Raw genomic sequence first — 230,686 nt, forward strand, 5'->3', positions numbered from 1 at the left:
GCCGCAGTTGCGTTTTGCTCCGATGCCAAACTCGTTGAGCAGCTGGATGCAGGACTCCTCAAGCAGAGAAACATACTTTTTTACCCCGATCTCCCTACTACGGAGATTGATGATCGGATAGAGCATGATCTGGCCGGGGCCATGAAAGGTCATCTCTCCGCCCCGATCCGTATGCACGACAGGTGCGGGAAGAGCTTCACCCAGACGATTATCGATACCGCGACGCCCAGTGGTATAAACAGGTTCGTGCTCGCAGGCGAAGATGACTTCTTCACCAACACCTCTGGCAACCGCATCAGCGCACGCTGAGAGATCCTGCCAGACAGGTTCATAGGCCCGACGCCCCAGCCACTTGTATGCAAGTCCCCAATCACTCATTTTCGCATACTACAAAGGGCATTTCAGCTGTATATCCATTTCTAGCAATATAATGCTGAGAAGCGAACACCTTCAAACCGTGGTAATCATAGTGTGGGTCACTTCTCTTTGGGGTACAAGCCTGCAATCAGGTCAGCATGGAGTTCTGCAATCTTGCGCCGCTTCAACTTCAAGGTCGGCGTCAGAAGACCTGCATCCTGTGTCCACTCCCCATCAAGAAACGCAAAACGTTTCACCTGCATAAAACTTGAAAGATCATGCTCTTCATTGCGCATCTGAATCAGCATCCAGTGGTGTACCCTTTCATTTTGACGCCAGTTCTCCGGTAACGTTTCATTCATTGTCTTCTGCCAAAGCCTGCGCACACCATCGACATCAGGCACGACCAGCGCCACTACATCGGGTCGGTTATCGGCCACCACCATCGCCTGCAGTATGGCTGGGGATTGTGTCAGGTGCTGCTCGATCACCGCAGGTGGCACATTCTCGCCATTGGAGAGCACCATAATCTCCTTCTTGCGATCGACTATCTTCACATAACCATCGTCATCGATCTCGACAATATCGCCGGTATGCAGCCACCCACCGACATCCAGCACCTCTGCAGTCGCCTCCGGTTTCTTCCAGTAGCCCTGCATCACCATCGGGCCTTTGACCAGAAGCTCACCATCCTCGGCCACTCTGAACTCCACTCTGGGAAGCGCAGGACCCACAGTTTCCGGTTTGATCGCGCCATAACGGTTAACCGAAAGCACTGGTGAGGTTTCAGTCAGCCCGTAGCCCGGCAACACCATGATATCAGCAGCCAGAAGAAAGCGGGCGATATCCGGATGCAGCGCCGCTCCACCGGAGATAAAACCGCGAATATTCCCACCCATCTTTTCGCGCAGCTTGGCATTGACCAGCTTATCGAGAAGGCTCCAGAGCAACGCTTTGCCACCGCTTAGGTCTTCCCCCTGCTGTTTCAGCTCGAAGCGCTCCATTCCAAGCTTCTGCGCAAGATTAAACAGCTTGCGTTTGATCGCTGGCCCTTCTGCCAGCTTGGTCTGTACACCCGTATAGATCTTCTCATAGAGCCGAGGCACTGAGATCATAATCGTCGGTTTCACATCTGGCATATCACGCAGCAGCGTCGTCACAGCTTCGGCATAGGCAATCTCAGAGCCGCAGGCAGTTGGCAGAAAATGGCCAACAGTCCGCTCAAAAGCGTGCGATGTGGGTAGAAAAGAGAGAAAGAGATCCTCCGGGAACACTGCGACACCACCAAGGGCTGCGGAGACATCGGCGAGCAGGTTGTCATGGGTCAGCATCACCCCTTTGGGGAAGCCGGTCGTACCTGAGGTATAAATAAGGGTTGCCAACTGCTTACGATTGGGGCTTGAAGCCTGCAGATGATTATCCCAGTTCTCATCCAGGGCAACCGCACTGATAGAGTTGGATTCACCGTGAAATGGCAGAAGCGGTTTATCCACCCCCTCCAGCTTCTCCAGCTGTGCCCCCTCCTCCACAAATATGGCGGAAACATCGGCATCATTGAAGACGTACTGCACCGCCTCGGGCGGATCGGTAAAATAGGCAGGCACAGTCACTGCTCCCAACCTCAGTATAGCAAAATCGGCGACAAACCACTCCGGGCAGTTGTGGCCAAGAATACCAACCCGGTCGCCCGCTTTTACCCCCTTCGATTCTAGCCATGCGGCGACACGCAGCACTGCATGCTGCACCCTGATCCGGCTCCACTGTTTCCATCTGCCATCGGGCTGGCGAAAACGAAGCATCGGTTTATCGAGCCAGTCAGGGGGTGAGGCGAACAGCAGGTCGGAGAGCGATTGCGCCTTCTCCGCCTGCGCAAGACCTGAACATTTGGGAGCATTGTGATCACCTGAAACCATCAAGCACCTTCAAGTTCACGGGTACCACATACCCCTGCTGCTCTATTTTCTCTTTTAGTTCAGAGCTTTCACGAGCTGCAAAATAACGTAGCAGCCCCCCCCTGAATGGCGGGAAACCGACACCGTAGATAAAGGCCGCATCCAGATGAACCGGATCATCCACCACCCTTTCAGCCAGACAATTCAGTGCCTCGATGAGCATTGGAATCAGGCAGGCATCAATAATATCGCTGTTTTTCATTGGCGAGCCATTGATGCTAATATCAGCGTCGCCCTCATGTTCGACCACCTTCGCAGCCGGAAGGTAGGTGACGAGAGCTGGGTTGAGGCCTCCCTGCTTACCATTCTCATAGACAAAGAAGCCTTTACCCGATTTCTCCCCAAGCAGGCCGTCAACAACCATACGAGCAAACCATTCAGGCATGCTAAAGCGTTCGGAGTGTTCGATCTCCAGCATTTCAGCCAGATGGGCGCCTACGTGGTGGCAGATATCCAGCCCCACCCGATCAGCAAGTTCAATTGCCCCCATCGGCATGCCGAAGTTCTTCAGGGCTCCATCCACATGTTCAGGCTTCTGGCCGGCCTCAACCAGTTTAAGCGCAGCCACCATAAAGGGCATCAGGCATCGGTTAACAAGAAACCCCGGACGGTCTGCTACGATGACCGGGTATTTCCCCCATGAAGCCGCCAGTGCGCAGGTTTTATCAATGGTTTCCTCAGATGTTTTTTCGCCCGCAATCACCTCAACCAAAGGCATCTTCGGTGCCGGATTGAAGAAGTGTAGCCCGGCGATGCGCCCTGCATTGGCGCGTCGGTACTGCATCTCGGAAATAGAGAGTGAGGAGGTATTGGAGAGTAGCAGCGCTTGCTTCGGCACCTCTTTACCCACTGCCATCCAGAGCTTGCGTTTGACCTTGATATCCTCAACTACCGCCTCAATCACCACATCGGCATCGGTAAGGCCACTGGCATCAAGCACCGGACGGATTCGGGATAGTCTCTTCTGATCGATCCTTCCCCTGCGAATTGCAAGTCTGCCAATCCCTTTCATGCCACGCGCCAGAGGTTCTGCCGCCACCTCATGCAGGTCGACACTCATCGTTTTTGATGCCACCCAAGCGATACCCCCACCCATCACACCCGCACCGTACACAGCCGTCTTCTTAAATCCGGCTACCGCTTTACGACCGCGTGATGCTGCCTGCTGTTTTCTCAGGGACTCTCCGAGATGGAATACCCGAATCAGGTTCTTACAGGTCGGCGTAACAGCAAGTTCGCCCAGCGATTCAGCCTCGCGAGCCAATGCCAACCCATCAGACATATCAACAATCTCTTTGAGCAACGCAATCGCAGCAGGAACCGCCGGATAGGCCGACTCCACATCAAGATGTTTGAGGCGGGCATAAGCGCGTTTCTCCACCTGCTGAAAAAACAGCTCCTTTGCAGGCCAGAGCTTCAACCACCACGGGTTGAATTTGCGTACCTTCACCTTGCCTTTGGCGGCCAGATAACGAACCGCTTCATCCAACTGCTCTGGCTGACTATTAAGTGCGGCAAGACCGATCCTGTGTGCCCGTTTCGCATCCACTGCCGAACCGCTGAGGATCATCTCCACCGCCCTCATCCAGCCAACCCGTTTGGGTAGCCGTACACAGCCACCAAATCCCGGATGGATACCGATCTTGATTTCTGGCAGAGCAAGTTGTGTCTTTTTCCCCTCCACAGCCACGATATAGTCACATGCCAGCGCCACCTCTAGGCCACCGCCCATGCAGGCGCCATTGACCAGTGCAATAGAAACCGATGGTAGCACTTCGATGCGACGGCAGAGTGACTGACCACGCTCGGCCAGCCGGGTCGCTTCTGCCCTGTCGGTGACGGCGGCTATGATCTCCAGATCGGCTCCGGCGATGAAACAGCCTTTCAGGCTGCTCTCCAGCACAAGCGTTTTTGGTGGATTCTTCTCCAGTGTGTCGAGATGTTGCTCAAGCTGGGCAATGCAGAACTCATCAAGCACATTGACCGATTTGTCGGTGCGCTCAAAACGGAGCCGCGCCTCATCCTTCTGTTGAATCAGCTTTACGACTTCCATGGTTCGCTCCTGACCAAAATCGCACCGCCCTGCCCACCACCAATGCAGAGCGTGGCAACACCCAATCCACCATCGGCATCCTTTTTCAGCTGCCTGAGCATCGTCAGAATTAGTCTTGCACCGCTCATACCAACCGGATGGCCCAATGCCACCGCACCACCATTGACATTCAGCTGCCCCATATCGGGCACTCCCATCGGCTTGCTTAGCCCCAGTTTTTCAGAAGCAAAGCTCTCCGAGTCCATCGCTTTCAGGCAGGCCAGTACCTGTACGGCAAAGGCTTCATTGATCTCCATGCGGGTCAGGTCGCTGATAGATAGGTTATATTTGGAGAGCAGTTTGTGGGTAGCGTATACCGGCCCCAGCCCCATGCGCTCGGGGTCGCAGCCTGCGTAGGCCCAGTCATGCAGATAGCCCATGATCGGCCATCCCTCCGCCTCTGCTTTTGCACGGCTGGCAAGAATCAGCATCGCCGCCCCATCGGTGATTTGTGAGCTGTTACCTGCGGTCACGGTGCCAAGTGGCCTGTCGAATACGGGTTTAAGTTTTGCCAGTGCCTGCATGCTCTGGTTGCGTATCCCTTCATCGCGATGTATCGAAGCATAGGATGGCGGTGCAAACAGGCGCATCACCTCATCATCGTACCAGCCACTATCCCAGGCTGCAGCAGCCCGCTGATGACTTTGCAGTGCGAACTCATCCTGCTCACGGCGGGAGATGGCGAACTCACGGGCCAACAGCTCTGCGGTCTGCCCCATCCCCATATTGACGGTCGGATCATTCAACCCCTCAAGCAGGGCAATGCGCGGCTTCCATGGTGCACGGGCGATCTCGGCAAATACGGCAAGTTTATGCTGTATGGATTTTGCCTTGGGAAGCTTGGCCATCGCTGCCCTGAATTGATCGTGAAACAGAAGCGGTGCATGCGTCATTGACTCCACGCCACCGGCCAGCACCACATCGGCACGCCCTGACTGAATCTTCTCTGCTGCATCGGTCACCGCCTGCATGCCTGAGGCACAGTTGCGGTGCACGGTATGGGCTGGTGTGGCACGAGGAATACCTGCAGTAAGTGCGATCACACGGGAGATATTGGCCGCATCGGAGGGTTGAATCACATTGCCGATTATAACCTGATCGACATCGTCACTGCGCACCGGAGAACGGGCCAAAACCTCGCGAACCGCCATCGCCCCGAGATCGACTGCACTCAAAAGGTTGAAAGCACCACCGGCTTTACCCATCGGCGTTCGGATGCCGGCAACCACCACCACTTCGGTTGGATTGCCCTGCATCACGCTTCGTTTTGCCATACTATCTCCTGCAAACCATACCCTATGTTTAGCCTACATGGCGTGAACCTGCAAGCAAGGCACGAGCCTATTACTCTGTGAAAATAGTCATGTGAGATGTGATTTAAAACACAGCAGCATTCCTGAATGCCGGCCACTGTCAGCAACATGTATGCAGTCACGGAAAGTGACTTCTATAACCAAGGAGGATGCAAATGAAAAACGTTAATAGTAATAGTATCAGATTTATATCACGTATCTTTACTGTTGCCGCAATTGCAGCACTCACAGTCAGCAATGCCTATGCTAGTGGACATACTGAAAAAGTGGCGATTTGCCACCTTCCTCCAGGAAATCCTGAGAACGTGCAGAACATCGAGATTGGAGAACCCGCTGTCGAAGCGCACCTGGCACATGGTGACATACTAGGTTATTGCCCCCCGAGTGAAGCTTCAACAACTGACACGACTGGAGCAACTGTAAGCAGCACCCCTTCCTTCGTGCCCGTAAAGGTTTATAGCATGCGCTCGATTCAGGGACAGTAGCAACCAAGCCAGATACGCACCATCGGAGCGCACCTCCTAACCGATAGTGCGTTTTCAATTCACACCGGTAGAACTAGGTTAATCAGCCAGAAAGAGCTGCCCATCACCATCGGACCGATGACATTCTGCAGTACGCCAAAAACAAGTAGTGCGATAATGATCATAAAACCATAGGGCTCCAGACGCGAGAGCTGCCAGGCCATTGGCCCAGGCAGTAACCCTACGGCAATGCGGCCTCCATCCAGGGGTGGCAATGGAATAAGATTGAAGATACAGAGCACCATATTGATGATAATCGAGGCCTGACACATCAATGCCAGCGGTTCAATGATCCAGAACAGCGATGTCGGCAGTGTCATTACCAGCGCCAGAAGTGCAGTTGAGAGCAGTGCAAGGATCAGGTTGGTTGCAGGTCCTGCCAACGCCACCCAGATCATGTCCCGCTTGGGGTTGTGAAGCTTGCGGAAATCGATCGGCACTGGCTTGGCATATCCGAACAGAAACGGCGAGCCGAGCAGTACAAGCCCGAGAGGAATCAAAATAGTGCCTACCGGATCAATATGTTTGATCGGATTGAGTGTCAGGCGGCCCATCCAGCGGGCGGTATTATCGCCCAGCTTCTCAGCCACCCAGCCGTGCGCCACCTCATGCAGAATAATGGCCAGCAACACCGGCAGCGCCCAGATACTGATTTTCTGAATGATCCCATCGATATCCATTCTCGTTATCACCTCTTACATTTCGAGCAGGCAGTAGACCAGAAAACAGCGGTAAATTCATCTCCTGATTCATGCGTTTCAGCCCGGCAGAGAATTTTTCGTTATTGCCTATAGTATCCATGCCATGAAAAAAGTGGTTCGCATATTCCTCCTGCTGCTGTTCGTGCTGCTGGCCTGGCTGGCCTGGCTGAAGCCGGCACCTGCACCGGCACCTGCAGCGGCACGCATCCCCATGCCTGCGCAACCGCATAGCGGTGCATTTCAGCCTGAGGGTGTCGAAACAGTGTGGCGGGTGATAACGCGCAGGGTGATATCCCGGGAAGCGGTCAACTCGCTGACAAAACTGCTTAAATCGATGGGCCTGGAGCCGATCACGATTCGCAATCAGGAGGATGTGACCCTGCATGCCTTCGACGATGCCACGCTTTACAAATCAAGTGCAGAGGCATCAACGGCAAGCGCAATCTGGCGCAACCACGGCATTGAAACCACAGTGATTAAAGCAGAAGAAAACACATACCTCATCGGCCTCGGACGCTTCTATCAAACGCACTTTGCTGAAGGGATGCAAGCACGATTGAGGGAGATTGGCAGGGAATTCCGCTATCAGCAGCGTACCGTCCCTATCCCCTCATGGCGCTTTACCTTCCCGCCAATGGAGAAGGGAGAAGCGGATAAATTGTGGAAACAGCTTAACGACAGCGGTGAAATCATGCCGATAGTGATGCCGGAACCCCGCTTTCAGGAGCTATACGGAAAACCTTCCAGCCCCTGATGATTGCCCACCGGGTTTTCTGCTACAAATCAGCTGTTGATGAAAGAGGAGAAGCGGTCGAACAGGTAGTCTGCATCCTGTGGCCCAGGACTCGCCTCAGGATGATACTGCACTGAAAAGATCGGACGCCCCTTCACCCTTAACCCCTCAACAGTACCGTCGAAAAGTGAGCGATGGGTAATCTCAACAGAATCGGGGATATTATCATCGGCCACAGCAAAGCCATGGTTCTGGCTGGTAATCTCGATCTTGCCCGTAGTCTCATCCTTAACCGGATGGTTGCCGCCACGGTGTCCGAATTTCAGTTTGAAGGTAGACATGCCCAGCGCCTGACTCAATAGCTGATGCCCCATGCAGATGCCGAAGATAGGAACATCGGAATCCAGAAGCTTGCGAATCTCCTCAACTGCATAACCAACAGCTGCCGGATCACCAGGTCCGTTGGAGAGAAAAACACCGTCAGGATTCATCGAAAGAATCTCAGTTGCGGTGGTCTGTGCCGGCACAATGGTAACCTTCATGCCACGGTCGGCGAGTTTACGGAAAATGTTGCGTTTGCAGCCAAAATCGAAAGCAACCACATGTTTGTTCGCTTCAGGAGAGGTAAACGCAGCGGCATCCAAGTCGTAGCTTCCGCCCTGCTTCCACTCACCAACCTCATTGCAGCTGACCTGGCCCACGAGGTCACGTCCTTCCAGACCTTGCCAACCATTAGCCATGGCCACTGCATCAGCCTCACTCATGCCGTCGGATGCGACCACACCGTTCTGTGCGCCGTTATCACGCAGGTGCCGAACCAGTGCACGTGTATCAATACCGGAGATACCTACGATGCCCTTGTCAACAAGCCAACTGTTCAGATCGGACTCGGCACGGTAGTTGGAGGTAGTGCGGGAAGGTGCGCGCACAATGCAGCCACGAACAGAGACACCATCGGACTCCATATCTGTATCGTTGACACCGACATTACCGATGTGCGGATAGGTGAAGGTAATAATCTGATCGGTATACGATGGGTCGGTAAGAATCTCCTGATAGCCAGTCAACGAGGTGTTGAAACAGACCTCTCCAACCGTATTACCTGTCGCACCGAATGCTTCGCCGTGAAAAACCCGGCCGTCCGCCAGTGCCAAAATCGCCTTTGCCATCGCTAAAACACCTCACTGTTAAACCCGGCGCAGGGTACGAAAAAACGAAGCCTAAGTCGAGTCAAATGGAGCAAGCCCGCTAAAAGCAATGGGTGTTGCTTTTAGCGGGCGCGATAGGATTTGATCCACAACCAAGCAATGGGGTTGCTTTTAACTTGAGCGATAGAAATAGCTGCAAACCCAAAAAGCCATCACCTTACGTCAGCGGGGAGAAGAGCATGTCGAAATCCTCAGGAGACCACAATGAATTCTGAGCCCCCTCTCTGCTATGAACGACACCTTCAGCCAGTTGTCGTTTACGCTCCTGCAATTCGAGGATTTTCTCCTCCACCGTTCCTTCGGTAATCAGTTTATAGACAAATACAGCCTTGTCCTGACCGATACGATGGGCACGGTCAGTCGCCTGAGCCTCAGCCGCCGGATTCCACCAGGGGTCGTAATGAATCACGGTATCGGCAGCTGTCAGGTTCAGTCCCACTCCACCCGCCTTCAGGCTGATCAGAAACAGTGGCACTTCTCCGTTCTGGAACGACTCAATCGGCGTTTCTCGGTCACGCGTCTGCCCGGTCAGCTTCACATAACCAATCTTGCGCTTGATCATCTCCTTTTCGATCAATGCGAGCATGGTAGTAAACTGAGAGAAAAGCAGCACTTTGCGCCCCTCTTCAATCATCTCAGGAAGCATATCGAGTAGCATCTCCAGCTTGGCCGATGGCGGTGCCTCATCATGACTGATACCGGAGACCAGACGTGGATCACAGCAGACCTGCCGCATTTTCAATAGGGCATCTAGCACCACAATCTGGCTCTTCGCCAACCCCATCGATGCCACAGCATCGCGCACCCGCTTCTGCATCGCCAGCCGCACACTCTCGTAGAGTTCGCGCTGCGCGCCCTCTATTTCGATACTACGGATCATCTCCGTCTTCGGAGGTAACTCCAGCGCCACCTGCTCCTTGGTTCGACGCAGCATGAATGGGCGAAGACGAACATTCAGCGCATCCTGCCTTGCTATATCACCCTGAATTTCAATCGGTTTTCTGAACAGGCGGGTGAAATTACGCTGATCATGCAGATAACCAGGCATCAGAAAATCAAACTGAGCCCATAACTCACCGAGATGATTTTCCATCGGGGTGCCGGTCATACAGATCTTGTGATTGGCATGCAGTTTGCGCACCAGCTGTGAGCCCTTGGCTCGTGGGTTCTTTATATTCTGAGCCTCATCGAGAATCAGCAGGTGCCACTGCTGCTCTACCAGCGTATCGAAATCACGGGCCAGAAGCGGATAGGTCGTTAGCACTAGGTCAAATGAATCCAACTGGTCAAAGTGCAGGGCACGCGTCGGTCCATGCACCACCAGCACTGAAAGGGATGGGGCAAACTTTTTCGCCTCTCGCCGCCAGTTATGCATCAGGCTGGTCGGCGCAATGACCAGCGCCGGAGACTCAAGGCGCCCATCCTCCTTCTCTTTGAGAATATGGGCCAGCGCCTGCACCGTCTTACCAAGCCCCATATCATCGGCAAGAATGCCACCCAACTGCATCTCACGCAGAAACTGCATCCAGCTTAATCCAGCCAGCTGATAATCGCGCAAGTCAGCTTTAAGCCCCTTCGGCACATCGCACTCGGGTATCGTGCTGATATCGGAGAGCTGTTTCATATGCTTGAGCCATGCGCTGCTGCTGATCTGCACCGGCACATCAGAGTTACTGATGCTCTCCTCCAGCGCCAACAGCTGTGGCGCACTGAGCACCACCTCCTCTGTTTTTTTATCGCCGGCAAATACGTCGAGCATGAAACGCAGGATATTTGCGACCATCTCACCCGGCGCCGAAAGCAATCGTCCGTCTGGCAGTGGCAGTGGCACCTGCTCTTTCTCTTTCAACAACGCCAGCGACTCATTGCTCAGCAGTTCAGGCTGCTTTCCTACCCAGCTTCCCATGGCAGAGATCAGGTCAACCTCTTCTCCATCCGAAAGCGTGACCGTAAGGCTCGCCTGTCCCATCAAGCCGCTGCCCTGCCCTCCGGTTCTCTGGTTAATATCGAGCTGCCAGCCCGTAGCATGCTCAATCTGAAATGCAAAATTGTCGGCCACTTCAAGCGTAAAGCCCTTCTCCTCTAACTCTGGCGCCTCATAGAGCATCCATTCCGGCCAGTAGCTCTCATTATCAAGCGTAAACATCTGAGCTTCGAAATCGAAAAGTTCAGCCAGTTCCTGTTCCGCTAACGGCAGAAGTCCGGCCACCTCAAAGGCTTCGAACGCCTCCCTTTCAACATCCATATCGCGATGATAGTCAATCACCCTCTCTCCGCGGATAGCCCGGATGGCCTCCGGATCGGTGCAATAAGGTGTCTTTTTACCGTCATAATCGAACCATAGTTCAACTACATGGCACAGATCCGGCGTCCGGTGCCCCCAACGCTGGGCCAACTTTTTCGTATAAAGCTTAACCAGCGGCAGTGGCCTGACCTGTCGCTGCTCATGTGTCAGGCGAACTGGCCCCGGCACACCAACTGGCAGTTGCGCAGTCACTTTGGCTATCACATCATCGTCACAGTCCAGCTCCACCGCAGGCATATTGAGCAGAATCTCGGCCACAGTCGACGGCTGCCCGGTCTCGATCGGGCCTGATAGGTTTGCATGCACATCGATATACCAGGGAGGAGAAGTCGGCACGATCATCTCATCCTGCGACATCTGCAGTGACAAATGCTGGTCACCTCGACTGTTGAGCTTCCACTGCCATTCGCCTCTTCGCTTGTCATCGCGCTTCATGGCCTGATGATCCTTATCCTTCCAGTGGCAGCGCCCGGTTGAGAGCACCCGTTTGAGGATGCCCAGCCCCTCTTCACCCTTAATTCGGTAGCCACGCAAGGAAGATAGCGAGCGATCCGTAGCCACTTCCCTGAGAATCTTCTCATCTGATGAGAGGATATATTGTGGCACGCTGTACTGCAGGATATTGGCCGCATCATAGGGCACCGCTTTACCGTAACCGCCGGATTTAAGAAGTCTGGCAGTCACAAAGTGTAGGCGCACATCCTGATCCCCGTCCGGCTCAAGAATATAGATCAGCCGCTGCTTGATGCCATCGGAGTACTCGGTAGTCGGTGCACTTCCATCTTTGACATTCTCTAGGGCTCCCAGCCATTGGCCAAAGGCAAAAGGGCCGACTGGAGGCGACGACGCTTCTGCTTCACCACCTTCCAGCTCATCCATCCACTCATAGAGTACGGCTGCAACATGTTTGCACTTCTCGCCCAAAGGGCAGCTGCACCGGCTATGGGTCAAGGCTTCATCAGAACGGGAGACCTGTACCTGGAGAGGTACGCGATCATCGCCACGCACACTGGCCACCACGCTCTTTCCACCCTCATTCAGATCGAAATCATTAATTCGACCCTTTTCGAAAAGCTCTTTGCCCTTTGCAGCAGTCGCTTTTCCAACCCATTTTCGGATCTGTGCTTCGGTCATTTCCGGCATCTCAGCCATAGACATGTTGCTCCTTTATCCATAAAAACTCATCGCGATATTTAGCTGCATCTTCAAAGCGCAGGTCAGCGGCGGCTTCAGTCATCAGCCGCTCCAACTCCAGCATGCGCTGTTTTTTGTCAGCCTCTGTAGCCGGTTTTGACTCGGCAACCTCGGGAATCTGACCGTAATCCATCTCATAAACTGAACCGAGAATATCCTTAATCGATGACTTCACGGTCGTCGGTGTAATGCCGTGCGCAGCATTATAAGCCAGCTGCTTTTCACGCCTGCGTGCCGTCTCATCCATAGCCCGCTGCATTGAATCGGTCACCTTATCGGCATAAAGGATCACCCGCCCCTCGATATTACGGGCCGCACGTCCAATGGTCTGGGTCAGCGACCTTTCAGAGCGCAGGAACCCCTCCTTATCGGCATCGAAGATCGTGACCAGAGCGACTTCCGGCAGGTCGAGCCCCTCACGCAACAGGTTGATACCGATCAACACATCAAATACCCCGAGCCTGAGGTCGCGCAGGATCTCCATGCGCTCCACCGTATTAATATCGGAGTGAAGATAGCGCACCTTCATATCGAGATTGTTCAGGTATTCGGTCAGATCCTCGGCCATCCGCTTGGTCAGGCAGGTCGCTAATACGCGGAAACCGGAAGCAATGGTCTCGTTTGCAACAGAGATGAAGTCGTCAACCTGTCTGGTCGCCGGACGAACCTCGATCTCAGGATCGACAAGACCTGTCGGTCGGATGATCTGCTCAACAATCACGCCTTCGCACTTCTCCATCTCGTAATTACTGGGTGTAGCCGAGACATAGATCGCCTGCGGTACCACCGCCTCAAATTCGTGAAACTGCAGCGGCCTGTTATCCAATGCAGATGGCAAGCGGAATCCAAAATCAACCAGCGTCTGCTTGCGCGAACGGTCGCCTTTGAACATGCCACCAATCTGCGGCACCGTGACATGCGACTCATCCAGCATCACCAGCGCATTGTTGGGCAGGTAATCAAGCAGGGTCGGTGGCGCCTTGCCCTGGGGGCTGCCGGTCAGATGTCGTGAGTAGTTCTCAACACCAGTGCAGTAGCCCACCTCCTGGATCATCTCCAGATCAAAGATGGTGCGTTGCTCCAGCCTTTGCGCCTCCACCAGCTTGTTCTGGTCATATAGCTCGGCCAGTCGCTCGGCCAGCTCATCACGAATCGCATCCATCGCTTTGACCAGTTGATCGCGCGGTGTGACAAAATGGCTTTTGGGGAAAACGGTATATTTATGCAGGCTTTCATTGCGCCTGCCGGTGAGTGGATCAAAGCTGCTGATCGCATCCACCTCATCACCAAAAAATTCAACGCGCAGCGCAAAATCCTCGGCATGGGCCGGAAATATTTCGAGCACATCACCGCGCAACCGGAAGGTGCCGCGATGAAAATCGGTATCGTTACGCTGGTACTGCAGCTCAACGAGTTTATTGATCGCGACTCTCTGATCGACTTCCCGCCCCACCTCGAAATAGAGCAGCATGCCGGCATAGGCTTCGGGGCTGCCCAGGCCGTAGATGCAGGAGACAGAGGCAACAATAATCACATCCTCGCGCTCCAGCAGTGCGCGCGTAGCGGCATGACGCATGCGGTCGATCTGCTCATTGATCGCACTGTCCTTCTCGATATAGGTATCACTCGACGGCACGTAGGCTTCCGGCTGGTAGTAGTCGTAATAGGAGACAAAATACTCCACCGCATTATTGGGGAAGAACTGCTTAAACTCGCCATAGAGCTGGGCTGCCAGCGTCTTGTTCGGAGCCATGATCAGGGTCGGTTTTTGGGTCTGCTCTATGACGCAGGCCATCGTGTAGGTCTTACCCGAGCCGGTCACACCCAGCAGGGTTTGATGGCGGCTGCCAGCTTCGACACCCGCAACAAGTTCGGCTATCGCCTGTGGCTGGTCACCACGTGGTTCAAAGTCTCCGGCAAGTTCAAAACGCATCAGGCAACTATAACCCCGAAGATAGAGGAAACCAGTCCCGTTTTAAGAAAACAATAAAAAAGGGGCCTTCGCTAGAAGGCCCCTTTGATTCAATACCGCTTGACCCTTAAAACTGCCACCAGCGCTTGGATGGATTATCCGAAGCTTTAGGCGATGGCTCGCCGCGATGGGTTCGTTCCCTCTCCTTATCCCGCTCCTGAACAGCATCCTTATCCCGCTCTTTATCCTGATCCTTGTCACGCGCCTGATCCTTATCTTTATCCTTATCGGAATCCTTGTCCTTACGGCGATCCTTGTTCTTTTCTTTGTGTTTTTCGCCTTTCTCATAGCGATCACCACTCTTGTGCTTTTCACTTTTTACGGAACGTTCCTTGTCAGAACCGGCCATAGATGGCGCTGCGTTGACGCTTATTGCGAAGACCATCGCAATCATTGCTACCAGATATTTCATATTTCTCTCCTTAAGCCCAATTCAGGACCAATAAATCTCTCCTGCAAGCCGACACTAGCGAAAACCGTCACCCCGCGTCAGCAGCAGTTTTCCACCACTGGGTGTATTATCCACAGCCTGGTTGGCTACGCTTTAATATAGTGCAGAAACTGGCTGATGCGACCGGCTTTAATACCGCGCTGTTCAAACTTGGTCTCAGGACGATCAGCATCGCGTTCGATGAACCCACCGACACCCGCCACATTGGTGAGCCCTGGCGTGACATCAAGAATATCACGCATCCACTCAGCCAGATCGGGTTTGTCGGTCGCAAGCTTGATAAAACCGCCCTTCTTGAGTCGGCTAACCATCAATGCTGCAAAATCTTTCTGGATGATACGGCGCTTATGATGACGGACTTTAGGCCATGGATCGGGATGATTGACAAAAATACCATCGAGCTGCTCTTCAGCCACCTGATTGGTCAGTACAAACTGGGCCGGCAGTTGTGTAATGCGGCAACGTTCGATCAAACCTGCATCATCCATGCGGCATACCGCCTTGGCGACACCCGGCAGGTAAATCTCGACACCAATCAGCAGCCAGTCAGGATGGGTTTGGGCCAGATGCACGAGGAAATCACCGTTCCCAAAACCGATTTCCATCACCAGCGGCGTACCTTCAGGCAGATTAGCATCAGCCAGCGTTTTCTCTTTTGGTAACCCAATCACAGGCAGCCACTTCAGCAGGCGCGCCTCCTGCCCATCGGTAACAAAACCATTTTTGCGCCCGTGCGTGCGCATTTCATGTTGAATAAATTGATCACGGAACTCTTTGGACAATCGCATGCGCCGCATGGTACGGCTTCGACACCGTTAGCCAACAGAAAACTGACTTGGTCTAAACGCCTGTCTGTGTATCATGCGATAAAACCTCAGGGAGAATGTCCATGCTGAAAAAAACTATTATTGCAGCTACAGCGCTGCTATTCACCTCTGGCGCCGCAAATGCTGGTGAATATGCATATACCATTGATCACGGCACACCGGGTGTGATCTCCAGTGAAAGCAAAATGGCCCGTATCGTTCTGGTTGGTTCGGGTGACTGCTCCAAAATCCCATTCGAAGTCATTACCGATGGTGTGAAATCGCTTTCAGGTGAGATGAATCTCAGCAAACCACTCTCACTGCCGCTTGATTTGACCACCATTCACCTCTCCTGCTCCGCTGAAGGTGTAACTGCGAAGGTTAAGCGCAAAGGTGAAGGGCTGTTTTAACAGACAACCCGATCCATCAGCAGAGACATCACCGCAATCAAACAAATGACACCACCGCGATGTGCAAGCATCGTCGGGACAGTTGAAACGTTAATGGAATCAGGGAGTTCAATATGCTGTTAAGTACCACCCCAACCATCGAAGGTAAACCGATCAGCGACTACAGAGGTGTAGTGGTCGGCGAAGCAATTCTCGGCGCCAATATCTTCCGCGATATGTTTGCAAACATCCGCGATATTGTCGGTGGCCGCTCCGGCGCTTACGAGAAAGAAATGGCCAACGCGCGTACCATCGCATTTGAGGAAATGCAGACTCGTGCAACCGAACTGGGTGCCAATGCTATTGTCGGTATCGACATTGACTACGAAGTGATCGGCAAGGATGGCAGCATGATGATGGTCAGTGTCAGCGGCACTGCTGTTACTCTTGGTTAAATAATCGGGGCCGCATATGCGCCCCTAGCTCAACCAACGATGGAGAGCTTTATCTCTTCTGCTTTCTGTTCTCCACAGAGCCGGGCAATCAGGCGCAGGGAAAACTCAACGGCCGTACCCGCCCCGCGGCTGGTAATAAGGAAGTCATCCTCAACCACCACATCATCAACATAGACGGATGAGGGTTGCAGTTGCTCCATCTCAGACTGAAATGAGGGGTAAGAGGTTACCCTCATTCCTGCGGTAATGCCGTACGCGGCTAGTGCTGTAGGTGCGGCACAGATCGCGGCAATTGATTTTCTTTCACTGCGCATCCGTGTCACAACCGCCTTCACATTGGCATCGTCGCGCAGCAGGTGTGCATTCGGAAGTCCGCCCGGCAGCACCACCATATCCCATTCCTGATTCATCACCTCGGCGAGCGCCGCATCAGCCTCAATGGTGATATTGGAACGCCCTGTAACCGGCTCGCCATCGAGGCTTGCCGTACAGACCTCCACACCTGCTCGCCTGAGCAGATCAACCACAGCCACGAATTCAACCTCTTCCACACCATTGGTGAACGGAACCAGCACCTTTGCCATAGCTAAACCTCCTCACTCCAATCTTCGGGAAAAACACCCTTCGAAGCCCATGTAAATGCCTGCCCCATGCGTTGCATAACCGCGGCTTCACGCCCGGACAACACACCGGTCATGATAGCCGAGTTTTGTTGCTGCAGAAGTGATAAATCCAACGCTTCACGCGGATAGGGATCTAGCCCCGCCTCCCGGTAGCGAACACGGGTTGTTTTATCACCCTGCTGTTTGGCGATGATCTTCTGGCGATCGGCGTAGAGCTCCGGTTCCCCTTCAGCCCCCATAAAAATCAGTGAGCGTTCCTGCCCCAGCAGCATATTGGCCCCGCTCATATAATCGGCGTAAGGAGTGTGAAAAAAACCATTCAGCTGCCCTTCGCACTGCAGGGGATTGAGCAGCCGTGCCACACTGTTGGCGAATGAGCGTACACCGAGGCGGGGCCGCAGATGGTAGATGCGAAACAGGTCGGGGCAGAGATCGGCCAGGTCGACATAAACAATACCTTCGTGACCCAGCAGGCTGGCAGCCTCTGCAAGCGTAACCGCCCGCTTCACCCCCGCAGCCTGCAACACCTGCCATGCGGTCACACGTCCTTCAATCTGCTCGACGCCATGCACAAACACAGGAACTCCGGCATCGCGGGCCTTCAGTGCCGCGGCCAGATAGGCGTGAGCTGCCCGTCGCTTGCCCGCATAACAGGGAAGATCAACTGCCCCAGCAGGGCTAACAGTGGCGCCAAAACCACCCATACGTGAACGCGCCGCCTCAACAAATCCAGCCAGTTCATTCGAGGTCTCCCCCTTCATGCGCTGGGCGATCAGGAATGCCCCCAGCTGCAACGCATCCGCATCGGGCGTTAAGAGCTGCAAGAAGACAGCCCTGGCCTCCTCCTGAGTGAGGTTTTCCGAACCGTTTTTGCCGCGCGCCACGCGACTGATCAGGGGTGATATATCCATATCCGACTTGTACCACATCATCTGGTGACTATGCTAGTCGGATGCGCTTTCTTGTGATTCAACATCTGGACATTGAGCCGCCCGCACTGATTGGCGAGGTCATTCAATCGGCGGGTCACACACTGATTACAATTCATCTGGATCAGGGCGCCCCCCTCCCTGATTCCACTGGTTTTAACGGCATCATCATTATGGGCGGCCCGCAATCGGCCAATGATGAAATCGACTATATCCTGAGTGAACTGGCATGGGTTAGAGAGACACTGGATAGAGGCTTGCCGATGCTCGGCGTATGCCTTGGTGCACAGATCATGGCCAAAGCTTCCGGCGCTGAAATTATTGCATCACCAATTCGCGAACTGGGCTGGCATCCGGTCTATCACACAGTTGAAACTGGGAACGACCCTCTGTTCAAAGATATGGTGGACGGCCTGCCCGTTTTCCAGTGGCATGGTGAAACCTTCTCATTAACCGATGCCATGACACTGCTCGCCACCCACTTCGATGTTCCCTCACAGGCATTCCGTTTGGGTAAAGCGCAGTACGGCCTGCAGTTCCATGTCGAGGTCGACGAATCAACCATCAGGCCGTGGATTGAATATGGTAAAAGCGAACGTGCTTTTCTCGGCACCGAAGGCATCAGCCTGCTGCACAGGGAGAGTTCACTCTATCTCGGATCGATGCAGAACTTCTGTAGAAATATGGTTAACAACTGGCTTAAAGAGATCGCACCTTAACAGCCACTGTTATCTCTACACCTCTGTTTTGACCTACTCTGTTAACGACTCGGGGGTAAAGCAGATTGATAATGAAAGGCCCGGTCTTTTATTTGGACTATTTTTCGGTTATAACTAGCCATTACGTTAGAATGAAGGAATAAAAGTCAGTAAGAGGTGCAGTTTATATGATCACTCGATCTGCCCCATGGATGGAACCCTCTTCTAAAGCGCAGAAGAACGCTCTCTCACTTCCAGTGCTGCTATCCTTTGTTTTCGCAATGCTCTCGCTTATCTGCTCTTCCGAGGCTCAGGCAACGCCCACACTGCAGCTGGAGACAACCCAGCACTCCTATCCTCTGGGGAACCGTGTCGAATATCTTGAAGACAGATCGGGACAACTTGATATCAGCTCGATCAGACAGCAGCCTGAAATGGCATGGCAGAAACATTCCCAGACAGTTCCCAGCTTCGGCTTCAGCCAGTCGGCTTACTGGTTCCGCATCAACCTTGAAGCTTCTGAACTTCAGGATCGACTGCTGGAAATCGACCATCCACTGCTTGATGAGGTCTCGCTCTACCTGTTTGCAGGAGAGCAGCTTTTGCAGGAATTTCAAACAGGTGACTCCAGGCCCTATGTTGAGCGCCCGCTCAAGCACCGGGGCTTTGTTTTTCCGTTAACGGTATCACCAGCTGGGCAGCTAAACCTCTACCTGCGCGTGAAGAGTTCAGGGGCTGTACAGGTGCCGATGACCCTGTGGAGTGAAGAGGCATATCACGCGCGCGACGAAATCGTAATGAGCGCCATTGGAATCTATTTTGGTGTTATCCTCTCTCTGCTTCTCTACAACCTGTTTCTTTTCATCAGGGTGTATGAACCGGCCTACATCTATTATGTCCTCTATGTGCTGATGTTCGGCCTCTTTATTGCCGGGCTGACCGGCTGGGGCTACAAATTCCTATGGCCTGAGGCGGCAGCATTTCAGCAGTATGGCCTGGCAATATTTATCACCACGGGCGGTATCTTTGTCTGTCGTTTTGTTCACTATTTTCTTGACCTGAAAAACAATGCGCCTCGAGCCGGACAGCTGCTGACCGGTATCGTGCTTATCCTTATTGCCTTGCTCGCCCTCCTCCCCTTCACCTCCTACCACCTCATCGTTCAGGGGGCGCTGGTTATGATCATCGTGACCTCCCTGACCGCACTCTACTGTGGAGCAATGCTGTGGCGGAACGGAGAAGCGATGGCGCGCTATTTCACCATTGCCTGGAGCGCCTTCCTGATTGCCGTGATACTGGCCTCTCTGGAGAAGCTCGGTGTTCTGCCTCGAACATTCTGGGGGGAAACCTTTCTGCCGATCGGCATGGCGCTGGAGGTAATCCTGCTCTCACTTGCACTGGGCGACCGGATTAACAGTGAAAAGCAACAGCGCATTCAGGCACAAGAACATGTCATTCGGGTGCAGGAAAAACATCAGGAAGAGCTGGAGATGAAGGTGGAAGAGCGCACCATTGATCTGGAGAAGGCCAATGCCAAATTGCACCTGCTAGCCACTACCGATGGGCTGACCGAAATTTTTAACCGCCGCCACTTTCTGGAACGGGGTATGCATGACCTTAAAATTGCCAGTCGCTATAACCGCCCTATTGCTGTGATCATGCTGGATATTGATCACTTCAAAGCTGTCAACGATACCTACGGCCATGATGCCGGTGATCAGGTTCTCAAGCATCTTGTCTCCACCTGTAATTCCATAAAGAGGGAGACAGATATTATTGGACGGCTGGGAGGCGAGGAGTTCGGCATTCTACTGCTAGAGACCTCTGCTGCAGCTGCGCATGAAGTGGCAGAAAGGCTTCGTCGTGCAATCGAAATCTCTCCCGTCGACTATGAAGGAACCAGCATTACTGTTACAGCCAGTATTGGGCTCTGCACCCTTGAGGGAAAAAAACAACGGTTAAGTGTTGAAGATATGTTAAAGGTTGCAGACAAAGCACTCTATCAGGCTAAGGAGTCCGGAAGGAACAGGGTAGTCATGTTATTGGGGAATGCTTAAATTCCCACAGTATCAAGCACCTTAAAAGAGGCATTAAAAAAGGGCTCCGATGGAGCCCTTTTTTATTCTTCCTAAAGTTACTACATTTCTACAACATAACCTTACAAATAAGGTCTATGGTAAGTCTCAGAACGGTTATACGCACCTGTATATGCTTTTGTTAAATATATACATACCATAAAATACTATATACAAACAAATAAACATAATAAAATCACGCAGTGATATCATATTTTGTTAAATTTAAAGCAAGAAATCACTTATCTTAGAGGTAAATTTAACATTTCCCCGAATTGATCTAGTCCGACAAACGGTAACTGATTAATATCATACGCTGAGGAGAACTCCTACACGTTGCACTGCAATATTAAATCAACACTGATAATGTAAAAGAGCGATTACGGAACCGCAATCAATTTCTAGTCAGTTCAATCCGATCGAGCTATATAATAGGAGATATATTTGTCTGAAGTAAGTCATGGAGGTAGGCTGTAAGCTTGCGTATTATAAATACATAGAATTGGCGGCAAGCACAGATGCCAAGCAAGGAAAGAGGCATCCATGAACGATATCATTGTCAAAACAGAGCCAACATTGCCTGCACTACCTACAACGTTTTTACCTGCCATTACTGAGTTAACGCAATCTCTTGGAATCCCAAGAGAAATGTTGGCGAGTGCCGAAGAAATTGAATACGCATGGCGAGACCTCCCCCGTGAAATCCGAGAAATACCTGAGGCACTGCGAGGGGAGCTAGTCGCACGAATGTGTGTAGCAGTAAGCGCTGGCCTGTTTGATGGAGCAATGAATTATATTTGGAATGCAGCAGTTCTCCACCTGCGCAGTAAAATCAGAGTGTTTGGATTACCCGTTGTTGCTCAGATTAGGCAAAAAGATTTCGAAGAAAAACATTTGCTGGAGCTTCAGGATAGTCAGTTATTAGAACTTTGCTTGAAACTCAATATTATAGATGAAGACGGTTATTTCTTTTTAGACCAGTCAAGAGGTGTACGCAATAATTTTTCAGCAGCTCATCCAACACTGGGCAAAGTGAATGATAGAGAGTTCTCGACTTTTCTGAACCGCTGCGTGCGCTATGCATTAGCCGATTCATCATCTCCCAAGGGTGTCGACATAGGGGCTTTTATATCTGCCGTTAAAGGCCCACGGTTTAATGACAACCAATGTAGCATATGGATTCAAAGATTAATCGAAACACATGACTCTCAGAGGCAGATGCTTGTGATAATGGTGCATGGTGTTTATTGCGATCCAAACACACCGGAGCAAGCGCGGTTAAACTCTTTAGATATTTGCAATGGTCTACTTGAAAGCTTAAACGCCGCTATGCGGTCAGAGCTTATTAATAATCATTCCGAATATGTGGCAAAAGGATATGAAGAAAAACATGCAGCTTCATTACAGTTCTTTGAAAAACTTGGCCTTCTTCATCTTCTGAATGAATCCGAACAGCATGTGATATTTTCTCGGGCTGTGGAGCGCTTGTGGAACGTACATAATGGAATGAACAACTTTTATAACGAACCAGCATTTGCTGAGCGGTTGCTTGAGCTGAGTTTACAGAGTGCTGCACCAGAAACAGTTTTAGAAGAATACGTTCAAACCATAGGCTGCTGTAGAGTTGGCAACGGCTACGGCTTTTCAAATGCAGCAGCAAGCTATTATGATCAAATGGTAAAAAACTTCTCCCCCAGAGAAATTGCGACCCTAATTCAGTCTGCAACCTCCAAGGAAAACCCATTGGGTAAGCGTCTCTCTTTTGGTGGCTCATACCGCAGCAACTTTAAAGAGCTTCTAGGATTGATTGATCCAGGCAGCGTTCCCAATATCGTGCGTGCACAGTATCTACATTTATCTAACTAACAGGCATCTAGTCCAATAAATGGTAAGTAATAAATATCATACCCCCGGGGGAAAACCCTCCACATTGCACAGCCATATTTAATCAATTCTGATAATGTAAAAGAGTGATAACGCTATCGCAAGTCAATTTGTATCCGCATACACCCTTGGAAAGGTCATATTTGATATTCTCATTATATTTATTACATACATGAGAACACGAGTGATAGATGCACTCAGGGGGGGGCTTATGGCTAGAGCTTAGTAATTGCAGTATGCGCAGAAGCATACATGGTATTAAGCCCGCATTTATTTGTAGGAGGTGTCATCGTGCCTGCTCCAAAGTTATAAATTATGGACTACCCGCATTTCAGCATGTGAGCATTTAGGTGGAATGTATTACAATGGAGATGGCGTTGAGCAAAGCTTTGAAGAAGCTGAAAAGTGGTTCTCTCGGTCTAATGGTCAATCATGATTATTCCGCCAAGGTTCACCACAAACTGGTAATGCCAGAATTGCCTGGGTAACCATGCTAAGGGCATAGATGGGTGGGCTGCTCTAATCAGCCCACTTCCATTTCAGTACCATTATCTTGCTGTACTTCATGCTCCTGCTGAAGTTCATATAATCTTTCATAAAGTTCTTCCTGAACAATCTCATAAATCGCCGTAGCAATTTGGTTGGTGATGGTTGGCGTGCCGTCAAAGGCTGGGGGAAGCTCATTCTCATGCAGCATCACATCCATTGAAGACTGCGCTACCAGTGCCAGTTCATAGGTATAAATCGGCACACTGCTATCGGCAATTTCAGATACCATATCTTCTGGATATTGCATCTCTGGATCTGAATTAAACCTTTCTTCCAATTCTGATATAGCTGTTGCTTTGATCTCTTCAATTGAACTCATCGCGTGTCTCCTATGAGCGTTTGCTCATAGGTTTAGATAGGCTTATATATGTAGAGTTTTAATTTTATCTTATTGAAAGCAAGTGAGGTTCGACTGTCTTAATGCGGCCAAAACCGGACATTTGGACAGCATCTGGTTTCGCATAATATTAGAAGAGAATGTGGCTTTAACTCTATTGATTCGTCATGACTTTGCTTTTTCTTGCTTGGAGAACTTTCCTGAACAATTGGGGCACATTCCGTGAGAAAGTTGCGCATTAGTATGCCCCTCAAAATACTTTTCAAGTTTGATCCACTCTCCATCATCATCCTTGATCTGATTGCTGCACCAGGCACATATTGGAACTATACCACTTATGGTTTTGATAGTGCCCATTGCTTTATTTAACTCTCTGTTTCGAGTTTCCAGTTCTGAAAGAGACTTTATTAGTTGCTCTTTAGCCATCAAGGTTCGGTTGAATTCTAATTTGGACTTAATGGCAAAGCTTGCAGCTACCCATATAGCGAAAAGTGCCAAAGCTCTGTTTGCTAAGACCTTCCATAGCTCACCGCCAGATGGTGAGAGATAAAAACCCAATATTGTAAGGATTGTACCAATTATCGCCATTAAATAGATGTGATGAACTTTTGGAGCCCATATTGCAATCAAAACAAGTGCCACATAAGGGACACCGCCAGCAATGCCCAATGGCAGATTTAGGTCGATAAAAAATATTCCAAGTGCAAGAAGAATGCTACCTAAGTAAAATTTTATAGGTGTGTTATTCTGCTCCTGATGTCTTTTGTTTGCCTCCATTAATTACCCCTGTATTCGACTGGATAAGTATTGGGATGAATTGGAATAGGTCAATGCCCGGTTTTGGCCGTGAGTCGCCTGTCGTGATCGGCAGCAGTCGGCCAATCTCGGACATTCGTTTGCATAAAATACGCTTTGTTCTGAACACCCGGTTAACCTCACAATATAAAAACCGATTGACGGTCGGTTTTATTTTCTCATTATAGGCCACTAGCAAGACATGTTGTCCTAGAAGGAGAATCCATCAGTGCTTCCTGTGAAACGACAAAACCTAGGTGAATTAGAAATGGCTGTTCTAGAGCACCTTTGGACTTCGGCATCCGGAGATGCAAAGGGGGTGCATAAAAGCATCGGCACTCAGCGTGGGATTTCTCTAAATACAATTCAGTCTACTTTAGAGCGATTATTCAGAAAACAGCTCCTGAAGCGTGAAAAGATTAGTCATTCATATGTTTATTCTCCATCCGTTCAACGAGGGGAACTGATGACTCAACTAATCGATGATGTGGTTAAAACACTTTCAGGTGGAAAGACTGATTACTTATTGTCTGCCTTTATTGATTATGCTGCACGAGAAGATGAATCCAGCCTTGATCGCTTGGAACAACTGATTGCACAACGTCGAGCTGATGAACCTTCGGATAAAAACGAATGAATAACTACTTTGGAGTGATCCAACTTGGACTTCTTGCCAGTTTAGGGTTCGCGATTCTAGCCGCGCTTGTTAGTGCAATTGTTTACCCATTTGTCCGGCAGCGTATGGCTAAGCTATCACCTAAATTACGTTCAACGACTTTGCTCGCCTGGTTGATTGCACCTGCTCTTATAGGGGCAGTGCTCAGCCTTCTCAGCTTCATGCCCTCAATCATAAGCCTGTTTGGTTTTGTTCCTGATCATTGCAGCGTCCACGGTGGGCACTTACACCTTTGCCTGATTCACCCACCTTTACCAGTAGAAAACAGCATCCTGCAGCTCCTTCTAGCCGCATTGGTTGGAATAAGCATTTTCTTTATTGGTACTCCTGTCTTTGATCTATTACGTGCTCATAAGTTTCAACGGACATTGATGATGGCAAGCCGTCCTCATGAAACAGATCCTGTTCGTATAGTAGATTGGGATATGCCTCTTGCCTTATCAGTGGGCTTTCGTCGTATGAGGGTATTTATATCTTCTCAATTGATGCAAACCTTATCTCCACAGCAGTTGGATGTGGTGATTGCCCATGAACAGGCCCATGTAAGCCGTAGAGACCCATTACGGCATTTTATTGCGCATGCGTTCTCCTTCGCACATATCCCATGGCTTCGAAAAGACCTTCTGAAGGATTTTGACCTTGCGACAGAACAAGCGTGCGATGAGGTGGCAGCAGCTCAAACTGGGGGAAGGCTGCACGTTGCTGACACTATTCTTGCTGTTGAGCGGCTATTCATCATGCAGCGAGTTCCTTCTATGGTGATGTCAATTTCGGGCAGCAACATTTCTGCACGTGTTGAATCCCTCGTTGCTCAGCCTCCTATTTCTGAGCCTATATCAAGAGGCTATATAAACCTCTTTGGTATAGGCGTTCTGGTTGCCGTCGTTGCCGTGATTGATGACCTCCATCATTTTACTGAATCAATTCTCCAACTTATGACTGGGCATATGTAGTGCCATGATCAGATACACATTACCAATCAACGGCGAACTTAACTCTCAGCCTACGGAGAAATTTGCATGAAGTGCTTAACAATAATAATTCACACCGATGACCAGCAGGAACTGACCAATCAACTACGAACGATTGGACAAGTACAAGGATTTACAATGAACCACGTAGAAGGCCATGGAATTGAGCCCGAACAAGATTCTTTTCTCTCGGCTAGAGACTCAGTGGTTGGAGCCATTCCTCGAGTGAGGGCAGATATTGTGCTGCAAGACAGTGATTTAGATGTGGTGCTCAATACTCTGCGGAATGCCAGAGCCAGTGGTCAAATGAAAGGGGCTTATTATTGGGTCACCGCCGTAGAACAAGATGGGCATCTATAATGGTCTCTTACATCATAAATAAGGAAGTCAGAAATATGTTTTTTAAACCCAAACTCATGGCTCTTGTCATAGGGGTGTTTATTGCCGGATTGCTATCACAAGTGGCATACGCTCATGGAATGTCCGAAGCTGACAAGCAGGCCATTGTTGATGGTGGTAACCTGCTTTATATGTGGATTGGTGCAACACACATGCTTTCAGGCTATGACCACCTCGCATTTGTATTTGGTATCATCTTTTTCCTGAGTAAATTTCGAGACATCGTTAAATATGTCTCAGCCTTCACTATTGGTCACAGCATCACTTTAATCTATGCCACATTTAATGGAGTTCAGCTTAACTACTTTCTCATCGATGCGGTGATTGCTTTAAGCGTCTGTTATATTGCCTTCGCCAATATTGATGGCTTCCGTAAATACCTGAATATCAATCCACCAAATATGATGCTCATGATTGTTGGTCTGGGCTTGATTCACGGCTTCGGATTGTCCACCCGTTTGCAGGAGTTGCCACTTAATCCAGATAGCCTTTTACTAAATATCATTTCGTTCAACGTAGGTATTGAGTTAGGACAAATCACTGCTCTTGCTTTGATGTTGCTACTTATTGCTGCATGGCGAAAGAGGCATTCATTCAAAGCATTCAGTCTGATTGCAAACTATAGCCTCATCATGGCTGGTGGACTGCTTTTCCTTATGCAAATGCATGATTTCTCGCATGATGGTGAGAAGGGCAATGTCGCTGTTGCTGCTGAACTCACACAAAGTAATGAAGGCAATGTTGCAGGTAGTTCTGCAATGCCTCAACAAGCATCCTCAAATGATTCAATTACAGTCATTGTTCCTGCCAGAGGTGACATAGAATATAAAATCATCGTTGCCAAAGATGCGGTGCTTCAATATGCATGGAAAACGGATGGAGATGAGCTGTTTTATGATTTCCATGGTGAACCCAAGGGCGATACGACTGGTTACTTCAAAAGCTACGAAAAGGATACCAAGAGCAGCTCTAATGGCTCTTTGAGCGCACCTTTTACGGGCACACACGGCTGGTATTGGAAAAACAATACCCAGTCACCTGTTCGTGTCCTATTGGAAATCAAAGGGTCTTATCTACTCAAGCAGAAACCGGCACCAGTTTTGCCAGAAGAAACCCAGATTCCAACAAACCATGATAGTCTTTGATTAAGGATAGGAAGGTATATTTATGCGTATAAAAGCACTATTGATGAGCTTCATTATTGGGCTGTTTTCGTTGTCTTTAATAGCATGTTCAGACCATGGTCATAGCCATGACCCAGTGACAGAACAGTCTGACACACAACAGACAGCACCAAATCCAACTACTCACGATAATCTTGATTAATAACAGGAGAAATATATGAACATAAAAACATTTATTTTTGCACTTTCGTTAATATTGTCACCGCTGACTGCTTTGGCAGGCGGTGGTCATGACCATGGTCACGGCCATTCTCATGGGCCAGCTCTAATTAGCCAAAGCCAAGCAGAATCGGTTGCAGCAGGACGCGTCATGATGCTGGTCGAACAAGAGAAAGTTGATAAAAGCTGGGGGGCAGCAACAATTGCTTCTGCAGAAAAGAAAATGAATGGCGATCAAGCTGAGTGGTTGATCACATTCAAAAATAGCCACTCATCAGACTCAGCTAAGGACACGCTTTATATCTTCCTAAGCTCTACAGGTGACTATATTGCAGCAAACTTTACTGGCAAATAGTGCGCACTGGATAAGCTCAACAGCATTGCTATTTTTAGCAGCCCCATAAGAGAGACACCCATGAGTTTGGCCTTTGTAAAAGTATTTATTGCTGCAGTAGTAATTTCATTCGGCTCTTGGCTGTCCGGCAAACGCCCAGAGCTTGCAGGGTTTATTGTGGCACTGCCAATTGCAACGCTTGTTGTATTAGTGTTTTCACACCTTGAGTGGGAAAACTCTGCTAATACAATCAGGTTCGCCAAAAGCATTATGATTGGGATTCCTTTTTCATTATTGTTCTTCATTCCATTTTTACTGGCTGATAAATTGAGCATTAGTTTTTGGGGATGTTATGGGCTGGGGTTATTACTTTTAATAGTTGGATACTTTGCTCATAAGGCTGTGATGACAGTTGTCTAAGCCCGAATTGTTGCGATTCACGAGAGGTATGAACAAAAATGACACCTTGCTACAATGAATATTAGTTACTAGCTTATTCCCATGCGCGCTTTGGCCCTCATGGCTTTCTTTGCCTTACAGCTTTCTGTATTCACATGCGGATTTGATATCCATGTGCATGCAATGGATGCTGATGTAGGTCATGTTGCAGGGCACCTTCATGGTGAGAAGAACGATCATGAACAGGGTTCGACTGATCATGGTTGCCATGTTCACGCATCGCACACTTTCGCGGCATCTGAAGTGGAGCAACATGAAACAGCTCCATTAGTTTCATCCGTACATCAGTTCATTCTGGCAGATATGAACCTCAAAAATCTGCCCTCCCTGATAGAACATCCTCCAAAAGCACTACACAGCTGATTTTCCAATAATCTAACATTAGACAACCTTTTTAAGGTTGCGCTTGTTGCTATTTATTTCAGGAAATCAGCTTCCCCTCACACACTAATTCTTACCACAGGGGGAAACTGTGCGAATACGATATTTAATGATCGGAATGCTATTATGCATTCACCCATTCTATGCCAATGCTGTAACGCTGAAGGCAGCAATGGATGCTGCTGTAGAGCAACACCCAATGTTAAAGATATCCAAAATGCAGGTTGACGGTGCTCAAGGTGAGCTTCAGGAGCAAGGTTCCTATGCGTATAATCCGGAGTTATCTGTTGAGCCTCAACGACGAAGGCTGAATGGCGGCGGCTCATCAAACGATTACTACGTTACGTTATCACAAGGGATTGAGCTTGGTGGCAAGCAAAAGTATCGCGAGTTGTCTGCTCAGGCTGGCTTAGAGGCCGTTAGACTGGAATCAGACAGCATGTATCAACAAGTGTCTACAAATGCGGCCAGGGCGTTTGTGGAGCTGCACTTCTCCAAGCGAGAACTTGTATGGCGAAACCAACAAGCAGGTACACTCTTGCAGTTGCACAAAGCTATTTTCAGACAGATGGAGCTTGGTGAGGCCAACCAACTGGATGTAAATCTCTCTCAAGCTTCATTGACCCAAGCTATCAATGCTGAAGCTCAGGCTAAGAAACAACATGCCATGAATGTGTCCAGGTATGTGATGGCAGTCGGTGCCGGTGGTGAGATTAAAGAGATTCAACCGGAGTTGCCTAAACTGCTCGTGGGTTGGCAGCCACTATCCGATCCTGTTGATATAGCTATGAACTCCCGACCTGATATCACAGCCAAACGGCAACGGTTGGCTCAGCACACAGCGCAGGCTGATCTTGCTAATGCTAAACGAATTCCAGATGTAACTGTTGGACTGATGGCTGGTAGAGAGGCCGGTGATCAACTCATCTCACTTGGCTTTACAATGCCTATCCCGGTACTCAACAGCCACAGTGGCGCATATCGTGCTGCACTGTCTCAGGCATCGGCCTATAAAACTGAACTGGAATGGTTTGAGCAGCGAGTGAAGCTCGAAGTTCAGGAAGCACTCTTTAGCCACACCACAGCTATGCAATCACTATTAGCCTTGAGCAAAGTCGAAGGGAAGCCCTCATCTCCAGACAACATCGAACTGGCCAGGATGGCTTTCGATGCAGGCGAGTTGAATATCGAAGAGCTTGTCGTGCATATCAACCAGATCCTTGAGTCGCGTATCAACTCCGCAGCAATTGTTAAACAGGGCTGGTTAGCCCGTATTCGTCTGGCTGAAGTGCTGGGTCACCCGGAATATATCCTCCAGGGAATCAAAGAATGAAAACATTAATAGCATTAATAACGACACTTATATTATTTATGAGTTTTCCTGCCATCGCAGAAGATCATGATCATGAAGAGGCCGGCCATGCTCATGCAAGCATTGATGACCATAAAGAAGATGGTCACGGAAGTGAAAAGCCCGATGCTCATGCAGAAGAAGGTGGAGCTATTAAGTTAACTCCAGCCCAGATCAAACAAGCAGGTATAGAAAGTGAAGTGATTAAACACCGTCCTGAAGTTCAGGCCATCAATGCGCCAGGAAGTGTGGATTTCAATGCCTATAAACTTTCGGATATCACCACATTGGTTGATGGCGCTATTCATGCTCGCCATGTGCGTTTGGGCGAGGAAGTAACAAAGGGGCAAAAGCTTGTGACACTCACAAGTTCATCCTTAGCTCAGGCCGAGGCTAATTATCTGAGGTCAGAAGCGGAGCATCGAAAGAGCAAACTTGATTTGAAACGCATTGAAACCTTGGCGAAAGAAAAAATTGTTTCGCAGGCGCGCCTGCAGCAGGCAACTAGCATTCATCAGGCAGCTCATGCGAACCTTGCAGCAGCACGGGCCGGGTTAGCTTCTTATGGCCTGTCAGGTAAGAGAATCGACGCGCTGATTAGTTCGAACCAATATGGTCAGTTAACCCTTTATGCCCCAAGTTCAGGGACGATTGTGGCAGATGATTTCCGTATAGGTCAGCACATTGCTGCTGGCACTCAGCTGATGCAGATCGTTGATGAATCAACCGTCTGGGTTGAGGTTAAACTGTCTCAGTCTCAGATGAGTGGTATAACAACAGGACGATCAGCAGTTGTATCTACTAAAGACAATACAAAGCATTTCAAAGCCAAGGTTATCAACGTACATCATCAGTTAGACAAGACGACACGTACCGTGGGTGTGCGCCTTGAAGTGCAGAATCCTGAAGATGCTTTGCATCCTGGCATGTTTGTGAGTGCTGAGATTGAAGCAGGCTCTGGTGAAGAGTCATTGCTGTTGCCTGAGGGGGCCATTCAACGACAAGGCAGTGAGTTAATTGTTTTTGTTGAGGAAGAGCCAGGGAGTTTTGAGCGTAGAGAGGTCCGTGTTGGTAAAGCGAGCATGGGACTTGTTCCAATTATTGAAGGCGTGAAAGAGGGTGAATCTGTTGTTGTTAAGGGCGCATTTGTCCTTGCTTCAGAACTGGCGAAATCCGGCTTTGAAGCACACAACCATTGAGGTGCATCCATGTTTAGCAAATTAATTGATGCGGCGGTTAATAACCGCCTTCTGATTCTATTGTTATTGCTGGGTTCAATGGCTTATGCACTGTTCGTTGTGCCGAAATTGAATCTCGATGCATTCCCCGATGTGACCAATGTGCAGGTGCAGATCAATACTGAAGCTGAGGGTTTGGCCTCTGAAGAAGTGGAGCAGTTGATTACCTACCCGATTGAAGCGGTGATGTATGCACTGCCGGATGTTGAAGAGGTGCGCTCGATTTCCAAAACGGGACTATCAGTGATTACTGTCGTGTTTAAGGAAGGCACTGATATTTATTTCGCCAGGCAGTTGGTATTCCAAAAGCTTCAGGATGCCAGTCAGACTGTTCCTGCGTGGGCAGGAGTCCCCAAAATCGGGCCGAACACATCAGGGCTTGGTCAGGTGTTCCAGTATATTATCAAGTCGGCTCCGGACGCCGGCTATGATGCGATGACACTCAGGGCTCTCAACGATTGGGTAGTGAAGTTGATGCTGATGCCAGTTGAAGGCGTGACAGACATCCTCTCTTATGGTGGAGAAACGCGTCAGTATCAGGTGCAACTGAACCCTGAACAATTGCTCTCCTACAATCTGCATGTTGATGATGTAGCAAGAGCCATTGAAGCCAACAATCGCAATGCCGGTGGATGGTATCTGCCACAGGGCGATGAGCAGCTGGTGATTCGAGGTGTTGGCTGGGTTCCCGGCGGTGAAGAGGGTTTGAAAGCCATTGCGGCGATTCCGGTCAAAACAGTGAATGGCACATCTATTCGCGTATCCGATGTCGCGGCTGTGGCCTTTGGTGGTGAAATTCGTCAGGGCGCAGTTACCATGACTGAGCGAGCTGAAGATGGAAAGATCACCTCGCTCGGTGAAGTCGTCGTAGGCATTACCCTTAAACGCTTTGGTGCTAACACCAAAAACACCATTGATGATGTTAAATCAAGATTGGATATCGTTCAGAAGGCATTGCCAAAGGGTGTTACCATTCAACCTTTTTATGATCAGTCTGATTTGATCAATAAGGCAGTATGGACAGTTGAAAAAGCCCTGTTGGAAGCCTTTGTCCTGATCATTATCGTGCTATTCCTGTTCTTGATGAATATGCGAGCGGCAACGCTGGTACTGCTATCGGTCCCAATCTCGATTCTGGCTGCATTAGGCGTTATGCAATATTACGGTATATCAGCCAACCTGATGAGTCTTGGTGGCTTGGCTATTGCTATCGGTATGATGGTCGATGGTTCTGTGGTGATGGTAGAAAATATCTTCAAACACTTGGAAAAACTGCCTGATGAGAAACGTGGTGTAGCACTGCGCATTACTGAAGCCTCGAAAGAGGTGGCGCGCCCCGTGCTGTTTGCTGTGCTCATTATCTTGCTGGTTTTTACGCCTCTGTTCTCTCTTGAGGGTGTGGAAGGAAAGATGTTTACGCCGATGGCCCTTTCCATTTGCTTTGCCATGTTTGCATCACTACTGGTGGCTCTGTTTGTAATGCCTGTATTGGCAACCTTTCTATTCACGAAAGGGGTGGTTCACAAAGACAGTCCTGTATTGGCACCGATTGCTCGGGCTTATCATGGACTGCTTAAATCCGCCCTGAAGGCGCGTAAAGCAGTGGTTGGCGGCGCAGCTGCTGCCTTTGTACTTACGCTTGCCACAGTTCCATTTCTGGGCACTGAGTTTGTACCTGAACTGGAAGAAGGAACGCTGGCTATTCGCATTACATTGGCACCATCGTCCTCGCTTGGTTATGCCAAGGGGGTTGGTGAAAAACTGGAGCGGGTACTGATCGAGAAGTTCCCGGAGATTACTTATGTTTCTGCCAGAACGGGCCGTTCAGAAATTGGTGGAGATCCGGAACCGGTGTCCAATGTGGAACTTTTCGTTGGCCTGAAACCGGTCTCTGATTGGACCAGTGCAAGCGACAGGAAAGCGCTGCAAAATTTGATGCGTGAAGAGATGGAGGTGGTGCCCGGCATTCTGGTCTCCTTCACCCAACCGATTGCCATGCGCGTGGATGAACTGCTGTCAGGTGTGAAAGCGGCACTTGCGATTAAGCTGTTCGGACCTGATCTGAAAGTGCTTGCTGAAATGGGTAAGAAAATCGAAACCGTGGCGAAAAGTGTGGAAGGCACCCGCGATGTGGAGATGGAGCAAATTGAGGGAGAGGCTCAGTTGGTAGTTCGTCCTGATCGCAACAAGTTGGATCGATATGGTATCCCTGTAAATGATGTAATGAGTCTGGTTGCGGATGCCATTGGTGGAGCATCTGCCGGACAGGTGATTCAAGGGAATGAGCGATATGATATCTATGTGCGACTGGCTAAAGATTATCGCCACAACAGTGAATCAATTGGCAGTCTGATTTTACAGTCTCCAAGCGGTGCATGGGTTCGTCTTGAAGATGTAGCCTCTATTGGGGTGGAGCAAGGGCCTCCTATGATCAAACGTGACGATGTGCAGCGACGCGTAGTTATTCAGAGCAATGTTGAAGGGCGTGACATGGGCAGCCTTGTAGCTGAACTGGATCAACGCATCCAAAGTGAGGTTGATCTTCCACCAGGCTATACGGTGGTATTTGGTGGTCAGTTTGAGAATCAACAGCGTGCTCAGGCCAAGTTGATGGTGGTTGTGCCACTGTCACTGCTCATGATCTTCCTGTTGCTCTATTTTGCATTCCATTCCGTCGGGCAAGCGGCGCTGATTATGCTGAACGTACCGATGGCTCTAATTGGCGGAATTCTAGCCTTGTTAGTTTCGGGGCAATACCTCTCCGTGCCATCCAGTATCGGCTTTATTGCACTGTTCGGGGTAGCCGTGCTTAACGGGGTTGTGCTGGTCGATGCGATCAATCGTCATCTTGGTGAACATAATTTGGGTGACGCCATTCGACATGGTGCGGAGAGCCGTCTAAGACCGGTGTTAATGACTGCCATGATTGCAGCACTTGGTTTGATTCCATTGCTTTTGGCTACAGGTATTGGTTCAGAAATTCAGAGGCCGCTCGCAACAGTGGTAGTAGGCGGGCTTGTGTCTTCCACACTATTAACACTGTTTGTTTTACCATGTCTATTTGAGCGTTTTAGTGGCAGCCGCATCTCAACCAGGAAGGGCGAATAGAATGAACCTACGGAATACCTCTTTTAATTTGATTTTGGTGAGTATCGCATTTGGGTTATTGACTGCCTGCGCACCAGTACATCGGGCGGATAATGCAAAGAAATATTATGAGCCCCGTGAAAAGCATATTTCAGGGCATCTCTACAGAAACGGAAAGCATGTTCATCATCACCCAGAGCGCCATCCTCCTGAACAGGAAGAGAGTACACCTGAACATAAGGAAAGAGCGGAATAGAAATAACGCAAAGTTTATTGGCTTCAATACAACTATCGGTAGGCAGAATCTGAATGTCCATAACTGGCCGACTGCTGCCAGTCACGACGGGCGACTCACGGCCGTTATTTGCCAATCAACAATAACTAACCATTCTAAACTCACACATGATTTATAGCATATCCAAAACTGTTTCCTTCTGCTGAGATTTACTCATCTGCTTGCTGAGTTCGTCTAAAGCCAAGTCACCTAGCATCTCTTTATCAGCATAAATTTTGGTTTGGTTCTTGGCCCGAGTGAGCTGAACATAACCCATCTCCTTGGAAATCATTTTACCTGATGAAAAGATATAAGAACGACTGACAGATTGACCTTGAGACTTGTGGGTTGAGATAGCATAGGAATGCTTGAAGTAGCCATACTCATCCACATTCACTGAGATGACCTCTCCATCATCCAGCCGAGCCTGATAGGCATCTTCTGACACATTCAGAACAGTTGCCTGAATGCCGTTTTTAACACCAAGTCGGATATCATTCTTGGTAAACATGATCCGATCATCCTCAGCTATATCGATATAGCCATATTCACTTTCGTATTGGTTCTCAACACCAAGCTCTCCAGCCTCTCTAAGCTTGGCTCTGGCCAGGTTATTGAGCTCTCGGCACTCGGCGTTGGTACTGGCAAGGATGATGCCGTTATCTCCATGTTTTTGTCTGTCCGCATCCCAGTCACTGATGAGCTTGTCCTGACTAGCCAACACATGATCTGAAATAGATAACAGACCTCGCTTGGCATAGCTCATCAGGGCTTCAGATATCTTGCCTCCTCTGAAGTCTGATACAGCCTGCTTGTCTGCTTCGCCTTGCTGCCTTCTGTTCTCAGAGAGTTCTATATAACCGATGTTCTGCTGCAAGTTCCTGAAAAAGGATAAACCAATCGCCTCAAGCTGATGGGTGTCGCCAACAAAGATGAGTTTTGCTCCATTGGCTCTCATCATCAGCTTATTAATGAGCCTGCTATCAGCAGTGCCAGCCTCATCAATAATGACCACAGACTTGTCATCCAAAGATTTAGACCCGATTTCCATGTCGATGAGTAAGCGATGGATGGTTCCAGACTGAATGCCAGAGCCTTCCTGAAGGTTCTGAGCTGCCACAGCAGAGAGAGCACAGCCCATAACTTTGTATCCACTGGCTTGGTAAGCATCTTTCACAGCACCTAGAGAGTAGCTCTTGCCTGAACCCGCAGACCCTTGCACCGCAATGACACCATCAGCCTTGCAACAGTGAAGAAGCATCTGCTCCTGCTCCTCTGATAGTGAGCGCGATCTAATGGCTTTATCAATTGCACTGCTTTTCACGGCATGACTAGATTCTGATTTTCTGCCTTTGGCATATGATTGAATACCTTGCTCAATCTCTAATACTTCCTTTGTTGTGAAGCGGTGCTCGCCGTCAGCACCAGCACCTAAATTTATCAGTTCAGGAGAGTTTCGCGTCTGCTGGAAACGTCCCTCAATGATTTTGGCATCCCCATCCACAATCGATGTCAGAGCAATGTGCTTGTATAGCCCAATCTCATCGAAGGTGGACTGCTGCTCTGTGATGCTCTCCAGTGTCTTTTCTACCGACCAAGGCTCAGGTTTCTCTTGTGCCCTGGTGGTACGGATACTTTCAAGCTCAACGCCCATCTCCTTGGCTTCTTGTTGCCAAACCTTGAATAGATCATCTCGATTTATTTCGGTCTTCCTCCCTCTGGAGCCCAGTGCCGCTAACTTTCGTCGTGTATGGACATTGGTCGCGTGGTCGAGCTTCAACTCTTTCTCAGCCGCAAGCAGCTCTGAACGTCTTCCTGACCAAGACTTCTTTAGCTCTTCCGGCACCCCAGCAACTCGAAAGCCATTCTTGTCCGGCTCAATGGCATAGCCCAGCTTTTGAAGGGCGCTGGATAATTCAGCTGAGTGAATGGCTGAGGCAGACATCTGATGCCGATAGAAATCACATTGCAAGGTTCGGACCACACCATCGTCGCACCTCACCATATTGGGGATGACTGCATGGGTATGGAGATGAACGGAAGGTCTTGTCTCTGACTTGGCCTGCCTTGCAGTGGAGTGCTCAAAGGTGGCGGCTATCAGGCGCTTAACCTGAACCTTCTCCTCACCAGCTTTGCCAGTCCGTGAATAGGTCGCATTGTTTTGGATATATTCAATAGCCTTTTCAACGGCATTCTGCTGAGCCTGCTGGATAAGACTTCTCTCCTCCTCACTAGCCAGAGCAAAGAGGATAGAGACATCCTTACCGCAGTTGAATGTCAGGTCATATGCATGCTTTCGGTGCTTGGTTCCCTTGATCAGCTTCTTGCCATCCTGGTCTTCACCCCGGAACAGGTGATTAAGTGTATCCAGGTCAGGTTCTTTATTTTCAAGACCGAAATCAGCTAAACCATCGCCAATAAATATACCTTTCGGCTCACCTGATTCAGCTTGGCTTGATAGATACTCTGCATAATATTGCGCACCATTCATTTCTTTGTTGCCTGACTTTGTTCGCTTCATTCCTCCAATCTGAGTGATACTGAGCATTATTCATCACCATCCAGCTCGGGAGTATCCACACCATCCAGGTCTTCAAAGTCATCCTCTAAAGGCTTTGCAAGCTTCCCTCTCGTAGGAAATGGTTTTGGCTTAAATATCTTTTCCTCTGGGGCTTGGGGTGGTTCAACCTCATTCATCCAATCAACTGGCTCATCAACGGAGGCTGTAGGTTTAATCTTTAAGAAGTGCCATTGCAGCTTTGCAATGGGGAAGCTTGAAATATAGAGCCATGCTGGAACACCGCCTTTCTCAGTCGGGTCAGGCAAGTTCATGATAGAGCTGTTAAGCATGGTAGGTTCAATCTTCTCAACCCATTGAGTATCCCACTCCATTTTCTCACGTCCTTTGTCATCAAGGCTCTTTATCAGTCGCACATCAGCTCGGATGATGCGCCTGTCTCCTCCCATATCAGCGGCAAGAGCTGAAGCTGTATCAGCATCAGACACTCGACAGATAATTCGGGTCGCAAACTGTGAGAAGATGGTCTGAGCAATATCAGCCCCATACTTCTCACGCATCGAGCTGAAGTTCTGGATACCACACATGAACCTGAATCCCCTACTTCTTGAAGCGATCAGGCACTCTTCTAATCTCGGGATAGATGGCAGAGTTGCTAACTCATCTATGACAGCCCAAATCCTTCGCTTACCATCGTCCTTCAGAGATAGGACTTCACCGAATAGCTGGTTGAATATGATATATAGTAGCCAGTTTGAGACTGCCGAGAGGCCAGGATAATTTCTTAGGATGACAATTCGATTGTCCGGACTTTTATCATGTATCCAATCACGCACTGAAAAACCTGATGATGGATTACCCCAGGCTTTGCCAAGCACGTCGAATATCCATGCGCCAGACCTAACGGTAGTCATTATTGAGTTTGCACCACGATCTTCATTAGGCTTATCAATCGTATTAGCTGCACCATGTCCAATAGACCTCAGAAGCTTTGCCATCTCTTGTCTGTCCTGGTTAAGAAGATCAGACACATCCTGAAAGCCCCAGCTACCAGGCTTGGTTGTAATGAGATATTCAATGACACCGGATAGTACATCACGTGCACTGTCACTCCATACAGGTTCGGATGTTTCTTTGATAATGGTTTTAGCAAGTTCCCTCGCGAGTAAAGGATCATGAATGTCTTTAGCAATGTGCCATGCCTCAGATCGCTTATCTGCAAAGCCAATCAGTGAAACTTCATCACGACCAAGAAGCCATTCGGTCATGTCTCCTTTGTAGTCATAAACCACAGCTTTATCGCCACGCTTAATAATAGACTGAATTGCATGAAGCATGGATGCAGTTTTTCCTGAACCGACTGAGCCGAGGTAGAGCAAGTGCTTTGACTCGAACTCATATGGAAGCCTGAAGTTGCCACCAACTCCTTGATAAATTTTAATGCCGCGCTTCTTCCATATACCCACTTTCTTTCTGAAAGCTTTGATGCCTGCTCTGGCTTGTTCAAAAACTTCAACGCCATCTTTGATGTAGATCCAGCTCATCCGATCTGGTCGCCTAATCCAGGGTATGATGCTTGCGACGGCCCCAATCAATCCGAAAGATAATGAAAAGGTGATGTGTTGAACTATCGGCAACACCAGTTTCCGCATCTCTAACGCATTGAGATATTGTTCAATGCTCCGTGAGCCATCCATGATCTTACTCAAATAACTAAGATGAACTGCGAGTGGTCCAAGTGATTTACTATCCCAAAAAAGAAGGAACGCGATTGCTGATGTAGCTACAAATCCCAGTGCTGCAACTTTGAATAGATGCTCACTTCTTATGTTGATATATCGTCTGAGCTGACGCTCCGGATCATTCAACATCATCATTTCCTGCAAGCTTATCAATGATAAGGCTGTGAGATTTCTTGATGATTTTCTCTAGTCGAGTGAGCTGTTCCAGCGATGCACTTTCCCTCTTCGCTAGTGAAACTTTATCTCTGACGACCTGAGCTAAAGACTGGCCTCGCTCATCAGCCTCGGCCTTCAACCAATCAAATGTATTCTCACTGAACATGGTATTGATACGTGTACTTCTTCGTTTTGCCATAGCTATTCTCCTCAAACACGCCTATGAAGTGGCTGTGTTCTTGGATATAGGTAATCAAATGAAGAATGTTAGTTCACGACCAAGGTATAACAGTATGTTCACGCTAAATCGCTTGCGATTACTGGATATTTGATGATTCCAGCTTTTGGGTAACACAACCTTTGTGAGAAAGGTGTTTAAATATTCAATCTGTGCGAAACGGAGAAGGAATCAACGACGGAATGTCTGAACATTGATGCCGGAAGGTGAAGCCTACCATGACTAACGGCTATTTTTTTTTGGTAGTGGGTTATTCAATTTTTCCATGCTAATGCCATGTGCATAGGCGTTGTATTGCCATACCACAAACTGAGCTAACAGCCCCTCCTGTTCTTTTTTCAGCCGACTATTCTCGGCTTCAAGCGTTGCTATACGCCTTGCTGCAATTTTGAGCGACGGGGGGATCTTTTCTTTGCGTTTACCATTATCTCGTAAATCCTTCTTCTTTTCACCATATGCCGATTTGATTCTCGAATAGCTCTGAAGTGTCTGCCTGGTAGCTGTAATTGAATATCTTTTGAGAGCTAAGCCACAAAGATTATCCCATGTGAATTTCACCTCATCATTCCATTGATCGATAAGTGATACGATTTTTTCTATATCTTGGTCGGTGACATGCTTTGCCATCAGGAACCTCTCAACATCTTTAGTTTAGCTAGTGCATGAGGCGGCCTGTTAAGCGGTTGTGCACCAGATTTACGATTCTTTTCAATTTTTGGAAGGCGTTTTTTATGGTTAATATCCAGGGCCTTATCTAAATGGCTCATATCCAACGCAGAGGAAAGCTTGATTAAGGTTCCATCAGGTAAATTATCATCAGTAAGTCGGTCAATAAGTTCTGAGCAATACTTTATTGTTTCAAGGCGCTTGTTGTAATGACGATCAGCCCCAATCGAGCCCTCATCCATGGCTGCTTTATCAGATTCAAGCAATGACTGCTCACTAGCAAGGCGCATCTTTAACCTCTCCACCTTTACCTCATCGCCTTTAATGCAAACCTGCTCTGTACAGGTGACACAGTTTCTGTGTTTTGAGCAGGGAGAAATAATATAATCGTGTATGCACACACCAAACTCTGTCTGATGCAGCGTCAGTGAGGCACTCGTGTTAATCTCTTGAATGGTTTCAGGCTTAATAATCTCTATGGTTGAGAGGTTGTTACTGCCTTTCTCACGCCCTGCAATGAGTGAATATTGCTGGTTGTAGTGCTCTGGCAAAGTGTGATTATAAACTCGGTTATGTTTTTCATTTGCTCGCCCTGCCCACTTAGTTAAAAGCTCCGTTTCCATACCATTAACTTTCGCAATCGTTGTTAGCAAATGACGCATTTGGTGAGAAGTAACTTTATACGATGGGTATTTATATCGTTCAAATACACTCTTAACGTTACTCAGTTCATCAGTCCCTCTTTTCTTTTTCTTTGTTGGGGCCAAATCTTCATTTAGCGTATTAATGTCAGGCATCCATAACTTATTCGTCTTTGTCTGGATTTTCGCACTTAACTGATGCTCGAAAAGAGTAAATAGCCCCTCAGACCAGCGAACCTTAACGTCTTTTCCTCGTTTATATTTTATATATGGTAGTGGCAGTTTCTGGCCAACCAATAATTTTTCACTATCTCTGCCTGCTTCTAAATACAACGCAAACTTGCGTGCTCCAGCGGACAACTTTTGAAGCCTTTTGACAGCCTCCCTTACAGTTTCCTCCATTACGCTGGGAACCCATTCAACCTCGTGCCCATAACCTTTACCGGAATACCATTTTATACCAAGAGCCTTATTACCATTTCGGTCAACATCTTCATGAAGACAGTCTTCCTTTAGATAGAATAACTCACTCGCTCTTGCTGGGGCAGCCATAAGTATTGCCATAGCAGATGTCGTAAATATATCTCTTGGAGCAAGGTGCTCTTCACCCAGTGCAAACATCTCGGCCAAAGCCTGAAGCCCATTTTCATCAGGTAGTTTTTTATTTCTATTCTCAACACCCTTCTTCCCAACTTTTTCGATTGTATCTTCACCACGTTTTATTGGGTTCAACCAAGTGAATGACTTGATGATTTTTTTTACAACGAGAAAGCGCTGAAGTTTCTCAAGGTGAATTCCACCATGATAAGCCGCCTGAGTAGAATAAGACTCACGAATTTCTTGAGCCGCTTGATCAAGCATTGTCGAATTAAGAGTGCATATATCAACCTTTCCGTGCGCCCTCACCATCACTTTTTCAATTGCCCTGAGGGCCTTCATCTCATTAAGCGTCTTAGCCGGATTAAGGGTTTGACTATATATTAGATAGGCTTTCGCGAAAGGAACTATTGAGCCATCCAAGATGTTTTCAGGTCCCCTGTTTCGTGATGAGACACCCATTTTTGTGAAATTGGCAGCACCTTTCCAATATGCTGAGGCATAATCCATTTCTTGATTTAGCGGAGGTAATGATTCAGCGAAGGAAATAAAGTCATTCAGGTTACGAATAGCATCTCTTTCGAACTTTGGCGTAAAGATCAGTACATTATCATCCATATGCAACATCCCCCTTCAGTTCAGCACAGCTTTTCATTACCTGAGTAACTGCATATATTGCTCTATCGTTGATCGCTGCTATTCCCAAATCATTAGTGTCTTGAATGATCCTTTCCCGTTCATCTAACAGCCATTTCAAAACAAGGTGGTGAGGTGCATCTCTCCATGCTTTGAATTTAGGGCAGGTATAACAAGCGACTGGCGCATAATCATGGCACATGGCATTTGTCCCACAGGAACCAATATTATCTCGACTATCATTGGTTCTAATGCGTTGTGCGCCGGGTATAGTAGTGAATACATCATCTTCAGACTCCACTACATCTCCCTGAAATGCACTTGCATATCGCATAAGAGATCCATTCATAATCTCTGAGATCGTTGCAGCATGCTCGGGAATATTAGCGACATAGACCTTTGTATTCTGGGTATCTACGTGATCCAATAATGTAGCGATGGTCAGAACACCTGCACCTTCTCGTGCAGCCCGAGTACCCAATGTATATCGAAAGCGGTAACCCGTTGTTTTGAGAGCCTTGCCAGTCCTTTCTGAAGTAATTTGTAATTTATCAATAATATTTTTGAGCTGTGATGTTATTTCTACTGTTTTCCGGTGTGTAACGTCCGTATCCATGGCCATTCTCAAATCATCATCAGAAAGCCCTTTTAGTTGTTTTAGGTCCCCGGGAAACACAGGTAACAAATCAGAATATTCTTTACTCAGCGCTCTTCCAATTTGACGTTGGGCCATTTTTTTCACGCTTTCAACATGAATCCTTAGAACTTGTCCTATACTTTCGATAACTGCAAAGTCTGTAAATTCTGCTCGAAACCCACGCCCTCTAACTTTCGCCTTAGGTACACGCAACATAAACACAGGAGCATCCAATGTTTTTGAATCGATTCGCAGATCACCTGTTTTTAATGATGCAATTTGGATTGGTCGGCGTCCTGTTGCAGCAAACATCTGCGCCAATGAGTATTCTTCAGCATTAATTACTGACTCAGCAAACTTATTATCAAGTCCAAACCTTATAGCTTCAAACTCAGTATCGCTGTATGGGCCATCCTCAGCATCAAGTGATAAGACGGCTGTTCCCTTATCATTCCCTGACAACTTCCAACTAGAAAGCAATTCAAACACCTGATCACTTACCGCGTTAAACTCAAGAAAGTAGATCTGCTTCAGGAATACCCTTAAGACCCCTAACCTATATTCATCTTTTTTCGCTAAGAATTTTGACTTATAGGAAATCACTCCTTCCTGAGTAATCGTTTTAAATCCGTTTTTTAGATATCCTTTAATCTCTCGGCAAACATTCGCAGTGTGGCCAACAGATTTATTCTCTGCAAAATAGGCCAAGGTCGCTCGAAGGTCATCTTGTATCTCTAATGAAAACTCATCAATAAAAGAAACGTTGATTTCTACGTTTATATTTAGCTTCCAAACGTCAGAGCATATATCAAACTCATACCCATTAAATGATACTGATTTTGATACATTATTTACTGATAGAGCGTTAACTTTCATGTTATTATCCATTCGCACACTCAAACCGGTAACTTAGCATCATCGATTCGATTCTTATCAGCAGTACGCACCTTTTTTTGAAGATGTAAGCCAAATGCCTTGGCTTTCTTCTGCTGATAACGTTTAGTGTAAGTCATTGCAGTCCCAGAACCTTCTTTCCATCCCATGAGATAGCTGCGCAGATCCTCCACCTCAGACTCTGTCATTTCCCCTGAGTTTAAGAAGGGCTCAACCTGTTCACTAAAAGCATCGTTCCAAGTATGTCGTAGTGCGTGTGGATGAACATTGAACCCAAGGGCTTCCGTCAGAGTGGCAAACATTTTATCTATTGAAGCGTGAGATAGTGGTCTTGCTACTGACGCCCCATTTTGGTGACTGACAAACAAATATGGACACTTATTCACACCTTTCACCCTAGACCGATACTTCATGATGTAATCTTCGATCATCAAATACAGCTCATCAGAAACTTCGACATCTCGGCTAAGTGTTTTTACCAGCGATGGGACTTCTCGTGGATCATCCGGATCATCTGCATTTCTTCTGATACATATGGTTTTCTTCCCAGGGTCTAAGTCAGTCGCTTTTAAGGATAGGAGTTCACCTTTGCGCTCCCCTACATACAGGAAAAGATGCACAATTAACTGATTACGAAAACAAACCTCTTCATTTTTCCATGGGTTATCAACAGCAGTTGGTTCAACTATCTCCAGTAATCGATCCCTTTGCCACTCTTCCAAAGATTTAAACGGTTCATTGCCAGACGATGGCATTTTCACCGGCCGGTGATTAATAATGCGATTAGTCATCCTGCCAATAACTGTCTGTGAGTCTGGTGACACTGTATTTGCCAACCAAGACACATACTGAGAAATAATTGTTAATCTGTTGTAAGTGGTATTAGCGCAAACAAGGTCTTCATCTATAACGACCGTATAACGTGCTAATTCGATTTTCTTCAGATTGATGGGCACTACGTTAGTAGCTTTCTCACAGTTCTTTGCTTTAGAGAGCTCTGCTTTAGACTTTTTGGACCATAGCGCAATCGATTCAATTTCCGAACTTGTCAATAAATCACCTGCACGAAACCTGCTTTCAAGGTCGATCCCAAGAAAATCACATAGCTCGGCAAAGAACCCAAGAGCACCGATAACAGATTTAATGGTATTGATCGAATCAGATTTATTTCGATGATGGGTGGTGATGTACAGATTCTGATAAACTAAGGGCTTTCCAGTGTCAGCATCTACCAGCAGAGCATGTCGTTCACCGTTCGGAAACCTAAAAGCATGATATTTATACATACACTTACACCTCAGAACCATACAAATATAAATGGTATGTGATAACCCTATCACGGCCATAAAAAAAGCATACAGAAATATTTGTAAATCTCTGCATGCTTCCTTATAAACCATTGATACTATTAGATTCTAATCATAAAACCTTACATAATAGGTCTATGGTATGTTTCAAAACGGAATATCGTCGTCGATCGGCACATCGCCGAAGTCAGGTGCGCTGGCAAACGGATCGTTACCGCGTGGAGCAGAGCCACCACTACCGCCGTGTGTTGGGAAACCACCGCCTTGGTTACCCCCCTGGTTGCTACCCTGCGACTGGCCGCCGGAACGAGCGCCGCCACCTGCAGCACCACCAGCACCGCCACCAAGCATCTTCATTTCGTTGGCACGGATTTCAGTGGTGTACTGATCCTGCCCCTCTTTATTGGTCCATTTGCGGGTTTCAATCTTGCCTTCGATATAGACGCGGGAGCCCTTGGTAAGGTACTGGTTGGCAATCTCACCCAAACGGCCCCATAGCGTGACGCGGTGCCATTCGGTCTTCTCCTGCTGATTGCCATCGCGGCCTTTGAACTTCTCAGTCGTAGCAAGGCGCAGGTTGCAGACACAAGTGCCGTCCTGTGTGTAGCGCGTCTCCGGATCAGCGCCCAGATTTCCAATCAACATCACTTTATTCAGCATATTAAACCCTCTCTCCAATAACAGGGGTGTGACACTATGATCGCCCCTCTGAAATGCAATCCTGAAATTTGCTAATCAACCCGTCTCACATGCGCAATCAAACCCGATCCTGCTTCTAGTGACTGGCCAGCCACGATTCGAGTTGCTCAAGGCTTCTTGGAGCTCCATTCAGGCGGCGACCGTCTACAGCAATGATGGCCGGGGTGCCCGAAATATTCAGCTTCTGCCCCAAGGCAGCAATCTCAGCAACCGGTGTCTTGCATGTTGCTGCCTCAGGAACAAATCCTTCAAGCATAACCTTTTGCAGCATCTGATGTCGGTTCTTGCTGCACCAGATCGCCTCAGATTTCGCCTTGGCTTTGGGATGCAATCCCTCAAGCGGGTAGAGGAAGGTGTACACCTTCACACCCTTCAACCCCTTAAGTGTTGTTTCCAGCTTCTGGCAGAAGGGGCAGTCCGGATCGGTAAATACAGCAATCTTCTGTTTGGCCTTTTTATCACCGGAAACAATCGCCTTATCCAGCGGCAGTGAATCCCAGTTAACACGATTAATATATTCCAGACGTGATCGCGTCAGATTTTTCTTCTCCTGAATATCCAGCAGGTTACCACCGGTGACCAGGTAACGTCCCGTTGCATCCGAATAGAGGATGCTGTTTCCTATCTGAATCTCATAAACACCCGCTATAGGTGTTGTATTGATATTTACAACTGTGTCGTTGGAAAGAGCCTGGCGGATTGTGCTTGCAGTTTTCTCATCAACGCCCGAACCATCAGCCATAGCCAGGCCGGAATAGATCATCGTGATCACCAGCATGATTATTTTATTCATTATTCACCCCTATATGTGGATATCGTTCAGTGTCGTCATTGGACAATGCAAGCAATCAAGCTTCTTTCCATTTGATTGAGCAGCCGATGGTTGGATGCTGTGGCTGCGGACCATTTTCACCAGCCACAAGCAGCTCCGCTGCAGGGATAAGCTCCTCGCGCGTCACCTGACTCTCATCCTTCCAGTAGTCATCGATACGGCCGTGGTAATGGAGCCTGCCATCAGCCCTGAACAGGTAGAGATCAGGCGTACACTGTGCATCGAATGCTTTCGCAACAGCCTGTGTCTCATCGGCCAAGTAGGGAAAGTTTATCCCCCACTCGCCAATCTTCTCCTGCATAGCCGCCACCCCATCGGCGGGATAATCGGGGTGGATATTCGGATTCACCGCAACGGTATTGATACCCATCTTCTTTAGCGTCGCCGCATGGCGAATCAGGCGTGGCCATACTGCAATTGCATAAGGGCAGTGGTTGCAGGTGAATGCCACCAGCAGCCCCTTCTCACCCATCTGAGAGAGAAGACTGACATCACTGCCATCCACATCATTCAGATTCATATCCGGCATCTCCCAGCCGGCATCCACATGTATCGAAGCAACCAGAGCCATACTTATACCCCTATATATTAAATAGATTCTGCCATGGCAAAACCTGCATCGTGCGTGCAACGGTAGCGACATAGGCGAAGACGCAGAGCGCAGCAATAAAACAGGTTCGTTTCAGCCATTTTCTGCGTCCATATTTCAATGCCACGGCACCGAGCACGATATAGGCCAGCAGTCCGCCAATCTTGGCCGCCAGCCAGTGTGAATCAAGTGGGGAAATCTCCAGAACAAATGCCATTAAGATACCACTGGTGAGAAACACCGTATCGACAGAATCAGGCAGTGTCCGCCGCAGGAAGCTGTTCTTCAGAGGCCGGCCGATCCACATCATGGCTCCGCGCCAGATAAAGAGTGACACTGATATCAGTGCACAGCCAGCATGAACTGGAAACAGAATGGAGATCATAACGTACCTGCTTGCTTAGCGATAAATGCGGTTTTTGCTGAGAGCTCGAGTGAGCAGGTCCATTTGTAGGCCAAGTTCAGTGTCTCACCCCATGCATAGACGCCATGTCCACGTACAATGCAGACCGGATGTTCAGCCAGAGTAGCCGCTACCCTCGCTGCCGCCTCTTCAAAGTAAACATCATAAGGCACCGTAATGACCGGCACCCTGGGGAAGTAGAGCTGGCCTTCAAAATCGGGTGGCACAAAATCTTCACCATTGAGTGTCAGCGCCACGGCATGCGGGCAATGTGAGTGGATGATTGCACGGGCCTTCGGGTTCTGGCGATAAACATCCCGGTGCAGGTTGGCATCACCGGATGCACCCACTAGCGGCGCTTCATCAAGCATGCAGCCGACAAAATCCATCGCCTCCAACGTATCGGCACAGGCACCTGTAGGTGTCACCCAGAACATATCACCATCACGGCCGGAGATGTTTCCGGAGTGCGAATCGTTATATCCATACTGCCGCAACCAGTGATAATATTTAACCAGTTCCTCACGACGATCCATGCATCCTCTCCTGCTCCGGGTAAAAATTCCGCTTTTATGTAACTTGCAGATTCCAAGATCTGTACTATATTCCATCCACATCGGCAATCCAGCCGGTTTTATTTAATCTGGGAGGAAATAATTATGAAACACATTGCACTCGCAATGGCTGCCGGCTTCATGCTGGCCTCTCCGGCTTTCGCCGGTGATCATGGCCATGACAGTCATGGTAAATCAGAGGCTCACGCTCCGGTTGGCGACGATGTAATCGCCGGTCAGCGCAAAGCACTCGCAAAAAGCACCGATGGAGCAGGTTTCGGCCCGCAGTCGCCACGTGATATTGATGCCAAAGCCGGCAACAATGCCCGTCTCTTCAGTTCGGCGCCTGCATACACAGAAATGAACCTTTGCAACATCCATTTCCACAAAAACGCTGAGCACAAAGGTGGCGAATTCACCACTTATGCCGGCAATGGCGATGGTCATGGCTACCTGAGTGGCTACAAGTATAACGGCTCACTGACTGCAGCTGAACTGGCTCCAGTAAAACATGAGATCTGCCCAAGTGCACATGGTGCCCTCTCTCCAGGCGATACCATCGAAGTTCACTATGTTCACTCAACTGCTGACATCACCCCTGGCGCAACCCTGGGTTCTTGCCTGAGCGAATCTATTGGTAACCCACAGCTGCGCGTAGAGACTCAGGTATATGTACTGGTTAACGACAAGCATGCGCTCGACTTCGGTAAACTGACCGCCATTTCAACAAAAGGTAAAGGCGCTCAGGCAACTGGCATCCCTTCCAACACCGGTGCACCTATTCAGTACACAGGCTCTACCACTGGCCCTGGCTACAACGAGAAAGGTTCTCCTTACCAGGTTTCCTGGAGCGTTCGCCCTCAGGTTGCCAAGGTTAACATCGACACTGTTGGCAAATGGTGCAAAGGCAACACCTTCAAGGAAGACCATGCACACGGCGTACGTAACCTTGTACAGAACCCTGACCTGCTCTCTGCAATCAAGTAATACCTGATTCTCTGGCAACAGGTTTTAAGCATAAAAGCCGTCTCCTTCGGGAGGCGGCTTTTTCTTTCCCTGTCGGAATCTCGCCCGACCAGCCCCCTTCATTCAGGGGCAGCTTTGCATCAAAATATTACTTGACTATTTTGCTCGGTTATTGTATTTTGATTCATCCAATTGGCAAAAAGTCAGAAGGAGGTAGAAAGATGAGCAAAGACAAAGTATTCACAGAGATCAAAAATTTAGAAAAAGAGTTCGAACACTTGATACGTGATGATGACAAAGTAACGACCAATATAATCATCATAGCGTTTGCCGGGGTAATGCTCTTCGTTGCTTCTCTTTAGAGCCCCAAGCCAGACGCAATATTTCCGGATAGAAGCGTTGGTTATTCATTCCACGGAACCATCCCAATTCAGAGGCCATCTATCTTCCAATTAAACATCAGGTCAAAATCTTGAATAACTGCTTGCTCATCCCTTCGGCTAGTACAGGTGTGGTTGCCAATCCGAAACAGATTAGACCGACAATCGGAATATGAATTCAGGCAAACAGCTTGCCCTAGTTGCAGGAAAGGGTCAGGCGTTGTCATACCTCAGATATTCAGCAATGGGCCACATCCTGTGCTAAACTAATGATATGGTGAAATCACTCTCCATAGTAACCAAGATCAATCTTGTCATCCTGCTGGTACTGGCAGTTACGATGTCGTTTATCTTCTACCTAGCTATTGAGGCAGAGCAAGCTCATGACGAGGAGATGTTCATGATGCAGGCTACAGGACTTTTCCAGCAGATTGAGATCGCCCGCCACTGGAACTCCCGACAGGGCGGCGTTTATGTTTATAAGAAACCCGGCATGAAACCCAACCCTCACCTCTACAAAACCCGCCCCGCTGCCGGCAAGGCACGAGTCATCGAACCGGAGATTACCGACAGCAAGGGGCGCAAACTGATCCTGAAGAACCCCGCCTGGATGTCCCGTGAAATTTCCGAGCTCTCCAAAAGCGAACAGAAGGTGATCTACCACCTGACCAGCCTTAACCCGATCAATCCGGATAATGCACCGGATGATTTCGAGAGAATGGCGCTGAAATCATTCGAAACTGGTAACAAAGAGGCACACAAATTATACCAGAATGGCGATGCACCCTTCTTCCGTTACATGGCACCTTTGAAGATCGAAGAGAGCTGCCTGTCCTGTCACGGCTTCCAAGGGTATAAGGTCGGCGATGTTCGTGGCGGCATCAGTGTCGAGATCCCAATAGCACAGCATATCGGCCATGCCGATGAGCGGATGCTTCGGATTGCTGCTTATGCCTTAGTAACCTACCTTATTCTTGCCCTGACACTAACTCTCACAGTGCGCAGGTTTGTATCGAAACCAATGAAAAAAATGATCGAATTTACCAATGGCCTAGAGATCGAAAATGAAGCGCTGCTCCCCTCCGAAGGCCAGAGTGATGAGGTCGGCATCCTTGCGCGATCCCTGTCAGAAACAAGAAAGAGAATTCAGCACCAGCAGATGACACTGCGGGAAAAGGCAGAAGAGCTCGATCTTTCGCGCCGCACCGACCCTTTGACCGGAGCCAATAACCGCCAGCACTTTATTCTGGAGATGCCAAAAATCGTCGCACGTGCCAATCGCGACAACTCACCGACCAGCATCCTGATGGTCGATATCGACCACTTTAAAGAGGTCAATGACACCTATGGCCACGCCATTGGCGATCGGGTACTGCAGCAGATGGTTGAGCATATGATTCAGGAGACCCGTAGTTACGATATGCTCGTACGATATGGTGGCGAAGAGTTTCTGGTGGTCATGCCTAATACGGAGAACCAGCATGCGGTTGTGATTGCCGAGCGTATCCGCAAGAGCATGGAGGCTTGCCACTGTGTTACAGCAGGAGATAAAACGGTCCTCTACACAGTCAGTATCGGCGTTTATACCACGCTGCAGGAGGAGATCGACCAGATGCTGATCAAGGTGGATGATGCAATGTACCGCGCCAAAGAGGGTGGCCGCAACAGGGTTCAGAACAGCGAGTGACTATTCAACTCATCTATCTCAGCTGGCAGTGTAATCCTGACTGAAAGGCCATGTGGAGTAACATTGCTAAGCTCAAGTGTGCCGTCATGCATCTCCAGCATCTCCTTAACGATCGCCAACCCCAAACCATGGCCTCCGTCTTTCCTTCTCCTGCGTGCCTGGTCAACGCGGTAGAAGCGTTCGGTTACCTTGTGAATATCCGCTTCGGGGATGCCTGCCCCCTGATCCTCAACAACAACTGCAGCCGCATCACCGACCATAGACAGAGCAACTCTGATCGTACCCTCTTCAGGTGAATATCGCAGTGCATTCTCCAGCACATTGGTGAACACCCGCTCAAAATCGTGCTCGGCAATAAGTACAGGTTTCATCTCATCACTCTGGATCAGTTCAATCGAAAGAGACTTGGCGAGAAGCCGGGGGCCAGGGCATCCTTCACCTTATGGAAAACAGACAGTGGATCGGAAGTACCGATCTCGTGCCGATTTGTAAATTCGATCTGATCCAGTGTCAGTAGTGAATCAAGCAGCTGGTTCACATATTTTGCCTCATCGGCAATGATTCTGGATGCCTCCAGCCGGAAGTCGGGGTCGTGGCCAAAACTCTCAAGACTGCGGGCATAACCGAGCAGTGAGGTCAGCGGCGTTTTCAGGTCATGTTTCAGGTTGGAAAGAAACTGCCGCTGCTGCCTCTCCTGTCTGTTTCTTTCTGTCACATCCATGCAGAGCAGTAGCGCCTGATCCCTGCCCAGAAAAGCAAGTCTTGGAGCAAGTACGTGTTGCCCCACCTCAATATCGGGGAGTTGAATATCACTCTGCTGAAGCTTCAACGCGGTTGAGAATGCTCGATACCAGTCAGGGTCACGGATAAACACCAGCATCGACTGTGGAAGCTCGGGGCCCACATCCATTCTGAAGAGTTCGCTAGCCCTGCGGTTTGCTGATATCACGCGGCCAAGCTTATCGACACGCATCACAGCCTCACTGACCGATGAGAGCAATACATCCAGTCGTCGCCCGCGATCTGCAAGAGACTCTTGCAGTCCACCGGATGCTTCGCTCAACCTGGAGAGTTCAGCCCGGCATTCAGTAAGCTCCTGCCGCATGCGCTGAGCAGATACAATCCAGACCGAGATGATCCCGATAATCAGTAAGATAAATCCGGCAATCATTCAGCGGGAGGAATAAAGCGATAGCCCATGCTGCGCACAGTCTCGACACATTTCTTGCGGCCAATCTGCTTCATTGCCTTACGCAATCGCTTGACCGTAACATCAACCGTGCGTGCCTCAACAAAGACGTCCCTTCCCCAGACATGGTCGAGCAGATACTCCCTGCTGCGGGTTTTGCCCGGCTTTTCCATCAGGATTTTGAGCAGCTTGTACTCCATCGGACGCAACTCAACACGCAAATCACCCTCAAACACAACAGGAGTATCCGGGTCGAGCTGAATTGGATTTTTAACCGCTGTTCCTTTCTCTACGAAACGGTTTCGCCTGAGCAGTGCCTTGGCCCGGGCCACAAGTTCGGCAGGTTCAAATGGCTTGGCGAGATAGTCGTCCGCCCCCTCGTTCAGTCCATGCACCCGTTCGGATGGCTGACTGAGTGCAGTGACCATCAGCACAGGCACATTGGCATGTGTCGATGACTTGCGAATTTTGCGCAACACCTTCATGCCGCTTGCGCCGGGCATCATGCGATCAAGAATCACCAGAAGCCATTTGCCATCGCGAATGCACTCCAGCGCGCTATCGCCATCTCCACAGCAATAGGTGGAGAAACCGGCAGCCTGCAGATGCAGGTTCATCAGCCGTGCGATCGACTCCTCATCCTCAACAATCAGGATGTCAGCGCCGTCTTTGAATTTATTTTTATCAGTCATCAACTCGTGATACTGAAAGGAGTGCTCACCAACCTCAAGCATCAGTAATGCTCCGCAGTTACAAATTCATGCATCTCTGCATATTCATGCTCGAACCTGAGTGCTTTGCTTGAGAGCAGGTGAAACATAAATCGCAACATCCGGTTCCCCAGTTGAGGCTCCTCCAGCGTAATAAGATTGAAGTAGGCCCGGTTTATCGTCAGCAGTTCCAGATCACTGGCTGCTTTCACGGTTGCAGAATGCATCCGCTGATCATCAAGGAAGGTGAAGAGACCAAAAAGATCACCCTCCCCCAACTGCGAATAGATATTGTTTCCTGGTGTGGAAACTGCAGCTCTGCCGGCAGTAATCAGGTATATAGTCTGATTTGACGGACTGTTTGCCTCATAAATTGTCGTTCCGGCTGCAATGTTGAGCTGTTCCATACATGCGAAAATCCGCACCGTTTCATCATCATCCAGTGCATTGCAGGCATGCAGATCGCGAAACCGGCGATACTGCGAATTTGATATAACAGATGCCTCAAAGGCGTAATTCAGTTGTTGTGTGCCCATTCACACTCCTCTCTTTCTCATCGTTTAGTGCGGGCAATATGAAGTGGGATTGTGACACCATCGTGACATCACAGCTGGCGAGAGGGCGCACGCATGAATTGTGGCAACCAGCTACTCTCTGCGCTCAATATAAGTTACATAATGTGGACGATCGTTTCAGAAACGCTAAACTGCCGCCCACTCCGCGAGGGAGAAATAGATGCATGTCCGTGCATGGGAGAGAATATATTGAAAACAACGATTAAATCTATTGCAGCGGCTGCAATGTTTGCAGCTGCAACCCCGGCATTTGCCGGTGGTGTAACTGTTGCCGAAGAGGGTGAGAGTAAACTGAAGCTGGAAGCACTGATGTTCCTGAACACCTACCACCAGAAGGCTGACACGATTACTGCAGCAGGCACCACTACCACCAAATCCATAGGTATGGCCGTTGACCGCGCCTACTTCACCGCCAAATACTTCTTCAACGACGACTGGATGATGCGTATTACGCTCGATGCCGGTAACGACCAGAGCCTGGGCGGCAAAAAACAGAACGTATTCCTGAAAGCAGCCTATGTTGAAGGCAAGCTGCTTGGCGATGCTGCAGTGCTGCGTGTAGGCCAGTCACATACCCCTTGGATCGATTATGAGCAGGGACTGTGGAAACACCGCTATGTCTCTCAGGTTATGACTGACCGATATAAATTCGACGACTCATTCGATCTTGGCCTTGGCCTGAAAGGCACGCTGGCTGATGGCATGATCAAGTACTTCGTCACCGAGACCAATGGCTCCGGTTACGCCGATGCCAAGCGTACTGCACACCTCGACCTTAATGCCCGCATCGGCATCTACCCTGTTGAAGGGCTGACCCTGGACTTCCAGTTCCGTGATGGCCGTCGTGCCACGCGTGTGTCTACGGTCTCTCGTGGCATCAAGACCAGTCTGATGCAGGCAATGCTCACCTACGGTACCGACGACTTCCGCGTTGGCGGAAACTACGTTGCCAACAAGGATAAAGCAGTGGGCACTACAACAGCCACTATCAGCCATGGCGGTGCAGTTAGCAGTGGTTATGGCTTCAACACCCTCGTTGCTGGTGATCAAGTGAAGAGCAATGCTTACGGATTGTGGGCATGGGCCAAGCTTCCTGCCAACTTCGGCGTATTTGCCCGTTACGAAAACATGAACAACAAGCTTAACGCTGGTGCAGTGAAAGAGAAGATGACCCGTTACATGGGCGGCATCGAGTACACCGAGATCAAGGGCGTGAAGTTTGCACTCGTGGTTGACACGAACAAGCTGACAAACCGTGCAGGTGTTACCACCGACTCCCGCAAGGATACCCGCTTTGGCCTCTACTCCGAGGTTAAGCTGTAAGATCCAAACTGCGTATCATCAAAAGGCCCGCTGGTTGCGGGCCTTTTTTTTTATGCTCGAACCAAGAAATCCGCAACCACACTCACCATGTCATAATGGTGTCACAACAATGTCATAACGATGTCATACTGGTCTCCTAGCGTGCGCCGCAACCCAAATAAATCACGGGAACGAACACACAGGAGACAATCTTGAAAGCAACAATCAAAACATTTGCTGCAGCTGCAGCAATGACCGCATTCGCAGCACCAGCCATCTCTGGCGGCGTAAATGTATACGACGACGGTGAAAGCAAACTGAAACTGGAAGCACTCTTTTACCTGAACAGCTATGCTCAGACTGACGACCGTATCACTGCCGGTAACAGCGTTAAAACCAAGACCGCTGGCTTGGCCGTTGATCGTGCCTACTTCACTGCCAAGTACTACTTCAACAGCGATTGGATGATGCGACTGACTACCGACATCGGCCACGAAAGCACCCTGAGCAAGAAGCAGAACGTTTACCTGAAGTATGCATACCTTGAGGGCAAGCTGGCAGGCAAGGCAGCTGTACTGCGTGTAGGCCAGTCTCACACCCCATGGATCGACTATGAGCAGGGCCTCTGGAAGCATCGTTATGTTGCTAAGGTGATGTCTGACACCTACAAATTCGACACCTCTGCTGACCTCGGCCTTGGCCTGAAAGGCAAAGTTGCTGACGGCATGGTTGACTACTTCGTTACCGCAACCAATGGCTCTGGTTATGGCAATGGCGCACGTACCGCAGGCGCTGACTACAGTGCACGCCTTGGCTTCCACCCAATTGATGGCCTGGATATCGACTTCCAGTACCTCAATGGCCTTCACGGCACCAAGACTTCCGTAACCGGCGCTGGTTCTGCCGGCATCAAGTCCAGCCTGGCTCAGGCCATGATCTCCTATGGAACCAAAGAGTTTCGCGTAGGTGGCAACTACCTGATCAACAAGGATAAGGCTCAATCTGCTGCTGCATCGTCAACTCACGGTGGCAATGCAAGCGCCGCATTCAAAACTGCAGCTATCGGGGACGAAGTGAAGTCTACCGGTATGGCACTGTGGGGCTGGGCGAAACTGTCTGACACTCCGTTTGGTGCATTCGGTCGCTTTGAGTCTCTGAAGAACCAGATGTCTACTGCTGGCGTTACCAACCCAACTAAAGAGAAGGTAACCCGTTATGTTGCAGGTCTGGAATACAGCCCTATCAAGAATATCACCTTCGCTGCTGTTGTTGACGTAACCAAGCTGACCAACCGTGGTGGTGTTACCACTACTACTGACAAAGACACCCGCTTCGGCCTCTACTCTGAGGTTAAGCTGTAAGTTACTCGTAACAAGTCAGTACAAACAGAAAGGCCGGGAGTTATTCCTGGCCTTTTTTTTATACGCTTAAAAAGTAAACCACACCAACGCAATTCAATCCTTTGTGACATCTGTGTGACAACCGTGACCTGATTGTGACACGCGCCTATCCCAGCATATTTGTCACATACCTGACATAAATCACAAACAGTATTCGGTCCGTTAACAATAAACAAAAGGACGGGTCTGTAGCCCTAACCTTTCAAAAATACATGACCTCTATCAAGAATAGGAGTACAACCTCAAATGAAGAAAATCATCCTGGCAACCACAGCACTGCTGATTGGCGCCAATGCAGCACAGGCTGGCGGCGACCAGACTCACATCGTCGGTTCATCCACCGTTTACCCATTCTCCAGCTACGTGGCTGAAGAGCTGGGTGCTACCACCAAGTTCAAGACCCCCGTTGTTGAGTCCACCGGTTCCGGCGGCGGCATGAAGCTGTTCTGCGCTGGCAATGGCATGGACACCCCTGATATCACCAACGCTTCACGTCGCATGAAAGAGAAGGAATATGCAACTTGCCAGAAGAATGGCGTTAAACACATCACTGAAGTTGTTGTAGGTTACGACGGTATTGCACTGGCTCAGAGCACAGATGCAGCTCCAATGAACCTGACCCGTAAGCAGATTCTGCTTGCTGTTGCTGCAGAGGTTCCTAATAAAGAGGGCACTGCCCTGATTGCCAACCCTTACCACTTCTGGAATGAAATCGACTCCAGTCTGCCGCACCGCAAGATCACCTTCTACGGCCCTCCAACCTCATCCGGTACCCGCGATGCATTTGAAGACCTGACCATGAAGGCTGTTGCCAAGAAGATGGATGTATATACCAATCTCTACAAGGCTGATCAGAAAGCGAACAAGAAGTACAAAAAGTATCATGAAGTTCGTCAGGACGGCGTTTATGTTCCATCCGGTGAAAATGACAACCTGATCGTTCAGAAGTTGACCAAAGACGCTGATGCACTCGGCATCTTCGGTTACAGCTACCTGGCTGAAAATGCTGACCGTATTGCAGCTGCAACAGTTGCAGGCGTTGCTCCATCTCCTGAAGCAGTTCAGGACGGTTCATACAAGCTTTCACGTAGCCTCTACTTCTACATCAAGAAGTCCCACATCGACAAGGTTCCTGGCATGAAAGAGTACATCAACCTCTTCACCTCTGAGCAGATGATCGGTGATGACGGTGCCTGCACCGAGATCGGCCTGATTGCACTGCCGGAAGCAATGCGTGCACAGTACCGTGCGCAGGCAGAAAACCTGACCAATATGAAACCTGAAGATTTGAAAAAGAAATAAGTTCCATCCCAAATGATGAACTGGCCGGAGAATCTTCGGCCAGTTTTTTCTATTTTACAGATGTGTTATATATGGAGAAAAGTTTGTTCATTCTAGATAGACATACAGCAGGCCAGCAATGATATATTCTGACCTGTTTTTCTGGCTTTTTGGCGGCTTAATTCCCCTGGGAGTCACCGCATTCATGGTCGCGCGCAGTAAAGCGCTGGGCTCTGAGAAGGACGGCTCACGCCTGCACTCCCTGCCCGGTTATTACGGCTGGTATGCAGTCATCTGGCTGGCCCTGCCTGCGATGCTCAGCGGCATTGTTTTCAGCTTCACACACATGTTCGGCCTCTTCTCCATCCCGGCACCTATGCTGCTGGGCGCCATGTTCACCATTGGTGGCGCAGGACTCTGGTATGGACTTCGTCATATCAATGTGGACTTCCGGGCTCGTGAAAAGGTAGAGAAGGTCACAACCGGCATGCTCGTCATCGCTGCCAGTATCTCCGTTCTAACCACACTCGGCATTGTTCTCTCCGTCGTCTTTGAATCGGTGAATTTCTTTCAGGCCATCTCATTCTGGGATTTCATCACCGGCACCAAGTGGGAGCCTGATACTGCCTTCCTAATTGGCGCTGGCCGCGACACTGCGGGAATGACCCCACCTGCATTCGGCGCGGTGCCGATCTTTGCCGGCACCTTTATGATTACCGCCATTGCCATGATGGTTGCTGTACCTGTCGGCCTCTTCTCTGCGATCTATATGTCAGAGTACGCATCACACAGCGCCCGTGGCAGGCTCAAGCCGATGCTGGAGATTCTGGCTGGCATCCCTACCGTGGTTTATGGCTTCTTCGCAGCCATTACCGTCAGCCCGCTGATCGTAAAAGCCGCCCATGCCTTAGGTCTGGAAGCCGATTACACCAATGCACTGGCACCGGGTTTAATCATGGGTGTAATGATTATCCCGTTTGTCTCATCGCTCTCCGATGATGTTATCACTGCCGTTCCACAAGGTTTGCGCGATGGTTCATTGGCACTCGGCACCACCAAAGCTGAAACCATTCGCCATATTGTACTGCCGGCCGCGCTTCCAGGCATCGTAGCCGCCTTCCTGCTGGCCACGTCCCGTGCCATTGGTGAAACCATGATTGTGGTGATGGCAGCTGGCCTGCGTCCAAACCTGACTGCCAATCCGCTGGAAGGGATTACCACAGTTACCGTAAAGATCGTGGAAGCTCTGACCGGTGATCAGGAATTTGACTCCGCCTTTACTCAGTCGGCTTTTGCCCTCGGCTTTGTACTACTGCTGATCACACTGGTTCTGAATATTGTCTCAAGCATTGTCGTACGCAAATTCAAGCAGAGGTACGAATAAGATGTCCCAGAATAAATTTCAAGCCGATGCCCGCAAACGCAAACGTGACAGGGCTGACAAACGTTTCAAATTCTACGGTTTTGCTGCCATCACCTTCGCCCTGGCATTCCTTGTCTTCTTTTTCGTAGACATCATCGGCAAGGGTTTGCCTGCCTTCCAGCAGGCGGAGATCAAGGTCAACGTTCACTACAGTGAAGCGACCATGAACAACTACAACAACGCCGTCGACAGACAATATAAGACACTGGTCAGTAAGACTTGGCTGCGTCTGGTGCCCAACCAGATGCGCGACAACCCTGAGTTGATGGGGGTGGATCGTGAGGAGTGGGTACTGGCAGAGAATCGTGTTGATCAGTTCCTCAAAGGCAACGATGGGCACCGCCTGAAAACAAAGTATCAGAAGCTGATCAACCAGATGCAGAAAGATGGGACCGTTCGCCTTGTCTTCAACACCGGTTTTTTCAGCAAGGGTGACTCAAAACTGCCGGAGAATGCAGGCATTCTCGCTTCAGCAATTGGCTCAATACTGGTGCTACTGCTGACCATGTTATTCGCTGTACCTATCGGCGTGATGACAGCCATCTATCTGGAGGAGTTTGCCCCGGATAACAAGCTCACCCAGATCATCGAGGTGAATATCAATAACCTGGCAGCCATCCCATCAATTCTTTACGGCCTGCTAGGGCTGGCAATCTTTATCAATTTCATGGGCGTACCACGATCATCCGCTCTGGTGGGTGGCCTCACCCTGGCCTTGATGACACTACCGGTGATCATCATTGCCACCCGAGCTGCGTTGCGTGCTGTGCCTGACTCAATCCGCGAAGCTGCATACGGGCTAGGTGCATCCAGCCTGCAGGTTGTTTGGCATCATGTACTGCCACTGGCAATGCCGGGTATCCTGACCGGCTCGATTATCGGTCTTGCCCAGGCCATGGGCGAAACCGCCCCGCTGCTGATTGTCGGCATGATGGCCTATATCCCCGAGGCGCCGGGGTCTATCTTTGAAGCAACGACAGTGCTGCCTGCCCAGATCTATACCTGGTCATCGGAATCACTGCGCGCTTTTGAAGAGAGAACTGCTGCAGGCATAATGGTGCTGCTGGCTGTGCTGCTGACCCTCAATGCAGTCGCTGTTAAGTTTAGAAATCGTTCTGAGAACACGTGGTAATGACATCATGAATAAGACAACCGTAGAAAATACTATCACCGTCCGGGATCTGAAGCTCTGGTATGGCGACTATGAAGCCCTGCACGGCATCGACCTGGACATCCAGAAAGGCAAAGTGACCGCATTTATCGGTCCCTCAGGTTGTGGCAAGTCCACCTTCCTGCGCACCCTCAACCGCATGAATGACCGCATTCCGGGATGCCGTGTTGAGGGTGAGATTCTGCTCAATGGCCAGGATATCTATGCCCCATCTGTTGATGTTGTGCAGCTGCGAAGCTACGTCGGCATGGTTTTCCAGAAACCCAACCCGTTCCCCAAGAGTATTTATGAAAATGTTGCGTATGCCCCGCGCATTCACGGCATGGTCAAAGATGGCCCTGAGATGGATGAGCTGGTCGAGTCTGCCCTCAGACGCGCCAGCATCTGGGACGAGGTAAAGGATAAACTGCAGCAGCCGGGCACCGCCCTCTCCGGTGGCCAGCAGCAGCGTCTCTGCATCGCCCGCACAATTGCTGTGAAACCTGAAGTGATCCTGATGGATGAACCATGTTCTGCGCTAGACCCAATCGCCACAGCCAAGATTGAAGAGCTGATGGATGAGCTGAAAGAGGAGTACACTATCGTCATTGTAACCCACAATATGCAGCAGGCAGCGCGTGTTTCCGATTACACCGCTTACTTCTACCTTGGCGATTTGATGGAGTTCAACGACACCCACACCATTTTCACAGCTCCTGCGAACCAGAAGACTGAAGACTATATTACCGGCCGCTTTGGATAAGGAATGATTATGAAAACACACACGATTAAACGATTTGAAGATGAAATGAACGAGTTAAAAGAGAAGGTGCTCGCCATGGGTGGCCTGGTTGAGAAGGCCACCAAGCGCTCCATGAACTCACTGATCAAACATGATACCAAACGCGCCTACAAGGTTATTGAACGTGATCAGGCGATTAATGCTCTGGAGATAGAGATTGATGAGATGACCCGCACCATACTGGCTCTGCGTCAGCCTGCCGCCAGTGACCTGCGTTTTGTCATGACAACTATCAAGGTGGTGACTGATCTTGAGCGCATGGGTGACCTGGCCGAAGGTATTGCCGAGCTCATGCTGGAGACTCAGGAGCACCCGTTGATTCATGTATCTTCACTGGAATCCCTTTCCGATCAGGTGTTCACCCAGACAGCTTTAGCACTCAATGCCTTTGCCAAAGCTGACCTTGATGCAGCCATCGCCTGCCTGCAAAACCATGATAAAGTTAACGGTAAATTCAAATCGATGCAGCGAGAATACCTCACCTATATGATGGAGGATGCACGCCAGATCACAGCCGGTCTGATCTCCACCAATATTGCAAGAAACCTGCAACGCATTGGTGATCATGCCGTTAATATTGCCGAGATGGTGATCTATATGATTAAAGGCCGCGATGTCCGCCATATTGATCACTCTGAAGCCGCTGCCCTGGTTACCGGAAACCAGCAGAAATAAGATTTCTAAAAAGTTCTGATAAAAAAAAGCAGGGGCATAAAACCCCTGCTTTTCTTTTCTCCCCTCCACTTCCTCTGCTTCTAAATATGAAACAAATAACGCGCCTGTACGATTTTTCCACCCCATGATTAATATTTCATAACATGGGGTGGAAAATTCAATGTGCGTTAGCTGAATGCGCCTTTGAAGAAGAAGAAGAACAGAATTGACAGAATAGCACCTGCCGGAAGCGTGATGATCCATGACAGGAAGATCGTCTGGATCACACCCATATTCAAAGCACCAATACCACGTGCCAGACCAACACCGATCACCGCCCCCACCAGTGTATGGGTAGTGGAGATCGGCAGACCTGTGCCGGAAGCCACAACAACGGTCGTAGCTGCAGCAAGTGTTGCGGCAAAGCCGCGACTTGGAGTCAGCTCACTGATACCGGAACCAACTGTTGCAATCACCTTATGTCCGTAAGTCGCCAGACCAAAGACAATACCGCCGCCACCAAGCAGAAGAATCCATACAGGCGTTGCTGATTTAGAGGCAATTTCACCGGCACTACTAACAATGCCGACAACGGCTGCAACCGGACCAATAGCATTGGCCACATCGTTGGAGCCGTGGGCAAAGGCCATAGCAATAGCCGTGAAGATCATCAATACACCGAAGATCTTCTCCATATTGGTATAATGGAACTTCTTATCCTCTTTCTTGGAGAACTTCAGTCGCTTGATCATGAATGTGCCGATAACCGCAAAAATCACACCAATAAGCGCAGCGTAAATCATATTCTGGTCAAACGGCAGCTTCACACCGACATGTTTCAGACCTTTGAGCAGGGTCACCATCGCCATGATAAAACCAACCAGGAAGATGTAATAAGGTACATACTTCTTGGCTTTTTCAAGTGGGTCTTCAGTATCAATAATCAATTTCTGGATACTTCTGAACAGGGCAAAGCCGATTGCACCAGCCATAAGCGGAGAAGTAACCCAGCTCAGTGCGATGGTACCTACCTTGCCCCACTGCACAGCCTCCATGCCGATACCGACAGCGCCGAAACCGACGATGGCACCGACAATGGAGTGAGTAGTAGAGACAGGCCAGCCCATGCGGGTAGCAACCAGAAGCCAGATACCAGCAGCCAGCAGGGATGCCAGCATACCGTAAACAAGAAGCTCGGGCGTACTACCCAGTGATGAGACATCGACAATGCCTTTACGGATGGTTTTGGTTACCTCACCACCTGCAAGAACAGCACCGGCACATTCGAATATGGCAGCAATGATCACTGCCTGCTTAAAGGTCAGCGCACCTGAGCCGACCGATGTCCCCATGGCGTTGGCGACGTCGTTCGCACCGATACCCCAGGCCATAAACAGGCCGAAAACAACGGCCATGCCAATTAATATAGTTGAATTTGCAACAAGAATGTCCACGATTATCTCCCCTTATCGTGCCAGTAACAGTTCAAGGCGGGCGCCAACGCGTTGAGCGATATCGGCTACCTCACCTACATTTTGAATCACGCGATAGAGGAACACTGCATCGATCGGATCCAGATTCTTTTCGATGACAAACAGTGCGTTATTGATCTGGGTACCAAGCTTATCGGCACCATACTCGATATCATCGAGGTCATTGATCATCTCTTCCACCGTGTTCACTTCACGACCACGGAAACCGACCTCAACCAGCTCATCGAGTTCATTGACAATCTTTTTGGCCTGACGGGAAGAGGCGACACTCTGTTTGACCAGCTCAACCAGCAAATCTGCAAGCTCTTCGGGAATAGCCATCTGACGACCAATCACGTAACCGGCAATCTCCTTGGATTTGTTGGCCAGTCGATCCTGATTTAATACGATATCCAGGATACGTTCGCGTGGCATCGGCATGAAAAGTGAATTTGGCAGTTGGATACGAAGCGAATGTTTCAGATCATCTGCTTCTACTTCCAGTCTGTGAATCTCCCGCTCCAAAATAGCAGCCTGCTCGTAATCTTTTGCAATCACAGCCACAAAGAATGGCTCGAGTTTTTTCACAGCTTCATGAGCCTTGCTGATATGTTCCTGCAGCGGTTTGATCGGCGAACCGGCAAACATATTTGAAATTGGACTTCTTCTAACCATATTCACTCCCAATATTTAGACCCTAAGCGGCCTGTTCATTAAAACGGATACATTATATATGTCATTTGTGACATTCATGTGACATTTAAGTCACTTATATGTCATCCTTTTCTCAACAGTACCTTTATTGATTATGGCACAAAAAAAAGCACCCGGAAATCCGCGCGCTTTTTTTTCAATAAATCCTGTTTTAAACGGCTTAACTCATGCCTCTGGCTTTTCTCTAATCCTGGCAAGCAGTTCAGCGCCTTTCCTGGTCTGTGATACAATAACACTTAACTCCTGCTGCAGCAGTTCGCGCTCATCATCATCTGTTTCAGAGCTAATCTCTGCCTTGAGCATTGCCTCTTTCTGCTGAAGTTTTTTGATCACCTTGCTGAGCCCCTCTTCTGACTCCTTAAGCTGACCCGCATGCGCATCAAAAAAGTTAAGTCGCTTTAGTAACTTCTTCAGTTTCATTCCCGATTCCCCTCACCTATCATGTTACCGCATAAGAGCTCTCATCGCTGCGTACCATAGAGGCTACAACCCGATTGTGACATCTATGTGTCCAAAAAGGGGGCTGATGAAACTTTATCAGCGACGCTCAGCAGCCTCCCGCTCATCACTGAGTACTGAATTGATCTCCTCTCTGTTCAGGGCAATCAGATGCTCAGCCTCTGTCTCTGATCCCTCTTCAGATTTCAGGTGGTTGTGGTTAATCTGAATCAGGCTATTGATGATGCTATAGGTATAGTTACTGTCGTTCATCAGGGAGATCGCCATATCCGCTGATATGTGACCCTCACGAATCAGCTCATCCAGACGGCCATGCAGCAGACTCATGTTTTTCTCCAGCGTCAGCTTCAGGGCATCGAGTGAGAGAATAGATGTAGATGTAGCCGTAACCTCCTGACTGCGAATATTCTCCAGCCTGCGTATCACCTTGGCAATTCGCTGACGCAAACGATTGTATTCAGCACTGATATGCGGATTTTCCGAATCGATATAGAGCAACATATTCTTCTGCAGATGTTTCACATCTTTAAGTGTGATCAGGATCGACTGATTGGCCAGGCGAATCCGGCTGACCTGGCGTGATGTGGCCTCATCGACAGAGAGCCTGTTGGTATAATCGAGAATTGCACTGCAGAGGCTCTTGATTTCATGTTCGTAAACCTCATCAATATCATATTCGACCGCTTTATCATGCGCCTTGATCACCTGCTTAAGTTTGGCATCGGAGAGAATATCCTGTTTATCCAGAGACAATCCTTTGGCAATCACCCCGATCGCTTTCTCATAGATCCGCGCTGTCTCCTTGCGTAGTGCTTCAAGTGCGGTATCACCGAACTCAAGTGATGCTTCATTGAGATACATCGGTTGAGCGTGAATATCCGGCTCAGATTTAAATAGTCGAGTCACCAGCCCAATCAACGGATTGATCAGTGGCACCATAATAATCACACCGATCACATTGAAGATGGTATGGAAAACAGCCAGTTTCATGGTGTAGTCATCATCTGCCAGGCCAATCACAGAAGAGATGCCATCAACCAGTCCCATCATCGGCTGCATAAACAGAATAAACAGGATACCCGCACACACCTTAAACAGCACATCTGCCAAAGCCAGTCGCTTGCCGACAACGTTTGATGAGAGTGCACCAAGCACCGCTGTAATCGTCGTGCCCACATTGGCACCGATCGCCAGTGCCAGTGCATTATCATAGGTGATCTGCTGCACGGAGAGCGCGGTGATAATAAGCACCAGCGTGGCGTGACTTGATTGCATGATGATCGTGGCAATGATACCGATCAGGGTAAAGACCAGAATACCTGCCATCCCCTCCATCGCATAAGCGGTCAGATCAAGGCTATTCTGGAACGCCTCAAAACCCTCTTTCATATGATGAATACCGAAAAACAGGAAACCAAGACCGACCAGAATGTAACCTACACCCTTCATCGACTTCGATTTCTGGAATATCAGCATCACACCGAACACCAGCATCGGCATGGCATAGGCGGATATCTTCACCTTCAAACCAAACCCGGCGATCAGCCAGGCACCTGTCGTGGTTCCCACATTGGCACCAAAGACAATTCCCAGCCCCTCAACCAGCCCGATCATCCCGACACTTAAAAATGAGATGGTGATAACAGAAACCAGCGAACTCGACTGCATCACGGTTGCCGCAGTAAAGCCGAAGGTGAGGCTTTTCCACATTTTATTGGTACTTTTTTTGAGTATCTTCTCAAGCACACCACCGGTAAATGCCCTAAACCCCTCCTCAAGCGCCAGCATGCCAAAGAGAAAGATTGCTACGCCCGCAGAGATCTCTTTAAAGTCAGGGCTGACCCAGAATCCGTAAGCCAGAATCAGCATAATCGAAGGCAGAATCACCTTTCGCAGTGTGTTTCTCATGTTATATTCCTTATTGTTGTTTATAAAAAACAGCGCCCGGGAAAACCAGGGCACTGCGTTTGAAGCAGGGTTTTAGGGCAGTGTAAACTTTTTATTTACTAACTTTCTTACGCAGAGAGGAGAGCAGTGTGATGCCCTTCTTACGTTGTGAGTGGACCACATTTAACTCCTGCTCCAGCATCTCGCGCACATCTTCATCACGCTCAGCAGCAATTAATGCCTTAAGGTGTTTCTCTTTCTTTTTAAGCTTTTTAAGCACTTTGGAGAGGCCTTCATCTTCCTGCTGCAACTGTTCAGCCTCTGCATTCATGTACGATTTAAGTTTCTTCAACAGCTTCTTTTTCAACGCATTGTCAAATTTCATACTAATCCCCGTTCACCCTTTCTCTGCAATTTCCCGATCATCTGCCAGCACAGTGCCGATCTCTTCCCGGTTCAAAGCGATCATATGTTCTGCCTCTGTCTCAGACCCCTCTTCGGATTTCAGATAGTTATGGTTAATCTGAATCAGGTTATGGATTATACTATAGGTATAATTACTGTCATTCATCAACGATATCGCCATCTCTGCTGAGACTTTGCCATCACGAATCAATTCATTCATACGCTCATGCAACAGGCCCATATTTTTCTCCAGCGTCAGCTTCAGCGCATCCAGCGAAAGAATGGATGTCGCACTCGTCTCACCACTGGCACGAATCTTCTCCAGTCGGCGCATCACCTTGGCGATACGTTGACGCAGTCGGTTATATTCACCACTGATCTCCGGATTATCCGAAGCGATATAGCGCTGCATATTCTTCTGCAGATGTTTTACATCTTTGAGTGCGATCAGGATTGACTGATTAGCCATACGGATTCGACTAATCTGTCTGGCAATGACTGGGTCAGCAGAGGATAATTTATTGGTGTAATCCAGAATCGCACTGCACAGACGTTTGATCTCATGTTCATAGACATCATCTATATCATAATCAATCGCACGAGCATGCTCCGCAATCACCTGTTTGAGTTTAGCATCAGAGAAAATCTTCCTCTTATCCAGAGAGAGTCCTTTTGCGATAACATCGGTTGCTTTACCGTAAACACGTGCAGTCTCCATACGCAGTGCTTCAAGTGCGGCATCACCAAACTCTAACGCTGATTCATTCAGGTATTTCGGCTGCGCATATTTATCCGGCTCCGACTTGATCACCCTCTCCAGAAAACGTACCAGATGATTGGTAAATGGAATCATCACCACAATGCCGATCAGATTAAACAGAGTGTGGAATACCGCCAGCTTCAATGTGTAGTCTGCTTCAGCAATACCGACGTAGGAGCTGATCAGATCCACAGCCACCAGCAGTTGATGAATAAAGGCGATCGCAATCAGACCGGTAATCACATTGAAAATTAGATGTGCGCCTGCCAACCGTTTACCCAACTCATTGGAGCTCAGTGCCCCAAGGATAGCTGTAATCGTTGTGCCCACATTGGCACCGATAGCCAGCGCCAGAGCATTTTCATAAGAGATCTGCTGAGCAGCCAGTGCGGTAATAATCAGAACCAGTGTGGCGTGACTCGATTGCATCACCACCGTGGCAAAAATGCCTATCAGGGTAAACAGGAAGAGTCCGGGATATCCGGCCACCGCATATTCAGCCAGATCAATCGCCGATTTGAAGGTCTCAAAACCCTCCTTCATATGGTGGATACCCAGAAAAAGGAACCCGAGGCCAGTAAGGATATAACCGATGCCTTTAAGGTGACGTGACTTCTGGAATATCATAATCACGCCAAATACCAGCATCGGCATCGCATAAGCTGAGATCTTCACCTTCAGACCGAAACCGGCCACCAGCCATGCTCCAGTTGTCGTGCCAAGGTTGGCACCAAAGATGATGCCGATACCCTGAGAAAGGCCAATCAACCCTGCGCCCAGGAATGATATGGTAATGACCGAAACCAGCGAACTGGACTGCATGATACTCGTTGAAACAACACCGAAAGAGATGCTCTTCCATAATTTATTCGTGGTTTTTTTCAGGATTTTCTCAAGTGTTCCACCGGTAAAGGCTTTAAAGCCCTCCTCCAGCGCCAGCATGCCGAACAGGAATATCGCTACGCCGGCAGCAATCTCCTTAAAATCCGGACTGATCCAGAAACCGTAGGCCAGAATCACCAGAATGGTTGGTAACATTACTTTTTGAAGGGTGCCTTTCACGTATTCAATATCCTTTAATTCAATATAAAAAAAAACAGCGCTCCAGCCATGCAGTTGAGCCAGGATGGAAATGATAACTCCCCGTAAATTCGGGGGAGTTATATGTTATCAAAATCAGCCGATAAATTTACCACTTCTCAGGCGCTGCTTATTCATCAGCTCAATCTCTCTGGCACCGGAGATCACCACCTTGTCATCAGGTACAAAATCCAGTGCCTCGTTATAACCCTCATAATCCACCGCATTGAGGATGGTTTTAATGGCATTAAGTCTGCATTTGTGTTTGTCCATCGAACGAATCACTGTCCATGGCGCTGCTGCGGTATGGGTGCGTTTAAGCATCTCATATTTTGTCTTGGTGAAGTCGTCCCAGCGCTCTTGCGCCTGCATATCCACCTCAGAGAGCTTCCACTGCCTCAGCGGATCCGTGGTACGCCGGTCAAAGCGGGCCTTCTGGGCATCCTTGGTAACGCTGAAGTAGAGTTTCACCAGTATGGTTCCCTGACGGATAAGATCCTTCTCAAAGCCGACCACACCTTTCATAAAGTTTTTATATTCGCTTTCACTGCAAAAACCGAAAACCGGCTCCACCATCGCCCGGTTGTACCAGCTGCGATCAAACAGCACGACCTCGCCACCATGTGGAAACTGGGATACATATTTCTGGAAAAACCACTGACTGCGCTGCTCTTCGGTCGGTTTGCCCATGGCAATAATACGGTAATGTTTCTCATTCATGTAACGGGTTACACGGCGAATGGTGCCACCTTTGGCTGCAGCGTCGCGTCCTTCAAAAAGGATAACCATGCGCTGCTGTGTTCTATCCAGATGCTGTTGCAGCTTGATCAACTCGGCCTGATAGGGTTTGAGCTCTTTTTCCTGCAAATATTTGGTGATGATGCTTTCTACTTTGTTGTCGCTTAGTCCATGCTCTTCTATGAGTTGTTCATAGCAGGGAGGATTTTCTTGCGGCATGACCTCCGGGCCCTCATCCAGGGTAACCTCAGGGTTTGCCAACAGATTCATCTCTTTCTTCTCCTTATAGTTTCGCTATATCCCCCCTGGCACTCCAAATCACCAAAAGGACATGGCATTATACATAAAAGTAGCCCTTTTGAAATATTGAAGTAACTGATGCAACTATTTAATGCAGATGAAAGGGGCAAAAAAAGGGCGGTAAAACCGCCCTCTTCTCTTTATTCTGACTGATCCTCTTGCGGCAGATCATCCGCCACTTTTTTTCTACTCTTGTTGCGCAGGCGATCCCTCTGCATCAGTTCAATCTCACGTGCCCCTGAGATCACAACATTGTCGTCAGGCACATAATCAAGTTCCATGTTCACTTTGTCATAATCGACAGAATTGAGGATCACCTTGATCGCATTCAGACGTGCCCGATGTTTGTCCATTGAGCGAATCACCGTCCACGGTGCGGATGCGGTATGGGTGCGGCGCAGCATCTCATATTTAACCTTATCGAAATCGTCCCAGCGCTCCTGCGCCTGCACATCCACTTCAGAGAGCTTCCACTGACGCAGTGGATCATCCTTACGACGATCAAAACGTTTCTGTTGCACATCCTTGGTCACACTGAAGTAGATCTTCACCAGAATGGTACCCTGACGCACCAGATCCTTCTCGAAACCGCCAACACCCTTCATGAAATTTTTATACTCGGCATCGGAACAGAAGCCGAATACCGGCTCCACCATCGCACGGTTGTACCAGCTGCGATCAAACATGGCGATCTCACCACCATGCGGAAACTGGGATACATACTTCTGGAAAAACCACTGTGTGCGTTGTTCTTCGGTTGGCTTGCCCAATGCAATAATACGATAGTGCTTCTCATTCATGTAACGGGTCACACGACGGATAGTGCCGCCCTTACCTGCAGCATCCCTGCCCTCAAAAAGAATAATCATGCGCTGATTGGTTTTTTCCAGATGCTTCTGCAGATTGATCAGCTCCGCCTGAAACGGCTTAAGCTCCTGCTCCTGCAGGTATTTGGTGAGAACCTTCTTCACCTTCTCTTCAGTCAGTCCATGCTTTTCAACCAACCGATCATAACATTTGGCCTGCCCGCCTGAGCCCTCGGCTTCATCTGCTTTAGGGGTGGAATCACTGTTAACCAAGGTACTCATTGTATTCTCCAAGGATTGTATTACTCATGCAGAGAGGTTTCGCAAGAGGGGTAGCATTATACACACCCTGAACAAATCTTGAAGTCTAAGATTGTAGTAAGGCAGTTTTTTACAACAGCAAACGTAAACCGTTTCAAACAGACAAGGGGCGGAAAACCGCCCCTTGCTTATCAATATAGCCAGTCAGATCACTCTCTGTTTTTGCCCTTATTGCTCAACTTCGCCTTCTGCATCAGTTCAAGCTCACGGGCACCGGAAATGACAACGCTGTCATCCGGGACAAAATCGAGTTCCTGATTGTTGCCATCATAGTCCACCGCATTGAGAATGACCTTGATCGCGTTAAGGCGAGCCAGGTGTTTATCGGCGGAACGGATTAGCGTCCATGGTGCAGCTGCGGTGTGGGTATGTTTGAGCATCTCATATTTAACCTTATCGAAATCGTCCCAGCGCTCCTGCGCCTGCACATCCACTTCAGAGAGCTTCCACTGGCGCAAAGGGTCATTCTGACGGCGCTCGAAGCGTTTTTTCTGGATTTCCTTGGTCACACTGAAGTAGATCTTCACCAGGATGGTTCCCTGACGCACAAGATCCTTCTCAAAGCCGACCACCCCCTTCATGAAGTTGTTATACTCCTCATCCGTACAGAAGCCGAACACCGGCTCCACCATCGCACGGTTGTACCAGCTGCGATCAAACATCACGATCTCGCCACCACGAGGAAACTGGGATACGTACTTCTGGAAAAACCACTGCGTGCGCTGCTCTTCGGTCGGCTTGCCCAGCGCAATGACACGGTAGTGTTTCTCGTTCATATAACGCGTCACACTGCGAATGGTACCACCCTTGCCCGCCGCATCTCTGCCTTCAAAGAGGATGATCATCCGCTGCTTGGTCGCTTCAAGGTGCTGCTGAAGATTAATCAATTCGGCCTGAAACGGCTTGAGTTCCTGCTCCTGCAGGTAGGAGGTGATGATTTTCTCAACCTTGCTATCGTCAAAGCCATGTTTATCGATCAATGCATCGTAAGAGCGTTCCTGTGACGCTTCTACCTGCTGATCTCCACTATTTGCCAGTGCATCCATCATGCATACTCCCTGAATATAGTATCGCCCCGCCAATGTGCAGAGGACGAACTATTCTACATTGCAAATCCGGAATATATACAGCGCTATATGAAGTGTGCTGAAATTAGATAGCGATTTTCAAATCATCACGGCAGCATAAGCAGATGGAACTGACCAGTCTTATTGCAGATGATGCACTGCCCGACCACAGCGCTCTGGTCGCCGCTATTGATGTCGGCTCCAATGCCATGCGCCTTGGCATCGCCATTCGCGATGCCGCAGGCACACCTACACTGGTTCAACGCTACAGGGAACCTGTCCGTCTTGGCCATGACGCCTTTACCAGCGGCACCTTCAGCCCGCAGACCATAGAGGATGCACTGGAGGCATTCCGGCAGTTTCGCCGCATCCTTGATCAGCATCAGATTGAGAAATACCGTGCCACAGCCACAAGTGCGATGCGTGACTCTAGGAATGGCAAGGAGCTGGCCAAACGTATTTTGGATGAGACAGGTATCGACCTGCACCTGATCAGCGGTGAAGAGGAGGCGCGACTGGTGCACTACTCGATCAGCCGCCGCGTGGATCTGGATGATAAATTCACTGTACTGATCGACATGGGTGGCGGCAGCGTGGAGGTCACCATATGTGATGATGGTGAGGTGATCGCCGCCCAGAGTTTTAAGATCGGCACGGTTCGTCTGCTGGAGATGCTCGGTCAGGAGGGTGACTTCAACACCCTGCTATCGGAGTACCTTGATGGTACGCGTAAAAAGCTGCGTGAGCAGATCGGACGCCGCAAGGCAGATCTCTGCGTTGCAACCGGCGGCAATGCATCGGCTATCGGCGAACTCGCATTTCAGATACTGGACACTGAATCGGCCACCTCCATCAGCCGCAAGCAATTGAAAAAACTGATCAAAAAACTCTCCAAACTCAGCTTTGAGGAGCGAATTCGCGATCTGGGGCTGAGACCTGATCGCGCCGATGTGATCCTACCAGCTGCCATGGTGTTCCATGAGATCATGAAGCTTTCACAGGCAAAGGAGATGGTAATGCCCGATGCCAGCCTGATGGATGGTATCGTGCTGGATATGATGGACAGTGAAGATCTCACCTTCCACTCACAACGCCGCAATCTCATCGCCTGGGCCCGTAGCCTGAAAAGCAAATACCATGTGGATCGCAAATATGGCAAAGAGGTTGCCGGTCTGGCACTGGTGCTGTTTGATCAGAGTCGCGAACTGCATGCCCTGAATCATCGTGATCGCCTGCTGCTTGAGGTCGCTGCCATGGTGCATGAGATCGGCATGTATGTGCGTGTTGGTGGCCATCACCGCCATGCCTCCTATCTGATCTCGGTGGCACCGCTTCTTGGTCTGAACGACAACGAAAAAAGTCTGCTCGCTCAGCTTGTGCGCTATCAGCGCAAAGGCCCTCCCTCTGACTCACATAAAGAGTTCTCTGAACTCTCAAAAAGTGCCCAGCTGAAGGTGTGGCAACTCAGCGCCCTGCTGCGCTTGGCCATCGCCCTGAACAAGGAGCGCCGCAACCGCATCAGCCGCCTCAGTTTGACTGTTGCGCCGGAAACTGCAGCCCTGCATATCGAAGGAAGCGGTGACATGCTGCTGGAACGCTGGGCAGCCCTTCAGACCGCAGACTATTTCAAAGAGGCCTTTGGCCTCTCACTGCACATCGACCTCGAACAGTCGAACTGAAGCCTACTCCTTTAGCGTACCCAGCTTTCTCATCAACATCAGCTGGGCACTTTTCGGCTGCGCACGCGTTTGTACTCGCTGGTAAGAGCCGTCCGCTTTCAGTTGCCATGCACCAACATTATCCGAAAAATATGGGGTTAGCCCTGATGCAATCAGTTCCTTTTTCAGCACCTCGTCACGCACAGGAAAACAGGTCTCCACGCGTCTGAGAAGATTGCGACTCATCCAGTCCGCACTGGCACAAAATAGTTCCGTCTCACCGCCATTATGAAAATAGTAGATACGTGTGTGTTCAAGAAAACGCCCCAATACCGAACGCACACGGATATTCTCGGAAATTCCGGCAATGCCCGGACGCAAACAGCAGATGCCGCGCACAATCAGATCGATTTTTACACCTGATTGGGAAGCGCGATAGAGCGCCCTGATCACCTCAGGCTCTTCAAGCCCGTTGACCTTGGCGCGAATCCTGGCCTCGCCTCCGGCACGCGCTGTTTCCGCCTCGCGGTCAATACGTTCAATCAACCCCTTATGCAAAGTGAACGGTGCCGACAGCATCGCCTTCAGACGCGTAGCTTTACCAAGCCCGGTCAGCTGCTGGAACAGCTTATGCACGTCCTCACCCAGTTCCGGATCACAACTGAGCAGGCCAAAGTCGGTGTAAAAACGACTGGTGACGGTGTGGTAGTTACCTGTACCCAGATGAACATAACGGCGCAGTTTACGACCTTCGCGGCGCACCACCATCAGCATCTTGCAGTGCGTTTTGTAACCAACAACCCCGTACACCACCTGCACGCCGGCAGCTGAGAGCTTGTTTGCCAGAGCAATATTCTCCTCTTCGTTAAAGCGCGCCATCAGCTCGATAACTGCCACCACCTCCTTGTTGGCACGCGCCGCCCGCACCAGAGCATCCACCAGCGGAGAATCGGGCACCACCCGGTACATCGTCTGCTTAATCACCAGCACATTAGGATCTGAGGCAGCCTGATTGAGCAGTTCAACCACCGGAGAAAAGCTCTGGAAAGGGTGGTGCAGCAGCACATCACCCTGCTGAATCATCTCAAACACGCTGGACTCTTCATCGCGCAACTGCGCTGGCACGCCCGCTTCAAATACCGGGTATTTCAGATCGGGCCTGTCGACCTCATTATAAATGGCTGCAAGTCGATAAAGGTTAACCAGTCCATCCACGCGGTAGAGATCACCCTGCCCCAGTCCGAATTGATGCAGAAGAAAATCCACCAACTCCTGTGGACAGCGCTGTGACACCTCCAGCCGCACCTCCTTACTGAAGCGACGCTCCAGCAACTCACCGGCAACCGCCTGCTTCAGATCTACAAGCTCCTCCTCATCCACTAGCAGGCCACTGTTACGTGTAATACGGAACTGATGACATGCTTTGGCCTCCATGCCGGGAAAAAAGTCGCCGACATGAGCATGAATGATCGAGGAGAGCAGTACAAAATGATCTCCAGAACCGGCAATCTCTCTGGGCAACCGTATCACGCGGGGCAGTGAGCGCGGCGCCTGCACGATGGCGTAGTGGGACTCGCGACCAAAGGCATCCTTACCCTCCAGCGAGACAACGAAATTGAGAATCTTGCTCAGCAGGCGTGGAAATGGATGCGCCGGATCCAAACCGATCGGGGTCAGCAGAGGCAACAGTTCACGGCGGAAAAAGCGGCGAATCCAAACAGCCTGCTCTTCACTCCAGTCACTGCGGCGTAGAATCCGGATGCCTTCCTCCTCCAGTGCCGGTAGCAGTGCATCATTGAGCAGTTGATACTGATCCGTCACCAGTGCATCCACACGGCCGCGCACCTGCGACAGAATCTCACCGGCGGTCAGCCCATCTGCAGCCTTAGAGAGAGACCCCATGGCAAGACGATGTTTTTGGGCGGCTACCCGCACCTCGAAAAATTCATCCATATTGGTACTGCTGATACAGAGGAATTTCAGACGTTCCAGCAATGGAATACCCAGGTCACAGGCCATCTCAAACACACGCCGGTTGAACTGCAGTATGCTCAAGTCACGGTTCAGATAGAGACCTTTATCTTCAAGCGGCAGGGCTGGTTGTTCAGTCAAAATAACTCCTCGAGCTGTATCCTCTTACAATTCATACTGAATATAGCGACAGAGGAGTATAGTAAGATGAAGCAGGAAAAACAGGCCGTCATTGTTTCACAACACAGCCATGCCAGCCATCAAACATCCACTCTTGTCACAGAAATGTCACTTCCCTGTCACAACAACCACACAATCCCCTCTTATCATGCCGCTCAAAATCGCAAGGAGGATAACCATGTTCAATGAAGACCAGAAGAGACCTAAAGAGGAGTTGGATCTGCCTAAAATGATGAAGGTCATTGCGATGATGAACCCGCACATTGCCCACTCAGAGATCGCCTTTCTCATGGGTATTGATACTGATCTTGGATGTGAAAACCGTGCTGTACTGGGTCACGATTAAACCTGTATCAATCCTTTGTTGACCACCGGGTGAAGCACGACACAATGTCCGTGTGACTCCACATTCAGATGACACTGTATTATCCGTTACCGAACTGACCGCCCGTATCAAACAGATGCTGGAGCAGGGCTTTGCCAGGGTAGAAGTAACTGGCGAGGTATCGAGGCTCACACGCCCCGCTTCCGGGCACCTCTATTTCACCATCAAGGACGCACATGCTGCCATTTCAGCTGTGGTCTGGCGCTCAGCAGCCCTGCGACTGAAACAGATGCCTGAAGAGGGCGGCGAATTTATCTTTACTGGTCACCTCAGCCTCTACGAGCCGCGCGGCACCTACCAGCTTGTAGTAACGCGCGTTGAAGCCGCCGGCGCAGGCCGTCTGGCTGCAGAATTCGAGCGCCGAAAACAGGAGTATGCCAAACGCGGCTGGTTCGACCCCAGCCGCAAGCTGACCCCGCCTCCACTTCCCACCCATATCGGTATTGTCACATCCCCGACCGCAGCCGCATTTGAAGATGTCAAAAAGATACTGGCGACCCGTCCGGCATGGCTGCAGTTGACCCTCTCCCCCTGCCTCGTGCAGGGAAGCAGCGCCCCGGCAACCATTGCAACGGCCATCAGAAAACTCTCCACGATGGCCTCACCTCCAGAGCTGATCCTTCTGGTGCGCGGTGGTGGCAGCATTGAAGACCTGTGGTGTTTCAACGATGAGGCCACAGTCAAAGCCATTGTCGATTGCCACATTCCGATCATCTCCGGGATCGGCCATGAGATTGATACCACGCTGGCCGATTTTGCTGCAGATCATCGCGCCGCCACCCCTTCCAATGCAGCTGAGTTGTGCTGCCCTTCCAGAGAGGAGCTTCGTGAGCGACTACCGCGACTCACTTCCCTAGCCAGTCTGCTTCGTCAGCGCCTGAACAGATTCCATCGCGAGATTGATTCGATGTGTAGAAGAGAGGTCTCTGCATGGCAGCGAAGCCTGGATTCTCGCTACCATATCAGCGAACAGACGCGCTCGCGCCTGAACCATGCCGCGCATGCCAATGTCAGTCGTCTGCGTTCACCACTGCGTTTAATAGAGAAGCGTCTAACCCCCCTGCAACCGGGAGAGCGCCTGCAGCAGCAGCGCTCTGACTGGTCAAACAGAGAGATCGCCCTGAAACAGTCTCTGCGCAACACCCTGCAACAGAAAAAGCAGTCACTCGATCTTCACCTGCGGAATCTGAAAAACCAGCAACGTCAGGTTGAGCTGAAACGTCATCGTTTCGAACTACTTAACAGCAAACTCAATGAGCTTGATCCGACCGGCGTGCTCAAGCGCGGTTACAGCATGAGCTACAGGCAAGATGGAAGGCTGATCACCTCAGCAGCCGATCTTGCGATAGGAGACAGCATGCGGGTCCATTTCCATGATGGAACTGCGCAAACCGAGGTCAAATCTCTAGAGAGGAAAAACCCATGAAATATCTGCTTGGTATCCTGCTCCTGACTGCCTGCTGCGCAGGCACGGCAAATGCAGCAACATGGCAGGCGGTTCAAGGCAATGTGGTCACCGTTGAGGCGACAGTTACGACGGAGCATCTGCGGCTCTGGTGCTTTGGCAAAATGTGGCCGGTCAAAAAACTTGGAAATGGCACCTGGCGGGGCTGGATCGGTGTCGATTTGAAAAAGAAACCGAGCGATTACCCGATTGAGTGGTCGAATGGCAAACAGGTCATGGCCAGAGATTCCCTGTCGGTCACCGAAGGCAAATTCCGTATTTCTCATATTCAGGTCACTAAAAAGATGGCTGAGTTCGACACCGCCACACTGGCCCGCATCCGCAGTGAAGTGAAGGCGCTGAAAGCCACCTATGTGGAAAAAGTTGCAGCAGCACCTGACGTCAGAATGTTTGGCAGGCCAACCGTCGGAATCGAATCAACCCCCTTCGGGGCTCAGCGTTATGTCAATGGCGAGGCGCGTTCGCCCCACTCCGGCATTGATATCGCTGCACCTGCGGGAACGTTGATCGAAACACCGCTGGCGGGAAAGGTTCTGCTGGTGGCGGATATGTACCTTAACGGTAACACTGTAGCCATCGGCCATGGAAATGGTTTAGTCTCTGTTTTTTCACATATGCAGTCTGCAAGTGTGAGAAAGGGTGAGTGGGTAGATACCCATCAGGTGATTGGAAAGGTTGGCTCCACAGGAAGGGCAACCGGCCCGCATCTGCACTGGGGGGTACGGTTTAATACGGCTCGCGTGAATCCAGATAGCCTGCTATAATCAGGTAAGTCGATTCGGGCCCATACAGAGCTTTGCTGGCAGAGGGAGAAAGAATGGAATTAAAAGCACTTATTATTGATGATGAAGATAGTGTTCAGAGTATCCTGACTGCTTTCCTTAACCGGTATGTCAGTGAAAAAGGGAAGCAGAGTAACATCACAAGCATGAGTGATCCGGTACAGAGTCTTTTTGAACTGACCACCCATGGTGACCAGTACCAGCTTGTCCTGCTGGATGTGCGCATTCCAAAACTGAGTGGTGATGAGATATACAGTTCTCTTGAACAGGTAAACCCCGAAATTCTGAACCGCATTCTGTTTGTTACCGGCTACCCTGAAGACCTGCATGACCGTTTCCCCGACAACACGTTCAATATCCTGCAAAAGCCGTTCCGCTATAACAGCTTTTCTGAAAAACTGGATGAAATGTTCGGCTAAAGAAGAGTAACCCCCATGACAGAACAGACAACCTGGCAGGCATCGGCCATTGAACATCGTTCAGCATGGATTTTTGCTCTCTGCTGCCTGCTTCTTATTCTGATAGCCTCTCTTAAGCCCGATCTGTTTGAATTCTCACAGGAAGAGGTGGCTCTGCCTGAGCAGGTTGAGGATACGGCAAGAGATTCAGACGCTCTGGCTGAACGGATTGCACCACCTGTTGAGGAGCCGGCCGAAGCAGTAAAATCGACCCCCGAGATCGAGCAGCCTAAAGCTGTGGTTATCCCAGCAAAACCTGTCACATCGAACAGGGTGATTACAAAGAAACCGGCAGTGAAGGCTGTGAGCAGCAAAACCAGCTCTACCCCAGCCTCTGGTTACTATGTCCAGCTGGGCGCATTCGGCGAAAAACCTCGAGCCCAGGGGCTGGTCGACCAGCTTAAACGTCAGGGCTGGAATGCCGTCATCTCAGCAAAACCAAATGGCCTGCATGCAGTCTGGGCCGGGCCGAAAAAAGATCACGCTGAAGCTGAAAAGCTACAGAAGGCGATTGAAAAGAAAATGAAAACCAAAGGTTTTATCGTTCAGCAGAAAGGCGCATGAACAGGGACAGAAAGGGCATGGTTGCAGCCGGCCATCCGGCTACTGCAGAAGCGGGTGCAGCCATTCTGAAAGAGGGCGGCAACGCCGTTGATGCCGCTATTGCAGCCATCACCACCTCATTTATTGCCGAACCTGTCCTGACTGCACCGGGTGGCGGTGGATTCATGCTGATCGCCGACACTTCAAATCGTTCCATCCTCTACGACGGCTTTGCCCACATGCCTCTGGGGTCGGCACTCACCGGTATCAAGCCTGAACTCAAAGCCGTTCCAATCGATTTCGGCGATACAACTCAAACCTTCCATGTCGGTCAGGGTGCGGTCGGCACACCTTCACTTTTGGCGATGCTGTTTCACGCCCATAAAGAACATGGCAAGTTGCCGCTTGCCGAGGTGCTGGCTCCCGGAGTCGATGCAGCCAGAAGCGGCATTCGCCTTAATCACCTACAGGCTTCATTTGTCAAACTCCTCAAACCCATTCTCACCGACACCCCTGAATGCCGCTCGCTCTATGCCCCTGTGCAACAAGGCACCCAGATCAGCGAACTTTGGCGTGAGGGTGACTCCTTTCGCAATCCCGACCTGGCCAACACTCTGGAGATGCTTACCATAGAAGGCATCAAAGAGATGTACCATGGCGACCTGGCAAAAGAGATCGTCAAGGCATGCACGCCCTACGGACTGCTAGGTATGGAGGATATGCGTGCTGAGCAGGTACATATTCGCAAGCCTCTGGCCATAGAGGTGCTCGGCGGCACCCTGCTGACCAACCCGCCCCCCTCATCAGGCGGCCTTCTGATTGCATTTGCTACGGCGGTGCTCGACCGCCTGATGCAGGAAACATCGGATATGCCGTGGCCGATACTGGTGGCTGAAGGGCTTCGTGCTGCGAGCCTGTTGCGCCGAGAAGGGCTGGATAGTCGCATTCACGATCTCCAGATCAGCGAACAGATACTCGAGCCCAAGCACCTGATAGAGGCTATAGCGAAAATCCACAACCGTTTCCTGACCCTCAATGATGATGAGGAGGTGAGAGAACCGGACAACCGCCACGGCAGTACAACCCACATCAGCGTAGTCGATAGAGACGGCATGGCGGTCTCCATGACCAGCAGCAATGGCGAGGGTTCAGGCATTGTCGTCCCGGGCACCGGCATCCACCTCAACAACATGCTTGGCGAAGAGGATATCAACCCGCTCGGCTTCCATGCCTTGGCCGGTGGTGCCACACTCTCATCGATGATGGCACCCTCAATCTTTCTGGAAAATGGCAAACCTTCGCTCGTCCTTGGTAGCGGTGGCTCCAACCGGCTGCGGGGCGCCATCCTGCAGGCGCTGCTGCGTTACAGGCTACTGGGTCAGGATATCGAGTCGGCCGTTCATGCACCGCGCCTTCACAATGAAGGTTGTGAGCTGGATATCGAGCCTGGATTTCTCGGCGACCATGAGCGGGAGCTACTAATCTCACTCGGCTGGCGGCTGCGCGACTGGCAGAAGCCGAGTGTCTATTTCGGTGGCGTGCATGCCATCATTCGCAATCCGACCGGCAATCTGCACGGCTGTGGCGATCCGCGCCGTGGCGGCGCCATCGCCTTCGCATGAGCAAAGCTTTCATCGCCTTCGGCGGCAACCTCGGTGATGTTAAAGCCGCATTTATTTCCGCCCGCAGTATGATTGAAGCATTGCCTGACACGAAGCTCATCCAATCATCCCTGCTCTATCGAACCCCGCCAGTGGGGCCTACCGGCCAGCCGGACTACCTCAATGCGGTGATCGCCATCGAGATAGGCTTGGCGCCCCTTGAGCTGCTTGATGCACTGCAGGCCATTGAACTGGCGCATGGAAGGAGGCGTAAAGAGCACTGGGGAGCACGCACCCTTGACCTCGACATCATCGCTATAGACACGGAAACCATTGAGATGGAACGGCTAACTGTTCCGCACCCGTTTATGTTCGAGCGCCAGTTCGTGTTACGCCCCCTTTGCGATCTGGCTCCGGAGTGGCAACATCCAGAACTTGGACAGACAGTAGCCGAACGATTGAAGGAAGTGATCGCCGCCGGTGAAGTGCCACTATCCGGGGGGATGCATGGTAACAGTGATGGATGGACGTTTTGGCAAGAGGCCACTGGATCAATGCCATATTGCTATCGAGGGCGCTATCGGCGTTGGCAAGACCACGCTGACCCGGAAGCTTGCTGAAAAACTTGGGACCGCCACCTTTTTCGAGCAGGTTGATGACAATCCCTTTATCGAACTCTTCTACCAGGACCCATCCCGTCATGCACTCTCGGTGCAGCTCTCCTTCCTCTTTTCGCGCCTGAAGCAGTGGCAGTCGCTGCATCAGCAGGATCTGTTTACCCAGGGCATTGTCAGTGACTACCTCTTCGCCAAGGATCATATCTTCGCCACAGTCACCCTCTCCGACGAAGAGCTGGGGCTGTACGAGCAGGTGGCCAAACTTGTAACGGTTGACCTGCACAAACCCGATCTGGTGATCTACCTGCAGTCTGACCCGCGTGTAATTATGGATCGCATTCGCGGCCGCAACCGCCCGATAGAGCGCGGCATTCAATCCGACTACCTGCAGAAGGTCATTGCTGCCTACGATCAGTTCTTTTTCCATTATCAGGAAACCCCGCTACTGGTTGTGCAGACCGACCGCATGAATTTCGCCGAAAACGATGATGCGATTGATGAGCTGATCAAACGAATTGGCAATATGCATTCACAAACTGAATTCTGGGCCAGTTACTCCTGATCCTGACAAAGTGGCGATGACCCCATCCCTCTTTCTCGTTGCACACCGCGGCGATCATGAACATGAAATCGAAAACACACTTGCCGCTTTCGATGCGGCAGCAAAAGCAGGAGCGCTCTATATCGAGTGCGATATCCAGTTCACTAAAGATTTCATGCCGGTCATTGTCCATGACAGCCGTTTAGAAACCGGAAGGGTATCCGAGCTGGCACGGAATGAACTTCCCCCGCACATCCCAACATTCGATGCAGTGCTGAAGTGGCTGGAGCATTCACCGGCGATCACCCTGTTCATCGAGATCAAGTTGCCGGTCCTGCAAAGGCGATCGGCCAGATCCGTCGCCAGAACCCTACACACCATGATTCCGGAACCCCTGCTGAAGCGGATTGTCCCGATCAGCATGTCGGCAAAGCTGGTTGAGGTGTGCAGTCGGGAGTTCAATGGTTCGGCCGGCTGGGTTATGGAGTCGGGTCGGTCCCCCGAGGGCCCCTTCACATACCTCTTTTTTCCATGGCAAAATAGCGACCAGGCAAGGCAGTGGCATCACCGGGGAGTCAAGACCGTGGCTTATACAGTAAACAGTCCGGAACAGGCATCAGCCTTGCACGCAGGCGGCATCGACCTGATCGAAACCAATCACTTCTCTCGCCTTCAAAGGGCACTGCAAAAGAGCGGCTCCACGCCGAAGTGAAATAGCAATAACCTGAGCGGTTTGCGCGAACCCCCGCAAATACCTACCATACGCCGATCCTGAAAGACGGTACCCCCCTCTGAACGAGACGGACCGAAGCAGAAAGGAATGAGATGACAAACAATAAACCTGTCACCGCAGCGACGCTCTTGCGCGCCAAGCAACGTGACGAAAAAACTGTATGGCTGACAGCATCCGATGCTACATCAGCCGCCATCGCCGAGAGGGCCGGATGCGACGTGCTGCTGGTCGGTGATTCGCTCGGCATGGTATCACTGGGTTTCGACTCCACCCTTCCCGTCACACTCGATCAGATGATCCATCACACAGCCGCAGTTGTGCGCGGCCGTAAGCATGCATGGGTGGTCTGTGATCTCCCCTTCGGCAGCTACCAGAAATCCGCTGAACAGGCCTTTGACTCAAGTGTATCTGTACTGCAGCAGAGTGGCTGTGATGCCGTGAAGATCGAGGGTGGCGAGCACATGGCTGCGACCATCCGTTTTCTGGCCGAGCGCGGCATTGCCGTGGTGGCCCATATCGGACTAACGCCCCAGTCGGTAAAAAAATTCGGCTCCTACGGCAAACGTGGCAAAAGCGAAGGCGAACAGGTTCAACTGCTTGCCGATGCAAAAGCGGTGACAGATGCAGGTGCGGTAGCACTGGTGCTGGAAAACATCCCGGCTGAGCTTGCAACAGCCATCACATCACAGGTGGATATCCCGACCGTTGGTATCGGTGCAGGCAGCGACTGCGACGCCCAGGTACTGGTCTTCAATGATCTTGTCGGCATCTCCGAATCCAATCCGCCGTTTGCTCCTGCCTATGCCAATGTGCGCGAGGTCATGAGTGAAGCTATCTCCCGCTGGGCCTCTGACGTTAAATCAGGCTCTTTCCCGAAATGAGGGTAGCTCACACCACAGCTGAAATCCGTCGCCAGCTTAAACCGCTGCGAGGTCGCAAGACGATCGCCTTTGTTCCCACTATGGGGTGCCTGCACGAAGGCCACCTGAGCCTGATCCGCAAGGCAAAAAACCTTGCCGATATCGTCGTTGTCAGCATTTATGTTAATCCGCTGCAGTTCGGTCCCAATGAGGACCTGGATAGCTACCCACGCACCTTTGATGAGGATGCAAGGCTATGTGCCGCCGAGGGTGTTGACCTCATCTTCCATCCGACGTCGCTCTACCCCAAGAGCGGACCAAAAATCACGCTGAAAGCGACCAAACTTTCCGACTGCCTCTGTGGTGCGTCACGACCAGGCCATTTCGATGGCGTGGTTACTGTAGTGAATATCCTTTTCAATATCGTGCAGCCCGACATCGCCATCTTCGGTGAAAAGGACTGGCAGCAGCTGGCAATTATCGGCCGCATGATCAGCGACCTGCAGATGCCAATTGAGGTTGTCGGCTGCCCCACCCTTCGCGAAACCGACGGGCTGGCGATGAGCAGTCGCAACCGCCACCTCTCGGATGAAGAACGCACCGCGGCCATTTGCCTGTCGCAATCGCTTATTGCCATGCAGAAGCTGGCCCTCAACGGCGAATCCGATGTGGATTCACTCAAGCGTGCAGCAATGACCATCCTCACCGATGCGGGCATTTCGCCCCTCTATCTGGATGTGCGTTCTGCACGCTCACTTAAAGCCAAACGTAAACTCAATACCAGCCAGCCAGCCCGGGTATTTATCGCGGCAAAGCTTGGTGACACACGTCTGATCGATAATATGCCGCTGCAGCTAGCGCAGCAGCCCTGAACGGAGGAGTTCTGATGAAACTCACCATGCTTAAATCCAAAGTCCATCGTGCCACGGTTACACACGCCGAGCTCGACTATGAAGGCTCCTGCGCCATCGACCAGAACCTTCTGGATGCAGCCAATATTCTTCCGTTCGAACAGCTGCACATTTATAACGTTGCCAATGGTGAACGGTTTACCACCTATGCCATCACAGCCCCACGTGGCTCCGGCACCATTGGTGTCAACGGCGCTGCAGCCCATAAGGCGAATCCGGGCGACCTGCTGATCATCTGCACCTATGCCGAACTGGATGCTAAAGAGGCAGAGCACTTCAACCCGGCGTTGGTTTATGTGGATAGTGATAATGCCATCACCCACACCAGCCATGGCCACCTCGCAGCAGCCTGAGAACAGATCCTAAGTGCTCTATGCCATCTCCAATGTTCAGGTCGGGCTTGATGAAAGCGAAAGCGAAGTAATCCACCGACTGGCAAGCCAGTTGAATCTGACTGTTTATGACATCCAGACATCGACCTGCTCCCGCCGCGCCATTGATGCCCGTAAGAAGAGCAATATCCATTTCGTCTGCACCTATGAAGTCGAGCTGAAGCTACCGCTTGATGTAGTGCCGAATAACTGTCGTCTAATGGAACGCTCGAGCCTCTTCCCTGAACCTCCTGAGGTTTTTTCCAGAAAGGCTTCAGTCGAGAGCCATGCCGTGGTGATCGGCGCCGGTCCTGCCGGCCTTTTTGCAGCCTTAGCACTAGCCGAGTCAGGCATTCGCGTTACGCTGCTGGAGCGCGGTAGGCCTGTAGAGACGCGCATGCGCGATATCGGTCGTCTGCGTTCACGCGGTGAACTGGATCCTGAAAGTAACATCTGTTTTGGCGAAGGTGGTGCCGGCACCTATACCGACGGAAAACTCTACACACGCATCAAACACCCCTTCCTGCGCTGGGTACTGCACTCCTTTGTTCGTTTTGGTGCCAGAGAAGACATTCTCGTTGACGCACATCCACACCTGGGTACGGATAAACTGGTACGCATTGTACGCAATATGCGTGAAGCACTGATCAAACTAGGTGTTGATTATCGATTTGAAACGCGTGTTGATGACCTACTAATCGAAGATGGAAAAGTAACGGGTGTGCGCATCAACAGCGGTGAAGAGATCACTGCCAGGCACGTGGTTCTCGCCACCGGCCACTCAGCCCGCGATACCTTCGAACGGCTGCAACAGCTCGGTATCCGAATGGAAGCCAAGGCCTTTGCCGTGGGTGTACGTGCCGAGCATCCGCAAGCTTTGATCGATTCCATCCAGTTCGGCAATGCTGCGGGCCATGAAAAGTTATCCGCTGCAGAGTATTCGCTCACTCATCAGGTGGCCGACCAGTATCTTGGCAAACGCGGGGTTTACAGCTTCTGCATGTGTCCGGGAGGCCTAATTGTGCCCTCGCCCACTGAAGAGGGTGCCATGGCGGTCAACGGCATGAGTAATGCCAAACGGGCCGGCCAGTGGGCCAACTCCGGCATTGTTGTTCAGGTCACACCTGAGGATATCTCCCGTCACGGCATCAAAGAGAGTCCACTGATGGGTATCGCCTTCCAGCGCGAACTTGAGGCTGCCACATTCAAGGCAGCAGGCGAGAAGTACGCCGCCCCTGCCATGCGACTTACCGATTTTGTAAACAGGAAGGCAACAGGCACCCTTGCCGCCACCCGCTTTAAACCTGAAGCCATCCCCACCGATCTGTGGGAACTTCTACCGCACTGGGTCGCCAAGCCACTGGCTGAAGGACTACAGGGTTTCGATCGCAAGATGCGCGGTTATGTGACAGAAGAGGCCAACCTTCTGGCTAGCGAGACCCGCACCAGCTCACCTATCCGCATTGAGCGCAATGATGAGATGCAGTCGGTTAATGTCTCAGGTCTCTATCCTGTCGGCGAAGGCGCAGGGTATGCCGGTGGCATCGTCTCGGCGGCAGTAGACGGCCTTAAAGCAGCGGCTGCGATTATTGAGCGGAGTCACAGTTGAAAAAATCTATAGTGGCAGGATATGGCGAATGAGAAGTACCATGAGGTCATTCAAGCGCACATTCATACTTTTGCTCTTTGTGGCACTGGGCAGCTGCAGCGTCGCTCACTCCAGCTCCACTAGCGGTCACAAACTTACCGTCACCGCCAGTGCCTACAACTCGGTCAGGTCACAGACCCAGGGTAACCCCTCCATCGGCGCATGGGGCGATCGTCTTAAACCCGGCATGAAGGTGATCGCCGTATCCCGCGATTTGCTCAAGATGGGTTTGAAACATAATACGAAGGTGAAAATCGAGGGGCTTCCCGGCTACTATCTGGTCAAAGACAAGATGAACAAACGCTGGAGCCGCAAGATCGATATCTACATGGGTACCGACATCAAAGCCGCCCGCAAATGGGGTAAACGCAAAGTCACCATCAGCTGGTAACCCTTATCCGGCACAGGCAGCAAGACACATTATTACATTATCAATCATTAATAAGTTTTCATTGTCAATTAACTAACCTCTAACCGAAGGGGGCTATTGTTTGAGCTGTCCGGAGCGGACACCCTCCCCCTCCCTCCCTTAGTTCCTCCGGACACAGTTCAACAAAAGGGCCCCTTCCGGGGCCCTTTTTCTTTTCCATCCAAATTGAAGACCTATCTTAGTCAGTTATTCTGCTTTTTTTCGCGCTCCCCCGGTCCGGACAAATCATCAGGACAGATAATTTGCAGTGTTACGTCCGAAGGGTGAAGACCATGAATGGGCTGAATAATAAAACAGGGCATCACTGGAATGGGTGATTCATATCAACTTCCAACTGACTCAAACCAGTCAGATGCAGCCATCTGTTCAAATTAACGATTATTGTTGCTACAATAGTAATGCTAAGGAGCTATTGTTTAGTTAGAAGCCGATTGGAGAAAGACATGGAACAATGCTATGAGTACTTAGGTTGTCACAATGTAGATTGCCCAATGCATAGACTGAAAGCGCCCATTCGCTGCTGGGAAGTAGAAGACACATTATGCAACAACCATGGTATTGAGCTTGAAAGGGATCGTCGCCCAGACGCAAAGAAAGAAGATGTGTGTGCGCTTGGCTGCATCTACTACCATGAAGCAAAGGGTAGGGTATAAACTCCCAATTCAGTAGCCTTTAAATTTAATTATGGCCGCAAGCAGTCATTCAACTCAGTTAGTTCGAGTGACTCAAGGCTCCCCAGTCCAGACAAATCTGGGCACCACTGGATTGACACTATCGCTCTTGCATTCTGACCGTCTTAGAACGGCCAAAATCGGTCATTCAAATAGGCCAGCTCCAGCTTTGTTGATTAGTAGTTTCTTATGATTAAGCCATACAGATTTGGTTCCTACCTTTCTCTTTTGCACGATAGAGAGCTTGATCTGCTTTGGAGATGAGGTCATCAGGAGACTGGCTGGCATTTGGGATAATAGACGCAACACCTACACTAATTGTAACGTGATCAGCTGCATCTGATTCTGGATGAGGAATCCTCTGTTTTTTTAGTGTACGCTGAAGAACATCAACCCTGTTTTTTGCCCCCTCTTCATCTGTAAACGGAAATATATATGCAAACTCTTCTCCACCATATCGTGAAACACTATCAATTGGACGCTGTAAAATACTGCTCATGATTTCTGCCACTTGTCTTAGGCAGTTATCCCCAGCCTGATGACCAAGCGCATCGTTATATTTTTTGAAATAATCAATATCACATAGCACTAAGGAAATTGGTGTCTTAGCTCTCAAAGCATGAGCCCATTCATTTGACAAAGTCTCATCAAAGAAGCGACGGTTTGGAATTCCGGTTAACTTATCGTAAGTGGCCATTCTTTCTAAGTTCTTACTAAGAAGCCGCTCTTTTTTATGATGTATGATGGTATACCTAATTACGAATGCATATAATAAAATAGAGATGAGTAAAATTGCATAATCGGTTGTTTTTTTAGATGCTCGCTCAGATGCAAGATAGAGCAATAATGAGTTTTCAACTTCATCGGCACTCTTAAAAATACTTTCAAATGTTTGATCAAAGCTATGATCAAGTGGACTGCCAGCCATAGCTCCATTAGTTACTGAGAGGCGCTGTTTTATTTTCTTTTGAATGCTGGCAATTCCATCTAGGACTTTAAAAACTTTCTTTCGCAAGACTTCCTGATTAAGAGCTAAATAAGTGCCTTCTGAATTTTGGCCACCAAAAAGCATCGCTTCCGCATACCACTTCGAATTATCAATATGAGCATATACTTGATCTAGAGTTGCTGTTTTATCACCCGCCAGATGCTCTTCAAAGTTCAAATGAGCCAAGGTCAATTCTAATTTTACTTCCATCGCGGCATCAATTAAAGGTGCATCAATTTCTGTTAACACGTGAGAAGATTTTATCGAATACGCAAAAAGAGAAATTATTATCAAGGCAGATACAACTAACACTGAAATAAATATATGGTAGCCAACTCTCTCAATCATATTCGACACCTCAATTAAGCACCAGATCTTGTATATACAAAAGACAATATACACATATTGTCTCTTAGCAATGCGAGGACAAAGTTACTGTTTCCCGATGTCATTAACACTATTTTAAAGAGGACTGCCCCTCGTGCTGTTGAATGGCTTATTATGGCCGGAAGCTGCCACTCATACATATCTTTTCGAGTCCCTACTGCATCCCCAGTCCGGACAAATCTGGGCACCACTGGATTGACACTGTCGCTCTTGCATTCTGACCGTCTTAGAACGGCCAAAATCGGACATTCGCTTTTTTTGAAAGAAGGCTCATAATAGGAATGTCTTAGCGGGAGTATTGGAGGTCGTTGGATATGAGCACCATTGACATTTTCCCCGGCCTAATTGCCACTGCGAACATTGAAACGGGATATTTCATAGAATGTAATGAAGCTGTGACAGATATTCTAGGTTATTCAGTTGAGGAATTCACTTCAAAACCATTGGTAGAATTTATCCACCCAGATGACAGACAAAGAACAATCGATGAAATAAATCGGCAGTTACAGAGCGGTTTGACAATATGCTTTCAAATCCGCTATCAGTGCAAGGATAACTCTTACAAATGGCTATCATGGCAAGGCACAGCTGCTGATGAAGACGGGAAGGTTTATGCTGTTGCCACTGATATTACTGAATTTAAACAGGCCGAAGCTGATCTGGAAGTCAGTGAAAAGAAATTCCGCTCCACTGTAGAAGGGATCAGCGATGGGTTCTTTATCTTGAAAGATGAAGATCTAATTCTCACTTACTTCAACTCTTCTGCAGAAGAAATATTGGGCCGTGAAGCAAAAGACGTTTTGGGAAAACCTATCTTTGATGCATTCCCTGAGGCAAAGGGCTCTATATTTGAAAAACAATATCGAAGGGCTTTCGATACAAAAGTTGCCACTTCTTTTGAAACTTATTTTGGCATAGCGCCATATGCGAACTGGTTTGATGTTCGTGTTCACCCTGTGGATGATGGTATCTCTGTTTTCTTCCAGAGAACCACCGAACGCAAGCAGGCTGAAGAAAAAACGCGCAAATTGTCTCAAGCAGTAGAACAGGCTGGCGAATCTGTGATTATTACAGATGCGGAAGGCTCAATTGAATACGTAAATCCTTCTTTTACTAGGATGACGGGGTATTCAGCTGAGGAAGTGTTGGGAGAAAACCCAAGAATCCTTAAGAGTGGCAATCAATCGGATGAGTATTACAAAGAACTATGGAATACCATTACAGATGGGCGAGTTTTTAATAGCTCGATTATCGATCGTCGCAAAGATGGCAGCCAGTACCCTGCAACTATGTCTATTGCTCCAATCCTGAATGATGAAGGGTCAATTAGTCATTATGTGGCTCTCCAGCAGGATATGACAGATCATGACATGCTTGAGGAACAATTCCGGCAGTCTCAGAAAATGGAAGCACTTGGCACGCTGGTTGGTGGTATTGCACACGATTTCAACAACATGCTGGCAGGGATTACGGGCAATTTATATCTGGCCAAACAGTCCTCAGAGGGAAACCCCAAGGCAATAGAAAAACTGAGAAATATAGAAGGCTTTTCTTATCGTGCCGCTGATATGATTCAGCAGCTACTTACCTTTGCCCGTAAAGATCGGGTTAGCATGAAGCCATTTCCATTCACTCCATTCATTAAGGAAACAATCAAATTATTGCATTCATCTATTCCTGAAAATATTACTTTAGGAGAGGATGTTTGTGCTGATGAATTGATTGTTAAAGGTGATGCTACTCAAATTCATCAGGTATTGTTGAATCTGGTTAACAACGCATGTGATGCACTCGAATGGAGTACAGAACCACGCATTACCATCAGGCTTGAAGCACTTCAGGTTGATGAGACATTCATTGAAAAGCATATGGGTTTTGCAACAGGGGTTTATGCTCATTTGAGCGTGCAAGATAATGGTTGTGGTGTTCCAGAAAACAGAACTAGTCACCTTTTTGAACCTTTTTTCACCACCAAAGAAGTTGGCAAGGGAACAGGACTTGGTTTAGCCATGGTGTTTGGCTCAGTAAAAAGTCACCACGGGTTTGTCGAAGTGGAGAGTGTTGAAGGTGAGGGTGCCACTTTCCATATCTACCTGCCGCTGGTCGATTCTGAAAAGATTGCTGATTCATCGAAACAGGATGGAGAAGTCACTGAAAAGGGTCAGGGTGAGACTATTCTGTTTGTTGATGATCAGGAAGGCATTATTGATACAGGCAAAGAAGTGCTGGAATCAATGGGTTATCAGGTGATGACTGCTTCAAATGGCCAGCAGGCTGTTGATCTGTTCAAAGAGCACCCTGAAGCGATTGATTTATTATTATGGATGTCGTCATGCCCGTGATGTCTGGTGATAAAGCTGCTCAGCATATTCGCCAGATTGATCCGAGCATAAAAATAATTTTTTCCACTGGTTATGATAAATGCCCTCAGATTGAGATGAGTAATGAGATTATTGTTAACAAACCATTTTCTATAGAAAAGTGAGCCAATTGATTCGCCAAACAATTGATACTTAAATGTTAAATCAGTAACTGCGCGATTGATTTCAAGGTAATTAGAATTTTGTGAGTGTCTTCTTTTGGCCGACTATTGCCGGTCGCCGGCTCTCTATCCCCCGTTTCAGTAACACGGGGGGCTATAAATACATCCATACCCATTCCCGCACCCTTCAGTATAGGTCAATCTTTCCTATTCACAAATCCATCAAGAATGATTCTGTTGACATTCGCGCAAAACTTAGACTAAGTTTCGGTTAAAGTTCATGCGACACTTGGAGGCGAAATGAAGGCCAGTGATTTAATCAGCATTTGGGAAGCACCAGATAATAGTAGGCTTACACCTAAACAATTCTCACTACGTTTGCCTGTTCATGTTGCTGCCAGAGTCTCTGCTCTGTGCGATATGTACCCAAACAAGACCAGAACAGAGATCATTGGTGACTTGTTGTCTAGCGCACTGGATCAGCTCCAAACCTCTTTTCCCGAAGTGAAAGGAAAGCAAACAGATCATATTTCGGAACAAGGTGTTGAGATTGATATTTTCGAAGACCTTGGGCCAACCAACCGTTTCTATAGCCTAGCTAACAAACACTATATTGACTTGGAACAAGAACTGGGCAACGAAAATCCAGCACCATTGTTTTCAGACAAAGTAGTGATAATAGAAGAAAAGTAAGCATATGAGTTCCTCCTTCCTTCTCCACGGCCATGATACAATCCAGTGTGCCTATTTTCTCAGGCCGGACATGGACGCTGGAATTGATTTTGAATGGCTAGCAACTGAGAAGGAAAAACTAAGGCAGAGTAAAACCAGAGACCCAAAGCATATCAACCTGGGCGGAACTTCTTTTCTGTTTTACCCTTATGGAAGCTCATCCGGATTCCCTTTCGTAATGTCGAACCAAGATTTCAAAATTGAATTTGGGGAGTTCAATGATCCGCCTTTCTTCGTGACGTTCCTTAGTGAAGCTCTATGGCGAGAGTCTGCGGAAGTTCTTCATTCAAAGTTTCTGGATTGGGCTAACGGCTTGGGCTTTATGGGGTACAAGCCAGAGTCCCTATCTCGGGTAGACTTCAGCTTTGACTATCAAATCCCAGAAGTGGATTTTGATGAGGACTCATTCGCAAGTCGCTCTGCTAAGGACAGTAAACATAGGGATAACGGTAAAGATCAAACTTTCACCTTTGGCAAAGGTGACATTGTCCTACGCGTATATGACAAGATCGCGGAAATTAACCAGCAGAGCCAAAAGACTTGGTTCTTCGGCCTCTGGGGATGTGATGAAAATGTTTGGCGTGTTGAATGGCAGGTCAGAAAAGATGCACTTAGAGATCACGGCATCAGAACATTCAGCCAACTTAAAGAAGGGCAAGGGTCACTACTCAGCTATCTAGCAGAAAAGCATGACACTTTACGCATTCCAACTACTGACAAGAACCGCTCTCGGTGGCCTCTGCACCCAGTCTGGATAGACCTTCAGAAACGCATTGAAGAACAAAACCTTGGGGAGATTGAAAAGGAGTTGGATTCAGCTTCGACATTAGAAGAAAGAAGGTACCGGATTGCTATCAGCGTTTATGGATACCTGAAGCGCTTTGCGGCGATTCAATGCCTTTTAGAAAATGAACCAATGTTCTCAAAAGATGAAACCTTTGCTGACCTCAAGAGTTGGATTTCAAAGGTAGACGATCCTCTAACATGGGAAAGTGAAGTAGAAAAACGAGCAACAGAAATGAGGCTTGGGAAGTGGTAATCCTCTCCCAAGTTATGGCGCTGGTGAACAAGCCAATGACGCAAGTGCTACTTGTGGCTGAGTCATCATTGTCTGAATCACAGTTCAGAGCCTTCCGGAAGTTGGCTTTGGATGCATTTGGAAAAAACGGACTGGAGAAAGAGCTGAAAGAATTGTTCGATCAGCAGGAAAGGTAAGGGTCGGGCAGGAATACACTATGCACAGGTGTTTTATGCTTGAACAAGGAACAAGACTATAATGTATCAATCAGCTTTAACGATGAGCTGCTGGAAGATATTTGCGAAGAGGAGCTAGGCATCCTTCATGCAATGCTTCCTGATCTCATCAGGGACACGCTGATCCAGATTGAACTAGAAAAGGAGTAAGCCATGGCTGTAGCTCTCTATGCACGAGTATCAACTGCAAGACAGGCTGAGAAGGACTTATCTATTCCAGACCAGCTCAAACAGATGCGAGCTTGGTGTAAATCGCAGGGCTATACGGTTGCCATGGAGTACGTCGAAGCAGGAGCGTCTGCCACTGACGACAAGCGGCCAGAGTTTCAGCGCATGATTGGAGATGCCACACACTCTCCGACCCCATTTGAGGGCATCATCGTTCACAGCCTCTCCCGCTTCTTTCGTGATTCTCTGGAGTTCGGCCTTTACGAACGCAAGCTGAACAAGGCTGGCGTAAAGCTCGTATCAATCACGCAGCAGACTAGCGACGACCCATCGGGCGAAATGGCACGCAAGATTTTCAACGTGTTCGATGAGTATCAGAGCAAAGAGAATGGAAAGCACACCCAGCGAGCCATGAAGGAGAATGCTCGGCAAGGATTCTGGAACGGTTCAACGCCTCCCTTTGGCTACCGGACTGAGGAAGTGCCTCTCCAAGGTCGCAGGGGTAATAAGAAACGTCTACGTCTTGATCCTGCGGAATCAAACATCGTTAAAAAGATATTCAACCTGTACCTCAACGGCCACCGCGGAACAGCGCTGGGGCTTCGCTCTATCGCTACCCATCTGAATGAACGTGGACTTCTCAAGCGAGGCAAGTCATGGGGGAAAACTGAAGTCTGTAACGTGCTCTCCAATCCAATTTATAAGGGAGAGTATTACTTCAATAAACGCGACTCCAAATCCAAGAAACTCAAGCCTGAGATTGAGTGGATTAAGCTGGAAGTGGATAAGGTTGTCTCGGCGAAGCTCTTCGATCGGGCGAGAGCACGCTCCGCGGCGCGCGCACCGGCGAAAGTGCCGCCGAGACTGGTCAACACTCCCACTTTGTTAACTGGATTTCTTAAGTGCGGCTGTTGTGGTGGAAGCATGACGTTGGCAACAGGCAAAGGCGGCAAGTATAAATACTACAAGTGCACCACACGCATCAACAAAGGAACTAAAGCCTGCAACGGTCAGAGCGTTCCCATGGAGAATCTGGATGCACTGATTCTTGAGAGAATGGCTGACAAAATCCTGATCCCTTCTCGCATAGAGATGCTGCTCAAAGAAATGAGGCAAAAACAAACGGCATCCAGAACAACAGAGAAGGAAGAAATCGGGAAGCTTACTGCTGAACTCAAAGACTTGGAGAAGAAGCGCAATCGACTGTTTGCAGCCGTTGAAGAAGGAATCCTTCCGCTGGATGGTTCACTAAAGAGACGAGCACATAAGCAGCAAGTTCGCCATCAAGAGATTCTCACCGAGATTGCAGGATATCGGCGTTCACAATACATGCCTCTCAAAGCAATTCATTCAAAGCACATCGAAAACTTTAGTGTTGCCATGAGGCAGAGGCTTCTGAACAGGGAAAGCTGCCTCGGAAAGGAATATCTGAAACTGCTGGTGGATAATATCATTGTGGACGGAAAGGTCGCCACAATCTCAGGAAGTTACTCAGCCTTAGCCAATGCATTAACCCAAACGACAGGTGGAGTGCCCAGTTTTGTCCCGAACTGGCTCCCCAAGCAGGACTCGAACAAAAGGACTGGGGAGTGATCATCACTTGCCGGGGAGATCGAACGCTGTAACGGTTCGGTGATGATCGACAGAGGTTTCCCCTACTCCGCGAACAGGGATGCAAAGATTCTGATTCTTGGCTCCATGCCGAGCCGGAAGTCGATTGCGGCGGACCAATATTATGCGCATCCACAGAACGGCTTCTGGCCAATTATGGGAGAGCTATTCGGATTTACTGCGAGTCTGGAGTACGAAGAGCGGCTGGCACAACTACGCAAGAACGGCGTGGGGCTCTGGGATGTGGCCCACCAGTGCGTTCGGCCGGGAAGTCTGGATTCCGCAATCGAGATCGAATCGTGGTTGCAACGATTTCGAGTCTTTCTTTAAAACGCATTCGCATATCCGAGTTGTTTTCTTTAACGGGCGAAAGGCCGAAGAACTCTATCAAAGGCTGGTATTTGCAAACCTTTCACCGGAGTTTCAGAAAATAGAAAGGCACCTTCTCCCCTCCTCCAGCCCTGCCAATGCCGGGATGAAACGGTCGCAAAAACTGGAAGTGTGGAAAATTGTACCCCAGACCCTTGAAATCGACTAAGGGCGACCCCATTAAAGCAATTCAACAATTTATGAATCACCCCATTTGAATAAATTTGAGGAGAAAACATGACTGCAACAAAAGAGACACGCGCCTTTCAGACTGAGGTAAAACAGCTGCTGGATCTGATGATTCACTCGCTCTACTCCAACAAAGAGATTTTCCTGCGTGAGCTGATCTCCAATGCATCGGATGCAGCCGACAAGCTGCGTTTGAGGCAACCACCGATGATGCCCTGTTTGAGGGCGATTCCGACCTGCATGTTTTTATCGATCTGGATAAAGAGAACCGCACCATCACCATCCGCGATAACGGTATAGGCATGAGCCGTGATGAAGTGATCTCCAATATCGGCACCATCGCCCGCTCCGGAACCAAGGAATTCTTCGGCCAGCTCTCCGGTGATCAGGAAAAGGATGCACACCTGATCGGTCAGTTCGGTGTTGGCTTCTACTCCTCCTTCCTTATTGCAGACAAGGTGACATTGACTACCCGCCGTGCAGGCCTTGAACATGAGCATGGCGTACGCTGGGAATCTGCTGGTGACGGTGAATATGAGCTGGAAACAGTTCATAAAGAGAGTCGCGGCACCGAGATCATCCTGCACCTGCGTGAAGAGGCTGATGAGTACCTTGATGACTGGCGCCTGAAAACCATTATCCACAAATATGCCGATCATATCCCTTTCCCTATCCGTATGATGGGTGCACCTGTCGGCGGCGAAGATGGCGAAGAGATCAAACCTGCTGAAACCGTGACCGTGAATCAGGCATCGGCCCTCTGGACACGTCCTAAATCAGAGATTTCTGAAGAGGAGTATGGCAACTTCTATCAGCATATCGGGCACGACTTCGATGACCCGCTGGCGCGCCTGCACCAGCGCCTTGAAGGTAAGTACGAATATACCCTGCTGCTTTATCTTCCTAAGCGCGCTCCATTCGACCTCTGGCAGGCTGAAGCCAAACATGGCGTAAAGCTTTATGTGCGCCGCGTATTCATCATGGAAGCCAATGAAGAGCTGCTGCCACGTTACCTGCGTTTTGTACGCGGCGTAATGGACACCAATGATCTGCCGCTGAATGTATCGCGTGAGATTCTGCAGAAGAGCCCTGCGATGGATGCGATGAAGAAGGGGGCAACCAAGCGCGTGCTTGGGCTGCTTGAAGAGCTGGCAAAGGATAAGCCGGAAGATTACGCCACCTTCTGGAGCGAGTTCGGAAGCTGCCTAAAAGAGGGTGTGATCGAAGATTCCAGCAATAGTGACAAGATTGCTCCCTTGCTGCGCTTCGCCAGCACCGAGTCTGATGAGCAGAACGTCTCACTGGCAGACTATGTTGGCCGCATGAAGGAAGGGCAGGATACCATCTATTTCATCACAGCCGAGTCACTGGCAGCTGCCAAACACAGCCCTCACCTGGAGATATTCCGCAAGAAAGGAGTCGAGGTTGTACTGCTGCACGATCGTATTGATGAGTGGCTGACCTCCCACCTGACCGAGTTCGACGGCAAGAAGCTGAAATCCATTGCCAAGGGTGAGCTTGATCTCTCGGCTATCGGTGATAATGCCGAGGAAGAGAAAAAAGAGCATGAAGAGAAGGCTAAAGCTGCTGGACCTGCCGTGGAAAAGATCAAAGAGGCGCTCGGAGAGAAGGTGAAAGATGTTCGCATTTCTGATCGTCTGACCGAATCTCCGGCATGCCTGATTTCCGACACCTTCGACATGAGCAATAACCTGGAGCGTATTCTCAAACAGGCGGGTCAGGATGTTCCGGACATGAAACCGATCCTTGAGATCAACCCGGACCATGAACTGATTCAGCGTCTGATTAAGATGCGTTCCAAAGAGAAAATCGAGGACTTCGCCAGCATTTTGTTTGATCAGGCCGTGCTGGCAGAAGGCGCTCTGCCGGAAGATCCGGCCGGATTTGTTCGCAAGATTAACGCACTGCTGGTGAAGTAAACTAACGGGGCGGCCTTACCTCCCCCTCCCCTCAATATCTGACCCGACCTGTTCGGAAAACTCAGATATGGGTGAGGTCGCCCTGCTTTGTTTTGTTTGAGTTTCTACGCCAGTAGCCAATAACCAATAGCGTCTGAAACATGAAGCCTCAGAGAAGCGACTTTCGCTTCTTGTTACGAGATGGAAGCTTTTCCACTGCTGTTGTAAAAGAGCTGCTCGTCAGTCAATCGAAGGCGACGGCTGATCTCACGGCCAATATTCATCTGGATAATCGTGAACTGCTCCAGATTCTTCCGATAGAGCTCGAACAGGCTCGCCTGACCAACCTCGATGGCGTGACAGCAGCTGGTCGCCATGATCGATGAGCTGCGCGGATAGAGATCGAGCAGCGCCATCTCCCCGAAACAGTCACCCTCACCAAGCTCCCTGACCAGATGTGTTTTACCATCGCGCACCTTGAGCACGGAAACGGCGCCACTCTCAAGCACAAACATTGATGTCGCAGAATCACCCTCGTGAAAGAAAAACTCACCTTTATTCAGCGTCATCTCGGTTGCCCGTTCAATCAGGAACATGACTGTTTCACAGCTGACACCACCGAACACCGGCATCGACTGCAGCAACTTACAGCGGGAGGAGTCCATGCAGCAGCTACTGATAACTCAGAGGTCGAGGCTTAAACTTGCCGGATATTCCAACGCCTCTTTCACAGTAACCAGAAAGCGAACCGCCTCAGAACCATCGATCAGGCGATGATCGTAGGAGAGCGCCAGATACATCATCGGCCTGATAACAATGGTATCGTTCTCAACCACGGCCCGTTTCTGGATATTGTGCATACCAAGAATGCCACTCTGCGGAGGATTAAGAATCGGGGTTGAAAGCATGGAGCCAAAAATGCCTCCATTGGTGATCGAAAAGGTGCCGCCCTTCAAGTCATCCGGACTTAAGCCACCGCTGCGTGCCTTGTCTGCAAGATCAACGATCCCCTTCTCTATCTCGGCCAGGCTTAACAGATGCGCATCGCGCAGCACCGGTACGACTAACCCCCTCTCACTACTCACGGCTATGCCGATATCCACATAATCGTGATAGACGATATCGTCACCCTCGATATAGGCATTAAGCGCCGGATATTTCGAGATCGCATGACTGACCGCCTGCACAAAGAAGGACATAAAACCAAGCTTTACTCCATGTTTTTTCTTAAATGGCTCTCCGTAATGGCTGCGCAGATCCATCACTGCCTGCAGGTTCACCTCATTAAAGGTGGTCAACATTGCCGCCGTGTTCTGCGCGCTCTTTAACCGTTCAGCGATGCGAAGGCGAAGCCTGCTCATCGGCACCCGCTCCTGCTTTCGTCCCGCAGAGGTGGCGGCAGCTTTTACAGAAGCCTCGGCAACCTGCTTCACAGGTTTGGGCTCCACTGGCGCAGTTATAACCGCCTCAACCGGGACCGCTTCGGCCACCTTCTTCACAGGTTCTTCGGCTGTGGTGGCATCAATGGCGGTGGAAGCCCCTGCAGCTGGCTGCACACTATCATCGATATAAGCGATCACCTCGCCAGGCTCGACAATATCCTCAACCTTTTTCAGCACCCGTGTCAGCACACCGCTATCAAGGGCTGTGATCTCCATGGTGATCTTGTCACTTTCGATCTCTGCCAGCACATCATCAACAGCAACGGCTTCACCCTCCTGCTTCAGCCAGGTAATCAGTGTCGCTTCGGTCTCGGACTCTCCGAGGCTAGGTACCTTGATCTCAATTTCCATCGTTTACTCCCGTCATACCAGCAGACCCTCTGTTCCTTCAGCGAAGGCGGCATTCAGTAGCGCCTCTAGCTCTTGTTTATGCCGCTTCAGCGACCCGACAGCCGGTGCTGCCGATTCAGGGCGACTGACACCGAAAATCTTCTGGTCAGGAGAGAGTATCTGGCGAATCGGACTATTCAGGAACGGCCATGCACCCTGATTCGCGGGCTCTTCCTGAACCCAGAAAATCTCATGTGTTGAAGCGTAAGGCTCAAGTTCAGTTTTAAGCTCTGCGGCAGGGAATGGATAGAGCCGTTCGATCCGCAACAGTACAATATCCTGAATCTCCCGCTTCTGCCGTTCAGCAAGAAGGTCGTAATAGACCTTGCCTGAGCAGAGAATAACACGCCGCATCAGGGCAGGCTGCAGATGCCTCTCACCCATCACCGGCAGGAACCTGCCATGTGTGAAATGCTCCAGCTTTGAGAAGGAGAGCTTCTGGCGCAACATGCTCTTGGGCCCCATCATAATCAGCGGCTTACGCACTTTGCTCATCAACTGGCGCCTGAACAGGTGGAACAACTGTGCTGGCGTAGTCGGATAGACCACCAGCATATTATCCTCAGCACAGAGCTGCAGGAAGCGCTCCAGCCGTGCGGATGAGTGCTCCGCACCCTGTCCTTCATAACCATGCGGCAACCAGAGCACCAGTCCGGACATGCGATTCCACTTTGTCTCGCCTGCAGCGACAAACTGATCCACCACCACCTGAGCCATATTAGTAAAATCGCCGTACTGCGCCTCCCAGATGACAAGCGCTCTCGGCTCGGCCACCGAATAGCCATATTCGTAGCCCATCACCGCCATCTCGGAAAGCATGCTATCGACAACAATAAAGTGGGAGAGAGGCCCGTTCTCTACCTGCCGTAGCGGAATCATGTTTTTACCTGTAACCTGATCATAAACCACGGCGTGGCGATGGAAGAATGTACTGCGCCCGGAATCCTCTCCGGTCAGGCGCACCCACCCCCCTTCACTTACCAGCGAGGCATAAGCCATCACTTCACCACAGCCCCAATCCACGGGCAGCTTGCCATCCATCATCTGGATACGGTTTTCATAGATCTTCTCTACCTTGGGATGCATTGAGAACCCGGCAGGCAGGCGGTGAACCCTGTGGGCCAGGTCGGCCAGCAATTCACCACTGAGCGCCGTATCCGGCTCTTCAGCTCCCTCAAAAACAAACCCGTTCCAGCGTCCCTGCAGGCTGTTTGCAGGACTGGGTGCGCTGCGGTCATTGGCCCTGCGTACCTTATCAAGGCAGTCGCGATAGTTGGTAATCATATCGTCACAGGCCTGCTCGCTGAGGATACCATCGCTAATCAAGCGATCGCGATAGATCTGTTCGACTGTCGGGTGTTCGTTAATGCGGCGATACATCACCGGCTGCGTCACCTCAGGTGAATCGGTCTCATTATGCCCGTGCCTGCGGTAGCAGATCAGGTCAATGACGATATCTTCGTGGAAGGTGTTGCGATACTCGACCGCAATCTCAGCAGCCAGGCAACACGCCTCCGGGTCATCTCCGTTCACATGCAGAATCGGTGCCTGCACGATCTTGGCGATATCAGTGCAGTAGGTGGTTGAACGCGCATCGAAAGGATTAACGGTAAAGCCGATCTGATTGTTGACGACGATATGAATCGTGCCGCCAATACGGAACCCCCGCAACTTGGAGAGCTGCAGTGATTCGGCTACAACGCCCTGCCCGGCGAAGGCAGCATCGCCGTGTATCAACACGCTCATCACTTCGGTTTTGGCTTTATCCTTACGGCGGCACTGCCTGGCCCGCACGCTTCCCAGCACGACAGGCGTAATAATCTCAAGATGGGATGGGTTAAAACCAAGCGAGAGGTGAACGATGCCGGAAGGGGTAGTCACATCAGAGGAGAATCCCATGTGATACTTCACATCACCCTGCCCCTGCGCCGCCTCTTCGAACTGAGTTCCCTCAAACTCGGAGAAGATGTCGGTAAGTGCCTTGCCCATAATATTGGCCAGAACATTCAACCGCCCTCGATGGGCCATGCCCATAATAATCTCTTTGACCCCGTTTCTACTCGCCCGCCGAATCAGGGCATCAAGCATAGGAATCAGACTCTCACCACCCTCAAGGGAAAAACGTTTCTGCCCCACATAACGAGTGTGCAAAAACCGCTCCAGCTCCTCCGCATGCATGATTTGTCCGAAGATATGCCTGCGTGTATTGGCATCATAATTGGCGCGGGAGTGGATACGTTCAAGACGCGACTGAATCCAGTGACGGCGCGCCGAATCGGTAATATGCATAAACTCCGGCCCGACATGACCACAGTAGGTCTGCTTAAGCAGAGCGATAATATCACGAAGTGGCATCTGGCGGTCGCCGGTAAGATCACCCGTCGGGAACTCGGTATCCAGATCGGCCTCGGAAAGTCCGTAATAACCCAGCTCCAACTCCGGGCTTGTTAGGCGCGGATCAAGCTTCAGCGGATCAAGTTGGGCATGCAGGTGGCCGTGCATACGGTAAGCCTGAATCAGATAGATGGCCCGTGACGGATATTCAATGTCACCACGGTCGGAGAGCGCGGGAATATCATCGAAATAGCGTTTGGCAGCAGCTGTCTGGGGCCGCATCCTCTCCAGCATCGACTGATGCGTTACTGGAGGTGCCTCGCCGGAGACCTCTACCAGATCAGAGAAGTAGGCTACCCATTGTGGAGCAAGCGACTCAGGATCCCTGAGGTACTGCTCATAAACCTGCTCCAAGTATGCACTACCGGCACTGAACAGTTCATCCTGAATCCTGGCATCATCTGGCTTTGACTGACTCACAAACCCTCCAGAAATATTATACCCATTTATAGACCCCTGAAACCGGATTGGCCAGAACTGTTTAAACCATTAAATCCACTTCTTTGCCCTGTACCAGAATGTGCCTAAATATTCATGCAGCGCATCACAGCTCTCTGAAAAAACGTCCCAGCGAGGCAGGGCACTGCGCAGATCATAACCCCTGCGGCTCGCCTTGAAATCGCATGGAGCAGCTATCACCCTAATGCCGTGGGCTTTAAATGAAGCAACAGCACGCGGCATATGCCATGCCGTGGTCACGAGAATAACAGTAGAAATGTTTTTTTCAGCGAGCATCACTTTCATGTTGGCTGCATTTTCCCATGTATTGCTGGAAGAAGCCTCGACATGGATAGCCGATTCAGCAACCCCGAAGCGCTTCAGCCAGCGTTGCATCACCACCCCTTCTGGCTCGATATTTTCTGTGAGCACAGTGCCCCCGCTAACATACACATCAAGCCCGGTTCTTCTAAACAGATCCGCAGCATACAGGGTACGCATCATGGCCATAGGTTTTAGTGCGTCAGCACCGCCATACTCTGGCGCCTTCTCATAAACACCGGCTCCCAACACTGCAATAACAACCCGCTCACCCCGTGGCAGGTGCTCAAGTTTAAGCTGGGGATGGGCCTGCTCCAGCGGGATAAGCAGGATATCCCGAATAGGCTCCATGGAGAGTAGCCAGAAGGCTGCAAGGGAGAGGAGAATCAGCAAACGCCCCAGAAACCGCTTATGAAACAGCAGCCCAAGAAATGCCAGCAGGATCAATCCTCCCGGAGGAAGGATAAGCTGGGACAATGATTTGGTGAGAAGAAGTGTCATTAAACGAGATTCATCAAACCCTTCATCACCATATCGGTATGGCTGATAATACCGACAATCATGCCATCGCCATTAACGACCGGCGCGCGTGAGATATGAAAGCGGGCAAACAACGCACTGGCATAGCGGATATCCATATCCGGATGAACCGTAATCGCAGGTTTGGTCATTACCTCATAGATACTGATCCGATCCGAAGAGCGATTGGCCGCCAGAACTTCACGGGCAATATCAGAGAGCAATACGATGCCGTACTCATCATGCTCATGCCGTTTGTCCACGATCAGGCATTTGGTTTCGACATAGCGCATCACTTCAAGCGCCTGCCGAACCGTAGCCACCCCATCAACGATATCGTAGTTCTCTTTCATGACATCGCGTACGGTAATTAATGACTGTCTGCTCATAACTGATCCTCCACTTCATCCAACAGGCACATAATCTGCCCTCCCATTCCAATCGCATCTTCCACATCCACCTGAAATGCTACGCCCGAACCGGGATTCTCTTCGAAACCCGCCTCCTCAGCGATTCGCTCCAGAATTTTCCGGCTCAGATGCTCCTCAACCAGAAAAAGCAGCATATCCCGCTGCGACTCAAGCGTCAGGCCGAAGAAGGTCTTCTTCGGATTTAACCCTTCACCGCGTGCATCACCAACCACAGTGGCTCCCGTAGCACCGGCTTCCCTCGCCACACGCATGATCTCATCGGTCTTATCGTCCGCGACAAGCGCAATCAACAGTTTAAAACGCATCTTCTCCTCCTTTTTCTGCATGCCTGCGCTTTTCGAGCCAGCGACTGATCTGGGCATAACCCATCACACTCATGATTGGAAAAACACTGGCAAACGCAATCAGGCCGAAGCCATCAATCAATGGACTTCGCCCCGGAATCGTCGCCGCCAGCCCCAGCCCAAGGGCTGCAAGCAACGGAACGGTTACGGTTGAAGTCGTCACACCGCCGGAGTCATAAGCCAGCGGAATAATCATTTTTGGTGCCCGCAACGTCTGTAGGATTACGACGACATAGGCCACAACAATATAGAGCCAAAGGTCGGTTCCGGTCACAATGCGGAAACAGCCAAGGGCGACACCAGCGGCCACACCGAACGACACTGCAAGCCTGAGCCCCCATGCGGAGATCGCACCACCGGACACCTGCTGTGCTTTCATGCCTACAGCAATCAATGATGGCTCAGCAAGCGTAGTTGCAAGGCCAATGGCAAAGGCAAACACATAGACCCATGTATAATCCTGCCAGCTAACCGCTTCGAGCACTGTGATGCCCTCTTGATACAACTCACCATATAGAAAAGCAGGGTTGGTCAACTGCGCAGCCATCACCTCACCGAGTGGGAAAATGGCCTCCTCAAGCCCCATCAGGAATAGTGCCAGCCCCAGCAACACATAGATAAATCCACGCAGCACCCGCCATACATGGGCAATCCTCTGCCGCAGAACAAACAGTTGAAAGCCAACCAGCACGGCAGCAATCGGAATCACATCGCGCAGCGTCGACTGCATCGTCTCCAGAAACAGTTCAATATGACTCATACAGTCAAAATCCCGAAGAGCATCACAAAGATCATCGGCAGCAGGGAAGCAAATGCGATCAGGCCGAAACCGTCCAGCATCGGGTTGCGTCCTCGAATCGAGGAAGCCAGCCCCACACCGAGTGCAGTTACCAGTGGCACCGTAATTGTCGAGGTCGTAACACCACCGGAGTCGTAAGCGATACCGATAATCTCATCCGGGGCAAAGTAGGTCATGATCACGACAACAAAGTAGCCGCCAATAATGCAGAAGTGCAGAGGCCATCCTTTAAGAATTCGAAGTACACCAAGCACAATGGCTATACCCACAGAGAGGGCGACAGTCATTCTCAACCCGTTGGCATAACCATCCATCGCCTCGGCTGTTGCATCAATTACACCACCCTGCGCCGCGATTTCAGCCGCCTTGCCAACAACAGCAATCAGCGCTGGTTCTGCAACCGTGGTGCCAAATCCGAGCAGGAATGCAAACAGCAGCAACCAGAAGACATTACCCTTTTTCGCAAAGGCAAAGGCCATCGATTCACCGAGGGGAAAAAGACCGATCTCAAGGCCGCGCACGAAAAGAGCAAGCCCGAGCAACACCATGACCAAGCCGGTTAACATCTCTTGCATATTCGGGATCGGCTGCTTGAGCACCAGCTCCTGAAAAAAGAGAATGACCAGAATAATCGGGGTCAGATCACGCGCAGCTTCAAACAACGGGCGAAGCTGCGACAATAGATTGCGAATATTCACAGATCCGCTCGAATTGTCTGCTGAGTCATGATCTCCCCTTCTGATAGAAAAACTGCTTTCATATAATATCGCAAGCTCTGTTTTGGCGCAATATTGACGCCCGGGAAACCTCGGCACTTTACATCTGTTTATCCAGCACAAAGTGACCCCTATCTGGATTACACTCATAACCATCCGAAATCATTTGAAGGCAACCAGCCATTGCGTATCATGGCTGCATGAAAAACATTCCTGTCGCTATACTTGGAGCAACCGGCTATACCGGTGCTGAACTGATTCGGCTTATCGAAGCCCACCCCCATTTTGAGGTCGCCCACCTGGGCGCTCACTCGCAGGCTGGCAAGCTTGCAGGTGAAGTACTGCCCGGTGTCAGCGGTCGCATTGCGGCCATGACGCTGGCGGCGGCCGATGCCACGCTGCCGCTTAATGTGGAACTGGTGTTTACCGCCCTGCCGCATGGCGCTGCCGCAGGCAGCGTTTTTTCAGCCCTTGAGGCAGGTAAAAAGGTCGTCGATCTCTCAGCTGACTTCAGGCATAAAACTCATGCTGTCTACAGAGCAGCGTATCAAGCCGATCACCCACATCCCGAACTCTTTGATGAGGCGGTATATGGGCTGACAGAACATGCCCGTGACCAGTTGGCTAGTGCAAGGCTGGTTGCCAACCCCGGCTGTTACCCGACCTCCGTACTGCTGCCTCTGATTCCACTACTGAAAGCGGGCGTGATAGACACCTCGTCTTCGATTATTATCGACTCTAAATCAGGCGCATCAGGTGCTGGCCGGAGTGCTAAAACCGACCTGCTCTACTGCGAACTTAATGAATCGGTGAAAGCCTATGGTCTGCCAAGGCACAGGCATGCCTGGGAGATGGAGGAGTGGGCTCTGGGTTTTGCAGGTAGCGAAACAAAGGTTCGTTTTGTACCTCATATCCTGCCGATGAACAGAGGCATGCTCAGCACGCTGCACCTCTCCGGCAACAGCAGTGAAAGCTGGCTTGATATTCTGCAGCAGGCATATGGAGATGAGCCATTTATAAAGCTGCTGCCGCAGGGGACATTGCCTTCCACCGCCGGCATCAGCGGCAGCAATCGCTGCGACATTGGCATTTCTCTGCTCAGTGAAACTGAAGTCGTGATTGTCAGCTGTATTGATAACCTGCTTAAAGGTGCAGCCGGTCAGGCGATCCAGAACGCCAACCTGATGTTTGGACTGGATGAAACCGAAGGTCTAGCCACCCACGCACTCTGGCCCTGACCAATTGGCCTTCATGAAATCACTGTATGAAGCATTTAATGCCCCCATACACTTCAATCTCAGTCAGCTGAATGGAAAACGCTCATTAAGCTTTCATCTCTATCCGATTGTGCTGCTGCTTGTGGCGGGCCTGCTCTTCATCATCATCTCAGTGGCCATCATCACAGCGTTAGCCACCGATAAGCTGACTCTCTTCTCACAGCAGAGTCAGACCAGTGAACTGCAGCAGAAGCTGAAACGCCTGCAGCAGAAAAATGCGGAGACCGAAGTCTTTCTCTCGCTGCGTGATGCTCAGATTGATGCCATGAAACAGGAGATTGAACGGCTTCAACATGAAAGGTCAGATATGCAGAAACGCCTTGAGATGTTCGATGAGGTTCTGGCCGCCCGCAAGGTAAAGGGCGTGCATATGCTCAGGCCATCAGCCCAGTGGCAGAACAACAACCTGATCAGTTACAGCCTGATTCTGGTTAAGGGTGAAAACTACCCGCGCTGGAGAAAGGGGACCCTGCAGTTTTCAGTCAAAACAGCTGAGGAGAAGCTGCTACAACTGCAAACAGAAAGAGGTAAAAGCAGCAAAAAGTTTGAAATGACCACGCAGGAGTTTGTCACCGGCTCACTGGCATGGCCTGGTCCGTGGAAGCCGGAAACCCTGATCATCACCATGTTTAACGAAGCGGGAAAACAGACCGGTGAGGTTACCATTCCCATCCTGAACCACGCCTTGATCGACACCGATGCGAAAAAGGAGAAGCCAAATGATTAAACCCTATTTGCACTGGAATCCTGAGATCGCCGATTCAGCCTTCATTGCTGAAACTGCCGATGTGATCGGCCGTGTTAAAATCGGTGCCGATTCAAGCATCTGGTATCAAGCCGTACTGCGCGGCGATGTCCACGATATCGAGATTGGTGAGCGCTCCAACATCCAGGATCACTGTATTCTGCACACCAGTGGCGGCGTATCCCCCTGCATTGTCGGCAACGACGTCACTGTCGGACACCGTGTTATCCTGCATGGCTGCGAGATTCAGGATCGCTGCCTGATCGGCATGGGGTCAATCATCATGGATAGGGCTGTACTTGAAGCGGGCTGTTTTCTTGCCGCTGGTTCGCTTGTCACTGAAGGCAAGGTTCTGCGTGGCGGTTACCTCTATGCGGGCAGCCCTGCTAAAGAACGCCGGGAACTCACCCAGGAGGAGAAGGATTTCCTCAACAGTGCCGCCAGAAACTATGTTGAAGTCTCAAAAAATCACGATGACAGCTGAAGTGAACTGCGCCTCCATTGATATCGGCTCCAACACCTTTCGTCTGCTCATTGCCAAGCCATCAGATGGCCCTCTGCCCTGGCAACGGATCGATTATGCCCACCGCATCACCCGCCTGGGTGAAGGACTGCATCACACAGGACGCCTCTCAGAAGCGGGCATGGATCGCGCCCTGACAACTTTCAGCGAGTTTGCCTCTCTGCTAAGCAAACACGATGTCTCAGCAGAGCACACCTTTGCCGCTGCCACCGCCGCTATGCGTGATGCTGAAAACGGCCAGGCATTTGCTGAACGTGTAAAAGCTGAAGCCGGTATTCATATCCGGATTATCAGCGGTGTCGATGAAGCTCGCATGTCACTCAATGGTGCCTGCTCTGTCCTCAACAACGCTACACAAGAGGATATGATGCTCTTTGATATCGGTGGTGGCAGCACCGAATTCATCCGCGCCCGAGATAAAAATCGCATTGATGATATCAGCCGCAAACTCGGCGTGGTTCGACTGGTTGAAGCACACCTGCACTCCGATCCGCCATCAGAGCATGATTACAACGCCCTTAAAGCGGCCGCCAACGAACATCTGCAGAGTGTTGAAGGCCACTGGCCTGACCATCGCGTCCCAAAGCATCTGGTCGGCACAGCAGGCACAGTCACCACACTGGCTGCAGCAGCACTTGATCTATATCCCTATGATGCCGAGACGATCAACAACTACCGCATGAGCAGAGCCGACTTCTCCGCCCTTCGTGATCGTCTGCTCTCCATGACTCACGAACAGCGCCAGAAGATTCGCACCATCGAACCAGGCCGAGCCGACCTGATCATTGCCGGCCTGGCCATTGTTGATGCAGTCATGCAACGCTGGCATTACGATGAATTAATCACTGTAGACGCAGGCCTTCTTGAAGGCCTTTGGCTTCAGGTCGCCAACAAGGCTTAGATACCTTCTTTTTCACCAAGAAGAGGTTTTCGCGAATGCCTGCTACCGACCGTAATCAGCCGTTAACCAACAAGTGATTAATCCAAAAGCATTCTATCAGCTGCCGGTTGGCTTCGGGAAATAGCTGACACTCTGAAATCATTTAAAGTTAGTTTATAGTGCGGCCACTTTGTGGGAAATCCACGCAGATGCACAACCAAGTTTGCAGTTAAGGGAAGCTTATTAATGACAGATTCAAGAGCACTTGCTACATCCAGCGAAGGCTGGGTGATTGAAATCATGGATGCATACCAGGATGCCAAAGCAGCCATTCCATTTGCTGAGGCTGCAGGTAAAACGATGTCAGAAGCAGATCTGTTTCACATGGCGCCACTGGTCTGCGTCAAATTTCGCAATCTTTTAGGTTCCGAAGAGAGCCTGACAAATGCACGGAACGCTGCCATCGGCAGCTATATCGCCAATCAGGAAGCGGGTAATAGAAACCTCAACGATCCGATCATGGCATTTTCCTTCTGTTATATTCTTGCCCATTACGGCCTTGGACTGCTTGATGATGAGAAGTGCCAGGAGATCCTTATGTTTATCGAAGATAATTTGGCAAAAATAAAAATGGCTATTGCAGCCTGAAGTTATCGAGAGTCCTGCCTGATTGGCTCTTAAATCAGATCAGCAGCTCAGGCGTTTCACTTTGTGCCACTTCACTGGACTCCGGCTCGCTGAACTGTAGCTGGTACAGCTCCGCATAGATGCCCCCCTCTTCAAGAAGAACATCATGCTTGCCACTCTGTACAACCTTGCCCTTATCAAGCACAACAATGCAATCAGCATCACGGATGGTGCTCAAGCGATGAGCAATCACAATCACGGTACGATTCTGCATCAACAGATCAATCGCCTGCTGCACCAAGCGCTCAGACTCAGTATCCAGAGCGCTGGTCGCTTCATCGAGAATAAGAATCGGGGAGTCCTTCAGCAGTGCGCGGGCCAGCGAGAGACGCTGGCGCTGTCCACCTGAAAGGATCGCCCCACGCTCACCCACCAGGGTGTTATAACCATCAGGAAGGCGTTCAATAAACTCATGTGCATTGGCTGCACGGGCCACCTCTTCCACCCGCTTGAGATCAACATCTTCAAGCCCGTATGCGATATTATTGAGGATAGTGTCATTGAACAGGATGATCTCCTGCGTCACCAGTGCAATCTGGTTACGCAGCGACTGCTGGCTCACATCGCGAATATCGACACCATCAACCAGGATGCGCCCTTCGGTTGCATCGATAAAACGGGGAACAAGGTTGGCCAGCGATGTTTTACCCGCCCCGCTTCGTCCAACCAGCGCCACGACCTGTCCTGAAGTGACTGTAAAGTCGACCTGATCCAGAACCTTCTGTTCAGAACCGGGATATTGCAGCCCTACATTCTCAAACCTGATCGACTCGGAAAATGATGCCAACTCAGTGGCGTCACTCTTGTCCTGAACATGAATCGGTTCATCCATCACTTCGAAGATGCGTTCAGCCGAGGCCAACCCCTGCTGAATCTCATTGTTGGCACGTGAGAGGCGTTTGACTGGCTCATAAAGCATCAGCAGAGCTGCCAGGAATGATACCAGCGTACCAGCCGTGGTTTCACCTGATGCAACGCGAATGCCGCCGTAAAACAACACACCGGCGATACCGAAACCGGCCAGCAGCTCCATGATCGGGAAGGAGAGTGCATGCACCCGGAACACCTTAAGCTGATGGGCAAGGAAGTCACCGGTAAACTTGCGGAAACGCCCCTGCTCATACGCTTCCATGCCAAATGCCTTAACGACCCGTATGCCACCAACGGTCTCTTCCAGAAGGCTGGTCAGCTCACCCATGGAGGCCTGACCATCAAGCGTAGCATGGCGCATCTTGCGGCCAAACCGGGCAATCGGATAGATGACTGCTGGAAATACCAGCATGGCAATCAGAGCAAGTATCCAGTCCTGAATAAACACCACAGCGAGCAGAAAAACAATCGAGATCGCATCACGCATCAGTGCAGTGACAGCAGTACTGACCGCACCCTGAACCAGCGTAACATCATAGGAGAGGCGTGCCAGAAGCTCGCCTGTTTTACGGTGGGAGAAAAATGCCAGTGACTGCGACGTCAGCCGTTCATACAACATGTTGCGAAGATCATAGATTACCCGCTGGCCAATATATCCCATCATGTAGGCCTGTCCGAAATAAGCGATACCCTTGATCAAGTAGAGGCCAATGATCACCAGTGGAATAATGTAGATCAGCTCCTGGTTCTTACCGCTGAGCGCTTCATCAAGCACAGGTTTGAGCATCCATGCCACTGCAGCCGTACAAGCTGCCAGCACGACCATGCATGAGACGGCAATGCCCAGCCGCCCTTTATAAGGTAGCAGGAATGCCAACAGGCGACGGTAGAGCGCTGTAGATGCGTTTATCTTCATGATTGTTACCTGTTAACTGCGTACAGTTTTTGATCAGCCACAGAGTCTGCTTCCGGTTGAACTGCTGCCTGGTCGCTGGTGCTCTTGATGCGCCCCATCTTCTCGAAAAATTTTACGCTGGCACCAAACAGGGCAGATGCGAGTTTCTTCTGATGCGCCCGGCTTTTCAGTTTCTTCTCCCGGGCAGGGTTGGAGATGTAGTCCAGCTCAACCAGGACACTTGGAATCTCCATTGCTCCGAGAACATAAAAACGGGCACGTTTAGGGACATCATATTTGATCGGGCCTGCACCCTTCAACTTACCAATAATCGATTCGGCGAGAATTTGAGAGCTGTTCAGGCTATCGCGGCGGAACATATCACCAAGAATCTGAGTCACCATCGGGTCATCAACCTGATCGAACTCAACCCCTCCCACCTCATCGGCAGCATTCTCTTTGGCAGCCAATGCTCTAGCCGCCCTGTCTTGAGTGGCCCCTCGCTCGGAGAGGGTATACACACTAGCACCTTCGACAGTGCGCTGGCGGACGGCGTCGGCATGAATGCTGATCATCAAATCAGCCTTGGCCTTGCGAACAAGGTAAACCCGTCTTTTCAGTGGTACAAAGTAATCACCACTTCGGATCAGAACCGCCTTCATGCCCGGCGTTGCATCAACAATGCGGGCAAGCTCTTTTGCTACTGCCAGCGTCACTGTCTTCTCATAGAGCTTACGCGGCCCGATGGCACCGGGGTCTTCTCCCCCATGTCCCGCATCGATGGCAATCACCAATCCCTTTTTCGACTTGGGCTCTCCGGCACTCATCGCCGCTTTTCTGGCTTCATCAGGTCTGGAGAGGTCGACCACCAGACGATGGGGCTTACCCTGCATCGGCTTAAGGAGAAACGAACGGGGCTGCACCTTATCCTTCACATCCATAACAATACGCAGCATGTTGGCCGACGGTTTGCCATGGCGGATACTCTGAAGCACTGGATCAGGTAGTTTCAAGCCATTCAAATTAGCCTTAAATACGGAGTGCTCCATGTCGATAACAATTCGCTCGGGGTTATGCAGACGAAATACCTTGTAATCGATCTGCTTGTTCAGATCAAAAACCAGACGGGTATGATCAGGTGCCGTCCACATGCGAACATCGCGCACCACACCATCGCCCGCCATTGCCACCGAGGCAGATGAAAGCGACAGCGTAAGCGCTGCAATAAGTCCGAACATAGTGGTGATTAACTTCATCGTTAGGCAATACTCACTGCATAAGCCATCTTTGCAAGTGAGCAAGGCCACAGCCAGAAATAAAGCTATCTATTGGGAGAGCTTCTGGATAACCGCGTCACCCGGGATGATCTCTGTTTATGTTCGTCCGTAGATGTCCTCAAAACGTTCGATATCGTCCTCGCCAAGGTAATCGCCCACCTGCACTTCGATCAGATGCAACGGTATCTTACCCCGATTTTCAAGACGATGGGTCTCACCAATGCTGATATAGGCGCTTTCGTTCTTGGCAACCGTTTTGACCAGCTCACCACAGGTCACGGTGGCAGTACCCGCTACGACCACCCAGTGCTCCGAGCGGTGCTGGTGCGCCTGCATACTCAGGCGTGCTCCAGGCAGTACTTCAAGGCGTTTGATCTGGTATCCGTCAGCACGGCCTTCAAGCACCGTATAACTGCCCCATGGCCGGCGTACGGTGACATGCTCAAGGTGATATCGTTCCTTTCCAAGTTTCAGGGAATCAACAATCTCCCGGACCCGCTGGCTCTCACCCGCCCTGCAGAGAAGGATCGCGTCAGGTGTTTCAACGGCAATGATGTCTTCAATACCAATGGCAGCGATCAGGCTGCGTTCACTGCGCAGCAATGTGTTATGACAGTCAATGGCCAGCACATTACCGCTGATATCGTTACCATTCACGTCATGCTCGGCAATCTCGTGGACGGCATCCCAACTACCAACATCGGACCAGCCGATATCTGCGGGCACCAGTGAAACACGCTGTGATTTCTCCATGATGCCGTAATCGATAGAAACATCCGGCATCTTATCAAAGGAGTCGCGCACTACCTCCTGCCACAACTCTCCGCCGTTCCAGCGCGCTCTCATACCATTCAAAAGCGCAGTCATTTCTGGGATATACTTTTCCACCTCTTCAAGAATTACTGAGGCCTTCCAGACAAACATGCCCGAGTTCCAGTAGTAGTTGCCGTCATCCAGCATGCGTTGGGCATTTTCAAGGTCAGGTTTCTCAACAAAACGCAGTACATTCTGGATATCGCCTTGACCGGATGCTTCGGCCTGAATATACCCGAAACCTGTTTCAGGCTGGGTTGGAACAATTCCAAACGTCACCAGTCTGTCGCCCTGGGCAACCTCTACGGCCTTGTTCAGGCACGCCTGAAAAGCATCCTTGTCAGCCACAATATGATCAGCGGGCAGAACCACCATAATCGGATCATCTCCACTGAGGTCCTGCATCAGGGCAGCAGCCACAGCAATTGCAGGCGCCGTATTACGGCCACAGGGTTCCATAATCTGATTCAAGCCTTCAAGCTCCGAGAACGCCTCACCTGTCGCATGGGACTCACCTGTCACCACCCAGACATCATCCTTCGCCACTAACGGAGAAAGGCGTCCTATCGTAGCGCTGAGCATACTGGCTGCACCACTTAGCTTCAGAAACTGCTTGGGCAGCTGCTGCCTGGAGAGGGGCCACAAGCGGCTTCCTGATCCACCGGCCAGAATGATCCCCTTAACTGATATACTCATATCTCTCCTCCACAAATAATAATCATGCAGCCCCTTCCTGGTTTCCCTCAGAGTTTTTGCTCCACTGCTTAAAGCGTCTGCTTACATTCACGGTCACAAACAGCCACAACAGGCAGAGCACGATATTTGTGCCAACAAGAAACATCGTTGGCAGGGCCAGCACAGAAATGACAATAAAAATGACGCCACCCTGGATCAGATCGCCAAAGCGGGTGAAAAAGGTGTTAACGGCAAGCATGCCCTCATAACGTGTAAACCTGTCCAGCGGCAGAAAGAGTATCTGCTTGGTCGTGTTTGCCACTGAATAGTCGATACTATTATCTGCCATTTTAACAATCGCAAACCAGGCCAGTACAGGGAAGGCCAGCACTGAGATATACATTCCCAGATTTATTACAGCCAGACTGATCAGCGCACCACCCACTCCGATCGCCTGATATAGTGGCCGGACAACAAATGCCTGCAGGACAAGCGTGGCAATATTCACATAAAGATAGAAGGTAGAGTAAAATGCACCGATTTCACTGCCGCTATTCTCAGCGGTGACAAAGTCAGCCAGAACAAACTCACCGGTTGAGTTAATCAGATTCAGCAGTACGACTGATGCTGCAATCCAGCGCAGATAGGGAACATCCATCACCCGTTTCAGCCCACCGAGCATATGCTGAATCGACTCTTCATCCGACTGTTCATGGTGGTCCTTGCGCATATCAGTCTTGGCGCCCGGCATAATCACCGCCACAACCAGCATAATGATTGCCAGGATCATAAGCCCATATGCACCCATCTCAAGGTAGAGGGTTTTTGCAACCATGGAGCCAATCATCGTACCAAGTGAGCCTCCAATCGCAATATACGAGGTCAGCCTTTTTCCCTTATCCACACAATGATAGTCGCTGACCATCGTCCAGAACTGGGAGATCTGAACAACCGAAAAAATGCCGAGCCAGATAAAGAAAGGCACGCCAATATCCATGCCTGATGAACCAAGCAGGTAGAAAACCCCGATATTTGCTGCCAGAAAGATGGTGACGATATGGAACAGCTTATCGCCATGCAGGTGTTTTATAATGTGACTGTAAAACGGCACTAGGAACAGCAACATCGCAGCCTGAGCAGCCAGCGCATAACTCCTGATCTCGGCGCTACCGCCGTCGAGAATCAACTCCTCGCGGACAGGTTTCAGCAGGTAGTATGCCAATAGAATCAGAAACAGACGGATAGCAAAGCGGAGTGTTGCAACACCCTCTGGGCTGCTCATATCCTGCCACACCTTAGCTATCAGTTTCGTCATTACTCACCGTTTATCTTCATATGCGATTGTTCAGCCCGTTCCGATATTTCCGGAACTGTCTGTTCTCCAGACCCTATCCATCTGCTTGACTTATTTCACCTTCAACAAGCATGCATAGTTTTCCAAAAGAAGGTAATGATCTACATAAACAGGGAACCCCGGTTCTTCTGGGGCTCCCTTTATGCATTTGCCATCAGTCAGCCATTCGCTGCAGTACTCAGTAGCCTTATACAACTACGCCAACGGAAGGAGTTACCTGTTTACAGGCACACTCCACAGTGGTGATTCGGCTGCAGCGCAGGCAATGAAGCGGTAGATCCTGCCAGCATTGATCTGGAAGTTATTCACGGTCAATGTATTGGACCTAGCATTCACTTCCGTTCTCAACGGCTTCCAGTTTTCCCCTGTATGCACCCACAGATTGACTTTATGCTCATTTTTTATGCCACCCAGCTCGTTTTTCTGTGAATGCTCATCAAAATATTCAAAGGTGACATCGGCCTTGGAGCTCAGAGAAGGAATCCTTGAAAACAGCACCCATGACCTCTGGATACACTGATCCGGAGATACGCCTTCAAACATGTACATCGGTGGCTTAAACCCTTCGGCTTCAGTCTGAAAATCGACAATCTTGAACGGTGACTTGAAATCAAGCCGGGTCAGGAAATAGCCATATCCCGGGTCATACACGATCAGCGACTTGCCCAGATCAGCTGTGGCAGCCCTGCCGCTATATGGCTTCATAAGAAGCTTGGCCATAAACTCGTGTTCATCCAGTGCTTGTTTTGCCTCACCAGGCGGATGGTACTCTTCTTTGACTTTAGCATGCAAAGCACGCTTCTCAGCATCCTTCTGGGACGCAATAGCTGCATCAGACTCAGCCTTGGCAATATCTTCAGGGTAAAGATCTTCTCCCTTGGTGAATGCGATATACTCCTTCATCTGCGGAGTATTCCTGTATGACCACTCAAAGGTGCTAAACAGATTAGCCTCGAGATAAAACGGCCTGGCAATACCAAAATGGGATACAGCGTCGTACTGCTCGACAAAGGCCTCGGGGGAGCGTGCACCATGCTTCTGCTTCACCTGACCAGCTTCAAGCACCCTTGCCAGATTTTCAATGCGGGCATTCATTACCGTTGGTGAGAACCAACCGAATGTCTTTTCCGGGCCGTCTTTCTCTTTTCCGATCATGTGTTTCAGCTGCTTATAGATCTTGCCCTTCAGTCTCTCATTCAGAAACGCCTTGGCTTTCATCGGGTTGAACACACCCAGATCCGGCGTGTAGTAGTACTGAAAACGATCGTTAAACAGACTCTCAGGAAACGGTACAAACTGATCGAATGTCTGCCCAAATGTAAGATCGTAATCCCAGGGAATCACCTTCCATTTTTTGGACTGCCCTGATTTGATCATAAAATAATTCTTGTTATAGGTATCGCCATTGCTGGTCAAAGTATTAGCTACGATCCAGTTGATCAGCGAGTCATCATCAAAGGAGCTCGCAATGAATGAATCGAATGATTCCATCGGTGCCGACTGAACCTGCTTTGCGAACGCCTTCATACTGGAGTGGTCTCCGCCACGTGGTGCAAGCTTCGCCCAGCATTTTTCTGTATCAGATTTATGCCTGAAATCGCCACAGTAGGTATTATCGCTTGCCTGATAGAGTTCGCTGGAGGAATCGTAGCCATTGCGTTCAAGGAAGCGGTTACCCAGCCACTCGATATACAAGAAATATCCGATAAACTCACCGTTGATGGTCAGCCTGACGTAATTGGTTTCGGGAACCATCATGCCCATGTCGCGCATCATCTCCCATGCCATCCAGCCGCGCATCATTGAGCCATCTGAAGACATTGAGTTGAGCGCGATGTTTTTATAGCCCTTCCACGTGCTTCCCTTGACCTTCAGAATAATCGATTTTTTCCTGAGGGCGCGGGTAGAACTGCCGAACGACTTGATTCGCCCCTTCAATTCCTCACCATCAATTGAAAAACCGGCTGCAAAGGTAGACTTATCGTTCGGGTCTTTCAGGAAAAGTATCCTTGCATCCGTATTGTTCATGGAGACATCGATATCGACGACCTTTATCTCCTTCTGGGCATTGGCCAGAGCCTCCTGAGAGTACCTGAAGTGGCTCTCTTCAAAGGTCAGGTCTGTTGCGGAGAGGGCAGTAAACGGCAGCAGTATCACTGCGCATATAGCCCCCGCCAGATTATTCATTTTATGTTTTAGCATATCTACCTCAGTCATCCCAGCTGTAAGTGACAGACAAAGTTCCAAACGTGGATGCACTGATATTGCGTCCCCATACGGTTTGGCCAATTTTCACAGCGCCCGTCCACTGCTCTGCAAGCCTTCGCGAGTACTTGGCAGAAATGATGCCAGCATCATAGTCACCGGAGTTGCGAAAGAAGCCAGCGGCAGGAATAAGCTCCGGAGTGTGGTCCTTGAGTGAGAGCTTAAGAACGCCCTCAAGAACAACCCGGTTGTCACCATTTTCATCCAGACGCCATGACCACTTTGCGTAACTCTTCCACTGTGTAGCCGGAGATCCAAACCAGTAGTTAATACCCGTTCCGAACTCCCCGTAGGAGGGCATTGACTCTTCCCAACCAGTATTCTGGGTTGAAATGGCGATGCCTCCCCAGAGTCCGAGTTTCCCATAACCAAGACGGTTTGCTTTAGTGCTGTCATAACCAGTAGGAACAGTTAGCGCCAGCTCCCAGGTTCTTCCATTACGGGTGTTATCTAATCGGCCACGAATACCCAGCTGAACATCACCAATACCGGCTGTTTTGCCACCTACACCGCACGACTGATTGGCAAGTGAGGTGTTGGCGAAAAAGTTAGTATAGTACGAGTAGCCGTATGTGTAGGAGTGGCCCCAGCTGTAATCCTTTGAAGTACAGCCCTGCGCCACGCGATTCCTGTTCTGGTTAAACCAATCAGTAGCAGTCGAATATGTAATACCAGTAGTATACATGTTCTGCCCCTCAGAGAGCATGTACGCGCTGGCATGAGCCGATTCTGAATGAACAGATAGTCCGCTCAATACAATCAATGATGCTGTCGTATAACCGAAAAAATTCTTAATTTTCATATTCCCCACCCCACAGTTTAATTATTCCAATACTGCCTAATCATAATTTCAGCCGGCTTATTCTGAACGGTATAATCAATATCGCTCTCACCACCGGCGTATGGATCACTATACCAACTCCAAAAAAAAACCCCGTCGACAAATTTCAAGCGTTTAATCGCATTCAACCATGCCGCCACTGCAGCCGTCTGCATCGTCATATCGGGCCGGTGCCTGTTTTTATCCAGCGATTTCCACTCCCACGGCTGACTTGAAGAGCCTTCCGCAGAAGGCATGCCAACTTCCAGTAACCATACAGGTTTACCCCTGTGGTTTTTTACAGCCTGGCTGAGCTTGTATAAATTCAGCTCAATATGGGCAAGCATCTCATCATATTCACCCATATCTCCAAGTGCCGGATATGATGAAATACCGATCACATCCAGCTGCTGCCAGTAAGGGAACCTTTCAACCCCCTCAACATTGTGTGCCGCATAGGTCAACACACCCCTGAACTCTCTTCGAAGTTGCGTGATCAACTCCGGCCATGGCAGATCCTTGGCAAGCTGTGACAGCTCAGTTCCAATCACAAAGGCCTCTACCCCTAGGTTTTGAGACAACCTTGCATACCTGATTAGTTGGGCCGAATAGTTCTTGAACCAGAGCTCCATCTGATCATGGTTACTGAAGAATATTCCGCCTGCCCATGACCCCCTTACCAGAATCTGTGGTTTTACAACTACCTTTAACCCCAACTGATGTGCAGTTTCAATGGCCTTAATCAGCTGTACATCGGTTACATTGTTTGCAGCCCGAACATCTGTGGCGTTTGGACCGCTCTGCTGCATAAATGGAATCAGAGCTACTGAATTGGCACCAACAGCTCCCATTTTTATCAGCGAACGCCTTGCTCCAGGGGAGTTCCATGCAACCCTCGATGTCTGCAACGCATTAAACCCTCGCCACGCAGTCTCATGGGAAGAGCCTGATGCATAGTGTCGCCGTTTCGCAGCTGGCTTCGCAACCGGCTTTTCAGCCGTCGCTTTAGTCGAACCTGCGTGAGGTACGGCAGCATGGTTGCCTGCTTTGGCCGAACACCCCCCGATAGCAATCAGCATCCCAAGAAGAAAGACCAGCTTCGACATCAAATTTTCCTGAATACACGCCAGATATTATCGTTGTAAACAAGCTTATATCCTTTCATGCCTTCCCTATACAAAAGTGGATAACGCATACTGATCTTGTCTCTCTTGCCGACTGCAGAGTCCGGATCTGGAACCACAATCTGTTCAATATCAGGATATTCATGATGCAGTGCGATTTTAAACTTACTGGTGAATGAGAGAAGTAGCCCTTCAGCATCCCCCCTGGCAACCATGGCCTTGTAACCACTGCGTTCGTCCAAAAGGGTTACACGGCGATTCTCATCCAGCCAGCGGCCAAGTCGCAGAGAGCCATCTTCGTCTGCAACCATGACACGCTCACTGCTGAATGCGTTGACCCACCTGTTCATGTTTGGATCGGCCGACTCCATAAATATCCACCAGCCACCGACTAGACTGACGACAAGGAAGGAGATGACACTCCAGTAGACTCGCTTACGCGCCATATCAAGGAAGGTGATCTCCGCCAGAATACTGGCATTGATCAGCACGAGAATCTCCATGGGATGGGAGAGATAGTATTGATCGGTTGCCAGCGCAATCGCCAGCAGGGGATGCACAAAGAGCACAAAACTTGCCCTGAAACGCAAACCTTCATCCCATGTACTAAACAGGAAGTAGATGATGATTGGATAGGCTACCAGCGTATATCCTGCTGCTGCAATCAGTGCCTCGAAAAAACTACCTCCGAAATCAACCAGCCATGGATACTTGAACATCTCCATGTAGCCACCCAAAAACATGGAATCTGGGTCTTGAATGAAGTGAAAAAACTCCGATTCAAACACCCAGTTAAGCCATGCCCATGCGAGTACGGAGAAGAAGAACGGCACAGATAGAATGAGATAGATACTGATCGGCGATGCCATCAGCAGCCTTCTCGGTGCAATTACGGCCAGCATCGGCAGCAGTGCAACGAACAGGAATACTGCTGAACCATCCACAAAGAAGAAGACTGCAAGGATGATACTGAGGGAGATATAGGCATGAACATCGTGCTCAGCGATCATATTCTGGCATGCATGATAGAGCAGGTAGAACATCAGCATGCTCATTGCCAGTTGACTTCCGTTTGTCGCCCCCCATAAAAAGGCAGGATGGGACACCAGCAGGAAAACAATCAGCAGTCGTTTATAAGCAACAACTTCAAGGTGGCGCATGTGGTAGAGAAACACCCCGATCAGTCCGCAGGCAAACAGAACAGAAACAAAATAGGGTGCCGCCCCGAAGGATGTACCAGGCAGGTAGTAAAATGGCACCAGTGCATAAAGCGGCAGGTGCGGATATAGCATGCTCAGGTTTTCCAGTCTGATCTCTTCCGCTCCCAGCACACCCAGCACTTTTGCCCAGCGATGTGAAGCGCCATCAAACATGAAACCATGAGACAGTAACCAGGCCGTCAAAGCAGAGAGCGCTATGACCGTCATGACAACGATAACCACATTATCCCTGTTACGCTGGTGCATCAGGTAGGCGCTCATTTATCTCCCCCTGCTATCTTCTCACTATTCATCGAGTCCTCGTCCACGTCACTGGTGGTTGCATAGCTGGTCAGACCATGATGGGTCTTCTCCCAATAGAACGGGTTGAAAATCAACTGCCAGAGTCCTTTGAATCCAGCCCAGGACATCATGACCCAGTAGAGCGGTACGGTCAGCGCCCATGGCATTAGCTTATAGTAGTGACGCTTGAAGCCACTGAGCATAAACAGGTAAACTAGGAATCCGTTGCCGACCAGCAGGTTTATCAGATTGATATACAGCAGTGCTGCCGGGTATATCTGGTCAAACATGGTTGTTTGAGAAATAAGCCATGAGAAAAACACCAGCATCAGAATTGGCATGACCAGTGCGCTGATAATTGTACCACCGACAAAGAACTGGAATCCCCAGAATCCGACATGCCCCAACGTCTTGTAAAACTCGATTGGCCTGCGCATATGCACAAGGTAGGTCTGCATGTACCCCTTCAACCAGCGTGAGCGTTGGCGAATCCAGTTATGCAGATCATTATTGGCCTCCTCGTAGGTAGTCGAGTTCACAACACCCACTCGGTAGCCCCTCTGTGTCAGACGCACACCAAGATCGCAATCCTCAGTTACATTATATGGATCCCAACCCTGTAGCTCCCTTAGCACTTTCATTTTAAAGTGGTTGGATGTACCTCCCAGAGGAATCGGAATCTTCAGAGCATCAAGTGCCGGCAGATAGAAATCGAACCAGAGGGAGTACTCCATGGTAAACATACGCGTCAGCCAGTTCTCAGCCACATTGAAGTAGTTCAACCGGGCCTGGATTACCGCTGTATTCTCAGCCGCTTTCCTGAAGGCCAGCACAACCTTTTTCAGCTGATCCGCTTCCGGAGCATCTTCACCATCATAAATGGTTACCAGTTCACCCCTGGAAAAATTAAGCGCATAGTTGCACGCTTTGGGCTTTGTTTTCGGCAATGAATCTGGAACCCTGATGATTTCAAAAATACCTTCAAGGGCGAGGTCTTTAGCCGTCTGGATTGTCTCTTCATCATCCTCTTCAAGAATAATCTTGATATCGAGCTTGGATAATGGGTAATCTAGGTTCCTGAGTGCTTTAGCAAGGTGCGGAAGCGACTCGGACTCCTTGTACATCGGCACAAGCACCGTATAGGTCGGCAAACTTGCATCGCTAACCGCATCAACCTCTGCATCGGTAATATAATTATCGAATTTTTTATCGCCCCCCACCCAGGTAAACAACACACGCAAACCAAAGTTGAGGATCAGAAATACTGTGATGAACACATTAATCGCAATCAATGTACCCACAGGCCATATTGCCAGAGAGACCATTGTCACCGTCATCAGGATAGCGAAAAACAGCAGCTGCCTTTCAGTAAACACTGTGCTTGCCGAGTATTGCGGCTGATCCCTTCTCAACTCATGAACTGATTTTTCACTGTAATATGCATTGCCACAATTCTGCAGGGTCCAGACAATATCGAATTTCGACGTCACCACGAAATCAACAGGTCCATCGACTACCTTCTCGACTTCTGCCATTACATTAGCGTCCAAGTCAGCAACTGCCACCTTGGTCAGCCCATGCTCCTTCCGCCATGGAATGAAGAGGTTATCCGAGTAACTAAGGTAGTGCTCCTCACTCAACAGACTCATATCCGGCGCATCATCAATCAGGTTCACAAATGGCTTGTCAAAATGCTCGGCCAAAACCTGATAGAACAAAAATGGCCGCACCCAAGATTTGGAGAGAATGATATCCCCCACTCGGGTACCCCACTGCCTCTGGATGCCAATAGCCTCATCCAGCCTGTCCTGAGTCAACAGCCCTCTTTCCACCAGCAGGTCACCAATGCGGCCCTTTCTGAAATGATCGGTTAGTGCATCATAAAGCTGGGATGCAGTGACCCAGCCTTTGGCCAGGATCACCTCTCCAAGCCGCAGGCCTTGCCCTTGCTGTATCACAAGGGCTTCGGCCAGTTGCTCATCGGTGATCAGCTTCTGTTCCAGCAAGCAGTCACCAATCCTACGAGGTCGTGAAGTCTCCATCTGAGTCATGACAGCCCTTCAATTCACTTATTCGAAAGGTTGACGTCATCATCCTCAGTATTGATGTTGCTGTGGTGCACACGCTGTGCATGCAGATCGTCCGAAGTCGGCATCTCTACATCGTGGTCGCTACCCTGTTGCTGGCGGCGAGTCAGACGGAAGACATACACGATCGCCAGGCTCAAGAGGAACCACAGCAGACCCAGCAACCAGAAGCGGTACTCGCCAAGCACTGCGAACCAGTCCTTCGTATCTGGGTAGTAGACCTCAGCCAAGGTTGGCTGCTTACTGTCAATATTCAGCAGCACACCATGGGCATCTATGAAGGCCACATCACCCTCAATCAAGCGCAACTTCTTGTCGAAATCATGTGTAATCAGATCAGAAGGAATCACCAACAGACCATGTGCAGAGCCGTCATTGATAATCTCTGCGACAGTAATCTTCGGCAGTGCGTTCACACTGAAGAATGTTTGACCATCCCTGTCCTTGATTTCAACCTTACCTTTATCCATGCGCAGCGGCGCATCAAGGCTATCAAGGTTGAAGTTACCGAATGCGACAAACGGGCCACTTGGGCTCAATGCCTCACTCTCCTTCATGAAGCGAACCCTGGAGTAATCCATAACAATCGGAAGATCAGAGGCAACGTGTGAGATCAACTGCAGTGCATTCTCAGGGTTGGCCAGGTACTTCTCAGCAATCACCATATCGAAGCCGGAAGAGAGATACTCTGAAAGACCGGAGAATTTCGTTGGCTCCCTGTCTGTCTTTTTAACAACAATCGCGGTATCCGGAGTGATCTGAACAAAGTCCGTTGGCATCACACCAAAACAGTCACCCGATACGATATCATGCTGCACGACAAAGCGGAGGTTGTTGTACTGCTGCTGGTACTCAACAGGCAGCGGTATGGAGTAGTTATGCTTGTTACCATCATTCTCCAACCGCTTGGAGAACACCAGTACATCGTTCAGGAATGCATAGAACTCATAGTTTGGATCAGCCTCCCAGCGCACTGGGGCAATAATGCTCAGGCTCAACATGTCCAAGCGGGTACCTGCTGGCAGATCACGCGGTGCCAGCGTAGTGCTCCATACGGTTTCATTCGCCACATAATGCGGACTTGTGTCCAGCTGGCTCAGCGGCAGCGTGTAGTAGTCGCTACCGGAGTCTTTAGGCAGAGCCCTCAGGTCGTAAAAACGATCCGGCTTGTTAATATCATAATGCCTGCCAGCAGCAAGAAGCTCCCAGCGCTCATCAATAAGATACAGTGGCTGCACATCATATGGCTCTGAAACTGCAATAGAAACTGAATTACCTGACTTGATCAGATTCAGGTTGTCTGTAGGGGTCTGGAATACATCGCCGCTTTTCAGATCAACATAACCTTTCTTCAGGCTCTTGCCTCGTTGATTCAGTACCGAAACAATATCACCCTTCGGAGCAATAACCACATCACCGATTTCAGGCAGCCGCTTGATCGCCACTTCCTTGCCGGCATTGGCCAGTAACTCCATCACGGACATGGCAGATGCAAACTGAGATGCATCTAGGTTGCCTGCAGGGAGGGAAACGGTCACATTATGCGGCAACATACGCCACGCATCTCGAATTGACCTGTCGATCGAACTGTAAGTGATATCCATAGCCGTGCTTGGAAGAATATGGAGGTAGCCTCCACCGGAGCGAATATCCAAGCAGCGGTTCGCATTCACCAGCGTGCCCGACTCAACGGTCACCTTCACCATACCGTCACGGAACATCGAGCCCGGCAGAACCACACCCACTTCATGCACCAGATTATCCCCTTCGATAGGAATCTGAATCAGAGGCACATCGTTGGCAAAAACCCTGATATTGGAGAGCTTCATCAGCATGTTTGAGGCGCGGTAGGAGATACGGAACACACCGCCCCTTACATTTGAATCCATCGGAGTTTCAAAAAAGAAATCCTGGTGATGACCGGCCTGTGATGCTCTGAATACATGCCCTTTCTTAAAGCCCATGTCGTCAAGCGTAACCGTTCTTACCGGCCCCATAGCATTGAGTGCCTTTCTGGCAGATGGAAGAGAAGTAGCCAGTGTGCCAATATTTTTCGCAGCGGTAAGGTCTTTCTCTTTAACCCAACCCTGCACACCAGATGGCCTGACAGTTACAAGCACCCAGCCAGCCTGGCGCTCCATTTCGACAAGCTTCATGCTTGAGCTTACGCTCATCACCTTTGATGCCGTATCCGCCGGTCCGGAATAGACCGTAGCCTGTTTCCCGGATATTTTTAGACTATCGCCAATCTTGGCCTCTGCCTGAAAACCGAACAGCAGCACTGCCATCGATAGAAAGACAATCTTCTTCATGAAATGTTTTGATTTTATTAACACACCACTCCCCCACTTAACCCTTATAAAATTTAAAAACAACCCTAAAATCCCTGAGGTAAACTTAGCCGTTTTCTATAACTTAGCAACACCAACCAAAACAAGGCGCCTTTCTCGCATGAAAATCGACGCCTGCAATACTACTAGTCCGTTGAAATTCCAGCATCGCTCAAACAGAACCGCCTCACATCATCTCCAAAAAAAACCACTCGAGCCCTTAACTCATGCACACATTTACTTCTTGTAGCACAGATCTGACCGAATGCAAGCTATGTATAACATTACAATACCGCCGCAAAGATCGATTATAGAACCGTTACCCCCTAGTAATAACGCCACGTTCCGAAACATGCATTTAAAAAAGATCAAACGCAATCTCCTCCTCTGAAAATGCAATTCACGTCACAGAGTCATAAGCTAGAACATGTTATAGCAGGCCTTTTTTTCAAGCGCAAGGAAATCTCAATGATTATTTTTCAGCCATTGACGCCCCCATAGAACTCCCCCCCCCCCGCTCAGACAGGCAGCCGAAGTATCAGAGCATCAAAAACATTGAGGACCACCCCAAATCATAGAAATGAAAACACCACTTATCCCTGAATGCCTCCGGATAGGTAGAATAGATATGAAAAAACCCTGAATTATTGCAGGCAGCCGTAAATGCCTGGCGTATGTTGAATCCAATAAAAAAGGGCACTCACAATGGAGCACCCTTTTTTTTATAATGTGGCTCCCTGAGCAGGACTCGAACCTGCGACATATGGATTAACAGTCCACCGTTCTACCAACTGAACTATCAGGGAAAAATTGTGGGCGAACCGTAGTGAGCAGCACATGCCGTGTCAACACCCTTTAAGCGGGCAATATATGCATGCCAACCCACCCTCTGCTATTGCATCATTTTACCATTATCGACAAGATACATGATTAGTTTTGTATTGATCCAATCGAGGAGAACTATCTTTGAATCATGATGCTATCTGGAAATCGGGCGGGCTTATTGGCATCATTGTTTCGCTGCTATTCCTGACTGGATACAGCAGCCATCTCTCTACCTTCCGAACTGCTGACAACCTGCTTTATGACTTCATCTCCCAGAAAAACACTCTTCCTACGGACAGCAGAATCATTCTTGTTGAAGTAGACGCCAGCAGCAGTGAGCAAAAGTCACATGCAGCCATTGCAGCAGCCATTAACAAACTATCCAATGCAGGTGCCAAACTTATCGCACTGGATATCCTCTACACCGAACCTGAGCTACAGCCGGAAGACAACAACAGTGGTGAAGCACAGAAGGATATGCTGGCAGAGAATATCCGCCTTGCTGGCAACGTCCTGCTTCCGCTCTATTTTGAATTTGGTTCAGAGGTCATACAGAGTAACATCCTTTCGCCAAGTCAGATTAGGCGTTCGACATTCAGACAGATCAACCGCAATGCTACAGCAGCTGTCAGCGCTTTTATGCTCCATTACCCTTACAGCAACCTATTAGAGGGCGCTGCCGGCTTCGGGCACTTCAACCTGTTTCCTGATCCGGATGGCACTGTCCGCTCACACCCCCTGGCCATTGAACTCTCGGATAAGTTTTATCCATCTATCGCACTAGTACTGGCGGCAGGGGCGATGAACATTCCAACAAGTGACATGCGGCTGAATATTGGCACCGATATTGAACTGGGTGCCCTGAATGTCGCCACCGATCGTGATATCCGCATTTACCCGGCCTTTCATACCGATGGCAGCGGCGGAAGTTACAGTCGATTCAGCCTCTCCGAGCTTCTTTCAGAGAGCACACCCGCTGACCTGTTTAAGGACAAGATCATCTTGATTGGCAGCACCGCCGACAACAGCTCAAACAGCTTCATAACACCATTAAAGCGGAATATGTCGCGCATCGAGTTTGTTGCCCACAGCATTCAAAGCATCCTTAAAGAGGAGTCAGTCATTCGGCCGGGCTGGACTCTCTACATTGAGCTTGCGCTGCTACTGCTTGCGGGGCTCTACCTGACCCTTCTTCTACCACGTCTTTCTGGTATCGCAGGGGTTGCTGCAACAGTGACTGCCACTCTCGTACTGCTTATCACAGGCTTCTTTTTGATATCCGCATTTTCTATCTGGATTCAAACCTGCCTGACGGCTCTACTGCTGATTATTGGCCACCTATGCATCGGCATCAGAGCACATTTTATTGCCAAAGAACAACAGCCCTCCTCAACAAGTGACTCGAATGAAACCAATAAAATGCTTGGGCTCTCGTTCCAGAGCCAGGGCATGCTGGAAAATGCATATAAAAAATTCCTCATATGCCCGCTAGATGAGGAGATGCTTCCCATCCTGTATGACCTGGGGCTTGCCTTTGAACGCAAGCGCCAGTTTGACGAAGCAATCAATGTCTATCAGCACATGGCCACCTACAACAGCAACTTCCGCGACATTCAAGTTCGACTTATCAATGCAAAAAGAAGCAAGGAGGCTGTTTCAGAGAAGGGTTCAAACGATGGGGTGGCCAACCTGCTGGCAGGTGGCGACATCAACCCGACCTTGGGCCGCTACGAGATATTCAGCGAATTGGGTAAGGGTGCCATGGGGACTGTATACCTTGGCAAGGACCCACAAATCAACCGTCAGGTTGCCATTAAAACACTGGCTCTCTCCAAAGAGTTTGAGGCCGATCAGCTTGAAGAGGTAAAAAAACGATTCTTCCATGAGGCCGAAATTGCCGGCATGCTCAACCATCCCAACATTGTTACCATTTTCGATGCCGGTGCGGAACACGACCTTGCCTATATTGCCATGGAGTACCTGGATGGAATCGACCTCATCCGTTACACCCAAAAGGGCAAAACCCTGCCGATCCCGACCACACTGAAAATCGTTGCCAAGGTAGCTGAAGCACTTCAGTACGCTCACGACCACGGTGTCATCCATAGAGACATTAAGCCGGCCAACATCATGATCCTGAAAAACAAGAGCGTAAAAGTAACCGACTTCGGCATCGCCCACATTAATGACTCGAGTAAAACCAAAGCTGGGATTGTCATGGGCACCCCCTCCTATATGTCACCGGAACAGCTTTCAGGCAAAAAGGTTGATGGCCGCTCCGACCTTTTCTCCCTTGGCGTAATGCTCTATGAGATGGTTGCCGGCGTTCGCCCATTCACTGCCGATTCAATATCAAAACTGATGTTAAAGGTTGCCAGGGTACCGCATACGGATGTGCGCGAACTTGATCCTGAAGTTCCAGACAGTGTGGCTGAGTTGATTAATAGCATGCTCGCCAAGAATCCTGAAAATCGCATCGCCTCTGCCCATGAAGTGCTGGATCGCATCCACCAGTGCCTTCAGGAAAACAGAGCGCAGGAAGGCACTCCGTGAAGGGGTTGAAGATGTATGCTATGACCGATGTCGGCATCAGGCGAAAGCATAATGAAGACAGTGTCGGCATCACCCCTTCGCACGGCATTGCCGTCCTGGCGGATGGCATGGGCGGCCACAACGCAGGCGAAGTAGCCAGCGCTATGGCGGTAAATATTATTAGTGAGAAAATCAAAGAGGAAATATTGAGCATCCCTGCAGCGCGGATTGATGAAAAAACCGGGTTTGCGGGTGAGTCGATCCTGACCCGGGATGCGATCAGATTTGCCAATGATTCGATTTACAGTACTGCCCAGAACAGACCTGAGTGCAAAGGCATGGGAACCACTGTTCTGGTTGCTGTTTTTTATGCCGATCGAATCACCGCTGCCCATGTCGGAGATTCGCGCATGTACCGGCAGCGTAATGGTAATTTGACCCATGTTACTGAAGATCACTCCGTGATTCATGAACAGGTTCGGCGCGGCCTAGTCTCTGCTTCAGATGCACGCAACTCCATTATCAGGAATCTGGTGACGCGCGCGCTCGGCGTAGCTCCAGGTGTAGATCCGGATATAGTTGAAGACACGGTTATACCGGGGGACCTTTACCTGATGTGCTCCGACGGACTCACCGACGTAGTGCCGGATGAGGTGATCGGCCAAACCCTTTCACGTTACGACAACGACCTGAAAAAGGCTGCGACAGCGTTAATTCGACTGGCCAATGAAGCCGGAGGCCCGGACAACACCTCAGTAATCCTTATCAAGAAACCACAAAAGTCTGGTCTTTTCTCTAGACTTCTGGGTAAAGGTTAAGCTTAATTATTATTAAGGGCGGGCACTTACGTTAAACAGGCGCTCGTACTCCTCTAGCGCATAACGATCGGTCATTCCGGCAATGTAATCAGCGATAATTCTCGCTTGTCGAGCTGGGGTTAGCCCGCCACCTTTCAATGCAGCTGCAGCCTCAAGTTCATGCTGCTGGTTCTCTGGTAGCATGGCGGGATGCTCCATATAGACGTTGAAGATTTCTCGAATCACCCGTTCCGCTTTATTGGACATACGCGCCACCCGGTAGTGACGATACATATTTTTAAAGAGGAATTTCTTCATCTCACCATTCATGCGGCGCACAGGTTTACTCAAACTCACCAGCGTTTTTGAAGCGGCACGCACATCGTCGAAATTTTTTATCCCCGCTTCTTCAATCCGCCTCAGTGTCTCCTGAATCACATCGACGATGAGAAAGTTGATCATATGGCGCACGGTTTCGTTCATCTTCAAGCGTTCGCTGACATCGGGAAACTCCCGCTCAACCTGCTCATAGTGAATACGGAACAGCTCAAGCTGCATTAACCCGTCGACAGTCAACATACCGGCGCGATAGCCGTCATCAATGTCGTGGTTATTGTAGGCGATCTCATCGGCCAGGTTGCCGATCTGTGCCTCAAGTGGTGGCTGCTCATGCAGATTGAAATGGGCCAGATCCCGGTTCTTCGGTGTATCGTATGCCGAATGATGTTTGACGATACCTTCGCGTGTTTCGTAGCTCAGATTCAAGCCCGTAAAAGCGGCATATTTATGTTCCAACTGCTCAACCACCCGCAACGACTGGCGGTTATGCTCAAAGCCACCATAGGGCTTCATCATCTCATCCAGTGCATCCTGGCCGGAGTGACCGAACGGGGTGTGGCCGAGATCATGGGCAAGTGCCACGGCCTCAGCCAGATCTTCATGCAGATGCATCGAGCGACAGACCGAGCGGGCAATCTGCGCCACCTCGATCGAGTGGGTCAGGCGAGTACGATAGTGGTCGCCCTCGTGATTTACGAAAACCTGAGTTTTGTACTCCAGCCTGCGAAAGGATGCTGAGTGAATGATGCGATCACGATCTCGCTGGTAGGCATTTCTGTGCGGCGATTCAGGCTCATCATAAACCCGGCCACGCGAATAGATGCTACGGCAGGCGTAGGGCGCGAGTATCGATTCGTAGTCGGATATTGCCATCAATCAGGCCGCAGATTCCATCATAGCCACCGCTTCACGGGCTGCCTGTGCTGGATCTGGTGCATGCAGGATCGGGCGGCCAACAACGAGGTAGTCAGAACCATTGGCAATGGCGGACGCCGGATCGGCCACCCGTTTCTGATCCTGAGCATCCTGTCCACCCCAGCGAATACCAGGGGTTACAGTAATAAAATTCTGCCCGCAAAGTGCCTTGATTTCAGCAGCCTCATGCACACTACAAACCACGCCATCAAGCCCTGCATCCAGTGCCATCTTTGCGCGTTGCAATGCCACCTCACGCGCCTCTTCTTTGGGCATCGGATCACTGGTCAATACTGTGACAGCAATCAGCTTCATACCCGGAAACGCTTTGGCAGCACCAGCAGCAGCAGCCAGCATCTCTTCGCCTCCTCCTGCATGTACATTCACCATGTCTACACCAAGACCACCGGCACTCTCAATCGCCTGCGCGACAGTGTTAGGGATATCGTGAAATTTCAGGTCGAGAAACAGCTTGTGGGTCAGCTTTAAATCGCGCACAAGCGCCGGTCCTTCTGCGACAAACAGGCGTAACCCAACCTTCAGCCAGCCAACTGATTCCCCCACCGCATCACGCATCAGCAGAGCCTTGTCACGACAATCCACATCCAGCGCCACCATCAACCGATCCTGCATCAAACCTTCTCCTCCTGCTTCGGGTGCAGCGTTCCCCATGTGTGGCATTGCGGGCATTGCCACCGCACTACCACCACCTCAACTCCGCACTGTTCACATATATAATTTTTGGCCGTCGTACGCCACTGCATGGAAAACTTCGTATGTGGATCGGACTCATCACCAATCACGGCCTGAAGCCTTAAGGACTCCCTTAATGTGCCGGGAACAAAGCCCAGCTCAGAACAAAGGTTCACAGCCTCCTGACGGCCATGCGCTGTTGCCACGACCTCCAGCCATGCCAGCACAAGCTCTGCGTCCCTGCCCTGCTGACAAAACTCATACAGCAGAGCAAGCCCATGTTTAGCGTAAAAATCCTTATATTGAACCAGCAGCGATATAACGAGAGGAAAGTGCTCATGAGAGTGTGCTTTCAGCGCACGTACGCCTGCCTCAGCCACTTCTACTTCCCCCGCCTGAAGCGCCAGTTCTATCTCAACCATATGTGCCGGCGCACAGGCCGGATCAAGTTCAAGCGCCCGTGCTGCATATTCCGCAGCACTGTCACGATCTCCATCACTGCAACTCTGGCTGGCCATTTCAGAAAAAAGATAGGCGCGGTGCGAACTGTCGGATTCATTGCGCACACGCTCCAGGCGTGAAAGCAGCTCCTCGGCCAGCAGCCACTCTTTACTCTGCTCCCTGATTCTCAGGCTGGCTTCAAGGGCACCGGCATGATCGGAGCGGATATCCAGTGCCTTCTGGTACTGCATCAGGGCACGGTCGAGCAGACCACCGGTCTGGAAGTCCAAGGCGAGTGCCAGGTGTGCCTGCAGATGCATTGATTGCGGCAGGTCGGGCCGTGCCAGTAAATTCTGGTGAATACGAACTGCACGTCCAATCTCACCTTTTGAGCGAAACATCTCGCCGAGTGCCATATATACATCTGCTGCTTCCGAGCGCAGGCGGGCAACCTGCACCATCTCCTGCAACGCCCGATCAGGCTCATCGGATAGCAAGTAGTTGATGCCGCGCAGAAGTGGAGAGATACGTTCATCCTCCTCTTGTTTGGGTTGCTCCTGCTCCTGAAGCGGGCGCAGTACCAGAGCAACCAGAACCACCAGTGCAATGGCGGTAATAGCCAGAAGCAGGGTATTCATACGTCGTCTTGAAGCGGTATATTCCGCAAATTATCCACTTCCCGCTGCAGGCGTTCATTCTCCTGACGCAGCCAGATAATTTCCTGTTTATGCTTGCGTCGTGAAAAGAGCAGTGCCAGAACGCCACCAAAAAAACCGAGCATGAAAGCGATAAAGACCGGAACATAGAACGGAATCGTAGCACTACTTACGCCAAGGAAATGGACTTGAATCAATGTCAGGTTCGCCATGGCAAACATCGTTGCAAACGATGTAAGCACAATCACCAACAGTACATTGGTCCAGTTCACAGAGTTAAAACCGTGCATTTTCAAAGGGATTTTCAGCCTAAGCTTCCCACCCGTTCGCGCAGCTCTTTACCCGGCTTGAAATGAGGCACCGTTTTAGCAGGAACCATGACTGAATCACCTGTTTTCGGGTTCCTGCCGAGGCGGGCATTGCGCTGTTTGGTGCAGAAGCTGCCAAAACCACGCAGCTCCACATGACCACCGGAGGCCAGCGCATCGCCGATCACCGACAGGATGGTGTTAACGACAACCTCAGCTTCACGCCGTGTAATTCCATCCTGCTTATCAGCAATGATCTCTACCAGCTCTGATTTAGTCATAACACCCTCCGATTGAACCCATTAGCATAGGCAATCATTAGCGCTTCGCAAGTTTCCCTCTTGATTCGCCTATTTTCAGTCAATTTTCCCCAGCAGTTTCCGCTGCAGCTCCAGCGCCAGTGCCGAAGGTGTTGAGTCCTTGGCCGCCTGCTGCGAATAGTTGCGCATCGCGTCGCGCTCTTCATCGCGCAGCTGCTGGCGAATAGAGAGTTCCACCTGCCTGCGCTTGCGGTTTACCTCGATGACCTTCGCCTCGATCTCGCTTCCCTCTTTCAACTCTTCGTGTTCGCGAGGAATTTCGCGCCTGGAGAGGAATGCATGCACGTTCTCAGCCAACTCCACGACAGCACCGCTCGGCTTCATCTCAAATACCTTGCCATTAACGCTGTCACCACGCTTCACATTCTCAAGGAACAGTTCAAAGGGGTCACCTGAGAGCTGCTTGATGCCCAACGAGATACGCTGTTTTTCTACATCCACACCCAGAACCACACACTCGACTTCCTGACCTTTGCTGTAGTCAGCCAATGCTTCGCTGCCATGCTTTTCCCAGGAGAGGTTTTCCATATGCACCAGACCATCAAGATCCGCACCAACAGGAACAAAGAAGCCGAAATCGGTAATGTTTTTGATCTTACCTGTCACATGCGAGCCAATCGAATGGTCTGCCAACCAGCTCTGCCACGGATTATCACTTACAGCCTTCAGACTTAAACGAATACGGCGTGCATCAGCATCCACTTCCAGCACAGCCACATCAACCACATCACCCTCAGACAACACCTGCGCAGGTTTCACATCACTCCTGGTCCAGCTCATCTCAGAACGGTGAATCATCCCCTCAATTCCCGGTTCTAGCTCAACCACCGCACCGAAATCCAGTAGTCGGCGAACCGTTCCTGTCAGGCGCATCCCGACTTCGTAGGTGGCTGCTACATTTTCCCATGGGTCGGACTGCAGCGCTTTCATGGAGACGGAGACCTTACCTGTTTCAGCATTAAGCTTTACAATTTCAACTGTCACACGCTGGCCAGTGGAGAGCATCTCCGAAGGCTTCTGGATACGTCGCCACGAGATATCAGACACGTGCAACAGCGCATCCACGCCATCCAGGCCAATAAATGCGCCAAAGTCAGTCATTCGGCGAACCTCGCCAGTAACCTTGTCCCCAACTGCGCGTTCCGCAAAGAACTGTGCACGCTGCACCTCTACTTGACCCGCCATTGGCTTCTTGCGTGAAACCACGACATTCTCAGGCCTGCGACGCGCCTCAAGCACAGCCACCTTGCACGGCTGTCCAATCAGCGACTCAGATTTAACATGCATATCGGTATCAGCTTCGGAGCGCGGCATAAATGCAGTAAGACCATTCAGGTTTACCCGGAAACCACCCTTTACTTCAGCGGTGATCACAGCATCAATAGCTTCACCACTCTCGACTGCGGCCTCAATTGCACCCCACGATTCACGTTTTCTCGCAGCCAGAACAGAAAGCGTTACGCCACCTGTGCCGCCAGCCGACTCAACCATCGCACTGATCATCTCTCCAACTGCGGGCAGCTCCAATCCAGCCTCTGCAAACTCGGCCAGTGGAATCGAGCCTTCATTCTTGGCGCCCACGTCCATAATCACAGCATCTGCATTGATGCCTACGATCATGCCTTCAATCATCTCGCCACGGCGAACATCCGGATGCTCTTTCAGTGAAGCCTCAAACATCTGCTTGAAAGATTCCTCTTCAGCCACTTCAGCCACTTCAGCCACTTCAGCCACTTCGGCCACTTCAGCCACTTCAGCCACTTCAGCCACTTCAGCCACTTCAGCCACTTCAGCCACTTCAGCCACTTCAGCCACTTCAGCCACTTCAGCCACTTCAGCCACTTCAGCCACTTCAGCCACTTCAGCCACTTCAGCCACTTCAGCCACTTCAGCTACTTCAGCTGCTTCAGCTACTTCCTGTACTGCTTCCAATGTTTTGGCTTCACTCATGTCGATATCCATCCTAAGTTCAATTCATTCGAATTGTTATTCAGTTTTGTGTTCATTTCCGTTTCAGACGGCGGTAATCAAGCCTCGCCGCGCCAGAACCCCAAGCATCCGATCCACCACATCATCCACCCGCATGGTCGTTGAGTCGATAGCGATCCCATCCTCTGCTTGACGAAGTGGCGCATGCTGACGCTCCCTGTCGCGTTGGTCACGCATTTTCAGCTCCTCAATCACCGCTTCAAGGGAGCTCCCCCCCTGATCTTTCAACTGCGCCCAGCGTCTGCGGGCCCGCTCTCGCACCGAAGCATTAAGAAAGAATTTGGCTTGGGCTTGTGGCAGCACCACCGTGCCTACATCACGGCCATCCATGATACATCCGGATTCGGCAATCTTTCGCTGCAAACCAAGCAGTTTATCCCGTACCTGCTGCTGTGCAGCCACTGTTGATGCCGCAGCACCAACCGCCTCACTGCGCAGTCGATCGGTCCAGTTTTCCCCGCCAAAAGCGATGCCATTCACCGTCCATGCAACCTGCTCAAGCATCTCATCCACCAGCGCTGCAAGGGCTTCGCTATCATCCAGTGCAATATCACGTTCCAGAGCAAGGCCACCAATCAGTCGATAGAGAAGGCCGGTATCCAGTACCGGCAATCCAACCTCTCCGGCCAGCATTTTGGCCACTGTCCCCTTGCCCGAGCCTGATGGTCCGTCAATCGCAATTTGTAATCCGGGAACAGCCTGCCAATTACTCATCTATTAAACCTCATCCTGCCAGCGCACGTTCATGCCTATGCTCTGGGCTAGCGCCACGAAATTCGGAAAGCTGGTGGCAATTGCCGCCGCATTGTGGATGCGAATTTCACCATCGGCTCGCTGAGCCGCCACTGCCATCGCCATGGCAATACGGTGATCACCGAGTGCATCTACCTCAGCCCCGCCTTTCAAGCTGGCCAGACCTCGAATGACTGCGCCGTCAGGGCGTTCTTCGATATCAGCACCTGCAGCAGATAGAGCATCAGCCATCGCGCTGATGCGGTCGGACTCTTTCACCCTTAACTCTTCGGCATCTTCAAGCACAAACTCACCATCAGCCAGTGCCGCCGCTGCAAAGATCACTGGAAACTCATCAATGGCATCTGGCACATCGTTCGGATCTACATGCATGCCGTGCAGCCCGCCGGACCTGACACGCACATCAGCCACCGGTTCTTCACCAACCTTCGCCTCATTTTCCAATGTGAGTGATGCACCCATGTCACTCATCACCCGTCGCCAGCCATCACGACGCGGATTGATACCGATAGATTTCAGCGTCACATCCGAGCCATCCACAAGGCTTGCCGCCACGGCAAAGAAACAGGCAGATGAGGGGTCAGCAGGAATATCGACCACCCCCTCAGGGGCAGTCAGTCTGTTATTGGGGAAAATTGATATTGTACCATCCACAGCCACATCTACCGGTTGCCCGAACAGCGGCAGCATACGTTCGGTATGATCGCGCGTCGGTTTCGGTTCATTCACCAGAGTTACACCATTGGCATAAAGGCCCGCCAGCAGCACACACGACTTCACCTGTGCACTGGCCACCTCGGAAACGTGGTGGATTGCATTCAACTTGCCGCCGGAAATGGTGATCGGCAGCAGATTGCCATCATCGTTGCCTGTCACCGTTGCACCCATGCTGCGCACGGGATCAACCACGCGCTTCATAGGGCGTTTGCGCAAGCTGGCATCACCGGTCACCGTGCTCTCAAATTCCTGACCCGCCAGAATGCCGGTCATCAGGCGCACGCAGGTACCAGCATTGCCGGCATCAAGCATGGCCTCCGGTTTCTTCAAGCCGTGCAAGCCAACGCCATACACACGCAGTGCGGTTTTCTTATCATTTAGCCACTCAATCTTCACACCCATGTCGATAAACATCTGTGCGGTAGCGACATTATCGTCACCAGGAAGGAAGCCGTGAATCTCCGTGATGCCATCAGCAAGCGAGGCCAGCATCACCGAACGGTGCGACATCGACTTGTCACCGGGAACGGTGATCTCCCCATATAGTGGCCCCTTAGCCGGGCCTGCAATCAGTGTTCCGCCGATTTCCATTACAATCCATCCCCATGTTTAGCCAGCCATGCTTCGCGTGCTTCTCTGGCCGCAGAAAATTCTTTCAACAACCTGTCAGCATCATCCGCCAGCAGTGCCTCGCGCATGCCGTTCAGCTCCTGCTGGAACGCATCCAACTGCCCCAGCAGCGCATCACGATTGCTGAGCGCTATGTCACGCCACATCTCAGGTGAGGATGAAGCGATGCGGGTAAAGTCACGAAAACCTCCGGCAGCAAAACAGAACGGATCATGCCCCTCACTCTTTTGCCGACGCACTGCATTAACCAGCGCAAAGGCCGCCAGATGAGGCAGGTGACTGACTGAAGCAAGGAAATCATCGTGCTCTGCCGCATCCATAGTGACAACCCGACTACCAGTCTTCTCCCACAACTGCATAACCAGAGCCAGTGCAGTCGCACTGGAGTCACCAACCGGGGTAATGACACAGAGTCGTTTCTCATACAGCTCGGCAAAGGCAGCACCGGCACCGGACTTTTCCGTTCCCGCAATCGGGTGAGCAGCAATAAAACGCTCGGGTCCTGGCAGGAACTTGTTTGCAGCAATAATCGTTGACTGCTTGGTGCTTCCGGCATCCGTGACCACAGCATGTTCCGGCAGCGTTTTCGCCATGGCAGCGAAAACCGACGCGTAAGCGCTCATCGGCACGGCCAACAGCACCACATCAGCATCACGAACCGCTTCACCGACATCGTGGGTCCACGCGTCGACAATACCGATCCGTTGCGCCAGCTCAAGGTTGTCGCGATTTCGACCAACACCGGTGACATGTCCAACTACACCCGCCTTTTTCAAGGCAAGGCTCACCGAACCGCCTATGAGGCCGACTCCGACAATGACAAGATGGCCAATCAATGGCTTTTCAGCACTGGACACTCACTTACTCCTGGAGCTCTGCAAGGATGACATTCAACATCTGCAGGAACTCGTTATTCTCATCTGCCGTACCCACTGAGATGCGCAGGTAATCCGCCATGCCATAAGGCGCAAGCGGGCGTGGAATGATGCCTCTATCTTCAAAGCTCCGCAAAAGCTCCCCGCACTGCGCGTGACGCAGCAGTACAAAGTTGCCAAAACAGCGGCCGCCGAGCAGCCCCAAGCCGTCAAGAGCAGACTCCAGTCGTTGACGCTCTTGATTATTCTCAGCCACGCGGGCCATCACCCACTCTCGGTCATCCAATGCTGCAACGGCAGCAACCTGAGCCAACAGGTTCAGGTTGAATGGTTCGCGATAACGATTGGCCAGCGCCGTGATTTCAGCGTCGGCAATGGCATAACCAACCCTGCAACCCGCCAAGCCGTAGGCTTTGGAGAAGGTACGGCTGATCACCAGCCCCGGATGTGAGAGGTCATGCACAGAATCACCCTGTGTGTCAGCGACAAACTCGTAATAGGCCTCATCGATAATCACCACAACATCACGAGGCAAGCTGTCGAGAAAATCCTGCAGACGATCGTTACCATGCAGTGTGCCGGTCGGGTTGTTCGGATTGGCGACACAGACCACCTTGGTCTTCTCATTCACAGCATGAGCCATGGCTTCAAGGTCGTGGGTCAGCCCATCAGCTTCAGGCACTGAAACGGACGTTGCCCCAGCAGCCTGTGCCGCCAGTGCATAAACGATAAAGCCACGGCTGGAAAAGACGACCTCATCGCCAGCTCCGGCAAAGGTTCGAATCAGAATATCCAGCACCTCATTAGAGCCATTGCCAAGCAACAGCTGATCACGATTCACATGGTGAAATGAGGCCAGCGCATCTTTCAGAAGGTTGGCATCACCATCGGGATAGCGGTTAACGCCAGCCGCAGCATGCTGCATCGCAGCAATCGCCTTGGGAGACGGGCCATAAGGATTCTCGTTGGAGGCCAGTTTTACGGCGCGGGAAAGCCCCTTTTCGCGCAGCAGCGTCTCCACAGGCTTACCCGGCACATACGGGTACAAGCCTGATGTTTGCGGCACAGCACGTGCCAGCCAGTTTATGCTCATAAAAAATCCTTACAGCGGTTTGGAGACCGGATAGGAGCCCAGCACCTTGATGAATCCACCCGGTTTGGCTTGAATCTCGGCAATTGCTTCGGCGACACTTGTGTCGTCACGATGGCCCTGCACATCAACGAAGAAGACATACTCCCAGAGCTTCTTCTTCGATGGACGCGACTCGATACGGGTCAGGCCGATGCCGCGACCGGCAAAGGATGAGATCAGATTATGCAGCACACCCGGTTCATCCTTGATCGACATCACTAGTGATGTTTTATCCTCACCGGAAGCCGGAGAGTCGTGCTGACCGATGACATAAAAACGGGTCGTATTATCATGATAATCTTCAATATTACGCTGAACCAGCGGCAACTCCGACTGATCAACAATCGAGTAGGGACCAATCACAGCACACTTTTTCCAGTCCAGTGAACCGGAACCGTGGGTTTTTGCATCTTCAACAATTTGTGCGGCACGAATAGTGGAGGAGGAGTCCATCATCTGCGCATTTGGCAGGTGAGAGGCTAGCCAGTTGCGGCACTGACCCAGTGGCTGCGGATGTGAAAGTACCACCTCAATCTCATCAAGTGAATCGGCATAGGTGAAGAGGTGATGGTGGATCGAGAGTTGCACTTCAGCACAGATAAACACATCGCGTTCCATATCAGCAAAGAGATCCAGCGTAGGCGTTACCGCCCCCTCAAAAGCATTCTCTACCGGCACAACACCGTAGGTAGCTCGCCCGGCTTCAACCTCATCAAACACCAGCTCCAGTGAGCTGCATGGCAGATACTTCGGCGTTGCGCCGAACTGGCGTGTGGCGGCTGTATGACTGAATGTACCTTCAGGGCCGAGATAGGCGATGGTCATCGGATGTTCCAATGCCAGGCAGGCGCCGATAATCTCACGGTAGATACCGTGGATCGCCTCATCGGAAACTTTCGTTTCGTGAGAGGCTTCTGCAGCGACTGCATTGCGTGCCAGCAGTCGGCGGATAATTGAGGCCTCACGACTCGGCACATAAAACGGCGCATTGCCCTTGTTCTGCTTGGCCTCACCCACCTGCGCAGCCAATTGTGCGCGCTTGCGGATCAAGTCCAGCACCTCATCATCAACAGCATCAATCGCGACACGTAATTTGTTCAGTTTCTCTTCCAGATCACCCATGCCAGCAACCTAGCAGCGAGGACCTGTGCAATCCATTCAGAATTACAGGGATGACTTCAGATAATGGCCAGTATGCGAGGCCTCGCAAGCAGCGACCTGTTCAGGGCTGCCTGAGATAACGACTGTGCCGCCTTTGTCGCCACCTTCGGGTCCCATATCGACAATCCAGTCTGCTGTTTTGATCACATCAAGATTGTGCTCAATTACAATCACCGTATTGCCGCGATCCACCAGTGCATGCAGCACATCCAACAGCTTGGCAACATCGTGGAAATGCAGACCTGTGGTCGGTTCATCCAGGATGTAGAGGGTGTCACCGGTCGCCTTGCGAGCCAGCTCCTTGGAGAGTTTAACGCGCTGCGCCTCACCACCGGAGAGCGTGGTGGCCGACTGCCCCAACTGGATATAACCCAGCCCCACCTGTTGCAGTGTTGTCAGCCGGTTTTTCAGCGCCGGAATAGCTGCGAAAAACTCCAGCGCCTCTTCCACTGTCATGTGCAGCACTTCATCAATCGTCTTGCCCTTATAGCGGATATCGAGCGTTTCACGGTTATAGCGCTTACCCTGACACGTCTCGCAGTGCACATAGACATCAGGCAGGAAGTGCATCTCCACCTTGATGATGCCGTCACCCTGACACGCCTCGCATCTTCCTCCCTTCACATTGAAGGAGAAACGACCCGGTTTATAGCCTCGTGCCCGTGATTCAGGCACATGCGCGAAGAGTTCACGGATGGGGGTAAAAATAGCGGTGTAGGTAGCCGGATTGGAACGCGGCGTGCGGCCGATCGGGCTCTGGTCAATATCGATAATTTTATCAATATTCTCTGCACCGATTAACTTCGTGTGGCTTCCAACCCGCTCGGTTTTCAACCCTTTGGCACGGGCAAAACCGCGAAAAAGCGTATCGTTGGTCAATGTCGATTTACCAGAGCCCGACACGCCGGTAACGCAGGAGAAGCGGGAGAGCGGAAACCGGGCCGTAACCTGCTGCAGGTTATGCTCGCATGCCCCCTCAACACCGATCATGGTGTGATTTTTCAGTACCTTGCGGCGGTTCGGGACCTCGATCCTTTTACGTCCGGAGAGATAATCAGAGGTGAGCGTATTCGCTTTGAGGATATCCTTCAGCTTACCCTGCGCAACCACCTCACCACCGTGTTCGCCAGCCAGAGGCCCCATATCGATCACCCAGTCAGCACTGCGAATTGCATCCTCATCATGTTCAACAACAAGCACCGAATTACCAAGATCACGCAAACGCCTGAGTGTCCCCAGAAGGCGATCGTTATCCCTCTGGTGCAGGCCGATAGAGGGCTCATCAAGGATATAGAAAACACCCACAAGGGCTGAGCCGATCTGGGTGGCAAGTCGGATCCGCTGTGCTTCGCCGCCAGAGAGGGTTCCCGCTGTACGTTCCAGACTAAGGTAATCAAGTCCCACCTCGATCATAAAGCCAAGTCGCGAGGAGATCTCCTCCAGCACCTTATCGGCAATGGCCAGCTGCTGATCGGAGAGTTTCAAACCATTGATCCATGCCACCCCTTCACGCAGCGGCATGGCAACAACCTCTGGCAGGCTTTTATCGTTGATGCGCACATGGCGTGCCGACCTGATCAGTCGCGTTCCGGCGCAGCTTGGGCAATCGATGGTGTCGATATATTTGGACAATGCCTCGCGCACATCATCAGAAGATGATTCACGATAGCGCCGTTCAAGGTTGGGGATCACCCCTTCGAAGGGGCGCTCAACCGTGCGATTCTGGCCCGGCGTTTCGTAAATGAATTGGATTTTCTCCCGGCCACTGCCATAGAGGAACACCTTTCTGGCCGCTTCGCTAAGTTCGTTGAACGGTGAGTCCATATCACCACCGACATGGCTTGCGACCGCCTCCAGCGTCTGCCGATACATGAATGTCTCCCGCCCTGCCCAGGGCTCAATAGCCCCATCCTCCACCGAGAGTGAACCATCCGGAACCACAAGTTCTGGATCGAACACCGTCTTGCTACCCAGCCCGTCGCAGGCGGGGCAGGCTCCCACAGGTGAGTTGAAGGAGAACAGCCGCGGTTCAATATCAGGATATGAGATATTGCAATCGGGGCAGGCAAAGCGTTCGGAGAAGAGTTGCTCATCCTTGCCAATCAGTGCAATCATCATACCTTCACCGTAACGCAGTGCAGTCTCCACCGAATCGGCAAGCCGGGTGCGGATACCATCGCGGATCACCAGCCGGTCGACGACCAGTTCAATGTTATGTTTGATGTTTTTCGCAAGTACAGGGAGATCATCTAGCCCCATCACCTCGCCATCGATGCGCACACGCACAAAGCCGTCTTTTCCGGCCTTCTCCAGTTCCTTGCGAAACTCGCCCTTTTTGCCGCGTGCAATCGGAGCAAGCAGCTGAACCTTCGCCCCCTCCTCCAGCTTTTCCAGCTGATCGATAATAACACTGGCCGGTTGGGAGGTGATCGGTTTGCCGCAGCCATGGCAGTAGGGTTGACCGATGCGGGCAAAAAGCAGTCGCAGGTAGTCGTACACCTCGGTAATTGTGCCAACCGTGGAGCGCGGATTACGGCTGGTTGTCTTCTGCTCAATTGAGATGGCCGGAGAAAGCCCCTCGATGGCATCGACATCGGGACGTTCCATCATGCCAAGGAACTGGCGCGCATAGGATGAGAGTGACTCGACATATCGCCTTTGGCCTTCGGCATAGAGGGTATCAAAAGCAAGCGACGACTTGCCGGAACCGGACACACCGGTGATTACCACCAGCTTATCGCGCGGAATATCCAGACTGACATTTTTAAGGTTATGCACCCGCGCACCCTGCACACGGATCATCTTCTCACTCATCACTACTCCGATATCTGCTACAACAGGCAACCCACTCTATGAAGCGGGCACAAAAAAGAAACGGGCTGGAATATCCAGCCTAAAATAGTACAAAAAGAAGAGCTGCAGCATTAGCGCTGGCATGCAGGGCAACTGCAACCCAAAGGTTACGACTCCACTCGTAGGCCAGTGCAAAAACAATACCGCCGAAGATTTGTGGCAGCTCCGGCTGACCATGCATCAGGGCAAAACAGCCTGCACTTAACAACACGGACAAAAGCATACCGAAAGATCGGCGCAGCAGGCGGAAGATCAGACCACGGAATAGAAGCTCCTCCACCACCGGTGCCAGCAGCACCATAAGCAGAAGCCCGGCCAGACCAGCAAGCCATGGTGGAGCGGCAAGATGCGCAAGCAGTGCGTAGTCCAGTAACCAGAAAACCAGCAGCAGGATCACGAACAGAACCAGCGTGACTGCAGCCAGCACCGCAAATACCCGCACTCCTTCAGCATCCGGCCTACCCAGCCCGAGGTTATCCCCCATCTTGAAATAGTTAATAAGCAGTCCGATCACAATCAGTTCGACCAGACGCAGAATCAGCAGCTGTGTCTGCAACTCAACGCCAGCCAGCAAAGCCCCTGCAGCCATTTCACAGACCACAACACCCAGCACCATGCTCAGCGCAAACTTCAGCGGCAGCTCACCCCACGATTTTCGAACAGCGGTTACGTCCTTAATACACTTCATGAAACCTTTTCTCATAACTGCTCCTGATTCATCGGCAGCCGATACTAACGCCAGCTCATGTTTCAGCAGCACTCCAGAAAAACACACTTTTCAAGCCCTTGTGCTCCACCCAAAATGGCTGCTTTCAGCTGCGAGTTAAACTCGCAGCCGAAAGCAGCCGTTCCGTCGGGTTCACTCACATCATGTCTTGGGGGTCAACATCCACTCTTATGCGCACATCTCGCGGTGGAACCATGCCTGTGAGCAGCGGCTGCAGTTTCCATGGCAAAAGTTTTCGAGAGGCATCGCGCAGCAGCACCTCTATGCGATACTTGCCGGCCAGCCTTTCCATCGGACAAGGCATGGGGCCTGTGACATTGACCCCTTCAAGGTTTTCGCAGTGGCGGGTGAAGAGTGTGGCCACCTCGGTTGCCCTTTCAATCTTTGTAGATAAGAAGACCAGCCGCACCCAGCGGGCATAGGGCGGGTAGTGCAGCATCTCTCGCAGCTTCAACTCTTCACCAAGTGTTTGGATCGCATCATCTTCAGAGATGCGCGTTAGCCAGTCAGCCTCAGGCATGCGTGTCTGAATAATCACTTGTCCCGGCTTATGACCACGGCCCGCCCTGCCTGTCACCTGCGTCATCTGCTGCCACCAGCGCTCCCCCGCCCTGAAATCGGGCAGGCTGACGCCGAGGTCGGCATTAACCACACCAACCAGCGTCACATTGGGAAAGTCGTGCCCCTTCACCAGCATCTGGGTACCAATCAGGCAGTCGAGCTCTCCACTCTCAAATGCCGCAAGCGTATCGGTAAGACGAGCATGACTGGTGATCACATCGCGATCGAAGCGGGAGAAGCGTAGCTCGGGAATCGACTCCTTGAGCCACTCCTCCAGCTTCTCGGTTCCTTCGCCAAGCGGCAGAAAGGCATCCTCACCGCACGACTCGCAGCTTTTTGGTACACGACGCCGGAAACCGCAGGTGTGGCAGCGCAACTGGCCTGCCCGGCGGTGCAGGGTCAATCGAATCGAACAGCCGGGGCACTCCGGCACATCGCCGCAGGCCGTGCACTGCAATGCAGGGGCATAACCACGCCGATTCAGGAAGAGGATCGACTGGTCACCCCGCTCAAGATTTTCGCGCATGGCATTCAGAAGCGGATCGGAGAGTGGCGCATCAACCCCGCGCATATCGACAATTTCGCTACGCATGGGTGTGTCATGGGAGGCCACCCGCAGTGGCAGATCAAGACGCTCATACCGCCCCGCCTCAACCTGACTCCAGCTCTCAAGGCTTGGCGTCGCCGAACCAAGCACAATGGGGATATTCAGCTCCTGAGCCAACAGCACAGCCATATCACGCGCCGAATAGGCCATCCCCTCCTGCTGTTTAAAACTACCATCGTGCTCCTCATCAACCACGATCATGGCAAGCTTGGGTAGCGGCAGAAACAGAGCAGAGCGGGTACCGATCAGCACATCGACCTGATCCAGATGCTGACGCACCGACAAGCGATCCCCACCACTCAAGGCCGAGTGCCAGATCGCCACATGCTTAAAGCGCGCAGTCAGACGGGCAAGCCACATCGGTGTAAGTCCGATTTCCGGAACCAGCACCAGCACCTGGCCACCGTTTGCCACCACCGATTCGGCAGCGTTGAGATAGACCTCTGTTTTTCCCGAGCCGGTACGTCCAAAAAGCAGGTAGGGCTTGAAGGTGTCGAGGTGAGAAACAATCGCATTGATCGCACGTTGCTGATCTGCTGTCGCGACGAATTCAGATCCCTTATCCCCCTCTGCAGGTAGAAACGGTTGCGCTGCAACCGCCTGCACCAACCCTGTCTCCACCGCTCTGGAGAGAGCATAGCGCACACCTGACGTGCTGCCTGATTCTGCCGCACGTTTCAGAATAGTTTTCAGCGTGACCGCTGCACGGGTAGCAAACAGGTTTGCAAGCAGAGGGTGCGCAGCAAGCCGGGCAGGCTCACTGCAGCGAAAACGGCGCAGGTCATCCTGAAGTGCCCAGCCAAGCGAGGTGCTCCAGAGCTCTCCGGGTGAAGCGAGGTAGTAGCGCCCTACCCGCTCCAGCCATGCCAGACGAGAGTGATCAAGCAGAGGCTCCACATCAAGGCGATCGCCAACAGATTTAAACGTTGAGCTTTCATCACCAGTAACAGTGGTTACAGCCAGAACCAAACCGAAGCGGGTTCCCTTTCCAAATGGCACCTGAACACGGATACCGCTCAGAGGTTTGCCAAGAGAGTCCGGCCATAGATAGGTAAAGCTCCCGGGAAGTGGTGCAAACACCGCAACCTCGACAGCAACATTTTGATCGGACAACACCACAGCCGAACTACTCAGCTCGATCACTCCCATGCGTAAAAGCAGCCTCTGGCACAAGCTGTTTCAATTCGTTATAGATCTGCTGTACATCGCGCTTGCCACAGGCGCCGCGAAGCTCTTCCATCAGCTGCAACATCGCATCCCAATCCACCTCGCGGCTTCCCGAGAGTAAAATCTTCGGATGGCTAGTCGCAGCCAGCTTTTCAGATGCATGAAACAGCTCCTCATAGAGCTTCTCACCGGGCCTTAAACCCGTGAACTTAATCTCGATATCGCGACCGGGCTCAAGACCTGTCAAGCGGATCATCTGCTCGGCCAGATCGACAATCTTCACCGGCTCACCCATATCGAGTACGAATATCTCGCCACCCTCCCCCATGCTTCCCGCCTGAAGAATCAGGCTTACGGCTTCGGGGATGGTCATGAAATAACGGGTAATATCGGGGTGGGTAACTGTAACCGGGCCACCCGCCTCGATCTGTTTGCGAAACAGCGGTACAACCGAACCTGCTGAGCCAAGCACATTGCCAAAGCGGGTAGTAATGAATGCCGTACTCTCATTGCGTCGATTGAGGTTCTGGCAGTAGATTTCAGCAGTACGCTTGGTTGCCCCCATCACATTGGTCGGATTAACCGCCTTGTCGGTTGATACCTGTACAAACTTTTCAACCCCGAACTGTACCGCCATATCGGCAATGCCACAGGTACCGAAGACATTGGTCTTCACCCCTTCGGCCGGATTCTCCTCCACCAGTGGCACATGCTTGTAAGCGGCGGCATTGAACACCACATCAGGCCGGAAGTGATCGAAGACCCAGCTCATGCGTGACACATCGCGGATGTCCCCCAATACACCATGCAGCACTGTTTCAGTCGGAAGCATCGCCTGAATCTCCTGCTCAACGGTGTAGAGATTAAATTCACCGTGATCCAGCAAAATCAGGCGGGAGGGCTTATGCCTCACCACCTGCCGACAAAGCTCCGAACCGATAGACCCCCCTGCTCCAGTCACCAAGACGCATCGGCCTGTCAGCAACTGATGAATACCAGAGTCATCCAGTTCAATCGTCTCACGACCCAGCAGATCCTCAATCTCAACCTGCCGCAGATGTGACACCTCAACCTTACCATCAGCCAGATCGGAAACAGAAGGCAGTGTTCTGCATACCACATGATGCTCCTGACACTGTTTCACCACCCTCTGTATCAGCTGATGCGACGCTGATGGCAGCGCCAGAAGCACCACCTCAACACTGCGGAGTTCAATAATCTTCCCAAGGTCATCCAGTGTCCCGAGAACCCGCACCCCATGAATTTCCTGGCCCTGTCTGAGTGCGGAGTCGTCAAGAAAACCGACTGGCTCATAAGGCCCTGATTTAAGCAGGTCGCGCACAAGAAGTTCACCTGCTTGGCCTGCCCCAACAAGTAACGCCCGCTTGCGTTCAAAAGAGCGAATGTTGAGATTACGATCCTTGATCCAGCGATAAAACAACCGGGGAAGAATCAGGCCGCTGATTAATATAGCAGGATAGAGTGCCAGCACAGAGCGTGGCAGCCCCTCCAGACGCAGTAAGAGAAACATCACAATAAAGCTTATGACAGCACCAAGTGATACAGCCTTAACTATGCGTATTAGATCGGGCATTGAGGCATATCGCCAGATTCCCCTGTAGAGGCCGAAAAAGAAATACGCTGCCGCATGCATTGGCAGCGCAGTAATAATTAAGAGTTGTAACGGCCTGACATATTCAACAGGGATGACATCAAGATTAAAGCGGAGCCAGTAGGCCAGCCAGATGGCAAGTGGAATCCACACAAGGTCGTGAACCATCACCAGAAGCGGATTTCGCAGTGCCTTGAGCTTACTCATGCGGACCATGCTTCACAAAAAAGATGGCGCGGCAATCTCTATCCATGAAACTGCCGCGCCATGCAGTTCAGCACCTGCTAGTAACTGGCTTTTTCCTTATCATCATGCCCGCCAACTTCGACGGAATCCTTGGTTTTGGCCAGGTTTTTCTCACCAATTCCTTTGACATCAAGCAGATCATCCACTTTGGCAAATGCCCCGTGTTCATTCCTGTACGCGACAATTGCCTCGGCTGTCTTTTCACCAATTCTTTTTACAGCCTGAAGTTCCTCTACTGTTGCTGTATTAAGATTGACCGCTTCTCCGGCATGTACCGGTGTAGCAAGCATGAAAACAGCAACTAACAGAGATTCAAAAAGGTGTTTTAATTGCATTCGCAATCCCCCTTTTCATTTTGTATCCGGTTGCCGGCCAATCCTGTTCCAAGCAATAGTACAGCCAGTATAGCAGAAAAATGCTCTTCTACAGAAGTCGAACTCAGCGCATGAACTGCAAGAGCTAATGCAGGGAGAAAAATGAGTGGTGCCATGGGTAACTCACGCCAATCCATGCGCCAGCCTTCCCGCATCCAGAAGTAGAGCAAAGAGCACAAGAGCAGAAGTCCAAGAGGCCCCCAGCGAGTCAGGTTTAGAAGGTATTGGTTATGGGGATGCGCTGTAGATCTCGATGCCGAACGCCTCTCGGCTATCATTTTATCAAGCGCCACCGGAAATCCTCCCGTTCCAACGCCTAGAACTGGATTATCCAGGTATATATTGATACTGGTCTTCCACATTTGGAAACGCTCTTGTGTTGCCAGAATGGCATTGTCTGAGCTATCACGCCAATCCAGCCCCGCCTCATATTGTGTTTGAGTAAAAGCAAGCCAAGTTCCATGTAAGCGTTCTTTGCCAGAACCTAGGGCAATAACAAACAGCATCAGAACAGCCATGGCAACAAACATCACTGCAATTCGCCAGCTTCTTGAGTCAACCACCCATTTTAGACACACGCTTAACATGAGTATCACAGCAATGAGATAACCGCTTCGCCCTTGTGCCGCAAAAACCATCACATATGACCAAGCCGCCAACCCCCATACGATCAGGCGTTGTGTTCCACTCCAGAGCAATCCCAAGTGTAACAGCCAGGTAGCCCAGACACCGTAGACAAAACCGAACCCGATATGGCCGATATGTCCCGTAGCATTCTCGGCATTTGAACCGCCAGTAGTGACTTCTACATACCCGAACATCTGTAGGACACAATAAACAAGGTTAACTGCCAATCCGGCAGATAATGAAAGCAGAAATAAATCTCGCCACTTCTTATCTAAAGATATGGAAACTACAATTGGAAGAAGTAACCAGAACCAGTGACGCCCCAAGACATGCAGCCCCCACTTGAGGTCAAGACTCCACAACAGCCCAAGCAGCAACAGAACCATGTAAGCACAAAAGATAATGCTAAGTAACCTATGGTTGCTCCAGCACTCTCTAGCTCCCTGCCACCAAACCCCCGATACAAGCCCTAAAGCCAGCGCAGCGCCTAAGAAAATATTGGTCACCGCAACCGAAAAGGGAAATACCAAAGCAGCAGCACAAAGTAAAATCATGATTAAACGGCTCAATGGGACACTCCCTCTCGTCGAACCACTTTAATGAACGTTAACCATAAGATATATATATCAAACCAGAAAGAGTGTCGGCGAAGGTATTCCATATCCAGCTCAACTTTCGCAGGAATCGGCAGCTCATCGCGCCCATTCACCTGCGCCCAACCAGTAAGGCCTACTGGCAACACGTGCACCCCTTTTTCGGTTCTTAGTGCAATCAAATCATCTTGATTGAACAACGCTGGGCGTGGCCCGACAAAGCTCATATCACCCTTAAGTACACACCATACTTGAGGCAGTTCATCCAGGCTCGATTTGCGTAAGAAATCACCGATGGGTGTTAACATGCTTTTGGGATCCTGTAATAGATGCGTTGCCACTGCAGGCGTATCCACCTTCATGCTACGAAATTTGGGCATTTGGAAAACTTCGTTATCTCTGCCCACCCGGGTGGACCAGTACAAAGCTGGACCTCTGGAAGTCGACTTTACCAATAGTGCGACACATAACATGGGAATAGCGGCACAGATAAGCACTATAAATGACAAGACCAGATCAAAGCCTCTTTTCACTTCCAACCCTCAACAGTCTTCTTGAGCTGCTCATCCATATTTATCACGGGGTTCCAGCGTAAAAGGTTCCTGGCTTTAGAGCTATCTATCTGCAACGATCCAAACAAACGGTCTGCAATATCCTTTTTACCTAATAGAGATGCTACAAAACACATCAATCCCACTGGCACAGGAATCAAGCGTGCTTGCTTTCCAAAGGCTCTTGCCGCTTTCTTCAACAGATCGGTTGTAGAGACATCTTCACCATCAGAAATAAGAAACACCTCATTGGATGCCTTGGGGTGATCAATGCAATGAATAATAAAACTGACCAGATTATCCAAAGCAATCAGGCTACGCCTGTTTTTCACAGCTCCTAATGGCAGCGGCACACCTTTTTGCACCCACTGAATCATTCTCAAAAAATTCGCCTTCACGCCGGGTCCGTAAATCAACGGAGGGCGAATTACCACCACCTCCATGCCTGATACTTCGGCCAAAGCAAACAAACCCTGCTCCGCCTCCCATTTCGACAAACCATAGGGGTCGTTGGTACTGATGACATCATCAGGTGTAAATGGCCTGTCCTCCGTCGACTCACCATTCACCTTGATCGAACTGATATAAATAAATCGACTCACACCTGCTTGAGCTGCCTGCCTAGCCAGATTAAGGGTGCCATCCACATTCACCTTGCGGTACTCAGCCAGAGGGTCACTGCTATCATCAGACATCACATGCACTCGTGCCGCGGTATGAATTACCACATCCACAGATTCAAACGCATTGCCATAATCAGTAGAAGCCAGCAAATCACCCATCACGACTTGCTCAACATGGCCTGCTAACTTTGTTGTTGGTTGACGCAGACCAGCAACCACACTCTGACCTGAAGCCACACTTAACTGGTGAACCACAGCACTACCAACAAAACCAGTCGATCCGGTAACCAATACCTTCATTGGTTTTCTCCACAACTGGAGCGCATCCATTCTTCCAACTGATTCACCAACATATCACGATCAAAATTTTTCTTATAATAGCGATGCGCTGAAAGCCCCATCTCATCGCGTTCAGCATCACTCAGCTGACTCATCTTCAGTACCGCTTGGGCAAGACCCTTTGCATCACCTGAGGCAACACAGTAACCAGCCCCACTCTCAAGAACAACCTTTGCCCCGGTACCATTTAAAGCACCAATAACTGGCCTTCCACAGGCTAAATATGACTGTACTTTTGATGGAATAGTCGTTGCCATCACAGGGTCATCTCTCAGCGTGACGAGCAGAGCATCGGCAAGTGAAAAATATGCAGACATCATTTCCATGGGGCGACTACCTAAAAGGTACACCTTATCCAACTGCTTATTATCAACTTCACTCTGCAACCAGCCCCGCCTGCGGCCATCCCCCAAAAACACCCAATGAATATTCTCTTCTTTCAATAGCTCTGCTGCACTTACAATGGTGTCCAGAGACTGCGCTGCTCCCAGGTTACCAGCAAACATCATCACGAACCCTGCGCTTGGTATCTCTAAACGCTCTTCTGCCGATGGCTCCAATTCTTTAGGCTGATAAAGTGACTCTGCCCAATTAGGGAAATATTTAATTTTCTCTCTTTCTGCCCCTGCTGCTACTGCAGGCTCAACAAAACCCTGAGATTGAACAAGAATACGATCACAGCCCTGATAAATCTTTTTCACCATGAGCCCTACAGCTGACAAAATCCGTGGTGACTTTACCGCACCTGTGGCAAAAAGCGTTTCTGGCCACAAATCCTGTACCCAGAAGAACATCGGAGCATTCTTCAAACGACTCATTAAGATTGCTGGTATACCAACTGTTACGGGTGAAACTTCATAGGTGAAAATAACCTCAAAAGGCTGTTTACGTAGCAGCCAGGGCGCCAGCAAACATGCAAAAAATACAAATGAACAATAATTCAACACCAATTGCCATGATCTGCTTTCACGCCTTACAAAAAGAGGGACACGAACAATGGGAATGGTCTGCATGGTCTCACGTCGGTTTTTCCACCAAGAATAACCATCATAGAGTTTTCCAGCTGGATAGTTAGGCATACCTGTAAGAACTGTGACCTCGTGACCTTTATCTTTCAAAGCAATTGCAAGATCGGTAATACGAAAGTTCTCTGGCCAGAAATATTGGGTTACAATGAGAATACGCAATGTATGTTCTTACAGTGAATACTGCACATATAGATCAGGATGCTTTCTCATAAAATTTACCATATCACGCACCATTACATCATAGTCGGGAATTGGTTCATCAAGTTCCTGTCGCGTATCAACCAACGTCTTATTGGTGACTTTACCATCCACTGCTTCAATCGGTATATCTTTCTTGGTGTATTTCTTAAACAACATCAAAAGATCATATTTGTTAATCGCTTTACCATTGGTAACTTGATACAGGCCATGAATATCATTATTGATTACATTTACCACTACTTTGGCTAACTCCAATGTAGTCACACCAGACCAAAAGGCCTTGGTATAGCCTTGAATACCCAGAGTCTGTTTTAAAAAGAAGTCAAATAAACCCGTCCCATTTGATTTGATTTCAGGACCGATAATGGATGTGCGAATCGTTAAATCCTTCTCGTTAATCACTTCGCCCAAGGCTTTTGTTCGCGCATAGGTATCGTCACCATCGCGAAATGCATTTTCAACATATTTCCCCTCAACCCCTGAAAACACGCAATCGGTACTAATATGAATCAGTTTATAATGAAGCTTACTCCCTAACTCAGAAAGGAGATGTGGCAAATAACTATTGATAAGAATTGCTGATGAAACTTGCTCTTTTGATTGCGCAACAAGAACACCGATACAGTTAATCACATACTGAGGTTTTACATCCGCTAAATATTCACCCAGTCGATTGAAGTCGGTAACATCTAAATCCTGGTCGACAAATTCTCCAGGTTCACGAGCAACCCCAAAGACTTCAAATGATTCCTCTTCCCTTAAGGTCATTGTCATCACATGACCTGCCATGCCCCTTGAGCCAAGAACAACAATTTTCTTTTTCATATTAGTCCTTCTTCCAAACAACACGGTTAACATAGTCTGTATAAGAGAGGATAATCCGCAGTACCTTCTTTGATACATTATCCACATCGTAGTCAGCTACTACTTTCATCACACGCTGCCTGACATTATGTTGCGTTGTGACAACATCAATTGCTTCTATGATGCGCTCTTTATTCAATCCAGACATAATGAGGGTACCCTCATCCATACCTTCAGGACGCTCATGTGCCTGCCTGATTGTGATTGCCGGCAAATTTAACAACGAGCCCTCTTCTGCGATCGTACCACTATCAGAAATCACGCAAAATGCTTCCATTTGCAATTTATTATACTCATGAAAACCATAAGGCTTGGAAAAACGAATCAGCTCATTACTGGATTCATAATCCATAGCTTCGAGTTTCTTCCTGGTTCGTGGATGGGTTGAAATGATGATAGGCATGCCATAGACCTCGGACATCATATCAATCGACTCCAACAGGTCAGAAAAGTTCTTCTCAGAATCCACGTTTTCTTCTCGGTGAACACTCATCAGTATATATTTTTTCGCTTCCAGACCTTCCTTCTGCAAAATGTCTGAAGCCTGGATTTCATCCATATTCGCATTCAACACTTCCAGCATGGATGAGCCTGTCTTAATGATTGTTTCTGGGCGAATACCTTCAGAGATCAGATAATCCCTCGCTTGTTCTGAAAGCGGCATATTGATATCACTCAAATGGTCGACAATTTTCCGATTGATCTCTTCGGGAACTCGCTGATCAAAACAACGATTTCCTGCTTCCATATGAAAAATAGGTACTTTTCTTTTCTTCGCAGGAATGACCGACAAACAGCTATTTGTATCACCATAAAGGAGAATAGCATCCGGTTGCTCATCAGCAATCACTTTGTCTGCTTTGGCAATAATATCACCGATTGTCTCCGAGGCCGTACCTTTCATAGCCTCTAGGAAAAAATCAGGTCGACGCACACCCAGTTGCTCAAAGAATATTTCATTCAACTCATAATCGTAATTTTGCCCTGTATGGACAACAACATGATTCGTATGCCTATCAAGCACTTTCATCACTTCACTAAGCTTAATGATCTCAGGGCGCGTGCCCACGATAGTCATGACTTTAATCATTTTTTTCTCCACGTTCAGGCAAACTCTTTAATGTCTTTCTCGATCTCACGCAGCTCTAATAGCATCTGACGTAATTCGTCCTCTGACAGCTGAACCGTGTTATGGGAGTGATATTCATCAGCTTGCGTCACCACATTCTCACCCTCTTCAAAATATTTTGAATAATTCAAATCACGAGTATCTGCGGGGATGCGGTAATAATCACCCATATCAACAGCATGAACCATCTCTTCTCTGGTCAATAATGCCTCATAAAGCTTCTCACCATGTCGGGTGCCGATGACCTTCACCTTATGCTCCGGTCTATTTAACAACTTCTTCACTGTATCCGCTAAAAGACCAATAGTTGCGGCAGGAGCCTTCTGCACAAAAATATCGCCATTGTGTCCATGTTCAAAAGCAAAAAGCACAAGCTCCACAGCCTGATCAAGGCTCATCATAAAACGCGTCATGGCAGGATCTGTAATCGTAATCTCTTTACCAGTGCGGATTTGCTCAATAAACAGAGGGATCACCGAACCACGGGAGGCCATAACATTGCCATAACGGGTGCAGGCAATCATTGTATCTTCATCATTAAGGTTACGGGACTTGGCTACCACCACCTTTTCCATCATCGCCTTTGAAACACCCATCGCATTGATCGGATAAACAGCCTTATCCGTGCTCAATACAATGACCTTTTTCACTTTGGCATTAATCGCACAATTAAGCACATTCTCAGTGCCGATGATATTCGTCTTCACCGCTTGCATAGGATAAAACTCACACGATGGAACCTGCTTCAAGGCTGCCGCATGAAATACATAATCCACACCGCGCATGGCATCAGTAATCGAGTTCACATCACGTACATCGCCAATATAAAATTTAAGTTTCGGATGATTATATAACTTGCGCATATCATCTTGCTTCTTTTCATCGCGCGAAAAAATTCGAATTTCATCAACATTGGTGCTTAGAAAACGACGCAGCACTGCATTACCAAACGAGCCTGTTCCACCAGTTATTAATAAGGTTTTATCTTTAAACATACATTCTCCATTATTCTATGATACCGCAAGGAGTCATAGAGGCTGCTCTCTCAAATAATTACGAAACAATGCCAAGTTCCTACGAGCAGCAATATCCCAAATATAAGTTGTAAAAGCTAATTGCCACCCTTTAGCGCCCATTTTTTTCGCGCAGAACTGAATCAAACATAAGTTCAGAAATAACTACGACAAGAACCTTCAATCTGCTTCACTCCTCCTGAAAACCTGACGCAAAAACTCGCCAGCACTAAGCAGATCAACGCTCAATGATGCCGGTTGAAATGAAAATCGGCTAACAGCATCCGCAATTGAGTGAGAAGAGAGAGCGTCAAAATGATCAGTCGCCCAGATCACATCCGTAACATAACTCGAATTACTGGCCAGAATGGGCAGTCCAACTGTTGCAGCCTCTACCAAAGGTAAACCAAACGATTCAAAAAGTGACGGATAAATTACAGCTGCAGATTGCCTATACAAACGCTGAACCTCATCATGGGAACACTCTCCAATTATTGCAACATTCAAACCATATTCTTCAGCTTCAGCAGATATCCACGTACATAAATCGGGGGATCGTTTTGCATCCAGTGTAAGGCACAAACTCGGGAAAATTCTTTTCTCGGCAAGTATGGTCCATGCCTCAATCAGCCTTTTATGATTTTTATGCGGCTCTCCAGAAGCCACGTAGAGAAAGTCATACCGCCTTCTATGGTCCGCTTTAGGTAGCTCGACTTCAGCCGTAGCAGCTGTAAATGGAAAAACTTCAGCATCTACATACAGTGACTTTCTAATCAGCTGCTTCATCGTTGGCGTCTGAACAATAAAGCGGCTCACATAACGGGACCTTGATCGCAACCACCATCGCTCAATCATCAATCGAATACGTACCGGTAAGCCAAAAGATCCTAAAGACACTTCATCAATCAGATAACGGTTCTGCACAAACACCTGCTGGTATCCCTTATGCGCAAATAGTGGCGGCAAATTCCCCATGCATAACAGCAGCGTATCGGCCAAAATAAGATTGGACAGCCTCCACTCAAATACCAGTCTTGAAAACAGCGTTGCTTTTACGCGATACACCTCTCCCGCCAATTTAACCCCATCGGGCAAACGCATGCGATCATCAAGCACAAAGACAACATCATCAGCACCCTGCAATGCCTCCAGCACAGGAAGCAGTAAAACCTTTCCTCCGCCCTGATGTATATTGGGGGCATACAGAAGTCGTCTGGAATTCACCGCGGCTTGGCCAGTACCATCAAGGTTTCACCACCTAATAGACGAACACCGAAATCCTTGTTTAAAGCATAGGCTATACGTCTCGGGATTTGAGCCAGCTTGGTTTTCCACCCGGGTTGAGGTGTATTAAATGCTGCACCTGTATACCGGCTTTTGATAACCTCAAACCCACATTCACTGAGTAACTCAAGCGCCAAGCCCTTGGTGAAATAGTGGATATGACCCACTTTTCTCCTGACATGCAGTAGAGGTGACTCGCGAAGGACTGAAACTGATGAGAGATCAAGCGGGAAATGAAAGATAAACAATGGAGCCCGGCGCCTAATCTCTAACAAGAATGCGTGTGGATCAGATACATGTTCAAGAACATCAAGCAACAGGATTATATCATGTGAACCATCTGACTGAAGAAAGTCTCCAACATGAAAGTCAATCTTTAAACTATCATGTTCTTCCCAAAAAGGCTGAGCTCCTGGAGAAATATCATAACCGGACAGCGACACGCCAGGAAGCATATGATGTATGGCCGCAAGGACGCCACCGCCTCCGCAACCCACCTCACAAATTGAGCCCGGCTTGCTTGATACTTCCTCAATGAGGGAACAAACATGGGCAGCCTTCCATTGACTATCCTCGGAATCCCAGCTTGGATTTTGGGACGCATATGTCCCATCAATATATTGCTCTTCTGGATGCTTCATCAACAAACCTCAGTGCGCCAAGATGCAAACGAACGGTTCAACAAACGTTCAAGGCTGGCAATATCTTGGTCATACTCTTTTCTCAACAGGTCATATGTTTCTGCATTCATTTCCATTACACTACTAACAGGGCGAGTGTTCATTTGACGCAGTTTCATACCAACTCGCCTTCTGAACTTGATCGGCAGCACTCTCTTTATTGCAGGCATTCCGAAAGGCCTCCCCATAAGAAACCTCATTAACAGTTTGCTTTTAGCTTCTCCCGCCTCATTTTTCATTGTGGTGTCGGCAATAGAAATATGTGATTCGACATCCAGAAACATGAATACATCCTCAAGAGTCTGGGTCACATTCTCCGCCAGTTGATCCTGAGTGATAATTAAAAAATGTTCTTTAGGAAATTGATTAAACCACTTCTCCAGCTGCCTGTAATAGAGGCCATCGGAGAAGTAACTATACCATGACATAGGCTGTTGACTCAGGCGTTCACTTTCGGCTTCAAGTGCTTGCTCGAAACTAAGAGGCTCCAATCCAAGACGTACCATATGAAGATAATGGGACCAAGCACGCTTTACCGGATCTCTGAGTAACACGATAAATTTTAATGATTCAGCAGGAAAAAAATGCTTTAACCTAGGTATGACGATCTCAGGTCGATGCAGGTAAAACGGCGTAGCTTCCCCTATGGCAGAATAACTCTCTGCCCCGGAAAAATAGCTATTCAAATAGAACTCTTTCCCTTTATTATAAAGTTCATTATCAGTAAAAAACTGAAGCTCTTTCTCCATCGGAAGAAATATTTGGGGATGCTGAGTAAGGTAGTGATGCAATGACGTGGTCCCAGACTTGGCAGCTCCGATTATCATGAAGTTTGGCATACCAGAACTACTCATGAGCTTGTGCAGTCTTAGCCTTTATAGCTTCAATATCCTGCTCATTAAGTGATGAGAAATCAATTTCAAACAGTCCCTTCCTTGCTCTCATCTCGTCAAGGCTCCAGTCCCACCACTTCAAGTCCTTGAGTAATTCAACAGCACTTTTTGGAAATCTAGATTTTATATGTTTTGCAGGATTTCCTGCTGACACCTGATATGCATTGACATTACGCGTAACAATAGCGCCCGCACCAATGATGGCCCCATCACCAACTTCCACTCCGGGCAGAATTATCACTCCATCTCCAATCCAGACATCATTGCCAATTTTAACGTCCCGTTTTTTATCAGTTGCATGATGGCCTAAAATACTTTGTTGCAATGCATTTTGTACTGAAAGGTATTGCAAGTCATGATTACTCGTGATGACACGAAGGCCATCTCCAATGGCGCAGTATTTGCCAATAACAGCTTTACCATGCCCTTTGATTACTACTGGCCCGTTAACACGTGTCCCAAAGCCGATCTCAGCATCCGCAGTCAGCCGGCTACCTTGAGCAAGGTATACCCCCTGATATTTCAACGACATGAATCTAAGCAATAGATTCAGCAATCTTTTGTGGCTCAGATGTCTAATCTGAAACATCGGATGACCTTTTTCCCGGAATATACATAGGATCAAACCCTAGCCATTTTCTTACCAGCCACCAACAACCAACGCCTTTAACCATCAAGGCCGATGAAACAGCGATAGCTGCCCCCTCCATCCCCATAAGAGGCATTAACAACAGGCTCAGAAGGACAAGTACCACTAATGAAACCAGCGTAGCTTTTTGTAGTTCCAACGCTCGCCCGGACATCCATAGCAAGTATCCAATGGGCCCCATAGCCAGATTAAAGGCTTGGCCTGCTAACAGTATATAGACAACTGTCGTGGCTTTTGAGAATCCCTCGCCAAAAAAACCGAGCAGCAGGTCAGGCACAAATAAGAGCACAATGAAAATTGGAACCCCTGACCAGACAACCAGTCGACTTGTATCCCTGTATACCTTCTTCAGCAACAAAACATCACCTTTCGCGTCTGCTTCAGAAAGCCTGGGGCCTGCCATTGCAATAATCGCCATTAATGGGAACCCTACGAAACCGACCAGTTTTGCTGCTGCCGCATAAATCCCCAATTCCGAAAAATCCACAAAAAAGGAGAGCAGGAATACATCGAGCGTAACAAAGGCAATCGTTGCCAGAGATGTCCCCATCATGGGAAGAGCTTCCTTGAAGCGCTCCTTTATATCTGGCAATTCATCAATCAGTTCTGATCCATCGTTCAAGCTTTTATTGATGGCAAAAAAACTGACCAATGAAGTAAGAATAATTCCAAACAAAAGGGCAGAGGTAGAGAGATGCTCTGTTATCAGCTTCTGAAAGGTCAGTAAAAAAACCAGCGTAAACAGGAAGACCAGAACATTCTCGTACAACGAAGAGCGAACAACCCAGTGCTTACCTCTCAGGTAATAAGCATTTAACATCAATAAAGCATGAAAAGGCAGGGCGATCGCCAGCCACGGAAAAAGATCAGTGGCCTTTGCATTGATCGACAACCTTGAACTCACCACATCCACCAGAAGGATGAGCAGTGAAATGCCTGCGGAGCAGTATAAAACAGCCTTAAAAGATTGCTTATATAAAACTGAGACCTCAGCTTTCGGTTTATGAACCAACAATCTGGAAACCAGCCGCAGAAGGTTGTTATCCAAACCCATTCTGGCAAGGACAGAAAGTGGCAACAAGATGCTTAAAAAAAGAGAAAACATACCGAAGGCATCTGCCCCCATTTCTCTGGAGATATAGATCGAGAGTGAAAACAAAACAATTGTGCCTGATAGCTTCAATACAAAGGCTAATGTGGCATCACCAAGCAAACTACGTCTCATGTCAAATTATGGGCTGAAAACTACAAGAACAACACCCGACGCACATCGGCTCTGCATCATACTTGATGAATTATGCATGTTGTCCGCGTGCTCTAAGTTTCAAGAGAGCACGCCTAAGATTAGGGAATCGATATTGAAGAACAATACTCAGCGAATGACGGACCCAATACGATGGTTGCCTGGACACACAAGCCTTCAAAGCAATAATAACAAAATGCATTAAGAGACCAGGAATACCTACACCCATCATTTTCATCTGCTCTTTTTTAAGCCTGATATGGTCTTCAAGCAGTACAACAGCCCAATCAAGCTCTTCTTTAGTGATAAATTCATGTTCACAGGCAACCTGAACATCGTCAATCCAGTTCTCATAATGAATTTGTAATTGCCATAGATGCTCAATAGATAGAGTCATCATCTGCTTCTTATCACAGGTTTTTATCCGAGACCAGAATGACAGGTTTTGCCCATGATCCCTGTATAAAACAAGGGGTTGCTTCAAGTAATTTATCTTACCGAGAAGCGCACAACGAAAAGGAATCGCAGCATCCTCTCCAATAACATTCAGCGGCACTCCACCAAACACATCAAAGACTTTTCTATCCCAAGCGTACGCACATCCCCAGGACCCATGCGATCCAAGTCGAACCATATCCTTCCAGTTCGTCAAACCCGCGTAATTCTCATGTGCAATTGAATTATAATGCTGCCCGTTTGAATCAATAATGGTGGCATTTGAATAAACACCTTGGACTCCCGACTTCCAGGCCTCCACCAATTTCCGAGTGCGCTCTGGAAGTGAGATATCGTCGCCAGCAGCGATGATAATAAATTCCTCCCCTACCTCAGACATCACCGCATTTACATGCGCATTGACACCCATATTTGGGTCGCGAGCTTTGATAATAACCTGATGTGGACCATCATATTTTGAAACTTCATCCCGGATAATTTCCAAGCTGTTATCGGTGGAACAATCGTCAGAAAATACAATCGTAAGGAGGCCATAGTCCTGACACAACGCGGCATGAATTGCATCGCGAATGTAATCCTGCTGATTATACGAGAGTACAACAAATGCAACCCGAGGCTCGGCAATTGTATCTATGCAGTGACTTTCCATTTATGAAACCTATTCCACCCCAATAAAATATCTACAAACTGACCAGAAATACATTCAACCATGCTACAATAGAATGCATGCGAAACATTTTCACCTGAGGCTTATGCTACGTGAATAAACAGATCAAAAGCACTCCCGACATGATGAGTGCAACTGTATAAACAAGGCTGAACCCATAACAAAGGAAGCTGCAATCCTGGATTGATGCTCTTCAAGAAAATGGTCACCGATTCGTTGGGGACCATCCCCATAGGGCCAGATGTAATCATCAATAATCACCCAGCCATCTTGTGATACAAATTTGCTCCATGCCAGCACATCCGCTTTTACAGCTTCATATGCATGGTTCCCATCTATATGAAGGATAGAAATCCGCCCTGCATATTCGGTTTCACCAAAAGCCTCAGTATAGACAGACAGACCTTTGCCATAGCATTCAGAGGCTTCCACAGAAGTCATCCGCTGATAATTAATATGATTACAATTAAATGCCTGTAATCCAATTTGAAACACGATCAATGCTTCTTCAGCATCTACCTGCAAGGAACCGCTATCCACGATCTCCTCATTCTGAATGAGGTGTTCATTCGACCAAGGGTCAACGCACAGCACATTACCCAGCTCAAAACTGCGCGATAAACTGGACAGAATGAACGCCGATTTACCCCACCAGCTGCCAATTTCCACAATATCACCTTGTACTGAACAACGTGCAATTTCGATTAACGCACGGAACTTGTCATCGTCACACATTCCCGGAATCATATCTGAATAGCGAACTAGAGAGGCCGTCTCAATTTCTGAAATCATATCAGACGGTAGAACTGACGAAGCCAAGGGCAATGGAGAGTTCAGAATCGTACTGGCCTTCGAAAGGGCGGAACGATATCCACTCAAGACTTCATCAACAGGGGATGTGTTTGCCAATGCGACGTCAGGCAGCAATGTTCCAAGAATTCCGCTCAAATGATTCCAAACCACAAGGTTGGCAGTGTAGATTTCACTGACACCAAAATTTTTCACGACCTCTTTAAGTGCTTCGTTAAACCCGGGGTCTGTTACATACGGCAAATGTGTCCATAAAGGGTATTGATCCCGCGCAGCGTCATACCCCAGTGATGAGGCACCAACCACATTACGTTTTTCCCTCAGACACTTCTGCAAATAATCCTGAGCTCGGGGCATGCCACCAGGGAAGATCAATACTGTTGAATTCATAACGACTTTACTCCGAATTGATTAACGACCACGTTCACACATCAAAAAGATGGATGAGCATAGGTCCGGATACTGCTGCCCCAACTTGTAGCACCCTTCCAGATACTCTTCGGAAATAATATCCGTCTGCAGCAGCCGATCCCACTGGAAATTCGCCAATGCTTTAAAGAAAATCCCGGAGCGATGCACTACCCTCAAACCCGCAGCTGCTGCATCTCGCTCGAGCGTATCCAGTGTGTAGGTGCAACGGTGACCATGCTCGGCTTCTGCCGGGGTGACCGCCGCATTATGTGAAATAAGTCCCATCTTTACAGCGATCTGCCGAGATGGCGCATTGGCGTTGGGGCAAACCAAAAAGACACGGCCACCTTCGGCCAACCACTCATCATTGATCCGCTTCAGCACCAAGACAGGGTCATCCAGATGCTCCAGAACATGGGTCAGCACGATATTATCATAGCGTTTGGGCAAAACAGCTTCCTCAAACAGGGAGTTAATAAACGTCACCTTGTGACCCAATTTCTCTCTAGCTTCCTCTAAAGCGATACCCGATGCTTCAACACAAGTCACATCATCAAAATAGGGCAAAAAACGTTTGGTGAAATAGCCTTTAAAGCTCCCCAGTTCCAACAGACTTCCCTGATTGAAAAAAGGTTCAAATGAGCGAATCATAAAAGGGTGCATGACATCAAAATCAAAACCGTAAGTATACTTCTCACTCTCTGAGTTATCCGAGTCATCTAGCTCTTCGTTGTAGTCCCTCTTCGAATTCATAGCGCACTTATCCCCAGTAGTTGGTTTTTTCAACGAGCTCTAAGTAGTCTTGTTTGGTAATGCCTACCAACACCTGATCCCAGTATTGGCCTTTCCTAAAGAAATAGCTTCTTCTACGCCCCTCTTCTTTCCAGCCCAATCGCTTTCCACAATAGGTTGAGATTGACAGCTTATTATATTCGATCATAGAGCCATCCAATCTTTGTAAATTGAGCTCGTCGAATGCGTAACGCATTGTGGCCATGATGGCATCAATACCATACCCCTTACCCCGGTGATTTGATTCTCCCAGAACCAGCCCATGCCATGCGTGGCCATTGCGCCAGTCAATATTCATAATACTGGAAATACCGATAATCCCTGATTCCGGAACATCAACAACAAACCGTTGATTCAAACGATCGCTTTTCAAATTCTGAAACCACGCATCATGAAAATCCATCGAACTTGGAAAGTGAATTTCGCCTATTCCATCTTGTGTTACTGGATCATTAGCCCATTTATGAAGCAGCTCTAGATCACGCTCTTCTATAGCTCTTAACGTTAGAATTTTCCCTTGTATATTCACTTAAACCTCCCCCAACGAACAGGTCTTTTCACTGCTCCAGTTTCGCCAAGCCGAAACCAAAACGACCAAATTCATTGCCGTTGTACAACATATAAACATTGCCATCCATTTCAAACACGTGCGGATAACACAACATATCCGAGTCCCAGCTTCCTTCAGTTACATCAATCCCAACATCTCCATCATCCCTAGTCCAATGAATCAAGTCATCTGAATATGCATAACCTATTCTGTATCCTCTGTTCTTATTCTTTCTGAAATCAGTTGCATAGCGGTAGCAAAAAAACATGTGGTACTTGTCATTTAAACAAATCACAGTTGGTAAAGCTTGGCACTCATCATCATTTAGTCTGTCTGCGACAATCTGTCTGCCTTCTTTGCGCCATGATATGCCATCTTGAGACGTGGCATGAGCAATTTTGTATACCCGGTCAGGCGCTTCCTCTGGGTCAACGCTGGCCCACTTAGTACCATGAATATACCACATGTGATATATGTTTCTGTAAATGGCTACAAACGCATCCCCTACCAGAAAAGGTTCATGTAAAGAGGAACTTAATACAGGTCCTTTCCCCACTTTATTAAACGTCACTCCACCATCAACACTAACTGCCAAACCAATAGAGGCGTCAGTTGAAACTGATACTCTCCTATTCCATCCAGTCGTATAGGCAAGTATCTTATCTTTGTCTCTGAGAACGTTCATAGGAAAAATACCGTGTTCATCAAAGCAGCCTAGGCCACCAAGCTTGATGACCGTCTTACTCGATACCCCAATAACTTTCTGAAAGCTTTTATCCATATCTACAAATGAGATATGACTTAAATATTTCCCTGTTTCATCCTTTTCCCTTGTTGAGAAATAAATCCTGATAAAATCATCAAAGACTAAAACTTGAGGTGATTGGGCGAATTCAACACAGCTATTCGACAACTGATGCGCAGTCGGATCAAATATCTGACCCAGCTTCTTCCATTTCATATGGACTGCCTCATAGCCGTCAAGACAAGTCTCCTTCTAGTTGGGCCAAACCAAAGCCATATCGGCCGACCTCATTCCCAAGGTATAGCATGTATATTTCACCATCAAGTTCAAACACATGCGGATAAGCAATGGATTGGTCATCCCACCCCTCTTCAGAGATATCAATCCCTACCTTTGTATCATCCCGAAGCCAGTTCACCATATCATCAGAAGCCGCATAACCGATGCGGTAGCCTCTGTCATTCCTCCTGAAATTCAGGCTATACTTATAACAAAAAAACATATGGTATTTATTATTACGGAAGAATACATCGGGACTCGCCTGGCATTCATTTTCCTCTATTCTGCTTTCAATAATGTTTCTTCCATCTCTTACCCAGTTGAGGCCATCCTCTGAAGTCGCCATTCGAATTTTATAAACTGCATCCGGCTTACCATTATTCTCCAGCCATTCTGTTCCGGCAACATACCACAGGTACCAACGATCATTGAACCTTCTGATTTTTGGTCCACTCAAAACAAACGGATCATCAATGTTGCATGATAACACAGGTCCCTTGCCTAGCTTGTTGAAACTCTCACCGTTGTTGTGACTTACGGCAGCACCAATTGCCACTGTAAACGGAATCGACTCACACCTTGTCCAGCCACCATAATACGCAAGCACATCACTCCCGCTTCTTATAACCGAGACAGGGTAGGTACCAAACTCATCAAAAGCACCCAACTCTCCCAACTCTAAAATAGGAGTTTGCGCCACATTCACAATTTCAAATAAATTATACCTGTTCAAATCAACATAAGCTGAATAGCTGGTATATTGCCCCTGCTCATCAGGCAAAGGCCTGCAAGAGAAGTAAACCCTCACATAATCATCAAAGATTAATGTTGCAGGTGCTTGAGCAAATTCCTTCAGCCAGCTGCGACCTTCTACTTCTTGAGGTTTAAAAACCAGCCCCAGCTTTTTCCATTTAAACATGATTATTCACCACTGTTATAATGTTATATATTTCAATAATATTTCTTGGTTGCCACAGCAAAAAGACTCGCACAATATTGAGGGATATCTTCGCCCAGCGCATAAAAAGCACGCAATGCATCATCTGGAAGTGCAGCCATCTGAGTTTCGGAAAGCGGCTTAAGATACATCCCTTTCATGGACAAGACCTTCAAACCCGCCTGGTCACAATGATCTCTCATCATATCCACTGTATATAAGCGCCTATGGCCCACTGCATAGTCTTTAGGTGCCATTTTCTCGTAATTTTCCAACAGTCCCATTTTGTACCCGGCACGGCGATTTAAAGACATACAGTTTGGGCCAGAAATGAAAACAAGCCCTTCATGTTTGACCAGATCTGCAAGGTAGCGAAGCGATTCAACTGGTTCTTCAACATGCTCTATTACATTCAGGAAAAATATATAATCATATTTTCTAGTGGCGGAGAATTCCTCTAACAGTGTTTCATGACATACCACATCAGGGACTCTACTTTTCAATAAAGCCACATTCTTTTTCGAAGGCTCGATGACTTCTATATCATCAAACACTTTGCACAATCGTTCTGTACATGAGCCACTACCACAGCCTACCTCTAAAACACTTTTGCCTTCAGTTGGGTATTGTTTGATAAGCTCAATCTCTCGATCCATCATCAGTTCATCCATGTAATCACCTTTTTCATAAAAAGTGCTAATAGATTCCAAGTGATCGATTTCTTCTCTATTCACAAAACCCTCCCGACTTCATCCAAATTCATAACATCACAAACAAACTACTATACAGTTAAGCACGCTTACGATATGAATAAAAACCCAATCCTGATTTTTTACCTAGCTTCCCTGCATGGACATGTTTTTTCAACAACGGGGCGGGTCTATATTTCCCATCACCTCTTTCTTCCTCAAGTGTCTCCAATATACTCAAACAAACATCCAGCCCAATCAAATCAGCCAACTCCAAAGGCCCCATAGGGTGATTGGCCCCTAGTCGCATACAACTATCTATTGTTCTTGCATCTGAGAGCCCCTCAGCCAACATAAAGACTGCCTCATTTATCATTGTAAACAATAAGCGGTTTACAACAAAGCCAGGTGTTTCGGGCAAAACAACAGGTTGTTTATTGGTTTCATCAAGCAGTTGAAGGGCAAAACTTAGAGACTCTTCTGAAGTCATCTCGCCTCTCACCACCTCTACCAGCTTCATTGACAAGGGTGGATTAAAAAAATGCATCCCTAAAAACCTGCATGGCTTCTCAGAAAATGATGCAAGTTCAGTGATACTTAACGTCGAAGTATTTGTAGCAATTACCTTTGCATTTGCTGAAATTGAATCGATCTTCTTTAACACTTCAAGCTTAACTGATTTATCTTCCTTCACTGCTTCGATGATCAAGTCACACTCAGCCATTAAAGATATATCATCTGTATATCGTACACCTTCAATGATGGCATTTATCTGTTCTTTATTAATATAACCAAGCCTTGATTGGATAGTCAGCAGCCTCTTAAACTCACTCGGAAAATTTAGGTTAACCCTGTGGTTCCAAAGCACTACAGGAATACCGCAAGATGCAAAAAGCAATGCAAGTTGCTTTCCCATGCTTCCCGAACCCGCAATTCCTACAAGATGATTCTTCATTTATTCACCTTCATCAATTATCTCGCAGCTTGATATCAAGCGTTCTTTGATTACATCAAGCGAATTGAACATCATCACATCAAGTATTGAGAGCCAAGGAATAAAATCATATCCAAACTGATCATATTTGAACGGCTTTGACCTTATAAACTTTAAATTAACACCCCGAGCATCGAACTCATGTTTTGAATAGAGCTCCATCCCACCAATAGCATTCACATAGGCACTTGCACCAACCGCCTCACACAAGGCAATCACCTTGTTCTGACTCTTCAAACCATGGTCGATAACGATGTCTGATGAGATCCTGATCTCCGTTGTTATTTCCAAATGCTCGCAGATTCTAACAATGGAATTTTGCAGGAAGCAAAATAGGTTCGGATTTTCATATTTCACAATCAACTCGATCAAGGGAAATGTCTCAGAAAAATATGGAGCCCGTTGATATGCAGCTTTAATCTTATTCAACATTTTTTGCCGATTAAAATCCGCTGCCAGCTCCCGCTGGCAAACATCCAGATAATCTGAATCCTTTTTTAATGGCAGTGAAAACATCACATCCTTACCATTCAGGAACATCCGGTTGCGATTCATCCATCCTTTCTTGGTATATTGAATATTGTCATAAACGAGAAACAAATCTACCGATCGAATGAGTTGAAAGTAACCAATATAGGGTAGAAAATAAGGTTGCATAATTCCCACTTTCACCCCCCCCTCTTCGCAACAATTCTCCATAGACACTAGGATTGTGCCGCAATCAAATCGGCAATGGTCTCGACTTGCATGGTTTCGAGATCTGGATAAATTGGCAAACACAATACCTTTTGGGCAGCGCCAGTTGCCACAGGGAGGTTTTCCGGCTGCGCAGATGGCAATCTCCTATACATAGGAAAGTCGGAGATCAGCGGATAAAAATAACGGCGTGAATATATGCCGTTTTCTTTGAGAATATTGTACAAAGCATCACGACTGATAGGGAAATATTCCTCTACCAATATAGGGAAGTAGGCGTAGTTGGCTACCCGCTCCCCTGCATCCTTCAGGCATCTAATACCTTTAATATTCTGTAGATTATTTCGATAATGTGCATCAATTTCCTGTCGCCTGGCAAGTGCTCCCTCCAAATGTTGCAGTTGCATCAAACCGAAGGCTGCATTGAACTCACTCATCTTGCCGTTAATACCAGGTGCAACCACGGTAAGTTCATCCACTATACCGAAATTCTTTAGTTGGTTGATGCGTAGCTTGATTTCGGCATCGGGGCAGATAATTGCTCCACCTTCAAAGGTATTGAACACTTTAGTAGCATGGAAACTCAACACAGAGAGATCTCCATGCCTCAGAATACTGCCTCCCTCATCCTGAACACCAAAGGCATGCGCAGCATCATAAATCACCTTGAGATTGCGTCTGTCGGCAATTTCCTGAATGGCATCGACATCACACGGATGCCCATAACAGTGGACCGGCATGATGGCAGTTGTATCCGATGTGATCGCAGCCTCAATCTTCGCCGCATCTAGGTTAAGTGTATCCGGATCAACATCCGAAAATACTGGCTTAATCCCGTTCCACAGCAATGAATGCGAAGTTGCCACAAAGGAGTATGGCGTCGTAATCACTTCACCCGTAATTTTCAAAGCCTGCAGAGCAGTCACCAAAGCCAGTGTGCCATTGGCGAACAGAGCAATGTGCTCCACCCCAAGATAATCACATAACTCATTTTCAAGCTGATGATGGAAAGGGCCGCAGTTGGTTAGCTGTTTATTTTTCCATATTTTTTCAAGGTACGGCAGGAACTCCTCCAATGGGGGAAGGTGAGGCTGAGTTACAAAAATTTTTGTTTTCTTCAGACTCATCTCAACCTCTCAAGATCTGCCACAGCATGCAGAACACGTTTAGGCTCAATGGTATAATCATCGTGTTTGTTTCCTGCATGGCCTAAACAACTCCCGGTCAACAACTGAGGCCGATAACCCAGCCCCATCATTGGCCCGAACCATCCACCCCAATTGAATTGCTCCTCTTGAGAAAGTACAAGCATTTTAACATCGAAACTAGCAAAAATAAGGCTATTCAAGGATGATCCATTAGGCGCAACAATGAATTCAGCACTTTGGAAGATACGCACCTGCTCTTCAAAACTATAGTCTTCAAGAAAAACAACCTTAAACCCCAATGGCTGGAGCACCCCAATAATTTCAGCTTCATTTTCCAAGCAACGCCAACTGCTATTTTTACGGGAAAGAAAAACTTTTTCACGCTCACCTTGAGGACTATCACCGTAATAATCTAGCACTCTTCTTCTTATAAAACGTAGCGCACTTTCAGTCCAAGACCCCTGATGCTCTGCGGGAACCGCATGACCTGGGAAAAGTTCAACGGGACAAAACGTGATGGTTGGAGCCACCAAAAGCCGTTCCACCTTTAACCGCTCACCTTTTGACAAAACGTGGAGACTATTCTGGGCTATAGCATGCAAAAACTCATAGTGCGATGAGGGCATCCCCTCATCAACAATGATGGGAATATCGGAAAATCGAGGATGTTGAGTGAAATAAAACAATCTGGGAAGAAACTCAGCAAACCAATGTCCGTAATGATTGCTAAATAGCCCAGATAGCATAATCCCTTCAGGAATGGTGTTGCGAACCTCTTCGTACTTTATCAGCAGTGCGTCAGGATGCTGAGCTATGACCTGCTCATCATTTTTAAGACTTACAAACTGCCCATATTGGGGGTCTGCCAGCGTATCTGACAATACGCCATCGCTAGCGTCAAAGATAAGGCTGGAACCTCCAACAATAGTCACCTCAGGCAGCTCGGCAATATAGGGTGTATTTGAACAGGTAACTGTCTCTTTTGGATCCGCTCCACCTGTTGATGGATAAACGATCCTTATGTTTTCAGGGTTTCCAAGCTCATTATAAATACCTTTATGACCCGGCACCCACGCTGAAACAGCACTGATACGCCGTAGCTGAGGTCGACTTGTCTCTGACAGTGAAGAAGAGGAAAGGCTTCTCGACAAGTCATCAAAACGCCCCAATTGCAACAATAGTGTTTGCCAGTATATTTCAGATGAATTATTCCCATCCACCCATTTTTTTAACTTGCTGATAAAGTTAGCTGCCTCAACACTATCCTTACACTCAACAGCAAGCGAGATTGCGCGTTGCAAAGACTGCTTCTGATCGGCATCAAGTCCCCAGGCATGGGTAAAATATCGTAGCGCATTGGTTTTATTGCCAAGCGCTGAGTGGGTACTGGCCAGAAAATAATTGGCATAATAGCTGTCCGGCTGCTGGTTCACCGCCACAGTTAAATGTGTAAGTGCTGTTTCATACTCCTGCATCTGATGATAGGCATAACCCAGAAAAGAGACCACAGCAAAATTGTTCTCAACAGCAGTGCCCTTTGTGTTCGCCAGACATTGCTCAATAGCCTTGTGATACAGCCCTTTGTTGGCAAGCGCCATCCACTCACTATGCAAACTGCCAATATCATCTGCACAGGTTCTATCAACCGAAGGTCTTTTCAGAAAAAAATGCAGCAAGCGGGCAAAAGCTCCCTTCACACAAGCTCCTTTCCAAAAGAATTTATTGTCTGCAAGCCAACTCCGGTCATTTGTCCTCTTATGATTTCATTATAACGACAACGACAATCTATCACCTTCTACCATGCCGCCTGTCACCTAGTCTGATCCATAAAGCATATGGAACAAGCCAGCGGAGGACGGCTTTTATTCCCCCTCTCCAATTCCTCGCTACCACGTTCGAATCTAACATTACTGATATCGAGAACTTATCCGGTGCCACCCTGGACATCGAACCTTGGAGATCTGAATTCAGCATAACTCCTGCCGCCTCACAATATACTTTCCCCTTATCCTGAAAGGTAAGTTTTTTCTCCCTTATCAAGGCATTGCACCGGGTCACTATCGCCAACCGCTCTTCTTCATGGTTAAGGTAATAGTCCACCAGACTGCTTAATTCCATCGCATTTCGGTACATGGGGACAGGCATATTCCTGCCAAACAGGGAAAATAATTCGGAATCAGGGTGGTATTCGGTAATCAACAAAGCTCTTGATGCCATAATATCATACACACGATATGGCATGCCCGGACCGGCCTGATGATGAGGAATATTCAAGGCAATTTTTGAGCTCTGATATAGCCTGATTAATTTGTCGCGATTATTAATTTGTTCCCCGAACTGAAAACAAGAAATCAACGGAAGTGAATACTGACTAGCCTTGATCCAGTTCTCCGTGCCATACAGATGCAGTCCTAAATCTGAAACTGCATCAAGGTAATGGATTCGTTTGTTTAATGCATAAGCATTCGAAACAAGCATGCGGATATCATCCACGCTCATTTTAACATCGGTGCATATATCTCTGATGGGATCTAATGCCTGATCATCCATGTGAAAGTCACCCTTCAGGCTTTGAATGAAATCAAGGAAGGCTTCACGTTTGCTACTGTCCCCTCGCTGTAATTGAGCCAGAATATCAGTCAATTTTTCACAATAAAAATATGTCCCCACGAAACTAACCGGGATCACCTGCTCCACATAATCTACTGCATCAAATGCATCAGGATCGGTTGCAAATGGAAGGTAATGCACTTTTCCCGTTAATATGGGGTAGCGCTGCTCAAATGCGACCACACTTTCCTGCGTAGGGACAAACACCTGATCACGCTCACAAAACAGAGGCTTGCCTTCACCTCCCTGATGATAAAAAGGTATCAGATCAACCATTCGAGTGATGATCGGACAGCTTGTTCCATCCATGATGGCTTGCGTAATCCCTCCACGGTTGGTCGAAAAAATAAAAACAGGATTAAGCCTGTTGATGTATTCCACAAGTTTAGTTTCGCTCACCCCGGATCTTAATGATGTTGCTCCCAGATGGGGAACCAGATCATTCGTGCAGATGACATGCACATTCAGACCAACCGCTTCGAAAGCATGAACAACGGCGGTCATATATGGGTCAAATCCGCCATCGGATTGATAGGTATGCACAAATGCCACGATGTTGCTGGAATGACTGGCGCTAATCATCAGCTATCCAGAAAATGAAGCATGCCCATTTTCTCCACTCGATCCTTCAGTGCGTCATAGTTGGAAATCGTATCACTTAATTCTTGAATCATAATTGAGTATTCCGACTTTTCGGGAAGTTCGAATTCAACACCTATAAAATCAAATAACCCCTCAAGAAATTGTTCACGTTTTAATAGAAAGTCCTCATATGCAACTGAAAAAACAGGAAACCCTTGCTGCTTAAGTTGCTCTTTTTCCCTTTCAACCAGCATGATTTCAGAGTGCACACGCATCTCAAAATCATCCAGATCAACTTCATAATTGGCCACTTCAGGCTGAAAGTTTTTGCGATTATAAACGCCTCTTTTTTGCGCAATAATTCCTGAAAGAACTTTTCGCACTACGTTTTTTCTTTCAAGATAGATAACCTTGTAGCCGTCATCCTTGAGCATCGTGGCCAGGCTCGGCCAGTTATTCAGATGATTGACAAGCAATTTAAAACCAAAAGCTGACAAATCACCTTTCATGCTACGGACTTCATTTTGCTCCAACTCGTTTAGATACTCTCTGATAGCAACAGCAGCTTTGTGAAAAACAAAACCCTTGCGATACAATGATTTGCCAAACAAACTGAGATGTTGATATTGCTTAATCCAGATTTCAAACGGGATGAATCGCAACTCAGAGGCAAGGCTCACAAAATCAATCTCTCCTCTTTCATCAATCCTTTCCAGAAGTGCTTTCACGCCTTCCAACGGAATAAATGGTTCCTGAAGACAAGCCACACGGCTATGTGAATCAATTTCATCTACAATGGCAGTCGAGCCAGTACGTCCACGGGTAAAAATTATGAATCGGCTACTCGCACTCATGCATGTTTCTCCTCTGCACCACAAAATTCTAATCGATTTTTCAAATTCTTTTATGTTACATGAATTTCTTAATCAGTCATAAATTCATCCATGTAGAGTGGTAACTTTTCACTCCAGTAAATCGTACCCAACAACAACCCAACATGCAGAAGACATAATCCGCCCTCCCGATCTACTCAACTGCGGATCCCTATCAAAGTGGGTCAGAAATTCCCATCTCATGTACCTTGGTAACCAAACTCTCATAATTCGCAATCGTCTTTGATAAATCAGGAATCATCACTGAATAATCAGTTTCCGGAGGGAGCATAAATGGTATATCCAGCATTGAACAAATACCTTGAAAAAAAGTTTCCCGATCTTCCACAAAGTCTTCATATGTAATCACATGAACATCAAATCCTTTTTCTTTCAACCAGGTCTTTTCTTTCTGCACACTATCTTTTGCCCAAATCACTCGCTTTTCAAAATCTTCCAGATCTATCACATATGATTCTTCGCTGGCGATATAATTTTTCAGGTTATATATCCCCCGCTGTCTGGCGATTAGCCCCGATAAAATAAGCTTCACAGTATTCTTTCTCTCAAGGTAGATGGCCATGTAACCTCTTGCTTTGAGAGCCCCCGCAAGATCTGGCCTCTCATCAAAGTGATTAGCCAGCACCTTAAACCCAAACCTTTTCCCCTGGCCGCTAAGCAAGGTCCGCTGTTCCGACTGATCGAGATAAAGACTCAGCATCCCCTTCTCTGATATTAGTCTGTTACAGGCCAAATACGTTACACCTATTACGGGCAGCCTGAATCGTCGGTATTGACTTGACCAGGCTCCATATGGCAACACCTGATAGGGCGCAGAAATATGCTTATAAAAACCCTTTCCATGTTCCAGATAAGCCTTGGAAAGCTCAGGGCTTTTTTCAAGACTGATAAACAATTCCTGCAAGGCAACAATATCAGGGTGATTATCAAGCTCGTCAATGATAGCTGTTGAGCCGGTACGACCACGCGTAAAAATGAAAAACTTTTCCTTGCTCACTGATCCAACTGCTCCGCCAACCCCTTTGAACTCAAGCCGTCCTTTAATTCTGCATAGTTCGATACAATTTCATCAGCATGTTTGTTAATCATAACAGTATAATCAGATTGCTCTGGCACAATATGATCTATCCCCAAAAATTTGGAGATTGGTTTAAAAAAGGCATCACGATCTTCCAAAAAATCTTCATAGCCGATCTCCAGCAAGGGGAATCCTTTTCTCCTGAGCATTTCTTTTTCCTGCCTTACGTGATCAAGAGTCCAATCAACCCGCCTGATAAATTCAGCAACATCAATATGATATCTCTCATCAGGAGGAGTAAAGTTTTTTCGGTTATAAACTCCCCGGGCCTCAGCCACCATTCCTGATAGGACCTTCTTTACCACATTTCTCCTCTCAAGATATATCACTGAATAATCAGCTTCTAATAGACAGGCATATAGCTCGGGCCATTTATGGAAATGATTAACCAGAATCTTAAAACCAACAGCCTTTTCATTATTACCATTTGACGCCTTCAAACCCTCGAGATATGTCTTCAGCAGTTTCTTTTGTGAAAACAGCTTTCCATTTTGGTAATAGAACCCAAATCTCCCTATTTTAAATGAATGAAACTGCCTGAAGAAAAACTCCATAGGTAAATACCTGTATGGGTTGTCCACATGGTCCATGAAGCTAGGTCCATGCTTTTCATAGGCTTCCATCACCTTTGGAGCATTCACCTTGTGAATAAAAAGTTCCTGATGACACATGATTTGAGGGTGTTTATCCAACTCATCAACAATTGCAGTTGACCCTGTTCTGCCCTGAGTGAACACAATAAAATTCTTCATACTGCACCTTTAACGATTGCCTGATACTCACTCAATGCAGCATCTGTATCGCCATCAAATTTTACCGTTCCGTGATCCAGCACTATCGTGCGAGAACACACATCACGGATGATGCTTTCCTGATGTGAAACAATTACCAGTATTTCACATCGATCAATCATTTTATTCATCCTTTCCTTTGCTTTGTTAACAAAAGACGCATCGCCCGTCGCAAAGACCTCATCCAGCAACAAAATATCTGGTGCAAGAAATGAAGCGATGCTAAAACCCAATCGACTCCTCATCCCTGATGAAAGATGGATAAGCTGGTGTTCTTTATAATCATCAAGCCCGGAGAAGTCTAAAATATCCCTCTCCATCTCTTTCATTTCACTCTTTGCCAGACCAAGGATCGCACCATTCAAATAAATATTATCCTGCACCGTCATCGACATGGAAAAACCTGCTCCCAATTCCAGCAATGGGATCAAAGATCCTATTATCTCTACTCGGCCTTTTGTCGGCGGATAAATGCCAGCCATACATTTCAACAACGTAGATTTTCCCGCACCATTATGGCCAACGATACCAACTCGTTCACCACTGGAGAATTCAAGATCGACCCCTTTCAGCGCCCTCATTTTTTTCACACCTTGACTCTGAGTCCCCCTGTGAAAAAGCCCTCTAAGTACTTTGCCCAGCCCTGAGGGTTGAGGGAAGGCCACTTCTAACTCATTAATTAGGATAAGAGCATCATTAGACATGGTAGACCAACATTCTCCCCCATTTGACATGAACAAAGGCTCCGGCAAAAAACATCAAAACAGCCAGCGATGTTGGAATTACAAACAAACTCCAGTCGACAACACCCTGATAATAAATTGCTTGATGAAACAACTCCACAAAGTGCATGAAAACGTTGAATTCCATAAAAATCCTATACTGTTCTGGAATGAGCGATATCGGATAGATGATAGGCGTCAAATAAAAAAATGCCTGTGTAATTACATCCAGAACATATTTTATATCCCTTAAGTAGACGACAACGACACTAAATACGGCCGCAAGCCCCATGCAAAAAACCAATGTCACCATTGCAGCCAATATAAAATAACCCCAATGAGGTGAAATAGCAAAATTGAAAAAAAGTGCGACTACATTTAAGGCCACAAATACCAGTAGAAAGTTAACAAATTCAGATGCCGTTACCACCATAGGAAATAAAATAGATGGAAGCGCCACTTTTTGAACCAGTGTTTTGCTGGACAAAATTGAATCTCCGCCCGCCTTCAAAGAACTTACAACAAATCGCCAAACAACCAGACCAGAAAATAGATACACAACATAGTTCTCCATTTTCATCCGCATAAGCAATGGAAAAACAAGAGCTATGGCAATTAATGTCAACAGAGGGCTCAGAAGTGACCAGACTACACCCAAGAATGATCCCGCATATCGCTTTGAAGTCCTGTCCCGCAGCAAGTTCCAGCCAACCAGCCTTGCAGACCATGTCGCCTGAAACAACTTCTTAATCCCACTCAGTGTTGATACATCATCATGGGCAACATATATCACTCTGGGCATCTGCTTCACAAGCAAAGCACCTGACACACCTTATTCACTTGGTTGGGCGTCATATGAGGACCAATAGGGATGCTAATAATCTGCTCAGATATTCTCTCCGCCACCTTGAAAGACTCATTGGTGAATTCGGTGGCATATGCCCCCATTATTGAAGGCAACTGAGGGTAGTGAATAAGTGTTTGCACCCCATTATCTTGGCACCGTTCCATGACACCCTCACGGTCTTTCACCCTAACTACATAAAGATGCCATGAGCTAACCAGAGCCTCATCCATCTGTGGATTTATAATATCTGCCTGAGCAAGCCTAGCTTGATATTCTGAAGCTATTTTTAGCCTTCGACCGTTCCACTCATCTAACCTAGCCAGTTTCACGCGAAGTATGGCCGCCTGCATTTCGTCCAGTCGAGAGTTCACACCTTTCAATTCATGCTTATATTTTTCTCTTGAACCATAATTTGACAACATTCTTACTCTTTCAATTAAATCCTCATCATTGGAGACAACTGCCCCGCCATCTCCCATGGCACCTAAATTCTTTCCTGGGTAAAAACTGAATGCAGCAGCATCTCCGAGTGACCCAGCCTTTCTACCTTTATATAACGCACCATGAGCTTGAGCTGCATCTTCAATCACTTTTATTCCATATTTTTTTGCAACCGCATTAATTGCATCCATATCTGATGGTCGTCCATACAGATGGACAGGAATAATAGCCTTGGTTTTATCCGTAATTTTCGCCTCAATCAATGAAGGATCAATATTGAAAGATTCATACTCTACATCTACTGGCACAGGTGTCGCCCCGGTCTCGGAAACAGCTAGCCAGGTGGCTATGAAGGTATGTGCAGGAACAATAACCTCATCCCCTGAGCCGATATTCCATGCACGAAGTATCAATGTAAGCGCATCAAGACCATTTCCAACACCAACACATGAACAAACAGAGCAGTAATCAGCAAACTCTGTTTCAAATGCAGATAATTCCTGTCCATGAATATACCAGCCGGAGTCCAGAACCCTGAGACATGCGCCGTCGACCTCTTCTTTTAATTCCAAGTATGCTGATTTCAGATCCAGAAACGGTACATGTGTCATCACTTCCCTCGAACTTGAGCAACAAATTTTTCATAATCCCTGTAATAATCATTTTCATCATACAACTCGGAAGCCAGCACCATGCACACAGCTCCAGAGGAAAAATTTGTAATATCCCGCCACATCATGGGGCTGACATAAAGGCCTAAATAAGGGAGGTTCATATGAAACTTTTTTTTGTTACGCCCATCATTTAACAACACATCAAAACTGCCACTCAAGGCAACAATCAACTGCTGCAATTCCTTGTGCCCGTGAGCTCCCCGCTCAGCACCGCCAGGAACGTCATAGAGGTAATAAACACGATTGATATCAAAAGGGATATGACGGCCCCCACCTTCAATAAAGGTGAGGTTTCCTCTGGGGTCACTTATTTTCGGCAGGTCGACAATCCGGCATTGATCAAGCGACACTGGAAACCTCCAATACACCATTGGTTAAATGGTATGTTTTTCCACAGCAGTCGGCGACCGCATTTTCATTCATCGACAACTTCTCTCCACACGCACAAACCCACCCCTTTATCCGGGCTGGATTACCATATACAAGCGCATGCGCAGGGATATTCGTTGTCACCACACTACCCGCACCAACCAATGCGCACTCACCAACTTCTAAACCAGGAAGCATGGTAGCATTAGCTCCAATGCTACACCCGACCCGCAGCACCGTGTTAGCGTATTGACTAGGATAGACCTTGCTTCTAGGGACCCTGTCGTTGGTAAACGTGGCATTAGGCCCAATAAAAACATCATCCTCAACTGTAACGCCACTCCAAAGGTGAACACCGCATTTGACGGTGACCCTATTCCCCATAAGAACGCCTGTCTCGATGAAGGTATGGTCACAAATATTGCAGTCCTCACCAACTACTGCGCCAGAGTTAATATGTGCAAACGCCCAAACTCTTGTACCACTCCCTACTTGAGCCCCTTCATCAACCAGCCCTTGCGAATGCACAAAAAAATCAGTCATGATAGTACCAACTTACCGTTTTCCTGATGCCTGTTTCAAATGTTTCTGAAGGAGTCCACTCAAGGTCAGATCGCATTTTCTCTGCATTAATGGCATAGCGCCAGTCATGGCCGGGGCGATCCTTTACAAAGGTGATTAACTTCTCATGCGGTGCATTTTCCGGCGCGTGCCTGTCCATCAACTGACAAATCAATCGGCAGATATCGATATTCTTCCACTCATTGATACCCCCGATATTGTACACTTCACCCAGCTGCCCTTTGCGAATGACCGCATCTATTCCTGAACAATGATCCTCAACATAGAGCCAGTCGCGGATATTGGAACCATCGCCGTAAACAGGAATTGGAGTGCCATTTACGCAGTTGCGAATAATCGTAGGGATCAGTTTTTCACTATGCTGAAAAGGACCATAATTATTAGAACAATTCGTAGTTGTTACCGGCAATCCATAGGTATGAAAGTAAGCCCTAACCAAGTGATCAGAACCAGCCTTAGAGGCTGAGTAGGGTGAGTTCGGTGCATAGGGTGTGGTTTCGGAAAAGGCAGGATCATCCACCTCAAGCGTTCCATAAACCTCATCGGTAGATATATGGTGAAATCGACATTCACCCTTGCCCCACTTTTTCTCTTTCTGCCAATAGTTCCGGGCCGCATCAAGCAACGTAAATGTGCCCATCACATTGGTTTTAACAAAGACCTCAGGGCCTGAAATAGAGTTATCGACATGAGACTCGGCAGCGAAATGAACTATGGTATCAATCTTATAGTCACGCAGCAGCTTATCAACCAGCTCACGATCGCAAATATCGCCCTGCACAAAGTCATGGCGCGACTCATCCGCCAGATCCTTAAGATTAATCAGTGAACCAGCATAGGTCAGCAGGTCAAGATTCACAATCCGCACATCCGGATCACTGGCCAGCATATAACGCACATAGTTGCAGCCGATAAAGCCGGCTCCGCCGGTAACCAGCATATTTACAGGTTTATATGTCATCAATATTCCCTTAATAATGAACTGAGGTAGTCACCATAGCCGCTTTTACCCAATGCTTCAGACAACGACTGCAGCTGGAAACCATCAATATATCCCAAGCGCCATGCCACCTCTTCCGGACAACCTATCTTTAAACCCTGCCTTCGTTCAACAACCTCAACGTAGCGTGCTGCATCCATCAATGATTCGTGTGTGCCTGTGTCCAGCCAGGCAATGCCACGCCCCATTGGCTCCACTCTTAATTCACCACTCTGAAGATACGCCCTGTTCACATCGGTAATTTCCAGCTCACCTCGAACAGATGGTTTTAGACCTGCTGCGATATCTACAACCCTGTTATCATAAAAGTAGAGGCCTGTAACAGCCCAGTGGCTCTTAGGTTTTTCCGGCTTCTCCTCAATCGAGACGGCTTTATAACCATCTTTAAACTCCACCACACCATAGCGCTCCGGGTCCCTCACCCTGTATGCAAAAACCGTCGCACCCGATGATTGACTGGCAGCCCCCTGAAGCTGCTTGACCATGCCTTGTCCGTAAAAAATATTGTCGCCAAGAATCAGGGCAACAGAATCATCCCCTATAAACTCACGGCCAATGGTAAATGCCTGTGCCAACCCATCAGGACTTGGTTGCTCAGCATAGGAGAGCTTCAATCCCCATTGCGAGCCATCACCAAGCAGCCGCTCGAAGTTCGGCAAATCAGTCGGAGTGGAGATAATCAGAATTTCACGTATGCCGGCCAGCATCAGGGTGGAGAGCGGATAATAGATCATCGGCTTGTCATACACCGGCATCAGCTGTTTACTGACCGAAAGCGTTAACGGATGCAGGCGTGTACCTGACCCTCCAGCTAAGATAATCCCCTTCAACGCCACCTCCCTCCCCACAAATTCTTTTTCACAGCCAACAACCGCGACCAGATCAACGAAACGCCCTAAAGCAAGTCAAACTTGAGTTTAGCAGGCTATTTGGCACTTTGTAGGATCTATGTAATCGGCATCACTCATCTCCAGCACCGCAAACGCTATCAGAAGACACGTCCAGCAAACCACCCCCCCCCCAAAAAAACAATAAAGCTACATAAGACATGCTAACAATCACCTTTGACGTGATCGAGATTTCAGACATGCTAACAATCACCTTTGACGTGATCGAGATTTCAGACATGATTCCAATATGTCCCGACCTGCTATTGCCCAGATCAATCTCGATCATCTTCGTCATAACTATCGCCTGCTCAATCAAAGAGTTGGCCAAAGTGAAATCATGGCCGTAGTTAAGGCCAATGCCTATGGGCACGATCAGTCTCTGGTCGGCCCTATCCTGCTTGAAGAGGGATGCAGGAGTTTCGGGGTCACCGATGCCACAGAAGGCTCAGAGTTGCGCGCGATCATTGGCAAGCACAACAGCACGGAGATCACCCTGCTTTCCGGAGTGTTTGATGCAGAGGATGCAGGCCTTTGTCTTGATTGCAGACTCACGCCGGCGATCACCGAGCTCAACCAGATCGAACTTCTAACCAAAGCTGGATTCAACGGTGACATCTGGCTTAAATTTGATTCGGGCATGAACCGGCTTGGAGCAGCTGACCCTGCCACGCTTTTCTCTCTGGTCAGTGATGCAGGACTGCATGTGCATGGGTTCATGTCGCACCTTGCCTGTGCTGATGAGCCGGAACACCCGATGAATCTTGCACAAGCCAAAAACTTTTTCGAAACCTGCAACCTGATCTCACCCGACACACCCAAATCACTGCTCAACAGTGCAGGCCTGATCTCGCTTCAAGACTATGCTTTTGATGTAGTTCGCCCAGGCATTGCGCTTTACGGCGCAGAACCTGTACCTGATCAACCCTTTGGGCTGAAACCTGTGATGTCCCTGACCGGAGAGGTCATGCAGATCAGGGAGGTTCAAGCAGGCGCATCAGTCTCCTATGGCGCCACCTTCATTTCAGAAAAAACCATGAAGGTTGCAGTTGTCAGCATGGGTTATGCCGACGGCATACCCCGCCCCCTCTCCAATCAGGGGGCTGTTTATATTCGCGGTGAAAAACACCCTATTATCGGGCGCGTCTGTATGGACTATACTATGGTTGATATCAGCAACAGCGAGGTTCAACCGGGGGATAGCGTGGAGTTCTGGGGTGAACATATTTCAACTAATGAAGTAGCGGCAGAGATCGGCACGATAAGCTACACGCTCTTCACCGGCGTTGGTGAGCGGGTAAGGAGACAAGCGGTGTGATCAACATGCTGACGGCGACCGGGAAAATCGTGGAGAACCTCTGTCTCAGACTGGGGCTCTACGCTTACACCTTCGGTCGCGCCGTCAGCAGGATGGGCTCCAGGCCCTGGCACCTGCGCATGCTTCTTCAACAGGCAGAAGAGGTTGGCGTTCAATCACTTCCAGTCGTGCTGCTCACAGCCCTCTTCACCGGCATGGTGCTGGCACTGCAGTCCTACATTGTATTCCACCGCTTTGCTGCCGAAAGCCTGACCGGGCTCGTTGTATCGATGTCGGTTGTTCGCGAACTCGGCCCCGTTCTGGTCGGGCTGATGGTCGCAGGGCGCGTAGGTGCCTCATTTGCCGCAGAACTGGGCACCATGCGCGTCACCGAACAGATTGATGCGCTATGGACCCTCTCCACCGACCCCGTTCGGTACCTGATTATCCCACGTATCATTGCCGTGACTGCCATGATGCCGCTGCTTGCCGTAGTCGCTGATTTTGTCGGCATCTACGGTGGTTACGCGATAAGCGTATATGCGCTCGATCAGAATCCGGCCGTTTATATTGAAAATACAACCATCTACATGGAACTGGACGATTTCTATTCGGGAATTGTGAAAGCCGGATTTTTTGGAATGTTGATTGGTATCATAGGCTGCACCGAGGGCTTCAACTGCAAGGGAGGGGCTGAAGGAGTCGGCAAGGCAACAACCCGCGCTGTGGTCATCTCCTGCATGAGCATCCTGATCTCAGACTATTTCCTCACTGCATGGATGTTCGGATGAGCGACAATCAGGTCCCACGCATCAGCATCCGCGGCCTCTCCAAGCGCTTCGGGGAGAAGGTCATCCTCGATGATGTAAATCTCGATATCATGCCGGGCCGCTCCACCACTGTAATTGGCATGTCCGGCACAGGAAAAAGTGTGCTGATCAAATGCATCCTCGGCATTCTGAAGCCGGATGCCGGAGAGATTCTGGTCGACGGTGAAAACTGGCTGAAACTCAGCGAACATGAGCACCTGAAACGGATGAAGCGTATCGGCATGCTGTTTCAGGCCGGCGCCCTCTTCGATTCCCTTACTGTCTGGGAGAATGTCTCCTTCGCCCTGTTGCGCAAGGGCGTGGATAAAAAATCAGCCAAAGAGCGCGCCATTGAAGTACTGGACTGGGTCGGCCTGCATAATATCGAGGACCTCATGCCTGCAGAGCTATCCGGTGGCATGGCCAAACGTGTCGGACTTGCGCGCACCATCTGCCATAAACCAGACATCGTTTTTCTCGATGAACCCACCACAGGGCTGGACCCGATCATGTCCGATGTAATCAACCGTTTGATTGCACGCATGCACAGGGATTCAGGCGCCACGATTCTCAGCATCACCCACGACATGAAAAGTGCCGCCATGATCAGCGACCAGATTGCTCTGCTCTGCCACGGGCGCGTGCATAGGCAAATCCCATCTGAGCAGCTAGACTCGGATCAGGATCCCATGCTTCGCCAGTTTATCGAAGGGCGCGCCGAGGGCCCGATCAACTGCAGCGACTGGGGCAAAGAGATGGAGGTGGCCGTACAACCATGAATCCGCATGCACGTCTTGGAGCCTTTGTGCTGGCAGCCCTTCTCCTGCTTGCCTTTGCCACCGGTAAAGTTGGCGATATCGTCTGGCTGGAACAGGAAAACCATATTGTCGAAGCCGAGTTCGATGACACTCTCGGACTGGATGTTCAATCACCGGTTCTCATGGCTGGCGTTAAGGTCGGTGTCGTACAGGAGATCGGCCTGAGGGATGGCCTCGCAGTAGTTCGAATTGCCTTAAAACCTGACGTAAAATTACCTGCCTCCACCCGCGCAAGCATCATCGGCCGGGGTCTGGTCGGCGAGAAAAACCTAGCTCTTACAGCAGATTCGAATGACACTGAACTACTTCCTGACGGCGCAACCATCCCCTCCGACCCCTCCGGTGATATTAATACATTTATCACCAAAGCCTCGAGCATTACCGATGATATTCAATCCCTCACCAGGGCGCTCTCTTCCGGCATTGGAGATGGTGAAGGCAAACAGAATCTTCAGCAATTGATCAAAAGCAGCAGCCAGGCTACCACCGAGCTTTCAGCCATGATCAAAGAGAATCGGGAGCAAATCCGTAGCACCACCGAATCGATGAACAGAACCATGAAGAAGCTTGAGGTGGAGCTTCCTGCTATCCTCATGGACCTACGTAAGGCCAGCCGCAATATTAATCAACTTGTCAGCAACCACCGCAAGGATCTCGACACATTTGCTACAGAGCTACCGAAAACAGCCAGAGCCGGTCGAGAATTTTTCGAAAAAGGAACTGAAGCAACAGAGAACCTCAATGCATCGCTGATCGACAACCGAGAAAACCTCTATCGCACACTATTTGAACTACGCAAGGCATCTGAGAACCTGGAAGCATTTTCTGGCGATATCCGGCGCAACCCATGGAAACTGATGAAGGAGAAGCCAGAGATCAAAGCCGACCGCAAGGCTCGTCAGGAGAAGATGGAGGAGATGTTGATGACCACAGGCAGGATGGGTATTGCTCCAACATACAAATAAACAGACGGTGGGTTTCATTGCGCTAATATTGCCTGTGGCCACCCTCGCACTTACACCTCTATCTGCATATGCAGAAACACCGTTTGAAGCATCACAACAACTTATCGAAACCGGGCAAATTACCGAAGCCAGACGGACACTGGAATTGGAATTGCGCCTACGACCGGAAAACATTGAAGCTCGCTATAATCTGGCCGTTCTCCTGGAAGAGAGTGACCATCAACCTGAGGCCATAGCCCTATACCAGAAAAATTTGGAAAAAGCCGTGCGACACCTTCCCAGCCTGATTAATCTGGCATCAGCACTGGAGCGATCAGGCAGAATATCCGAGGCACAGCAGTGGCTTGAAAAGGGAACTAAAGAGATTAAACATGAAGCTACTCCGTGGTATCTGCTGGCCATGATGTCCGAAAGGCGTGGTGACAACATAACTGCTAACACGCTGTATCAGAAAGCCCTTAAAGCTGATCCGCTTAACGGGTTTGCTTATCTACACTACGCGATATTTCAGTCAGGCAATGACGTTGGCGACCGTGGAATTAAGTACGGCGCTAAGGCTATCAGGCTGCTGCCTAAGTGCGCTCCATGCTGGAGCTCTTATGGCACCATCCTGCAGCATGTAGGCAAAGATGGAGAGGCTCTCGATGCTTACCAACGCAGCCTCTCTATCGATACAGATATAAATACCCGAAAAAAACTTATAGGTCTCTTACGCAGGATGGGAGAGGTTGAAAGAGCAGAGAGGATGCAACTCGGAATCAATGCATGGCAGAGAAACCACAAAGAGTAGTACCCTAAGAAAAACCCAAAATCGGATTCAAAAATGAGTCATCGGGCAAAGCGTACGACACGACTCCGGGCACCGATGCCCTTCGCCCTTCAGGTCGCCGCCGTTCCTCCGCCATTCGGATTTACTTTATTATCCTGTAAATCCGTCGACAATTTTGCAGGAGAGAAAAATTGCACACACGATACGTGCAACATACGCACGTATCGTGCACCAAGAACGTGGATTTTCATCACACCCTAGTACAAAAAGACCGTAACGTGCATTCATCGCACGTTTATATGGTATATATCATAGTAAAAAAAAGCCCCCGACGTTACCGTCGGGGGCTTAGTATATGGCGGAGCGGACGGGACTCGAACCCGCGACCTCCGGCGTGACAGGCCGGCATTCTAACCAACTGAACTACCGCTCCATAGTGGTGATCAGTTTTTCAAGATGGTGGGCGCTGCAGGGTTCGAACCTGCGACCTACGGCTTGTAAGGCCGTTGCTCTCCCAGCTGAGCTAAGCGCCCATCTTCAGCAGAATACAAATGCACCCTGCTGGTGTTAAAAACGAGCCCCCTCGAAGGGGCTCAAAGTGGCGGAGCGGACGGGACTCGAACCCGCGACCTCCGGCGTGACAGGCCGGCATTCTAACCAACTGAACTACCGCTCCAGCGGCAGGGGCGCAAAGTAATAACTTACTCCCCTAAAATCAACTAATAATATGTTGATAGGAAAAAAGGCTCCGCATAAGAAACACAGAGCCTTTAAAATGGTGGGCGCTGCAGGGTTCGAACCTGCGACCTACGGCTTGTAAGGCCGTTGCTCTCCCAGCTGAGCTAAGCGCCCGAAAAAAACAAGGACTAAACAGCCCTTGCTTCTCGAAAGTGTTTTATTATCAGCTATTACTTAACAGCGTCTTTAAGTGCTTTACCAGCTTTGAACTTAGGTGCCTTCGATGGGCCAACTTCGATCGCTTCACCAGTGCGTGGGTTGCGTGCTGTACGTGCCGCACGTTCTGCCACTGAGAAAGTACCGAAACCAACGATGCTTACTGAGTCACCGCCTGCCAGAGCGCCAGAGATACCGCCCAGTACAGCTTCAACAGCACTACCAGCTGCAGCCTTACTAAGGTCCGCTGATGCGGCCACGTGGTTTACCAAATCTGCTTTATTCATTATTCCTCCCGCTGCGTTCAATGGAGTGCAACTATAAGCAACAGACCCCATATCCTGTCAACCGATTTTTTTTGTTTTTCCTCTAGTTCAATGCGCCACCGTCGAGCTGTCATCCAGATAGATATCGCCAACGCTCCCCGGCACAAAATTCCCGGATATACTCATGCCTGCCGGCAAGCGAGTCAAGGCGTGTTCAAGCACTTTATCCATATTTGACACGGCATGAATGCTCAATCCCTTTAAAATATCCTCATGAATGTCTTTCAAGTCCTTTGCATTCTCTTCAGGGATAATCGCATCGGTCAATCCACCGCGATGCGCAGCAAGCAACTTCTCTTTCAAACCGCCAATTGGAAGGGCCTTACCTCGCAGTGTGATCTCACCGGTCATGCATACATTGCGCCTGACCGGAATTCCCGTCAAAGCAGAAACAATGGAGGTAGCCATGGCAAGGCCCGCCGATGGACCATCCTTCGGAATAGCTCCCTCAGGAACATGCACATGAATATCCACCTTCTGATGGAAATCCGGCTTCAAGCCCAACTGGGAGGCACGTGAACGAACATAGGTAAGCGCAGCCTGAATCGACTCCTGCATCACATCACCCAACTGCCCTGTCACCGTAAGCTTACCCTTGCCGGGCATAAGTGCCGTCTCAATCTGCAGCAACTCGCCACCAACCTCAGTCCAGGCAAGACCAGTCACCACACCAACCTGATCACTCTCTTCGGCCAGGCCGAAGTGGTATTTGCGCACCCCGAGAAACTCCTCGACATCGCTTGCGCTGACACGAATCAGCTCTTCACCACCGGACTGCACCAGCTTGCGGGCCACCTTGCGACAGAGCTTAGCCAGTTCTCGGGAAAGGCTTCGAACGCCAGCTTCCCGTGTGTAATAACGGATAATCTCAGTCAGGACATCATCCTCAATCACCAGTTGATTCTTATTCAGGCCATGGTTCTTCATCTGCTTCTCCAGCAGGTAACGACGGCCTATCTCAAGCTTCTCATGCTCTGTGTAACCGGAGATCGAGATGATCTCCATACGATCGAGCAGAGGACCAGGGATATTGTAGCTATTCGCAGTGGTTATAAACATCACATCGGAGAGATCGTAATCAACCTCAAGGTAGTGGTCGTTAAAGCTATGGTTCTGCTCAGGGTCAAGCACCTCAAGCAGAGCTGAGGATGGATCACCGCGGAAATCGGCCCCCAGCTTGTCAATCTCATCAAGCAGGAAGAGCGGATTTTTCGTACCCGCCTTCTTCATCGACTGGATCACCTTACCCGGCATAGAGCCGATATAGGTGCGGCGATGCCCCCTGATCTCGGCCTCATCACGTACGCCGCCAAGACTCATGCGCACATATTCACGTTTGGTTGCACGTGCAATTGATCTGGCCAGCGATGTTTTGCCCACACCCGGAGGGCCTACAAAACAGAGTATCGGCCCTTTCATCTTGCGAACCAGGTGCAATACGGCCAGATGCTCGAGAATGCGCTCTTTCACCTTCTCCAGTCCGTAGTGATCATCTTCCAGCACCTTCTCGGCGGCAGAGATATCCTTACTTACCCTTGAGCGCTTTTTCCACGGAATATCAATCAGCCAGTCCAGATAGTTGCGCACTACGGTTGCTTCAGCACTCATCGCCGGCATCATCTTCAAACGCTTAAGCTCTGCGTCAGCCTTCTCTTTGGCTTCTTGACTCAGACCCAGCTTCTGAATCTTCTCTTCAAGTTTCTGCAGGTCACTCTCGGCATCCTCGTCGCCCAACTCTTTCTGGATCGCCTTCATCTGCTCGGAGAGATAATACTCGCGCTGACTCTTCTCCATCTGGCGTTTGACGCGTCCACGGATACGCTTATCTACCTGCAGCAGCTCCATCTCATCTTCCATATGGACATACAGGCGCTCCAGGCGGGCAGTCACGCTACGCAACTCAAGCAGTTCCTGCTTGTCCTCAAGCTTCAAACTCAAGTGTGCAGCAATTGTATCGGCCAGCTTATCCACCTCTTCCACGGCAGACACGGAAACCATCACCTCAGGAGGCAATTTCTTATTCAGTTTTACATAAGATTCAAATTTATGGACCAGTGAACGGGATACGATATCCAGTTCCTTTTCATCCTCAGCCAACCCTTCCATTAGGGAGAAGCGGGCGCGAAGAAACGCATCACCGGCAATCAGCTCATCAATCTGGATGCGCTCTCCACCCTCAACCAGCACCTTGATTGTACCGTCCGGCAATTTCAGTAACTGCAGGATATTACCAATGGTGGCAATTTGATAGAGATCGTCGGGGCCGGGATCATCGTGCGCGGCATCTTTTTGAGCCAGCAGGATAATCTGCTTGCCCGAGCCCATGACCTCCTCCAGCGCCTTAACAGATTTATCGCGACCAACAAAAAGCGGCACGATCATATGAGGAAAGACAACAATGTCCCTGAGCGGGAGAACGGGCAACATATCTGCTACCACCTGCACCTCTTCACCTCTCTTCTCTTTGGAAAATTCAGCCACCTGTCACTCCTTCAGTCAGAATCGGCAAGCCTGCGGTAAGCCGCATGAAATGAAAACCATAATCAATCGTTGGGATAAATCAGGATGCGGCCTCTGCCACCTTAGGTTCCTGATCGCTCTTGAAGAGCAATAACGGCTTGCTCTTACCTTCAACAGCTTCGCGGTTGACTACACACTTTTCTACATTAGGCATCGTTGGAATATCATACATCACATCCAGCATGACCGATTCCATAATTGCCCGCAGCCCACGTGCGCCGGTCTTACGCTTGATCGCCTTCTCGGCAATCGCCTCCAGCCCATCATCTGTAAAGGAGAGCTCCACATTGTCGTAGCCCATCAGTGCCGCGTACTGTTTAACCAGTGCATTCTTCGGTTCGGTCAAAATGCGCAGCAGTGCATCCTTATCGAGCAGGCTGAGTGTTGCCACGGCAGGAAGCCTTCCGACCAGCTCAGGAATCAAACCGTATTTGATCAGATCCTCAGGCTCAACATGGCTCAAGATTTCGCCAATATCCTTCTCATCATCGGACTGCACCTGCGCCCCGAAACCGATCGAACGTGGCTTGCCTTTCACCTCGATCAACTTTTCAAGACCTGCGAATGCACCACCGAGAATAAACAGGATGTTGGTTGTATCAACCTGCATGAACTCCTGCTGGGGATGTTTGCGTCCTCCCTGAGGGGGAACAGCAGCAACCGTGCCTTCAATCAACTTGAGTAGTGCCTGCTGCACGCCTTCACCGGAAACATCGCGCGTAATTGATGGCCCTTCCGACTTGCGAGAGAGCTTGTCAATCTCATCAATATAGATAATACCACGCTGCGCCTTCTCGATATCGTGATCAGCTGCCTGCAAGAGCTTGAGAATAATGTTCTCAACATCCTCACCCACATAACCTGCCTCGGTCAGTGTAGTAGCGTCGGCCATGACAAACGGCACATCAAATACGCGCGCCAATGTCTGTGCCAGAAGTGTTTTGCCGCAACCAGTCGGACCCAGAAGCAGTACATTTGACTTGGAAATTTCAACATCGTTCTTCTCATTGTGAGCGATGCGCTTGTAGTGGTTATACACGGCAACGGAGAGCAGTCGTTTCGAAGCCTCCTGGCCAATCACATACTCATCCAGATAAGCCTTGATCTCGGCAGGGCGCGGAAGACCTATCTCTTCCTTGCTATCCTTCGGCTCTCCAGAGAGCTCCTCTACAATAATCTCGTTACAGAGCTCTATGCACTCGTCACAGATAAACACGGTTGGACCGGCAATCAGCTTCTTTACGTCGTGCTGCGATTTGCCACAAAACGAACAATATAAGGTATTGTCTCCGCCGTTATTTTGCGTCGTCATCAGCACCTCCGGTCTTCACTTCCGCACGGGAAGTGAGCACTTTATCAATCAAACCGTAGTCCTTAGCTTCTTGAGCGGTCAAGAAATAGTCCCGCTCCACATCATCGGCAAGCTTCTCAAGAGGCTGTCCAGTATTGTTGGCCATCATCTCATTCAACCGCTCTTTGAGCTTAATGATCTCGCGCGCATGAATCTCGATATCGGTTGCCTGACCCTGGAATCCGCCCAGTGGCTGGTGAATCATGACTCGGGCATTGGGCAGCGCATAACGTTTGCCTTTGGCTCCTGATGAGAGCAGATGTGCGCCCATACTGGCCGCCTGCCCAACACAGAGTGTAGATACATCACAACGGATATAGTTCATGGTGTCGTAGATCGCCATGCCCGCAGTCACCAGTCCACCCGGAGAGTTGATATAGAGATAGATATCCTTATCAGGCCCTTCGGACTCCAGAAACAGCAATTGAGCCACAATCAGGTTGGCGACATTGTCATCCACCTGGCCGTTCAGAAAAACAATGCGCTCTTTGAGAAGACGGGAGAATATATCGTAGGAACGCTCTCCACGTGCAGTTTGCTCCACGACAACAGGAACCAGATTCATGTGCTCTCCTTCATCCATTCAGATCAATAGTTTGCGGCCCAGCATAAAGTATACTTACGTAAAAGTCATAGCATGGAGCTTGCCAAAATCACGACCGACCGCCATAACATGACGGAAAGCTATGCCCAGAGCCGCTCAGAACGGTATAGCTTGCTTACTGTTCCTGCTCGGACTGCCAGACGGAGAGTGGTTTTGTCACAGCTTTAGTCTTGGCTTGAGAAGCAATAAACTCAACACAGCGTCGCTCCAGTAGTGCATCGCGCATGGATGCAAGCTGCTCCTGCTGACCTTTGATCCAGCTCTTGAACTGATCGCGCTGTGCTTCCGGGTACTGCTGGGACTGACGATCGATCTCGGCATCGACTTCAGCATCATCAATGGTCAAATCGCCAGATTCACGCACCTTCTGAAGCAGCACGGAAAGCTTCAGGCCACGCTCGGACCGGGTGCGGATCTCGGACTGAAAAGCTTCGTCCTGGATCATTTCAGGTGTTACTTCCATGCCCTGCTGCTTCATATTCTGCAGCACACGCTGCGCGGTTTCGCGCACATCCTGTTCAATCAAAGTTTCTGGGAGTTCTACCGGATTGGCTTCAAGCAGTGCATTCAGTGCCGCTTCGCGGGTAGACTGGTGAGAGGCCTGCTCGGCCTCTTCATTCAGGCGATTCAGGGCATCTGCGCGCAGTGCTGCGGCATCATCAAAGCCAAGCATCTTGGCCAGATCATCATCGTTTTCAGCGGTCAGAGGCTTACCCACCGATTTTACAGTTGAGGCGAAGCTTGCCGCCTTACCTGCCAGGTGTGCTGCCTGATAATCAGCAGGGAACTCCACTTCGATGGTGACATCTTCACCCGCCTTCTTGCCGACCAATTGCTCTTCAAAGCCCGGGATAAAACGACCTTCGCCAAGCACCAGGGGAACATCCTCACCCTTGCCGCCTGCAAACTCTTCGCCATCAATCGAACCAACAAAATCGATATGCAGCTGATCACCAGTCTCTGCCGCACGTTCAGCTTCAATCTCAAATTTCACCTGTGACTTGCTCAAGCGTTCAATCACTTGGTCAATATCGGCCTCTTCAACCTCAACTGTTGTTTCGTCGAACTTCAATTTATTCAATCCATTGAGCTCAACGGTCGGCCAAGTTGTCACTGTCATAGTGAATGCAAAACCACCATCAGCAGGCGCAGGTTTTACCTGCAACTGTGGCTGTACAGCAGGTGTCAGACCGGATGACTCGATGGCAGCAATATAGTGGGCCTGGATAAGTTCGGAAACCGTATCTTCATGAAGCTTGGGTCCAAACTGCTTAGTAATAACGCTGTTAGGTGTCTTGCCCGGACGAAAACCCGGAAGCTTGGCCTGCGAGGTCAACTTCTTCATCTGCTCGGCATAGATGCGATCATACTCGCTCTGTGCTACAACCACATGCACCTCATGTTCGTTATTTCCAAGGGACTTCACTTCAGTCTGAATCATCACTATCTCCAAATATGCAGGTGCTTTCCTGCAATACTATCGTTACAGGGGTTTAAACCCCTCAGCCACCGGCGGGCAAATATATGTAACGGATTTCCGCCGAAGCGCAAGGGATGGGAATCACCCCTGCACTTATAAATGGTACGAGGAGGGGGACTCGAACCCCCACACCAAAGGTACTGGTACCTAAAACCAGCGCGTCTACCAATTCCGCCATCCTCGCACAGCGCTTCAACTAAAAAGGAGTAAAAGCATGCCTTACCCCCTGCAAAACGGTCGCGAATGATGCCACCGCCCTAACTGAAATCAAGAAACAGTCCAATCGATCCTGCAACACCCCTAAAGATGCCTTTGGAAATATGGCTGCCCGGTGTATCTTTCGCTCCCTCAAAAACTGAACGCAATATATTTTCACTCTGGAGTACCCATGCAGATTTCACCTCTCACAGCCCTATCACCACTGGATGGCCGCTATGCCGGCAAAACCGGCGCTTTGCGTCCGATCTTCAGTGAATACGGCCTGATCAAGGCGCGCGCCACTGTTGAAGTCCGCTGGTTGCAGATGCTTGCTGCCAACAGTGATATCGCCGAGGTACCTGCATTCTCAACCCAGGCACAGGACTTCCTGGATGCCATCATCAGCGACTTCTCCGAAGCCGATGCAATGCGTGTTAAAGAGATAGAGGCGACCACCAACCATGACGTAAAAGCCGTTGAGTACCTTCTAAAAGAGAAAGTGGCCGACAATGCTGAACTGGCAGCCATCTCCGAATTTTTCCACTTCGCCTGCACCTCCGAAGACATCAACAACCTCTCCTATGCACTGATGCTGAACGAGGCACGGGAAGCTGTATTGATCCCTGAAATGAAGGCGATTGCTGATGCCATTGCAAAAGGCGCCATCGAATATGCCGATCAGCCTCTGCTTGCACGCACTCACGGCCAGACCGCAAGCCCGACCACGATGGGCAAGGAGTGGGCCAATGTCGCCTACCGTCTGGCACGCCAGATCAAGCAGGTTGAAAATGCTGAAATTCTCGGCAAGATCAATGGTGCGGTCGGCAACTATAACGCCCATCTGGCCGCCTACCCTGATCTCGACTGGCCGGCAATCGCCAAGGATTTTGTTGAGTCGCTCGGCATCAACTGGAACCCGTACACCATTCAGATCGAGCCGCACGACTATATCGCCGAGCTGAACAATATAGCAGCCCGCTTTAATACGATCCTGATCGATTTCTGCCGCGACCTCTGGAGTTATATCTCGCTCGGTTACTTCAAGCAGAAGGTGGTAGCCGGTGAAGTTGGTTCATCAACGATGCCCCATAAGGTGAATCCTATCGATTTCGAGAATGCTGAGGGCAATCTGGGCCTGGCCAATGCCGTACTGGCCCACCTTGCCGAAAAGCTTCCAATCTCCCGCTGGCAGCGTGATTTGACCGACTCCACGGTACTACGCAACCTCGGCGTTGGATTCGGCTATTCAGTGCTCGCCTACAGCTCGGCCATGAAAGGTTTCAGCAAGCTGGAGATCAACGCTGAACGTATCAATGCAGATCTTGATGCCAGCTGGGAAGTGCTTGGCGAAGCAGTTCAGACTGTAATGCGTCGTTACGGGCTGGAAAACCCGTACGAGCAGATGAAAGCACTCACCCGCGGCAAAGGCATCACCCCGGAAGCACTCAGGGTCTTCATCGAAGGACTCGATATTCCTGCCGATGCAAAACAGCATTTGATGGAGATGACTCCAGCCAGTTACATTGGTAATGCTGCAGAACAGGCGCGCAATATCACCATCTGAAACATCATCTGAAAGACTGGCCATATGTAGTCACACTGCATATGGCCAGTATTGTTGATGAGTTAGTACAGGACAGCGTTCACCCTGTCTTGGTCGATTGAGTGACTGCTCTTGGCTGCGGATTTCAACTCGTCGACGCAACACATGCGTTAAATCTCTCTGCCGGGGTTCTAAAGTTCAACGTCTTTCTTGGACGTTCGTTAAGCTCCCTTGCCACATAACCAAGTTGGGCCTGTGAGTGAATAGAGAGATCAGTTCCTTTCGGGAAATACTGGCGAAGAAGTCCATTGGTGTTTTCATTGGAACCGCGCTGCTCAGGGCTTTTGGGATCGCAGAAACAGACATTGATGTCGGTCGCCAGAGTAAAGCGTTTGTGATCTGCCATCTCCTTGCCCCGATCCCACGTTAGTGATTGATAGAGTCCATCAGGAAGCCTTTTCGAGTGTTTGATCAAGGCATTGATGACCGTTTCGGTTTTTCTGTCAGCCACCTTCATCCACATTACGTAACGGGTATGACGCTCGACCAGTGTGGCGATATAACTGTTGTTAGAACCTGCAATCAGATCGCCCTCCCAATGCCCCGGTACTGCCCAATCTTCTGCAATGGCTGGCCGCCCGCTAATTGAAACAGCATCGGTGATCCTGCCATGATTATCTCTCTTCTGCGTATGGTGGCGTGAACGACGCATGACCCGTGTACGTCTCAGGTGTGTCAACAGCCCCTTCTTCAATGCGCCTCGGGTCTGGGGTTTCGTGCGACCCCTGGTAATCCTCCTGCTCCGGGTGGGAGAACTTTAGCCGCCCGGCAATCTGCTCCGGCGACCATGACGACTGTAGCTTATAGTTGCCACGGCGAGCGCCAATGCACTGTTCTTCACCAGTTTACAGGGCTGAGGTCGATGTGCACGTTCCCATGCCGCACGACCGCCTGATTTGCCCGATAGTTCTGTCGGTCTCCATAACGCTTGATCTCACGGCTTACCGTAGATGGAGCTCTGCCAAGCTTCTCGGCAATAGAACGGATCGAATGGCCGGTAACAATTGACCGCGATATCTCTTCTCGCTCTGCCATGGTCAGTGCCAGTCTCGAACGCTGACGTTGAGCAGGGCGGATGCCACCGCTCTCGGACAGGATGCGCCCTATTGAAGAGTAGTTTCGGTCAAACAGCTGTGCAATCTGCTGAAGTGAGTCGCCTTTTTGCCAGCGATCCCACATCATCGCCTTCTGGGTTTCCGTGTAATAGATGCGAGGTCTTTGTTTCATTTGCAACACTCCTCCTGTCTTTAAAGGCTCTAGTGTGTTGCATCGACGGGTTGAATCCACAGTCGGAAGCAGTCATTTAGCATTCCAGCATCTCAAAACTGAATTATCATTACAGGAGTTTAGAAAAGTTATATAACTACTACTCCTTCCTACGGAAGCTCTTTAATTACCATATGGTCAAGTTTAACCAGCGCATAGGGGTAGGCTGAGTTGCTACTGGCAAAGACAGCCGGTTTCAGTTTGCTGCCGAAAAACGGTACTTTGCCGACCTCATACCAGGTATCACCGTCCAGACTCGCGAATGCACTATAGGTAAAGCCGACCTTCTCAACCTTCAGGTGTACCGCAAAGCGGGTCGCCATTGATGTTGACCCCGGCTTCTGCCATGCAATCCAGTACGGGCCATTAACCTGAGAAACCTCACCATTAAGCACCTTGATCAAGCGGGCACTTACAACCTGCCTGCAGTCACGGCCTCCACACTTCGCAAAGGTAGCTTCATCCTCTACGGAGATAACCAGACCAACATGGTCGTTTCCACTTCGATAGAAAAGCAGACCTGTCTGCTGTTTAGCCTGACCGGATTTACCGGCACTGAATTCAGAATCAAGCTTCACAGAGACTGAAAAGTCGCCATTCAGGTTGTCACCATTATAAACAAGAAGGTTAGGCACATCACCCTTTACAAGGGAGGATTTCTTCGTCATCAGAATCAGGTTTTCGCCATCAGAGTTCATCAGTTTACTGCTGGGGTTGATTACCTGCCAGGCTTCGGAGAGGAAGTCGCCATTAAACTCATCACTGTAAATAACACCTGATTCATACTCTGTTGATTCACGATCCCACAGATCGACAAATGGTTTTCTATCTGCCGCGGCCTTCTCAGCAGCAATCCTGTCAGCAACAGCCTTTTCTGCAGCAGCCTTCTCGGCTGCAACCTTGTTAGCAGCAGCTTTCTCGGCAGCGGCCTTCTCGGCAGCGATCTTGTCAGCAGCAGCCTGCTCAGCAGCGGCTTTCTCAGCTGCGACCTTGTCAGCAGCAGCCTGCTCAGCAGCGATCTTGTCAGCAACAGCCTTCTCGGCAGCGGCTTTTTCTGCTGCCACCTTGTCAGCGGCTGCCTTCTCTACTGCGGCCTTCTCGGCAGCGGCCTTCTCGGCAGCGGCCTTCTCGGCAGCGGCCTTCTCGGCAGCGGCCTTCTCGGCAGCGGCCTTCTCGGCAGCAATCTTGTCAGCAGCAGCCTGCTCAGCAGCGGCTTTCTCAGCTGCGACCTTGTCAGCAGCAGCCTGCTCAGCAGCGATCTTGTCAGCAACAGCCTTCTCGGCAGCGGCTTTTTCTGCTGCCACCTTGTCAGCGGCTGCCTTCTCTACTGCGGCCTTCTCGGCAGCGACCTTGTCAGCAATAGCTTTCTCAGCGGCAGCCTTTTCTGCAGCGGCCTTCTCCTCGGCACGCTTCTTAGCCATATACGCTTCAGCAGCTGCCTTCTCGGCTGCAGCTTTCTCAGCGGCGGCCTTCTCGGCGGCGGCTCTCTCAATAGCACGCCTGTCAGCATCAACCTTTTCAGCCGCAAAAGTCTTACTTACCGCCAGCATCTGAAGCTGGTAACCCTTATATGAACTAGACGCAACCTTCTCAGCAGCAGCTCTTTCTGCAGCAGCCTTCTCAGCGGCGGCCTTTCTAGCAGCGACTTTCTCAGCAGCGGCCTTCTCAGCAGCAGCCATTGCCTCAGCCTTCTCAGCAGCAGCTCTTTCTGCAGCAGCCTTCTCAGCGGCGGCCTTTCTAGCAGCGACTTTCTCAGCAGCGGCCTTCTCAGCAGCAGCCATTGCCTCAGCCTTCTCAGCAGCAGCTCTTTCTGCAGCAGCCTTCTCAACAGCGGCCTTCTCAGCAGCAGCTCTTTCTGCAGCGGCCTTCTCAGCAGCAGCTCTTTCTGCAGCGGCCTTGTCAGCAGCAGCCTTCTCAACAGCGGCCTTCTCAGCAGCAGCTCTTTCTGCAGCGGCCTTGTCAGCAGCAGCCTTCTCAGCAGCAGCCTTGTCAGCAGCAGCCTTCTCAGCAGCAGCTTTCTCAGCAGCCGCCTTCTCAGCAGCAGCTTTCTCAGCAGCAGCCTTCTCAGCAGCAGCCTTCTCAGCAGCAGCCTTCTCAGCAGCAGCCTTCTCAGCAGCAGCCTTCTCAGCAGCAGCCTTCTCAGCAGCAGCCTTCTCAGCAGCAGCCTTCTCAGCAGCAGCCCCCTCAGCTGAGAGGCCCGCAGCCGTTATCTTCAATTGCTCCTGATAACCCTGCCCTGCTTTCAGGGCACTCTTCTCAGCAGCACCCTTTTCCGCCTCACTGAGTTTATTAATTGGATTATTAGGGTCCGCAAGTGCAATTTCTCTTCTTACTGAGTCAAAGGCGCTCGACAGCTCGGATACGCTATTGGCAGCGTAAAATTTTCCGCCACCATTTTTAGCTATACAGCTCAACTGGGAGGAGGTGTCGGCTTTCACATCAAAACCAATCACATGAATGCGAATATCATCCCCTGCAGACATCGCAGCCTTGCATGGATCACCCTTGCAGTTCTCAATACCGTCACTGAGAACAACAATTGTTCCCTTGCCACCCGCTTTCTTCATCTCCTTGATTGCATAATCAAGGGAACCACTTAGCGGGGTCATGCCTTTGGGTGTAAAGGAGTTAACGGAGTTAATAAATGAAGTGCGTGACGGAGCAATCGGGGCAAGAAGCTCCACATCACGGCAGTCGCCTTTATTCCTGTGACCGTAAGCTACAAGCCCGATATCAGTGTTGATGGAAAGTCTCGATATGGATTTAGTCAGAGCATCGCGGGCAAGGTAGACCTTTGCTGTTCCTTCAATCTGTCCCCACATGCTTCCGGAGGAATCGACAACAAACAGCACTGCAGGATTTGCAGCAAACACAGCTACTGGAAGCAGCAGTGTTAAAGCCATCAAATTCAGTTTAATTATACGATTCAGCAACGTCCCCTCCCAGCAGTGACAGCGCCCAAAAAACCAACCTTTATTTACAGGCATCGAATGCTCTGTTTAATAGCACACTTCCCCACAATGCGCAATTAAACCCCAGTTAATACAAGCAGCTGAAGATTAAAGAACAATATTCACCATACGTCAATTTTTTTCCCCTCAGCAATGCATCACGCCACCTTTCAGAGTGACAGAAAAGCGTACTCTCAACGCAGCTCGGGCGGCAGGCTAAAGGTTACATTCTCCTCACAAACCTTAAGCACATCGGGGTCGGAAAACCCCTTCTCTTTCAACCAGCCACTTACCTGCTCCACCAGCACCTCCGGTGCGGATGCGCCAGCACTAATGCCGATACGATCATTAACGCCGAACCAGCCCGGCTCGATATCCTCGGCACCATCAATCAGATAGGCCTGACAACCAGCCCTCTCTGCCACCTCGCGCAAGCGGTTAGAGTTTGACGAATTCTTCGAGCCGATCACCAGCACCACATCTGAATTTGCCGCAAGTTCCTTCACTGCAGCCTGCCGATTACTGGTGGCATAACAGATATCCTCGCGTTTGGGCCCTTGAATATTCGGAAATTGCGCCTTCAGTGCTGCAATCACATCAATCGTATCATCGACACTAAGCGTGGTCTGAGTGACAAAGGCAAGTTTATCAGGGTCATTCACCTCAAGGGAGGCGACATCCTCAGGCTCCGAAATCAGCAGCACAGCCCCCTCTGGCGCCTGCCCCATGGTCCCCTCTACCTCGGGATGTCCTGCATGGCCGATCAATACAACCTGATCACCATTCTGATAATGGCGCAGCAATTCCAGATGCACCTTGGTTACCAGTGGACAGGTAGCATCAATCACACGCAAGCCGCGCTGATTAGCATGCAAACGCACTGCTTTGCTTACACCGTGAGCTGAGAAAATCAGCAGGGAACCATCCGGGGCATCATCCACTTCAGCCACGAACACCGCCCCCTTTGCTTTCAGCCCTTCAACTACGAAGCGATTGTGTACGATCTCATGACGGACATAGACCGGTGCGCCATATACCTCCAGCGCCCTCTCGACGATCTCGATAGCACGATCAACACCTGCACAGAAACCTCGTGGTTCAGCTAACAGCACCTGACTCATAGACTCATCTCCCAAACTGGCATGTGGCGAAGGCTAGCATCGTGTCCTATGCTTGCGCATCCGATAATCCAGAGATGGATAAAAACCTCTGCCAAGGAGCCTTTGATGAGCAATTATACGATCAACCCCGGTGATGCCGCACCCGCCGATATCGAGCTGGAGACTTGGCCAGAGGGAAAACTCAAGCTGGCCGACCTGAAAGGCAAATGGATCATCCTCTATTTCTATCCTAAGGACAGCACCTCAGGCTGCACGACCGAATCATGTGAATTCCGTGATGCACTACCCGATTTCTCCGCTGCCGATGCAGCTATTGTAGGTGTCAGCCGCGATTCAGTGAAATCGCATGAAAATTTCACCACAAAACAGGGCCTCAACTTCCCGTTGATCTCCGACCCAGATGAAGCTCTCTGCAAAGCCTTTGACGTCATCCAGACCAAGATGAACTACGGCAAGGAGTATCTTGGTGTGGAGCGCTCCACTTTCATCATCAACCCCGAAGGCTCCATCACGCATGCATGGCGCAAGGTGAAGGTGGCAGGCCACGTTGAAGATGTCCTTAACACCCTGAAGGAAGCGCAGGGCTAAGCCTCATGCTTAATGGCAAGCGAATACTGATCGGCATTGGCGGCGGCATTGCCGTCTACCGCGTGGCCGAGCTTGCCCGCCTGTTGATCAAGGCAGGGGCCGAGGTTCGCTGTGTAATGACGAAATCAGCCCGTGCGTTTGTCACCCCTCTCACCTTCGAAGCATTGACCGGCAACAAGGTGCACACCGAACTCTTCGATCTCACTTCTGAGAGGGAGATGGGCCATATCCAGTTGGCACGCTGGGCTGATGCAGTCGTTATCGCACCGGCCACAGCCAATATTCTGGCCCGTCTCTCGTATGGCATCGCAGATGATCTGCTCACCACCATGATGCAGGTCAATGAGGCACCTGTACTATTGGCGCCTGCTATGAACAGCTCGATGTGGGAATCCGATGCTACACGCCACAATGTGGAAACATTGAAGGCGCGTGGCTTTAGCTTTGTCGGCCCTGAACAGGGACAGCTTGCCTGCGGAGAACAGGGCATAGGGCGCCTCTCTGAACCGGAAGATATTGTCGCTGCCCTGCAACCTTTGCTTTGGGAAGAACAGGCACTGAAAGGCAAACAGTGGGTGATCAATGCAGGGCCAACTGTCGAGGCATGGGATGCCGTGCGCTTGCTGACCAACCGCGCCAGCGGCAAGCTCGGTGCATTGCTTGCCTCAACTGCCACGGCAATGGGGGCTGAGGTTACGCTTATTGCAGGCCCGGGAACCCCGTCAACCCATCCGCAGGTGAAGCGAATCAACGTTGAATCTGCAGATGAAATGCTCGCCGCATGTACAAAGTCAGCCAGCAATGCGGATACATTTATCGCTACAGCTGCCGTAAGTGACTTCCGATTTCATGAAATGTATACCGAAAAGATGAAACGTGGCAGCACAACAAGCATGCATGTCGAACTTATTGCCAACCCCGATATCGTCGCCCACATCGCAAACATGGAAAGGCGTCCATCTCATGTCATCGCTTTTGCCGCCGAATCGTCAAACCATATAGAATATGCAAAGGTCAAACTGTCGCAGAAAAACGTCGACGCGATTGTCGCCAATGATGTGAATAATATGGGATCGCACAGTGCCAGTGGCTGGTGGATCACCCCAAGCTGCGAAACCACTATCGACACCGATACAAAACAGGCCTTTGCAGAAGAGATCATTCAACACATTATGGAGCTAAACCCATGAGTAACCCAATCGTCCATATTCAGAAACTGCCGCACGGTGAAGGGATTGACCTACCATTCTATGCCACCACCCATGCCGCCGGAGCCGACCTGCGCGCCGCCGTCGATGAGGATGTGATGATTGCCCCTGGCGAGCACGCACTGATTAAAACCGGTTTTGCCATGGCACTTCCCGATAATTACGAGGCGCAGGTTCGTCCCCGCTCTGGTCTTGCCCTGAAACACGGCATTACCGTACTCAACACGCCAGGCACGGTGGACGCCGACTACCGCGGCGAGGTGGGAGTAATCCTGATCAATCACGGTAAAGAATCATTTGTTGTCAGCCGTGGCGACCGGGTTGCCCAGATGATCATCGCCCCGTTCGTGCAGGCCAATTTCCATGAGGTTTCCGAGCTCTCGGAAACCGAACGCGGTTCTGGCGGCTTCGGAAGTTCAGGCAGAAAGTAAATAAACTGCTGCATCCGGTTGCCTGTTGAACTCCGCCTCATCCTCTACTGGTTGCCTGAGATTTGCTTTGCATCCTATTGATATCAGTGCTCTAATTCACAGACGGTCTGCGTGAACGTCTGTTTTATGGCAGCAGGGAGATAATCATGAAGCTTTGGGCTGGGCTGTTGGCGATATGTTTAACCGGTGTTTTTACAGCATCGGCTGAAGATATTGCACCAACAGAAGAGGAAATCACTCCGGATGCGATGCAGCATCAAATCACTGCTCCCGAGATCGATTTCGAAAATATGCGTGATCCTTTTTCCTCCTACCTGGTTCGGATGGCTTTGCGTGGCAAGGCCACGCTTCTGGATACCCAGATGCGCCTCTCCAACCGCAAACGCGAAAAACTTGAAGATTACGATCTCTCCACGCTGCATCTCGTTGCCATCTTCAAAATGGGGGGCGAACACGTCGCTATGGTAGAAGATACCACTGCCAAGGGTTTCATCGTCCGCCGCGGTAACTACCTCGGCCAAAACAATGGCAAAATCGAAAAAATCACCGATGACACTGTCTTTCTTGTTGAGCAGGTACTCAATCCTGCAGGCGAAATTATCGACCGTCAGGTCACCCTGACCATGAAAGAAGTTAACGAATAAAACAAAGCACGCTCTATCCAGAATGAGTATTTACAGACCCTCACATGGCTAGGAGAATGACTGCGGCTGAGATCCGGCGTTTTTTTGAGTACCTGCGTGATGAAAACCCCGCACCTGTCACCGAGCTTAACTACACCAATGAGTTTGAGCTCCTTGCCGCTGTCATGCTCTCCGCCCAGTCCACTGATGTAGGCGTCAATAAAGCCACCGCAAAGCTCTATCCGGTTGCCAACACCCCTCAGATGATTCTCGATCTCGGAGAGGCAGGCCTTAAATCTTATATCGCCACCCTCGGCCTCTATAACAGCAAGGCCAAACACCTGATGGCTACATGTGCAATGCTGGTTGAGCGACACAACGGGCAGATTCCACGCACCCGCAAAGAGTTGGAGTCACTACCGGGGGTTGGTCGAAAAACTGCCAACGTAGTACTCAATGTGCTTTTCGACGAACCAACGATGGCGGTGGACACCCATATCTTCCGGGTTGGAAATCGCACGGGCATCGCTCCGGGAAAAACGCCGCTTGATGTCGAAAAAGGTTTACTGAAAAGAATCCCGAAAGAGTTTATGCAGCATGCCCACCACTGGCTAATCCTGCATGGCCGTTACACCTGTACAGCCCGCAAACCGAAATGCCACGCCTGCCCTGTCTCAGCGGAATGCCACTGGCCCGAGAAACCAACAGCGATTTAAGCAACATCTCTACTTTTAATGAAGTTCAAGTGAATGCCCGCTTGTGTCCGCATCTTGCCGATCACCACAGGTCACAACCGGACATTCGAAATTACAACTTATTGAGCGTTTTGGTAGCTGATCTTCTTATATCGATGATACGCCGGTCATAGAAGAAGTGATCGTTGGACATAAAGTATCTGACTCTCAATTTTCATTTATTGGCTGCCAAGTAATGTTTCTGGCGCAACAGAAATTTCTTTATTAGAAATCATTGTGTTCTAAGCCGAAGGCTTATGAATTCTGCCGATAAACCTTAAGTACATTCGGTAACTGCATAATTTTGTCAGTGACTTTTTGCAGTTGTTCAAGGTCCTTTATCTCCATCATGATCTGCATGTCTGCCATTTGCGTATCTCTGTTCGATAACGTCTGAACACTGAGCACGTTTACTTTCAGGTCGGAAAGGATGCTGGTCATATCTTTTAGCAGACCTGTACGATCAATGGCCTGGATAGCAAGGTTGATCTCAAATGTCTGATCATCATGCTCTGCCCACGCAACAGCAATGAGTCGCTTCTGCTTATCATGTTCCAGGTTGAGTATGTTGATGCAATCAGGGCGATGAACCGAAACCCCATGGCCTTGGGTGATAAAGCCAATGATCTCATCACCGGGAACGGGTCTGCAGCAGTTGGCCATATAGGATAAGAGGTTACCAACGCCACAAACATTGATAGCTGGATCTGAACCACCTCTCTTTTTCGGCTTGGGTTTATAGGGCAGTGCTTTTAGTGATTCAGTGGCATAAATCTGGTTTAGACCCTGCGTTAACTGAGCTGATGTGATATCACCACGTCCGACTTTAGCGTACCACTCTTTTTCACTGTTCACTTTAAAGTGAGTGAGGGCCTTATTCGTATCAGGATTTGAAATGTGTATGCGTTTGAGTTCGCGATCGACAGCGGTTTTACCATCTATCACATTTTGCTCATAATTCTGTTGCCGAAACCACGCTTTTATTTTTGCGCGTGCCCTGTTGCTGGTGATGTAACCCAGATTCGGATTGAGCCAGTCTCTGCTTGGTGCGGCTTGATTGGTGGTTAAAATTTCGACCTGCATACCATTTTGCAGTTGCGTGGTGAGCGGCACGATATGACCGTTCACTTTTGCACCGCGGCATTTGTGCCCTACTTCTGTGTGAATACCGTAGGCAAAATCAAGCGGGGTTGCGCCTTGCGGCAGATCAATGATTTTGCCATCAGGGCTTAATACAAACACGCGGTCAGAGAACAGCTCTGTTTTAAAACTGTCTAAAAATTCCTCATCATCACTTTCCGGTGTTTCCAATAATTTCCGGATGGAATGAATCGTTTTTTCCAGCACAGCATCCTGTTTGGTTCGCTCTTTATAACGCCAGTGTGCTGCCACACCAAACTCTGCAAACTCGTGCATGGCTTTGGTTCTGATCTGAATTTCAACAGGTTTTCCCTCAGGCCCATAAACGGCTGTATGCAGGCTTTGATAGCCATTGGGTTTGGTGTTGGCGATATAATCATCAAATTCTTTAGGAATATGGTGCCAGCGCCCATGTATCAGCCCTAGTGCGGTATAACACTCTGCAATGGTGGTGACCGTGACCCTGATGGCCTGAACATCAAACAGTTCTGAGAACTGTTTGTCTTTATGCGTCATCTTTGACCAGATACTATAGATATGCTTTGGCCTGCCATTAACTCTGGCATCGATCTCGGAACTTTTGAGCAAGGTATCAATTTCAGTGACAACCTGTTTGATATAGGTCTCACGTCCGCCTCTTTTTTCCTCAAGCATCTTTGCAATACGCTTATAGGTTTCAGGCTGCAAATAGCGAAAGGATAGGTCTTCGAGTTCCCATTTCAGTTGTCCGATACCTAAGCGGTTGGCAATGGGTGAAAAGATTTCAAGTGATTCCGATGCAATGCGCTTTTGTGTCTCTTCATCTGCCTTGGATAGCTCCCTGAGCCGCTGTACCCTGTAGGCAAGCTTGATGAGCACCACTCGCACGTCATCAACCATGGCTAACAACATTCTTCTCAACCGCTCAGACTGCTCATGACCATCTGATTGACTTGCTTTGAACAAATGCAGCTTTTCCAGGCTCTGAACCATGTGAAGCACTTCGACAGAGAACTCATGTTGAATGACCTTGTGAAAGGCGGTTGAGCGAAGACGAATGTCACTGAGCAGACATACAATAATCGTCGTCTCATCAGCACTTAACTGACTGAGCAATATGGCGACATCCAGGCTACTTGGCATATCTGAATCAACATCTTGTGCATCCCAAACATGCTGACATGCCTTTTCAAGCAGGGCAGAGCCCTGGTTTAGATGCGCTGAATTCGCAATGAGCATGTCGATATACTCTGAGACAGAGTATTGCGATGTAATGCTTTGCTGTTGCTTTGTATTCTTCATGTCAATGAATTGATTGGCTCTACCTATCGGTAATTAGATTCGCGTCACTCTACTTGCACACCCTATAGGAACATATTTTGAAAAGAAGTGAAGCTCAAATGATTCATCACCCTGCAATTTCTCAAGCTCCTTCGGGGTCATGCCTTCGGAAACGGGGACAGGCCTTGTAATCATACTTTAATTCTAGAAAGTGTCGAATTCCAAGACTTGGCCCCTTGGACTACCCCTGATTCTGTAGACACTATTTTACTTAAACTTAGTTATCTATGGTTTCGGCCTGAGTGTCCGGGTTTGCCCAGACTAATGGGATGCGCTCAATGAATGCTTGCGGCGGCAGTCTCATTAAATGGCACATTTTATGCTGCTACATGAGCATGAAAAAACGCTACTATATACGGCATCCATCCAGCATCCCCATTGATGCCCAGCCTATCGACAAAAGCAGTGGCATTGACCATACATCCTTGGTCAATATCAGCGGGGGTGGTCTTGCCTTCCAGAGTCATACACTGCTACCTATCGGTAAAAAGGTCCGCATTCAGATTCCAAGCATGGATTGCTCCTTTCGTGCCACCGGACAAGTAGCCTGGATCAAAAAAGAAGCACAGGGATGTACGGTAGGCATTGTATTTACTGATAAGAGTGAAGCATTCCATGTCCGGATGATTGAACAGATCTGCCATATCGAGTCATACAGGAAACAAAACATGAAAAAGGGAAGAAACATCTCCATTGAGAAGGCTACAAGCGAATGGATTGAACACTTCGCAGCTGATTTCCCGCAGTTGTATTAGCCGCTGGAAAAGCAAGTTGATCGTGGCATGAGTATCTCCAGAGTGCTCAAGAATTACGCACTCTAACCAAGGCAACCATGTAGGTAATTGTATCGAGTGTCCGCTTCCGGCTGTCGGGTTAAACGGTCATTCGTTAAATCTGTTTTTCAGGTGAATCTGCCATCACCTGCGACTCGGGCTTAGCACCCTCTTTCACGATTCGGATATCTTCACCCAACAGCATGTCGATAAAGGTTTGGCGAGTCAGGTCTGATGAGTCGTGGAACTGATTGAAAGGTGTATGGCCCTGTTGATCAGCCAGATTCAACTCGATACCCCAGATCGGTTGCACTGAGGTTGGCAACATCGAATAGCGGGTGTCACCAAGTATTGGTCTCTCTCCAGGAAAGAGCGAGATGTAACCATGGGAAAAGAATTCGAAACGTTTGATATCTTCAGCCAGCACCGAATCTTCGATGATTTCCGGCAGGTCACTGAGCTCAAAACGTTTTACCGACTCCCCTGCATACTGCTTCTCTTCGCCGGGTAGTCCGGCTCGTATGGCATCCATATAAAAATAGCCGTCTGCCTCATAGATAGAACGCCACAGAATCAGATTACCCATCGTCGGTTTTATCTCGATGCGCTCCACCGTGTGGCCGCGTGATTCGGCCAGCGCCATGGCCATGGCCTCCACACGTTCATGCTGGGAGAAACCGACCAGCAGATAAGAGATGGCAAAGCAGAGACCGAAAGCGGCATAACGCGGCGTGCGTTTCACAGCGGCAAAGGCAATTGCGGCAACCAGAGCCATAGAGAAGAGTGGATCAAGAATAGAGATGATGTTCCAGGAGATGCGTTGATCACTGAGCGGCCACAAGAGAGAGGTGCCATATGAGGTGCAGGCATCAATCACACCTGAGGTAGCATATCCGACAATAGTGAAGAGCAGCAAGCGCCTGAATGACAGATGTTTTTTCACCACAGGCCACATCAGAGCCGCCGCCAGCAGGCCACCAAAGGGGATAAAAAATATTGAGTGGGTAAAGTGACGATGGAAGTCGAGTTGGAGCAGTGGATCAACTTCGGACTGGGTGAAAAGTGCGTCAATATCGGCAAGCAGTCCGGCCAGAAAACCGACCACCATAGCGATCCGCGTTTCATTATTTTTTGAAAAACTCTGCGCCAGCACAGCGCCGGCCAACCCCTGCGTCACAATATCCATGGCGCGGATCGTGCCTCCTTTGCCCGCCTCGCTCAAGCTTCAAGCCCTGTACTGTTCTATCCGCATCTGAATGGCTACCATGCGGCCATGCAGATTTTTCACTCATGGGAAGAGGCTCAGGCTTCTGAAATTCGCGGTGGTGCCATTACCGTTGGCAACTTCGATGGCGTACACATGGGCCATGAACAGGTACTGGCGGAAACACGCGGCCACGCGCTTAATGCAAGTGGACCGACCATCGTCGTTACCTTCGAGCCGCACCCGCGCGCCGTACTCTACCCTGAAGAAGCACCCCGCCGTTTGTGCCACCTGCAGGAGAAGCTGCAATACCTCGAATCTGAGGGGGTAGATGCAGTCCTGCTGCTGGAGTTTACCAAGGAGCTGGCAAGCTGGCCTGCCGAGAAATTCTCACGCACTCTGTTTGAAACATTCACATTCAACCATATCCATGTCGGCTACGATTTCGCTTTCGGCCGTGACCGTCAGGGCCATGTCGATGATCTGCGCAGGCTAGGCGATGAAGCAGGATTCACCGTTTCCGTAGCGGCAGCATTCGAGATGCTCGGTGGTGTTGTCTCCTCCTCGCGCATTCGCTCGGCGGTTGAAGCCGCCGACTTTGATCTTGCCAACAAACTGCTGGGCCGGGATTACTCGATTGCCGGCAAGGTACTGCATGGCGACAAACGTGGGCGTGAGATGAATTTCCCGACCGCCAATGTCGATGTCGCTGACCTGGCGCACCCTCCTGTCGGCATCTATGCCGTTCGTGCCAATACCTGTGACAAAGAGTGGAACGGAGCCGCTTATCTGGGTTATCGCCCCACCTTCAATGGCCGCACCCTGCTTCTGGAAACACATCTTCTGGATGACTCCCCCGACCTCTATGAGCAGTGCCTGAACGTAAAATTCATCAAGCGAATTCGCGAGGATCGCAAGTTCACCGGCCATACCGATCTGGCCGCCCAGATTGCCAGAGACTGCGATGACGCAAGGGCTATCCTCACCTGATCAACTCCAACCTAGTTCACTGACCTGCTGCGCAAACGTCACATAAAGTTCCACCTGCTCCCCCTGCAGCAGATAGCTTCACTGTGCATAACAGAGTTGCCATGACTTTTTACAGGCATTCAATTCAGATCAATGAGACAAAAGCTTTTGTTTTGCCTATCATGCGCACCCTTTGAAGCAATGTAATGGAGCTAGATGTGGCCAACGATAACCAGACGCAAGAATCATTCGATTACCGACCGACCGTTTTTCTGCCGAAAACCGATTTCCCCATGCGTGGCAACCTGCCACAGAACGAGCCGAAACGGCTGGCTTACTGGGAAGCTGAAGACATTTACGCCAAGCTTCGCGAAACCCGCAAGGATTCACCAAAATTCTACCTGCATGATGGCCCTCCTTACGCCAACGGCAGCATTCATATTGGCCACGCACTGAACAAGGTGCTTAAAGATATCGTTGTCCGCTCACGCACCATGATGGGATTTGATGCCCCTTACGTGCCGGGCTGGGACTGCCATGGCCTGCCGATTGAGCTGAAGGTAGAAGAGAAATTTAAAAAGAAGAAGCGTAAGAAAGAGGATATCACTGATTCTGAATTCCGTGCCGAGTGCCGCGAATACGCCAAAGGACAGATCGATATACAGCGCGAAGAGTTCAAACGCCTTGGTGTCATCGGTGACTGGGAAAATCCCTACATCACCATGGATTACAATTTTGAAGCCAATACCGTGCGCGAGATCGGCCGTTTCCTCTCCAATGGAGGCCTCTACAAGGGTGCCAAGCCGGTCCACTGGTGTGTTTCCTGTGCAACTGCGCTGGCAGAAGCTGAAGTGGAGTACGAAGACCACACCTCACACTCAATCTATGTGAAATTCCCGGCCATGGATGATCTCACCGACATTGCACCGGAACTGACCGGTGATGTCTCGATCGTTATCTGGACCACCACACCGTGGACGATACCTGCCAACCTTGCCGTATCTGTGGGACCGTCCATTGAATATTCAGCGGTAAGAATCACCGACTGCGGTAAGAACAGTAACCTTAAGGTTGGTGAAATCCTGATTCTCGCTGAGGATCTGCGTGAAGGTGTCATGCAGCAGATTGGCGCTGCTGGCGAAAGCATCACCCGCTTCAACGGCGAATCTCTCGACAAGCGCAAGTTCTCCCACCCTTATCTGGAGCAGGAAGCCCCGATCCTTGTCGGTGATCATGTCACGCTTGAGGCCGGTACAGGAAGCGTTCATACCGCGCCTGGCCATGGCCAGGAAGATTACGAAATTGGGCTGAAATACGGTCTCAAACCCTTCAACCCTGTGGGCGATACCGGCATCTTTGATGAAGCCACGCCGGTAGTTGCCGGCCGCCACGTTTATCAGGCCAACTCCATTGTCATCGAGCACCTGCTTGCTTGTGGCGCCCTGCTGGAAACCAGCGAAGTTCGCCACTCCTACCCGCACTGCTGGCGCTGCCACAAACCTCTGATTTTCCGCGCCACGCCGCAGTGGTTTATCTCCATGGATGCCAATGATCTGCGCAACAAGGCACTTAAAGAGATCAGCAAAACGAAATGGATGCCTGATTGGGGTGAAAACCGCATCCGCGCCATGGTCGAACAGCGACCTGACTGGTGCGTGTCGCGCCAGCGCAACTGGGGCGTACCGATCACAGCCATTCGTTGCAGTGGTTGCGAATCCCATAAGGTTACCACAGCAGATGTACTTGAAGGCATTGCCCTGCAGGTAGAGCAAAGCGGTGCCGATGTCTGGTTTGCTAAGGATGTTTCGGCATTCCTCCCCGAGGCTGCATCATGCCCGGATTGTGGTGGCACGGAGTTTGAGAAAGAGGTCGATATTCTCGACGTCTGGTTCGATTCAGGCAGCACCCATGCCTGCGTGTTAGAGCAACGCGATGAGCTCGAAAGCCCTGCAGATCTCTATCTGGAGGGAAGCGATCAGCATCGCGGCTGGTTCCAGTCTTCACTGCTTGAGAGCGTCGGCACCCGTGGTGTCGCTCCGTTCAAGGGCGTACTGACCCACGGTTTTGTTGTTGATAAAAATGGCAACAAGATGTCCAAGTCGAAAGGGAATGTGGTCGCACCGCAGAAGATCATCCAGCAGATGGGGGCAGATATCCTGCGCATGTGGATTGCATCCAGTGATTACTCGGCCGATATCCGCATCTCCGATGAGATCTTAAAACAGCTGGCAGAATCTTACCGTCGAATCCGCAATACCGTGCGTTTCCTGCTTGGTAATATCGATGGTTTTGATCCGGCAACCGACAGCGTTCCTGTGAATGAGCGCCTGCCACTGGATCAGTGGGCATCCCACCGCCTCTCCGTGCTTTCCCGCACTGTTGATGATGCCTATGAGAACTATCAGTTCCACCGAATCCATCAGGAGATACACAACTTCTGCTCGGTCGATCTTGGTGGCTTCTACCTTGATGTCATCAAGGATCGCCTCTACTGCGATGATGTCGGTTCAGCTCGTCGCGCATCGGCCCGTGCCACACTCTACGATCTGGCCGATACGCTCATTCGCCTGATTGCTCCGATACTGCCATTCACGGCCGAAGAGACATGGGAGTTCCTGCCCGGTTCTGCATCTGACTCGATTCATATGCACCGCTTCCATCCGGTTGCCGATATCAAAATAGATGAAGCTGCATGGGATACTTTCTTCGCGATTCGTGAGCAGTTGAATTCTGCGCTGGACCTAGCCAAGAAGGATAAGGTTGTAGGCTCATCAATTGCTGCAACGGTGACCGTTCCGAACCTGGATCATTCGTTTGCCGAATCAATCGGTGAAACTTACGAACAGCTGTTCATCGTCGCAAAGGTAGAAGATGGCCAAAACCTGTCGGTGCGGGCTGCTGAAGGGGTGAAATGCCCTCGCTGCTGGAACTTTGGTGAGCCGGCAGAACCAGAGCATGAGACTCACAGTGAGCTCTGCCCACGCTGTTTTGAGGCCGTCGTTTAAATTCAAGCCTCTCTCTCTTTCAGCAAAGCAAAAAAAAGGCCCCGCTATGCGGGGCCTTTTTATTTATAGGTAGAGAAGCTCAGACCTTACAGATCTTCCGGCTCTCTGTTCAATGTCTTCTTACCTGAGAACATCGCAGAAACCAGTCCGCCGCCTTCTTTAATCTCGGTACGTGCCACCACGAAAACATGCAGCACAATCAGAAACATCAGGAAATAGGATGTGTAGATATGCACAGAACCGAACGGCCCTTTGAATGCACTCAGCTCTTTGGCTTTAACAGCATCTGTACCTGTTTTGTCATACGGCTTGATCGTTGCAGGATCAACTCCTTCTGCTGCGATCTGTGCGGCAAACGTTGAGCCGAATGGCGGATAGTAGATATCGGTACCTGCGCGAACCAGGCCAGTAACAGCCATTACAGAAAGCGTAATCATGATCACCGACACCGCAAGTCGACCTAGCGGATTATGCCCCACATACTGCTTCGGCTCACCGGATTTGATGCTAACCAGATATGACTTTAACTCAGCAACATACCCCTTAGCTGGAAAAATATTCGTCCAGCGCGAGTAACGGCCACCAACAAAGCCCCAGACAATTCGCACCACCAGATTCAACACAAAAACATAACCGATCAGCACGTGAATCGTTTTAAGCGTGATCTTCGCTTCAAGACTGGTGATACCCATATCCTTTTTGAACAGCATCATCAGGCCCATAAAAATCAACAGGATTACGGTGGTGAAATTCACCCAGTGGAAGATACGCGTAGGTGCATCCCATGCCTTGTATGCCTTCAAAATGTTCTCTTTCAAGTCAAACTCCTTATCCCATCTTTCATGGGCATATCCTCTCAGAACTTATTACTTCACGAAATAGCCCTCCTCCCATACGGGAGAAGGGCTATCGACTCTAACTAAAAACATGACAAAAAGATGAACGCATCGCATTCACTGAGCTTATTTTGCAGCTTCAGCCTGTGCCGCCTCTGCTACTGCAGCGGCTTTAGCTGCGGCTTCTGCCTCAGCCTTCTCATCCACGATGGCGAGAAGTTCAACCTCGAAAACAAGTACGCTGTTGGGACCGATCTGGGCACCTGCAGCACGGTCACCATAGGCCAGCTCTGGTGGCAGAACAAACCTGTATTTGGAACCGACATTCATCAACTGAACACCCTCCTGCCAGCCAGGAATCACGCCAGCCAGAGGAAAACTGATCGGCTCGCCACGGGTGATGGAGGAGTCAAACTCAGTCCCATCGATCAAGGTCCCCTTGTAGTGGACAGTTACCTTATCATTCAGGGTCGGCTTGGCACCCTCGCCCTGAAGGATCGCCTGATAATGCAAACCGCTCTCTGTTACGGTCACACCCTCTTTCTTGGCATGCTCGGCTAGGTAGGCATCACCTTCTGCTTTATTCTTTTCACCAGCCGCCTTCAGCGCGGCAGCTTTAACCTCAGCCTGCTTCACAAAATATGCCTGTTTTACTTTATTGGCATCTTCCTGGGTCAACTTGGTGTCGACTCCATCAAGGCGGTCATTGATCGCTGCCGTCATCACAGCACGATCAAGCTCGGTTCCCAGCGTTTTCAGCGACATGCCGATATCCATACCGATGGCATAGCTCAGCTTTGCATTTTCGCTATCGAGACTTACTGCCGGCGCCTTTTTCTCTTCTGCCTGCTGGCCACATGCAGCCAGCATTGCCACACAGGCAAGCACAACTATTTTCTTCATCCTATTACTCCTTAAATTCATTCAGCGTAAGAAACTCTGTTTGGGAGAGTGGCCATCGTTGATCATTAACCGCTCCAAAATGGTGATTATTGCGCGACTTCAGCAGGCGCTACCGTTGCAGGAGCTGCAGCGGCCTTCTCAGCAGCGGCCTTCTCAGCGGCAGCCTTATCAGCGGCAGCCTTATCAGCGGCAGCCTTTTCAGCAGCGGCAGCCTTCTCAGCAGCAACCTTGTCAGCGGCGGCCTTCTCAGCAGCAGCTTTCTCAGCAGCAGCTTTCTCAGCAGCAGCCTTCTCAGCAGCAGCCTTCTCAGCAGCAACCTTGTCAGCGGCGGCCTTCTCAGCAGCAGCTTTCTCAGCAGCAGCTTTCTCAGCAGCAGCCTTCTCAGCAGCAGCCTTCTCAGCAGCAGCCTTCTCAGCGGCAGCTTTCTCAGCAGCAGCCTTTTCAGCAGCGGCAGCCTTTTCAGCAGCGGCAGCCTTCTCAGCAGCAGCCTTCTCAGCAGCAGCCTTCTCAGCAGCAGCCTTCTCAGCGGCGGCCTTCTCAGCGGCAGCTTTCTCAGCAGCAGCCTTTTCAGCAGCGGCTTTCTCAGCGGCAGCCTTCTCAGCGGCAGCCTTCTCAGCGGCAGCCTTCTCAGCGGCAGCCTTCTCAGCGGCAGCCTTCTCAGCGGCAGCCTTCTCAGCGGCAGCCTTCTCAGCGGCAGCCTTCTCAGCAGCAGCCTTCTCAGCGGCAGCCTTCTCAGCGGCAGCCTTCTCAGCAGCAGCTCGCTTCATCGCCTGATCAATCAGGTATTCCTGCTTGATAGTTTCCGCCTCTTCCTGAGTCAGCTTGCTCTTTTTACCCGCCAGACGATCAGCAATTGCTGCCGCCACGGCTTTGCTGTCAATTTCAACATCCAGCTGTTCCAGTGAGCTACTGATATCAATGCCAATTGCATAACTGAATCGCGACTTATCACTATCCAGTGACAGAACCTCAGGTGCAGGGGTCACAGGTGCCGCCTTCTTCTGCTCCACAGGCTGACTGCAGCCAGCCAGTATCACTACGCAGGCCATGATAAAGATTTTTTTCATGGTTTCGTTCCCCTCTCGAAAAAACTGAGTATCAATATTCAAGTTCATACTTTAGCTCATAAGCGAGAATGTGCAATTCCAAAGCACCTCAGGCCTTTCACTACGTCACACCCCAGAGGGCAACAACTATTCCCACTCGATAGTTGCTGGCGGCTTTCCTGATACATCGTAAACAACACGGTTAATACCGCGAACTTCGTTGATAATACGATTGGATACCTTAGCCAGAAGGGAGTGTGGCAGCTCCGCCCAGAGCGCGGTCATAAAGTCCTGAGTCTCTACAGCACGCAGTGCCACCACCCATTCATAGGTGCGGCCATCGCCCATGACACCGACGGATTTAACCGGCAGGAATACAACAAACGCCTGGCTGGTTTTCTCGTACCAGCCGGAAGCACGTAGCTCCTCGATAAAAATCGCATCGGCTCGACGCAGCAGATCAGCATACTCTTTTTTCACTTCACCGAGTATTCGTACACCGAGCCCAGGGCCCGGGAATGGATGCCGATAAACCATCTCACGCGGCAATCCGAGCGCCACACCAAGCTCACGCACTTCATCCTTGAACAGGTCACGCAGTGGCTCAAGCAGCTTCAGATGCAGTGTGTCAGGCAGACCACCCACATTGTGATGGCTTTTAATGGTATGCGCTTTCTTGGTTTTGGAGCCGGCCGACTCAATCACATCGGGATAGATGGTTCCCTGTGCCAGCCACTTGGCAGCCGGCATGCTTTCAGCTTCTTTCTGGAATACATGCACAAACTCACGACCGATAATTTTGCGTTTGGCCTCCGGATCAGAGACACCTGCCAACTCACTCAGAAACTTTTCAGAGGCATCAACATGGTCGACTTTCACGCCAAGGTTGTTGGCGAACATCTCCATCACCTGCTCAGCCTCATTCAGGCGTAGCAGTCCGTTATCGACAAAAATACAGGTCAGCTGTGCACCGATAGCGCGCTGCAGAAGTGCTGCGGCAACCGAGGAGTCAACACCACCGGAAAGACCGAGAATGACCTCTTCATCACCCACCTGCTCACGGATATGAGCCACTGCCTCATCAATATAGTGTGGCATGGTCCATTCACGGCCGCAGCCACAGATATCATGCACGAACCTGGAAAGCATGGCTTTACCCTGATGGGTATGGGTAACCTCAGGGTGAAATTGCAGGGCATAGAAACGGCGAGACTCATCGGCCATGCCAGCAATCGGCGTAGAGTCATTCCTGCAGATGACCTCGAATCCATCAGGAAGGGCGGAAACCTTATCGCCATGGCTCATCCAGACGTCGAGTCCACCATTTTCCTTACCCTCATCAATACCGCGAAGAAGCGCCGAATCACCTGAGGGGTATATTTCTGCATAACCGAATTCGCGGACGTGACCGATTTCTACCGCACCACCAAGCTGCATTGCCATCGTCTGCATACCGTAGCAGATACCCAGTACCGGAACGCCCAATTTGAACACAACTTCCGGTGCCTTGGGGGTTTCATCTTCATATACGGAGTTAGGGCCACCTGAGAGAATAATACCGGAAGGCTTAAAGTCGCGGATCTCCTGTTCGCTCATATCCCATGGGTGCAACTCGGAATATACCTGCGCTTCACGCACGCGGCGCGCAATGAGCTGCGTGTACTGTGAACCAAAATCCAGAATCAGAATCTTTTCCATTATTTCCTCAACTCTCCGCGGTTTGCATTCTAAAAAGCTATCAATACCCACCCACGGATGGGTGGCTTTTAGTGAATCACATGAAAACCGCGTTTTTCATGTGACGTTTAATTAGAAAAAGGGCTCAAGCCCGATGCCGTATCAATCAATTAAGATTCAAAACGGTAATTAGGTGCCTCTTCAGTGATTGTTACATCGTGTACATGCGATTCCCGCAGGCCTGCCCCGGTAATGCGAACAAACTTGGCGCGACTGTGCATATCAGAGAGCGTCGCCGCACCGGTATATCCCATTGCAGCACGCAGGCCGCCTACCAGCTGATGCACGATATCGCCCAACGAACCTTTGTAGGCCACGCGCCCTTCAATACCCTCGGGAACCAGCTTCATCGCCTCATCTACATCGCCCTGAAAATAACGGTCTTTACTGCCCTGCTTCATTGCACCGATCGAACCCATGCCGCGATAGGCCTTGTAGGCCCTGCCCTGATAAAGAATCTTATCGCCCGGCGCCTCTTCAGTACCGGCAAACATTGAACCGAACATGCAGGTTGAAGCACCTGCCGCCATAGCCTTGGCAAAATCGCCGGAGAACTTGATGCCGCCATCAGCAATAATCGGCACACCAAGCTCCCTGCCTGCAGCTGCACACTGCATCACAGCAGAAAGCTGTGGCACACCTACGCCTGCAACAATGCGGGTTGTGCAGATTGAACCCGGACCAATGCCAACCTTCACCGCATCAGCACCAGCCTCAGCAAGGTCGCGAACCGCTTCAGCTGTAGCAATGTTACCGCCTACCACCTGAATCTTATCGCCGTACAAGCGTTTAATTTCGCGCACCTGATCGATCACACCTTTGGAGTGGCCATGCGCGGTATCTACAATAATCGCATCAACACCGGCAGCATAAAGCGCCTCGAAACGCTCCATCTCCTTATCACCCACGCCGATTGCCGCTGCCGCCAGCAGACGACCGAGGTCATCACGAACTGCATTAGGAAATGCTTTTGATTTTTCAAGGTCCCGTACAGTTATCATGCCGCGCAACACACCGCCGTCATCAACGACAGGCAACTTTTCAATACGATGCTGACGGAAAAGCTGTTTGCACGCTTCCAGATCCTCACCCTGATGAACGGAAACCAGCCGATCCTTCGGCGTCATCATATCGGCAACCTTAGCCAGCGGATCGCGCTCGAAACGGATATCACGGTTGGTGACAATACCACAAAGCTTGCCGTCATTATCGAGAACAGGGAATCCAGAGAAACCGTTCTCCTGTGCCAGTCTGTGAACTTCCGCCAGTGTGGTTTCTACTGTGACGGTCAAAGGCTCCTGCACCACGCCCGCCTCATAACGCTTCACACGCCTAACCTCTGCAGCCTGTTCCGCATTTGTCAGGTTTTTATGAATTACGCCGATACCGCCCTCTTGAGCCAGCGCAATGGCTGCTCCAGATTCGGTTACGGTATCCATGGCGGCAGAAACCACCGGTATGTTCAAGCGGATGTTTTTTGTAAACTGTGCGGAGGTATCAGCCGACCTTGGCATCACACTACTTGCCTGTGGTACCAGCAGCACATCGTCAAAGGTCAGCCCTTCACCTAGCAATTGCTCGTTCATGCAGTCATTACCTCCAAATCCATATAAAAAGAGGCGGCATAATAGCGGAACAGCCACCTTCCCGAAAGAAGAGATCAAAACCTCAACGTCAGGATCAAGCCATCACCCTCGGTGAATGGCGTGCAGGGCGCAATAAACAGCGCAGATATAACCCGATTCAGGGCCGGAACAACAGGCATGATACACTTATTAATGCACTACCTTCGCCTCAATCGCCCCAACCCTGCAGCTCCTTACTATAAATATAACCCACCATTCCGCTCTCTACAGGCATCATTCAATGACCTGCCTGCCAGCAAGGGCGCCCTCCAAATTATTTTCAAAACCCTCAACTGAGGGTGATCTAATCAGGAGCACTGACAGAAAATTATAACCTTACCATGCATATGGCTACCTGCTGCTTTTTGGACGCAACAAATTGAATAGCAAGAACCCCAACACTATTCGGGAATATCAATCATCCATTCAGCCGGGAGATTACAGGGCGCATCATAAAATATGCATACAGGCATTTGACATCAACCACCCCCAACTTATAATGCGCCGCCCTTGCACGGTAGACCCCATTGCAAATGGGAGCCATTACATTCGCAAACATGGAGAAATATATGCGTACTTGGACTGTTCGCCCCGGCGATATTGAACGCAACTGGTACATTGTAGATGCCACTGATCTTGTACTTGGCCGTCTGTCAACTCAGATTGCAACCCTTCTGCGCGGCAAACATCGCCCGGAGTACACCCCTCATGCTGACTGTGGCGACCATGTCATCGTGATCAATGCCGATAAAATTGCTGTCACTGGCAACAAAGAGAGCGCTAAGGTTTATTACCGCCACAGCCGTTATGCTGGTGGCCTGAAAAGCATCACGCTTGAGAAGCAGCGCGAGAAATTTCCGGAACGCATCATCGAGTTGGCCGTTAAAGGCATGATGCCAAAAGGTCCTCTGGGCCGTTCCATGCTGAAGAAGCTTAAGGTTTACGCTGGCAGCGATCACCCGCATGCCGCACAGCAGCCTAAAGCAATGAAACTGAACTAAGAGGAAAGTGAAAATGGCAGAGACAACTTATCGCGGCACAGGCCGCCGCAAACGTAGCGTAGCACGTGTAATCATCCAGTCCGGCAAGGGCACCATTCTGGTTAACGGCCGCGAGCTGGAAAACTACTTCCCGGTTGAGATCGTTCGTCAGCAGGCTGTACTGCCACTGACTGCAAATGATCTGATCGGTCGTATTGATGTGCGCGTTAACGTTAACGGTGGCGGCACCTCCGGCCAGGCCGGCGCAATTCGCCACGGTATAGCTCGCGCTCTGCTCGAGTACGATTCAGGTCTTCGTCCAGCACTGAAAGCTGCTGGCTTCCTGACCCGTGACTCACGCAAGGTTGAACGTAAGAAGGCTGGTCTCAAGAAAGCCCGTCGCGCTCCACAGTTCTCCAAGCGTTAAGTTTCGCAAGAAGCTGTTTCAAAAGGGAAGGCCTTGTGCCTTCCTTTTTTTTTGTCCGCAGAACAGATGGGTTGGCAAGACCCAGCCAGACGATAGGTTAAGCCCCGACCTATGTGCGATTACCGACCCCAAACAGAAACCGAATCCATCGCAACCTCCATGGAGCCCTCAACTTGACCACATCAGTTTATGAACCTGAACGCTTTAGAAGCACAGAATATCTTGCCGTTCTCGATGAAACCGAGTCAACCTCACAACTCTCTATTCCGGCATCCTGTCTGAAGAAGATCAGAAAAGAGGGGGAGGCCGGTTACCCGCATGAGATTTGCGGCCTGCTTATCGGCAACCTTGCAGAGCAAGGCTGGACCATCAGTGAAGTGAGGCAGGTTGATAACCTTAACAGTGAGCGGGCAGCCGATCGCTTCGAACTCGATCCCGCAGCCTACCAGCGTATCGATCGGGAACTGCGCGGCTCAGGCAGGGAAATCATCGGCGTTTACCACTCGCATCCGAATGCACCTGCAAAACCGTCACCAACCGACCTCGGCAGCGCCTGGGAAGGGTTCGCTTATCCCATTGTCAGTATCTGCGATGGCAAAGCCTCCGACCTGCGCTGCTGGTCAATCAATGATGCCGGAAGCCGATTTCAGCAGATACGAATCCTGGAAACTGCATGATAAACACCTTAAGGCACATCCCTGTTATTCTGCTCTGTGCTTTTGCCCTGCTTGCATGCGGCATCCAGAAACCGGCCAACCAGAATCAGGTCAGCAAAGGTGACTCGGATAGCCAGCAGCAACAGATGGAACAGATGGAGCCGAAATTTCTCTATCTTGCAGCCCAGAACGCCCTGAAGGATGGCAATCGTGAACTGGCCAGCCAGCTCCTCTCTGCACTGGTCACCAAAGACCCGGACTCAATTGTGCCGCACATCCAACTGGCCGAACTGCTGCTTCAGCTTGGCCACACAGAGGAAGCAGAGAAACAGATTGCGCTGCTGCTGAAAAAAAACCTACAGAAAGACGATCATGAGAAACTGCTACTCTCCCAGGCTCGCCTGAGTGTCTCCAAAAACGAGCAAGCCAGAGCACTCGAACTACTGGATGAGCTATTCAAGGAGAACCCGATCAACCTCCGCGGTCGCGAATTGCAGGCGCTCATCCTCTCCGACCAGAATCGTCTTGCCGAAGCACTGACCGCCATCAATGAATCCATTCAAGTGGAGGAGATTGCGGAACTTCGCCTGCTGCAAGCCCAACTTCTCCTGAAACAGCATGAAAACAGGGCAGCTGAGGTGGCCCTGCAGCGCATACGCAAACTGGTTCCTGATAATGATACGGCTGTACTCATGCAGAGCAGCATCGCTCTGCAGGAAAATGACCGTGGCAAGGCTGAAGAGTTGCTGCGCGACTTCCTCAATGAGTACCCTAATGCAATGCGGGTTGGTCATGCGCTAGGCAAGATAATGGTTCAGGACAACCGCATTGCAGAGGCGATCATCATTTACCGCGATATTGCAAGCCGCTCCGGCGATAGTCCGGAGATCCTGAAAACACTTGGCATGCTTTACTTCCGCTATAACGATTTTGAAGGGGCAGAGCAGACATTCAGAAAGCTGTTAAACACCCAGCCGGATGATCACAACCGCTTCTTTCTCGCGGCCAGCCTTGAGGCACTGAAACGTCCAGATGAGGCGAAGGAGATCTACGAGTCCATCAACCCGGAAGGCACGATGGGGAATGATGCACAGGTTCGTCTTGCTGGCATTGACTTCAGAGAAGGCAACCTGAGGGAAGCCCTGAGCCTGTTGAATCACCTCTTAAAAACAGACCCGCAGCACACAGAAGCACAGCTGATCCGTTCAGCCATTCGCCTTGCCAATGGACAGTACAAGTTACTGCTTAAGGAGACGGAGGCGATGCTTTCCATGGATAAAGTGCACCCCCAACTGCTCTTTAACCGGGCTGTCGCCTTTGACCACCTGAAAAGTTACGATCAGCTCGAAGCAGTGTTGACGCGGCTTCTCAAAAGTAACCCTGAGCACTCTGAAGCCATGAACTTCCTGGGATACTCCTATGCAACCCAGGGGATTCACTTGGACAAGGCGGAACTGTTAATCAATCAGGCCCTGAGCCTTAAACCGGATGACGGCTATTACCTCGATTCCCTGGCCTGGGTTTACTATCAGCGAAACGAATATGACAAAGCGCTGGAAACCCAGAAAAAAGCGATCGCAAAGATCGGCGATGATCCGGTCATGTATGAGCACCTCGGTGACATGCTCTGGAAAACAGGCGATTTTCCCGCAGCACGCAATGCCTGGAAAAAGTCCATTGAACTGAAGGCCGACACACCTGAAAAGCTCAGGGCAAAAATCGCCAACGGATTGGAAAACGACAGATGACTCCGAGGGTGGCAGGCGGAACACGCTTTCTGCAACTAGCGACACTGCTCATCACAGTTGTAATCGCATCGGGGTGCGTTAAACAACCCTTATTGATCCCTGCTGAACCTGCAACCATCGGCCCTTACAGTAACTTCTCCGCTCGCCTGATCGCAATCGAACCCAAACGCCGATGGCAGGTGATACTGCAGTGGCATGCCGACACCCCTGAGAGGGGGGATCTTCGACTTACGCATGCAGCCTCGGGCACAATCGTGGAGTTCCGCTGGTTTGGTAAGCGGATGCAGAGCCGCGACAACCACTCCCGGCTGTGGAAAGAGGTCGATGCCGCACAACTGGCTACTCAGGGTATGGTCATCCCACCGCAACAACTAGCCTCCATTCTACTGGGGGAAATGCCTAACCATTTCATTGAAAAGAAACCGAACCTTTGGGAAAGCAGCGCCTCAGGTAGCCTGATACGACTGCAGTGGAAAGCCTCCTCGAAGCAGCTGACGATGACCGACACCAAACATGGCCGGCAGGTCAAACTGTTGATTCAACCATGAAAGTCTTACTGCCGGCACCTGCCAAGATTAACCTGCACCTGTTAGTCACCGCCATCCGCGATGATGGCATGCACGAGCTGGACACCAGCTTCGCCTATACAGATATCTGTGATGAGCTGGAGATCGAAACCTGCGACAGCCTTAAGGTAAGCTGCTCGAACCCTCACCTCTCCGGTGAAAAAAACCTGGTCTTTAAACTGCTCGATGCATTCAGGGAGCAGTATGGCATTACACGCGGGCTTTCGCTGCACATCATCAAACGTATCCCGGAGCAAGCAGGACTCGGCGGCGGCTCCTCCGATGCTGCAACAGCACTGCTGGCGGCCAACCATATCTGGGGGGCGAATCGCCCACTGCAGGAGCTGATTACTTTTGCCACTCCATTCGGAGCCGATATCCCCTGCTTCCTTTACGGCAGGGCCAGCTGGGCACACGGCGGCATCGGAGAAAAGTTATACGATTACCCGAATCCATTGCCACAAAGGGCTCTACTGCTGGTCTGGCCTGGCATGGGGCTCGCAACCAGCGAGGTGTTCCGTCACTTCGATCACGATATCCACACCGGGCATCGCACATTGACCCAGTCGGGGGCGGTGGATACCATCCGCGCCGATTCAGTCAGCCTCGGGAGAAATGATCTCGAAGGCAGCGCATGCAAGCTGAGTCCGGAGGTTTCACAGCTGCTGTACAGGCTGCGCAACTATTCGGAAACAGTATGGATGAGCGGAAGCGGCTCAACATGCATCGCCCTGTTTGATGATGATGAACAGGCTAGAGCAGCATCTGAGCGGTTGAAGATGCAGAACCCGACATTCTGGACATTTGTTGGCAGCATGCAGAGCAGACATCCGCTTGAACAAAAATATTGGGACGTAGCCAAGCGGTAAGGCAGCGGGTTTTGATCCCGTCATGCGCAGGTTCGAATCCTGCCGTCCCAGCCAGTTTTTTTAGCAGAACCTCGATAGAAGTGATCGGCGACCGCTTACACTATCGAACAGAGGAGTGTTCACACCATGGTCTACGAGAAACTGCGGCTTTTTTCAGGCACTTCCAATCCACCGCTTGCGCATTCAATCTGTGAGCATATTGGTAAGCCACAAGGTGAGATTTACACCCAGCGCTTTTCAGATGGTGAGATATTCATCCAGGTTAAAGAGACCATTCGCGGCCTTGATGCATTCTTTATTCAGAGCACATCCTCCCCTGCCAACGATAATCTGATGGAGCTGCTGATCTTTATCGATGCAGCCAAGCGTGCCTCCACGCGCAATATCTGCGCTGTTATCCCCTACTTCGGCTATGCACGCCAGGACCGAAAAAGTGCCGGGCGAACCCCTATCTCAGCCAAACTCGTTGCAGACCTTATCTCCCGTGCCGGTGCAACACGCGTTTTGACGCTCGATCTTCACGCTACCCAGATTCAGGGTTTTTTTGATATTCCTGTGGACAACATCTTTGCCATTCCGCTGTTTGCCAAGGATATCGAAGAGAAAAATGCGCTCATGGACGATGTCATGATTGTATCTCCCGATGTGGGAGGCGTAGTTCGTGCCCGTGCACTGGCAGCTCGCCTGCATGTGGATATGGCGATTGTTGATAAACGTCGCCCTGCTCCGAATGTTGCCAAGGTGATGAATATCATCGGTGATGTAGAAGGAAAACACTGCATCCTGATTGATGATATGGTTGATACAGCCGGCACATTGTGTGGCGCCGCCGAAGCACTGATTGAGAAGGGTGCAACCAAGGTCAGCGCCTATGCATCGCATGGCGTTCTCTCCGGCCCCGCTGCAGATCGCCTTGTGGAATCGAACCTGCACGAACTGGTGATTACCGACAGTATCCTGCAACCACAGAGGATCCTGGATACCAACAAGGTTCGCACCATCTCCATCGCTCCCCTGATGGGTGAGGCAATCACACGTATTTACGATGCCCGTTCAATCAGCAGCCTCTACGAGGACAGCTGATTCAGACAGTACGCCTGCACCATTTAGCCTCACCACTGAAACTGAGGAATAACAGGTGAAGGCTATTTGCATTAACTCTGAAGTGGTGATGCACCATTATGCCGGGCTCAACAGCATCGGCAGCATCAATGCCGACCTGAAGAACGGTTTTCTCCGCGCCCCCTACTCTGAGGCTGAAAGCGAGGCTATTGCCTATATCGAACAGGCCGCGATTGACGGTGGCCTTCTTTGCCGCCGGGATCTGGCCGGTAACCTGATCGCCGAAACACCGGGCACCTTTTCAGAGTGGGTGGAGACCGGATCTCACATCGACACCGTCCCCGGTGGTGGTAATTTTGACGGCGCGGCAGGGGTTATTTCCGGACTTGAAGCGCTGCTGGCCATTCACCACTCCGGCACTGCGCTGAAGCGGGGCCTGCGCCTGCGCGTCTGGCGCGGTGAAGAGTCTGCCACGTATGGAGTCACCTCTATCGGCTCAAAAGCCGCCTTCGGAGCGCTCAATCCAGCCGCATTGCAACAGACCTATGAGGGGCAATCGCTGGCTGAAGCTATGCGCGAACAGGGCGTCGATCCTGAAACTGTCCGTTCAGGCCTCGCAGCCATGCCTGATGCTGAACGCGATGGCATAACCGCCTTTCTCGAGCTGCATATCGAACAGGGCAAAGTACTGGAAACCGCCGACACAGATATTGGTATCGTCTCCGCCATCCGCGGCTCAAAACGGAGCTGGATTACAGTGAGTGGCACCTTTGACCACTCCGGTGCCACCCCTATGGGTGTTGAATTCCGCCAGGATGCCAACCTGGCGATGGCATATATGCTCGTAGAGCTCGATCAACTGCTCCACAAGGCCAATGCCGAGGGTGTTGATCTAGTGCAGACCTCAGGCCTCATCAACCCGTCTGCGAAGGAGAACAGTCCTGTCCCCCTCCTCGACAACGCCGTCACCAAGGTAAGTGGTGCTGCCCACTTCTCATTTGAGGTGCGCGGCTGCAGTGCGCCGAAGGTGGATCGCTACTGCGACCAGGCTTTTGAAGTAATCCGCGAAACAGCCGCACGCTTTGGTGTCAGCGTGGAGATCGACACCTTCTCCGATCAGGCTGGCATTGAGGAACTCGATTCTGAAATCCAGCGGCTTCTGGACACCGGCTGTACAAAGCTGGGACTCAGTCACCTCTCCCTACCCAGCGGCGCGTGGCATGATGCAGGCACGGTAGCTGAGCAGCTAAAAAGCAATGGCTCACCCATCCCCGTCGGCATGATCTTCATCCCCTGCAGAAGGGGCATCAGCCATTCGCCCGATGAACTGAGTTCACCCGAACAGATTACAAAAGGAGCATCCCTGCTCGCTACTGCAATGGCAGAGATAGCATCCAACTACAGGTGGTGGTGGTTCTACTCCCCGCCGAAGTGATCCCTGTAATCCTGGATCGCCGCCTCTATCACCACTTTGGCATGCTCATAGCCATAAGGGTTGCCGATTGAAACCTGGTGTTCTTTTCCCGGCACATATTTATAGGTCAGAAAATAGTGCATCAGCCGGTCAATCAGCGCCGGCGGCAACTCAGAAAGGTCATCTATCTTTGCCCATAATGGATCATCCTCAATCACGGCGATAATTTTATCATCCGCCTCACCGTTATCACACATCGGCAAACCGCCAACCACACGCGCGTTGAGAATAATCTCGGTTTTGGAGATCGGACGCTCGGTAATCACACAGATATCTAGGGGATCGCCATCACCGCAGCTGGCCTGTTCCATAAGTTTGCCGACACGATCACCACAGTAGGTGCGGGGCACAAATCCGTAGAGGGTCGGGTGCTGTGACGATGACCTGACTGAGCGATCCACACGCAGGTAACCGGTCGCCTTATCCACCTCATACTTCACCATATCAAACGGGCAGATCTCAATAAAAGCATGTACCCGCCTTGGCGGCTCAGGGCCTACTTCAAGACCGTGCCATGGATGTGGCCGCCAGCGGAAAAACGGTGATGGAAAATCGCTCATAATTTTACCTGCCCATTCATCAATTTTTCCTGACACTACATGAGCAACGGCATGATTCCAGCCTTCACTCCGATGCTTTTACTCTAGCTTTAATGCGATAAAAAATAGTCGTCCGCCGTTTCCTGCGTGCTGTCCATTGCCTGCTGTAGCCGTGCCAGGGCTTCTTCGTCATTGGCATCAGCAGCAATAAATTGGGGTTCGCCGTATACGAACACCCCACGGGTAAACGGTTTTGGAATATAGAAGTGATCCCATGACGAGGTGATGCGCCACTGACGTTTCGTAGCCCATATCACGGGTCGGATCGGAAGCCCCGTCTTTTTAGCAAGTTGCACGGTGCCAAGCTGAACCTTTTCGCGCGGCCCCTTCGGTCCATCCGGCGTGATGCCGAAATCGCAGTTCTCTTTTCTAAATGTACGTACCATCTGGAGTAGTGCTCGGCCCCCACCACGGGTGGATGAGCCACGCACGGTTCTGAACCCCTGCAGGTGCAGGGTGTCGGCAATAAAACCACCGTCGCGGTGTTCAGAGATCAGCATATATCCCCGACAGCCTTTCAGCCCAACCCCCATCATCAGGATGCGCGCATGCCAGAAGGCGAAGATATGCCGTTCAGGATCAGCCGGGTTATAGGACCAGCCGACATGCTTCCAACGAATCGTATTTGACAGGAAAGCGATGATCACTTTGATCAGTCGCGGCACCAGCCACGTTATCAGTCGCTCTTTCATCCGCTTTTGCAGCCTCCTAAAGCCTCGGCTTCACTCTCTCAGCCCCAAACTTATCACCAATTCCATGCAGGGGTAGATACTTTTCCCAATGAGAAAGCTCCACTAGCAATCATGTAGATCCGTGGCAGACGATAAGACATGCTGGCCGTGAAAATAAAAAAAGGCCCGGCTTATTACGCCAGGCCTTGATTACTTTCGCTGTTATCTGTGATCGAATTAATGTGCGCTATCAACAGCGGCTGCGGCAGCGTCTACTGCATCGGAAGCCACTTCAGCGGTAGCATCTGCTGCGTCGGAAGCCACTTCAGCGGTGGCATCTACTGCATCGGAAGCTGCCTCAACGGTAGCATCTGCTGCATCGGAAACTGCCTCAACGGTAGCATCTGCTGCATCGGAAACAGCCTCACCAACTGCATCTACTGCATCGGAAACTACGGCTGGAACGGTAGTCTCTGCAGGTTTTTCGCTTGAGCAGGCCGCCAGAGAAAGCGCAAGTGCAGCAGCGATAGCTATGATTATAGTGTTCAACTTCATCGGATTTTTCCTCGTCGATAGGGTGTACTACACCTTTAAAAAAATTACCCCTTCAGGGTCCGTTTATACAATATTGAAGCGCATCGCATTGTCAATCAACTGAATGATCAATGCATATAGTTATGTGTCAAATGCATCCATAAACAGGTCTACTATTACCATTCAGTCCCTTGGTACGTCCCTATATAAAGGTCTGGAGCAATGAAGGTGCATATGCCGAGTATGAGCCACTCTAGATCCCTTGCAGGACTCGAAACGAGATGAATTACTAACGACTGGATTTGATCCCAAACAATGTTAAAGACCGAGATATAGCTCGGAGACAATCAGCACAGAGGTTACTGCGGCCACGTAGGTGTAGAGAACCATGCGGCGGCCGAAGGGATTGAGCTTTGCCATCGGAGGAAACCTGTCTTTATAGAGTTCATACTCTTCTTCGGGCATGGAGACCATGATTAGTTCACATGCACAGAAACGGAGATAGACGTATAGCGCGAACGTGATATTCATGCAGAACAACAGCGCCAGAATCATTACCGTCTGGTAACTCATCCTGTACCCCTGCCTGCTTCACTGTGCAGTAACCCCTCTTCTGTCATGCACTCGACTCTCAACTGATCAAAGAAATCTGTACACCCCCACAAAAACGAGAAGACAGATTGGACTTTTATATTACGATGCATAGAGTGCGCGCCCGCGTTGAAAACCTGTATCAACGCCATCGTCACGGGACAACCCGACGATGTAGATTTCCGGAGGACATACAATGTCTGATTTTATTGTTGAAGCTGAGCTTCGTGAAGAAACTGGCCGTGGCGCCACACGCCGCCTGCGCCGCACAGGCAAAATGCCTGGCATTATTTATGGCGGTGGCAAACCTGATCTGGCAATCACCATGGATTACAACACTGTTTCCAAACTTCTGAACCAGGAAGCATTCCACGCGTCCATGTTTGAAGTAAAAGTAAAAGGCTCGCGCGGCAAGAACACTGTTCTGCTGAAAGATGCCCAGTATGACCCTCTGATGGACACTGCTACCCACCTTGATTTCATGCGTGTATCTGCTTCCGATAGCATCACCATGGAAGTTCCTGTGCTTGCCATCAACTTTGAGACATGCCCAGGCGTTGCTCAGGGTGGTATGGTCGCCCTCATTCGCCACGCGCTGGAAGTCACCTGCCGTGCGGACTCTATTCCAGAGCACATCGAAGTAGACTGTACCGGCCTTGAGATGAACTCCACCGTCCACATCGAAGATGTCACCCTGCCAGATGGAGTAGAAGTACTTCACGATGTAAACTTCACTATCCTGAACATCTCTCCACCTAAGGCCGGTGGTGGCGATGCTGATGAAGCAGAAACAGAAGAAGAAGTAACAGAAGTCGAGTAAACCTTAAGTGAAACTGCTTGTTGGCCTGGGTAATCCAGGCAGCAAATACGAGCAGACGCGCCATAACATCGGCTTTCGTTTTCTCGATCTGCTGGCGAAATCGGAGGGGCTGCGCTTTGACGCAGCCCCTCGCTTTCACGCCGAGACAACAATCTGGAACCGCTCACCCAGTCAGCGTGTTCTGCTGATCAAACCTCAGACATTCATGAACCACAGCGGCGAAGCCGTTGGTGCTCTGGCCCGCTATTACCAGGTGGATGATGAGGATATATTTGTCGTTTACGATGATCTTGACCTACCCAGCGGAAAATTGCGCATTAAGCAGGGTGGTGGCCACGGCGGCCACAACGGCCTGAAGTCGCTCAATGCGCATCTGGAAACGCCTGAATACACGCGCATCAAGATCGGTATCGGTCGTCCACCACACGGCGATGTGACTGCGTGGGTACTCGGCAAACCCGATGAGGGTGACCGTGCGGATGAAAACCGTATCTTTGCAGCCCTGCTCGAAGAGGTAGGGACACTGCTTGACGGCCATGCCGACAGAGCAGCCAACCGCATTCATCTTAATTCTCAATAACACCCACCTTCGCTTAGAAAGAGGTTTCAAACATGGCACTGAGTATCGGAATTGTAGGCCTTCCCAATGTAGGGAAATCCACCCTGTTTAACGCCCTGAACGGTGGTGGCGCGGAAGCAGCGAACTACCCCTTCTGCACCATTGATCCGAATATCGGCATTGTACCAGTACCGGATAAACGTATTGACGCACTCTCTGCCATTGTTAATCCCCAGGCCATCCAGCATGCCATCGTTGAGTTTGTAGATATTGCAGGGCTTGTGGCAGGTGCGGCTAGCGGTGAAGGGCTCGGCAATAAATTTCTGGCCAACATCCGTGAATGCGCTGCCATTGCCCATGTTGTGCGCTGCTTTGATGATGAAAATGTCACACACGTTGCCGGCAAAATTGATCCGCTATCCGATATCGAAATCATCGACACCGAGTTGATGCTCAAGGATATGGACGGTGTGCAGAAAGGTTTAATTCGCATTGAGAAGCTGGCCCGAACCGGTGATAAGGATGCCAAGATTCAAGTTGAAGTGTTCAAGAAGGTGAATCAGGGACTGGAAGACGGTATTCCTGTGCGTCGCCAGGGCTTAACGTCTGATGAGTTGGCCATGGTCAAGGAGCTCTGCCTGCTGACCGCCAAGCCGGTTCTCTATGTGACCAATGTTGATGATGCATCCCTGCCCGACGGCAATGCATATGTTGAGAAGGTTCGCGAGTTTGCAGCTCAGGAGGGCGCTGGCGTTGCCGTTGTTTCTGCCCAGATCGAAGCTGAACTTGTCGAGATGGATGAGGAGTCACGAACTGAGTTCCTGACTGATCTTGGCCTCTCCGAGCCGGGTCTGAATACCGTGATCCGTGAGGCATACTCACTGCTTGACCTGATCTCCTATTTCACTGCCGGAGTTAAAGAGGTTCGTGCATGGACGATTCATCGCGGCGATACAGCACCAAAGGCAGCCGCAGTGATCCATAATGACTTTGAAAAAGGTTTTATCCGTGCGGAGACCATCGCATACGAAGATTTCGTCTCCTTGGGTGGAGAAGCAAAATGCAAAGAAGCGGGCAAGATGCGT

The 230,686-nt window shown here is 49.9% G+C and carries 211 protein-coding genes, 7 tRNA genes and 3 pseudogenes (2 of these 221 running past the window's edge); 85 read left to right on the forward strand and 136 right to left on the reverse strand.

Features of this window, described 5'->3' with window-relative positions; all coding sequences use genetic code 11:
- The 4 genes from lipB to Ga0123461_RS08510 all read right to left on the reverse strand — a co-directional run.
- Positions 1-378: the 5' portion of a lipoyl(octanoyl) transferase LipB gene (gene lipB, locus Ga0123461_RS08495; protein ID WP_100277941.1), read on the reverse strand. Its footprint begins 234 nt before the window's first position; the window shows 378 of its 612 coding nt (coding positions 1-378); it begins with the start codon at positions 376-378; its stop codon lies beyond the left edge, outside the window.
- A 98-nt stretch (positions 379-476) separates the two neighbouring features.
- Positions 477-2,270 carry an AMP-dependent synthetase/ligase gene (locus tag Ga0123461_RS08500; RefSeq protein WP_100277942.1) on the reverse strand — a complete coding sequence of 598 codons (1,794 nt, stop codon included), beginning with the start codon at positions 2,268-2,270 and terminating at the stop codon, positions 477-479.
- Positions 2,257-4,362: a 3-hydroxyacyl-CoA dehydrogenase NAD-binding domain-containing protein gene (locus Ga0123461_RS08505; protein WP_100277943.1), complete on the reverse strand. Its 2,106-nt coding sequence runs from the start codon at positions 4,360-4,362 to the stop codon at positions 2,257-2,259. Before Ga0123461_RS08505 ends, Ga0123461_RS08500 begins: the two co-directional genes overlap by 14 nt.
- A complete protein-coding gene (locus tag Ga0123461_RS08510; RefSeq protein WP_100277944.1) occupies positions 4,350-5,675 on the reverse strand; it encodes a thiolase family protein in 1,326 nt (441 codons plus the stop codon). Before Ga0123461_RS08510 ends, Ga0123461_RS08505 begins: the two co-directional genes overlap by 13 nt.
- A gap of 194 nt (positions 5,676-5,869) precedes the next feature.
- Between Ga0123461_RS08510 and Ga0123461_RS08515 the strand changes: the two genes are divergently transcribed.
- Positions 5,870-6,199, forward strand: a complete 330-nt coding sequence (locus Ga0123461_RS08515) for a hypothetical protein (RefSeq protein WP_100277945.1) — start codon at positions 5,870-5,872, stop codon at positions 6,197-6,199.
- A 59-nt stretch (positions 6,200-6,258) separates the two neighbouring features.
- On the opposite strand, the gene Ga0123461_RS08520 is transcribed toward Ga0123461_RS08515, so the two are convergent.
- Positions 6,259-6,918, reverse strand: a complete 660-nt coding sequence (locus tag Ga0123461_RS08520; protein ID WP_100277946.1) for a site-2 protease family protein — start codon at positions 6,916-6,918, stop codon at positions 6,259-6,261.
- 124 nt (positions 6,919-7,042) lie between these two features.
- On the opposite strand from Ga0123461_RS08520, the gene Ga0123461_RS08525 reads away from it, so the two are divergent.
- Positions 7,043-7,693 (forward strand): hypothetical protein, encoded by a 651-nt coding sequence (locus Ga0123461_RS08525; protein WP_100277947.1) that lies wholly within the window; start codon positions 7,043-7,045, stop codon positions 7,691-7,693.
- Positions 7,694-7,722: 29 nt separating this feature from the next.
- Here Ga0123461_RS08525 and carA read toward each other — a convergent pair whose 3' ends face one another.
- The 5 genes from carA to trmB all read right to left on the reverse strand — a co-directional run bounded on the left by carA (position 7,723) and on the right by trmB (position 15,590).
- Positions 7,723-8,841, reverse strand: a complete 1,119-nt coding sequence (gene carA / locus Ga0123461_RS08530; RefSeq protein WP_100277948.1) for a glutamine-hydrolyzing carbamoyl-phosphate synthase small subunit — start codon at positions 8,839-8,841, stop codon at positions 7,723-7,725.
- Between the two features lie 196 nt (positions 8,842-9,037).
- Complete coding sequence (locus Ga0123461_RS08535) at positions 9,038-12,337, reverse strand: DEAD/DEAH box helicase (RefSeq protein ID WP_100277949.1); 3,300 nt, start codon at positions 12,335-12,337, stop codon at positions 9,038-9,040.
- Positions 12,330-14,312 (reverse strand): excinuclease ABC subunit UvrB, encoded by a 1,983-nt coding sequence (gene uvrB, locus Ga0123461_RS08540; protein WP_100277950.1) that lies wholly within the window; start codon positions 14,310-14,312, stop codon positions 12,330-12,332. Before uvrB ends, Ga0123461_RS08535 begins: the two co-directional genes overlap by 8 nt.
- 106 nt (positions 14,313-14,418) lie before the next feature.
- Positions 14,419-14,763 (reverse strand): hypothetical protein, encoded by a 345-nt coding sequence (locus Ga0123461_RS08545; protein ID WP_100277951.1) that lies wholly within the window; start codon positions 14,761-14,763, stop codon positions 14,419-14,421.
- Positions 14,764-14,888: 125 nt separating this feature from the next.
- On the reverse strand, positions 14,889-15,590 hold the full coding sequence (gene trmB, locus Ga0123461_RS08550) for a tRNA (guanosine(46)-N7)-methyltransferase TrmB (protein WP_100278758.1): 702 nt from the start codon (positions 15,588-15,590) through the stop codon (positions 14,889-14,891).
- A 101-nt stretch (positions 15,591-15,691) separates the two neighbouring features.
- Here trmB and Ga0123461_RS08555 point away from each other — a divergent pair, with 101 nt between their 5' ends.
- Positions 15,692-16,018 carry a hypothetical protein gene (locus tag Ga0123461_RS08555; RefSeq protein WP_100277952.1) on the forward strand — a complete coding sequence of 109 codons (327 nt, stop codon included), beginning with the start codon at positions 15,692-15,694 and terminating at the stop codon, positions 16,016-16,018.
- A gap of 113 nt (positions 16,019-16,131) precedes the next feature.
- Positions 16,132-16,452 carry a heavy metal-binding domain-containing protein gene (locus Ga0123461_RS08560; RefSeq protein ID WP_100277953.1) on the forward strand — a complete coding sequence of 107 codons (321 nt, stop codon included), beginning with the start codon at positions 16,132-16,134 and terminating at the stop codon, positions 16,450-16,452.
- A gap of 29 nt (positions 16,453-16,481) precedes the next feature.
- Here the strand turns inward: Ga0123461_RS08560 and Ga0123461_RS08565 are convergent, their stop codons facing one another.
- Both Ga0123461_RS08565 and Ga0123461_RS08570 read right to left on the reverse strand, forming a co-directional pair.
- The gene (locus tag Ga0123461_RS08565; RefSeq protein ID WP_100277954.1) at positions 16,482-17,036 is read right to left on the reverse strand and encodes a DJ-1 family glyoxalase III; all 555 of its coding nucleotides are present in this window, start codon (positions 17,034-17,036) and stop codon (positions 16,482-16,484) included.
- Positions 17,037-17,038: 2 nt separating this feature from the next.
- Positions 17,039-17,986, reverse strand: a complete 948-nt coding sequence (locus Ga0123461_RS08570) for an anthranilate phosphoribosyltransferase (protein WP_100278759.1) — start codon at positions 17,984-17,986, stop codon at positions 17,039-17,041.
- Positions 17,987-18,027: 41 nt separating this feature from the next.
- Here Ga0123461_RS08570 and Ga0123461_RS08575 point away from each other — a divergent pair, with 41 nt between their 5' ends.
- The 3 genes from Ga0123461_RS08575 (at position 18,028) to Ga0123461_RS08585 (ending at position 22,643) form a co-directional block, all read left to right on the forward strand.
- Entirely contained in the window at positions 18,028-18,723 is a 696-nt protein-coding gene (locus tag Ga0123461_RS08575) for a type 1 glutamine amidotransferase (protein ID WP_100277955.1), read from the forward strand.
- Positions 18,724-18,890: 167 nt separating this feature from the next.
- Positions 18,891-20,759, forward strand: a complete 1,869-nt coding sequence (locus Ga0123461_RS08580) for a sensor domain-containing diguanylate cyclase (protein ID WP_100277956.1) — start codon at positions 18,891-18,893, stop codon at positions 20,757-20,759.
- A 561-nt stretch (positions 20,760-21,320) separates the two neighbouring features.
- The gene (locus tag Ga0123461_RS08585) at positions 21,321-22,643 is read left to right on the forward strand and encodes a hypothetical protein (protein ID WP_100277957.1); all 1,323 of its coding nucleotides are present in this window, start codon (positions 21,321-21,323) and stop codon (positions 22,641-22,643) included.
- Between the two features lie 541 nt (positions 22,644-23,184).
- On the opposite strand, the gene Ga0123461_RS08590 is transcribed toward Ga0123461_RS08585, so the two are convergent.
- Both Ga0123461_RS08590 and Ga0123461_RS08595 read right to left on the reverse strand, forming a co-directional pair.
- Positions 23,185-23,529 (reverse strand): hypothetical protein, encoded by a 345-nt coding sequence (locus tag Ga0123461_RS08590; protein ID WP_100277958.1) that lies wholly within the window; start codon positions 23,527-23,529, stop codon positions 23,185-23,187.
- Positions 23,530-23,712: 183 nt separating this feature from the next.
- Positions 23,713-24,324, reverse strand: coding sequence for a hypothetical protein (locus Ga0123461_RS08595; protein WP_100277959.1), 612 nt, complete (start codon positions 24,322-24,324; stop codon positions 23,713-23,715).
- 247 nt (positions 24,325-24,571) lie between these two features.
- Here Ga0123461_RS08595 and Ga0123461_RS08600 point away from each other — a divergent pair, with 247 nt between their 5' ends.
- The 10 genes from Ga0123461_RS08600 (at position 24,572) to Ga0123461_RS08645 (ending at position 34,602) form a co-directional block, all read left to right on the forward strand.
- Positions 24,572-24,979, forward strand: coding sequence for a BlaI/MecI/CopY family transcriptional regulator (locus Ga0123461_RS08600; protein ID WP_100277960.1), 408 nt, complete (start codon positions 24,572-24,574; stop codon positions 24,977-24,979).
- Positions 24,976-25,971 (forward strand): M56 family metallopeptidase, encoded by a 996-nt coding sequence (locus tag Ga0123461_RS08605; protein WP_100277961.1) that lies wholly within the window; start codon positions 24,976-24,978, stop codon positions 25,969-25,971. Before Ga0123461_RS08600 ends, Ga0123461_RS08605 begins: the two co-directional genes overlap by 4 nt.
- Before the next feature lie 66 nt (positions 25,972-26,037).
- The gene (locus Ga0123461_RS08610; RefSeq protein WP_100277962.1) at positions 26,038-26,349 is read left to right on the forward strand and encodes a DUF3240 family protein; all 312 of its coding nucleotides are present in this window, start codon (positions 26,038-26,040) and stop codon (positions 26,347-26,349) included.
- 35 nt (positions 26,350-26,384) lie between these two features.
- Complete coding sequence (locus Ga0123461_RS08615) at positions 26,385-27,533, forward strand: HupE/UreJ family protein (protein ID WP_198507041.1); 1,149 nt, start codon at positions 26,385-26,387, stop codon at positions 27,531-27,533.
- A gap of 196 nt (positions 27,534-27,729) precedes the next feature.
- On the forward strand, positions 27,730-28,086 hold the full coding sequence (locus tag Ga0123461_RS08620) for a DUF6488 family protein (RefSeq protein ID WP_100277963.1): 357 nt from the start codon (positions 27,730-27,732) through the stop codon (positions 28,084-28,086).
- A 60-nt stretch (positions 28,087-28,146) separates the two neighbouring features.
- A complete protein-coding gene (locus tag Ga0123461_RS08625) occupies positions 28,147-28,485 on the forward strand; it encodes a hypothetical protein (RefSeq protein WP_100277964.1) in 339 nt (112 codons plus the stop codon).
- A gap of 81 nt (positions 28,486-28,566) precedes the next feature.
- Positions 28,567-28,887: a hypothetical protein gene (locus Ga0123461_RS08630; protein WP_100277965.1), complete on the forward strand. Its 321-nt coding sequence runs from the start codon at positions 28,567-28,569 to the stop codon at positions 28,885-28,887.
- Between the two features lie 136 nt (positions 28,888-29,023).
- Positions 29,024-30,238, forward strand: a complete 1,215-nt coding sequence (locus tag Ga0123461_RS08635) for a TolC family protein (RefSeq protein ID WP_232710104.1) — start codon at positions 29,024-29,026, stop codon at positions 30,236-30,238.
- Positions 30,235-31,455, forward strand: coding sequence for an efflux RND transporter periplasmic adaptor subunit (locus Ga0123461_RS08640; RefSeq protein WP_100277967.1), 1,221 nt, complete (start codon positions 30,235-30,237; stop codon positions 31,453-31,455). Before Ga0123461_RS08635 ends, Ga0123461_RS08640 begins: the two co-directional genes overlap by 4 nt.
- A 9-nt stretch (positions 31,456-31,464) precedes the next feature.
- Positions 31,465-34,602 (forward strand): efflux RND transporter permease subunit, encoded by a 3,138-nt coding sequence (locus Ga0123461_RS08645; protein ID WP_100277968.1) that lies wholly within the window; start codon positions 31,465-31,467, stop codon positions 34,600-34,602.
- A 23-nt stretch (positions 34,603-34,625) separates the two neighbouring features.
- Here the strand turns inward: Ga0123461_RS08645 and Ga0123461_RS08650 are convergent, their stop codons facing one another.
- From Ga0123461_RS08650 to Ga0123461_RS08710, 13 genes are all read right to left on the reverse strand, one after another.
- Positions 34,626-34,898: a hypothetical protein gene (locus Ga0123461_RS08650; RefSeq protein ID WP_100277969.1), complete on the reverse strand. Its 273-nt coding sequence runs from the start codon at positions 34,896-34,898 to the stop codon at positions 34,626-34,628.
- A 90-nt stretch (positions 34,899-34,988) separates the two neighbouring features.
- Positions 34,989-37,403, reverse strand: a complete 2,415-nt coding sequence (gene mobF, locus Ga0123461_RS08655) for a MobF family relaxase (RefSeq protein ID WP_100277970.1) — start codon at positions 37,401-37,403, stop codon at positions 34,989-34,991.
- On the reverse strand, positions 37,403-39,250 hold the full coding sequence (locus Ga0123461_RS08660) for a type IV secretion system DNA-binding domain-containing protein (RefSeq protein ID WP_100277971.1): 1,848 nt from the start codon (positions 39,248-39,250) through the stop codon (positions 37,403-37,405). The genes mobF and Ga0123461_RS08660 overlap by 1 nt, the downstream gene beginning before the upstream one ends.
- Positions 39,234-39,470 (reverse strand): hypothetical protein, encoded by a 237-nt coding sequence (locus tag Ga0123461_RS08665; RefSeq protein WP_100277972.1) that lies wholly within the window; start codon positions 39,468-39,470, stop codon positions 39,234-39,236. The genes Ga0123461_RS08660 and Ga0123461_RS08665 overlap by 17 nt, the downstream gene beginning before the upstream one ends.
- A 261-nt stretch (positions 39,471-39,731) precedes the next feature.
- Positions 39,732-40,136, reverse strand: a complete 405-nt coding sequence (locus Ga0123461_RS08670) for a hypothetical protein (protein ID WP_100277973.1) — start codon at positions 40,134-40,136, stop codon at positions 39,732-39,734.
- Entirely contained in the window at positions 40,136-42,031 is a 1,896-nt protein-coding gene (locus tag Ga0123461_RS08675; RefSeq protein ID WP_100277974.1) for a hypothetical protein, read from the reverse strand. The genes Ga0123461_RS08670 and Ga0123461_RS08675 overlap by 1 nt, the downstream gene beginning before the upstream one ends.
- Positions 42,024-43,562: a site-specific integrase gene (locus tag Ga0123461_RS08680; protein ID WP_157819294.1), complete on the reverse strand. Its 1,539-nt coding sequence runs from the start codon at positions 43,560-43,562 to the stop codon at positions 42,024-42,026. The genes Ga0123461_RS08675 and Ga0123461_RS08680 overlap by 8 nt, the downstream gene beginning before the upstream one ends.
- 20 nt (positions 43,563-43,582) lie before the next feature.
- Complete coding sequence (locus Ga0123461_RS08685) at positions 43,583-44,866, reverse strand: tyrosine-type recombinase/integrase (RefSeq protein ID WP_157819295.1); 1,284 nt, start codon at positions 44,864-44,866, stop codon at positions 43,583-43,585.
- A gap of 168 nt (positions 44,867-45,034) precedes the next feature.
- The gene (locus Ga0123461_RS08690; RefSeq protein ID WP_100277977.1) at positions 45,035-45,547 is read right to left on the reverse strand and encodes a single-stranded DNA-binding protein; all 513 of its coding nucleotides are present in this window, start codon (positions 45,545-45,547) and stop codon (positions 45,035-45,037) included.
- A 115-nt stretch (positions 45,548-45,662) separates the two neighbouring features.
- Positions 45,663-46,379, reverse strand: coding sequence for a DsbC family protein (locus tag Ga0123461_RS08695; RefSeq protein WP_100277978.1), 717 nt, complete (start codon positions 46,377-46,379; stop codon positions 45,663-45,665).
- Positions 46,380-46,434: 55 nt separating this feature from the next.
- A complete protein-coding gene (locus Ga0123461_RS08700) occupies positions 46,435-46,989 on the reverse strand; it encodes a thioredoxin family protein (RefSeq protein WP_100277979.1) in 555 nt (184 codons plus the stop codon).
- A 10-nt stretch (positions 46,990-46,999) separates the two neighbouring features.
- The gene (locus Ga0123461_RS08705) at positions 47,000-47,392 is read right to left on the reverse strand and encodes a SirB2 family protein (protein ID WP_100277980.1); all 393 of its coding nucleotides are present in this window, start codon (positions 47,390-47,392) and stop codon (positions 47,000-47,002) included.
- Positions 47,389-47,946, reverse strand: a complete 558-nt coding sequence (locus Ga0123461_RS08710) for a class II aldolase/adducin family protein (protein WP_100277981.1) — start codon at positions 47,944-47,946, stop codon at positions 47,389-47,391. The genes Ga0123461_RS08705 and Ga0123461_RS08710 overlap by 4 nt, the downstream gene beginning before the upstream one ends.
- A 123-nt stretch (positions 47,947-48,069) precedes the next feature.
- Between Ga0123461_RS08710 and Ga0123461_RS08715 the strand changes: the two genes are divergently transcribed.
- From Ga0123461_RS08715 to Ga0123461_RS08720, 3 genes are all read left to right on the forward strand, one after another.
- Complete coding sequence (locus Ga0123461_RS08715) at positions 48,070-48,951, forward strand: delta-class carbonic anhydrase (protein WP_100277982.1); 882 nt, start codon at positions 48,070-48,072, stop codon at positions 48,949-48,951.
- Between the two features lie 200 nt (positions 48,952-49,151).
- The gene (locus Ga0123461_RS12370; protein WP_157819296.1) at positions 49,152-49,292 is read left to right on the forward strand and encodes a hypothetical protein; all 141 of its coding nucleotides are present in this window, start codon (positions 49,152-49,154) and stop codon (positions 49,290-49,292) included.
- 292 nt (positions 49,293-49,584) lie between these two features.
- On the forward strand, positions 49,585-50,997 hold the full coding sequence (locus tag Ga0123461_RS08720) for a diguanylate cyclase (RefSeq protein WP_100277983.1): 1,413 nt from the start codon (positions 49,585-49,587) through the stop codon (positions 50,995-50,997).
- On the opposite strand, the gene Ga0123461_RS08725 is transcribed toward Ga0123461_RS08720, so the two are convergent.
- From Ga0123461_RS08725 to Ga0123461_RS08740, 4 genes are read right to left on the reverse strand one after another with little or no spacing between them, the layout of a single operon-like run.
- Positions 50,982-51,368 carry a sensor histidine kinase gene (locus tag Ga0123461_RS08725; RefSeq protein WP_100277984.1) on the reverse strand — a complete coding sequence of 129 codons (387 nt, stop codon included), beginning with the start codon at positions 51,366-51,368 and terminating at the stop codon, positions 50,982-50,984. The two genes, Ga0123461_RS08720 and Ga0123461_RS08725, sit on opposite strands and share 16 nt — an antisense overlap.
- Before the next feature lie 14 nt (positions 51,369-51,382).
- Positions 51,383-52,168, reverse strand: coding sequence for a histidine kinase dimerization/phospho-acceptor domain-containing protein (locus tag Ga0123461_RS08730; RefSeq protein ID WP_100277985.1), 786 nt, complete (start codon positions 52,166-52,168; stop codon positions 51,383-51,385).
- Positions 52,165-52,920, reverse strand: coding sequence for a response regulator (locus Ga0123461_RS08735; protein ID WP_100277986.1), 756 nt, complete (start codon positions 52,918-52,920; stop codon positions 52,165-52,167). The genes Ga0123461_RS08730 and Ga0123461_RS08735 overlap by 4 nt, the downstream gene beginning before the upstream one ends.
- Positions 52,920-53,432 (reverse strand): Crp/Fnr family transcriptional regulator, encoded by a 513-nt coding sequence (locus Ga0123461_RS08740; protein ID WP_100277987.1) that lies wholly within the window; start codon positions 53,430-53,432, stop codon positions 52,920-52,922. Before Ga0123461_RS08740 ends, Ga0123461_RS08735 begins: the two co-directional genes overlap by 1 nt.
- 228 nt (positions 53,433-53,660) lie before the next feature.
- Here Ga0123461_RS08740 and Ga0123461_RS08745 point away from each other — a divergent pair, with 228 nt between their 5' ends.
- The 7 genes from Ga0123461_RS08745 to phoU all read left to right on the forward strand — a co-directional run bounded on the left by Ga0123461_RS08745 (position 53,661) and on the right by phoU (position 61,504).
- Positions 53,661-54,794, forward strand: a complete 1,134-nt coding sequence (locus Ga0123461_RS08745) for a hypothetical protein (RefSeq protein ID WP_198507044.1) — start codon at positions 53,661-53,663, stop codon at positions 54,792-54,794.
- 191 nt (positions 54,795-54,985) lie between these two features.
- Positions 54,986-56,134, forward strand: coding sequence for a hypothetical protein (locus tag Ga0123461_RS08750; protein ID WP_198507045.1), 1,149 nt, complete (start codon positions 54,986-54,988; stop codon positions 56,132-56,134).
- A 285-nt stretch (positions 56,135-56,419) separates the two neighbouring features.
- The gene (locus Ga0123461_RS08755; protein ID WP_100277989.1) at positions 56,420-57,475 is read left to right on the forward strand and encodes a substrate-binding domain-containing protein; all 1,056 of its coding nucleotides are present in this window, start codon (positions 56,420-56,422) and stop codon (positions 57,473-57,475) included.
- 118 nt (positions 57,476-57,593) lie between these two features.
- Complete coding sequence (gene pstC, locus Ga0123461_RS08760) at positions 57,594-58,838, forward strand: phosphate ABC transporter permease subunit PstC (RefSeq protein ID WP_100277990.1); 1,245 nt, start codon at positions 57,594-57,596, stop codon at positions 58,836-58,838.
- Position 58,839: 1 nt separating this feature from the next.
- Complete coding sequence (pstA, locus tag Ga0123461_RS08765) at positions 58,840-60,009, forward strand: phosphate ABC transporter permease PstA (RefSeq protein WP_100277991.1); 1,170 nt, start codon at positions 58,840-58,842, stop codon at positions 60,007-60,009.
- Positions 60,010-60,016: 7 nt separating this feature from the next.
- Complete coding sequence (pstB, locus tag Ga0123461_RS08770; protein WP_198507046.1) at positions 60,017-60,790, forward strand: phosphate ABC transporter ATP-binding protein PstB; 774 nt, start codon at positions 60,017-60,019, stop codon at positions 60,788-60,790.
- 9 nt (positions 60,791-60,799) lie between these two features.
- A complete protein-coding gene (gene phoU, locus Ga0123461_RS08775; RefSeq protein ID WP_100278762.1) occupies positions 60,800-61,504 on the forward strand; it encodes a phosphate signaling complex protein PhoU in 705 nt (234 codons plus the stop codon).
- 167 nt (positions 61,505-61,671) lie between these two features.
- On the opposite strand, the gene Ga0123461_RS08780 is transcribed toward phoU, so the two are convergent.
- The 9 genes from Ga0123461_RS08780 to ppk2 (Ga0123461_RS08820) form a co-directional block, all read right to left on the reverse strand.
- Positions 61,672-62,937 (reverse strand): inorganic phosphate transporter, encoded by a 1,266-nt coding sequence (locus tag Ga0123461_RS08780; protein ID WP_100277993.1) that lies wholly within the window; start codon positions 62,935-62,937, stop codon positions 61,672-61,674.
- Between the two features lie 12 nt (positions 62,938-62,949).
- Positions 62,950-63,630, reverse strand: coding sequence for a TIGR00153 family protein (locus Ga0123461_RS08785; protein WP_100277994.1), 681 nt, complete (start codon positions 63,628-63,630; stop codon positions 62,950-62,952).
- Between the two features lie 204 nt (positions 63,631-63,834).
- Complete coding sequence (locus Ga0123461_RS08790; RefSeq protein WP_100277995.1) at positions 63,835-64,089, reverse strand: hypothetical protein; 255 nt, start codon at positions 64,087-64,089, stop codon at positions 63,835-63,837.
- Between the two features lie 117 nt (positions 64,090-64,206).
- A complete protein-coding gene (locus Ga0123461_RS08795) occupies positions 64,207-66,036 on the reverse strand; it encodes a Na/Pi cotransporter family protein (RefSeq protein WP_100277996.1) in 1,830 nt (609 codons plus the stop codon).
- A gap of 91 nt (positions 66,037-66,127) precedes the next feature.
- The gene (locus Ga0123461_RS08800) at positions 66,128-66,400 is read right to left on the reverse strand and encodes a hypothetical protein (protein ID WP_100277997.1); all 273 of its coding nucleotides are present in this window, start codon (positions 66,398-66,400) and stop codon (positions 66,128-66,130) included.
- A 12-nt stretch (positions 66,401-66,412) separates the two neighbouring features.
- Positions 66,413-68,242, reverse strand: a complete 1,830-nt coding sequence (locus tag Ga0123461_RS08805) for a Na/Pi cotransporter family protein (protein ID WP_198507047.1) — start codon at positions 68,240-68,242, stop codon at positions 66,413-66,415.
- Positions 68,243-68,356: 114 nt separating this feature from the next.
- Positions 68,357-69,217, reverse strand: coding sequence for a polyphosphate kinase 2 (gene ppk2, locus Ga0123461_RS08810; RefSeq protein WP_418289161.1), 861 nt, complete (start codon positions 69,215-69,217; stop codon positions 68,357-68,359).
- Positions 69,218-69,438: 221 nt separating this feature from the next.
- Complete coding sequence (gene ppk2, locus Ga0123461_RS08815; RefSeq protein WP_100278000.1) at positions 69,439-70,386, reverse strand: polyphosphate kinase 2; 948 nt, start codon at positions 70,384-70,386, stop codon at positions 69,439-69,441.
- Between the two features lie 188 nt (positions 70,387-70,574).
- Positions 70,575-71,474, reverse strand: a complete 900-nt coding sequence (gene ppk2 / locus Ga0123461_RS08820; RefSeq protein ID WP_100278001.1) for a polyphosphate kinase 2 — start codon at positions 71,472-71,474, stop codon at positions 70,575-70,577.
- A 143-nt stretch (positions 71,475-71,617) separates the two neighbouring features.
- Between ppk2 (Ga0123461_RS08820) and Ga0123461_RS08825 the strand changes: the two genes are divergently transcribed.
- Positions 71,618-73,171, forward strand: a complete 1,554-nt coding sequence (locus tag Ga0123461_RS08825; RefSeq protein WP_100278002.1) for a Ppx/GppA phosphatase family protein — start codon at positions 71,618-71,620, stop codon at positions 73,169-73,171.
- Between the two features lie 3 nt (positions 73,172-73,174).
- On the opposite strand, the gene ppk1 is transcribed toward Ga0123461_RS08825, so the two are convergent.
- Complete coding sequence (gene ppk1 / locus Ga0123461_RS08830; RefSeq protein ID WP_100278003.1) at positions 73,175-75,262, reverse strand: polyphosphate kinase 1; 2,088 nt, start codon at positions 75,260-75,262, stop codon at positions 73,175-73,177.
- A gap of 66 nt (positions 75,263-75,328) precedes the next feature.
- On the opposite strand from ppk1, the gene Ga0123461_RS12375 reads away from it, so the two are divergent.
- From Ga0123461_RS12375 to Ga0123461_RS08895, 15 genes are all read left to right on the forward strand, one after another.
- Positions 75,329-75,490 (forward strand): hypothetical protein, encoded by a 162-nt coding sequence (locus Ga0123461_RS12375; protein WP_157819297.1) that lies wholly within the window; start codon positions 75,329-75,331, stop codon positions 75,488-75,490.
- Positions 75,480-75,647: a hypothetical protein gene (locus tag Ga0123461_RS12380; RefSeq protein ID WP_157819298.1), complete on the forward strand. Its 168-nt coding sequence runs from the start codon at positions 75,480-75,482 to the stop codon at positions 75,645-75,647. The genes Ga0123461_RS12375 and Ga0123461_RS12380 overlap by 11 nt, the downstream gene beginning before the upstream one ends.
- 52 nt (positions 75,648-75,699) lie before the next feature.
- The gene (gene xseA, locus Ga0123461_RS08835; RefSeq protein WP_232710105.1) at positions 75,700-77,112 is read left to right on the forward strand and encodes an exodeoxyribonuclease VII large subunit; all 1,413 of its coding nucleotides are present in this window, start codon (positions 75,700-75,702) and stop codon (positions 77,110-77,112) included.
- The gene (locus Ga0123461_RS08840; protein ID WP_100278004.1) at positions 77,109-77,915 is read left to right on the forward strand and encodes a M23 family metallopeptidase; all 807 of its coding nucleotides are present in this window, start codon (positions 77,109-77,111) and stop codon (positions 77,913-77,915) included. The genes xseA and Ga0123461_RS08840 overlap by 4 nt, the downstream gene beginning before the upstream one ends.
- 53 nt (positions 77,916-77,968) lie before the next feature.
- Complete coding sequence (locus Ga0123461_RS08845; RefSeq protein WP_100278005.1) at positions 77,969-78,352, forward strand: response regulator; 384 nt, start codon at positions 77,969-77,971, stop codon at positions 78,350-78,352.
- Positions 78,353-78,367: 15 nt separating this feature from the next.
- Complete coding sequence (locus Ga0123461_RS08850) at positions 78,368-78,955, forward strand: SPOR domain-containing protein (RefSeq protein WP_100278006.1); 588 nt, start codon at positions 78,368-78,370, stop codon at positions 78,953-78,955.
- Positions 78,952-80,556 (forward strand): gamma-glutamyltransferase family protein, encoded by a 1,605-nt coding sequence (locus Ga0123461_RS08855; RefSeq protein ID WP_100278007.1) that lies wholly within the window; start codon positions 78,952-78,954, stop codon positions 80,554-80,556. The genes Ga0123461_RS08850 and Ga0123461_RS08855 overlap by 4 nt, the downstream gene beginning before the upstream one ends.
- Positions 80,553-81,155 carry a 2-amino-4-hydroxy-6-hydroxymethyldihydropteridine diphosphokinase gene (gene folK / locus Ga0123461_RS08860; protein ID WP_100278008.1) on the forward strand — a complete coding sequence of 201 codons (603 nt, stop codon included), beginning with the start codon at positions 80,553-80,555 and terminating at the stop codon, positions 81,153-81,155. The genes Ga0123461_RS08855 and folK overlap by 4 nt, the downstream gene beginning before the upstream one ends.
- Positions 81,043-81,714 (forward strand): deoxynucleoside kinase, encoded by a 672-nt coding sequence (locus Ga0123461_RS08865; RefSeq protein ID WP_100278009.1) that lies wholly within the window; start codon positions 81,043-81,045, stop codon positions 81,712-81,714. Before folK ends, Ga0123461_RS08865 begins: the two co-directional genes overlap by 113 nt.
- Before the next feature lie 16 nt (positions 81,715-81,730).
- Positions 81,731-82,405: a glycerophosphodiester phosphodiesterase family protein gene (locus Ga0123461_RS08870; protein WP_100278010.1), complete on the forward strand. Its 675-nt coding sequence runs from the start codon at positions 81,731-81,733 to the stop codon at positions 82,403-82,405.
- 113 nt (positions 82,406-82,518) lie between these two features.
- Positions 82,519-83,307: a 3-methyl-2-oxobutanoate hydroxymethyltransferase gene (panB, locus tag Ga0123461_RS08875; protein ID WP_100278011.1), complete on the forward strand. Its 789-nt coding sequence runs from the start codon at positions 82,519-82,521 to the stop codon at positions 83,305-83,307.
- Complete coding sequence (panC, locus tag Ga0123461_RS08880) at positions 83,304-84,158, forward strand: pantoate--beta-alanine ligase (RefSeq protein ID WP_100278012.1); 855 nt, start codon at positions 83,304-83,306, stop codon at positions 84,156-84,158. Before panB ends, panC begins: the two co-directional genes overlap by 4 nt.
- A 14-nt stretch (positions 84,159-84,172) precedes the next feature.
- Positions 84,173-84,550, forward strand: coding sequence for an aspartate 1-decarboxylase (gene panD, locus Ga0123461_RS08885; RefSeq protein WP_100278013.1), 378 nt, complete (start codon positions 84,173-84,175; stop codon positions 84,548-84,550).
- A 13-nt stretch (positions 84,551-84,563) separates the two neighbouring features.
- On the forward strand, positions 84,564-86,177 hold the full coding sequence (locus tag Ga0123461_RS08890) for an NAD(P)/FAD-dependent oxidoreductase (RefSeq protein ID WP_100278014.1): 1,614 nt from the start codon (positions 84,564-84,566) through the stop codon (positions 86,175-86,177).
- A 28-nt stretch (positions 86,178-86,205) separates the two neighbouring features.
- On the forward strand, positions 86,206-86,607 hold the full coding sequence (locus tag Ga0123461_RS08895; protein WP_232710106.1) for a 3D domain-containing protein: 402 nt from the start codon (positions 86,206-86,208) through the stop codon (positions 86,605-86,607).
- Between the two features lie 903 nt (positions 86,608-87,510).
- Here Ga0123461_RS08895 and Ga0123461_RS08900 read toward each other — a convergent pair.
- Positions 87,511-88,653 (reverse strand): diguanylate cyclase, encoded by a 1,143-nt coding sequence (locus tag Ga0123461_RS08900; RefSeq protein WP_100278015.1) that lies wholly within the window; start codon positions 88,651-88,653, stop codon positions 87,511-87,513.
- A gap of 353 nt (positions 88,654-89,006) precedes the next feature.
- On the opposite strand from Ga0123461_RS08900, the gene Ga0123461_RS08905 reads away from it, so the two are divergent.
- The 9 genes and pseudogenes from Ga0123461_RS08905 to htpG all read left to right on the forward strand — a co-directional run bounded on the left by Ga0123461_RS08905 (position 89,007) and on the right by htpG (position 97,437).
- Positions 89,007-91,034 carry a PAS domain-containing hybrid sensor histidine kinase/response regulator gene (locus tag Ga0123461_RS08905; protein WP_100278016.1) on the forward strand — a complete coding sequence of 676 codons (2,028 nt, stop codon included), beginning with the start codon at positions 89,007-89,009 and terminating at the stop codon, positions 91,032-91,034.
- On the forward strand, positions 91,025-91,177 hold the full coding sequence (locus tag Ga0123461_RS08910) for a response regulator (protein WP_157819300.1): 153 nt from the start codon (positions 91,025-91,027) through the stop codon (positions 91,175-91,177). The genes Ga0123461_RS08905 and Ga0123461_RS08910 overlap by 10 nt, the downstream gene beginning before the upstream one ends.
- A gap of 297 nt (positions 91,178-91,474) precedes the next feature.
- Complete coding sequence (locus Ga0123461_RS08915) at positions 91,475-91,867, forward strand: hypothetical protein (protein ID WP_100278018.1); 393 nt, start codon at positions 91,475-91,477, stop codon at positions 91,865-91,867.
- A gap of 4 nt (positions 91,868-91,871) precedes the next feature.
- Positions 91,872-92,945 carry a hypothetical protein gene (locus Ga0123461_RS08920; protein ID WP_100278019.1) on the forward strand — a complete coding sequence of 358 codons (1,074 nt, stop codon included), beginning with the start codon at positions 91,872-91,874 and terminating at the stop codon, positions 92,943-92,945.
- Positions 92,939-93,121: a hypothetical protein gene (locus Ga0123461_RS08925; RefSeq protein ID WP_100278020.1), complete on the forward strand. Its 183-nt coding sequence runs from the start codon at positions 92,939-92,941 to the stop codon at positions 93,119-93,121. Before Ga0123461_RS08920 ends, Ga0123461_RS08925 begins: the two co-directional genes overlap by 7 nt.
- Before the next feature lie 39 nt (positions 93,122-93,160).
- Complete coding sequence (locus Ga0123461_RS12385; RefSeq protein WP_157819301.1) at positions 93,161-93,310, forward strand: hypothetical protein; 150 nt, start codon at positions 93,161-93,163, stop codon at positions 93,308-93,310.
- Positions 93,311-93,313: 3 nt separating this feature from the next.
- On the forward strand, positions 93,314-94,921 hold the full coding sequence (locus Ga0123461_RS08930; protein ID WP_100278021.1) for a recombinase family protein: 1,608 nt from the start codon (positions 93,314-93,316) through the stop codon (positions 94,919-94,921).
- A gap of 42 nt (positions 94,922-94,963) precedes the next feature.
- On the forward strand, positions 94,964-95,269 hold the full coding sequence (locus Ga0123461_RS12585; RefSeq protein WP_232710107.1) for a DNA-deoxyinosine glycosylase: 306 nt from the start codon (positions 94,964-94,966) through the stop codon (positions 95,267-95,269).
- A 276-nt stretch (positions 95,270-95,545) separates the two neighbouring features.
- Positions 95,546-97,437 (forward strand): annotated as a pseudogene (htpG, locus tag Ga0123461_RS08940) (molecular chaperone HtpG).
- A 173-nt stretch (positions 97,438-97,610) separates the two neighbouring features.
- On the opposite strand, the gene Ga0123461_RS08945 reads toward htpG, so the two are convergent.
- The 8 genes from Ga0123461_RS08945 to Ga0123461_RS08980 all read right to left on the reverse strand — a co-directional run bounded on the left by Ga0123461_RS08945 (position 97,611) and on the right by Ga0123461_RS08980 (position 105,186).
- Positions 97,611-98,081, reverse strand: coding sequence for a Crp/Fnr family transcriptional regulator (locus Ga0123461_RS08945; protein ID WP_100278022.1), 471 nt, complete (start codon positions 98,079-98,081; stop codon positions 97,611-97,613).
- Between the two features lie 18 nt (positions 98,082-98,099).
- Positions 98,100-99,209, reverse strand: coding sequence for a dihydrolipoyllysine-residue succinyltransferase (sucB, locus tag Ga0123461_RS08950; protein ID WP_100278023.1), 1,110 nt, complete (start codon positions 99,207-99,209; stop codon positions 98,100-98,102).
- 12 nt (positions 99,210-99,221) lie between these two features.
- Complete coding sequence (locus tag Ga0123461_RS08955; RefSeq protein ID WP_100278024.1) at positions 99,222-102,062, reverse strand: 2-oxoglutarate dehydrogenase E1 component; 2,841 nt, start codon at positions 102,060-102,062, stop codon at positions 99,222-99,224.
- 69 nt (positions 102,063-102,131) lie between these two features.
- Positions 102,132-102,902 carry a YdcF family protein gene (locus Ga0123461_RS08960; RefSeq protein ID WP_100278025.1) on the reverse strand — a complete coding sequence of 257 codons (771 nt, stop codon included), beginning with the start codon at positions 102,900-102,902 and terminating at the stop codon, positions 102,132-102,134.
- Positions 102,902-103,309 carry a CBS domain-containing protein gene (locus Ga0123461_RS08965; protein ID WP_100278026.1) on the reverse strand — a complete coding sequence of 136 codons (408 nt, stop codon included), beginning with the start codon at positions 103,307-103,309 and terminating at the stop codon, positions 102,902-102,904. Before Ga0123461_RS08965 ends, Ga0123461_RS08960 begins: the two co-directional genes overlap by 1 nt.
- A complete protein-coding gene (locus Ga0123461_RS08970; protein ID WP_100278027.1) occupies positions 103,306-103,656 on the reverse strand; it encodes a P-II family nitrogen regulator in 351 nt (116 codons plus the stop codon). The genes Ga0123461_RS08965 and Ga0123461_RS08970 overlap by 4 nt, the downstream gene beginning before the upstream one ends.
- Positions 103,646-104,455, reverse strand: coding sequence for a DUF1538 domain-containing protein (locus Ga0123461_RS08975; protein WP_100278028.1), 810 nt, complete (start codon positions 104,453-104,455; stop codon positions 103,646-103,648). The genes Ga0123461_RS08970 and Ga0123461_RS08975 overlap by 11 nt, the downstream gene beginning before the upstream one ends.
- Positions 104,452-105,186 carry a DUF1538 family protein gene (locus Ga0123461_RS08980; RefSeq protein ID WP_418289163.1) on the reverse strand — a complete coding sequence of 245 codons (735 nt, stop codon included), beginning with the start codon at positions 105,184-105,186 and terminating at the stop codon, positions 104,452-104,454. The genes Ga0123461_RS08975 and Ga0123461_RS08980 overlap by 4 nt, the downstream gene beginning before the upstream one ends.
- 224 nt (positions 105,187-105,410) lie before the next feature.
- Between Ga0123461_RS08980 and argC the strand changes: the two genes are divergently transcribed.
- The 5 genes from argC to Ga0123461_RS09005 all read left to right on the forward strand — a co-directional run bounded on the left by argC (position 105,411) and on the right by Ga0123461_RS09005 (position 109,283).
- On the forward strand, positions 105,411-106,448 hold the full coding sequence (argC, locus tag Ga0123461_RS08985) for an N-acetyl-gamma-glutamyl-phosphate reductase (RefSeq protein WP_100278029.1): 1,038 nt from the start codon (positions 105,411-105,413) through the stop codon (positions 106,446-106,448).
- A 13-nt stretch (positions 106,449-106,461) separates the two neighbouring features.
- Positions 106,462-107,214: a coiled-coil domain-containing protein gene (locus Ga0123461_RS08990; protein WP_157819302.1), complete on the forward strand. Its 753-nt coding sequence runs from the start codon at positions 106,462-106,464 to the stop codon at positions 107,212-107,214.
- Positions 107,207-107,716 carry a gamma carbonic anhydrase family protein gene (locus tag Ga0123461_RS08995; RefSeq protein ID WP_100278031.1) on the forward strand — a complete coding sequence of 170 codons (510 nt, stop codon included), beginning with the start codon at positions 107,207-107,209 and terminating at the stop codon, positions 107,714-107,716. The genes Ga0123461_RS08990 and Ga0123461_RS08995 overlap by 8 nt, the downstream gene beginning before the upstream one ends.
- On the forward strand, positions 107,706-108,656 hold the full coding sequence (locus tag Ga0123461_RS09000; RefSeq protein ID WP_100278766.1) for a Ppx/GppA phosphatase family protein: 951 nt from the start codon (positions 107,706-107,708) through the stop codon (positions 108,654-108,656). Before Ga0123461_RS08995 ends, Ga0123461_RS09000 begins: the two co-directional genes overlap by 11 nt.
- Positions 108,657-108,881: 225 nt before the next feature.
- A complete protein-coding gene (locus Ga0123461_RS09005; protein WP_100278032.1) occupies positions 108,882-109,283 on the forward strand; it encodes a hypothetical protein in 402 nt (133 codons plus the stop codon).
- A gap of 34 nt (positions 109,284-109,317) precedes the next feature.
- On the opposite strand, the gene msbA is transcribed toward Ga0123461_RS09005, so the two are convergent.
- From msbA to Ga0123461_RS09060, 11 genes are all read right to left on the reverse strand, one after another.
- A complete protein-coding gene (gene msbA / locus Ga0123461_RS09010) occupies positions 109,318-111,108 on the reverse strand; it encodes a lipid A export permease/ATP-binding protein MsbA (protein ID WP_100278033.1) in 1,791 nt (596 codons plus the stop codon).
- A gap of 5 nt (positions 111,109-111,113) precedes the next feature.
- Positions 111,114-112,343: an N-acetylmuramoyl-L-alanine amidase gene (locus Ga0123461_RS09015; RefSeq protein WP_232710110.1), complete on the reverse strand. Its 1,230-nt coding sequence runs from the start codon at positions 112,341-112,343 to the stop codon at positions 111,114-111,116.
- 117 nt (positions 112,344-112,460) lie between these two features.
- Positions 112,461-113,873 (reverse strand): mannose-1-phosphate guanylyltransferase/mannose-6-phosphate isomerase, encoded by a 1,413-nt coding sequence (locus Ga0123461_RS09020; RefSeq protein WP_100278035.1) that lies wholly within the window; start codon positions 113,871-113,873, stop codon positions 112,461-112,463.
- A 22-nt stretch (positions 113,874-113,895) separates the two neighbouring features.
- Positions 113,896-115,167 (reverse strand): NTP/NDP exchange transporter, encoded by a 1,272-nt coding sequence (locus Ga0123461_RS09025; RefSeq protein ID WP_100278036.1) that lies wholly within the window; start codon positions 115,165-115,167, stop codon positions 113,896-113,898.
- 252 nt (positions 115,168-115,419) lie between these two features.
- Entirely contained in the window at positions 115,420-117,408 is a 1,989-nt protein-coding gene (locus Ga0123461_RS09030) for a CotH kinase family protein (protein ID WP_157819303.1), read from the reverse strand.
- A 7-nt stretch (positions 117,409-117,415) separates the two neighbouring features.
- On the reverse strand, positions 117,416-118,273 hold the full coding sequence (locus tag Ga0123461_RS09035) for a hypothetical protein (protein WP_100278038.1): 858 nt from the start codon (positions 118,271-118,273) through the stop codon (positions 117,416-117,418).
- A 17-nt stretch (positions 118,274-118,290) separates the two neighbouring features.
- Positions 118,291-119,397: a glycoside hydrolase family 113 gene (locus tag Ga0123461_RS09040; protein WP_100278039.1), complete on the reverse strand. Its 1,107-nt coding sequence runs from the start codon at positions 119,395-119,397 to the stop codon at positions 118,291-118,293.
- Positions 119,397-120,896: a hypothetical protein gene (locus Ga0123461_RS09045; protein WP_100278040.1), complete on the reverse strand. Its 1,500-nt coding sequence runs from the start codon at positions 120,894-120,896 to the stop codon at positions 119,397-119,399. Before Ga0123461_RS09045 ends, Ga0123461_RS09040 begins: the two co-directional genes overlap by 1 nt.
- On the reverse strand, positions 120,893-122,968 hold the full coding sequence (locus Ga0123461_RS09050; RefSeq protein ID WP_418288784.1) for a glycosyltransferase family 2 protein: 2,076 nt from the start codon (positions 122,966-122,968) through the stop codon (positions 120,893-120,895). Before Ga0123461_RS09050 ends, Ga0123461_RS09045 begins: the two co-directional genes overlap by 4 nt.
- Before the next feature lie 14 nt (positions 122,969-122,982).
- On the reverse strand, positions 122,983-125,316 hold the full coding sequence (locus Ga0123461_RS09055) for a cellulose biosynthesis cyclic di-GMP-binding regulatory protein BcsB (protein WP_100278042.1): 2,334 nt from the start codon (positions 125,314-125,316) through the stop codon (positions 122,983-122,985).
- A gap of 748 nt (positions 125,317-126,064) precedes the next feature.
- Positions 126,065-126,140 (reverse strand) — tRNA-Asn (locus Ga0123461_RS09060).
- 160 nt (positions 126,141-126,300) lie between these two features.
- On the opposite strand from Ga0123461_RS09060, the gene Ga0123461_RS09065 reads away from it, so the two are divergent.
- Both Ga0123461_RS09065 and Ga0123461_RS09070 read left to right on the forward strand, forming a co-directional pair.
- Positions 126,301-128,712 (forward strand): serine/threonine-protein kinase, encoded by a 2,412-nt coding sequence (locus Ga0123461_RS09065; RefSeq protein ID WP_100278043.1) that lies wholly within the window; start codon positions 126,301-126,303, stop codon positions 128,710-128,712.
- A complete protein-coding gene (locus Ga0123461_RS09070) occupies positions 128,709-129,509 on the forward strand; it encodes a Stp1/IreP family PP2C-type Ser/Thr phosphatase (protein ID WP_100278044.1) in 801 nt (266 codons plus the stop codon). Before Ga0123461_RS09065 ends, Ga0123461_RS09070 begins: the two co-directional genes overlap by 4 nt.
- Before the next feature lie 12 nt (positions 129,510-129,521).
- On the opposite strand, the gene Ga0123461_RS09075 is transcribed toward Ga0123461_RS09070, so the two are convergent.
- The 51 genes and pseudogenes from Ga0123461_RS09075 to Ga0123461_RS12390 all read right to left on the reverse strand — a co-directional run bounded on the left by Ga0123461_RS09075 (position 129,522) and on the right by Ga0123461_RS12390 (position 181,172).
- Entirely contained in the window at positions 129,522-130,700 is a 1,179-nt protein-coding gene (locus tag Ga0123461_RS09075; protein ID WP_100278045.1) for a deoxyguanosinetriphosphate triphosphohydrolase, read from the reverse strand.
- A 3-nt stretch (positions 130,701-130,703) separates the two neighbouring features.
- Positions 130,704-131,375, reverse strand: a complete 672-nt coding sequence (pyrF, locus tag Ga0123461_RS09080; protein WP_232710112.1) for an orotidine-5'-phosphate decarboxylase — start codon at positions 131,373-131,375, stop codon at positions 130,704-130,706.
- Positions 131,375-132,514 (reverse strand): tetratricopeptide repeat protein, encoded by a 1,140-nt coding sequence (locus Ga0123461_RS09085; protein ID WP_100278046.1) that lies wholly within the window; start codon positions 132,512-132,514, stop codon positions 131,375-131,377. Before Ga0123461_RS09085 ends, pyrF begins: the two co-directional genes overlap by 1 nt.
- Positions 132,511-132,822, reverse strand: coding sequence for a lipopolysaccharide assembly protein LapA domain-containing protein (locus Ga0123461_RS09090; RefSeq protein WP_100278047.1), 312 nt, complete (start codon positions 132,820-132,822; stop codon positions 132,511-132,513). Before Ga0123461_RS09090 ends, Ga0123461_RS09085 begins: the two co-directional genes overlap by 4 nt.
- 14 nt (positions 132,823-132,836) lie before the next feature.
- A pseudogene (locus tag Ga0123461_RS09095) lies at positions 132,837-133,124 on the reverse strand (integration host factor subunit beta); the annotation flags it as partial.
- A gap of 72 nt (positions 133,125-133,196) precedes the next feature.
- Positions 133,197-135,110, reverse strand: coding sequence for a 30S ribosomal protein S1 (locus Ga0123461_RS09100; RefSeq protein ID WP_100278049.1), 1,914 nt, complete (start codon positions 135,108-135,110; stop codon positions 133,197-133,199).
- A gap of 63 nt (positions 135,111-135,173) precedes the next feature.
- Positions 135,174-135,863 (reverse strand): (d)CMP kinase, encoded by a 690-nt coding sequence (gene cmk / locus Ga0123461_RS09105; protein ID WP_100278050.1) that lies wholly within the window; start codon positions 135,861-135,863, stop codon positions 135,174-135,176.
- Positions 135,864-135,866: 3 nt separating this feature from the next.
- Entirely contained in the window at positions 135,867-137,210 is a 1,344-nt protein-coding gene (gene aroA / locus Ga0123461_RS09110; RefSeq protein ID WP_100278051.1) for a 3-phosphoshikimate 1-carboxyvinyltransferase, read from the reverse strand.
- A complete protein-coding gene (locus Ga0123461_RS09115) occupies positions 137,210-138,106 on the reverse strand; it encodes a prephenate dehydrogenase (RefSeq protein ID WP_232710113.1) in 897 nt (298 codons plus the stop codon). The genes aroA and Ga0123461_RS09115 overlap by 1 nt, the downstream gene beginning before the upstream one ends.
- A gap of 4 nt (positions 138,107-138,110) precedes the next feature.
- Positions 138,111-139,217, reverse strand: coding sequence for a histidinol-phosphate transaminase (gene hisC, locus Ga0123461_RS09120; protein WP_100278052.1), 1,107 nt, complete (start codon positions 139,215-139,217; stop codon positions 138,111-138,113).
- A 9-nt stretch (positions 139,218-139,226) separates the two neighbouring features.
- A complete protein-coding gene (gene pheA / locus Ga0123461_RS09125; protein WP_100278053.1) occupies positions 139,227-140,378 on the reverse strand; it encodes a prephenate dehydratase in 1,152 nt (383 codons plus the stop codon).
- A 42-nt stretch (positions 140,379-140,420) separates the two neighbouring features.
- On the reverse strand, positions 140,421-143,231 hold the full coding sequence (gene uvrA, locus Ga0123461_RS09130) for an excinuclease ABC subunit UvrA (RefSeq protein WP_100278054.1): 2,811 nt from the start codon (positions 143,229-143,231) through the stop codon (positions 140,421-140,423).
- A gap of 79 nt (positions 143,232-143,310) precedes the next feature.
- Entirely contained in the window at positions 143,311-143,973 is a 663-nt protein-coding gene (locus Ga0123461_RS09135; protein ID WP_157819304.1) for a CPBP family intramembrane glutamic endopeptidase, read from the reverse strand.
- A 160-nt stretch (positions 143,974-144,133) separates the two neighbouring features.
- Complete coding sequence (priA, locus tag Ga0123461_RS09140) at positions 144,134-146,314, reverse strand: replication restart helicase PriA (RefSeq protein WP_100278056.1); 2,181 nt, start codon at positions 146,312-146,314, stop codon at positions 144,134-144,136.
- Entirely contained in the window at positions 146,292-148,151 is a 1,860-nt protein-coding gene (locus tag Ga0123461_RS09145) for a polysaccharide biosynthesis protein (protein ID WP_100278057.1), read from the reverse strand. The genes priA and Ga0123461_RS09145 overlap by 23 nt, the downstream gene beginning before the upstream one ends.
- A 77-nt stretch (positions 148,152-148,228) precedes the next feature.
- Positions 148,229-148,525, reverse strand: coding sequence for a ComEA family DNA-binding protein (locus Ga0123461_RS09150; RefSeq protein WP_100278058.1), 297 nt, complete (start codon positions 148,523-148,525; stop codon positions 148,229-148,231).
- Positions 148,516-149,760, reverse strand: a complete 1,245-nt coding sequence (locus Ga0123461_RS09155; RefSeq protein WP_232710114.1) for an O-antigen ligase family protein — start codon at positions 149,758-149,760, stop codon at positions 148,516-148,518. Before Ga0123461_RS09155 ends, Ga0123461_RS09150 begins: the two co-directional genes overlap by 10 nt.
- Positions 149,757-150,317 carry a sugar transferase gene (locus Ga0123461_RS09160; RefSeq protein WP_100278059.1) on the reverse strand — a complete coding sequence of 187 codons (561 nt, stop codon included), beginning with the start codon at positions 150,315-150,317 and terminating at the stop codon, positions 149,757-149,759. Before Ga0123461_RS09160 ends, Ga0123461_RS09155 begins: the two co-directional genes overlap by 4 nt.
- The gene (locus Ga0123461_RS09165) at positions 150,314-151,258 is read right to left on the reverse strand and encodes a UDP-glucose 4-epimerase family protein (RefSeq protein WP_100278060.1); all 945 of its coding nucleotides are present in this window, start codon (positions 151,256-151,258) and stop codon (positions 150,314-150,316) included. The genes Ga0123461_RS09160 and Ga0123461_RS09165 overlap by 4 nt, the downstream gene beginning before the upstream one ends.
- The gene (locus Ga0123461_RS09170) at positions 151,255-152,484 is read right to left on the reverse strand and encodes a glycosyltransferase family 4 protein (RefSeq protein WP_100278061.1); all 1,230 of its coding nucleotides are present in this window, start codon (positions 152,482-152,484) and stop codon (positions 151,255-151,257) included. Before Ga0123461_RS09170 ends, Ga0123461_RS09165 begins: the two co-directional genes overlap by 4 nt.
- Before the next feature lie 9 nt (positions 152,485-152,493).
- A complete protein-coding gene (locus tag Ga0123461_RS09175; RefSeq protein WP_100278062.1) occupies positions 152,494-153,351 on the reverse strand; it encodes a dTDP-4-dehydrorhamnose reductase family protein in 858 nt (285 codons plus the stop codon).
- Between the two features lies 1 nt (position 153,352).
- A complete protein-coding gene (gene wecB / locus Ga0123461_RS09180; protein ID WP_100278063.1) occupies positions 153,353-154,480 on the reverse strand; it encodes a non-hydrolyzing UDP-N-acetylglucosamine 2-epimerase in 1,128 nt (375 codons plus the stop codon).
- Positions 154,481-154,494: 14 nt separating this feature from the next.
- On the reverse strand, positions 154,495-155,514 hold the full coding sequence (locus Ga0123461_RS09185) for a polysaccharide biosynthesis protein (protein WP_100278064.1): 1,020 nt from the start codon (positions 155,512-155,514) through the stop codon (positions 154,495-154,497).
- 198 nt (positions 155,515-155,712) lie between these two features.
- Complete coding sequence (locus Ga0123461_RS09190; RefSeq protein WP_100278065.1) at positions 155,713-156,687, reverse strand: glycosyltransferase; 975 nt, start codon at positions 156,685-156,687, stop codon at positions 155,713-155,715.
- Positions 156,688-156,752: 65 nt separating this feature from the next.
- Positions 156,753-157,457 (reverse strand): class I SAM-dependent methyltransferase, encoded by a 705-nt coding sequence (locus Ga0123461_RS09195; protein WP_100278066.1) that lies wholly within the window; start codon positions 157,455-157,457, stop codon positions 156,753-156,755.
- A complete protein-coding gene (locus Ga0123461_RS09200; RefSeq protein WP_100278067.1) occupies positions 157,457-158,350 on the reverse strand; it encodes a sulfotransferase family protein in 894 nt (297 codons plus the stop codon). The genes Ga0123461_RS09195 and Ga0123461_RS09200 overlap by 1 nt, the downstream gene beginning before the upstream one ends.
- A complete protein-coding gene (locus Ga0123461_RS12730; RefSeq protein WP_269467106.1) occupies positions 158,343-158,921 on the reverse strand; it encodes a CatB-related O-acetyltransferase in 579 nt (192 codons plus the stop codon). The genes Ga0123461_RS09200 and Ga0123461_RS12730 overlap by 8 nt, the downstream gene beginning before the upstream one ends.
- A gap of 43 nt (positions 158,922-158,964) precedes the next feature.
- A complete protein-coding gene (locus tag Ga0123461_RS09210; protein WP_100278069.1) occupies positions 158,965-160,263 on the reverse strand; it encodes an oligosaccharide flippase family protein in 1,299 nt (432 codons plus the stop codon).
- Positions 160,264-160,333: 70 nt separating this feature from the next.
- On the reverse strand, positions 160,334-161,386 hold the full coding sequence (locus Ga0123461_RS09215; protein WP_100278070.1) for a glycosyltransferase: 1,053 nt from the start codon (positions 161,384-161,386) through the stop codon (positions 160,334-160,336).
- 123 nt (positions 161,387-161,509) lie between these two features.
- Positions 161,510-162,604, reverse strand: coding sequence for a class I SAM-dependent methyltransferase (locus tag Ga0123461_RS09220; RefSeq protein WP_100278071.1), 1,095 nt, complete (start codon positions 162,602-162,604; stop codon positions 161,510-161,512).
- A gap of 21 nt (positions 162,605-162,625) precedes the next feature.
- Positions 162,626-163,378: a class I SAM-dependent methyltransferase gene (locus tag Ga0123461_RS09225; RefSeq protein WP_100278072.1), complete on the reverse strand. Its 753-nt coding sequence runs from the start codon at positions 163,376-163,378 to the stop codon at positions 162,626-162,628.
- Between the two features lie 7 nt (positions 163,379-163,385).
- Positions 163,386-163,946 carry a GNAT family N-acetyltransferase gene (locus Ga0123461_RS09230; protein WP_100278073.1) on the reverse strand — a complete coding sequence of 187 codons (561 nt, stop codon included), beginning with the start codon at positions 163,944-163,946 and terminating at the stop codon, positions 163,386-163,388.
- A 28-nt stretch (positions 163,947-163,974) separates the two neighbouring features.
- Entirely contained in the window at positions 163,975-164,928 is a 954-nt protein-coding gene (locus Ga0123461_RS09235; protein WP_100278074.1) for a glycoside hydrolase family protein, read from the reverse strand.
- Positions 164,929-164,947: 19 nt separating this feature from the next.
- Positions 164,948-165,910 (reverse strand): glycoside hydrolase family protein, encoded by a 963-nt coding sequence (locus Ga0123461_RS09240; protein WP_100278075.1) that lies wholly within the window; start codon positions 165,908-165,910, stop codon positions 164,948-164,950.
- Positions 165,911-165,942: 32 nt separating this feature from the next.
- Positions 165,943-166,662 (reverse strand): class I SAM-dependent methyltransferase, encoded by a 720-nt coding sequence (locus tag Ga0123461_RS09245; RefSeq protein WP_100278076.1) that lies wholly within the window; start codon positions 166,660-166,662, stop codon positions 165,943-165,945.
- Between the two features lie 55 nt (positions 166,663-166,717).
- Positions 166,718-167,572, reverse strand: coding sequence for a 3-hydroxyacyl-CoA dehydrogenase family protein (locus tag Ga0123461_RS09250; protein WP_100278077.1), 855 nt, complete (start codon positions 167,570-167,572; stop codon positions 166,718-166,720).
- On the reverse strand, positions 167,573-168,283 hold the full coding sequence (locus Ga0123461_RS09255; RefSeq protein WP_100278078.1) for a WbqC family protein: 711 nt from the start codon (positions 168,281-168,283) through the stop codon (positions 167,573-167,575).
- Between the two features lie 32 nt (positions 168,284-168,315).
- Positions 168,316-169,434, reverse strand: a complete 1,119-nt coding sequence (locus tag Ga0123461_RS09260; RefSeq protein ID WP_198507050.1) for a DegT/DnrJ/EryC1/StrS family aminotransferase — start codon at positions 169,432-169,434, stop codon at positions 168,316-168,318.
- Positions 169,431-171,152 carry a glycosyltransferase 61 family protein gene (locus Ga0123461_RS09265; RefSeq protein ID WP_100278079.1) on the reverse strand — a complete coding sequence of 574 codons (1,722 nt, stop codon included), beginning with the start codon at positions 171,150-171,152 and terminating at the stop codon, positions 169,431-169,433. Before Ga0123461_RS09265 ends, Ga0123461_RS09260 begins: the two co-directional genes overlap by 4 nt.
- A 91-nt stretch (positions 171,153-171,243) precedes the next feature.
- The gene (locus tag Ga0123461_RS09270; protein WP_100278080.1) at positions 171,244-172,647 is read right to left on the reverse strand and encodes a glycosyltransferase family protein; all 1,404 of its coding nucleotides are present in this window, start codon (positions 172,645-172,647) and stop codon (positions 171,244-171,246) included.
- Complete coding sequence (locus Ga0123461_RS09275) at positions 172,647-173,501, reverse strand: hypothetical protein (protein WP_100278081.1); 855 nt, start codon at positions 173,499-173,501, stop codon at positions 172,647-172,649. The genes Ga0123461_RS09270 and Ga0123461_RS09275 overlap by 1 nt, the downstream gene beginning before the upstream one ends.
- Before the next feature lie 193 nt (positions 173,502-173,694).
- Positions 173,695-174,537, reverse strand: coding sequence for a hypothetical protein (locus Ga0123461_RS09280; protein ID WP_100278082.1), 843 nt, complete (start codon positions 174,535-174,537; stop codon positions 173,695-173,697).
- Positions 174,534-175,370 (reverse strand): sulfotransferase, encoded by an 837-nt coding sequence (locus Ga0123461_RS09285; RefSeq protein ID WP_100278083.1) that lies wholly within the window; start codon positions 175,368-175,370, stop codon positions 174,534-174,536. The genes Ga0123461_RS09280 and Ga0123461_RS09285 overlap by 4 nt, the downstream gene beginning before the upstream one ends.
- Complete coding sequence (locus Ga0123461_RS09290) at positions 175,367-176,113, reverse strand: ABC transporter ATP-binding protein (RefSeq protein ID WP_157819305.1); 747 nt, start codon at positions 176,111-176,113, stop codon at positions 175,367-175,369. The genes Ga0123461_RS09285 and Ga0123461_RS09290 overlap by 4 nt, the downstream gene beginning before the upstream one ends.
- Positions 176,106-176,933, reverse strand: a complete 828-nt coding sequence (locus tag Ga0123461_RS09295) for an ABC transporter permease (protein WP_232710440.1) — start codon at positions 176,931-176,933, stop codon at positions 176,106-176,108. Before Ga0123461_RS09295 ends, Ga0123461_RS09290 begins: the two co-directional genes overlap by 8 nt.
- A 5-nt stretch (positions 176,934-176,938) precedes the next feature.
- A complete protein-coding gene (locus tag Ga0123461_RS09300; protein WP_100278086.1) occupies positions 176,939-178,030 on the reverse strand; it encodes a DegT/DnrJ/EryC1/StrS family aminotransferase in 1,092 nt (363 codons plus the stop codon).
- Positions 178,030-178,443: a sugar 3,4-ketoisomerase gene (locus tag Ga0123461_RS09305; protein ID WP_100278087.1), complete on the reverse strand. Its 414-nt coding sequence runs from the start codon at positions 178,441-178,443 to the stop codon at positions 178,030-178,032. Before Ga0123461_RS09305 ends, Ga0123461_RS09300 begins: the two co-directional genes overlap by 1 nt.
- Positions 178,433-179,005 (reverse strand): acyltransferase, encoded by a 573-nt coding sequence (locus tag Ga0123461_RS09310; RefSeq protein ID WP_100278088.1) that lies wholly within the window; start codon positions 179,003-179,005, stop codon positions 178,433-178,435. The genes Ga0123461_RS09305 and Ga0123461_RS09310 overlap by 11 nt, the downstream gene beginning before the upstream one ends.
- Positions 178,998-180,005: a dTDP-glucose 4,6-dehydratase gene (rfbB, locus tag Ga0123461_RS09315; protein WP_100278089.1), complete on the reverse strand. Its 1,008-nt coding sequence runs from the start codon at positions 180,003-180,005 to the stop codon at positions 178,998-179,000. Before rfbB ends, Ga0123461_RS09310 begins: the two co-directional genes overlap by 8 nt.
- The gene (gene rfbA, locus Ga0123461_RS09320; protein ID WP_100278090.1) at positions 180,005-180,874 is read right to left on the reverse strand and encodes a glucose-1-phosphate thymidylyltransferase RfbA; all 870 of its coding nucleotides are present in this window, start codon (positions 180,872-180,874) and stop codon (positions 180,005-180,007) included. The genes rfbB and rfbA overlap by 1 nt, the downstream gene beginning before the upstream one ends.
- Positions 180,875-181,004: 130 nt before the next feature.
- Positions 181,005-181,172 (reverse strand): hypothetical protein, encoded by a 168-nt coding sequence (locus tag Ga0123461_RS12390; RefSeq protein WP_157819306.1) that lies wholly within the window; start codon positions 181,170-181,172, stop codon positions 181,005-181,007.
- 9 nt (positions 181,173-181,181) lie between these two features.
- On the opposite strand from Ga0123461_RS12390, the gene alr reads away from it, so the two are divergent.
- Genes alr through Ga0123461_RS09345 form a run of 5 tightly spaced genes read left to right on the forward strand, consistent with a single transcriptional unit; the run spans position 181,182 to position 185,610 of the window.
- Entirely contained in the window at positions 181,182-182,249 is a 1,068-nt protein-coding gene (gene alr / locus Ga0123461_RS09325; protein ID WP_100278091.1) for an alanine racemase, read from the forward strand.
- Positions 182,246-183,019, forward strand: coding sequence for an MlaE family ABC transporter permease (locus Ga0123461_RS09330; RefSeq protein ID WP_100278092.1), 774 nt, complete (start codon positions 182,246-182,248; stop codon positions 183,017-183,019). The genes alr and Ga0123461_RS09330 overlap by 4 nt, the downstream gene beginning before the upstream one ends.
- Entirely contained in the window at positions 183,016-183,816 is an 801-nt protein-coding gene (locus Ga0123461_RS09335; RefSeq protein WP_100278093.1) for an ABC transporter ATP-binding protein, read from the forward strand. The genes Ga0123461_RS09330 and Ga0123461_RS09335 overlap by 4 nt, the downstream gene beginning before the upstream one ends.
- Positions 183,813-184,820, forward strand: coding sequence for an MlaD family protein (locus Ga0123461_RS09340; RefSeq protein ID WP_100278094.1), 1,008 nt, complete (start codon positions 183,813-183,815; stop codon positions 184,818-184,820). The genes Ga0123461_RS09335 and Ga0123461_RS09340 overlap by 4 nt, the downstream gene beginning before the upstream one ends.
- The gene (locus Ga0123461_RS09345) at positions 184,801-185,610 is read left to right on the forward strand and encodes a tetratricopeptide repeat protein (RefSeq protein WP_232710116.1); all 810 of its coding nucleotides are present in this window, start codon (positions 184,801-184,803) and stop codon (positions 185,608-185,610) included. Before Ga0123461_RS09340 ends, Ga0123461_RS09345 begins: the two co-directional genes overlap by 20 nt.
- A 335-nt stretch (positions 185,611-185,945) precedes the next feature.
- Here the strand turns inward: Ga0123461_RS09345 and Ga0123461_RS09350 are convergent.
- The 10 genes from Ga0123461_RS09350 to Ga0123461_RS09395 form a co-directional block, all read right to left on the reverse strand.
- A tRNA-Asp gene (locus tag Ga0123461_RS09350) sits at positions 185,946-186,022 on the reverse strand.
- 24 nt (positions 186,023-186,046) lie between these two features.
- Positions 186,047-186,122: transfer RNA gene (locus Ga0123461_RS09355), tRNA-Val, on the reverse strand.
- Positions 186,123-186,188: 66 nt separating this feature from the next.
- Positions 186,189-186,265: transfer RNA gene (locus Ga0123461_RS09360), tRNA-Asp, on the reverse strand.
- 100 nt (positions 186,266-186,365) lie between these two features.
- Positions 186,366-186,441 (reverse strand) — tRNA-Val (locus tag Ga0123461_RS09365).
- A gap of 56 nt (positions 186,442-186,497) precedes the next feature.
- Entirely contained in the window at positions 186,498-186,770 is a 273-nt protein-coding gene (locus tag Ga0123461_RS09370; protein ID WP_100278095.1) for an HU family DNA-binding protein, read from the reverse strand.
- Between the two features lie 87 nt (positions 186,771-186,857).
- Positions 186,858-189,236 (reverse strand): endopeptidase La, encoded by a 2,379-nt coding sequence (lon, locus tag Ga0123461_RS09375; protein WP_100278772.1) that lies wholly within the window; start codon positions 189,234-189,236, stop codon positions 186,858-186,860.
- A gap of 133 nt (positions 189,237-189,369) precedes the next feature.
- The gene (clpX, locus tag Ga0123461_RS09380; protein ID WP_100278096.1) at positions 189,370-190,641 is read right to left on the reverse strand and encodes an ATP-dependent Clp protease ATP-binding subunit ClpX; all 1,272 of its coding nucleotides are present in this window, start codon (positions 190,639-190,641) and stop codon (positions 189,370-189,372) included.
- Positions 190,625-191,245 (reverse strand): ATP-dependent Clp endopeptidase proteolytic subunit ClpP, encoded by a 621-nt coding sequence (gene clpP, locus Ga0123461_RS09385; RefSeq protein ID WP_100278097.1) that lies wholly within the window; start codon positions 191,243-191,245, stop codon positions 190,625-190,627. The genes clpX and clpP overlap by 17 nt, the downstream gene beginning before the upstream one ends.
- 154 nt (positions 191,246-191,399) lie before the next feature.
- A complete protein-coding gene (tig, locus tag Ga0123461_RS09390) occupies positions 191,400-192,725 on the reverse strand; it encodes a trigger factor (RefSeq protein WP_100278098.1) in 1,326 nt (441 codons plus the stop codon).
- A gap of 139 nt (positions 192,726-192,864) precedes the next feature.
- Positions 192,865-192,948: transfer RNA gene (locus Ga0123461_RS09395), tRNA-Leu, on the reverse strand.
- A 204-nt stretch (positions 192,949-193,152) separates the two neighbouring features.
- Between Ga0123461_RS09395 and purB the strand changes: the two genes are divergently transcribed.
- Entirely contained in the window at positions 193,153-194,526 is a 1,374-nt protein-coding gene (gene purB, locus Ga0123461_RS09400) for an adenylosuccinate lyase (RefSeq protein ID WP_100278099.1), read from the forward strand.
- Positions 194,527-194,650: 124 nt separating this feature from the next.
- Here purB and Ga0123461_RS09405 read toward each other — a convergent pair.
- The 3 genes and pseudogenes from Ga0123461_RS09405 to ispH all read right to left on the reverse strand — a co-directional run bounded on the left by Ga0123461_RS09405 (position 194,651) and on the right by ispH (position 199,903).
- A pseudogene (locus Ga0123461_RS09405) lies at positions 194,651-195,792 on the reverse strand (IS30 family transposase).
- A 149-nt stretch (positions 195,793-195,941) separates the two neighbouring features.
- Entirely contained in the window at positions 195,942-198,734 is a 2,793-nt protein-coding gene (locus tag Ga0123461_RS12485; RefSeq protein ID WP_198507052.1) for a histone H1-like repetitive region-containing protein, read from the reverse strand.
- Positions 198,735-198,976: 242 nt separating this feature from the next.
- Positions 198,977-199,903 carry a 4-hydroxy-3-methylbut-2-enyl diphosphate reductase gene (gene ispH, locus Ga0123461_RS09415; protein WP_100278101.1) on the reverse strand — a complete coding sequence of 309 codons (927 nt, stop codon included), beginning with the start codon at positions 199,901-199,903 and terminating at the stop codon, positions 198,977-198,979.
- Between the two features lie 105 nt (positions 199,904-200,008).
- Here ispH and Ga0123461_RS09420 point away from each other — a divergent pair, with 105 nt between their 5' ends.
- From Ga0123461_RS09420 to nth, 5 genes are all read left to right on the forward strand, one after another.
- Positions 200,009-200,491, forward strand: coding sequence for a peroxiredoxin (locus Ga0123461_RS09420; RefSeq protein ID WP_100278102.1), 483 nt, complete (start codon positions 200,009-200,011; stop codon positions 200,489-200,491).
- Between the two features lie 5 nt (positions 200,492-200,496).
- On the forward strand, positions 200,497-201,681 hold the full coding sequence (gene coaBC, locus Ga0123461_RS09425; RefSeq protein WP_100278103.1) for a bifunctional phosphopantothenoylcysteine decarboxylase/phosphopantothenate--cysteine ligase CoaBC: 1,185 nt from the start codon (positions 200,497-200,499) through the stop codon (positions 201,679-201,681).
- Positions 201,678-202,130, forward strand: a complete 453-nt coding sequence (gene dut, locus Ga0123461_RS09430) for a dUTP diphosphatase (protein WP_100278104.1) — start codon at positions 201,678-201,680, stop codon at positions 202,128-202,130. The genes coaBC and dut overlap by 4 nt, the downstream gene beginning before the upstream one ends.
- A 146-nt stretch (positions 202,131-202,276) precedes the next feature.
- Entirely contained in the window at positions 202,277-202,774 is a 498-nt protein-coding gene (locus Ga0123461_RS09435; protein ID WP_100278105.1) for a pilus assembly protein PilP, read from the forward strand.
- Between the two features lie 56 nt (positions 202,775-202,830).
- Complete coding sequence (gene nth, locus Ga0123461_RS09440; RefSeq protein ID WP_100278106.1) at positions 202,831-203,469, forward strand: endonuclease III; 639 nt, start codon at positions 202,831-202,833, stop codon at positions 203,467-203,469.
- A gap of 273 nt (positions 203,470-203,742) precedes the next feature.
- On the opposite strand, the gene Ga0123461_RS09445 is transcribed toward nth, so the two are convergent.
- Positions 203,743-205,908 (reverse strand): RelA/SpoT family protein, encoded by a 2,166-nt coding sequence (locus Ga0123461_RS09445; protein WP_335645311.1) that lies wholly within the window; start codon positions 205,906-205,908, stop codon positions 203,743-203,745.
- Positions 205,909-206,282: 374 nt separating this feature from the next.
- Here Ga0123461_RS09445 and Ga0123461_RS09450 point away from each other — a divergent pair, with 374 nt between their 5' ends.
- A complete protein-coding gene (locus Ga0123461_RS09450) occupies positions 206,283-206,702 on the forward strand; it encodes a PilZ domain-containing protein (RefSeq protein WP_232710119.1) in 420 nt (139 codons plus the stop codon).
- A gap of 133 nt (positions 206,703-206,835) precedes the next feature.
- On the opposite strand, the gene Ga0123461_RS09455 is transcribed toward Ga0123461_RS09450, so the two are convergent.
- Positions 206,836-207,906: a metal-dependent hydrolase gene (locus tag Ga0123461_RS09455; RefSeq protein ID WP_100278109.1), complete on the reverse strand. Its 1,071-nt coding sequence runs from the start codon at positions 207,904-207,906 to the stop codon at positions 206,836-206,838.
- 87 nt (positions 207,907-207,993) lie between these two features.
- Here Ga0123461_RS09455 and Ga0123461_RS09460 point away from each other — a divergent pair, with 87 nt between their 5' ends.
- The gene (locus Ga0123461_RS09460) at positions 207,994-208,914 is read left to right on the forward strand and encodes a bifunctional riboflavin kinase/FAD synthetase (protein ID WP_100278110.1); all 921 of its coding nucleotides are present in this window, start codon (positions 207,994-207,996) and stop codon (positions 208,912-208,914) included.
- Between the two features lie 185 nt (positions 208,915-209,099).
- Entirely contained in the window at positions 209,100-211,898 is a 2,799-nt protein-coding gene (gene ileS, locus Ga0123461_RS09465; RefSeq protein ID WP_100278111.1) for an isoleucine--tRNA ligase, read from the forward strand.
- Positions 211,899-211,984: 86 nt separating this feature from the next.
- Here ileS and Ga0123461_RS09470 read toward each other — a convergent pair whose 3' ends face one another.
- The 5 genes from Ga0123461_RS09470 to guaB all read right to left on the reverse strand — a co-directional run bounded on the left by Ga0123461_RS09470 (position 211,985) and on the right by guaB (position 218,006).
- Complete coding sequence (locus Ga0123461_RS09470) at positions 211,985-212,716, reverse strand: cytochrome b/b6 domain-containing protein (protein ID WP_100278112.1); 732 nt, start codon at positions 212,714-212,716, stop codon at positions 211,985-211,987.
- A gap of 144 nt (positions 212,717-212,860) precedes the next feature.
- Positions 212,861-213,637: an FKBP-type peptidyl-prolyl cis-trans isomerase gene (locus Ga0123461_RS09475; RefSeq protein ID WP_100278113.1), complete on the reverse strand. Its 777-nt coding sequence runs from the start codon at positions 213,635-213,637 to the stop codon at positions 212,861-212,863.
- Between the two features lie 86 nt (positions 213,638-213,723).
- Positions 213,724-214,704, reverse strand: a complete 981-nt coding sequence (locus Ga0123461_RS12600) for an FKBP-type peptidyl-prolyl cis-trans isomerase N-terminal domain-containing protein (RefSeq protein ID WP_232710121.1) — start codon at positions 214,702-214,704, stop codon at positions 213,724-213,726.
- Positions 214,705-214,830: 126 nt separating this feature from the next.
- A complete protein-coding gene (gene guaA / locus Ga0123461_RS09485; RefSeq protein ID WP_100278114.1) occupies positions 214,831-216,381 on the reverse strand; it encodes a glutamine-hydrolyzing GMP synthase in 1,551 nt (516 codons plus the stop codon).
- Positions 216,382-216,530: 149 nt separating this feature from the next.
- Entirely contained in the window at positions 216,531-218,006 is a 1,476-nt protein-coding gene (guaB, locus tag Ga0123461_RS09490) for an IMP dehydrogenase (protein WP_100278115.1), read from the reverse strand.
- Positions 218,007-218,614: 608 nt separating this feature from the next.
- On the opposite strand from guaB, the gene rplM reads away from it, so the two are divergent.
- The 9 genes from rplM to Ga0123461_RS09535 all read left to right on the forward strand — a co-directional run bounded on the left by rplM (position 218,615) and on the right by Ga0123461_RS09535 (position 225,788).
- Positions 218,615-219,046, forward strand: coding sequence for a 50S ribosomal protein L13 (gene rplM / locus Ga0123461_RS09495; RefSeq protein ID WP_100278116.1), 432 nt, complete (start codon positions 218,615-218,617; stop codon positions 219,044-219,046).
- Positions 219,047-219,059: 13 nt separating this feature from the next.
- Positions 219,060-219,452 carry a 30S ribosomal protein S9 gene (rpsI, locus tag Ga0123461_RS09500; RefSeq protein ID WP_100278117.1) on the forward strand — a complete coding sequence of 131 codons (393 nt, stop codon included), beginning with the start codon at positions 219,060-219,062 and terminating at the stop codon, positions 219,450-219,452.
- Between the two features lie 173 nt (positions 219,453-219,625).
- Positions 219,626-220,129, forward strand: a complete 504-nt coding sequence (locus tag Ga0123461_RS09505) for a M67 family metallopeptidase (protein WP_100278118.1) — start codon at positions 219,626-219,628, stop codon at positions 220,127-220,129.
- Complete coding sequence (locus Ga0123461_RS09510; protein WP_100278119.1) at positions 220,126-221,856, forward strand: tetratricopeptide repeat protein; 1,731 nt, start codon at positions 220,126-220,128, stop codon at positions 221,854-221,856. The genes Ga0123461_RS09505 and Ga0123461_RS09510 overlap by 4 nt, the downstream gene beginning before the upstream one ends.
- Entirely contained in the window at positions 221,853-222,404 is a 552-nt protein-coding gene (locus Ga0123461_RS09515; RefSeq protein WP_100278120.1) for a hypothetical protein, read from the forward strand. Before Ga0123461_RS09510 ends, Ga0123461_RS09515 begins: the two co-directional genes overlap by 4 nt.
- Entirely contained in the window at positions 222,401-223,291 is an 891-nt protein-coding gene (locus tag Ga0123461_RS09520) for a 4-(cytidine 5'-diphospho)-2-C-methyl-D-erythritol kinase (RefSeq protein ID WP_100278121.1), read from the forward strand. The genes Ga0123461_RS09515 and Ga0123461_RS09520 overlap by 4 nt, the downstream gene beginning before the upstream one ends.
- Positions 223,271-223,345: transfer RNA gene (locus Ga0123461_RS09525), tRNA-Gln, on the forward strand. Before Ga0123461_RS09520 ends, Ga0123461_RS09525 begins: the two co-directional genes overlap by 21 nt.
- Positions 223,346-223,417: 72 nt before the next feature.
- Positions 223,418-224,374: a ribose-phosphate pyrophosphokinase gene (locus Ga0123461_RS09530; protein WP_100278122.1), complete on the forward strand. Its 957-nt coding sequence runs from the start codon at positions 223,418-223,420 to the stop codon at positions 224,372-224,374.
- A gap of 55 nt (positions 224,375-224,429) precedes the next feature.
- Positions 224,430-225,788, forward strand: coding sequence for a hydantoinase/carbamoylase family amidase (locus Ga0123461_RS09535; RefSeq protein ID WP_232710122.1), 1,359 nt, complete (start codon positions 224,430-224,432; stop codon positions 225,786-225,788).
- Here the strand turns inward: Ga0123461_RS09535 and Ga0123461_RS09540 are convergent.
- The 4 genes from Ga0123461_RS09540 to Ga0123461_RS09555 all read right to left on the reverse strand — a co-directional run bounded on the left by Ga0123461_RS09540 (position 225,770) and on the right by Ga0123461_RS09555 (position 228,204).
- Entirely contained in the window at positions 225,770-226,387 is a 618-nt protein-coding gene (locus Ga0123461_RS09540) for an inorganic pyrophosphatase (protein WP_100278775.1), read from the reverse strand. The genes Ga0123461_RS09535 and Ga0123461_RS09540 overlap by 19 nt on opposite strands.
- 89 nt (positions 226,388-226,476) lie before the next feature.
- Positions 226,477-227,118, reverse strand: a complete 642-nt coding sequence (locus tag Ga0123461_RS09545) for a lysophospholipid acyltransferase family protein (RefSeq protein ID WP_100278123.1) — start codon at positions 227,116-227,118, stop codon at positions 226,477-226,479.
- 216 nt (positions 227,119-227,334) lie between these two features.
- Entirely contained in the window at positions 227,335-227,652 is a 318-nt protein-coding gene (locus Ga0123461_RS09550) for a hypothetical protein (RefSeq protein ID WP_100278124.1), read from the reverse strand.
- 297 nt (positions 227,653-227,949) lie between these two features.
- Entirely contained in the window at positions 227,950-228,204 is a 255-nt protein-coding gene (locus Ga0123461_RS09555; RefSeq protein ID WP_100278125.1) for a hypothetical protein, read from the reverse strand.
- Positions 228,205-228,418: 214 nt separating this feature from the next.
- Between Ga0123461_RS09555 and Ga0123461_RS09560 the strand changes: the two genes are divergently transcribed.
- The 3 genes in view from Ga0123461_RS09560 to ychF are tightly spaced (at most 32 nt apart) and all read left to right on the forward strand, a layout consistent with a single transcriptional unit that may run on beyond the window.
- The gene (locus tag Ga0123461_RS09560; protein ID WP_100278126.1) at positions 228,419-229,042 is read left to right on the forward strand and encodes a 50S ribosomal protein L25/general stress protein Ctc; all 624 of its coding nucleotides are present in this window, start codon (positions 228,419-228,421) and stop codon (positions 229,040-229,042) included.
- 7 nt (positions 229,043-229,049) lie between these two features.
- A complete protein-coding gene (gene pth, locus Ga0123461_RS09565) occupies positions 229,050-229,622 on the forward strand; it encodes an aminoacyl-tRNA hydrolase (RefSeq protein ID WP_232710124.1) in 573 nt (190 codons plus the stop codon).
- A 32-nt stretch (positions 229,623-229,654) separates the two neighbouring features.
- Positions 229,655-230,686, forward strand: the 5' portion of a protein-coding gene (gene ychF, locus Ga0123461_RS09570; RefSeq protein WP_100278127.1) for a redox-regulated ATPase YchF. The gene runs 63 nt beyond the window's last position; only the first 1,032 of its 1,095 coding nucleotides appear in the window; its start codon is at positions 229,655-229,657; its stop codon lies beyond the right edge, outside the window.

Source organism: Mariprofundus aestuarium (assembly GCF_002795805.1).
GTDB lineage: Bacteria > Pseudomonadota > Zetaproteobacteria > Mariprofundales > Mariprofundaceae > Mariprofundus > Mariprofundus aestuarium.

What these genes read in the sequence shown, in the direction of transcription:
- Ga0123461_RS08630 (WP_100277965.1), top strand. Translation starts at nt 28,567, where the DNA reads ATGCGCGCTTTGGCCCTCATGGCTTTCTTTGCCTTACAGCTTTCTGTA.
- Ga0123461_RS09555 (WP_100278125.1), bottom strand. Translation starts at nt 228,204, where the DNA reads ATGAGTTACCAGACGGTAATGATTCTGGCGCTGTTGTTCTGCATGAAT.
- Ga0123461_RS08825 (WP_100278002.1), top strand. Translation starts at nt 71,618, where the DNA reads ATGGAACTGACCAGTCTTATTGCAGATGATGCACTGCCCGACCACAGC.
- Ga0123461_RS09460 (WP_100278110.1), top strand. Translation starts at nt 207,994, where the DNA reads ATGCAGATTTTTCACTCATGGGAAGAGGCTCAGGCTTCTGAAATTCGC.
- Ga0123461_RS08900 (WP_100278015.1), bottom strand. Translation starts at nt 88,653, where the DNA reads ATGATTGAGAGAGTTGGCTACCATATATTTATTTCAGTGTTAGTTGTA.
- Ga0123461_RS09090 (WP_100278047.1), bottom strand. Translation starts at nt 132,822, where the DNA reads ATGCACGGTTTTAACTCTGTGAACTGGACCAATGTACTGTTGGTGATT.
- rplM (WP_100278116.1), top strand. Translation starts at nt 218,615, where the DNA reads ATGCGTACTTGGACTGTTCGCCCCGGCGATATTGAACGCAACTGGTAC.
- panC (WP_100278012.1), top strand. Translation starts at nt 83,304, where the DNA reads ATGAGGGTAGCTCACACCACAGCTGAAATCCGTCGCCAGCTTAAACCG.
- Ga0123461_RS09540 (WP_100278775.1), bottom strand. Translation starts at nt 226,387, where the DNA reads ATGAGCGATTTTCCATCACCGTTTTTCCGCTGGCGGCCACATCCATGG.
- Ga0123461_RS08545 (WP_100277951.1), bottom strand. Translation starts at nt 14,763, where the DNA reads ATGAAATATCTGGTAGCAATGATTGCGATGGTCTTCGCAATAAGCGTC.
- Ga0123461_RS09015 (WP_232710110.1), bottom strand. Translation starts at nt 112,343, where the DNA reads ATGAAGTTAATCACCACTATGTTCGGACTTATTGCAGCGCTTACGCTG.
- Ga0123461_RS12730 (WP_269467106.1), bottom strand. Translation starts at nt 158,921, where the DNA reads ATGTCGTTGAAATATCAGGGGGTATACCTTGCTCAAGGTAGCCGGCTG.
- Ga0123461_RS12585 (WP_232710107.1), top strand. Translation starts at nt 94,964, where the DNA reads ATGATCGACAGAGGTTTCCCCTACTCCGCGAACAGGGATGCAAAGATT.
- Ga0123461_RS09260 (WP_198507050.1), bottom strand. Translation starts at nt 169,434, where the DNA reads ATGAGTCTGAAGAAAACAAAAATTTTTGTAACTCAGCCTCACCTTCCC.
- Ga0123461_RS08525 (WP_100277947.1), top strand. Translation starts at nt 7,043, where the DNA reads ATGAAAAAAGTGGTTCGCATATTCCTCCTGCTGCTGTTCGTGCTGCTG.
- Ga0123461_RS09250 (WP_100278077.1), bottom strand. Translation starts at nt 167,572, where the DNA reads ATGAAGAATCATCTTGTAGGAATTGCGGGTTCGGGAAGCATGGGAAAG.
- Ga0123461_RS09515 (WP_100278120.1), top strand. Translation starts at nt 221,853, where the DNA reads ATGACTCCGAGGGTGGCAGGCGGAACACGCTTTCTGCAACTAGCGACA.
- Ga0123461_RS08855 (WP_100278007.1), top strand. Translation starts at nt 78,952, where the DNA reads ATGAACAGGGACAGAAAGGGCATGGTTGCAGCCGGCCATCCGGCTACT.
- Ga0123461_RS08520 (WP_100277946.1), bottom strand. Translation starts at nt 6,918, where the DNA reads ATGGATATCGATGGGATCATTCAGAAAATCAGTATCTGGGCGCTGCCG.
- cmk (WP_100278050.1), bottom strand. Translation starts at nt 135,863, where the DNA reads ATGAGTAATTGGCAGGCTGTTCCCGGATTACAAATTGCGATTGACGGA.
- Ga0123461_RS08895 (WP_232710106.1), top strand. Translation starts at nt 86,206, where the DNA reads ATGAGAAGTACCATGAGGTCATTCAAGCGCACATTCATACTTTTGCTC.
- uvrA (WP_100278054.1), bottom strand. Translation starts at nt 143,231, where the DNA reads ATGAGTGAGAAGATGATCCGTGTGCAGGGTGCGCGGGTGCATAACCTT.
- Ga0123461_RS09340 (WP_100278094.1), top strand. Translation starts at nt 183,813, where the DNA reads ATGAATCCGCATGCACGTCTTGGAGCCTTTGTGCTGGCAGCCCTTCTC.
- Ga0123461_RS08580 (WP_100277956.1), top strand. Translation starts at nt 18,891, where the DNA reads ATGATCACTCGATCTGCCCCATGGATGGAACCCTCTTCTAAAGCGCAG.
- Ga0123461_RS09295 (WP_232710440.1), bottom strand. Translation starts at nt 176,933, where the DNA reads ATGCCCAGAGTGATATATGTTGCCCATGATGATGTATCAACACTGAGT.
- ppk2 (WP_100278000.1), bottom strand. Translation starts at nt 70,386, where the DNA reads ATGAGTACCTTGGTTAACAGTGATTCCACCCCTAAAGCAGATGAAGCC.
- Ga0123461_RS08755 (WP_100277989.1), top strand. Translation starts at nt 56,420, where the DNA reads ATGAAGAAAATCATCCTGGCAACCACAGCACTGCTGATTGGCGCCAAT.
- Ga0123461_RS08790 (WP_100277995.1), bottom strand. Translation starts at nt 64,089, where the DNA reads ATGAAACTGAAGAAGTTACTAAAGCGACTTAACTTTTTTGATGCGCAT.
- Ga0123461_RS09145 (WP_100278057.1), bottom strand. Translation starts at nt 148,151, where the DNA reads ATGAGTAAGCTCAAGGCACTGCGAAATCCGCTTCTGGTGATGGTTCAC.
- Ga0123461_RS08785 (WP_100277994.1), bottom strand. Translation starts at nt 63,630, where the DNA reads ATGGTTAGAAGAAGTCCAATTTCAAATATGTTTGCCGGTTCGCCGATC.
- rfbB (WP_100278089.1), bottom strand. Translation starts at nt 180,005, where the DNA reads ATGACATATAAACCTGTAAATATGCTGGTTACCGGCGGAGCCGGCTTT.
- pyrF (WP_232710112.1), bottom strand. Translation starts at nt 131,375, where the DNA reads ATGCAGGATCGGTTGATGGTGGCGCTGGATGTGGATTGTCGTGACAAG.
- Ga0123461_RS08625 (WP_100277964.1), top strand. Translation starts at nt 28,147, where the DNA reads ATGAGTTTGGCCTTTGTAAAAGTATTTATTGCTGCAGTAGTAATTTCA.
- clpP (WP_100278097.1), bottom strand. Translation starts at nt 191,245, where the DNA reads ATGAATCTGGTTCCTGTTGTCGTGGAGCAAACTGCACGTGGAGAGCGT.
- Ga0123461_RS09040 (WP_100278039.1), bottom strand. Translation starts at nt 119,397, where the DNA reads ATGTCGAAGCTGGTCTTTCTTCTTGGGATGCTGATTGCTATCGGGGGG.
- Ga0123461_RS08725 (WP_100277984.1), bottom strand. Translation starts at nt 51,368, where the DNA reads ATGAAACCTGTACTTATTGCCGAGCACGATTTTGAGCGGGTGTTCACC.
- dut (WP_100278104.1), top strand. Translation starts at nt 201,678, where the DNA reads ATGAGTAACCCAATCGTCCATATTCAGAAACTGCCGCACGGTGAAGGG.
- wecB (WP_100278063.1), bottom strand. Translation starts at nt 154,480, where the DNA reads ATGATTAAAGTCATGACTATCGTGGGCACGCGCCCTGAGATCATTAAG.
- Ga0123461_RS08645 (WP_100277968.1), top strand. Translation starts at nt 31,465, where the DNA reads ATGTTTAGCAAATTAATTGATGCGGCGGTTAATAACCGCCTTCTGATT.
- Ga0123461_RS08915 (WP_100278018.1), top strand. Translation starts at nt 91,475, where the DNA reads ATGAAGGCCAGTGATTTAATCAGCATTTGGGAAGCACCAGATAATAGT.
- Ga0123461_RS08570 (WP_100278759.1), bottom strand. Translation starts at nt 17,986, where the DNA reads ATGGATATATCACCCCTGATCAGTCGCGTGGCGCGCGGCAAAAACGGT.
- Ga0123461_RS08710 (WP_100277981.1), bottom strand. Translation starts at nt 47,946, where the DNA reads ATGGATCGTCGTGAGGAACTGGTTAAATATTATCACTGGTTGCGGCAG.
- nth (WP_100278106.1), top strand. Translation starts at nt 202,831, where the DNA reads ATGACTGCGGCTGAGATCCGGCGTTTTTTTGAGTACCTGCGTGATGAA.
- Ga0123461_RS08560 (WP_100277953.1), top strand. Translation starts at nt 16,132, where the DNA reads ATGCTGTTAAGTACCACCCCAACCATCGAAGGTAAACCGATCAGCGAC.
- Ga0123461_RS08740 (WP_100277987.1), bottom strand. Translation starts at nt 53,432, where the DNA reads ATGGGCACACAACAACTGAATTACGCCTTTGAGGCATCTGTTATATCA.
- Ga0123461_RS09215 (WP_100278070.1), bottom strand. Translation starts at nt 161,386, where the DNA reads ATGGAAAGTCACTGCATAGATACAATTGCCGAGCCTCGGGTTGCATTT.
- Ga0123461_RS08510 (WP_100277944.1), bottom strand. Translation starts at nt 5,675, where the DNA reads ATGGCAAAACGAAGCGTGATGCAGGGCAATCCAACCGAAGTGGTGGTG.
- sucB (WP_100278023.1), bottom strand. Translation starts at nt 99,209, where the DNA reads ATGGAAATTGAGATCAAGGTACCTAGCCTCGGAGAGTCCGAGACCGAA.
- Ga0123461_RS09225 (WP_100278072.1), bottom strand. Translation starts at nt 163,378, where the DNA reads ATGAATTCGAAGAGGGACTACAACGAAGAGCTAGATGACTCGGATAAC.
- Ga0123461_RS08535 (WP_100277949.1), bottom strand. Translation starts at nt 12,337, where the DNA reads ATGGCTGAGATGCCGGAAATGACCGAAGCACAGATCCGAAAATGGGTT.
- Ga0123461_RS12485 (WP_198507052.1), bottom strand. Translation starts at nt 198,734, where the DNA reads ATGGCTTTAACACTGCTGCTTCCAGTAGCTGTGTTTGCTGCAAATCCT.
- Ga0123461_RS09275 (WP_100278081.1), bottom strand. Translation starts at nt 173,501, where the DNA reads ATGAGTGCGAGTAGCCGATTCATAATTTTTACCCGTGGACGTACTGGC.
- Ga0123461_RS08990 (WP_157819302.1), top strand. Translation starts at nt 106,462, where the DNA reads ATGAAATCACTGTATGAAGCATTTAATGCCCCCATACACTTCAATCTC.
- Ga0123461_RS08590 (WP_100277958.1), bottom strand. Translation starts at nt 23,529, where the DNA reads ATGAGTTCAATTGAAGAGATCAAAGCAACAGCTATATCAGAATTGGAA.
- clpX (WP_100278096.1), bottom strand. Translation starts at nt 190,641, where the DNA reads ATGACGACGCAAAATAACGGCGGAGACAATACCTTATATTGTTCGTTT.
- Ga0123461_RS09050 (WP_418288784.1), bottom strand. Translation starts at nt 122,968, where the DNA reads ATGACTCAGATGGAGACTTCACGACCTCGTAGGATTGGTGACTGCTTG.
- ppk2 (WP_100278001.1), bottom strand. Translation starts at nt 71,474, where the DNA reads ATGATGGATGCACTGGCAAATAGTGGAGATCAGCAGGTAGAAGCGTCA.
- Ga0123461_RS08500 (WP_100277942.1), bottom strand. Translation starts at nt 2,270, where the DNA reads ATGGTTTCAGGTGATCACAATGCTCCCAAATGTTCAGGTCTTGCGCAG.
- Ga0123461_RS09300 (WP_100278086.1), bottom strand. Translation starts at nt 178,030, where the DNA reads ATGACACATGTACCGTTTCTGGATCTGAAATCAGCATACTTGGAATTA.
- Ga0123461_RS09370 (WP_100278095.1), bottom strand. Translation starts at nt 186,770, where the DNA reads ATGAATAAAGCAGATTTGGTAAACCACGTGGCCGCATCAGCGGACCTT.
- Ga0123461_RS08610 (WP_100277962.1), top strand. Translation starts at nt 26,038, where the DNA reads ATGAAGTGCTTAACAATAATAATTCACACCGATGACCAGCAGGAACTG.
- Ga0123461_RS08555 (WP_100277952.1), top strand. Translation starts at nt 15,692, where the DNA reads ATGCTGAAAAAAACTATTATTGCAGCTACAGCGCTGCTATTCACCTCT.
- Ga0123461_RS12375 (WP_157819297.1), top strand. Translation starts at nt 75,329, where the DNA reads ATGAAGCAGGAAAAACAGGCCGTCATTGTTTCACAACACAGCCATGCC.
- Ga0123461_RS09185 (WP_100278064.1), bottom strand. Translation starts at nt 155,514, where the DNA reads ATGTTTAAAGATAAAACCTTATTAATAACTGGTGGAACAGGCTCGTTT.
- hisC (WP_100278052.1), bottom strand. Translation starts at nt 139,217, where the DNA reads ATGAGCATAAACTGGCTGGCACGTGCTGTGCCGCAAACATCAGGCTTG.
- Ga0123461_RS09310 (WP_100278088.1), bottom strand. Translation starts at nt 179,005, where the DNA reads ATGACTGATTTTTTTGTGCATTCGCAAGGGCTGGTTGATGAAGGGGCT.
- Ga0123461_RS09510 (WP_100278119.1), top strand. Translation starts at nt 220,126, where the DNA reads ATGATAAACACCTTAAGGCACATCCCTGTTATTCTGCTCTGTGCTTTT.
- aroA (WP_100278051.1), bottom strand. Translation starts at nt 137,210, where the DNA reads ATGGAAATCGGCGGAACACTGATTGCAGGCCCGGCTAAGGGGCCACTA.
- Ga0123461_RS09055 (WP_100278042.1), bottom strand. Translation starts at nt 125,316, where the DNA reads ATGAAGAAGATTGTCTTTCTATCGATGGCAGTGCTGCTGTTCGGTTTT.
- carA (WP_100277948.1), bottom strand. Translation starts at nt 8,841, where the DNA reads ATGGCAAAGGCGATTTTGGCACTGGCGGACGGCCGGGTTTTTCACGGC.
- Ga0123461_RS08615 (WP_198507041.1), top strand. Translation starts at nt 26,385, where the DNA reads ATGTTTTTTAAACCCAAACTCATGGCTCTTGTCATAGGGGTGTTTATT.
- trmB (WP_100278758.1), bottom strand. Translation starts at nt 15,590, where the DNA reads ATGCGATTGTCCAAAGAGTTCCGTGATCAATTTATTCAACATGAAATG.
- Ga0123461_RS08640 (WP_100277967.1), top strand. Translation starts at nt 30,235, where the DNA reads ATGAAAACATTAATAGCATTAATAACGACACTTATATTATTTATGAGT.
- Ga0123461_RS09550 (WP_100278124.1), bottom strand. Translation starts at nt 227,652, where the DNA reads ATGAAGTTGAACACTATAATCATAGCTATCGCTGCTGCACTTGCGCTT.
- purB (WP_100278099.1), top strand. Translation starts at nt 193,153, where the DNA reads ATGCAGATTTCACCTCTCACAGCCCTATCACCACTGGATGGCCGCTAT.
- Ga0123461_RS08585 (WP_100277957.1), top strand. Translation starts at nt 21,321, where the DNA reads ATGAACGATATCATTGTCAAAACAGAGCCAACATTGCCTGCACTACCT.
- Ga0123461_RS09530 (WP_100278122.1), top strand. Translation starts at nt 223,418, where the DNA reads ATGGTCTACGAGAAACTGCGGCTTTTTTCAGGCACTTCCAATCCACCG.
- Ga0123461_RS08695 (WP_100277978.1), bottom strand. Translation starts at nt 46,379, where the DNA reads ATGAATAAAATAATCATGCTGGTGATCACGATGATCTATTCCGGCCTG.
- pstC (WP_100277990.1), top strand. Translation starts at nt 57,594, where the DNA reads ATGATATATTCTGACCTGTTTTTCTGGCTTTTTGGCGGCTTAATTCCC.
- Ga0123461_RS09135 (WP_157819304.1), bottom strand. Translation starts at nt 143,973, where the DNA reads ATGAGAAAAGGTTTCATGAAGTGTATTAAGGACGTAACCGCTGTTCGA.
- priA (WP_100278056.1), bottom strand. Translation starts at nt 146,314, where the DNA reads ATGGGAGTGATCGAGCTGAGTAGTTCGGCTGTGGTGTTGTCCGATCAA.
- Ga0123461_RS09445 (WP_335645311.1), bottom strand. Translation starts at nt 205,908, where the DNA reads ATGAAGAATACAAAGCAACAGCAAAGCATTACATCGCAATACTCTGTC.
- Ga0123461_RS09545 (WP_100278123.1), bottom strand. Translation starts at nt 227,118, where the DNA reads ATGAAAGAGCGACTGATAACGTGGCTGGTGCCGCGACTGATCAAAGTG.
- panD (WP_100278013.1), top strand. Translation starts at nt 84,173, where the DNA reads ATGAAACTCACCATGCTTAAATCCAAAGTCCATCGTGCCACGGTTACA.
- Ga0123461_RS08605 (WP_100277961.1), top strand. Translation starts at nt 24,976, where the DNA reads ATGAATAACTACTTTGGAGTGATCCAACTTGGACTTCTTGCCAGTTTA.
- Ga0123461_RS09005 (WP_100278032.1), top strand. Translation starts at nt 108,882, where the DNA reads ATGACAGATTCAAGAGCACTTGCTACATCCAGCGAAGGCTGGGTGATT.
- Ga0123461_RS08800 (WP_100277997.1), bottom strand. Translation starts at nt 66,400, where the DNA reads ATGAAATTTGACAATGCGTTGAAAAAGAAGCTGTTGAAGAAACTTAAA.
- Ga0123461_RS09270 (WP_100278080.1), bottom strand. Translation starts at nt 172,647, where the DNA reads ATGATTAGCGCCAGTCATTCCAGCAACATCGTGGCATTTGTGCATACC.
- Ga0123461_RS08690 (WP_100277977.1), bottom strand. Translation starts at nt 45,547, where the DNA reads ATGCTGAATAAAGTGATGTTGATTGGAAATCTGGGCGCTGATCCGGAG.
- pstA (WP_100277991.1), top strand. Translation starts at nt 58,840, where the DNA reads ATGTCCCAGAATAAATTTCAAGCCGATGCCCGCAAACGCAAACGTGAC.
- Ga0123461_RS08920 (WP_100278019.1), top strand. Translation starts at nt 91,872, where the DNA reads ATGAGTTCCTCCTTCCTTCTCCACGGCCATGATACAATCCAGTGTGCC.
- Ga0123461_RS09020 (WP_100278035.1), bottom strand. Translation starts at nt 113,873, where the DNA reads ATGAGTATATCAGTTAAGGGGATCATTCTGGCCGGTGGATCAGGAAGC.
- Ga0123461_RS08965 (WP_100278026.1), bottom strand. Translation starts at nt 103,309, where the DNA reads ATGAGCAGACAGTCATTAATTACCGTACGCGATGTCATGAAAGAGAAC.
- Ga0123461_RS08945 (WP_100278022.1), bottom strand. Translation starts at nt 98,081, where the DNA reads ATGGACTCCTCCCGCTGTAAGTTGCTGCAGTCGATGCCGGTGTTCGGT.
- Ga0123461_RS08865 (WP_100278009.1), top strand. Translation starts at nt 81,043, where the DNA reads ATGGTAACAGTGATGGATGGACGTTTTGGCAAGAGGCCACTGGATCAA.
- tig (WP_100278098.1), bottom strand. Translation starts at nt 192,725, where the DNA reads ATGATTCAGACTGAAGTGAAGTCCCTTGGAAATAACGAACATGAGGTG.
- Ga0123461_RS08635 (WP_232710104.1), top strand. Translation starts at nt 29,024, where the DNA reads ATGCTATTATGCATTCACCCATTCTATGCCAATGCTGTAACGCTGAAG.
- Ga0123461_RS09000 (WP_100278766.1), top strand. Translation starts at nt 107,706, where the DNA reads ATGACAGCTGAAGTGAACTGCGCCTCCATTGATATCGGCTCCAACACC.
- Ga0123461_RS09175 (WP_100278062.1), bottom strand. Translation starts at nt 153,351, where the DNA reads ATGAAAAAGAAAATTGTTGTTCTTGGCTCAAGGGGCATGGCAGGTCAT.
- Ga0123461_RS08735 (WP_100277986.1), bottom strand. Translation starts at nt 52,920, where the DNA reads ATGCTTGAGGTTGGTGAGCACTCCTTTCAGTATCACGAGTTGATGACT.
- Ga0123461_RS12600 (WP_232710121.1), bottom strand. Translation starts at nt 214,704, where the DNA reads ATGAAAAAAATCTTTATCATGGCCTGCGTAGTGATACTGGCTGGCTGC.
- Ga0123461_RS08505 (WP_100277943.1), bottom strand. Translation starts at nt 4,362, where the DNA reads ATGGAAGTCGTAAAGCTGATTCAACAGAAGGATGAGGCGCGGCTCCGT.
- Ga0123461_RS09235 (WP_100278074.1), bottom strand. Translation starts at nt 164,928, where the DNA reads ATGAAATGGAAGAAGCTGGGTCAGATATTTGATCCGACTGCGCATCAG.
- Ga0123461_RS09240 (WP_100278075.1), bottom strand. Translation starts at nt 165,910, where the DNA reads ATGTTTAAATGGAAAAAGCTGGGGCTGGTTTTTAAACCTCAAGAAGTA.
- Ga0123461_RS09435 (WP_100278105.1), top strand. Translation starts at nt 202,277, where the DNA reads ATGAAGCTTTGGGCTGGGCTGTTGGCGATATGTTTAACCGGTGTTTTT.
- Ga0123461_RS09030 (WP_157819303.1), bottom strand. Translation starts at nt 117,408, where the DNA reads ATGCTAAAACATAAAATGAATAATCTGGCGGGGGCTATATGCGCAGTG.
- pstB (WP_198507046.1), top strand. Translation starts at nt 60,017, where the DNA reads ATGAATAAGACAACCGTAGAAAATACTATCACCGTCCGGGATCTGAAG.
- Ga0123461_RS09035 (WP_100278038.1), bottom strand. Translation starts at nt 118,273, where the DNA reads ATGAAAATTAAGAATTTTTTCGGTTATACGACAGCATCATTGATTGTA.
- Ga0123461_RS08650 (WP_100277969.1), bottom strand. Translation starts at nt 34,898, where the DNA reads ATGGACATTCAGATTCTGCCTACCGATAGTTGTATTGAAGCCAATAAA.
- phoU (WP_100278762.1), top strand. Translation starts at nt 60,800, where the DNA reads ATGAAAACACACACGATTAAACGATTTGAAGATGAAATGAACGAGTTA.
- panB (WP_100278011.1), top strand. Translation starts at nt 82,519, where the DNA reads ATGACAAACAATAAACCTGTCACCGCAGCGACGCTCTTGCGCGCCAAG.
- Ga0123461_RS09285 (WP_100278083.1), bottom strand. Translation starts at nt 175,370, where the DNA reads ATGAAGAATTTTATTGTGTTCACTCAGGGCAGAACAGGGTCAACTGCA.
- Ga0123461_RS08665 (WP_100277972.1), bottom strand. Translation starts at nt 39,470, where the DNA reads ATGGCAAAACGAAGAAGTACACGTATCAATACCATGTTCAGTGAGAAT.
- Ga0123461_RS08995 (WP_100278031.1), top strand. Translation starts at nt 107,207, where the DNA reads ATGATTAAACCCTATTTGCACTGGAATCCTGAGATCGCCGATTCAGCC.
- Ga0123461_RS08515 (WP_100277945.1), top strand. Translation starts at nt 5,870, where the DNA reads ATGAAAAACGTTAATAGTAATAGTATCAGATTTATATCACGTATCTTT.
- guaB (WP_100278115.1), bottom strand. Translation starts at nt 218,006, where the DNA reads ATGAACGAGCAATTGCTAGGTGAAGGGCTGACCTTTGACGATGTGCTG.
- Ga0123461_RS08905 (WP_100278016.1), top strand. Translation starts at nt 89,007, where the DNA reads ATGAGCACCATTGACATTTTCCCCGGCCTAATTGCCACTGCGAACATT.
- ppk2 (WP_418289161.1), bottom strand. Translation starts at nt 69,217, where the DNA reads ATGCCGCAAGAAAATCCTCCCTGCTATGAACAACTCATAGAAGAGCAT.
- ileS (WP_100278111.1), top strand. Translation starts at nt 209,100, where the DNA reads ATGGAGCTAGATGTGGCCAACGATAACCAGACGCAAGAATCATTCGAT.
- Ga0123461_RS08720 (WP_100277983.1), top strand. Translation starts at nt 49,585, where the DNA reads ATGGTGAAATCACTCTCCATAGTAACCAAGATCAATCTTGTCATCCTG.
- Ga0123461_RS09045 (WP_100278040.1), bottom strand. Translation starts at nt 120,896, where the DNA reads ATGAGCGCCTACCTGATGCACCAGCGTAACAGGGATAATGTGGTTATC.
- Ga0123461_RS08870 (WP_100278010.1), top strand. Translation starts at nt 81,731, where the DNA reads ATGACCCCATCCCTCTTTCTCGTTGCACACCGCGGCGATCATGAACAT.
- Ga0123461_RS09520 (WP_100278121.1), top strand. Translation starts at nt 222,401, where the DNA reads ATGAAAGTCTTACTGCCGGCACCTGCCAAGATTAACCTGCACCTGTTA.
- Ga0123461_RS09420 (WP_100278102.1), top strand. Translation starts at nt 200,009, where the DNA reads ATGAGCAATTATACGATCAACCCCGGTGATGCCGCACCCGCCGATATC.
- Ga0123461_RS08685 (WP_157819295.1), bottom strand. Translation starts at nt 44,866, where the DNA reads ATGTATAAATATCATGCTTTTAGGTTTCCGAACGGTGAACGACATGCT.
- lon (WP_100278772.1), bottom strand. Translation starts at nt 189,236, where the DNA reads ATGTTGCCCGTTCTCCCGCTCAGGGACATTGTTGTCTTTCCTCATATG.
- Ga0123461_RS12380 (WP_157819298.1), top strand. Translation starts at nt 75,480, where the DNA reads ATGTTCAATGAAGACCAGAAGAGACCTAAAGAGGAGTTGGATCTGCCT.
- guaA (WP_100278114.1), bottom strand. Translation starts at nt 216,381, where the DNA reads ATGGAAAAGATTCTGATTCTGGATTTTGGTTCACAGTACACGCAGCTC.
- Ga0123461_RS08715 (WP_100277982.1), top strand. Translation starts at nt 48,070, where the DNA reads ATGAAACACATTGCACTCGCAATGGCTGCCGGCTTCATGCTGGCCTCT.
- Ga0123461_RS09085 (WP_100278046.1), bottom strand. Translation starts at nt 132,514, where the DNA reads ATGAATACCCTGCTTCTGGCTATTACCGCCATTGCACTGGTGGTTCTG.
- Ga0123461_RS08975 (WP_100278028.1), bottom strand. Translation starts at nt 104,455, where the DNA reads ATGAGTCATATTGAACTGTTTCTGGAGACGATGCAGTCGACGCTGCGC.
- folK (WP_100278008.1), top strand. Translation starts at nt 80,553, where the DNA reads ATGAGCAAAGCTTTCATCGCCTTCGGCGGCAACCTCGGTGATGTTAAA.
- mobF (WP_100277970.1), bottom strand. Translation starts at nt 37,403, where the DNA reads ATGCTCAGTATCACTCAGATTGGAGGAATGAAGCGAACAAAGTCAGGC.
- Ga0123461_RS08700 (WP_100277979.1), bottom strand. Translation starts at nt 46,989, where the DNA reads ATGGCTCTGGTTGCTTCGATACATGTGGATGCCGGCTGGGAGATGCCG.
- Ga0123461_RS09195 (WP_100278066.1), bottom strand. Translation starts at nt 157,457, where the DNA reads ATGAAGCATCCAGAAGAGCAATATATTGATGGGACATATGCGTCCCAA.
- argC (WP_100278029.1), top strand. Translation starts at nt 105,411, where the DNA reads ATGAAAAACATTCCTGTCGCTATACTTGGAGCAACCGGCTATACCGGT.
- Ga0123461_RS08620 (WP_100277963.1), top strand. Translation starts at nt 27,730, where the DNA reads ATGAACATAAAAACATTTATTTTTGCACTTTCGTTAATATTGTCACCG.
- Ga0123461_RS08960 (WP_100278025.1), bottom strand. Translation starts at nt 102,902, where the DNA reads ATGACACTTCTTCTCACCAAATCATTGTCCCAGCTTATCCTTCCTCCG.
- Ga0123461_RS08930 (WP_100278021.1), top strand. Translation starts at nt 93,314, where the DNA reads ATGGCTGTAGCTCTCTATGCACGAGTATCAACTGCAAGACAGGCTGAG.
- Ga0123461_RS08575 (WP_100277955.1), top strand. Translation starts at nt 18,028, where the DNA reads ATGCGCTTTCTTGTGATTCAACATCTGGACATTGAGCCGCCCGCACTG.
- Ga0123461_RS09025 (WP_100278036.1), bottom strand. Translation starts at nt 115,167, where the DNA reads ATGACGAAACTGATAGCTAAGGTGTGGCAGGATATGAGCAGCCCAGAG.
- Ga0123461_RS12370 (WP_157819296.1), top strand. Translation starts at nt 49,152, where the DNA reads ATGAGCAAAGACAAAGTATTCACAGAGATCAAAAATTTAGAAAAAGAG.
- Ga0123461_RS08795 (WP_100277996.1), bottom strand. Translation starts at nt 66,036, where the DNA reads ATGAGAAACACACTGCGAAAGGTGATTCTGCCTTCGATTATGCTGATT.
- Ga0123461_RS09220 (WP_100278071.1), bottom strand. Translation starts at nt 162,604, where the DNA reads ATGAATTCAACAGTATTGATCTTCCCTGGTGGCATGCCCCGAGCTCAG.
- Ga0123461_RS09200 (WP_100278067.1), bottom strand. Translation starts at nt 158,350, where the DNA reads ATGAGTAGTTCTGGTATGCCAAACTTCATGATAATCGGAGCTGCCAAG.
- Ga0123461_RS09560 (WP_100278126.1), top strand. Translation starts at nt 228,419, where the DNA reads ATGTCTGATTTTATTGTTGAAGCTGAGCTTCGTGAAGAAACTGGCCGT.
- uvrB (WP_100277950.1), bottom strand. Translation starts at nt 14,312, where the DNA reads ATGCGTTTTGAACTTGCCGGAGACTTTGAACCACGTGGTGACCAGCCA.
- pheA (WP_100278053.1), bottom strand. Translation starts at nt 140,378, where the DNA reads ATGGGTGATCTGGAAGAGAAACTGAACAAATTACGTGTCGCGATTGAT.
- Ga0123461_RS09100 (WP_100278049.1), bottom strand. Translation starts at nt 135,110, where the DNA reads ATGAGTGAAGCCAAAACATTGGAAGCAGTACAGGAAGTAGCTGAAGCA.
- ispH (WP_100278101.1), bottom strand. Translation starts at nt 199,903, where the DNA reads ATGAGTCAGGTGCTGTTAGCTGAACCACGAGGTTTCTGTGCAGGTGTT.
- Ga0123461_RS08670 (WP_100277973.1), bottom strand. Translation starts at nt 40,136, where the DNA reads ATGGCAAAGCATGTCACCGACCAAGATATAGAAAAAATCGTATCACTT.
- Ga0123461_RS09075 (WP_100278045.1), bottom strand. Translation starts at nt 130,700, where the DNA reads ATGGCAATATCCGACTACGAATCGATACTCGCGCCCTACGCCTGCCGT.
- alr (WP_100278091.1), top strand. Translation starts at nt 181,182, where the DNA reads ATGTCCCGACCTGCTATTGCCCAGATCAATCTCGATCATCTTCGTCAT.
- Ga0123461_RS09290 (WP_157819305.1), bottom strand. Translation starts at nt 176,113, where the DNA reads ATGTCTAATGATGCTCTTATCCTAATTAATGAGTTAGAAGTGGCCTTC.
- Ga0123461_RS08565 (WP_100277954.1), bottom strand. Translation starts at nt 17,036, where the DNA reads ATGGCAAAGGTGCTGGTTCCGTTCACCAATGGTGTGGAAGAGGTTGAA.
- coaBC (WP_100278103.1), top strand. Translation starts at nt 200,497, where the DNA reads ATGCTTAATGGCAAGCGAATACTGATCGGCATTGGCGGCGGCATTGCC.
- Ga0123461_RS08970 (WP_100278027.1), bottom strand. Translation starts at nt 103,656, where the DNA reads ATGCGTTTTAAACTGTTGATTGCGCTTGTCGCGGACGATAAGACCGAT.
- rpsI (WP_100278117.1), top strand. Translation starts at nt 219,060, where the DNA reads ATGGCAGAGACAACTTATCGCGGCACAGGCCGCCGCAAACGTAGCGTA.
- Ga0123461_RS09475 (WP_100278113.1), bottom strand. Translation starts at nt 213,637, where the DNA reads ATGAAGAAAATAGTTGTGCTTGCCTGTGTGGCAATGCTGGCTGCATGT.
- Ga0123461_RS09165 (WP_100278060.1), bottom strand. Translation starts at nt 151,258, where the DNA reads ATGAAGGTATTGGTTACCGGATCGACTGGTTTTGTTGGTAGTGCTGTG.
- Ga0123461_RS08850 (WP_100278006.1), top strand. Translation starts at nt 78,368, where the DNA reads ATGACAGAACAGACAACCTGGCAGGCATCGGCCATTGAACATCGTTCA.
- Ga0123461_RS08675 (WP_100277974.1), bottom strand. Translation starts at nt 42,031, where the DNA reads ATGGATGATAATGTACTGATCTTTACGCCAAAGTTCGAAAGAGATGCT.
- Ga0123461_RS09210 (WP_100278069.1), bottom strand. Translation starts at nt 160,263, where the DNA reads ATGAGACGTAGTTTGCTTGGTGATGCCACATTAGCCTTTGTATTGAAG.
- Ga0123461_RS09455 (WP_100278109.1), bottom strand. Translation starts at nt 207,906, where the DNA reads ATGGATATTGTGACGCAGGGGTTGGCCGGCGCTGTGCTGGCGCAGAGT.
- Ga0123461_RS08845 (WP_100278005.1), top strand. Translation starts at nt 77,969, where the DNA reads ATGGAATTAAAAGCACTTATTATTGATGATGAAGATAGTGTTCAGAGT.
- Ga0123461_RS08910 (WP_157819300.1), top strand. Translation starts at nt 91,025, where the DNA reads ATGCCCGTGATGTCTGGTGATAAAGCTGCTCAGCATATTCGCCAGATT.
- Ga0123461_RS08705 (WP_100277980.1), bottom strand. Translation starts at nt 47,392, where the DNA reads ATGATCTCCATTCTGTTTCCAGTTCATGCTGGCTGTGCACTGATATCA.
- Ga0123461_RS09450 (WP_232710119.1), top strand. Translation starts at nt 206,283, where the DNA reads ATGAAAAAACGCTACTATATACGGCATCCATCCAGCATCCCCATTGAT.
- Ga0123461_RS08680 (WP_157819294.1), bottom strand. Translation starts at nt 43,562, where the DNA reads ATGAAAGTTAACGCTCTATCAGTAAATAATGTATCAAAATCAGTATCA.
- Ga0123461_RS08595 (WP_100277959.1), bottom strand. Translation starts at nt 24,324, where the DNA reads ATGGAGGCAAACAAAAGACATCAGGAGCAGAATAACACACCTATAAAA.
- Ga0123461_RS08660 (WP_100277971.1), bottom strand. Translation starts at nt 39,250, where the DNA reads ATGATGATGTTGAATGATCCGGAGCGTCAGCTCAGACGATATATCAAC.
- Ga0123461_RS12390 (WP_157819306.1), bottom strand. Translation starts at nt 181,172, where the DNA reads ATGTCTGAAATCTCGATCACGTCAAAGGTGATTGTTAGCATGTCTGAA.
- Ga0123461_RS09335 (WP_100278093.1), top strand. Translation starts at nt 183,016, where the DNA reads ATGAGCGACAATCAGGTCCCACGCATCAGCATCCGCGGCCTCTCCAAG.
- Ga0123461_RS09150 (WP_100278058.1), bottom strand. Translation starts at nt 148,525, where the DNA reads ATGCAATTAAAACACCTTTTTGAATCTCTGTTAGTTGCTGTTTTCATG.
- msbA (WP_100278033.1), bottom strand. Translation starts at nt 111,108, where the DNA reads ATGAAGATAAACGCATCTACAGCGCTCTACCGTCGCCTGTTGGCATTC.
- Ga0123461_RS08840 (WP_100278004.1), top strand. Translation starts at nt 77,109, where the DNA reads ATGAAATATCTGCTTGGTATCCTGCTCCTGACTGCCTGCTGCGCAGGC.
- Ga0123461_RS08730 (WP_100277985.1), bottom strand. Translation starts at nt 52,168, where the DNA reads ATGATTGCCGGATTTATCTTACTGATTATCGGGATCATCTCGGTCTGG.